This is a genomic window from Flavobacterium limi (assembly GCF_010645075.1).
Lineage (GTDB): Bacteria > Bacteroidota > Bacteroidia > Flavobacteriales > Flavobacteriaceae > Flavobacterium > Flavobacterium limi.
The window spans coordinates 230686-398265 of sequence record NZ_JAADZV010000005.1; the positions used below are offsets into that span (position 1 = coordinate 230686).

Consider the following 167580-nt stretch of genomic DNA (forward strand, 5'->3'; position numbering starts at 1 on the left):
TGAAGAGGGCGTAAATATTGTAGTCGCAGATAATGGCGCTGGAAAATCAAAATTTTTTAATGCTTTTCTCTGGCTATTTTATGACCAAGTTTTGGATTCAGATGATAAAATCAAAAAAGGGATCAAAGATATCGCTGTAAAAATCATTTCTGATAAAGCAAAAAGTGAAACTGCAATTGGAGATAATGTTGAAACCGGTATTCAAATTGAATATTCGACAGGCCGTTTTAAATACCAAATTACAAAATCATTTACTGCAACAAGATTGAGTAAAAAGATTACCAATTTCGATAGTTGGCAAATTACTGTTAATGATGTAGAGGTTAATCGAACTGATCATGTTCTTCCAAAATACACGCCTGTTTATGATGCTGATGAAAAAGCTAATATAATTAAGCAACTTATTCTTCCAACCTTACGTCAATATTCCTTTTTTCAAGGAGAAGAAGTTGACAGTATAATCGATTTTGGAAAGAAGTCGAGTATTGAAGAAGCAGTTCGTACATTGACAGATATTAGTAAGTATGAAGAGTTGGTTTTCTTAACTAAAGAGTTCAAAGACAAGGCTGAAAAAGATCTTAATAAACAAACTAAGGCAAATTCTGATCATAACGAAAGATTAGATAAAGCTATTCAAGTTAAACAGGATTTAGAAAATGCTTTATCCAATCAAGAAATTAAGCTTGCCGAATATGAAAAATTATATGATGATGCTGAGCAGGAAAAAAATGAGTTGGAGCAAAATTTTTCCAACGCAGAAAAACGAAATGATCTTGATAATAAAATAAAAGAAAAAAATAAAAGAACCAACGAAGTTGCAGAAGAGTATACAAACTTCCTGGAAACTATTAATAATCGGTTTTTTGATGGTAATTTTTCATGGATATCATTAGGTTTTGACAATGTGGTAGAGGATTTTCAATCGAAAATTCAACAATTTCGAGAATTTCATTTTGAAAAAAAGACATTAAAAAACATCAATGATCCAAATAAGCATTTCCATTTTTTGCCAATTGATTCGCCTGATACGGTTTCTTTAAAAAATATGATTGATCATGAACACTGTTATATATGCAATCGCCCTGCATTGATAGGATCCGAAGAGCATAACCATATCATAAAATTAAAGAATCGTCCGATTGAGGCAAAGAACGATATTGATTTTGTAAAAAATAATTTCAATAATTTCTTTGGTGATTTACAAATTAACGCCCAGCCATTTTACAATAAAATCTCTTCTATTGAGGATAGTATCTTAAAAACGCGTGAAAAGGAAATTGCACTCAATGAAAGGCTTACCAAATTAAAAAAGGAATTAAAATCATTAAAAGACCAGAGAAAAGACATTCTAATTGCGGGGAATGATAGTGAAGATTCTATGACGATTATTAATCGTTATAAAGGAGCAATAAGACGTATAGCAGATTCTTCATTTCAAATTGAAAAACTACAGGATAGTATAAAAAAATTAAAATCAAGCATTTTAAATACTGAAAGAGAGATTCAAGCCTTACGTCCAAGCAATATCCCTGAAGGATATTTACTTAATTATGAAATAAGCACCGACTTAGCATTAGCAACTGAAAATGCTAAAAATAGAGTCTTTGATAACATGGTGAATTTGTTGGAGAAATATGCCAATGAGCATTTTCAAAGTCTTATTAAGTATAATGATTTAGCCGGAGGTATATTGAAATTTGAAAAGTCACCATCAGGCTCTATCCTCTTTAACTATATAGATAGCACCGGTAACATTGTTCATGGAAGTTCTGAAGGATTTCAGCGTATGAAGAAGTTTTCTGTGGTTATGGCAGTAATCTCTGCAAATACAACTAAATATAATTATCCGCTATTGGCAGACGCACCACTTTCTGCGTTTGGCTCTGCTTTTACAGAGGGCTTTTTTGAGGCGGTTGGCGAAGTTTTTCCACAAAGTATTATTCTGGTCAATGACCTTTATGAAAATGATGACGAAATGAAGTTGAATGAGCTTGGCAAAAAAATTATTAGGAAGGATTTTATAAAAAGGGTTTACATCAACCAAATTGATAAAAACAAGGAGCAAATTGATCGGACAACTGATAAAATTAAATTGAAATAATGACAAGTCAAGAATTTAAATCACATATTCTAATTAAGCGTCCGCGTTATGCCAATTCTAGAATACCAGTTATTGAGGTTTTGGCAAATAAAGGAAGTAGAAGATCTGAATACAGCCAGTTTGGACCTATCTATGAATTGTATATGTACGCTTTCCTGCTTGGATTAAAGAAGGAAAGAAGACTGCCATTGCCACCACGAGATTTAACTTCCGATTTTGGTTTAGAAATCGGGAGATGGAAAAGAGAATCTAATCTTACGGATTTCCTACTTATGATTATTTTCACAAGAAATGAGGAAATAGGTTTTGATTGGAATGATTTGGAAGATATGGACGAAGCTGAAATAACTGCTGTCGTGTCAAAGATTATTACTTTTATGGAAGAGTATGCAAATGGCGGATTAGAGTATTTGCATGAGTTGTTAGATAAAGGACAGTTAACAAATTCTCATTATATGTTTATTGATATGTATAAGTAAAATATTATATAAATATGGACACAAAAAGTTTTCTGACTGCGTAATATTATAAATGACTAACTATGGCGAAAATAAATATTAAAACTTCAAAACCTGATAATCATTCTAGAGAATATCATTGTATTCATTCAATTCAAAAACTAAATTCTGAGTTCGATACAAATGTGTTAACGACAAATATTCCTGTATCACAATTACTAAAAAATAGAGATATACTTTTGGTTGATGATTTAAAAGGTGATGCAAGATGGGGAATGAATAAAATTATTCAACGTAATATTTCCTCTAAAAGAGTTGAGGAAATAAAAAGTGAATATTTGGAAGCGAGTAATAGAGCTATTAAATTTTTTCCGGCTATTACAGTAGTGTTATTGCCAAAATCTAACGGTGAACCAATTCAATACTTTACACATTCCGATTCCGATTTCGACAATATAGAAGGAATTAATGTCAATAAATCATATGAATCTGAAGAATATCTTCCTGATTTCCCTGTAATGCTAAAATGGGATAAAGACAATATTTCAGCATTGGTTATTGACGGACAGCATAGAGTTAGTGCAATCCGTAATTTTTACGAAGGTAAAAATGAAAGTTCCTATAATGGAATAAGTATTCCGGTCACCTTTGTGATTTTCAAAAATGAATCTAAAATTGATTTAATTCAAGCTACTAGGGCTTTATTTATTGATGTAAATAATACACCTAGATTGGTTTCAGAGGAGAAATTAATTTTTATTGATGATAGAAATATTCACAGAAGAATTACTGCAAAATCTTTTGGAGCAAATGATCCAGGAGATGATAATGAGGATTTCTATCAAAGAATGTTGCATGAAGAGGATTATTTACTTAGTGAAAACTGCTTCATTAATAGATACTTGATAGAGGAATCAGGTAAAGATGATGAAGAAAGTCGTGGTTTTCTATCAAATCATAAAACGCTTTTTCCATGGGAAATTTCTAATATAATGACAATACATAGAAATATTATTGGAAATATTTTACTAAAGCATAAAGATGTTGATAAAACAAGAGATATAAGAAGTATTTGTAATCAACTTAACTCAGTGATATTAGCAGAAATTGATAGTGCCGAATCACTTGAAGAAATTTCAAACACAAAGCTTAGGAACCTTATTGAAAGACTATCTAATGGTGGCTTAATTGATTCAGAGATAGAAATTTTTAACAATCTAATAAGAATAAAGACAAAAAATCTAGAAGAAATACAGCAAGCCCAAGGTGAATTTTTTATTGGTTCAATAGCCACAGATGAAGAAGAAAAAGACAGAGCTGATTTTGTTAACTTACTTCAAAATATTTACAATCAAGATTGTTCTAAAGATTCAGCTTTTGAGTTAAGCGCAAACAAGATAACTGAAATACTTCAAGAAAAATGCACTATTTATACGGAACTAATTACTACAACCTTAAATGAATTATGGTTTACCAAACAAATTAAAGATTCAATTTTAGAGTATAAGGATGAGAACAGGAAACTGATTTTTAATTTTATATTAAATGCCCATGAGTCCCTGAAAGTAGAGAATAATATTAGAAGAAGAAGTGATAAAGTCCAAAAGCAAATTAATCTTTTCTTAGAAGATATTACTGAAGATGTTGCTCAAAGAAAAAGAACGTTACAGGAATGGGTTTCAAAACTAGAAGGGATTCAAAATGGAAATCTACTTAGAACTGTTGTTGGTCAGGAGATGTTATTCCTCTACCTAACAGATCAAAACTCAAAGTTCAACTTAATAAAAATTAGTGAAGAAATTGAATTTATCAATTCTTTAGGTGCTATTTCTTTCTTTGATAGCACTTACAAATTGGAGATGAATTTCCTTGCCAAAGAAGAATTCAAAGTCACCGAATTTAATCAATGGTCGGAAATAATAATGAACGGTGATAATATGAAACCAGGAATAACAAATGCTACCAAAGGATCAAATTTAATTTCTGCAATAAAAAATGGAATAACAAATAGGACTACTGCAGGTAATAATTTACGTTTGTTGGATAGATTGCAAAAAGCATATGGTCAAGATATTATAAGTAGAATAACTAATGGAGAAAATAACAAATTGTTCTCAGTTTATTCATTTGCAAAGGGAAGTACTAATCTCACTAATTACTTAACACAAAATGATATTGAAACTATTAAGGAAGACTTCCCAACTGCAGAAAGTGTAACATTAAAAGCTAGAAACGTATTAATCAAACTCTTTGGAGGCATTGCACTAGAGCAAGTTGTTAATCATTTTAAATCAAAACTATGATACTCTATAAGTTCAGAAATTATACCGAAGCAACTAAAAAGAGAACCTTGGAAATTATAAATAAACAAGAACTTTTCTTTGCTGGAATAGAATCCTTTAATGATCCATTTGACGGAAGAGTACACTTACAATTTTATGGAAAAATTAACGAAATAAAAGCTGCTCAAATTCGCGCTCAGTATACCATGAATTTGAAAAAGGAAGACAAATTTGAGGGAATAACATTTGAGGCTGCTCAAAAGTTAGTTACTGAAAAAATAACTGATGAGTACATAATAAATCAAGAAGAAATTGGTGCTCGAATAAGTCGAATTCAAAAAGCACATAATTCGAAAGGTGTTTTAGCTCTTAGTTCTAAAAATGACAATATCTTGATGTGGTCACATTATACTTTTAATCACAAAGGAGTATGTTTTGGTTTTGAATTTAATTGTGATACTTTACCCAAAGCTAAAAAGGTAAAATATCAAACACACTACGATGATATTTGGGGATGGCTTTATACTGACGAAGAAATCGTAGATCGAATTTTATATTCTAAATCAATTGATTGGGTATACGAAGACGAGCATCGAATGGTAAGAGATACCATAGGAGTTGAAACTTTTTCCTTAGATTCATTAAAAGAAATTGTATTTGGTTCTATGATGAGTAGAGAAGATAAATTGGAAATAATCGATGAGTGTAAAAAAAATGGTCTAAATCCAATATTTAAACAAGCTATTCTGGATGTCAAACTTTTTAAAATAAATATTGAAGATTTCAAATAAATAAAATAAAATTTCTTTCTAGATCAATTTATATTTCAAAATCAAACTTAAGTTGATCTGGATCTTCAAAGTAAATCTCTTCATTTAATTCTTCGTCTATTTCCGCTTTAATCCTAAGATTATTTAGTAAGTTTAAAAGATCCTGACCAATTTTTGAATCTGCATAAGTAGATATTATAGGAAATACCAATGGTTTAAGTTTTACATATTCATGTTTTGCTTCTTCATCTCCGTTTTCCAAATAATAATACAAACCTTTACACATCGAATATCCATAATATGTATCGCCTAAGCTATACATGACACGCTCGCAAGCTGACTCTAATATGCTTTTATAGTCACTATCATTGTTAAAAATATTTTTTTTATAATCCTCATATTTTTCCATAAAACTGTAAGCAGAAGCATATGCAAGATATAGAGCTGCCTTACTAGCAACTTCATCATCTTTATGCAATAATAACCTTTCAAACAAGCCAATGTCTAAGAAGGAATTATCATAACTTTCGTATCCTTCTATTTCTCCATCAAAGATTTGAGCCATATAGGATTCTTCTGCTCCTAAATCTTCTAAACTATTATCGTATTTTAAAAGTACACCGATCCAAAATTCAAAATCAAGACTATTTTGAGTAATATCAATACTTTCAACATAAGCATAGATTAATTCACTAATCTCTGATTTTTCCATTGGCTTATTTTGATCAATCCCTATAAATTCAGTAAGATATATCTCTAGCCATTCAAAATCTAGCTTATTATTTAATTTAACCTGGTTCAAAATGGGCTGTTTTGTAAAACTCAGTAAACCTTTGTTTGAATCTTTAGATAGAATAGAAAATACAATTTTTAGATGCTCAAAATAATCAGGACAGCTAAGAAACCATTCAAGAGCACTTCTTCCAACTCTGGTTTGAATAGCTTCTTCTATCTCTTCAATTATTTTATAAAAATTTGTAGGCACTTTAAATATATTGTGCCATTCTTTGTGTAAAACAGCAATGGAATAATCTAGATCGTGGGTATAGTAAAAGGCAATTTCAGTAAAAGTTTCGCTTTTCAATTCTTGAAGAATTGCTGCCTCACACCATTTCCCCAAATTGATTGAATTAAATGATTCAGGAAGTGAAATAATCTTAGTCGGAGAGTCATGCTTATACAAAACTTCAGCCAAAGAGACCAATCCTCTTTGTAATTCCAACTCTTCAATTCGTGATCGATTACTTTTAGAAAGCAAACTCTTATGGATAAGCGATGTTCTATTGGCAAAGGCTGGTACAATTCCATTTGCATATTGTTCTGAAGCTAATCTTAAATAGTAAGGATCTTTTGGTAAATTTCCTCCTTCTTCAAACCGAACGTTAAACGCTTTTTCATATTTCAACTTCGCTTCGGCTATTTCTTCAGGATTAAACTTATCGATTTGTATTACTCCCAAATCCTTCGTACTTTTCAAGGGCTTTGAACATAACTTTCTAATTTGTTCTCTAGTGAGTTCTACTGAACTACAAACAAATTCGGGATTACCAGCGCCATCATAAAGTATTCTTTCCAAGGATGCACTTGTTGAACTGATGACAACTTTAATTCTTCCAGAATTTAACCGTCTACATTCTTCGTTTAAACGCAAAGGAGTATCAAACATTTCATTCCATCCGTCAATAACAATGACGAGATATTGATTAGATTTTTCTAAAATCGAATTCAGTCGTTGAGCTATTTGTACTATTGAAAAATTGCTGTTAAACGTCCACTGAAAATCGTCAATCAAAGCATTTAGTAAACCTTCTTTTAGAGAAATTGCAGGATAGAATACACAGGGTATATTTATACTCAGATAAGTATCAATTACGTTACAAACAAATGATGTTTTCCCATGTTGTGGAGGTCCTGTAATCAAAAGAACATCTCGCGTTTTTTTTCCGGTAAAGAGTTTCTCATCCAATTCATTTTTTGGACCAAGTCTGTCAACATATGTTTGCGGGATATATTTCTTTCCAGAAAACAAATCATCACTCTTCAGTAAAGACATCCTAAATTCAGCTTGACCTTTGCAAAATTCCAACAAGTTGTCTTCAGACAACGAGATAAGATAATTCAATGCCTCAGAATAAGCACCTATAACATCTCCAGTAACTTTGAATTGGTTTTCAACATATCTGTGAGTCGATGGAACCACTTTACCTGAAATTTCTTCTCCAGAAATTGTATCAAATATTAAAGTATGATTTCCATTAGTAAGAATGGTGAAAGGAGCTATTCCTCCTTCAGCTAAAGCCCTTGCATAAGATAATGCTTGAAATTTGTCATCTTGACGTAGATTGTGAGATGGTTTCTTGACTTCTATAATCAATAAATTGTCACCTCGATAATTTCTGACTAAAACATCAGATCTTGAATTAATGAAACGTGTTCCTCTTCCTAACCTAATTTTGATAGTAAATTCTATAAAGATTTCATCTGAAGTAATTGGGCAATCTTTTAGCCATTCATATACAACCTTGGTTCTTATATCGTCTTCAGACATATGCATTTCTTATAAATATAAATTCAAAATTTGAAGATTATTATTTATTTTCTCACTTAAAAAATCAAATCCATCAATATTAGAACGCTCATTTACTTCTTGATTTAAAAGTTTTAAACCATCATCTACGTGCATTTTTATATATCGGCCAATATCTTTATCAGTTTTGTATAAACCATAATGTACACAAAGTAAGCCAAGATACATGTCATAATAGTCACCGAAAAGAACTGATTTAGAGTATTCTTTACCACTAGAATCTTTGATGTAGTTTAAGTCTAATTTTTTATTTTGAGACAAAGAATAAGTATAAGCAATTCTGGCAATTACATTTTCAGCACCTAATCCTAGCTTGCGAGTTAACAAGGCTACAACCTCTTTATTTTCCTTACTTGTTTTAATTTGCGTAAACATCTTGCTCTTGTTTTAAGTGTATAAATAATTGGTCAACAGCATAGGGTTTAAAACTAGAACCATTGTTGTGGTTTTCGATAACAAAAACCTTATTTACATTTGGTTTTAAATAGTCATATTCCAATTCGGATAATTCTTTCTCTAATAAAGGGAATAATACAACTTGCTCTGAAATAGCCGGATAGAATTCTTTTATAATATTTTTGGAGTGGTATTTATCAAACTTCTGTAATGGACTATCTATAAATACGGGGAATTTAATTCCGGATTCATCCACTAAGGCTTTTAGTAAAGCTGTAGCGTATAATTGTTGTTCTCCCTTAGACAAAGAATCTTTGTCAATTATTTCATCATTTTTGTCTAATAAATCAATATCCATAACATCATCAACAACATTTACCCGAACATTGTAAATAAAGTCGTTTTTGTGCATGATTTTTTTAAGACCAAGCATGATGGATTTTTGCAACGAATATTTTTTGTCTTCTTTAATTTTTTGGATAATGGTATTAATCTTTATTAGTAGTTTTTCTGTTACCTCAAATTTCTTTTTATCAGTTTCGACTAATTTAAAATTTTTCTCGTATTCTGATAATACTTTTTTTGTTGAAGATAATCTGGTATTTAAACTATCATATTCTTCCATCAATTTTCCCTTGTCAAGAGTTAAGATAGTTATTCTATCTTCAGTTTCCGTTTTTTGTTCACGTAACTTTTTCGCCAAAGGATTGTCTTTTCTAGCCTCTGCTTGCTTGATTTGCTGAAGAATTTTAGAAAGGTAAATTCTATTATTTTTCTCTTCCTGTACAACCGAACTAAACTGGCTTGAAAAAGTACCTTTTATATTATTGAAAACAGCCTCAAAGTTTCTAAATTGTTCTGTTGTGTAATCTAAAAGTACTTTACCAGTATTAGGCTGTTTAATTCTTTCTTTTTCTGAAATAGTTTGTTTAAGTGCTTCCTCGACTTTAGATTTAGCTTTGCTATCTAAGTTTAAATCTTCTAATTTTTTTAATAAAATAGTCGAAAATGAGTTCAATTCTTCAACTAAAACCGCTTTATCTAAAGAATTATTGTTGGCATTTTGTTCAAAATCTAATTGCTCTTTAAGCTGTACTAATTTCTTACCTGCTATCACTAGAGGAGCAATATCCATTAGTTTTTTCAGTTTGTTTTTAATCTCGGTTGATTCTTCTTTAAAAATATCTCTTTCAGACTTCATTTTTTGAAGTTCTTCCAGAGTAATTCCATTTCCTTCACGAATTAACTTTTCCTGAATATTATCACTATTTAATCTGTGATTTGCAATTTCAAGGTCAATACTACTTCTCTTTTCCTGATTGAAATCAATTAATTTAGTTAATTCAGCTTCTGTATCAGTAAGCTCAAATAGTTTCGTTTGTTCTACCTGTGAAGCACCATTTCTACGAAGTTTAGTTAGCAAAGTCTCCAGATTCTTTTTTAAATCTTCATATTTTTTAATCCCTAATACTTCAGAATATGCCTTACTTAAATTTTTTAATTCGGCTTTGGATTTTGCTTCGGCTAATGATACTATTTTCTCAGCATCAAAAAAGAAGAATTTGGCAATTTCACGAGGTAATATAAAATCATTAATAAAAACTTCAAAACCAACTTCTTTAGTTAATTCATTTTCTAAACCATCAATTTTAATAGTTAAGTCTTCAATGTCAGTTTTAAGATTATATGATCTTTTAATTACGACTGATTTACAAGGGATAGAAGGTATTAAAATATCCTTCAATTCAATCTCAACAGAAAATACAGGATTAACTTTTCCGTTGTTCTCATAATCTGTTTTAATTTCTCTATTTAAAAGTAATTTGATAAACTTCTCATAACCACCTGCATTTTTTATATCTTTCTTGTATTTATCTTCAACCTCGCTCATCATTTTTCCATAAAAAACCCAGATAAGAGAAGTCAAAAAAGTGGTTTTACCAAAACCATTTTTACCAGCAATAATACTAATATTTTTCGAAGCATTTGGAGCAAAAAGTATTTCATTCTCCCCTTTGTAAATTCTGAAGTTTTGGAATTTTATTTTATTTATTTTCATAATCCATTCTCCTTTACAAAGCTTTCAATTCTTTTTTCGACATCATTATGAAGGCCATATTTACTAATCATTAATGTTTTGGTTTCTTGCAGAGCAATTAAGTTATCAATTAAATGATAATATCCAGGCTCTTCTTCACATACTTCGCGCAAGATTCTGCGTTCGGTATCATCAAGTGATTTGATATTATTTGTGCTTATTTCTTTATTGTAAATTTCTTTATATAAATCACCTACAGTATGATCAAAATATCCATCTCTATTCCAGGTTACTTGTATAGCAATAAGCTCCTGGTTGTTTATTAATGTTACATGCGGTCTTTCTATTTGAATTCCTTTTTGAACTAACAATAAGTCTTTTAAAATTTGGTATCTATACTCCCAAGTATATGTCCCATTATTTGTTCCATCATCACGAACAGCAACTTGATTGTTTCTTCTTACATCCATTCTGTTTTCAGAAATGTTCCTGCCTTCAACTAATCTATTTCTAAAAGCGAGTAAAGGCTTCATCCAGTTTTGACCGTTATCAACCAATGCAGTCATTGATTTATCATTTTTAACTACTGTACAGGTCCAACATCCAAATCTACTTTGACCACATGAACTATGTTCTCTATTAACAACTACAGTTGGGCATTCATAATCATCGGCACTAGCATCAGCATAAATCTTAAATAAAATGGAGTTATCAAATCCCCATGGAGATTTGACTGCATTTATTATATACCATATTTCTTCCAGCATCAAATCTCTAATCGGAGGATAAACGTAGGTATTGGCGGTGCTATTATGTTTAGATAATCTATTTCCTGTTACTTCATGTTTTTTCATTGAGCGTTCCCGGGCAGCACTTTCTTCATACCGTGTTCCAAGCAGAACTATTGCTTCTCCTTTTTCATCTATTTGTTCTAATAAAAAACTTGATGTAGGTCTTATCTTAAGTTTATCTGTACACCACCTAAAGGCATTATTTGGAACAGGATATCCTTTGCCTATAACATTTATCCAGAAAGTTTCTTCTAACTTTGGTACTGTTTTCTTTACAAATATTGGCAGGTTTTGATTTCTGGCTTCTTCGCTAATTTTTGAAAGAACATCGTCAACATAATTAGAGATGATTGGATTTTCCACCATCGTGTCGTTGCAAACAACATAAACAGGTCTTTTTAACTGAAATGGAAAAGGAAGATTTTCTCGGATTCTTAGTAATGCAATCCACACAAGCGTAAGTAGTACTGTTGAATCTTTTCCTCCGCTAAACCCAATAATCCAAGGTCTATCCGATTGATCAGCATATGCATATTGATCAATTATTTCATCTATTACAGCCTCAATTCTTTTACTTTTTATAGGAGTCATCGTTATTATCTAATTGTCTTTAAATTTAAAAAAAAAATAAAGTATTACTGCGCAAATTTAGACTTAATATAAACAAATTTACACTATTGTTTTATTTTTATTTAGATCCACCAATCACTACAATTCCTAGTATTTTCTAACTTTCTATATTTCTGAATGTTAAAAACTCACTTAATGAAAATAAAGTTTCACAGTTTAAGCTCTTGTTATAAGTAGTATTCTAGGCTTTGAATTTTAAACCTGAAAACAAGTAATTTTACTTATAGCAATTAATTTTAAAAGGACTAATTTGCCCTTTTTAATTTACAATTATGGAAAACCGTAAAATAATATAAAACCGTTTTTATATGTTTGGCTACAGAGCTATCTAGGAGAGATCAAAACTATGAAGCAATTAAATATTTTGCAAATTATTAATATCTAACAATCAAATTATTTTTTTTAAGATTTATGAATAAAAACAATGACACCTTCAAACCATCCAATGACCGAATAGTCTGGATATTTCTAATTATTGCTCTCTTATTAGTTTTATTTTCATTTTTTGCCCCTTGGTTGTTTGTAGCAGAAGCAAAGAATAAGGATTTAAATTTTACCGCTACAGGAAATATAGGAGATACTATTGGAGGTTTAATGAATCCATTTGTAGCTATAGCCGGGATTTTAGTGACTTTCCTTGCTTTCTATATTCAGTTTTCTTTCAACAAATTTCAAATTAATTTATTTAAGCATCAATGGGATGATACTCAAGAGAAATATGAAAAAGATAAATTTGAAAATCAGTTCTATGAAATGCTCAGATTACATAAAGAAAATGTCAACGACCTTACATTAACTACAAAAAAAATTATAGTTCACTCACAGGATAATACAGAAATTGTAGAAAATACTTTTTCCGGTCGGAGAGTCTTTGAATATATAATAAATGAAATGGAGCTTATTCTTATTGTAGCAATAGCTAGTTTCAAAGATGAAGGATTAAGTGATAAAAAATTAATTAATGAGGCATATGGAGTATTGTTTCATGGTCTGCATAGTTTTGATTTAGGAAAGCATAAGTTTTTTGAAAATTTAAAGATCTTACAGATAAATATTGATACACTGAATTATGAGAACTTTAATAAATCATTAAGTGAGATATCTGGAGAAAAAGTATCTATTGCACATAAAATAGATTATCCAATTTTTAAGGGATATTCATCTCAATTAGGACATTACTACAGACATCTATACCAAACAGTAAAATTTGTAGTTTCACAATCTGAGGACAGAGTGACGTATGAAGAAAAAAGGAATTTATTAAGAATTTTACGTGCTCAGATGTCTGATATTGAGCAAGCTTTATTGTTTTACAACTGGTATTCCGGATTTGGAAAACAATGGGAGGATGAAACTAATAAGTACTTTACTGATTATAGAATGATACATAACTTGTATGATGATTTACTCCACTTAGGAATTAAGTTAGAGGATATTTTCAATTTCACTTCAGGCTATAGAAAAGAAAAGGACAGGGAAAATGACTCTTTATTTCAATCTCAGGATTGGTAAGGGTACTATGATTGATATCGGATATTTCTAAATTTTTCTGGTTATTGAATACGAACTTTTTTTAGGATAAAATATTGGCTATAATAATTTGCAAAACATAAAAGGTTTAGAGTTGTAATTACATGGCTTTAAAAATAGAACATAAATGGATACCAGCAATGTACGTAAATTACTCTCCCTAAATAATTCCTACCAAAACTGGATTATTGAGGATGCGAAAATAAAGTTTTCAAAATCAAAAGTATTATTAGAGAACTTTTATAATATTTACAAAAAAGAAATCGATAAACTGCCCTATAGGTTAAATTTACTTGATGATTTATCTACTAATGAAAATGCACATAGCAAGTTTTTAATTCGGCTTTTGCAATACCAGCCTGCACTTATAGATTTTTTACAATTTATCAATAGCAATAATAAGCATCTCTTTTCTTTTAATATTGATGATATTAAAAAACCGATATTAACTTATGAAAAAATGAGAATTGATGGACTAATTAGAGAAAATAGTAAGTATGCAATTATTATAGAAAATAAAATACATAATGCAGTTGAGCAAAAACATCAGATTGGCAGGTATATTGAAAAATGTAAGACTTTAGGATTTAAAATTGAACAAATATTTGTCCTCTATTTAACAAGAACTGAAGGAGATCATCATTCTGAACAAACTTGGGGGGACAAGTATGAATTAGTAGATTTTCAGACAAGATATTCTAAAATATCATATAAATCAAATATACTTCCCTGGCTAGAAAGTTATTCAGAAGTTTTGTCACCAAAGGAAGAATTAATAAAAAGTGCTGTTGTACAGTATATAGACCATCTAAAACATTTTTTCAATAAAAAAGAAATATATAAAAATATGAACTTAGAACTTCAAAATTTTTTAGCTACAGAATTAGGTTTTAGTATCGATAATGCGGAAAACATTGAAATAGTTGACCAGAAAATTAATGAAATTAATAAATTAAAAGAACAACTGGAAGAGTTGGAAAAGGATTCAAAGATTAAGTTGTTTAAAGAATGGGAAAGCAATTTAGCTGTACGTTTTGATTTTGAAGAAAAACAAATATTTAATCAGTCTAAAGATTCATTCATAAAAACAGGCGTGAATTTGTTTTATAATGGGCGGCCTTTTTCCGTTTTAATAGAACATAATTTTAATTCTACATATTTTGGATTTGGAAGACATTTTGCAAGTCAGGCTCTAGACCCTGAAATACATGATTTTTTAGAATCTATAATAAAAAAAGAATCATTGCAAGCAGAAGTGCCATGGTGGTATGGTTGGAAGCATACAACATTTAATGATGGATATTTGGAGTTAGAAAATTTATTAAAATTAGTATTGGAAAAAATTAATTTAATAAAATGAATCTAACGGATTTTATCTTGCCATAATAAAATTTGGCATGTTGATTTATAGTATAGTAACAAAATCAATATGAATTTCTATATTAATAAATATTTTGAAAATGTTTTATAGAAAGTATAAACTAATTAAATTAGAATGACACCATCAGAAAAATATGTAGCTGAATTATGCGAAAAATCTTTTTTGCCATTTTGGAGCTTCGCTAATCCAATTGGAAAAAAAGGCAAGGAACTCTGTGATGTTTTAGTTGTTTGTGGAAATATTATAGTTATAATTTCCGTTAAGGATATTAGGGTCTCTGAAAATAACGATGCATTAGTTCAATATGAAAGATGGGTGAAAAAGGCAATACATGATTCTATTGACCAAATACATGGAGCAGAACGGTATCTAAATGGAGTAGACGAAGTATTACTCAAAAATAAAAGAACTAATGTGAAACTTCCGGATAAAAAAAATAGAGAAATACATAGAATCGCTATTGCATTTGGAAGTCCAGCAAACTTTCCCTTACCAACTGGCGAATTTGACAAAGGCTATGTTCATGTATTTGATGAGACATCAACTTCAACAATCATAACTGAATTAGATACCATTGTAGATTTTACCAATTATTTGACTGCAAAGAGAAAATTTGTTGCGAATAAAACTTTGTTAATGGCAAATGAAGTCGATTTTTTAGCATATTATATTCAGACAGGCTTAGAGGATGATATCCCTTCAAATGCAGTAATTTCAGGAGAAAATCTTTGGGACGATTACATTAATAGTAATGAATATGCTAAGTGGCAGGATGATGTTAGAGTGAGCTATATCTGGGATGATATGATACATCATGTTCATAATTATCATATAGCAGATTCTACCTCTAACGAAAAGAGAGATGAAATAGAAGAAGCTATTAGGGCAATTAATTTTGAGCCACGAATAAATAGAATTGAACTCGGAAGTGTTTTAAATAATGCAATTGAAAGAAAGCTAAAAGCTAGAATACTTAAACCTATTAATAATGCGGAACATGCTTATGTCTTTATGCCATTAACGGATAAGAATTGGAAAGAAAAGCAAGCAGAATTAGAATTAAGATGTACAGTTGCTAGATATGAAAACCCAACAGCGAAGAAAATTATTGGAATTTCCATTGGAAGCAATTCTGATGGCGATAGCTGTTTTGATATTTGTTCTCTTTATATCCCCGAGATAGATGAAGATTTTATACGCGAAGTGATGGAAATAAAAAAAGAACTAGGTTATTTTACTAATACAATTGTTTCCAATAGCGTGGATTTTCGTAAATAAAATATATTGCATCATTATGTTTCGCTCTGATAGAGCATAATGAATATAACAGTAAGATTTTAGAAGATAAAGAATAGGGGTACAGTTTCCTTTTTAATGATCAGGGAGAATTTCTTTCTAATTAAAAAAAACTTAGTTTATTCAGAAACTAAGCCTGTCTAATAAAGTTTAAATGATTGACTTTTAGAAAGTAAATATGTTGTTTTGTGAAATAAAATAGATGCTTTGTTCCATATTTGTACCATTGCGATGTAATTTATTGATAATCAGGTATTGTTATTTTTGAAGAAGTAAAATAAGTATTAAAGTTTTTAGTACTAACTATTAAGAGAACCGGATCAGAAATGATCCGGTTTTTTTGTTGCAATAATTAAAGAAAGGTTTCTTGTGTCAATTCTTTTAATTTTTATATTTATAAGAAATTACTTTTTTTTTGATAATTCTAAAGTTTAATAAAGATTTAAAATACATATGATATGAAAATCACTGAGATTAATGCCACAGCTAAAGCTAAAAACAAAATAAAAAATATAGCTAAAAATCATAATCTTAATTATGATTTAGTTTATTTTATTTTTTGCTTTCAATGGAATTATGATGGAGTTGAAGGAAGATGGGTTGATGAGGTTGATGAGGATGAAGAATATAAAAACCGATACAAATTTATTTATGAGAGTTTAAAATTAACTGAGGAAAACCTTGATAAAAAACAAGTTGTAGATCAAATTTACAATCAGCTAAAAAAAATAGATCATGCAGTACTAAATAAAAACTTTAGATTCGGGGCAACGCATAGTAATTATTGCTTGGTTTCTGAATATGCTTCATTCTACTATTTGTCGAATGCAACAAAAGCAAATTTAGATACTTTGGAATGGAGATCAGAAGAGCTAAAAAAAGAAGATATAGTTATGCAGTTGTTTCTAAAGATATTTAGAGGAGGTTCGGTCGATAGGTACAGTCTGGAATATTTATATGCAGATTTGGTGATAAATTTGCCTTACGAGAATCAAATAATAAAAGGTGATGACTGGATAGATCATTTTGTGAAATCAGTAAGTGAAAACAGAGAAAAAACAACGCTTACCGGATTAATCAATATAATAAAAGGTTTCTGTAAAGGAAATAAATATTTTTTAAAGACTGTTCTTGAAGCGTTATCTTATTCTAATAAACTAAAGGTTGAAAATCATGCTGTAAATGATATTTTTTTACCGGATTTTAGAAATAAATTATCTCCTCATTTTAATTCTAATGAATGGACGTATCCTTTGCGATTTTGGAATCTATCAAATAAATAAAAATATCATTCAATGTTCTATAAAAACCGGGTCATAAATGATCCGGTTTTTTTTGAATTACTAACAATATCTTCATATCAAAACTGATAATTGTCATTTCCTATCCCGATTCTTTTTCGTAATATTACTATTGTAAATTTTTTTGAATGAGAAAGATCAAATACAAAGAAGGACGTAAACTGCAGCCTACTAGTTTAGAATATACAGGATCCCACAAAGACCATGAAACAGAAATGCAGCTTTTTGTATATGATGATGGTGATGTTGTTGAATATGAGAAATTTACGGTTTTAGCTTTGAATTCCTGTTTTGATTATACCAGAAACAACTGGCTCAATATTCACGGATTAAATGATATTGGCTTAATTAAAACCATCGGGCAATATTTTAAGGTTGACGATTTTTTGCTTGCCGATATTTTAAACACCACTAAAAGAACGAAACTTGAAGAGCAAAAAGATGTTTTATTTTTTAACATAAAATCGCTATTGCCTTCAGAATATTCAGATGGACTTAAAGTAGAACAGCTTAGTTTTATTCTCAAAGACGGAATCCTGATTTCGTTTCAGGAAAAACGAAGCGATTTCTTTACTCATATTCGCGAGCGTCTGCGTACACATGCCGGAATCGTGCGAACTAAAAAGGTAGATTATCTCCTTTATTTATTATTAGACGCTGTAATGGAAAATTTTTATATTACAATAGAAGATGAAGAAAATAATATTGAAGAATTAATCGATTTAACCAAAAAAGGCGCTGATCCGGTTATTTTAGAGAAAATTGAAAATCATCGCGATAATTTTAATTTCTTAAAGCGTTCTATCGTTCCGCTTCGGGATTCTTTGTATTATCTTAAAACAATTAAAGATGATGATGAGGCAAACGGTCTTATTCAAAAAGAAACATTTAATTTCTTTGTCAGACTGCACCAAAAAAGCTTAGAGCTTTTAGAGCAGATTGAGTCGGATATGAGTTCATTGGAAAGCGCTTCAAATTTCTATTTTTCTGAACAGAGCAGGAAAATGAACGAAATTATGAAAACACTGACCATCATTTCGGCCATCTTTATTCCGCTTACTTTTATTGTTGGAGTCTACGGGATGAATTTTGAAAACATGCCCGAACTTAAAACAGAAAATGGCTATTTTATAGTCATGGGAACCATGTTTTTGTTAGTCATTGCTTTGATTATCTATTTCAAAAAAAGACGTTGGTTTTAGCCTTTACATTAAAAATTACAATCCAATATATTTAGATTCAAAATATTAAATTATGAGTAAAGCGATTTACATAGCCACCAGCGATCAGAACAGCGGAAAATCAATTATTACCCTTGGCTTAATGAGTATCCTGATTGGTAAGACAGCTAAAGTTGGTTATTTCAGGCCTATTATTGAAGATTTTGTCGATGGAGAACAGGACAATCACATCGAAACTGTTCTTTCACATTTTAATCTTGATATACAATTTGAAGATGCTTATGCAATTACGAAGAGCAAACTAATTAAGAAAAAAAACAAAGGAAAAATTGGTGAAGTCCTGGATCTGATTATTGAAAAATATAAAAAACTCGAAGAACGTTTTGACTTTGTTTTGGTTGAAGGAACAAGTTTTACAGGAGAAGGAACATCAATTGAACTGGACTTGAATGTATTGATCGCTAAAAACCTCGGAATTCCTACCATTATAATTGGTTCAGGAGTGGGTAAAACTTTAGAAGAACTTCTGGATAGTTTATATCTGGTTTACGATTCTTTTAAAGTAAAAGAAGTAGAAGTTTTATCGGTTTTTGCCAATAAAGTCCAGCCTGAAAATATTGAACTCGTTACTAAAAGTCTCCAGAAAACGTTACCATCTAATGTTCTTGTTAATACGATTCCGTTGATTTCTACTTTGAACAATCCAACGATGCAGGAAATCGTTAACGAACTGGATGCTAAAGTTTTATTTGGGGAGAATTACCTCAATAATGAAATTGGGCATTTTAGTGTTGGGGCTATGCAATTGCATAATTATTTGGTACATCTGCACGATAATGCTCTTGTAATTACGCCGGGCGATCGTTCAGATATTATTCTGGGAGCTTTACAGGCTAATGAATCGGCAAATTACCCAACGATTTCAGGAATTATCCTTACCGGAAATATTCTTCCTGAAAACAGTATTTTAAAACTGATTGAAGGTCTTTCGGCTATAGTTCCGATTATTGCTGTAGATGGAGGAACGTATCATATTACCAATAAAATTGGTGCTATCAATTCTGAAATTTATGCTAATAACACCCATAAAATTGAAACTTCAATCAGTACTTTTGAAAAATATGTGCAGATTGATGATTTGTCAGAACGCCTGATTACTTTTGAAGCTGAAGGCATGACGCCAAAAATGTTTCAGTACAATATGGTCAAACGCGCCAAACAGCACCGCAAACACATTGTTCTGCCGGAAGGTAACGATGATCGCATCATTACGGCTGCTTCCAGATTATTAGCAATGGATGTAGTTGATATTTCGATCATCGGAGATAAAAAGCAAATTGAAAATAAAGTAACTGAACTAGGTTTAACGTTTGATTTTTCAAAAGTAAAGATCATTAATCCAATCGAATCTGAGTTTTATGAAGAATATGCAAATACCTATTATGAACTTCGAAAAACAAAAAATGTAAGTATAACCATGGCCAGGGATTTAATGGAAGATGTTTCGTATTTTGGAACTATGATGGTCTACAAAGGCCATGCAGACGGGATGGTTTCCGGAGCAGCACACACGACTCAGCATACGATTTTACCCGCATTGCAGTTCATTAAAACAAAACCAAACTCGTCTGTAGTTTCCTCAGTGTTTTTTATGTGTCTTGAAGACAGGGTTTCTGTTTTTGGCGATTGTGCTATTAATCCAAATCCAACTGCGGAACAACTGGCAGAAATAGCAATTTCATCAGCCGAATCCAGTTCTGCTTTCGGAATCGAGCCCAAAATAGCAATGCTTTCTTATTCTTCCGGTTCATCAGGAAAAGGGGATGAGGTAGAAAAGGTACGTACTGCAACAGAAATCGTAAAACAAAAACGGCCTGACTTAAAAATAGAAGGACCAATTCAATACGACGCGGCAGTAGATCGCGCGGTAGGAAAAAGCAAAATGCCGGATTCTGAAGTTGCAGGGCAGGCGAGTGTACTTATTTTTCCCGATTTAAATACCGGAAATAACACTTATAAAGCCGTTCAGAGAGAAACCGGAGCTTTGGCCATTGGACCGATGCTGCAGGGATTAAACAAACCGGTAAACGATTTAAGTCGTGGCTGTACTGTTGATGATATTATAAATACAGTGGTAATTACAGCCATTCAGGCGCAGGGGTTGTAATTTTAAGTAAAAAGTCAGAAGTAAAATGTTATACGTTTTTGACGTTTAGCAATAAATAGATATAGAATCAAAAACAATGAAAATATTAATAATTAACTCAGGAAGTTCATCAATAAAATATCAATTAATGGTTATGCCGGAAAACGAAGTGATTTGTACCGGAATGATTGACAGAATTGGTTTGGAAAGCTCTAATGTTACTTTTAAGGCTTCATCAAATTCGTATGAAGAAACTATACCAATTGCAACTCATAAAATAGGTTTGCAAAAAGTTGCCAATATGCTGCTGGACGACCAAAAAGGAGTTATTAAATCAACTTCTGAGATTGATGCCGTAGGTCATCGCGTAGTTCACGGAGGAAGCACTTTTACCGAAACCGTAAAAATAGACGAAAAAGTAAAATCAAAAATCAAACAGCTTTTTGACCTGGCTCCGCTGCATAATCCGGCTAATTTGGAGGGTATTAATGTCGCTGAAGAAATTTTTAATTCGGCAGAACAGATTGCTGTTTTTGATACGGCTTTTCACCAAACAATGCCCGAAGTGGCCTATAAATTTGCAATTCCGAATAAATTATTGACTGAAAACAGAATTCGTGTTTATGGTTTTCATGGAACAAGTCATAAATATGTATCTGAACAGGCAATTGAATTTTTAAAAGAAAATAAACAGCCATTTCAAAATATTATTACAATTCATTTAGGGAACGGCTGCAGCATGACTGCTGTTAAAGATGGTAAAAGTATAGACCACTCTTTTGGTTTTGGTCCTACAAATGGTTTGATAATGGGAACAAGGGCTGGTGATGTCGATCAGTCGGTTATTTTTTATATGCAGAATTCATTAGGATATTCTTTAGAGGAAATAAACAATATTCTGCAAAAGCAAAGCGGAATGTTGGGACTTACCGGCTATAGCGATTTGCGTGATATAGAAGCAAAAGCCGACAAAGGAAACAAAGAATGTGAACTGGCTTTGTTTATGAATGCGTATCGTATTAAAAAGTTTATTGGTTCCTATACGGCGGCTCTAAATGGCCTGGATGCAATTGTTTTTACAGCCGGAATAGGTGAAAACTCATCTTATATGCGAAAACTGGTTTGTACTGATATGAATTATTTTGGGATTCAGCTGGATGAAGATAAAAACCAAATGCGTTCTAAAGAAAACAGGGCTATAAACAATCCGGATTCTAAAGTCAAAATTTTGGTAGTTCCAACTGATGAGGAATTTGAAATCGCCAATCAGGTGTATCATTTATTGCAGAATTAATTATGACCTCAAAATGACAAATTTTATAGTAATAGTACTGTTCACAATATTTTTGTTTCTTTCATCGATTCATTTTTATTGGGCTTTTGGAGGCAAATGGGGATCTAAAGGTGTTTTTCCTTCTAATCCGGATGGAAGCCCGATGAGACCTCCTAGTGTTTTGGCAACTCTCATAGTTGCAGCCGGATTATTAGCTTTCAGTCTTTTTTATTTGATAAAAGGAGGATATTTTTCAGTGGGACTTCCTTTATGGATCAATAAAAATGGGCTTTGGGTATTAACAGGTATATTTATCTTAAGAGCAGTGGGAGATTTTAAATATCTTGGATTTTTCAAAAAAATAAAAAACTCCAAATTTGCTGTTAACGATACAAAATTATATTCGCCTTTATGTTTAGCAATCGGAATATTGACTTTAGTTTTGGCACTAAATATATAAAAGTCAGTAAAAATTAATATCATTAAAGCTCCCCGACAGGGAGCTTTTTTATGCTCAAAATTTAAATATTTGTCATTATATTTGAGTTTAAATCTGAATATTTTGAAATCGATACTTCTAAAATTATTTTTCTTCTTTTTCATTACCTCTCAAATTCAATCACAGGAATTACTTCCCTTTGTCGAAAATTACAGCAAATCAAATTATCAGGGTGACAATCAGATCTGGAATGTCGTTCAGGGAAAAGACAATGCCATGTATTTTGCCAATAACCATTATTTACTGAGGTACGATGGTGTGATATGGGAGAAATATACTTTACCCAACAAAACAATCATTCGTTCAATTATGATTGAAGGGGATAAAATCTATTCAGGTTCTTACAAGGAATTTGGCTATTGGTACAGAAAAGAAGGTAAAATGCATTATGTTTCGATTACCAAAAATCTACGCTTATTTGACGAAAAAGATAATGAAGAAATCTGGAAAATTTTCAAATTTAACGGTTCAATATATTTTCAGTCGTTCAACGATGTTTTTATTTATAATGGGAAACAGATCAGAAAAATTCGATTTCCTTTCCTGATTTCTTACTGTTTTGTAGTAGATAAGAATCTCTATGTGGCTTCGGTAGAAAAAGGTGTTTTTAAAATGAACGACAGCAGAATTGCCAATCCGAAAGGGTGGGATGCTCTTAAAAATTGTGTTGTTCATGCTATGGAAAAATATCAGAACAAGACGTATATTTTTTCCCAGAAAAAAGGCATTTTCATTGTTGAAAACGGAATTTTAAAGCCTTGGAATAATCCATTAAATGAAACTTTAAAATCGGCTACAATTAATGTGGCAAAGTTTATTAAAAACAATAAACTTGTAATAGGTACAGGAAACAGAGGTGTTTTTATTTATGATTTCAAAACCGATACACATAAGAATATTGATAGGAACAATGTGTTGATGAATAATTCAATTTTAAGCATTGGACTGGATAAAGAAAATGATTTATGGCTTGGTTTAGATAATGGAATAGCTCATGTTGAAGTAAATTCTCCGATATCTATATTTTATGATAATTCCGGAATTTTAGGTTCTGTATATTCCGTGGCAACAACCAGTAAAGGATATTTAATAGCCTCCAATCATGGTGTTTTTGAATTTGATTCTGGTAAATTTAAAATGATGCCAAACACTCAGGGACAGGCGTGGAATATCACCAAAACGGATAATAAATATATTATTGGTCATAACGATGGGACCTTTTGCTACGAAAATGGTTCATTAGTTAAAACAAACAATGTAAGCGGTGGTTGGAATTTTTCAAAAAGCAGTATCAATAATACCTGTTTTCAGTCGACTTACAGTGGAATTTTGTTATATGAGGATATTTCAAAATTAACCGAATATAAAAAAGTTGAGGACATTTCGAAACCGATTAAATATGTAGCCCAAAATAAAAAAAATGAAATTTTTGCTGCAGATAATTATCGCGGTTTGTACCGAGTTTTGTATGATGACGATTTTAAGACTAAAAAGGTTGAAAATATTACACAACAGAGTAACATTGAAAACGATTTTGGGGTTAAAATTTTTGAGTTTAGAAACGAAATACTGTTTTTAATAAATAATGCATGGTATACCTATAATTCAATTACCAATAAATTGGAAGAAGATGAATTGTTCAATACCAATTTTAAAAACATTGCAGATGTTGTAGCAATTGATGAAAATCATTTTATGGTGCTCCAGAACGGGATTTTATATCATATTTATGCTTCCGGAAATAAATTTGTGTGGAATATCATTCAGGAAAAATATTATAAGGGAAGGCTGATCAATGACAATTTGAGAATTTTTAAGACTCAAAACCACTACTTGTTAAACCTTGATGACGGATTTATTTCCCTTCAGTTGAAATATCTGAACAATCAAAATACGAATGTCAAAATTGAAGCTTTTAATGAAGGAGTCCTGCTTCCAAAGGATTCTAAAATTAAATACAATACCGAATTGAAAATTAATGTTATATCAGGGATTTATGGGGCCAGCAAACCCAATTTGTTTTATAAAATAAATAGCAGCAAAGATTTTATGCCTATTTCTGACGGGCTTATTTTACTGAATAACCTGAGCAGCGGGTATCATTCTGTTGCCATTTATAAACATGATGGTGCTAACTATGACAAGGTTTGCAATTTTGATTTTAAAGTAGCTCAGCCATGGTATTTTTCTGTCTGGATGATTCTGTTGTATTTATTATTAGTCAGTGCAATATTGTTTTTGTATTATAAATGGAATAAGCTCCGTTACATTCAAAAATTAAAATTACAGGCAGAAGAACTAAAACACCAGCGTGAAATTCTTGAAATGGAATTAAAAGCTGAAAACGAATTGAATATTCAGGAATACGAAAAGCATATTCTGGAACTTGAACTTCAGACCAAATCGTCTGAAGTTGCGGGAAAATCATTATCCATAGCCAAACAAAGCGAAATGATTGAAAATATTCAGAATATTCTTGAATCTGAAAAAGATTTTAACAAACTCAAGAGCGAAATTAAAAAAGCGATTAAGATAAATGAAGTCAATAAACACGAATGGGAAACCTTTGAAACCAATCTGAATCAGATTCATAATGAATTTATTATAAGTCTATCAAAGAAATTTCCAAATCTGACTCCAAAAGACATTAAGCTTTGTATATATCTTAAAATGAATCTTTCGTCAAAAGAAATTGCCCCGTTAATGAATATTTCATTCAGAGGTGTTGAACTGCACAGATATCGCTTAAGAAAAAAATTAAATCTCACTCAGGAGGAGAATCTTTCTAAGTTTTTACTAAATATATAATTTGTCTTACTAAATTTTATTGTTTTTTTATTTTTTCATCATCTTTTTTATCTAATTCCAATACATCTTTACTACATCATAAGGTTATGTTAATAAAAGTTAATTTAATATTAAGTATTTGATTTTTAGAGAATTGAAGTTGTTTTTTGATGTAATGATGTAGCTGTGTAGTAGTGTCGGTTGATGTACTACAACGTTGTAATTGTTTAATTTGGCTCTACTAACTTAAACGATTAAAACTGTATGAAAAATTTTATTTTTAGCTTTCTGGCCTTATTGCTTTTACCGGCCTATATGTCCGGTCAGGCAATAAAAGGAAAAGTAGTAGATAGTAGTGGAATGGGGATTCCCGGGGCAATTATTAGTGCTTCTGAGTCCAAAACTTCTGCCGATGCTGATTTCGATGGAAATTTTAGCATAAATGCTAAGGCGGGTGAAATTTTAAAGGTTTCCATGCTGGGTTTTGATGCAGTGTCTGTTGCAGCAACCACAGATTCTATGACAATTACCTTAAATGAGTCAAGCGATACTGCTTTAAAAGAAGTGGTGGTTATTGGATATGGAACTGCTAAAAAGCGTGATTTGACAGGGTCAATTGTTAAGGTTGACGGTAAACAGGTTGCAGATAAACCAAATTCAAATCCGGTTTCCTCCATACAGGGTAAAGTTGCGGGTTTGTCTGTTGTAAACACTGGTAAACCGGGTGAAGAACCGGATGTTAGAATCAGGGGAACAGTCAGCAGATATCAAACCAAGCCACTATATGTTGTTGACGGAATTTTAAATGATAACATCAATTTTATAAATCCGAATGACATTGAGTCTATGGAAGTCTTGAAAGATCCTTCGTCACTTGCCATTTTTGGTGTTCGTGGAGCAAATGGTGTAATCATTATTTCTACAAAAAGAGCAAAGAATGGTGCCACAACCATCAATTACAATACTTCGGTTGGTATAAAAACAATTGTAAACAAACCTTCACTTACAAACGCTTCACAATTTAAAATGCTCTACGATGAGCAAAGGGTAAATGAAGGAGCAGCACCTTATTCTTACTATGATAAATTTACAGGCGATACGAATTGGATTAATACCATTGAAAACAGTAGTGCCACTCAGGTGATACATAATATTAGCCTGTCTAATGGTACTGAAAAAAACAAATTTTATTTTGGTGCAGGCTATTTTGCTGACGAAGGTTTAATCGAAAATGAAAAATACAGAAAATTCACTTTCAACATTAATAATGAGCTGCAAGTATCAGATGCTATTAAAGTAGGGGTTGGATTTAACGGATATGATGCCAGATTACCTCAATTGCACGACTTCATTTCTTCTTTAAATGCTACGCCAATTGTAAATGCATACAATACAGAACAGGGAATGTATAACCAGCTTCCAATTGAAATTGGCGGTGCCCAGATTGGAAATCCGCTTGCAAATGTTGAAGGAAAAAAATACACACAATTAAATAGCGAAACTCGATTTGTTGGAAATGTTTTTGCTGAACTTAAAATTTTGGAAGGCTTAAAATTCAGGGCTGCATATTTAGCAGATTTAGGATATAGCAAAGGAAGGGGGTATACGCCGGTTTTTGATATTTACGTAACCGAAACGGATGAAACTACTGTATATGGTGGAAATACTTTAACAAATGTCAATCAATTTAAGAATGACTCCCAAAAAAAACAACAGGACTATTTGCTGACTTATGAGAAATCCTTTGGAAAACATAATTTAACTGCCTTGGCAGGATATACAAGATATTATGAGGGCTTTGAAGGTGTTAGCGGTACAGTAAAGCAAAATATAAACGGAGATCCTATTCCTTATGATAAAAGATGGTGGTATTTAAATGTTTATCCATACGGAGATCCTACCACAAGATTATCAAATTCTGATCAATGGGACAGAAGTACCGTTTCTTATCTGGGAAGAGTTCTGTATAATTTCGATGGAAAATATATTTTCAATGCTTCTTTTAGACGTGACGGTTCATCAGAAATTAGTGAAGCAAACAGATTTCAGAATTTCTGGTCTGCAGGAGCAGCATGGGATGTAGTCAAAGAAAGTTTTATGGAGGGACAAAAGATTTTCGATCAGTTAAAAATCAAAGGATCATATGGTGTTTTAGGGAACCAATATTCTGGTATTCATTATCCCTCATATCCAAATTATACTACAGGTTCTTCTGCGGTTTTTGGAGAATCACTGGTTCCTGCCTACGTATTGGCTTACAGAAACAATCCAGGTTTAGAGTGGGAAACGGTTACTTCTTATGAAGGAGGGATTGAATTAGCTACCTTAAATAACAGATTAAAATTTGAGGCTGCCTACTACAATAAAATAACAGATAACTTATTGACTTTTGTCGAATTAGGCAGCGAAAAATTTTATACAAATGCAGGAGAAATTGAAAATAAAGGATTTGAATTTACTGCCTCATGGAACGATAAGATCAACGATGACTTTACCTATTCGATAAGTGGAAATTTGACTACACTTAAAAATGAAGTAAAATCAGTATATGTTGATGGATTTCAGGTTTTCGACGGACCTTCAATCTTGACCGCAGGAGCTCCGATCGGTTCATTTTATGGATATGAAGTAGAAGGGGTTTATCAGTCGTATGCCGATATTCTAAATTCTGCGCCAAGCGCAATTGGGGATTATGCCCCGGGGGATTTAAAGTATAAAGATGTAAATGGCGACGGTAAAATTACTACAGATGACAGGACTATTATCGGTAATCCAAGTCCAGATATTATGTATGGTTTTTCAGGAAATGTTACTTATAAAAATTTTACTTTTTCTGTTGATTTTCAAGGAGTTTATGGGAATGAAATTTACAGGGACTGGGGTAATGGCTCAACATTCGCACAGTTTAATTACAGAACAGACAGACTTAACAGATGGACCGGTGCAGGAACATCAAACTGGGAACCAAGACTTAATGACGGTTCAGGTTATAACAAACAGGCTTCGAGTTATATGATCGAAGACGGAAGTTATTTAAGATTAAGAAACATACAGCTGGGTTATAATTTTGATAATGAATTCTTAAAAAGACTGAGCATTCAGGGATTAAGAGTATATGTAAATGCACAGAATCTGATAACATGGTCTAATAATTCGGGTTTTACTCCCGAAGCCGGAGGAACTCCTATTTCTTTTGGTAAGGATACTGGAGGATATCCATTGCCTGCGATTACTTCTTTAGGTCTGAATGTTACTTTCTAATATTAAAAATGAGAATCATGAAAAATTATAAATATATCATCAAATTATTACTTATTGCATTATTAGCAATGCCAGTTCTCAATTCATGCAGTGATGATGATTTCTTAGACAGAAAACCTTTAGGCAACGCTACTGAAGGAGACTTAACTGCTGGAGGTTTTGAAGAAAAAGCTTTTGGATTATACGGAAAAATCAGAACACAAGACGGAGTCACAAACTGGATCAGATATTGGTTTCAAAATATCAGGTCAGATGATGCCCAAAAGGGAAGTACTCCTACAGATGCTTCAACGTTAGGAAATATCATGGATAACTTTCAATATTCTGCAACACAAGCAGAATTTGCATTAAACTGGAATGGGCACTACAGTCTGATATTTGCCTGCAATGATTTGATTACAGAAATAGAAACTTCGGGATTAACAGATCAGGGAACTATTATTAACGAAGCCGAAGCCAAAGCAATTCGGGGTTTTGCTTATTTTGATTTATACCGTGATTATGGAGAAGTGCCAATTATACTAAATAAAGTGGTAATTCCAAGTGATGGTGTGAAGGCAAAATCTACTGTAGCAGAACTGGAAACTCAAATCATAGCTGATTTAGAGTATGCTGCTTCTAATTTACCAGACGCCTGGCCAGCTTATCCGGGAAGAGCAACAAAAGGGTTTGCCAATGCATTATTAGCAAAATTATACTTATACCAGCGTAATTGGGCTAAATCTTTGGAAAAAAGTGAATTGGTTATAACTTCAGGGCAATATGTTTTGGATAATTCTTATGTAACCTTGTTTTCAGAAGCAGGAGATAACACCAAGGAATCTATTTTCGAAGTACAGTTTTTAAGAGAAGCAGGGGTAAATTATTCAAGTAATTATTGGGAATCTCAAGGAGTTCGCGGTTCCAGTACCTGGGATTTAGGATGGGGTTTTAACGTACCAACCTCAAACCTTGTTAATGCTTATGAAACAGGAGACCCACGCAAAGACGCAACCATTCTTTTTTCAGGTCAGAATGATGGTTTTGGATTGACAGTTCCTGCAAGTCCTCCTTTAGCTCAGCCATACTGGAACAAAAAAGCATACACAACGCCAAGCATAAGACAAAGCTATGGTGAAAATAAAAATCACTGGAAAAACATTAAAATTTTAAGATATGCTGATGTTATATTAATGGCCGCAGAAGCAGCTAATGAGTCGGGCGATTTTTCTAAAGCTGCAGAATATCTTGAAATGATTCGTAGCAGAGCAAGAGGTGTAAGTGCTGTATTGCCTGAAATAGCAGATTTAAACCAGGCAGTGTTAAAAGCAGCAATTAAACACGAACGCAGAATTGAACTTGCCATGGAAGGTGAAAGGTTTTATGATCTGGTAAGATGGGGAGATGCCCCTGCTGTATTGGGTGGATTAGGATATCAGGATAAACATAAATATTATCCAATTCCTCAAACTGCTATAGACCAGTCAGGGGGTGTATTAGTTCAAAATCCAAACTATTAATAACAATCCGGAAATATCATGAAAATCAATATATCAATTATTAAAAAGGCTTTTGGAATCGCATGTATTTCATTAGCAATCGGATGCCAGAATATGGACAGCCCTGAATTAGGGGATTATCCAAAAGACGCAAATGCTCCTGGTGGCCCTTTAAAATTTTATGTAGCTTTTGACGGAACTACTTCTGATCCTCTTATGAATGCTGTTGACAGTATTCGGGCTAAATTCCCTACAGATAATCCCTTGACTTCGATTGATGGAATCAACGGTAAAGGAATCAAGGGAGATGTTCCTAAAAAGTTTATAAGTTATGCTAAACCAAATGACTGGGTGGTAAAATCAGAAAGCTTTACAATTGCATTCTGGGAAAGACACGGGGCACCAACACAGACTGAGTTTCCATTTAGTCTTGTAAGTGATAACTGGGCAAAAGCAAATATGTTTTGTCTGATGGAAGGAACTGTTGATAAACCTGTTATTAAACTTTTTGTAGACGAACAGCCTGGAGATAAGTGGTTTGAGTGGGTAAATACCGAAAGCGTTCCCGGAATATTTGACGGACAATGGCATCATTTAGCATTTGTTTATGATTCCACAACTTCCGGAATGACACTTTATAAAGATGGAGTTGCCTATGCTACTAAAGTTTGGGACAACCATGGACCTATAAAACTAAAAGATGCCAAAGTTTCAGGATTCAGGATAGGAGGTTCGGGTAATCCTGACGAAGGCTGGATGAATTCATGGACAGGTGATCTGGATCAGTTCAGAATGTACGCTACAGCTTTGACTTCAGCTGAAATCAATGACTTATACTCAAATAAAAAATAATTTATATACATCTGGGAATTCATATTTCCAGATGTATTATTTGTCCATTAATACCACATTTTTTAAATGAAAACCAATTTATTCATATTGATTTTTCTAAGTGTTTTTCACTCATGTTCAGCTTCTAATCCGGAAGAACCAACAAATCCGGTAATCCCTACGAAGCCATTAACAGATGCTGAGGCGATGGATCAGGTTCAGAAAGACGCCATCAAATATTTTTGGGAATATGCCGATCCTAATTCAAAATTGGCCCGTGAAAGATATATTACAGAAGATCCAAATTTTGAATCGAATATTATTACCACAGGCGGTTCAGGTTTTGGATTAATGACCATTGTTGTAGGTGTGGAAAGAGGTTTTTTGCCAAGAGCCGAAGCTGTTTCCAGACTTTCAACTGCGTTGGCTTTCTTAGAAAAAGCAGATCGTTTTCACGGCGCATGGCCACACTGGATGGATAATACATCAGGAAAAGTAATTACGTTCGGTACAAAAGATAATGGCGGAGATTTAGTTGAAACATCATTCGTATGCCAGGCATTAATCACTATCAGGGAGTATTTTAAAAACGGAAGTACTGCTGAAAAAGAATTAGCTGCCAAAGCCGATGAACTCTGGAAAGGGGTTGAATGGGACTGGTATACCAAAGACGAAGACGCTCTATACTGGCATTGGTCACCCAATTACGGCTGGGAAATGAATTTTAAATTAGAAGGGTATAATGAATGTCTGATTACCTATATCATGGCAGCAGCGTCTCCAACACATCCTATTTCTGCGGAAGCTTATCACAAAGCCTGGGCAAGAAACGGTGGTATTGTGCACGGAGGTTCGCAATACGGAATCCCGGTTGTTTTGAATTATAACGGGGCAACAGGAAATGTAGGTCCAATGTTTTGGTCACATTATTCGTATTTAGGTTTAGATCCCAATAATTTAAAAGATAAATATGCTGATTATGGTGTTTTGACGCAGAATCATGCTAAAATTATGATACAGCACAGTGTTGTGAACCCAAAAGGCTGGAAAGGCTACTCTGATAAATGCTGGGGACTTACTGCAAGTTATACCAGAAATCCGGACGGAACAACAGGTTATACAGCGCATCAGCCTAATAATGATACCGGAGTGATTTCACCAACGGCAGCTTTGTCTTCTTTTCCTTTTGCACCTGTCGAAGCGATGAAGTTTTTGCATTATTTATATGATGAAAATAAAACTCAATATGTTGGGATAGCAGGCCCTTACGATGCTTTTTCTCCTCAGTATAATTGGGTAACCAAAAGATATTTAGCCATCGATCAGGGAACGATTGCACCTATGATTGAGAATTATCGTTCAGGGTTGTTGTGGAAATTATTCATGAACGCATCTGATACAAAACAGGGATTAACAAAACTTGGATTCAAATCAACGAAATACGGATTTTAGGCATTGAGCCAGAAACAATAGGAACGTTTAAATACCACTGAATGAAAAATTGCCATTGTTCGAATCAAAAACCGGAAGAAAACAATGGCGATTTACATAAAAACAAAATTATTTAAAATGAAAAAGAAATTAATCATGCTTTTTTTAGGATGCGCTGTTTTGGGTCATGCCCAAAAGAAGGATGCTAAAAATGCTGTAAAAATCAAACCAAAAGCTGAATTTGTTGCCGAATTACTTTCCAAAATGACTTTGGAAGAAAAAATCGGTCAGTTAAACTTACCGACATCAGGAGATATTACAACCGGGCAGGCAAATAGTTCAAACATCGCCAAAAATATCGCTGAAGGTAAAGTAGGCGGTTTGTTCAATATAAAATCGGTTCAAAAAATCAAAGAAGTGCAGAAAATTGCGGTTGAAAAAAGCCGTTTAAAAATCCCGCTGCTTTTTGGTATGGATGTGATTCATGGCTACGAAACAACATTTCCGATTCCGCTTGGATTATCTTGTACCTGGGATATGAAGCTAATCGAGAGAAGTGCGCAGATTGCTGCGCAGGAAGCAAGTGCTGATGGTATCAATTGGACATTTTCTCCTATGGTAGACATTTCGAGGGATCCTCGTTGGGGAAGGATTTCCGAAGGTTCAGGAGAAGATCCGTATTTAGGAAGCCAGATTGCAAAAGCAATGGTGAACGGATACCAGCAGCACGATCTTTCTAAAAATAATTCCATTTTAGCCTGTGTCAAACATTTTGCTTTATATGGCGCTCCGGAAGCAGGACGTGATTACAACACAGTAGATATGAGCCATATCCGAATGTTCAATGATTATTTTCCACCTTACAAAGCGGCCGTTGATGCCGGAGTAGGTTCGGTGATGGCGTCTTTCAATGAAGTAGATGGAATTCCTGCAACGGGAAGCAAATGGCTAATGACAGATGTTTTAAGAAAGCAATGGGGCTTTAAGGGGTTTGTGGTAACCGATTATACCGGTATACCGGAAATGATTGATCACGGAATGGGTGATTTGCAGCAGGTTTCAGCGTTAGCATTGAATGCAGGTGTTGAAATGGATATGGTGGGTGAAGGATTCTTGAAGACATTGAAGAAATCTTTAGACCAAGGAAAAGTAAAAATTGAAACGATTGATAATGCTGTTAAACTGATTTTAGAAGCAAAATACGATTTAGGATTATTCCACGATCCGTATAAATATTGTGATCCAAAAAGAGCAAAAACAGAGATTTTTACCACAGCAAGCCGAAAAGAAGCACGTGAAATTTCAGCACAATCTTTGGTTTTGCTAAAAAATCAAAATCAGGTATTACCCCTTAAAAAATCAGGAACTATCGCACTTATTGGTCCATTGGCAGATGCAAAAAATAATATGTCAGGAACGTGGAGTGTAGCAACAGTTGGTGAGAAATGTATTTCGTTATTACAGGGAATCCAGGATGTAGCCGGAAAATCTGTAAAAGTGCTTTACGCAAAAGGAAGCAATTTAGATTATGATGAAACTTTTGAAACCAATGCCACGATGTTTGGCAAAACCTTAAACCGTGATTCCCGCCCAAAAGAAGAATTAATTGCAGAGGCTTTAAAAGTAGCTGAACAATCAGATGTAATTGTTGCTGCTCTTGGTGAATCTGCAGAAATGAGCGGTGAATCCAGCAGCCGTACCAATTTAGAAATTCCGCAGGCTCAAAAAGATTTATTGAATGCATTGCTAAAAACAGGGAAACCGGTCGTATTGGTTTTATTTGACGGCCGTCCTTTAGTTTTAAATGATGAAAACGCGACTGTTCCAGCCATTTTAAACGTTTGGTTTGCCGGAAGTGAAGCAGGTCACGCTATTGCGGATGTTTTATTTGGAGATGTAAACCCTTCCGGAAAACTGACTACGACTTTTCCAAGAAGTGTTGGTCAGGTACCAATTTATTACGCACACAAAAACACAGGAAGACCGCTTTCTAATACAGAAGGAAAGTTCGAAAAATTCAGATCAAATTATATCGATGAAAGAAATGAACCCTTATTCCCATTCGGATTCGGTCTAAGTTACACCACTTTCGAGTACTCAAACCTGAAAATTTCTACTGATAAAATGAATTTCGGCGGAAAATTAAAAGTTACAGTTGATGTAACCAACACAGGAAATTTTGACGGAAAAGAAACAGTTCAGTTATACATCAGGGATTTAGTGGGTTCTGTAACAAGACCGGTTAAAGAACTGAAAGGTTTTCAAAAAATAACACTTAAAAAAGGTGAAAAACAAACCGTAAATTTTGATATTACGGCTGAGGATTTAAAATTTTATAACTCTGATTTACAATTTGTAGCAGAGCCCGGACAGTTTGATGTTTTCGTAGGAGGAAATTCAGCTGCCGATAAGAAAGTTAGTTTTGAGTTAACTAAGTAATTGGTTTGTTATTAGTAATTGCCCTTCGTACTGGTTATACGGAGGGCTTTTTTTATAATCAATTATAAATTCTAACCTTAAAAACGTCAGTTCGAGTGTTTTTTGAGCAGTGAAAACGGAACAAAAAATGTATCGAGAACCTTTTTTAATTCTTTAAATGAGTAATTCTAATTTTATAAAGATGGAAGCCATTAAAATATTTAGAGTATTTCTTTTCATGCTGATAATCGTGCTTTTTTCTTCCTGTAATGTGAAGAAAAATGAAATTGTAGCACATCGCGGCGCCTGGAAGAAAAACAATTTTCCTGAAAATTCCATAGCAGCATTAAGACACGCAATCGACCTGAAATTACCGGGATCAGAATTCGACGTTTGGAGAACCGCTGATGATTCGCTTGTCATCAATCACGATGCGCATTATAATAAATTACTTATCGAAGAAACCGATTATGCAGATTTGACAAAGTTCAAACTTTCAAACGGAGAAAAGCTGCCAACCTTGTATCAATATATTTCAGAAGGAAAGCGAAACAATAAAAAAACGCTTTTTGTCTGCGAAATAAAACCTTCGGAAATCAGCAAGGAAAGAGGAAAAAAGACTGCTGTGCTAGCGGTAGAAATCATCAAAAAGTTAAAAGCAAATAAAAACACCTGCTACATCAGTTTTGATTATGACATCCTAAAACAAATCAGATCAATTGATTCAAAGGCTTCCCTGCAATATCTGGAAGGAAATAAATCTCCGAAAGAGGTAAAAGCAGATCATATCAATGGTATCGATTATCATTATTCGGTTTTTAAAAAACATCCGGAATGGATTCAGGAAGCCAAAGACAATCAGGTTATACTGAATGTCTGGACCGTAAATGAAGCTGCAGATATGGATTGGATTATCGCTAATAAATTCAATTACATTACGACAAATGAACCGGAACTACTAATCGAGAGGTTAAAGAAGTAAGAAGTAAGAAGTAAGAAGTAAGAAGTAAGAAGTAAGAAGTAAGAAGTAAGAAGTAAGAAGTAAGAAGTAAGAAGTAAAGAGTTATAGAACAAGGAATAACTTATACCCAATAAAAAGATTTAAAATATAAAAATAAAGAAAATGTGTAAATTGTCTTCAATATCGCTTTTGCTGTTTTTGATAGGCTTTAATAGTAATATCAGCGCACAAAAAACAGAATGGTTTGATCCTGCCAGAACTGCGACAACGTATTGCAATCCAATTAATATCGGTTATAATTATACGACACATAATCATAACGGAATTCCGGAATCCCGTCGATCAAGTGCAGATCCCGTAATTATTACGTATAAAGGCGATTATTATCTGTTTGCAACCAATCAGGCAGGTTTCTTTTGGAGTAAAGATATGTCCGACTGGAATTTTGTTTACGGAAGTTTCCAAAGACAGCCGGGCGATGATGATCAATGCGCACCGGCTGCGTGGGTGGTCAATGATACTTTGTTTTATGTAGGTTCGACCTGGAAAAGAGATCATCCCATCTGGAAAACAGCAGATCCAAAATCAGGAAGATGGTCACGCCATGTAAACACCGCAATGCTTCCTACATGGGATCCGGCCATTTTTCAGGACGATGATAAAAAAGTCTATATGTATTACGGTTCAAGCGGAAAACTGCCTCTCGTAGGCGTTGAGGTTGATTATAAAACCTGGCTACCAAATGGAAATCAGGCTGATTATGCTACATTGTACAAAGCGACAGAGGTTGAAGATATTCAAAAGCCTTACGGACAAATCAAAGAAGTAGCTATTCTCGATCCTGCAAAACATGGCTGGGAACGTTTTGGTCCAAACAATGATATGGAACCTGCTCCCTGGGGAAATTTTATTGAAGGGGCTTGGATGACCAAACACAACGGAAAATATTACATGCAGTACGGCGCACCGGCAACCGAATTTAAAGGCTATGCAAACGGCGTTCATGTAGGAGATAATCCGTTAGGACCTTTTACGTATCAAAAGCATAATCCAATGTCATATAAACCTGGCGGATTTGTAATTGGTGCGGGACACGGAAATACTTTTGCAGATAACTACGGAAATTACTGGAACACCGGAACCTGTAAAATATCCATTAAAGATCGCTTTGAACGTAGAATCGATATGTTTCCAGCTGGATTTGATAAAGATGATGTAATGTATTCGATAACTGCTTACGGTGATTTTCCAATTGTACTTCCAACAAGTCAGCGGGATCAGACAAAAGACGCTTCATCAGGATGGATGCTGCTTTCGTACAAAAAGCCTGTAACGGTTTCTTCATCTGAAGAATGTATGGAAGTCGAAACACACCGAATGGACAATGGCGGAAAAAAAGTCTATGAAAAATTTTGCTACGGTCCTGAAAACTTGACTGATGAAAATATTCAGTCGTATTGGTCTGCCAAAACCGGAAATCCCGGCGAATGGCTTCAAATGGATTTAGGTCGACAGATGGAAATCAACGCCCTGCAAATCAACTACGCAGATCACAAAGCGACTCAGTACAACAAAGCGATGGATATTTATTACCAATATAAAATCTTAATGTCTGATGATACTGTAAACTGGAAATTGGTTGTAGATAAATCTAAAAATGATAAAGATGCTCCACATGATTATGTAGAACTCTCAAAATCGATTAAAGCACGGTATATCAAAATGGAGAATATTCATAATGCCTCGGGTTTATTTGCTATTTCAGATTTCAGGGTTTTCGGAAACGGATTGTCAGCCAAACCAAAAGCCGTTACTTCTTTCAAAGTCGACAGAAATAAAACAGATTCAAGAAATGCTCTAATTTCATGGAAAAAACAAATTGACGCAACGGGTTATCACATTTATTACGGAATTGCCCCTGATAAATTGTACAACAGCATTATGGTTTACGGAGACAATTCGTATGATTTTAGAGGTCTGGATAAAGGCACAAAATATTACTTTACTATTGAAGCCTTTAACGAAAACGGAATAGGTACAAAAAATAAAATTCTCGAAGTAAGATAATTTTTAGCTGAGAAATTTTATAAGCCCTGATTGCAAAGCAAATAATTTGTAATCAGGGCTTTTTTTGTAAAATGACTGAGGAAAAAATCTGACAGTTTTGAAGAATTTTTGTTTCTTTGTTGAAGAAGTCAGAGACTATTAAGTCAATGATTGTATTCGTCACTTCGAGTGATTTTTAATAAGAATGCGATAGCTTTATGATTAAAAATTGTATCGAGAAACTTTTTTAGTACTAAGGTTCTCGATACATTTTGTTTAAAAAAACTATCGCATTTTTAAACAAAACACTCGAACTGACGGTGTAATGTCCGATAACCCCAAAACCTACAAAAAACCATGAAAAAAACAATTCTTTTGACCGTTTCAATTTTAAGCGGATTGTTATCTTTTGCCCAATCAAACGAAGAAAAAAACATCAAACTGTTCTATAAAAAAGCTTTAACCGATTCGAAATGTTATACGTGGTTAGAGTATTTGTCTAATGATATTGGAGCGCGTTTATCGGGATCTCAAAATGCCCAATTGGCAATTAATTATACAAAAACACAATTAGAAGGTTTAGGATTGGATAAAGTATATCTTCAGGAAGTAATGGTGCCGCATTGGGTACGTGGAGAAAAAGAAACTGCTTTTATTCTGGATGGAAAAGTAAAAACAACGGTGCCAATTTGTGCCTTAGGAGGCTCAATTGCAACACCAAAAGCCGGACTTACGGCTGAGGTCATCGAAGTACTGGGTATAGAAGAATTAAAAACGTTAGGAGATAAAGTAAAAGGAAAAATCGTGTTTTTTAACAGACCAATGAATCCTGAAAACATAGAGACTTTTAAATCCTACGGAGCTTGTGTAGACCAAAGATTTGCAGGAGCAAAAGAAGCGGCCAAACTCGGAGCAGTTGGAACAATTGTCCGTTCGATGAATTTGCGTTTAGATGATTTTCCGCACACCGGAGCCCAGAGTTATGGCGATTTGCCAAAAGAGCAATATATTCCAACTGCTGCCATCAGTACTAATGGAGCCGAATTATTAAGCGCCACTTTAAAGATTAATCCTGCATTACGATTTTATTTCAAACAGTCCTGCGAGACATTGCCGGATGTTCTTTCATACAACGTAATCGGAGAAATAAAAGGAACCGTAACTCCTGAAAATATTATGGTTGTGGGTGGTCATTTGGATTCCTGGGATCTGGCAGACGGTTCTCATGATGACGGGGCAGGAGTGGTGCAGAGTATGGAAGTGGTTCGTATTCTTAAAAATTTAAATTATAAGCCAAAAAATACAATTCGTGTCGTTTTATTTATGAACGAAGAAAACGGCGGGAAAGGCGGTGCAAAATACGAAGAGGTTTCAAAACAAAAGAACGAGAACCACATTTTTGCTTTAGAAAGCGATTCGGGCGGATTTACACCAAGAGGATTTTCAATAGAAGCAGATGATGCCAATTTAAAGAAAATACAAGGCTTTAAGGATTATTTCGAACCTTATTTAGTGCATAGTTTCACCATTGGTCATGCAGGTTCAGATATTGGTCACTTGACCTCAAAAGCGATTGTTAAGGCAGGTTTAAAACCGGATTCACAACGTTATTTTGATTACCATCATGCTGCAAATGATAAATTTGATGCCATTAACAAAAGAGAATTGGAACTTGGTGCGGCTACTATGACTACGCTGCTTTATTTGATTGATCAGGGCGGGATTGTGCTTCCTGCGGCTAATTGATTTTTATAAAATTAGCATAAGCGATTAGTTAACAAAATATTCAAAACCACGATGAACGGATCTGCAAAATTGAAAATTTCATTAGCATTAGTGATAATACTTTTTATTTCATGTGAAAAACGAAATAATAATCTTTCAAGAACTTTACTTTTAGAACAATCAGAAAAACTTATCACTGCCAATCAAAGAGACCTAAATGGGTTGTTATCACAAATAGCAAAAGAGAATCTTGACCAGAAAAAAGGAACTTCTGTAGAGTATCAGAAAATTTCAAAACTATATAATGAATTAGAAAAGATAGAATTTGATATTAAAAAATCTAATCGCAAACAGTTCGAAGAGATTGTTAGTCAACAAAATATTAAATTTAAAGATGATTACGCTTTTAAATCTAAATTTCTTACTCCAATTAAGGTAGAAGATTTGCAGCAATTAGACGATGAAGTTTTCAAATTTTATGTAGTGTCAAAAATATCAGAATTTTACTTGTATTCAGCAGGAGATATTTTTGTACAACGTGATCATGTAAATCAGGCAGAGCTTTGAATGTTATTTAATAGACGTTAAGTATAATTACTTATTTTTGAAATTTACGGACTTTTGCATAAGCCTTTTGTTTCTCCGAAAGAGCTCAGTTTCAATTTTTCGTAAGTATAATTAACGGCGAACGTCGCTTTTACAGCTTTTTCGCATTTCAATAATCACCCTTTCATAGCAATCACATAATACAAAACCGCAATAGGAATATTACTCAACAACAGTAAAATCTTAACCGCAATATCTTTTCGTTCCTCATAAAATTTTACAAAACGACCTGTCAGATGCAACAACATAATTCCATTTAAAAGCAAAGCTGAAACAACAAACGGAAAAGCAAATACCAAAACATTAGAATTTTTATTGCTGAACATATAAACGGTAAATAAAACAGTACTAATTATAAAAGTCCCAATTACAATTCAGTAGACTGTGTTTCCTCTGAAAGTTTTTTATTGATAGTTGTCATAATTTTAAATATTAAAAATGTGTTGAATAGTTTTAACGGGTACCAAAAGCATGTTAGAAAAATTCAGATAATAAAATGAATGCGCTTTTTTGCCACGTTTGTATTGTTTAATAAAATATCCAATTTGTTTTGGATAAAAAGGTGTGCCAGAAAGAATAACCAAAAATAAGTACAGACTTCTTTTTCCGTTTCCTAAAAGATAATACTGCATCCCGATTTCATCAGTTACAGAAATCCCGGTATTGGTTAATACATGAATGACATCATGATCTTCTAATTTAGGTTGTATATCAAAATGATTAGTATGAAGAAAGTTGCCTAAACTGTTTCCTAAAGTTCCTTCCGGATAGTTCAGGAGCGTTGCTTTGTCAACTTCCCAGGGTGTATTTCGTTTAAAATACTTTTGATAAGGTTTTTTGGTGCATTCGTATAATTTCTCAATAATGTAATCTTTCATTGTTTTTATATGTTTTAAAAGTTCTTTGAATTTCAAAGTATTTAGATGAAAAAATAATTTAAATTAGAATGTATTCATAGTTTTGTTAGTTTTTAAAAGTACTTTGAATAACAAAGTAAATGATAAAAAAAATAGCTGCCAAATAAATCGACAGCTATTTTAGAAATATAATAAAAGTGGTTTTCAAAATTAAAATTCTCCCGACTATGATAATTTGCGAAAGAAGAATGCAATCAGGATTAACTGCCAGTTAATTCTTTGACCAATTGGTCAAGCTTGGCGCCATGAATATTTTTTGCTACAATAATTCCGTTTTTGTCAAGCAATAAATTATGAGGTAAAGCCTGTACCATATAATCTGCAACAGTAGGAGAGCTCCAGTATTTTAAATCGCTCACCTGTGTCCATGGCAGTTTCAGTTTTGCAATTGTTCCTGTCCAGACAGGCTTTTTTGTATCAAGAGATACTCCGTAAATAGAAAGTTTTTCAGAATAAGTATTGTATAGTTTTAATAATTCCGGCTGTTCTTTGATGCATGGACCGCACCAGGAAGCCCAAAAGTCAACCAATACTATTGTACCTCTTAGAGAGGAAAGTGCGACTTTTTCTCCTTTTGTATCGGGTAAATCAATCTCCGGGGCAATATCTCCAATTTCCAGGCCTACAACCTGTGCTTTGGTACTGATGCAAAATGTCAATAAGGCAATAAATAATATTTTTTTCATATTCAGTTATTTGGGGAATGAACTGTGCAAATATAAATAACACGATTTAAATTTTCTCCATAAAAATGAAGTGTTTCCACATAATTTTGTGTCAGCAGCAATTTATTTATTTTGATTTTCACGGATATATTTTGCCACATCCACCATTGTCGCAACCCAAATATCTTTTTTTCTTTTCTTTAAATATTCCAGTAATTTTCGGTGTTCTTCCAGATCTATATTCAAAGGATGTTCACCACCCACACCGTGAAACAGAAAAACGATAAAAGAACTTTTTTTCTCCGCTTCTTCAACCTGAGCAATCATTTGTTCTGCCGTGCTTCCGTTTTGGAAAAAAGAATTTACATTAGAAAAATCTACTCCTTTCATACTTAAATAACCTGGAGAAACTCCCCGGGCAGCAGCAAAATCATTTTTTAAGTAATTATAATACAACGTATCATTAGTGGTAAAATCCCCACACGGATAAGCAAACGTACGCTCGGTTTTACCGTCAATCGCTTTTAGTAGACTGTTTGTAATCCGGGTTTCCTTAACCGCTCTCGCAACAGTATATTTCGACAAATCAGTTTCCGATGTTACAAATTCCCTCCCTGGCAAATTTCCATTACAAGGATGATTTAAGGTATGATTACCCAGTTCATGTCCTGTCTTAGCAGCGGCTCTCCATTCAGGAATTCTCTCAGATACAACAGGCGACGAGCCTATGAGATAAAAAGTTCCTTTAAACTGATACGAATCAAGCATTGGAATGACCTTGTCAAGATGAATGTTTAAAGCATCGTCATACGTTAGTACAACGGCACATTTTTTACCATTCCAGTTTCTGCTTTCAGTCTGTGCATAAGCTGGGGCAGAAAACAGATAAACAATTACCGCAGTTAGTATGTTTTTGAGGTTTCTGTTTGACAGTTTATAAAGTGATTTGGTCATGTTAGTCTGTTTTATTTTAATGCTTTTCAATTATTCAGGCCGGAAATATAGGAAAAAAACTTCAGGCAAAAAGACAATGGTATTGTTTTAGTTCTTCGGTTTCTGGAAGATTACTTCAAATAGAAAATAGCTATCTTTACACTCATTATATTATTTATTTCATGGAAGAAAATAAACACGTAACAATATATGATATTGCTAAAAAGCTGAATTTAGCAACTTCAACGATTTCCAGGGCTTTACAGGATCATCACACGATTAGTGATAAAACCATAAAAAAAGTAAAAAAAACTGCTGAAGAAATGGGTTTTGTACCTAATACTCTGGCCGCAGGTTTACGTGGAAATAAGACCAAAACCATAGGTGTTTTGATTCCGACGGTTACACAGCCTTTCTTGTCTTCGTTGATTAGTGGCATCGAGATTGCAGCTCAAAAATCCGGTTATACGGTAATTATTATGCAGTCACATGACTCGTCAGAAGAAGAGGTGAATATGGCTAAATCCTTGTATAGTAATCGTGTGAGCGGTGTTATTTGCTCATTGGCTATGGAAACCAGGGATACATCACATTTTTTACAATTTTCAAACAATAATATTCCGCTTGTTTTTGTCGACAGGGTACCAAAAGATTTTAATACTTTCAGGGTTGTCATTGATAACTATTCAGCAGGCTATAAAGCAACCAAACACCTTATAGAACAGGGTTGTCTCCGAATAGCACATTTAACAGCAGGATCTGAGTTTGGTAATTTATATAATGAAAGAAGAAGAGGTTACATCGAAGCCTTAAAAGATCATAATTTGCCTGTAGATGAAGAACTTATTGTGAATTTAAAATCAGTTACGTATGAAGATGGAGTAAAGGCTAGCAATAAATTGTTTGATTTAAAGCCAGTTCCGGATGGTATATTTGCAGCTGGTGATATTATTGCCGTAAGTGCTGTTCAGACCGCAAAGAAAAGAGGAATAAAAGTTCCCGATGATGTTGCTGTTATTGGCTTTAATAATGACCCAATTTCTCAAATTATTGATCCGACTTTATCAACTATAACACATCCTGCAGAAAAAATGGGTAAGGCGGCTGCAGAAATCATTATTAAAAATCTAAAATCTTCTAAAAATGATGAGGTTAAAGAAATTACTTTTTTAAATACGGAGGTTTTGACAAGGGAGTCTTCGAATAGGAGGTAGTTATACAAGATTCCAAAAAAATCACGACAATTTGAAAAGTTACCATTTTTTGGTAACTTAGCTAAAAAAAATTATGGGACGAAATACTTCTATATCGCTTGGTGATCATTTCGAGAGTTTTATTGAAAATAGTGTTAATGATGGAAGATTCAATAACGCAAGTGAAGTTGTCAGAGCGGGCCTTCGTCTTTTAGAAGATGAAGAAAATAAGATAATTGCTTTAAGAAAAGCAATAAATGAAGGAATTGATAGTGGACGTGCAGTAGATTTTGATGCTAAAAAGTATCTTGAAGTTCTAAAAGCAAGAAAAAAATCAAATGGCTAAATATTATTTAACCAACAAAGCTGTTGATGATTTATCTGAAATTTGGGATTATACAATTGAAACCTGGTCTGAAATGCAAGCTGAAAAGTATTATGGTTTGATTTTATCAACATGTGACGATTTGGCAAATAATCCAGAACTTGGAAGAAACTATGATATAATTACTAAAGGAATATTGGGTTTTAAATCAGGCGAGCATATTATCTTTTACACAATTATATCAAAGACGAAATAGAAGTCGAAAGAATTCTTCACGGAATGATGGATTTGAAAGGCAAACTATAAATAACCTATAAAAGCGGTTAAATAGAATCAAAATTTAGCTTTAAACTTAGAAATCTTAAAATTCTTAGACTTAATTACCTTTCCATTATCAGTAATCATGACAGAACTGTATTCCGGAAATTTTTGCAGTAAAAGCAAACCTTCTTCTTTACCTAAAACCATAATAGAAGTGCTTAATCCATTTGCAGTTTCGGCATTTGGACCAAAAACAGTCACGCTGCACAAACCTGTAGCAGGATAACCGGTTGCCGGATTTATAATGTGAGAATATCGTTTACCGCTAAAAACAACATATTTTTCATAATTGCCTGATGTGGTAACAGCACCCTGATTCAACGGAACAACTGCCAGCAATTTTTCAGGCTTAAACGGATTCGTCATTCCGATTTTCCAGTCTTCTCCATTAGGTTGTTTTCCCCAGGTACTCATATCGCCGGATCCGTTTATGATTCCGGCTTTTATGCCTTTTGCGAGCATCATGGTTCTGCATTTATCGGTTGCGTATCCTTCGCCTAATGCACCAAAACCAATCTTCATTCCTTTTAACTTTAAGAAAATTGTCGATTGAACGCTGTCTAAAACAATATTTTTATAACCTACTTTCTCAACCGATTTTTTTATGGCTTCCGCCGAAGGCATTTCGGTCATCGAACCGTCAAATTTCCAAACCCGGTCTAAAGCAGCAAAACTAATGTCAAAACCACCGTTTGTAATTTCAGAGAACCGAATGGCTCTTTGTGTCAATTCAAAAACCTCACGATCTACTTTTATAGGCTTGATTCCTGCATTCTGATTCACTTCAGAAACCTGTGAATCCGGTTTCCAGTCTGAAATAAGACTTTCGATACGGCTGATTTCTGCAATTACCTCGTTTATATTTTGTTCAGCCGTTAGCGAATCCTGAGCTACAATGCTAATATCAAAACGACCTCCCATAAGCAAAGTAGTTCTTTTTCGCAATACCTGCGAATGCCCGGAAAAGCTCCAGAAAAGTATAAAAAGAAATAAAATTTTACAATAAGAGAATTTCATTCGACATAAAATTATTAATAGCAATCAGTTAATAATTGTCCATTTTTCTTATAATCATAAAGATTTTTAATACTGTTTACCAGACATAATTCGTTCAGAATTGTTTCAACATCTTTTTGCATGGCAAGCGAACCGCAAATCATAATAATACCGCCTTGTTGTAATAAATCAATAAAAAAAGCTGTATCACGTTTTATTAAATCCATCACGTAAATATGTTCGGCTTCACGCGAAAGAGCCAGATGAAAACTTGTAAGCTTTTGTTTCTGAATCATTTCGTGTGAAAACTTTTTATAACCGATAACGGTTTCAGTTTCCATTCTAAAACCACAGTACAAATGGGTTTCTGTTTTTTTCTTGTTTTGCTCAATCATGCCAAGAAAAGGAGCAATTCCGGTTCCGTTTGAAATCATAACCACTTTTGAGGCTTTGGAAGGAAAATGAAAATCCTTGTTGTTTATGATTCGGGCTTTAATAGTATTTCCGGCTTCAAGATTATTTAAAAATCCCGAACCCAATCCGTGAGGATGCAGTTTTACAACCAATTGAATGTTACCGGAATGATTTCCGATAGAGTAGAGGCGTTCGCGGGAATCGTTAGCCGGATAAATCGCAAGCAAATCTCCCGAACTGAATTTAGCCCTCATGTTGGCACGTAGGGTCAGGATAAAAGTATGTTCAGCTTCAGAAATCGCTGTTTTGTCTAAAACCATCAGTTTTTGAAGTCCTTTTGGAACGTGATTATATAAAGATGGGGTAGTGGCTAAAGGAATTCCGGTTTTTTTGCTCCACAATTTCACCCAGTTTACAAACTCAACTGCCGATTTATCATTTACGGTCTGCAGTTCCAGAAAACGTTCTGTCCAGTTTTGATGTTCTAACAGTTGATCAATTTCAACTGCAAACCGGCAAAAATCAGGATACGATTCTGAACCAAAACCAACTACCGAAAAGCTGATTTTCTGTTGTTGATTCTGCTTATGTAAAAGCGATTTAAATTGCGTTCCGTTTGAAGGTGCATCTCCCAAACCGTGTGTCGAAGAAAAGACAATAATATGTTCTGCTTTTGGGTAAACAGTAAAGCTGTTTAATTCAGTTATAAAAGTTTTGTGTCCCTGATTAATTAACTGTTTTAAAATTGCATTGGCAAATCTTAAAGAACTTCCGTTTTCAGAACCTACTAACAGAATAATACTGCTTTCATTGGCTTTAAACTTGTTTTTTATTCGGCTGGATCGTCTTTTTAAGGTAATCGCAAAACCCGAATAAATAAAGAAAAGGATATTGATACAGGCTAAAGCCAAAATAATAGCCCAGACTGCATTAATTCTTCCTGTATGAAGATCAAGACTTAACGCAGATAACTGAACAGTGAAAGGAGAGTTTTTTTGTGAAATAACTGTACCATTCACCTGATTGACTTCAATCTCGCGGTCTTTTAATTCAATAATGTAATATTCTTCAGGATCATCTGTAAAAGGGAATTCGATTTTTTTTACGTCAGAAAGGAGTGTACTTTTAAAGATGGAATTTTTTTTAGCTTCTGCCGAAAGTTCTGTTTTTACAGGTTTAGCTTTTTCATCACCCATAAAAAAGTTGAATCTTTCGAGCGATAAATACGTTCCGGTAAGCGCAATAATCAAAATCGGAATTAAAGCCAGACGTCCTAAAACAACATGGTAATATTGGGCAAAATATTCCTTGATGACTTTAGAAAAGAAATTTCGGATTCCGCATTGTCTTTTTAAGACAAGCACGAAACCCGAAATTGCTATTAGTACTAAACAAAAAGAGATTACGCCCACAAAAAATCGTCCTGCATCATGAAGAAACAAAGAGCGGTGAAAACCCGTAATCCATTGAATAAATTCGTTTTTTTTAACTGGTGTTCCTAAAGTTTTACCGGTTTTAGGATCAATATAGGCATTGATGTCATTTCCGTCTTCATCAATTGCCTGTAAGGTTACAAACTGATTATAATCGACACTTAATTCTGTAATTTCTGGATACGCCTTTTTTAATATTGGCAGTGTTTCGCCTAAAGTTATCTGATCAAAATTGGCTGTTTTGTACGGCAAAGTTTTTTCCTGTGCCGCATCGACTGCCAGAATTATTCCGGTTACCGAAGCCAAAATTAAAAATACTGAAGAAAATAAGGCCAAAGCCAGATGCGCGTAACGCCAGAAAGAAAGAGTCATTGAGTGGTATTCTAAAATGTAATCGTATTATATTTTGTTAAGTCTTACGTATCTGATGTATCCTTTGCCATCTGTTTTTGCGGCAAGCCCTTCAGTTGTAAGCGGAATTTCAAGATCGTTTACATAATATTTCTGATCTTCAACAGCCGATTCAAAACGTAATTTGTATCCTTTATTTATTTTAGCATTATCAATTTCAATTGTAGTGATACTGCGGTCTCCACCTGTGACAGATGCTCCGGTTTTGGCGCTGATATCTTCTGTTTTTTTAGCGTAAAATTTGTTCCATTCTTTTAAAGAACTGTACCATTTTTTGTCGTCGCCCATCACATAAAGTGTTTTTTCATATTCTCCTTTAGCATTGATAAGTGATACTACCACATAAGCACCTTCTCCCATGTAGTTTGACATTTGCAGCATACATTTGTATTTGCTTGATTGTGCATTTATATTAAAAGAAACAAGGCATATAAGGGCGGCCGTTAGAGCAGTTTTAAGAATAGATTTCATTTGAAATTGATTTGTTTTATTGGAATTGAAATTTAAAAAATTGAAATTGTATGATGGTTTACTTTAAAAAATCAACAGAAACATTGCTTTTAGTAAGCGATTCGTTTTCTTTGGCTAAAGCATAAGCACTTTCATCGAATTCAGTTGTTACTTCTTTTTTGGCACCAACAGAAATAAGGTATTTTAAGATAGTATCATCTTTGGCAACCATTGCTGCTTTATGCAAAGTTGTTAAACCATCTTTGTTTTTGGCGTTGATGTCAATATTTAAATCTGCAATTTTTTTCAGTAAAGCTAAATCGTTTTTAATAACAGCTATATGATATAATGTATTTCCGTCTTTTTGTGGAGTTGCCAGATTTAATCCTTTATCCTGTACTAATTTTATTTTGGCAGCAAACGGATCTTGTTTTGCATTAGCGTTATCGCCGCCTCGTCCCATCATTTGAGGGCGATAAGATTGTACGAGATAAACACCTAAATTGTTACCGTCTTTGTCTTTTACATTTATATCGGCACCTTTAGCTAAAAGCAAACTTACTGCTTCCGGAGATCCTGATCTCACTGCATTTGTCAATGCAGATTCGCCTTTTAAATTTTGAGCATTTACATTTTTTGAAGTAGGAAGCAAAAATTCTAAAACAGAAGTTTCTCTGGCAGCTGAGGCTACCATTAATGGCGTATTTCCTTCTTTATCAGCTTTATTTGCATCTACGCCTTTGATTATAAAATATTTGATGATTTCTGTTTGGTTTGGTTTACCTGCCAAAATGTGCAGTACATTTTGTCCCGATTTGTTAAGTGCAGTTGGTTTAATTTTAACTTCTTCAATCAGATATTTATAGGTTTCTATTGTATTACTTTCTCTGCGGCTCCCTTGTGCAGCAGTAAAAAGTGCATTGTCGTTTGGTTTAACTCCTTTTTCAATAAGTTTTTTCAAAAGCGGAATATTTCCGGATCTTGCTGCGTATGTAAAAGCGGTATTTCCGTCATTGTCTACATCTTTTAAAGACATTCCTTTTGTAGTAAAATAATCGGCAGCTTTTAATTCTTTATCCGATGAAATGGCTAATAACAATAAGTTGGCACCGTTTTGGTATTTTTTCTTAGGATCTATTCCAGCTTTGAAAAAAGCTTCATAGATTTCGGAGTTGTTCTGACCACTGCTGGCTGCTGCCGTAATAGGAAAACTTCCATGGCTGTCTTCTAAATTTATATCTGAACCTTTTGCAATCAGGTATTTTACAATTTCAGCATTTCCTTTTCCTGCAGCCCAATGAAGGTAAATTCGGTTATCGTGTGTTGGTTTGTTTACCTCATTGCCCGGTTGTTCCAATAAGAATTTTATCGTTTCTGTTGGAGCATCATTATTAATTGCCATTACAACAACATCAAAAGCATTTGCTGTAGCTGCTGAAGGATTATTGCCCTTTGCTATTTCAGCTTTAATAGTTTCGACATTAGGAGCTGTTTTCCAGAAAGACTGGTCTAATAAAGTATTTTTTTGCTGGGCATTAACAAATAATGAGATAGTTAAAGCAAAAGAAACAAGTAAATTATTTTTCATAAAAATGTTAAATAAGTTTTTGGCAAAAGTATCAAATGATTATTTGATACCTTAAAATCCAAAAGGTTTAAAATTGGCTTATTTTTTTAATTATTTAGAATAAATAAAAATAACGCAAATATAAAAATAAATGTTAGAATACCAATGTTTATTTGATTTTAAGAAAGTTTTTAGTGTAAGTCAAGTGATAGGTAGATATTACAATTTTAATTAAATGAACTAACAAAAGATAGTTTTTGTAAAATAGAAAGCCATCTCTTTTAGAAATGGCTTTTTTTTTAATGTCAAGATGTTAAAAATGCCTGAAATAAAGAAGAGAATGTCTGTGGAATTAGGCAAGTGCTTAAATAATTGTACCCTGTTTTTTCTCCATCTGGCAGCTAAGTTGAGATCCGTAGTATGGAATGTATATATGAACATAAATAAATTTTTCCATACATATTTTGGATTTAAATCCAACTCTGATTGTTTACATTTTCTGTAATTTATATGGAAGGCTTATTATCCCCAGCCATCATACCTTTCTGTAGGCAGCATAAGTACTCCCGGAGGATTAAATACCAGTAGTTTTTCTCTAAGCCATTCATCAATAATGATAAGAGTTGGAGCCTCTGCAAGCCTGAAAAGTCGTTGTCCCATAGTTTTTGCCGGGTCTATTTTGAAAGAGTACAGATTAGCACCCCAGCCACCATACCGTGGCTTCATTACACTTTCCTTTTCGTTTACAGCTTTTATCAGTCCTATAATATTAATCAATGAGTAAGCAATCTCAATTTCTCCTTCAGGATTTGTAAGTTCAACCGGGAAACTCTGGAAGTTATCGACTCCGAGCCGGATAAGTTCAGTAATAAAATATTTGTGAAATAAGGTTACTATTCCATCAATAATGCAACCTCGGTAATCACTGCTTCGAGGTGATAGTGAAAGACAAATAGGGGTATTGGGTACAGGTAATTTTTTTCCGCCAACAAGAGCTATAGGATCAATATTTTCAGGACAACTTAAAAGTGAGGGTTGTTCTATTATCCTTGGATCCTGCTGAAGTATGTAATAGTTCATTTTAATTATTCTTTATATTATTATGTGCTTAGCGTTTCAATTAAGCTTGGTATTTGCAACGATTTTAATAGCGTTTCATGAAAAAACAGAAAAGTTTTTTTTTTCAAATATAGAACTGCCGGATTTTTAGAACATCATTATTTGTAATGATTTTTAAAATCAAATGTTACCTTAAATTGCGCCGAATTATATAAGCCAGAAAGCGAATTATATAATTTTTTCTGGATATTATTTTTGATTTTTGAAGAGAAATAACTTAAACAAACTATTTTATTACAATAAATAATATATTTTTAAATTTTTAAATCCCAAATACAATGAAAAGCACAAATTACATTCTAATTCTTTCGACTGCATTATTATTTCTATTTAGTTGTTCGAATGATAAAGATCCTAATAACGATCCGGGAACGCCAACAGATCCTGTAGAAAATAATCCGCCCAATACAAAATATACAGCTGCATTTGAAGGCCAGACCCGTATAGGTGGTCTACAGACTAATACTGAATATGAAGCAAAGATTATTACTTCGGGCCTGACAAGTCCATGGGGTGTAAAAATGCTTCCTGATGGAAAGCTTTTAGTTACACAAAAGGGAGGAAATCTGCGCATTGTTAAAGCAACGGGAGAGGTTAGTGCTGCTATTACTGGTATTCCTGCTGTGAATGCTTCTGGTCAGGGAGGACTTTTAGGTTTGTGTATTGACCCTGATTTTACCACAAATCGAATGATTTATTGGGTATTTTCAGAAGCAGTAGCCGGTGGAAATATTACTGCTGTTGCAAAAGGAAAATTATCAAATGATGAAAAAACAATAGAAAATGCAGTGGTAATTTATCGTACTACTCCGGCTAATCCTAGTGATGATCATTATGGAGGCCGTATCCTTTTCGACAAAACAGGAAATCTTATAATTAGTACAGGTGAACGATCTGTTCTTGCAACCAGACCATTAGCGCAATCTTTGACGGCAAGTCTGGGAAAAGTAGTCAGAATTACAAAAGATGGACAGCCTGCCTCTGGTAACCCTGTTTTGGGTCAGACTGGAGCCCTGGCTGAATTATATACGTATGGACATAGAAATCCACAAGGTCTGGCACTTCATCCGGTTTCGGGTGAGATCTGGCTTAGTGAGCACGGACCACGCGGAGGAGATGAGATTAACAGATTAGAGGCAGGCAGTAATTACGGATGGCCGGTTATCACCTATGGAATTGAATATGGGGGAGCAAAAATAGGTGCCGGAATTCAGCAACAGGAAGGTATGAAGCAACCAGTCTATTATTGGGATCCTGTTGTATCGCCAAGTGGTATGACCTTTTATACCGGAAGTCGCGTTCCTGAATGGGAAAATAACTTATTTATAGGTGCATTGAGTGGGAAACACGTAGTACGTCTTGCGATTGAAAACAACCGTGTTATTGGTGAAGAAAGACTTCTTGCTGGCGAGGGTCAGCGATTTAGAGATATTACTCAGGGACATGACGGAGCTTTGTATGCTGTAACCGATGGGGGAAGACTCTATAAAATTGATAAGAAATAGTAAAATTTCGAATGACGCTTACCAGAAATATTGATAGCCGGAATAAAAATATTCCGGCTATTTTTTTAAATCTTGTTAAGAAAAAAATAACAGAACAGAAGACAATTCTAATGTTATTTTAATGTTGGCCATAAAATTTCGTCCTAACTTGCGCCCGTTTAAGAACAGGAATATGTTGAGCAGTATTAAAAATAGTATCTTATGTAAATGCCTTCAGGCATTGCTAATCGGGTACTTTCTGATTAGCAGTATTAATGTATCAAATAGTTTTGGGCGTATTATAGCTGATAATGCCGAAACAAATACAATGACAGGAATTACCTGTAACTTTCTAAAAAAAATATTCAGTTGTGACGGAATTCCGGAAGAGCTGGACGACTACGAAACAAAAGAAACGAAAACCACTAAGCTTGCAAAAGGAGTTCCTTCTTTAGACTATTTGGTGCCTTTACACACTTCAATGCCTGTTTTGTACTTTCAAATTAGTGCAAAAAGAAAAAGCTATATAGATAATCAAATATTCTCATTTGGTTTTCATGGTAAAATTCATTTACCGCCTCCCGAATTTATAGCATAAATACTTGTTTTTTAAAGAGGTTTAGAATAAATTCTAATACCTTAATGCGGTTTTTGCCGTATATTAGTATCTATCTGTTAATTTTGTATTTATAATATAAATTCATGACACCATTAAAACGTTTTTACAATTTACTTCATCTTGACAAACGCGATGTATATCAAATCATTTTTTATGCTGCTTTTGCCGGATTGGTAAATCTTTCACTGCCTTTAGGTATTCAGGCAATTATTAATTTTATTCAGAGCGGACAGCTAAGTGTTTCCTGGATTGTACTTGTCATTTTGGTTACAATTGGAGTAGGTTTCGGTGGAATCCTGACTATTTTACAGCTTAGAATAGTAGAAAATCTGCAGCAACGAATCTTTGTGCGTTCCTCATTTGAATTTGCTTACAGAATGCCGTTAATCAAATTCAAGGAAATGTACTCTGAATATGCCCCGGAAAAAGCGAACCGTTTTTTTGATACTCTGACAGTACAGAAAGGGACGGCAAAACTTTTACTGGATTTTTGTACCGCTTTTTTACAGGTGGGTCTTGGGATTATATTATTGGTTTTATATCATTCTTTCTTTACCGTAATTGGTCTTTTGTTTATCGTAATTTTATATGTAATTTTTAAGTTTTCATATAAAGATGGACTGGAAACAAGTCTTAACGAATCCAAATTTAAGTATAAAGTAGCGGCCTGGCTTCAGGAAATTGCCCGTAATCGCGACAGTTTTCGTAAAAAAGGAGGTTTCGAATATGCATTGGAAAGAAATGATGGGTATGTAAGTAAATACGTAAATTATCGTGAAAAGCATTTTCAGGTAATGAAAAAGCAATACATTCAGCTTACTATTTTTAAAGTTATTGTTACAGCTGCCTTATTGTCTATTGGTGGTTTCCTGGTAATTCACCATCAAATGAACATTGGGCAGTTTGTAGCAGCTGAAATTGTAATTGTATTGCTAATTAATTCGGTTGAAAAAATCATTTTCGGACTGGAGTCTTTCTATGATGTACTGACTTCTTTGGAGAAAATCGGACAAGTAACGGATATGGAAATTTCATGTATCCCGGAAACATCTGCTATAACTGAAACCGGAATTAATATAGAAACAGAAAGTGTAGGATACAATTATCCGGATCACAATAAAAAATCGCTTAAAAATATCAATCTGAAAATAAATCAGGGTGAAAAGATAATTTTAAGAGGAACAAATGGTGCAGGAAAAAGTACTTTATTGCGTTTATTGTCAGGGTTGCTTGAACCCGAAAGTGGAGCGATGTATGTAACCGATAATTATATGAACCGTCTTAGCGAAGATACCTACAGAGCGCAGGCCGGAACATTTTTGCAGGGAGATACACTTTTTGCCGGGACCATTAGAGAAAATATCCTTTTCGGAAATGATACACTCAATAATGATGATCTCAAATGGGCTCTTGATAATGTTGGTCTGACGCCTGATATTAAAACATTTCCGAATGGTCTGGAACATCAGGTACATCCTGGAGGGAATGAGCTTTCTGCTTCAGATATCCAGAAGATTCTTCTGGCACGAAGTATTGTTCACAAACCTAATATATTATTTCTGGAAGATCCTGTTGATAAAATGGACGAACTGACTTCAGGTAAAATTATTGATTTTTTACTTTCTGAAGAAAATGACTGGACGGTAATTGTAACTTCTAAAAATGATATCTGGAAGAACAAATGTGACCGTATGATAACGATCGATGACGGAAAAATTATTAATGACATAAAGCTTTAATCATGCTCAATATATCTAAAGATAATAATGTACTGATAACTCCGGGCAAATACAAATCTATTACCAGTGTTGCCCGCAGACCACATTATAAAATATTAAACAGGGTAATCATCGGATTTTTGATCTTTTGCGTAGCCTGTCTTTTTCTTCCGTGGACACAAAATATCTCCGGAAGCGGTTCAGTTACGACCTTAAAACCGGATCAGAGACCACAAACAGTACATAATGCCATTGCCGGAAGAATCGAAAAATGGTACGTTCAGGAAGGTGATTATGTAAAAAAAGGAGATACGATTGTTTTTATTTCGGAGGTAAAAGAAGACTATCTGGATCCAAATCTTGTTGGAAACACAAAACAACAGGTGGATGCCAAAAAAATGGCGGTTGAATCATACGGAGATAAAGTAAATTCACTTGAAGTTCAGGCGCAATCGCTTAATACCGAAAGAGAATTAAAATTGCAGCAGGCCCAGAATAAAATCAGGCAGGCCCAATTGAAAATCAAGAGCGACAGTATGGATCTTGAAGCGATAAAAACGCAGTTAAGAATCGCCAAAACCCAATTTGACCGTTCGACAGCACTTAATAAAGAAGGTTTGAAGCCACTTACAGATGTCGAACAAAAAAGACTGAAACTTCAGGAATCTGAAGCTTATATAGTGACACAGCAAAACAAGCTTTTGAGCAGTAAAAATGAGTTGATAAATGCCAAAGTAGAAATTAATCGAATTACAGCTGAATACACCGAAAAAATCTCGAAATCAAAAAGTGATAAATTCACAGCTTTAAGTACACAATATGATACAGAAGCTCAGGTGAATAAATTGCAGAATCAATATGTTAATTACAGTCTTAGAAACGGGTTGTATTACATTACAGCGCCTCAAAGCGGCTATGTAAACCGTGCCTTACTGGCAGGTTTGGGAGAAACAATCAAAGAAGGAACACCAATTGTCAGCATTATGCCGTCAAGTTATGATATTGCGGTAGAAACTTATGTAGATCCTATCGATCTTCCATTGGTCCATCGTGGCGCAAAAGTTCGTGTTTGGTTTGACGGATGGCCGAGAATCGTGTTTTCAGGATGGCCGGGATTGTCGTACGGAACTTATGGCGGAAGAATTGTGGCAATCGAAAATTTTATCAGTTCCAATGGAAAATACAGAGTACTTGTTTCACCTGATGGCCCGGATAATAAATGGCCAAAAGAACTGAGCATTGGAGCGGGAGCACAGAGTATTGCTCTGCTTGAAACAGTGTCAGTATGGTATGAAATATGGCGAAACCTGAATGGTTTCCCCCCAAATTATTATAAAGCAGAGGAAAAAGAAGCGAAGGATGGTAAAGACAAAAAATAAATTGAAATATGCTGTAATGCTCGTTTCTTTCTTATTTTTATTCGGCTTATCTAATTTGTACAGTCAGGATTTTAATAAAGAAGAATTAAGTTACAGTGAGTTTTTAGGATATGTAAAAAAGTATCACCCGCTGGTAAAACAGGCCAATCTTGAGATTAGTACTGCTCAGGCTGCACTCATGGTTGCCCGTGGAGGTTTTGATCCTAAAATTGAAGTTGATTACAATAAAAAAGAATTTAAAGGCACCGAATATTATTCACTTTTAAACAGCAGTTTTAAAATCCCAACCTGGTACGGAATCGAAATCAAAGCAGGTTTTGACCAGACAGACGGCCAATATTATAATCCGCAAAATCGTACTCCTGATGCAGGTCTGACTTCTTTGGGAATCAATGTTGCCTTAGGTCAGGGAATGTTTATCAACCAGCGAATGGCCGATGTAAGGGAAGGGAAACTGCAGGTGAAACTGAGTGATGCACAGCGAAAACTAAGGGCTATTGAGGTTTTGTACAAAGCCAGCGAGGCCTATTTTGAATGGAGAAAGAGTTATAACGAAGCTGAATTGTATAAAAGATATCTTGGCTTTGCAAGTACTCGTTTTCAGGGAGTAAAAAAACTGATTGAATTGGGCGATGCTCCTTCGATTGACAGTGTAGAAGCCGGAATTACTGTTCGAAACCGTGAATTAAATGTAGAAAACGGAAATTTGAAATTAGCAAAAGCGAAATTATATCTGTCGAATTATTTATGGATCGAAAATGTTCCTGTAGAACTCGATGATACCGTTAGACCGGAAGAAAATTTAATTAAAACCCTGGAAGAAACACTCAGGACAGACGCCATGATGGTGGATGTCGAAGGATTGGATTCTCATCCGAAAATTCAGGCTCTGGAAACCAAAATGTCAATACTGGAAGTTGGAAGGCAATTAAAAGCGAATTCGTTGCTTCCAAAGTTGAATGTGGGATACAATTATATTTCTGAACCTTCTTATTTTGATTCTTTTAATACCGATGACTATAAATTTAACGTCGATTTTAGTATTCCAATATTTCTAAGAAAAGAACGCGGAAGCTTAAAACTGGCGAAGCTTAAAATTCAGGATTTAAAGTATGACATTGACCAGCAGCGTCTGGAACTTAAAAATAAAATCAAGGCACAGCAGACTGAAATTGCTTCTTTAAAAAGGCAGAAAGGCGTAATTGATAATCTGGTAAAAGATTACAACACCATGCTGAATTCGGAAGAAAAGCTGTTTTCTTTTGGCGAAAGCTCCATATTCCTGATCAATTCAAGGGAAAATAATCTGGTGAGTGCCAAACTTTCGCAAATTAGCATCGAAAATCAGTTCTATATTGCAAATGCCGAATTGTTTAAAATATTAGCAAATCCTGATTGATATTTTTTTTCTTTTTCAAGCCACTTATTTATTCAGGTAAAATAAGTGGTTTTTTATTTATTGGATATTAGTTCAGTATTTCTGAAGTTCCAATTCTGATGCAATGTTCACTTCCTAGATAAAGGGGATTTCCGTGTTTTTCAGACCAAAAACCTTCCAAAATATCTTTTGTAATGCATCGGTAAACGGCTACTCCTTTGTATGTCTTTTTATCTTCTCCTTTATAATTAAAATTAATTACAAGAATGTTATCCTTAAAAAATCCAGAACCTTTTTGTTCATGATTATTGATAATCCATTTGGCTTTAATCCGGTTGTTATCATCGAGAGAAAGGGTAAGTGTACCTTTATAAGTCATTTCGTCTGAACCGTCCTGATTGCTTCCTGAAACGGAATAGCTGCCAATTAAATCTTGTATTGTCATTGTTTTATTGATGATTAAAAAAGAGGGCAAATATATCAAAAAGAATATAATCAAAAACACCAGACAACTCCAATCAGAGGTGCCTGGTGTTTTCTAAATATAAAATGAATTACTTTTTATCTTCAGATATTATAAGTGTTGACCGTATGTTTGGAAGCCATGGGCTTTTTGTATCGACCAGATATTTCCAGCTGTCAATCGATATCAGCATCAGGTTTTGTTCTTCCAGAAAATCCTTTTCTACAACTCTTTCTGTTTTTAATGAAAGCTGATTTGGTGCTGCCTGTTCCATAAGCCTGATTTTTTCTTTGGTGTCCAAATCGGTCATAATTTTTCCTTCAACATCCAAAATTGTAATTCGGGCATTTATATTCTGAATAAACTTCTGGACATAATTCTGAATCAAATTCCAGTCTTTTGTATCAAAAAGCGGAATGAAAACAGTAGAAATATCAGTCAAATCCTTGTCAATCAATATTCCGACAGGAACCTGGGATCTGGATATAATTTGTTTTGTTCCGTCATCAAAAGGAGCAGATTCTAAGATGTTTTCCTTACCGGTAACCGTATTGATTAATTTTTCCGGATTAATGATACGCGTGGTAAATCCGAGTACTTTTCCGAGTAAACTACCTTCATAAATAGAATGTCCAAGTCCTATTAATAATAAATCGTGCTTGCTTTTATTGGCAACATTTACAATTTCACTATCGATATCTGCGGATGCCTTAAACATAGTAGTGATATTTCTGTTTAAAGCGACAGATTCTTCAATAACATCTTTAAAACGGTCTGCCTCATAAGTGTCTGTATTGTAATGGTGTAATTCTTCAGTTGGAAGAAAATGCATTGCGGTTATTTCAGAACTTTCAGGCCTTTTATTGGTAAGCCCGTCAGCAACTTTTAATAATGCCCTTCCGGATTCAGGTCTGTCAAAGGATAACAGGATTCGGTATTTGTTTTTTAGAATATTATTTTCTTCGGTTTCTTCTTTATTAGATTTAAAAATCCAGTTAATGAAATCCAATGTTGGTCCGGTCATAAATGTTGTGGCAAGTGCCATGATTACAAACATAGAGAACAATTGAGGACTTAAAACGCCTAAATCGTAGCCAATATTAAGCGCCACTAATTCTGTTAACCCTCTGGTGTTCATTAATGCGCCTATCGATAAACTGTCTTTCCAGTTTTGTCCAACGAATTTAGCAGCCAGTGCACTGCTCACAAATTTACCAATTACAGCTACGGCAAAAATTAATCCGGCGATTTTCCATAAATAAGGTTCGTTCAATAATCCAATTTGTGTTCTTAATCCTGTAAATACAAAGAATAATGGCAATAAGAGAACTAAAGCAACGTCTTCGACTTTTTCGATAAAAAGATTTCTGAATCGGATATTTTCAGGCATAATTGCACCGGCGATAAAAGCACCAAACAAAGCGTGGATTCCGATAATCTCTGTTAAGTAGGATGAAACTACAAGCGTTAGGAAAAAGATAGCTACAATAGGCTTGCTTAGTTTTTCGCTCGTTGCATACAAGTCTCCAATTCTTTTAAGAAAAGGACGAACCACTTTTATCATCAGGAATACATAACCTAGCGCTAAAAAAACGGTGTAAATGGCACTTCCAAAAGAACCGGCTTTTACAATAGCGATAACAACAGCCAGAATACACCAGGCCGTAATGTCATCTGCAGCAGCACAGGTTATTACAATAGTACCCAGCCTGGTTTTATGAATACCGCGTTCCTGTACGATTCTGGCCAGCACAGGAAAAGCTGTAATGCTCATTGCGATTCCGGCAAACAAACCAAAAGATGTAAATTGGACATCTGCAGGAGCAAATTCGTCATATATAAAATAAGCTAGCCCCATTCCTAAAACAAACGGAATTATAATACTGGCATGACTAATTACAACTGCATCATGGGCTTTGTTTCTCAGAATTTTCATGTCAATTTCCATTCCTACGATATACATGAACAGAATCAAACCAATCTGGCTTAAAAACTGAAGATTTCCAAGTGACTCTGTTGGGAATAATACAGATGAAAATTCCGGTAGATACATTCCAATCAGGGATGGTCCCATTACAATTCCGGCAATCATTTCTCCAATAACGGCAGGCTGTTTTATCTTGATACAAATCCAGCCAAAAATTCGGGCAACTAAGATTATCGTAACGATTTGCGCCAATAAAAGTGCTAAGGGATGATGTAAGTTTTTGATAAGGGAGTCAAGAAATTCGTTCCACTGGCTTTTGTCTGATGTTGGAATTTTAAGGTTTCTTCCGGTTTCTAGTTTTACTCCCATTAAGATAATCCAGTACATTAAAACGGAGAACCCTCCAATTATACCAACGTAAAAAATACTGTTTCTAAATTTTTTCATATGTTTTTTAAATTTAATATTCTCATTAAAACAGATCTTTTTCAAAATAAAAAATCATAAAAAAAGACTCTGTTTAGAGATATAAGTCAATAAAATCAGCGCAATTTTAAAACAAAATGAATTCATGCCCAATAGGGGTACTTCAAATTTGTAATGACATAGAAAAACTTTGTAATGAAACTTGTAAAAGATGCTGGTTGTAGTCAAATTCACGTCCGTTGGATGGTATCAATCTCAGTTTATATCCATTCTCCCGAAGCATTATAATCATTAGGTAAATAGGTAAGGTATTGAACCATTCTTGGGGTTTTTCCTTTGTTTGGTGTTGCACAATGAGGCAAAGTATTGTTCCAGATTATAAAATCGCCTGCATTGCCGGTTATGGGTTTTGGCTCTAAGGTTTTAATAGCTTTTTCTCTTGGGTTTTCATTAGGACCAAGATCATTTAACCATTGAACAATTTGATTGTGAAAACCCGGAACACAATGAAATGCGCCATCATCCGGACCGCAGTCAGTTAAATAAAGCAGTCCCTGAATTCCAAATGTAAGTGGTTGTTTTAGACTAATATCCCAATGAAGCGGGCTTCCCAAAAAGACAAAATTTTCATTTTTAGGGGGATTAAAACTTACTTTGTCGATGGTTTTATAGATATTGGTGGTTTTGTATAGCTGTTCGTAGGCTTTTTTTATTTTTGGAGAAAACCGGTTTTTATTCAGGGTTTCATGATCGGAAAAATTGAGCATTAAACCTTTTTGATCCTCGTGCCTTATATACCAGGTTTCTTTTTTTCTGGGATCCATCTGTAAATATTCCCAAATCGCCTGTTGTGTAGCTTCACAGTCTTCTTTTGAAATGGTATTTTTTATAACCACATAACCATTCTTGTCCCAAAATTCAAGATCTTTTTCAGAAAGGACGTTTTCTGTCAAATTTTCGGTTTCTGTATGGATATCTTTTTTTCGGTCATTAATCCATATCTTAAAAGTTTCAAAATCTGGTTTTTTAAAATATAAAAATTGCAAAGTATCTTCCATACTGATGCCTAACTGAAATAAGGTTTTTATTTCGTTATCCCAGGTTTCTGTATTTTCTGTAGAATTATCGACAGGGTTTGCAGATCTTTTCCATAAATTTTCAAGAATATTCCATGGCATAGCTTAGATATTTTTTTAGTTTGCTTTTTAATTATAATCTAAAAAAAGACTTTACTAAAATTATCAAATTAATTCTTTCTTTTAGCGAAATTAAACTTATTAAATAATAGATAGTAAATTACGATTTTGTTTGTTTTTTGTTGTGATTTTTTAAATTATTGATAATTTTAGTGCTCAGTTTTGCTTTTCAATTTAAAACTAACAAACTTTGAAGAATTTTTTTATAACTCTGATTTTATTCATGGGATTTTACGTACCGGTTTCTGCACAGGAAACCCAGGTGAAATTTCTTGATATATCAAATGGGTTATCCAATAATTCGGTTGTAACCATATTTCAGGATAATGATGGTTATATGTGGTTTGGAACCTATGATGGATTAAACCGCTACGACGGATATAATTTTAAAGTATTCAGAAACCGTATTAATGATAAAAAGTCATTGCCTTTTAATACAATTTATAATATTGAAGGCGATTCAAGAAATAATATCTGGATTGGCGGAGCTAATGGTGTCTGCATTTACAACAAAACCAGTGCTGCCTTTCATCCTGTGAGATATATTTCCCTGAATAAAAAGTCTGAAATTGTTAAAGATATTATCCATCAGGTAAAGGCTGTTTCTGAAAACAGGGTTTTAGTTGCCTCACAAAACCTGGGCTTGCTTATTTTTGAAAATGGTTCTTTTACAGGAAGGAGAGTTCCGCTTCTGATGTCCGGAAACAGAAATGTTATTCATGACTATGATGCAGTTGCTATTCAAAAGGATATAAAAAATAATCGCTGCTGGGTATATGTTCGAAATGTAGGGCTTTGTACTTTTAATGATGGTTCAAAAAGGCTGAAAGTTGTTTTTCCGTTTGCTGCAGAAGTAAAAATGATGGAACTGGCTTTAGATGGAAATCTTTGGTTTGGTACAGATGAAGGTCTTTTTCTTTTCAACATAAAATCAGGTTCTTTCTCTGAGAATTATTTCTCCAGCAGATGTACAGTTGCCGACATTCTTATCGATAAGAAGAAAGAGATGTGGGTGACCACAGATGGTAATGGGATTTACAAAGTTATCGGAAAAGAAAAAAAAGCGGTTCCGTACAGCTCTGTAAAAGAAAACAAACTGCTAAAAAGCAATTCGGTTTGGAGTTTATACGAAGATAAAGCAGGTAATAAATGGATTGGAACTTTGCGTGGTGGAATCAGTATGCTGAGCAATACAGCCAGATATTTTAAAACAGTCCGATACAATGCCAATGATCCTGCTGAAAATTTTATCCTGTCTTTCTGTGAAGACGAAAAAAACAATTTATGGGTAGGTACAGATGGAGCAGGGCTGAAATACTGGAATCGTAAGAGCAACACTTATATTAATTACGGCAATACACTTTCGAGTAAATTTATAACCGGTATTGTAAGGGATGATAATAACGAAATCTGGCTTTCTACCTGGGCCGGAGGGGTCAACAAAATTAATCCGAAAAACAATTCGGTTACCCAGTTTTCATGTTATAATCCTGTTACAAAGCAAGTCGAGAAAAATGTTTGGTTTGTTTATAAAGATTCAAAATCAAACATTTGGGCAAGCACAACAAATGAGGGTTCATTATATCTTTTTGACCGCACTAAAAATAGTTTTATACTTTTTGACAAATCGATTAATAATCTGCAATGCATGACTGAAACCTCAGACGGAAAACTGTGGGGCGGAAATTATTCTGTACTGTATGCTATAGAAAAAGAAAGCCAAAAGATAAGTAAAGTAACCATTGGCAACCCTGTTCGCTGCATTCATGAAGACAAAGACAAAAAACTTTGGCTCGGAACGCAGGAGGGTGGATTGCTGTTGTTTGACCGAAGAACGAATACTTTCAAAAGACTCACAACGGATGATGGACTTCCTTCGAACACTATTCTGAGATTGCTTGAAGACAAAGAAGGAAATCTGTGGATGAGTACTTACAACGGTATTTGCAGGTTTGACAAGAAAAGAAAAACCTTTAGAAATTTCTCAGTAAATGACGGACTTCAGAGCAATCAGTTTAGTTTTAATGCCGGAATTCAATTATCTACAGGAGAGTTCTTGTTTGGCGGTATAAATGGCTTTAACAGCTTTTTTCCGGGAGCTATTAAAAGTTTTAATCAGGAAAACAATTTATTGCTCACAGATTTTTACGTAAACAATCAGCCGATTGAAGAAAGCAAGGCGGAGATTGATACTGGTTCAGATAAAATAAAAGAAGTCAGTTTAGATTATGATCAGACGACACTATCGCTCGAATTCGTTGCTTTGGATTATAATAATGCCGACAAGATCAATTATGCATATTTGTTAGATGGCTGGGACGATCAATGGAATTATGTAGGGCAAGCTAGAAAAGCGAATTATTCGAGATTACCTGAAGGAAAATATACTTTTAAAGTCAAAACCACCAATTTTAAAGGAGGCTGGAACAAAGAAGTCAGTCTAATTTCTATACAGGTTTTACCACCATGGTACAGAACCTGGTGGGCTTACAGCTTGTATGTTTTGGCTGTAGCAGGAATTCTTTTTGTATATCTTGATTATCAGAAGAACAAGGAAAAGCTAAAATATAAGGTGAAAATCGCCGAACTGGAAAGCAAAAAAGAAAAAGAAATTGCTGAGAAACAGTCGTCTATGTTTACTTATATTTCACATGAATTCAGGACACCGCTTTCGCTGATTATAAATCCGTTAAAAAAAGCAGTTCAGAAAGAAAGTGTTCAAAACGGATCTTCGGGAAGTGATTTGGCAATTGCACATCGAAACGCACGCAGGCTTTTGAGTCTGGTCGATCAGCTTTTGCTTTTTAGAAAAGCCGAAAATGATGCTGATTCCCTTCGACTATCTCCAATAAATGTAAATAATCTTTGTAATGAAGTATATCAGTGTTTTGTAAATCAGGCAAAAGATAAAAATATTCAATACAATTTTAATATTCCGGATCATGAAATTGTGATTATCGGTGACTATGAAAAAATTGAAATTTCACTGTTTAACCTGATGTCGAATGCATTTAAATACACATCAATTGGCGGGCAGATTGATCTTAAACTGACCGAGACAGATGATGAGGTTCAGCTTGAAATTACAGATAACGGCGACGGAATTGAGAAAAAAGATATTGAGTTAATTTTTGAAAAATTCAAACAAATCAATTCTAAAGTTTCCATTGGAACTGGTTTTGGAATCGGGCTTTATATTGTAAAATATTTTACAGACAAGCACAAAGGGACTGTAAGCTGTAGCAGTGAACCAGGTAAAGGAAGTACATTTAAATTGACTTTTCTGAAAGGCGATGGTCATTTTGAAAATGCTGAAATTACGAATGATGTCCAGAAAAGAAGCCAGCTGTTCGATGAATTGATTATTGATGATACTGAAGAAAATGCAGATGTAAATACTATTTCTGAAACTGATTTGCAAAAAATAATGCTTACGGAGAAAAGAACAGTTTTGATTGTAGATGACAATGCTGAAATCCGAAGCTATTTAATCAAATTATTTTCTGAAAATCACATAGTCTATAGTGCTGAAAATGGTGAAGAAGGTTTAAAACTGACCAAAAAACATATGCCGGATCTGGTTATCAGTGATATTACGATGGAAGAAATGGACGGTCTTGAGCTTTGCCGAAAAATTAAAGAAAGCAACGATTTATCTCATATTCCGGTCATTTTACTAACAGCGACTAAAAATCCTGAAACGCATCTTCAGGGAATCAATGAGGGAGCAGATGATTATATAACAAAACCATTTGATGATGATATTTTGGTGGCGCGTGTTGAGTCTTTATTGAAAAACCGAAGCAATCTGCGAACCTATTTCTTAAACAGTATTACTTTAAAAGAAAATACACAGAAAGTCCCGGTTGAATATCAGGAAATTTTGAAAAAGTGTATTGACATTGTCGAGGCTAATATTCATAAAAGGGATTTTACGATTAAAACTTTTGCGCTGGAAATGGGGATGAGCCACAGAACGCTTTATACTAAAATCAAAATTATTTCGGGACAGACTTTAAATGCTTTTATTCGTTCACTTCGAATCCGAAGAGCTGCAATGCTGATGCTTACTGAAGACATTAATATTGCACAGGCTAGTGCCGAGGTTGGTTTTGAAGATCCTAAATATTTCAGACAGCAATTTGTGAAGTTATTCGGAATGACACCTTCTGAATACATTAAAAAGTATAAAAGTTCTTTTAATTCAGATTTGAATGTTATAAAGTAGTTCAGTGGTCAGGCTTAGCGGAGTTAAAATCATTTTGATAACTCAAATAACGATTAAACAGGAGCTTTGTATCTAAGCCGATATTCCCTTGGGGATATTTCCATAACCAGTCTGAATGACTTTGAAAAGTGAAACGGGTCATAATAACCCAGCTCATATGCGATTTCTTTTATTTTTAGGTTGCTAAACTGTAAAAGGGAACACGATTTCTGAATTTTTAACTGATTGTAATATTCCATTGGGGTAAAGGACGTTTTCTCTAAAAATAAAGCGCCAAAATAAGAACTGGAATAGCCAATATACTGAGCAATATCATGAAGTGTAATTTTGGTTGTCAGGTTATTTTTCATGAAAATAATGCTCATCGGAATCACATCTAAAACTTCGGTATCGGCTGTTTTTATTTTTAGAAACTGATCGGTGTATTTGATGCTGGCCAAAAAATGCTGCAGACAAATACTCGAATATTCAAGATTATCAGGATTAAAACCCATTTCCAGGTTCTGGTAAATTTCTTCAAACAAATTCAGCCTGTCAGACGACCTGCTGTCGTTCAGGTTTAAAATTTTTCCGGAAACCGAAGTGTGTAAGGAGTTTGCTGTTCCTTTAAAATGGAGCCAGTAAATACTCCAGGGTTTAGAGATTTCGGCCTCATAACTATGTGCTTTGTGCGCCGGAATGATAAAAGCCTGATCTTTCGTAAGCGAAAACTGTTCATTTTCCAGAGTTATAAAACCTTTTCCGTTCTCACAATAAATAAGTATATGCTCCAGTGCGCCTTTTGATCTTTTCCTGAAATGATATTTTGCATTGGGATAGTAGCCGATGTGCGTTATGAACAGGCTTTTTGTCAGTTCATTTTCAGACTGAAAATTGCGAACGCTGTAAGGAACTACGATTGCTCTTTCTCCTTTAAAACCATCTGCTATCTGATCCATAATTAAGGTTGTGGGTGTTTTTTAAATGAAAATATCGAAAGACAAATATAAATATATAAAATCAGGGTAATTTACATATTCTGAAATAATAGTGCTATAAAACGAAGAAATAGTTACTGGAAAATATTTTTAGTAAGATATTATATCGGTTATTAGGTATGAAATCATCAAAATTTCATTCGGATAAATACATTTACTATAAAAATAGGATGAATTATTTTTATAATAGTAAATTAGTTGTGAAAATCGATGTTTTATACATGTTTTATATAAATATTACATTTCTGGAGGAATGGCATGTAACGATATTTGTAAACGATAAATAAATTTAAAAATTAAAATATATGAATAAGTATAATTCTTCCTACCTGCTTTTCATAGCGCTGGTTTCAGCCATGGGCGGTTTATTATTTGGTTATGACTGGGTTGTAATTGGAGGTGCAAAACCTTTTTATGAAGTTTTTTTTAATATTACCAATTCGCCTTCTATGCAGGGCTGGGTTATGGGAAGCGCTATTTTAGGATGTTTACTGGGTGTAATGATTTCCGGAAGTTTATCCGATAAATACGGAAGAAAACCGCTGATGATAGTAGCTTCGATATTTTTTACGCTGGCGGCTGTTGGTACCGGAATAGTAGATACAATTGAATGGTTCATTATCTGGAGAGTTGTTGGAGGTATAGGTATCGGAATCGCTTCGAATCTTTCGCCAATGTACATAGCCGAAATTGCCCCAAGTGAATCCCGCGGAAAATTTGTTTCGATAAACCAATTGACAGTTGTAATAGGTATTCTGGCGGCTCAAATTGTAAATTGGTTAATTGCAGACCCAATTATAGAAGGAGAGAATATTCTGAACTCATGGAACGGACAATGGGGGTGGAGATACATGTTTTGGGCAGGAGCCATTCCGTCTGTAGCTTTTTTTATTTTGATACTGATTATACCAGAAAGTCCAAGATGGCTGGCAAGTCAGCGTAAATATAATAAAGCCGAATCTGTTTTTTCTAAAATTGGCGGATTAGCCTTTGCAAAAGAACAAATTGAACAGCTCAAATCAGGTTTTGGTGATGTCAAAGAAGAAGCCAGTTATAAAATGCTTTTTGAAGGTAAAATGCCAAAGATTCTGGTACTAGGAATTGTAATTGCCGCTTTCCAGCAATGGTGCGGTATCAACGTGATCTTCAATTACGCTCAGGAAATCTTTTCAGCTGCGGGTTATGGCGTTTCTGATATCTTATTCAATATCGTCATTACAGGCTTAACCAATGTAATTTTCACATTTGTCGGAATGTATTTTGTAGACCGATGGGGAAGAAGAACTTTAATGCTGATTGGTTCAATTGGGCTGTTCTTCATCTATGCTATATTAGGTGCCTGCTATTATTTTGAAATCACCGGTCTTGCCGTTTTAGCCCTTGTTATAGCAGCAATTTCCTGCTACGCGATGACACTGGCACCGATTACCTGGGTCGTTTTATCTGAAATATTCCCGACAAAAATACGTGCCATGGCAATGGCAGTTTCAACTTTTGCCCTTTGGACAGCCTGTTTCGTACTTACGTATACTTTCCCGATACTAAATAACAGCCTTGGTTCTTACGGAACATTCTGGCTTTATGGAATTATCTGCTTAGCCGGATATTTCTTCCTTCGCATTTCATTGCCGGAAACCAAAGGAAAGTCTTTAGAGGAAATTGAAAATGAATTGACAAAATAACAGCATATCATAAATGGAAAATACAATTGCAGATAATTTGCATACAAAAGAATCAGGTCAGGACGAAAAAATCACGGCTTATTTAATTCAGTCAACAGTTAACGAAAATGGTGTAGTTCGTGTTTGGGAAGAGGATATTTTATTGCCAACCTATCAAATAGGGGAAGAAGAAAAGAATCCAATTTTTCTTGAAAAACGAGTATATCAGGGAAGTTCAGGAGCTGTTTATCCGTATCCTGTGGTCGAGAAATTATCAGATGAAAAGGTTGATAAATCGTATCACGCTATTTTTTTAGAAAACAAATACATCAAAATCATGATTCTTCCGGAATTGGGAGGGCGCGTTCATATGGCGTATGATAAAGTGAAACAGCGTCATTTTGTATATTACAATCAGGTAATCAAACCCGCTCTTGTGGGACTTACAGGACCGTGGATTTCCGGCGGAATTGAGTTCAACTGGCCTCAGCACCATCGTCCAAGTACGTTTTTGCCTACTGATTTCAGTATCGAAGAAAATGAAGATGGTAGTAAAACCATTTGGTGTAATGAGGTAGAGAGAATGTTTAGGACCAAAGGGATGCAGGGATTCACATTGCATCCTGACAAAGCCTATATCGAGATTAAAGTAAAAATCTACAATCGGACTGCTTTTCCGCAAACGTTCCTTTGGTGGGCAAATCCTGCTGTAGTAGTAAATGATGGCTATAAATCAGTTTTTCCTCCCGATGTGAATGCCGTATTTGATCACGGAAAAAGAGATGTTTCTAAATTCCCGATTGCAACAGGAGAATATTACAAACAGGATTATTCGGCAGGTGTCGATATTTCAAAATATAAAAACATTCCGGTACCAACTTCGTATATGGCAGTGCAGTCCAAATATAATTTTGTGGGGGGGTACGAAGACGATGTGCAGGCAGGATTACTCCATGTTGCCAATCACCATGTATCTCCGGGAAAAAAGCAATGGACATGGGGGAACGGAGATTTTGGTTTGGCATGGGACAGAAATTTAACCGATAAGGACGGTCCGTATATCGAATTAATGACGGGCGTTTTTACAGACAATCAGCCTGATTTCTCATGGCTTCAGGCTTATGAAGAAAAATCATGGACACAGTATTTTATGCCGTATGCCGAAGTGGGGTATGTAAAAAATGCCACAAAAGATGCGATCATTAATATTGAAGTTGAAGGAAACGAAGCTGATCTGATTTTGTACACCACAGGTCTTTATGAGAACTTAAAAATTGAATTAAAGGACAATAAAAACGAGATATTGTTTCAGGATGTAATTACGATTTCACCTGTAAATCCGTATAAAAAACGAGTTTCAACTGGTGAAACACCCTCTGAAGATTTGATTTTTACGGTTTATACTTCGAATGGTAAAATTCTGGTGCAGTATCAGGAAGAAAAAGCAGAAATAAAACCAGTTCCGGATCCTGCAAAGGCAGCTTTAGATCCAAAAGATATTGCTTCGATGGAGCAATTGTATTTAACGGGACTTCATCTGGAACAATACAGACACGCGACTTATAATCCGTTGGATTATTATTTTGAAGCGTTAAGCAGAGATTCAAGAGATGTGAGATGCAACAATGCTGTTGGACTTTTAATGCTAAGAAGAGGGCAATTTGAAAAAGCTGAAACGTATTTCAGAACGGCAGTTGAAGTGCTGACAGAACGCAATCCAAATCCGATTGATGGTGAACCTTTATACAATCTGGGTTATTGCCTGAAATTACAGGGAAAATTTGATGATGCTTATAATTCTCTTTTCAAAGCGACGTGGAACGCAGCGTGGCAGGATGCCGGATTTTATGCTTTGGCACAAATTGACAGTATAAAGAAAGAATGGTCGGAAGCGTTGGAACGAGTAGAATCATCCTTGATTCGCAACTGGCACAATCACAAAGCACGCCAGCTGAAAGCGTCTATTTTGAGGAAGTTAAACAGAAATCAGGAAGCTTTGACATGGATTGAAGAATCCATCAAAATCGACCAATTCAATATGGGCTGCCGTTTTGAGAAATATCTGCTGACAAATGAACAAGCGGTATTGGACGAAATGAATGCTATTATGCGTCAATGGTCACACGGTTATATCGAATATGCATTGGATTTTGCAGGAGCGGGATTGTATGAGGAAGCTTCTCAATTATTGCAGGAATCGATTAGTGATACTGAAGATGTTTATCCAATGGTGTATTATGCTTTGGGGCATTTTGCTTCTATGAACGGAAATAAAGGCGAAGCAATAGAATGGTACAAAAAGGCGGCTTTACAGTCACCTGAAAAGTGTTTTCCAAATCGAATAGAAGAAGTAAATATACTGCAGGATGCCATTCTTTTAAATCCGCAAGATGCAAAAGCGCCTTATTATTTAGGGAACTTTTGGTATGCTTTCCGTCAGTATGATGAGGCTGTAAAATGCTGGGAGCTCTCTTATAGCATCGATGACAAATTTCCAACTTTATTACGAAATCTTGCCCTGGCTTATTTTAATAAAACGAATCATAAAGTAAAAGCTCAGGAAATGCTGGAAAAAGCATTTGCATTGGATACAACAGATTCAAGAATTTTTATGGAATTGGATCAGTTATATAAGAAAATTGGAAAATCTCCGGAATACAGATTAGAAATTTTAAATCGATATAAAAACTTGGTTGAAGAGCGCGATGATTTGTGTATTGAACGCATTACACTTTACAATCAGACAGGGAAATATACTGTTGCAAAAGAATTGATTGCACAGCGAAAATTCCACCCTTGGGAAGGCGGTGAAGGAAAAGTGACAGGTCAGTACACTTTATGCAGAGTAGAATTAGCCAAAATCGCAATTGCAGAAAACCGATTTGCTGATGCGTTACAATTACTGCAAGAAACCGAAGTCTATCCGCATGATTTAGGTGAAGGGAAACTGAAAAATGCTGAAGAAAATGAGGTGTTTTATTATAAAGGCTTAGCTTACAAAGGTCTTGGAGATTTAGAAAATGCCACTGCAAATTTTATTGAAGCAACTTTAGGATCATCAGAACCTGTTCAGGCATTTTTCTATAACGATCAGCAGCCGGATAAGATTTTCTATCAGGGACTGGCATGGCGAGAATTAGGTGATGAAGACAAAGCCCGAAGCCGTTTCAATAAACTGCTCGCCCATGGAGAAAAATATTTATTCGAAAAATCACGAATCGATTATTTCGCCGTTTCGCTTCCGGATCTTGCCATTTGGGATGATGATCTGAATGTTAGAAATCAGGTACACTGCTATTATGTAATGGCTTTAGGTCACAGTGGATTAGGAAATGAAATTGAGTCTGAGAAATATTATCAGAAAGTGAAAGAATTAGATATCAATAAACAGACTTTTCGTAAATAGAAAATTGTTGTTTACGATTTATAAAATTAATAAAATGAAAATTAAACATATTATAACATCGGTTCTGCTTTTAGTTTTTCTTTCTTCATGGGATTCGAAAGAGAAGCTGATACTGAATATAGCCGGTGACTGGACTGTTCAGTTAGACAGCACGGATATTGGATTGAAAAACGGCTGGCAGAACATGAGTTTTAAGCAGCTGATGAAATTACCTGGAACCACCGATTATGCCGGTCTTGGAGTTCCGAATAAGCTAAAACCAGCTTTAGAGAAACTCCAAATGAGCCATTTAACCCGTAAAAACAGTTATTTAGGAGCTGCCTGGTATACGCGTGAGATTACGATCCCAAAAAATTGGAAAAAGAAAGAATTTATACTGAAACTGGAGCGCGTAATATGGAAAACCAATGTCTGGATTGACGGAAAAGAAGTTTCAGGAGAACAAAACAGTCTGATCGCACCGCATTATTTTGACCTTACCAAATATCTTGTTGCCGGTAAAACACATCGGATAACGATTCGTGTGGATAACCGAAAACTGTTTGATATTAGTGTCGATAATATGGCGCACGCTTATACCAATCAAACGCAGATTATCTGGAACGGTATTATTGGTAAAATGGAAATTGAAGCTTTTGATGCTGTTCGAATTGCAAATCTTCAGGTAAAACCGGAAATCAGTACCGGAATTGCAAAAGTGAAAGTGGTTTTAAACAATAACATCAAAAACACAAAAGGAATTTTAAGCATAACTGCAGTCAATAAAAAGACTACCATTTCGGCAGCAACGCTTCAAAAGGAAATCCAGATAAGAACCGGCGAATCATTCATTGAGGCAGATTATAATCTGGGTAAAGATATAAAACTCTGGAGTGAATTTTCGCCTGAGTTATACGAATTGAAAGCCGAATTGAAAGCCGGGAAAAACAATTCGAATGCTTCAGTTGATTTTGGAATGAGAAGTTTTTCCAGAAAAGGTTCTGTATTAACGATTAATGACCAGCCTGTATTTTTAAGAGGAACTTTAGAATGCAATATTTTTCCGCTTACAGGGCATCCGCCAATGGATAAGGAAGCATGGAGAAAAGTTTTCGGAACAGCAAAAGAGTGGGGACTGAATCACCTGCGTTTTCACTCCTGGTGTCCTCCTCAGGCAGCGTTTGAAGTGGCTGACGAAATGGGGTTTTACCTGCAGGTTGAATTGCCGGTATGGGTTTTAAAAATTGGACAGGATCAAAAAACAACTGATTTTTTATACGCCGAAGCACAACGTATGATTGATGAATATGGAAACCATCCATCATTCTGTATGTGGTCGATGGGGAATGAACTTCAGGGCGATATGACTGTTTTGACGAAATTAATGAACAGCTTAAAAGCTAAAGACAGCAGGCATTTGTACACCACAACCTCGTTTACTTTCGAAAAAGGAAATGGCGACTGGCCGGAACCGGAAGATGATTTCTTTATTACCCAATGGACAAAGAAAGGCTGGGTTCGGGGACAAGGGCTTTTTAATAGTGAATCGCCAACGTTTAATAAAGATTATGTTGCTTCTGTTGAAGGAATGACGGTGCCTTTGGTGACCCACGAAATTGGTCAGTATGCGGTTTATCCTAAAATAGATGAAATTTCGAAATACACAGGAGTTTTGGAACCTATTAATTTTAAATCGGTTAAAGAAGATCTGGAACGCAAGGGATTAATAAACAAAGCTGCTGATTACACTAAAGCTTCGGGTAAATTGGCAGTGATTCTGTACAAAGAAGAAATCGAAAGAGCATTAAAAACAGCAGGCATCAGCGGTTTTCAGTTGTTGGATTTACATGATTTTCCAGGGCAGGGCACGGCTTTAGTTGGACTTTTGGATGCTTTTTGGGATAGTAAAGGTTTGATTTCAGCAGAAGAATTCAGGCAGTTTTCAGCTCCGGTTGTACCGCTTCTGCGTTTTCCAAAAGCAACTTACACAAATAATGAATCTTTTACAGCTTGTTTGGATATCAGTAATTTTTCGGATGCAGCTTTAAAAGATCAGGAAATTGAATGGAGTATTAACGAGGCACAAACGGTAATAGCTTCGGGTAGAACGAAGACAGCAGTATCAATTGGATACAATCATAAAATTTTGGATATAAATGAAAGCCTTCAGGAAATTGCAAAGGCAACTCAATTGACAGTAAAAGTAAATCTGAAAGGAACGAATTATAAAAACCAATGGCATATCTGGGTGTATCCGCAAAAGCAAACCATTGATTACGGGCAGGTAGTGTATACCCGAAATCTGGATGAAGCCTACAAATTGCTAAATGCAGGCAAAAAAGTATTATTAAATCCGGAATGGAAAAAGATTAAAGGCATTGAAGGAAAATTTGTGCCTGTATTCTGGAGTCCGGTGCATTTTCCTAAACAGGCAGGTACGATGGGCGTATTATGTAACCCTTCGCACAAAGCTTTGGCTGATTTTCCAACAGATATAAATACCGACTGGCAGTGGTGGGATTTAAATGTAAATTCTACTACTCTTATCATGGACGGAATGGAAGGAGGAAATCCGATTGTAGAAATGGTTGACAACTTTGCGAACAACCGCAGACTGGCTTCTCTTTTTGAAGGAAGCGTAAAATCCGGAAAACTGGTAATTGCTTCTTTTGATTTAGCAGCCGATTTAGACAAACGTCCCGTAGCAAAACAAATGCTTGTTTCGATATTGAAGTATATGAACAGCGACTCCTTTAGTCCTGAAATAATCAAAAATCCTGAAATTTTGAAATCCATTCTTGCAAGCCAAAAAGAAAAGAGTAAAGAAGGAGCGACAAGTATCTATTAATAAAAAAGCAAAAACAAATCAGACTATTGGAAGCACCTCTTTTTAGGTCTGATTTGTTTTAGATTAATCAATAATGCTAAAAAGCATTTAATTCATCATTACTAAATTGAATTGCGTGAGTACTCAGGAAAAGTACTTGTAATTGTGTTATGTGTAAAAAAAAGATTCTATTTTTTTGTACTTTATAATTTTTACGTCCAAATAAGCTGTTATTGCGAATTTGACCTCCTTTTTTTTCCATTTTACCCCTTATCAAAAGTCTGAATTACCTATTCCTTTGCAGGTATAGTAACATTTTAAGTTGTGTTATTGTGTATGTTATAAGTGTTAGTTTTTAAGATAAGTTTTTGTCTGTTTAAAGAACTGAGCCTTCTTTAAATAACATGGGGAAATGTGGTTTTTTATCCTATGTACTTATCCACCCGCAGAAAAAGACTGCGGGTTTAAAACAAAAGTTGATACCTGTTTCAGGGTTTATAAATAAAAAAGTATTGATAACTATTAACCAAACCAAATAATATGAGAATAATCCATTAGTAAGTTACATTTCTGCTGCCCCAAAACAGAGACGAAAAATTACCTGCATCAATAAACAAAACCTTTAAGAATAAAAAAAAACAACTAACCTAACCTTAAAATTAAAGAAATGAAAAAAAATGTATTTTTATTTTTTCTTGCTTCTTTTGCACTTCTGTTTACAGGATGTCAAAATAATGAAGCCGATTTTCCCAGCTCAGACGACCCTACTATTGTGGTTGCGACAAAGGAAATTTATGGTGCACCAACACGGAAATTTGAAATCAAAGCCGCTTTGGCAGATGATTTAGGATTAAAAAGTGTAGAAATTCAGATTCCGGAATTATCTCTTGATAAAGTAATTACGTTTGCAACAGATCCTCTGCTCGAAACATACGATTTAAGTTATTTCTTCGAAGTTCCTGCAGACAGAGGCACTTCTGAAGCTTTTAAAATCAAATTAAAAATCACAGACGTTTCCGGTAATTCAATTGATGAGGAAATCAATCTGCGTCTGGACGGCGAATTTGCTGCACCTGCAATAAGTATGATTACTCCAAAAGAAGGAGCTGTTATTTTGTTGTCTACCAGTAATTTGATGCCGGTTAACTTTGTGGTTAATGACGATTCAGGAATTGATTATGTTCAGGTTCAGTGTACTGCTCTTGGGATCGATGATAAAGTTCAGTTATCCGGATCGCCGCAAACCTATACTTTTAATAAAACTTATACATTGCCTGTAACTGCAGCTAATTATGTATTAACAATTACAGCTAAAGATAAATTTGCAATTCCAAATACAGGAACTTTGAACATCAATGTTGTAGCTACGAATGAATATCCTGCCCTTTATTTATGTGATCAGCCAAAAGGAACCAACCTGACTACTGATGCTGTTGGTGTACCAATGTATTTCCACGAAAAAAGCGGACAGGATTTTGAATTTAAATACTATGCCGACAAAGACAATAAAGAAATTTATTTCTTAGGACAGGAATCTGACTTTGCCCCACACTGTTTTGGATTAGATGCTTCAGGAAATGTTATTGATGATGTTGCTTCTGCACCAATTGTTTTACCTACAAAAGGATATTACGTTATTAAAGTAAATCCAAACACATTAAAATACACTGCTACTAAATATACACCATCAAGCAAAGTATGGGCAGATATAGCCAACGGATTATGGCATGATGTAGAAGCACAAAGAAAACCTTTCGTGAGTGTTTGTGGTGGTGGAATTCAGGGCGCTACCTGGGATACCTGGGATGCCTGGATGCAAAAAGGACTGCATTTGGCAAACAACCCAAACAATCCTTATCAGTTAGTTGGAGAGTATACTTTGACTGGAACAATGGAAGCTACTTTTACCGGTCAATGGTGGAGCCCTTCATGGAGACTTATTAAAAACGGTATTGCAACAATGTCACCGGGAGAAAATGGAAATGCTAAATATCCTGCAGCTCCGGGAGTATATAAAGTAGTTGTGGATACTGAATTAGAAAGAGCTTTTATAACAAAAAAATAATTTGTTATCTCATTAATAAACAAAATAGCGAAATATGAAATTTAAATATATATGGTTTTTTATTGCCGTATTGTGCAGTGCTGCATCATTTGGGCAAACAACAATCAAAGGAACTGTAAAGGATAAAGCCAATGTGCCGATTCCGGGGGTGAATGTAATTGTAAAAGGAACTTCTAACTCAACAGCAACAGATTTTGATGGTAAATATTCGATTTCTGTTCCTAATGCAAACACTCAGATTGAATTTTCTTTCATCGGTTTTACAACGAAAGTCGTAGCTGCCGGAGATAAAACTACTCTTGATATTACCTTAGATGAGTCTAGTCAGGTTTTGGATGAGATTGTAGTAGTGGGTTATGCTTCTGTAAAAAAGAGCGATGTAACGAGTTCTATTTCTTCAGTAAAAGGAAAAGAACTTCAAACCATGACGGTTGGTAATGTTACCGAATCTTTGCAGGGAAAAGTTGCCGGTGTTCAGATTACCGGGCAAGGTGGTCCGGGAGCACAGCCAAGGGTATTGATTCGAGGTATTTCAACTATCAATCTTGGTACAGATCCGCTTTATGTGGTTGATGGTATTCCGATGGGAACCAGTATCAACTTTTTGAGTAATAACGAAATTGAGTCGATGGAAGTCTTAAAAGATGCTTCTGCAAGTGCTATTTACGGTTCTAGAGCTTCTAACGGGGTTATCCTTATTACTACGAAAAAAGGTAAAACGGGAAAAACAAGATTTACTTTTGACCTGAGTTCAGGTATGCAGATGATGGAGAATCCGTACGACATGGCAAATGCTGAAGGATACGCTAACATAATGAATACTGCTTATAATAATTCAGGCTATTCAGATTATTTGCCTAACGCTTCTCAATACAGAGGAAAAACGACAGACTGGTGGGGTGCCGGAATCAGAAAAAGTACTCCGGTAACAAATGCTTCGTTAGGGGCTTCAGGAGGTTCAGACAAACATACTTACGCGGTTAGTTTAAACTATTACAATTCCGAATCAATGTATGAAATAGGAGGATGGGAAAGAATCACAATGAGAATCAATAATGATTTTAAATTCTCGGATAAATTCTCTGCAGGAATCACTTTAAACCCTCGATATGAAAGCTGGGGAGGTCCTGGAAACTGGGCTGATTTTGTTAAAATTGATCCAATTACGCCAATTTACAAGCCGGCAGACCAGTTAACCGGATTAGAAAATGAATACAGTATTTATGCACGTTCTCCTTCGTATGTCTGGAATCCGGTTGCAGCTGTAAAAAGATATGATGATTATTCAGACCAGTATAATTTAAATACCAACGGATATTTGCAATATGCGCCAATCAAAGGTTTGGTAATCCGCACACAGGCATCTGTAGAAGTTGGTGATAGAGTGAGAAGCAGATTTAGACCGGATTTCATAATCGATGCAGCGCACGAAAAAGAGGAGATTAATAAGGTCGAAAGATGGAATACAACTAATGTAGATTGGACATGGCAGACTACTGCAACGTATTCAAGAACATTGGCAGAGAAACACAATGCTTCGCTAATGATAGGTAGTACCATGGAAGAGTATAATCGTAATGAAGTCTGGGGGTATGGAGAAGGAGTGCCTAACAATTCAGATTCGATGAGAGAAGTTAGTGCAGCTACTAAAAATCGTGACAGCGAAGGGAATAGCTTTTCCAGTTCTATAATGTCATACATCTCTCGTCTTTCTTACAACTATGACAGTAAATATTATTTTACAGGAACTTTTAGACGTGATGGTTCTTCAAAGTTTATGGCAAATAATAAATGGGCCAATTTCCCTTCTGCTTCTGCTTCATGGAGAATTTCGAATGAAGGTTTTATGGAAAACACTAAAGAAGTCATAAGTGATCTTAGATTAAGGGCAGGTTGGGGTAAAGTTGGTAATCAGGGGTTACCGGACTCAGTTTATCAATCGAATATTGGACAAGGTTACTATGTGATTGGAGGTGAGATGGTGGATACTTCTTATCCGTCAACAATGGCAAACAAAGATATTAAATGGGAAACTGTTGAGGATATCAATTTTGGAATTGATTTCGCATTATGGAAAAATAAATTTTCCGGGTCATTAGAATACTACCAAAAGAAAACAAACGATATGTTGTTCAAGAAGCAATTTCCAACATATAGTGGTTTTCCGGGCTATTCAACAATCTGGACAAATGTAGGTGCTATGCAATCCAGCGGTATCGATTTATTGCTTTCGTATAAAGATAAAAAAGGGGATTTCTCGTATGGTGTAGACCTGACTTTCACAACCGTAAATGTAGAGATGGTTTCATTATCAGCTGAAGGAGAAAGACTTTACGGAGCAGGAAACAGAACTTTGACTGCTAAAGGTGAAGAACCTGGATATTTCTATGGATATGTAGCAGATGGATTATTCCAGAATCAAACTGAACTAAATTCGCATACTGACGAACACGGAACTAAATTACAGCCTTATGCAAAAGCGGGTGATATTCGTTTCAAAGATTTGAATGGTGACGGAAAATTAGATGATAAGGACAGAACAAAAATTGGTTCACCATGGGCAGATTACAATGTGGGTTTAAATTTAAATTTTGCCTACAAACAGTTTGATCTGGTAGCTAATTTCTATTCCAGTATCGGAAATGACATTGTGAACCAGAATATTTCAGATTTATATAACGGTGCAAGCTTAACAAACAAAGTAAGCGGACTGGATCAGATGGCATGGCATGGAGAAGGAACTTCAAATTATGTTCCTCGTTTGTCTAAAGATGACAACAATGAAAACTTCACTAAATTTTCTTCTTTTTATGTAGAAGACGGATCATTTGTACGTATGAAGAATATTCAGTTAGGATATACTTTTCAGAATAAATTTGGCTTAGACAAATTGAGACTATCAATATCAGGACAGAATTTATGGACATGGACAAACTATTCAGGTGTTGATCCTGAAGTTGCAGGGGGAGATCCTGATAAAGATGACAGAGTTAAAGGATCAGGTTTTGGAGGATGGAATTATCCGGTTCAGCCAACCATTTTAATGGGTCTTAATGTAGCATTTTAATAATAGAAAGACATGAAAAAAATAATTTTATCTATACTAGCTTTTTCAATGCTTGCAGTTTCCTGTGAAGATTTCATTGAAAAAGAACAAAGAGGAACGCAGACGCTGGACAATTACTTTCAGACAGCGCAGGAATGCGAAAACTATACCAATGAATTAACGCAGAGATTGTTGCTTTCTAAAGACTGGTATACATTGCTCGCTCCAAGATTGGTGAACGAAACAGCTACTGATGATGCCTGGATGGGAAACACAGGGCAGGACAATGGGGCATTCAGACCAGGAGCGCAGTATGTTATTACTCCGGACAATATGGGCGCATTAAACAGTCTTTATACAGCTCATTATTATACTATTCAATCCGCAAATATTGGTTTGGAAAAAATGGCTGTTTCACCAATTACTGATACTCAGAAAAACCAATATATGGGGGAATCTCTGTTTGTTCGCGCCTATTGTTATTATGAGTTGGTAAACTTTTTCGGAGCAGTACCTTTGTACACGAAATCTTTGGGGACCGGCGATTTAAAATTACAGCGTAGCCCTGCAACAGAAGTTTATGCACAAATTGAAGCCGACTTAAAAGAATCTGCTGCAAAACTCGAAGGAATTCCGGTAGCAAGAAACGGCAGAATAAACAAATGGGCTGCTTATGCTTTGTTGGCTCGTGTTTCTTTATTTCAGGAAAAATGGGCTGAAGCAAAACAATATTCCAATAAGGTAATTACAGAAGGGCCATATTCATTGGAAGAAAATTTTCTAAACATTTGGAATGTCAACAATCATAACGGAAAAGAATCGATTTTAGAGGCTCAGTCATCTTCAGTTCAAAACGAAGCTTTAGGCTCTATGTTGCCAACTTTTTCAGGAGCCAGAGGTGAAGACAAGAAAAATTTCCCAAGTAATGATGCCAAAGATGTTATTGACGGATGGGGATGGTGCATGCCAACCAGTGACTTAGAGAATGCCTATCTTTCTGAAAATGATGAAATCCGCCGCAGAAGTACTATTACCAAATGGGGAGAAGCTGCTTACGGAGATGAGGTTTTAAATCCAACTCACAAATTCAGTTTAAATGATAATAAATCAGGACGTATTTGCCGCAAATATTACATTCCAATTGCTACACGTCGTGCTTTGGATAAAAAAGACGGACACCTGCCATTAAATGTTCCGTTGATTCGTCTGGCCGAAATGTACCTGACAAGAGCAGAAGCAAGCTATCATACTAGCGGAGATGCTTTGGCAGATATCAATATCATCAGGGATCGTGTGGATTTAGATCCTAAAACAGGAATTTCCGGTCCAACGCTTTTAAAACAAATTTATAAAGAGCGTCGTCTGGAACTGGCTTTTGAAGGATTGCGTTTGTTCGATATCCGTCGTGAAAAAGATCCGACAACAGGAAAAAGAGTAATTGAAACTTTGATGGGACCAAACGGAACTTTTGTGAAATACAATTTAAGTTCTACTGATCCTTACGAAACAACAAATACGAAAGAATCACAGGATAAAGGAATCAATTTTGATCCTTCAAAACATTTACTTTGGCCAATACCACAAATCGAGAGAGATTTAAGTGATGGTGTAATTACTCAAAACCCTAATTATTAAGATGATATTATATAAAAATAATAGAGTAAGTCTGCTGTGTGCAGGCTTACTTTTCGCAAGCTCTTTTTTAATAAGCTGTGATTCTGATAAAAACGAAAATTCTGATTCTGATAATGCTGTTGCAGAATTAAAAGTGAATCTGGATACCAATCTTCAGACCATGGAAAGCTTTGGTGCTTCTGATGCCTGGCAGTGTAATTTTATTGGAAAAAACTGGCCTTCGGATAAAAAAAATAAAATGGCCGATTTGCTTTTCAGCAAAGAGTTTGATGCTGAAGGAAATCCAAAAGGAATCGGTTTGTCATTATGGCGTTTTAACCTGGGGGCAGGAAGTACAGAGCAGGGAGATGCCAGCGATATTACTGACGAATGGAGACGTTCTGAATGTTTTACCACAGATGGAGTTAACTATGATATGACCAAACAAGCCGGTCAGGTTTGGTTTATGAAAGCGGCAAGAGAACGTGGGGTAGATAAATTATTGGCTTTTACAAACAGCGCTCCGGTTTACTTAACTCAAAACGGAAAAGCGCATGCGAGTATCAAAGAATATTACAACCTGAAAGAAGGAAAAATGCCTGAACTGGCTGATTTTTGGGTAACATCTTTAGATAAATTAAAATCAGAGCACGGATTGACAATTGATTATGTGAGTCCGTTCAACGAACCGCAATACGAGTGGGATGGTTCAGGTCAGGAAGGTTCTCCGGCTACGAATGGAAATATTTACAGTTTTGTGAATGTTTTATCTCCAAAATTACAATCAAAAGGGCTAAGTTCTCAGATTGTAGTGGGAGAAGGAGGATCTTATGAGCCTTTGTATAAAACGATTGCAGGAAAAGAAAGCAGATCGAACCAGATTGATTATTTCTTTGCTTCAAATTCATCTAAGAATATTGCAGGTTTAAGTAATGTCAAAAAAACGATCTCTGCACACAGTTACTGGCAGGCATGGCCTTTAAGAGAGTTAGTAAATTCAAGGGAATTAGCTGCTGTAAGAGCACAATCTATTGGAGGTTTAAGTCTTTGGTCTACAGAATACTGCGTTTTGGAAAGCCCGGGAACAGCTGAGCTTCCGGGTGGTGCAGGTCCTGGAAGAGATTTAGGAATTTCTCTGGCACTTTGGACAGCCCGTATCATCAGTACCGATATTGCGGTTGGAGGGGTAACTTCATGGCAGTGGTGGACAGCTATCAGCCGTGGCGACTACAAAGACGGATTAATTCACGTAGATAATGGTTCAAGCAATGGTGCAGGTGATGCTAACTATTGTAAAAACGACGGATTTATCAGGGATTCCAAAACACTTTGGGCTTTAGGAAACTTCTCTTTCTTTGTAAAACCGGGAATGGTAAGGGTTCAAATTCCAAGTATTGACAGTGCAAAAGCGGTAAATGATGTTATGGTGACGGCTTATAAAGATGTTGCATCCAAAAAATTGGTAATCGTTGCAGTAAACATCAGCAAAGCAGCAAAAACATACAAGTTTAACCTTAGTGGAGGAGCTTTAACAGACAATAAACTAACACCTTATACAACTTCTGAAACGTTAAGTCTGAAAAAAGGTGCAGCTGTCGATGCTACGAATTTAGAAATACCGGCAAGATCAGTTGTAACGTATGTAGGAACATATAAGTAAGGTTTCAAAGGTTTAACGACAATATTGTCATTTCGACGTAAGGAGAAATCACACTCGTTAATCGACAAAGATTGGCGACATACTTTGCGGAATTTCTAGTGAGATTCCTCGTTCCTCGGAATGACAAACAAGACGATAATAAAATTTACGTCAATATGAAAAATAAAAATTAATGAGAAAAGTATATATCTCGCTTTTATTGGTAATGGGTTCGCTGTCGTATGGGCAGCGAACCATAACCATTAGCACAGATAATGTAGTTCAGACCATGGATGGTTTTGGAGGCTCGGATGCATGGAGAACACAATTTGTGGGTAAAAATTGGCCGGAACACAAAAAAAATGCCATCGCGGATTTATTATTTAGTAAAGAAATTGATGCAGATGGAAATCCAAAAGGAATCGGACTTTCGATCTGGCGTTTTAATCTTGGGGCAGGAAGCACAGAACAAGGAGAAAACAGTAAGGTATCTGATGAGTGGAGAAGAAGCGAATGCATTTTGAATGCTGACGGAACTTATGATTTTTCGAAGCAGGAAGGGCAAAGATGGTTTTTGCAGGCAGCCAAAAAGCGAGGAGTTGAAAAATTCCTGATTTTTACAAACAGTCCGCCGGTTCATATGACGCATAACGGATTATCTTTTTCTTCCCGAAAAAATAAACTGAATCTAAAAGATGGTGCAATTCCAAAATTTGCCGATTTTTTAGTTCAAAGTATTCAGGGACTGGAGAAAAAAGAAGGAATAAAATTCGATTATGTAAGTCCGTTAAACGAACCGCAATGGGAATGGATGCCAAAAAGCGGTGACACCAACAGTCAGGAAGGCACCCCGGCTACAAATCAGGAAATATACGAGGTAACCAAAGCACTTTCTGAAAAGCTTAAAGCCAAAAAAATGAGTACAGAAATTGTAGTTGCCGAAGCAGCACAAATCGATTATTTGTATGAAAATGTAAATGCAGAAAATCGAGATAATCAGATTGATTATTTCTTTGGAAAAACAAAAACAAATATTTCTAAATTACCGAATGTTAAAAATGTTATTTTAGGCCACAGTTATTTTACGACCTGGCCGGTTGAAAAACAGGTCTTAAGCCGAAAATTAATTGCTGCAGAAGTAAAACAGAAACCGGGATTGAAATATTGGCAGTCGGAATACTGTATTCTGGAAAATCCGGGAGAAGATGAAATTCCGGGTGGTTCAGGCGGAGGCAGGGATTTAGGAATGCAGACCGCTTTGTTTGTAGCAAGATTAATTCATAATGATATTGCTGTTGCAAATGCAGCTTCATGGCAGTGGTGGACATCTATTACGCGTGCTGATTATAAAGACGGTCTGATCTATCTGGATGATGGTAAAAGTAACGGCTCAACAGCACCGGATTATGTTCGAAACGATGGAGAGTTTCGTGATTCAAAACTGCTTTGGGCTTTAGGAAATTATTCACTTTTTGTACGTCCGGGAATGTATAGAATTGATGTTCCAAACCAGAATGAACTGGATGCCGCAAATGATGTAATGCTGACAGCTTACAAAGATGTTCAAAACAAAAAGCTGATTGTAGTAGCAGTAAATTGCGGAAAATCAGCTCAGCAATACAAATTTGATTTGTCAAAAGGCACTGTAAAAAACAATGAATTTACACCTTATACAACTTCTGAAACTTCTAATTTAAAAAGAGGAACGGTTCAGAAAACAGATAATCTGGAAATTCCGGTAAGATCTGTAGTGACGTTTGTGGGGGAATTACAATATTGAAAATAAAATAAGTTTCAGGTTCCAGATTTGAAACTAACTTGAAACCTGAAACCTGAACAAAAATCAACTAAAAACATGTTTACAAAAAAGATCCTATTACCCGCATTACTCTTTTCGTGTCTGTCAGCGAGCAGTCAGATTTCGTTTGGAGATTCTAAAAAAATTAATGACAACTGGAAATTCAATCTTCAGGAAATTCCGGAAGCAAAAAATACAGCTTTTGACGACAGTAAATGGCAAAAAATAAATGTGCCTCATGACTGGAGTGTAAAAGGCCAGTTGAGTCCAACTCTGGCAAGCTGTACCGGTTATCTGCCGGGAGGAATTGCATGGTACAGAAAATCAATTAATATTCCGCAGAGTAAATCGGGCGAAAAAGTGTATTTGTACTTTGAAGGCGTTTACAACCGAAGCGAAGTATTCCTTAACGGACATTCATTAGGAAAACGTCCAAACGGTTATATTTCTTTTGCATTTGATGCTACACAATTTGTAAAATTTGGTGGAGAAAATATCATTTCAGTTCGCGTAGACCACAGCCAGAGCGCCGATTCGAGATGGTATACCGGTTCCGGAATTTACAGAGATGTGTGGGTTGTATATGCAAACCCGGTTCATATTGCACAATGGGGTGTGTATGCATATCCTGAAGTAAAAAAAGGAGCAGGAACTTTGAATGTTGAGGTTGAAGTTGAAAACGGTTCTAAGGCAAAATCAAGTCTTACAGTTGTGAATGAATTGATTTCAAAAGACGGAAAATCAGTGGCTAAATCTTCTTCTAAAGTAGACGTTGCGGCCAACCAGAACGGAAAGATTTCGACGAAATTAAACATCAAAAATCCACAATTGTGGGATTTAGAGAATCCGAATTTATATCAGCTTAAAACCACTGTTTTAAAAGATGGAAAACAAATTGATGAAACGGTAACCAAAACTGGTTTCAGAAAATTTACTTTCGATCCTAATAATGGTTTTGCACTGAATGATAAATGGATGAAAATGAAAGGGGTTTGTCTGCATCACGATGCCGGAGTTCTGGGTTCAGCAGTGCCTCGTGAAGTCTGGAAAACCAGATTACAGACCCTGAAGGAAATTGGTGTAAACGCCATTCGTACGAGTCATAATCCGCAGGCACCTGATTTTTATGAGCTTTGCGATGAATTAGGATTATTGGTATTGAACGAAGCATATGACGAATGGGAATTCCCAAAACGCAAATGGATGACAGGATGGAATGTTGGTACTCCTGAATTTCAGGGTCATGCTGATGTTTTTGCGGAATGGGCTGAAAAAGATTTAGAAGATTTTGTCCGAAGAGATCGCAATCATCTTTCTGTATTTGCATGGAGTATTGGGAATGAAGTAGATTATCCAAATGATCCGTATTCGCATCCGGTTTTGGATAAAGGGAAAGACGGTTTCGGACAAGCAGCTTACGGAGGTTACAAAAAAGATGCACCGGACGCTATGCGCCTTGGAGCAATTGCAAAACATCTGGTTGCAGCGGTTAAAAAATACGACAAATCACGCCCAACAACGGCAGGTTTGGCGGGTGTTGCGATGTCTAACGAAACAGAATATCCGGGCGCTTTAGATATTACAGGATACAATTACACCGAAAGTAAATACCAGTCGGATCATGAAAAATACCCAAACAGAGTCATTTTCGGAAGTGAGAATGTACACGATATGGAACCTTGGTTAGCGGTAAAAAACAACAAGTATATTTTCGGACAGTTTTTATGGACAGGAATCGATTATCTGGGTGAATCAGGAAGTTGGCCTTCAAGAGGATTCTACTCCGGATTAGTTGATTTTGCAGGAGTTATCAAGCCAAGAGGCTATTTCCGTCAGTCATTATGGTCAGATAAACCGATGACGTATTTAGGAACATATCCATTGAAAAACGAAAAAGACATTTCGAAAGATGCGTGGGCTATCTGGAATTATGAAGCAGCTCAGAAAATCCGTGTAGTTTGCTATACCAATGCTGCAAAAGCACGTTTGGAATTAAATGGAAAAGTAGTAGGAGAAACCAAAACGTATGACGAAAAAAACGGAATTATCTATTGGGATATTCCTTTTGCCTCAGGAAAATTAGAAGCGGTTGGATTGGATAAAAACGATAAAGAAGTAAGCCGTTACGCAATCAATTCTACCCAGCAGCCTGTAGAGTTAACCATTGCTGAAAAAGACATCACAATCAGTAAAGACAGAGGTGTTGCAAAAATAATGGTTCAGGTTAAAGATCAAAATGGTCTTCCGGTGATGCTTTCAGATAATGAAGTGACTTGTACCATTACTGGTCCAGGAGTTTTATTAGGTCTTGAAGCAGGAAACAATAGCGATATGACAGATTATACAGATAATGTTCAGCGAGTTTATCACGGACACATTGCTGCATACATTGAAGCAACAGGAGAAGCACAACCAATCAAAGTTACTTTTACGAGCCAGTGGCTGAAACCAGTCGAAGTTACTGTGAATGTGAAATAGATTCGTAAGTTTTTTCTAAACTTTTTAATTAACCTGCTTGCTTTTTTTGTTAAGTAAGCAGGTTAATTGTTGTAATGAAGAAAAGTTTATTATATTTGAAGTGTACTATCAACACTTATTTTTTTTAATAATATGAAAATAAAAAGCATAATTATATTCGGTATAGGAATTTTTTTAACGCCATTTTTTTCAAATGCTCAAAAAGCAGTTTTTAAGGATGGCGAATTTAAACAATGGGCGCAAACTCCTCCAATGGGATGGAACAGCTGGGATTGTTACGGACCAACCGTCGAAGAGCACGAAGTAAAAGCCAATGCAGATTATATGGCAAAAAACCTGAAGAAATTTGGATGGGAGTTTGTAGTGGTCGATATCAGGTGGTTTGTAGAAAATGATAAAGCAGGCGGATACAACCAAAAAGACCCACGTTACGTAATTGACCAATACGGACGATACCAGCCGGCAGTTAACCGTTTTCCTTCTGCAAAAGACGGACAGGGTTTCAAACCATTAGCAGATTATATCCACAAAAAAGGATTAAAATTCGGTATCCACATCATGCGTGGAATCCCTAAAAAAGCCGTTGAAGAAAAAATGCCAGTCAAAGGTGCAAACGGCGTTACCGCTGACCAGATTTATACCACTGCTTTGCAATGTGAATGGCTAAAAGACAATTATACCATATTGGCGGATAAACCGGGAGCACAGGAATATTATGATTCTATTTTCGAATTATACGCACAATGGGGCGTAGATTTCATTAAAATTGATGATTTGTCGCGACCGTATCATGAAGGTGAAATTAACTTAATCAGAAATGCAATCGACAAATGCGGACGTAAAATCGTATTGAGTACTTCACCTGGAGAAACACCAATTTCGGCAGCTGCACACGTAAAAGAGCATGCTAATATGTGGCGTATGGTCGATGACGTTTGGGATACATGGCCGCACATTACCCATTTAATGGATGTTGCGCAACAATGGTATCCTCATATTGCACCCGGAACATGGCCGGATTGCGATATGATTCCTTTGGGACGTATTTCAGTTAGAGGGGAAAGAGGAGAAGACAGAATGACCCGTTTGACAAAAGACGAACAGTATACTTTGATTACATTCTTTAATATCTTTAAATCTCCTTTGTTCTTTGGTGGGGATTTGCCAAGTAATGACGCATTTACTTTATCATTATTGACAAATAAGGAAGTCGTAAAAATGCACAATGAAAGCACAAATGTAAAACAGCTTTTCCATAAAGACGGAAAAATTGCCGTGACTTCAGAAAATCCTAAAGACGGAAGTGTGTATTTAGCCTTATTTAATATTTCAGATTCTGCTGAAGAAAAGATTTCTGTAAGTCTTTCAGATCTTGGTATTGCTGGTCATGTGGATTGTAAAAACATATGGACAGGTGAAAAATTAAACATTCATTCCAAAGAAGTTTCAGCAACTTTAAAGCCTCACAGTTCTGTTCTTTATAAATTGCAAAGCAAAAAATAATGAAGAAGTTAAAGCATCATTTTTTAGTTCTAACAATACTTTTTACAAGTGCCTTTTTATTTTCAGGTTTTGGTTTTAAATATAAAGTAGAAAAGCCGGAGAAAGTATTTCTTTTTGCTTATTCGACCTTAAAAAACAACGGTAAAAACGGGCTTCATTTTGCGTGGAGCACAGATCAGAAAAACTGGTTTGGGATTGGCCCTGAACACAGTTTTTTAAAATCAGATTACGGAAGCTGGGGACCAACAGGCAAAAGCATGTCTGAAGCTTTTTTGATAAAAGATGACAACGGAATTTTTCATTGTTTATGGAGCGTAAAAGACGATGTTATCGCTCACGCATCCAGTAAAGATCTGGTTAACTGGAAAAGCCAGCGTTATGTTCCGGTCATGAAAGATATAACTAAAAACGGCGATGAAACACCGGTTATTCAAAATATAACAGTAGTTAAAAAAGACGGTAAATATAGTATTCATTGGATTTCAAATAATGTTAAGTATTGCAATACCACTCAGGATTTCAAAAATTATACAGAAACAAAAACGGATACAGATGGAGCGCCTAAATTAACTGAAATCACAGTACAAGGCGATATTCAAAAAGGGACAATCACCGAAGTAAACTGGAGTCTGGTCGAAATGCTCACCAAAACGATGGAAGCTGTAAAATTTAAGGATAAACAGAATAATACTTCCCCAAAATCCGACAGTTTGTTATTTGCTGGTTTAAAACCTGTAAAAGCCCAAATTACGATCAATGGACAGCAGTCAAAAAAAATCAGTAACATGCTTACTGGTGTTTTCTTCGAAGATATCAATTATGCAGCCGATGGCGGTTTGTATGGAGAATTGATCCAAAACCGTGACTTTGAATATGCCGTGAGTGATAAAAAAGGCAGGGACGAAAAATGGAATGCAACCATGGCATGGAGTGGTAATTTCAAAATTTCGAAAGAAAATCCAATTCATCAAAACAATCCAAATTATGCAGTAGTTACAAAAGGCACAATCAGCAACACAGGATTTGACGGAATTGCTTTGAAAGCTAATGAAAAGTATGATTTTAGCGTTTTCGCAAAAGGAACCAAATTTACGGTAAAGCTAAAAAGTTCCGGCGGAGAAACTTTGGCGGAAGCCACCATAAGTCCGAATGCTTCCTGGAAAAAAATGAATGCTGTTCTAAAATCATCAAAAACGGTAACGGATGCACATTTAGAAATCAGTACAACTGGTGAAACGGCGGTTGATATAGTGTCGCTTTTCCCTCAGAAAACATTTAAAAACCGTAAAAATGGCCTTCGTTCAGATTTAGCTGAAGCCATTGCAAATATGCACCCAAAGTTTGTGCGTTTCCCTGGTGGCTGTGTAGCGCACGGTGATGGAATCCATAATATTTACAAATGGAAGAATACGATTGGAACATTGGAAAGCCGTATTCCGTCAAGAAATATCTGGAATTACCACCAGTCAATGGGATTGGGTTATTTCGAATATTTTCAGTTTTGCGAAGATTTAGGAGCAGAGCCGGTTCCGGTTTTGGCAGCGGGAGTTCCGTGCCAGAATTCATCTGATGGAGGTGCAGGGCAGCAATTCGGAATCCCAATTGAAGATATGGACGAATACGTTCAGGATGTTTTGGATCTGATAGAATATGCGAATGGAAGCGTAAAAACAACTTGGGGTAAAAAACGTGCTGAAGCTGGTCATCCAAAACCTTTCAATTTAAAATATGTCGGAATTGGGAACGAAGATTTAATCAGCGATGTTTTTGAAGAACGTTACCGAATGATTGTAAAAGCCGTACAGCAAAAATACCCTGAAATCATTGTAATTGGTACCGTAGGACCATTCAATGAAGGAACAGATTATAACGAAGGCTGGGCCATTGCAGATGACCTGAAACTGCCAATTGTAGACGAACATTATTACCAAAGTCCGGGCTGGTTCATCAATAATCAGGATTTTTACGACAGTTACGACCGCACGAAATCCAAAGTATACCTGGGAGAATATGCTTCCCGTGGCAATAAATTTTATAACGCCATGGCTGAAGCTTTATACCTTACCGGAATAGAGCGAAATGGAGATATTGTTACAATGGCTTCGTATGCGCCTTTGCTGGCAAGAGAAAAACATACGCAGTGGAATCCCGATCTGATTTATTTTAACGGACACGAAATAAAACCAACAGTAAATTATTTTGTACAGCAGTTGTACGGACAAAATCCGGGTGACTTCTACCTTCAAAACACGGTAAAATTATCTGATGCAAATAATGAAGTAAATAAGCGTATTGCAGTATCAGCAGTTCATGATAAAGCAACAGGCGATTTGATTATAAAACTGGTAAATGCGCTTCCGGTTGCCGTAACGCCTTCAATAGCAGTTACCGGTTTAGGTACAGCAGAAAACGCCAGTTATACAATATTGTCCGGAACTCCCGAAAATACGACTGCCAGGCCGGTGGTTCAAAAAATGAATGCTAAAGAAGCATTTTCAAAAGAACTGCCTCCGTATTCATTTGCCGTAATCCGTGTCAAAGCAACTGAAAAAGAACTTTTAAATGAAACGTTTTAAATTTTGATTTAAAACAGTGCAATTAAACTCAACAGAATAATGAAAAAAATAAAGTTTAGCCTTGTATTATTTTTAGCGATTTTAAATCTGCTGCAGGCTCAGAATACTCCGGCAGGAGCGCCACCGGTTATTCCCGGCAAAGATTTGACAGCTTATTTATTTGTGTATTTCACAGGAAATAGGGTAGAAGAAGAAGCCGTTCACTACGCCGTAAGTACCGATGGGTATCACTATCATGCCCTTTACAACGATAAAGCCGTTATCGACAGCAAAGTAATCAGTTCAACGGGAGGAGTTCGTGACCCGCATATTTTGAGAGGCGATGATGGCAAAACATTCTACATGGTTTTGACCGATATGACCTCTTCAAAAGGATGGGACAGCAACCGTGCCATGGTTTTGCTAAAAAGCACCGATCTTGTAAACTGGAAAAGCAGTATTGTAAATATTCAGACCGCATTTCCCGGAAATGAAAACCTGAAACGTGTTTGGGCACCACAGACTATTTACGATGCAAAAGCCGGAAAATATCTGATTTATTTCAGCATGCAGCATGGTAGTGAAGCTGACAAAATTTACTATGCGTATGCCAATAAAGAGTTCACAGCTCTGGAAGGCGCACCAAAATTATTGTTTGTACCAAAATCCGGGAAAGCCTGTATAGACGGAGATATCATTGAAAAAGACGGTGTTTACCATCTTTTTTATAAAACCGAAACCGAAAGTCCGGGAATTAAAGTGGCTACAACAACCGATCTGACTTCTGGAAAATGGACAGAAAACGATAATTACCTGCAGCAAACTAAGGAATCTGTTGAAGGATCGAGTATTTTCAAACTGAACAACTCAGATGATTATATTTTGATGTATGATGTGTACAAAAAAGGGAAATATCAGTTTACAAGAAGTACCGATTTAGAAAATTTCAAAGCCATTGACGATGAAATTGCAATGGATTTCAAACCGCGTCACGGAACTATTTTGCCTATCACACGATCAGAATTAAAAAGACTGGTTGCAAAATGGGGAATGCCTGCCAAATTTCCAAAAATAAACAACAATCCTGTTTTAGAAGGTTATTATGCCGATCCGGATATTTTATATTCAAACAAAACCAAAAAATATTACATCTATCCAACCAGCGATGGTTTTAACGACTGGTCCGGAAATTATTTTAAAACCTTCTCTTCAGAAAACTTAATTGACTGGAAAGACGAAGGCGTAATTTTAGATCTTCCAAAAGACGTGAGCTGGGCTAATAGAAACGCCTGGGCGCCTTGTATTGTGGAAAAAAAGGTAAAAGGGAAATACAAATATTTCTATTATTTCACAGCTGCACAAAAAATTGGTGTTGCCGTTTCAGACAGTCCGACAGGCCCATTCAAAGACAGCGGAAAAGCTTTGGTTGCAACTAAGCCCGAAGGCGCAAAAGGCGGTCAGGAAATCGATCCGGACGTTTTTACTGATCCTAAAACCGGTAAAAGTTATCTGTACTGGGGCAACGGCTATATGGCTGTAGCCGAACTGAATGATGATATGATTTCCTTTAAAAGCGACATCAAATTAATTAAGGTTGACAAGACTTTCCGCGAAGGAACCTACGTGATTTACAGAAAAGGAACCTACTATTTCATGTGGAGCGAAGACGACACCCGAAGCCCAAATTACAAAGTGCGCTACGGAACTTCAAAATCGCCCCTGGGGCCAATTGAAATTCCGGAAAACAACATCGTAATCCAGGGAATACCTGATCAGGGAATCTATGCAACGGGTCATAATTCGGTTTTACAGATTCCAGACAAAGATGAATGGTACATCACCTATCACCGCTTTTCATACCCAACCGGAATCAAGATGGGCAGGGCAGGAGGTTTTCATCGTGAAGTCTGCATCGACAAATTAGAATTCAATCCGGACGGAACCATTAAAGAGGCAATCCCAACACATACAGGAATACAAGCAATTAAGTAATGTAAATTATTTAGTTGTAAAAAGCTGCTCTATTTTGCCCCGGAGCAGCTTTTTTTGTTTCATAGAATTTTGAGTTTAATTAGGAGCTCGTTCCTGCCATTCGCTGTATCTTCTGTGTTCCCGATAGCTATCGGGACGCCACAAAAGGATGCCGCTTCTGTCAGGGCTAGGGCTTTTAGGTTTTATAAAAATGGTATTGGAAAAAAAAATATTTTAGAATTTTATGTGATGAATTTTCGTTATAAATAAATTATATTTGAAAAAATAGTACGAACCAAAACATGCGCATAACATACCAACTAGGAATAAAATTAGCTGAATTTATGCGTATATAAAAGAGTTAGTGGCTATTTTACCCCAACAGAAGTAAAAATGAAAAATAAGATTGAAAAATATATAGGAAACAAAAATGTTTTTGCAATTAGATACCAACCAATTGCAAATGAAAAAAATTACGCATTTTGTCATTTAGTGTTAGGCGGAGAAATAATTGGTAACGTAAATGAACCTTGCTATTTAAGTGTATGGAAAAGTTCTATTAAAAATATAAAAGTAAAATTAGAAAACGATACTGAATCATTATTTGACGATGAGTTTAATAACAGAACTGACAGAGAAATATTTGAGCTTATATGGAAAGCTAATGAAGCAAAAGAAGAGCATAAAACTGAATTTAAATATTTACCCGTTTTAGACAATAAAATTTGGTCCAATTGTGGATTCTCAATAGACGAAACAACTGATGCCTATTTGATAACTATGACTAAAAATAAAGACGAAATAAAGTTTATTTGGGAAGGATGGAGAGAACCTTGTTCAATTGACAAAATAGGTAAATTATACTCTGTAAGTTTAGAAAAAAAGCTCGTTTTAGAAACTTTAGAAAAATGTTTAATTGAAATAGAAAACAATACTTAAAAAAAACAGCCACTAACACTTGCTACAAGAGATTTGGGCATTTGCCTTAATTTAAAAATGGTCTTGTATTTGGGATGTTTAGGCAAATCCGAAAATAAGACTTAATTTAACCCCAAACCTTTTGTAGCAAGGGGACGTTGGTGGCTATTTTGCCGAGAAAGAACCTAAAAATCATAAAAAGTTGAATATGAGAAAAATATTTTTAATTGCTTTCCTAATTTGTGCATTAAATTCATTCTCACAAAATATAATTGAATATAATGGAGAAAAAATAAACGCACTTGATGAAAACAATAATCAAACTGGAATCTGGAAATTGTTTGATGAAGAAAAAAAAATTTTAATAGCTTGTGAATTTAAAAATGGAGAATATATTTCAAACACAAATTTTTATAAAGATTCAAAATTAATTGCTTCATATAATAATCTGGACAAACTAGAAATATACAAAGATTTAAAAACAATAATTTGTAACTTCCATAGAAATGAAGATAACAGTACAACTCTAATTGATAAAAATGGAAATGAAATTGATTCAGAAATAAAAAAATATTATTTTTTAGAAGCTGGTCAAGTTATGCCAATGTTTTATGGTGGAGCAAACAAGCTTTATGAATTTATTGGAAATAATTTTAACAGCAATGGAAATAAAGGAAAAGTAAAAGTTAAATTCAAAATTGATTCAAAAGGGTTTGCAACGGAAATCGAAATAGAAAGTTCTACAAATGAAAAATTAAATGAAGAAGCGATAAGAATAATAAGCATAATGCCAAGATGTCAACCCGCATATCAACGTGGTAGATTCGTAAAATATCCATATGTAGTTCCAATAAATATAAACTAAAAAAAACAGCCACCAACCGTCGTTTGGCAATATGGCGGGATTAGGTTTAATTTGGAGATGGTTTTGTACTTGGAAAATTAGTCATTAACCGAAATAATAAGGCTTCCTTAATTCGCCACATCGCCAAGCGACCAAACGTTGGCGGTAAGTTTAGTGCAGACAGGAGAATAAAAAAGAAATAAATATTAAAAAATGGCAGAATATACATTACCACATTTCGGAAAATTACCAACAGAAAATTTGGAAGACTATTATGATGTTGACATTGAATTCAACGGAAGCGAAATCCAGATAGACCTAAATTTTGAAGACATAACCATTGACACTTCAACAATGGATAAAGTAAAAAACTTTATAGAAAATATTTATAAATTTGACAGACTAAACAAGACATATATTCATAATGACTACAGTGACGAAGATGGTGACACGGTAAAATTTTACTTAGAACATCATCTTGAAGAAATTAGTAAAGACGAAATTTCAGTACTTATAAACTTTGACGACATATCAACAGAACCTGAACTGCAACTTTTGACAAAATTGAAATTAGTAAGAGTTGGGATTTATCCTCACGATGAAGATAATTTTGCAATATTTGATTATACAATTGGACGTGAATTGACTGACTATTTAGTTGTAATAAAGACTGATGATAACGGACAATTAGACTATATGACAATGGAAAGCTGAAAAAACCTACCGCCAACACTTGCTACAAGAGACTTGGGCATTAGGCTTAATTTAAAAATAGTCTTGTATTTGGGATGTTTAGGCAAATCCGAAAATAAGGCTTAATTTAACCCCAAATCTCTTGTAGCAAGGGAACTTTAGCAGTAATATTACCAAACAAGATGAAAAAAATCACTTTATATTTTTTAGTATTAATTTTATTATCATTTACAATTCAACAGTTTTCTGAAACGAATCTATCTGGAAAGTGGAAAATAATTAAAGTTAAAAACAATACTGGTTCTGAAATTAGTGCTTCTGCTTTCAGCGGGGAGACGTTTACTTATAAAAAAAACAATAGTATTGTCCATTTCAATCCTCAACATCCATTATATAAAGAACAAACTGGAAAATGGGAATTAGTAGAAAACATGATATATCATTACGATAATGAGCAAGAAAAGAATTTGTTTGGAAAAATCATTAAACTAAATGATAAAGAATTGATCGTTGAACAAACTAATGACAAAATTGTAACAACAATCTTTTACAAAAAAATAAAATAGAAATACTACTGCTGACAGGCGTTTTTCATATAGTGGGATTTTAGTGGAATTAGCGTATCGCACAGGTTTTCATTAAACAGAAAATACGCGGTTACTATATTCGCACCATCACAAAGTGTCAGAAAGTTACTGGCTAGTTATTGGCTAGTTATGCCAAAATTACGAAGATAAAATCAATCACAAAATAATCATTTCTTTCCACAGGAAGTTTACAAAGCGAAAACGTGAAAGTTGGATTTTGTAAACTGAAGCGTGAAAAGTTTGAAGTTTAATTATAATTTCGACAAAATAAAACCAGCCAGTAACACACGCTACAAGCAAGCTGGACATTTGGCTGAATTTAAAGATGGTTTTGTATTTTTGGGAAGTTTTGGCAAATCCGAAAATAGGGCTTAATTTAGTCCCAGCCTGCCTGTAGCGCAAGAACGTTGTAAACCTACACAGCAAAACAACTGAAATGAATAAGATAGAAGATAGCAGTTTTAAAAGACTTGTTGGTGTTTGGAAAACCACAGGTGATATAAAATCAGGGCAAGAAAACCTGAAATTAATCGGTATTGACACTTATGAGCTGATACTTGACGGAAATTACATTTTACACAAGGCAGATGTAAAAATGGGAGACGAAAGGAGCGGAACTTTTGAAATCATTAAGTTAGACAATTCATTTAACAAAGCAATAATGCAATACTTCAATACCAAAGGCGAAGACGGCATAATGCGAAGTTCTATAATCAACAATGAGTTCAGAATTGAAGGAAATGGTTTGAAATTTAATGGAACAATCAATGAAGAAAACACAAAAATCAATGGCAAATGGTCTATTCAAACAGAAAATGAAGAATGGACAGACTTTATTGATTTAAATCTTGACAAACAATTATAACTGGGACACGGCCGTAATCTAAAAACAATACATATTGAGCAAAGTATAGCTCTTGTTCCTGTATGGCCATTTTGGGCTTCATGCAGATGAGCTTTCATATTTGGCTTATGATCTACAGTTTCTACCAGTTGAGTATAAACAAAATATAAAGAACAGAGACTAGTTTGAAAAGGAATATCCATCAACCAGAGTTTATTATATTTTGAACTGTTTTTCCTCTTTAACAAAATTTTTATTCTGAAACAGACATTAATTACTATTTTCGTTCAACAGAAATACTCGTTTCACAACAGAAAAATTAGTACTTACAATAAACAATATACAATGAATAGTGGTAACTCAAAATTCACAAAAGATGAAGACAACAACAATGTATGGTTGTCTAAGGAAAGCCAACATGAATTTAATTTTACAGATTACGGCATAATACCTACTGTACTTGACAGTGAAGCTGAGGTTGGCAAGGCAATGTTAAATGAGCTTTACAGCACAGCAGCATCAAAAGAGGGAGATATTAATATTGCACTTTTGGGTGGGAGAGGAGCTCAGGAGTTACATCGTTTGCTTGGTGATTTAGCTAAATCTACAGAACAGGATGACCTGCTCGCCAGACTGAATGTGTTTACTCAGGATGCACTTGCTCCTTTAAGTATGAATAATGGTTTTAGTTTTGTCAGGGATTTTGAGCGTATTTTAGGTGATGCTTTTTTTAAAAAAATAAAGAGCTTTACACCAATGCAAACAGATACAAAAGATTTAGAATCAGCACTTATAGGGTATTTGACTAAATTGGAAGAGTTAGGTGGTTTGGATATATTTTTTATAGGTCATGGACCGGAAGAAAATCAGGCATCACACCTTGCTTATATTAAACCTTTCTCAGGAGCGAAGCCTCATCATATTGCAGGGATAATCCCAATATCCAGTAGTATTTTGGAGCATCACATTAGCAAGTTTAAAGCGGGAGGAAGCCTTGTAAATGAAAGTGATGAAAAGGAATGCCGATCTGCAGAGTATATTCTCACTTTAGGACCGGCTGCGATATTACAAGCCAGAAAGATCGTCCAGTCTGTAGTAGATGCTGGTTCTGCTCCTGCTAAAATTCAAACGTATTCTAAGGTGCTTAATACAGCCCTGAGTTCAGATAAAAATGAAGCGTTATTGCAATTAAATACAAATCCGGGGTTATGGATAAGATTACATCCTAATACTAAATCTTTTGTACTGCCTAATTTAGGGTTGTAATATTAGAAGAAATTTCATAGCCATTTAGAGCAGGTTCACTATCATTCCAGTGGTAATCCGAATTATTAGTTTAATTTAATTTATCCCAAACCTGCTGTAATGGCTGTAAATTACTAGAATTTTAAAAAATTACAGATGAGAACATTCTTTTTAATAATTACATTATTTTGTTTGCAAAAAATATTTGCTGACCAACCCAGAATGACATATTCTTTTAAAAGTCCAAATTTAAGATTTGAGTTAAAACCTTGTGATACTATATTTTCAGATAAAAAAGTCTACACTGATTCAATTTATGATTCTAAAACAAAAACTTATTATGTATCGTCGTATTCATATCCTGACAGATATTATTGGGGGTTATATGATTTACAAACTAAACAAAAACTTTATACAATAAAAAATGACAGTTTGTTTATAGAAATGAAAACCGCTGTGATTTCTGATGATGGGCAAAATGTTGTTTTTATTGATGATTATTCGGGCGGTTTTGCCTTTAAAGGAATAGAAATTATGACCTTTTATGAAAAAGACAACCTAATAAAAAGCCTTAAACTGGGTGAGTTAATTCAGAACCTGTGTGCTGTAACTTATTCTGTAAGTCACATGACATGGTGTTCAAGTAATTTTGAATTCAATGACAAAAAGGAAATAACACTAGAGACTTTTGAATTTTATAAATATACATTTAATAAAAATGGAGAATTAATTGAGAAGCAAAGTGATGAATTATTTCAAACTGATAATACATTAGCCGTTGGAGAAATAAAAAGAAAAGGCAGAAATAAATATAGTGTGAAAGTTAACTTTTGTATAAGAGGAAAACTAAAACCGGATGAGATTTTAGAAATAGAATGTAACGACCGTGAAATGAAAAAGCTTTACGGAAAATTATATGGTTTTTTGAAATCGAAAAATAAAGCAATGACGAAAGAATTCACGCGAACATTTTTAATAAAAGACTCAAAAATTCAAAAAGCAAATTTTCCGATTCCCAACTACAACTCCAGAAACTACTGTAATGCTTTAAATTCACAAGAATAAGAAAAAAGCATGCAGCAGATTAAAAATCGGGGGGTACGGACAAGCCACTCTGAAACTAACTATATTTTGCGAGGGATTAAAACATTATATAGTTAATTATGTAATTTTCAAATGCTAAATTGCATTCTAATAGAATTTTTTGGAGCGAAAGATTTCTTAAGAAATAATTTCAAGCTTATATCCTTTGCTTCGAATATTAACAATTTTAACCTTCGGATCAATTTCCAGTTTTTTTCTAAGTTTTGATATGAACATATCCAGACTACGCCCGACAATAATGCCCTCATCTTCCCAGATCTCTTTTTGCAGCCGGCTTCTCTCTATGGTCTCGTTGGGAGATAATGCAAAAATGAGCAATACACGGGTTTCTGTAACGGTTAAGTCTATTATGTTATCATCTATAATGAGCTTCTTGTTTTTGGCATCAAATATTATCGAACCCAAAGTCAGCATATCATTATTTTGATTACCGGGCACTGATTTTCCGGGTTTAAATGTTCTAAAAAAAATAAAGCCCACAAGCGCTAAAAAAGGAAGACTCCCCAAAAGATATTTGTTTTTAATTGTTTTTATACCTGTCGTTTTAAATTTAATGTTGATCATATAACATGCTCTGGGCTGCTTTCTGCCAATACACGTTACGATATCATCTTTTTTATTTTTGGATATAGCGTATCCATACGCTACACTAGAGTTATCACAGTTCAGGACATTAACAACATAATCATCTACAAGCGGGTCTTTCGCCAGTAAACGTCGGGTAGTATTTACAAGGAAGTCCGGTTGAAAAGTTAGCTCATTCTCAAACCTGATCTGATACTCATTTTCAGCAATCTTTTTTAAAGGAAGTACTCTGGATGTACTGTCACCCGACTTTAGAAGTAGTTCATGTCCGATCCTTCGGAGCAAAACCTCCCTTCTGGAGATAACAAAATCCCTCTTGTCCTCCATATTGAAGGCCACACAGATTACACATACAAAAAAGAGTAATAGTAATCCAAACATATATTTGTGTTTTCCAAAGAGAAGGTTTTGACTAATATGCATATTGTCAGGTTTTTATTTACAAAGTTTACATTTTTATTTACAATCCAAATCCCTTCAGTTGAAAAATATCAAATTAATTTTGCTTCACAAACTTTAAAAAGTGAGATAAAACTATGTTATTAATTAAACTTTCAAAATTATGAAAAAAATAATTTATGTACTGATCTTACCTCTGGTTGTGGTAAGCGGATTGGTATTTAGCTTGGATTTGTTCGCCAAAAGCCCTGGTGCCAATCATGAAATTAAAAATCAAACTTCTAAAAATTCAATCCCAAAGCCCCTCTCTACTGCTGAAAAGAAAGCTGGATTGAAAAAATGGGAGGCTACCCCTGATGGTATAATGTTTAAAAAATGGGAAGCGTCTCCTGCAGGTAAAAAAGTGTATGCAGCTGAAGCTAAAATAAGAAAGTCTATTAAGGAGTATTCTGATATTGAGGCGGTTATTACTTCTCTTTCCCTTCCGCCAGATTCACGATTAGGTTTTGGAGTGATGGTCAGAATTAATAATGAAGATTATATTCTTGCTTTTGGACCGAAAAAGTCTGGTGAAAATAATGAATTTGAGAAATTATATAGCCTGAAAGTCAACGACAAAATAATTATAAAAAGCCATAGTGTATCGCACGCGCCCAAGTATTCATATCCAATTGTATCGGGCGACTACGTAGAACGAAATAATAAAACAATTTATAAACGTACACCTCGCAAAGGAGGCTGCTAAGTAAAAAATTGCGAGATGCATTAAAAGGCGAAGCATTTTTAGATTCGCCTTTTTAGTTGACTCTAACTACTTTAAAATAAGGTATAGCCCAAGATTATAGAAGTTGTTTTATAATCTGAATTCCAAAAAGGATACTCTTTTAAAACATTTCTGCTTGAGTTATACCTCGCTTCTATACTATATTTGTCAAATAATTTGTAGCCAATTCCAAAACTGAAATTACCATCAGTATCAAAATCTCTGGTAAACACACCTGGGCGATCCTTCATTGAAAATTCGACTCTTGATTTTAGAGTCAATTCATATATATAAGAGGCATTAATAAAAATTTTTGAATTCTTATTAAGAAAAAAATAATGCCTGATTCCCATAGGGATTTCGATTGATGAATATTTAGCTTCTGCAATTAATTCTCCGCCAATTCTAACATCATATTCATTTGTCATTTTAACATTAAAATTTTGATAAGTAGGTTCGATTATAACAGCCCATTTGTTTTTATTGAAGGGTAAAATAAATTCTGTTTCAATCCCCAAACCAAAACTCATTTTTTTTCCAAAATCAGTGTTTTCATAATTTGCTGTCTGACTTTCTATAGTTAAAGAAGAATTATTTATCCGTGGTCTTAAGTTTAAATTGAATACGTTTCTTTTTGATCGTTGTTTTGTTACATAATCGATAAAATCAGCATTACTACATTTATTGTATTCACCGAATAATTTAATTAAACTGTTTTTTTGATAATTTAATTTTGAAAGAGCATCCATAGTAATGTCTTGACATTTTAAATTTTGCCATAATTGAATTCGAAATTGATTATCAGTATTTTTGTAGCTTTTGAATATGAGCTGTTCAATATTGGTATTATTAACATTGTAAAAAAACTTTTTGAAGTTTCCGCCCTCATACAAATTAGCTTTTCCTTCTACCAAAACTTTTAAAAAAATCTGCACCATATTAAACTCGGGGTTTTTATCTGAACTTAATTCATTAAGATTTTCACTTGAGATATCAATCTGAACTATTGCCCTGATGTATTTTATGGTATTATATATTCCGAATTCTTTTACAGATTGGATGCCAATTGTTTTTATTTCTTTATTATCTGATAATTTATATTTTAAATCAGTTGGATTACTGCTCCAATCATTGTTTTTAATGTAACATTCAGTTTTTTGTCCTGAATTATCAATATAATAGCCTTTTTCAAAGGAGATTTGGGAATAACAATTAATAGTTAAAATTACTGCAAAAAAAAGTAATAGTTTCTTCATTGGGGTTTAAACGTTAGTTAATAGTTTTATATAAGAGTAAATAATATAAGTAATAATGCGAAGCCTTAAATGTTTATCATAGCCAAATATAGAAAAGTTTGCCATGAATTACGCTTGTAAAGCGCAACTTCTACATTAAGTTTAATTACATTTTTTATTTACTTTTTATTTAGAATGCTTAAAAATAATTTGGTAGCATTGGCATTATTACATAATTTCGCGCCTGTAAATTAAAAAAATCAGATATGAATTATGTTTTTGTTTGCAAGTTAATGAAATTCAACTTTTTAAGTTATTTTTTGTTATTTGCTACTTTGTCAACATCTATTAGCTATTCACAAACAGCTAAAGGAACCATCACTGGAATTGTAAAAGATACAACAGGAAAACCAATCGAATATACTTTAGTTGCTCTTAAAAAAGGAAATAAAAGCAACTATACAGATGAGAATGGTAAATTTATTTTAAAAAATGTCCCAGTTGGGAATATTGTGATCGTAATTCAGGGATTAGGATATATTGCTACAGAAATGACTGTTGAAGTAAAATCAGGAGAAACTACAACAATTTCAGATATTGTACTGACAGAAGATGTGAATCAGCTGGAGGAGGTAAATATCATTAACAGTAAAAATAAATTTGCTAAAAAAGAAACACAATCTGTTGCCCGTTTACCGATTAAAAATCTCGAAAATCCTCAGGTTTATAATGTTGTAGGTAAAGATTTGATGATGGAACAGGTAGTTTTAGAACGTACTGATGTATACAGAAATGTTCCGGGAGGAGTGCCAAACTATTCTGCAGGTGGATCTCAGGGTTTAACTATGAGAGGTTTTTCTAATACAAGCGGAATGCTCAATGGTTTGAATACAAGTGCTGTATATCCTATGAATACTGCCATTTTAGAACGTATAGAGTTTATTAAAGGACCGTCTGGGACTTTGTTTGGAGGTAACAGAAATACTTCTTTTGGAGGGGTTTACAATTATGTAACCAAGAAACCGTATCAAAATTTTGGTGGTGAAATAGGGTATGTAGGAGGAAGTTTTAATTTTTCCAGAATTGCTGCAGATGTGAATACACCATTAAATAAAGAAAAAACAGCTTTATTGCGATTAAATGTTGCAGGACAGTCAGAAGGTTCTTTTCAGGACCAGGGTTTTGCTAAAAACTATGTTTTTGCACCTTCCTTTTCATATCAGGTAACAGATCGCTTAAAATTTTCGGTTGACATAGATATTACCAGAAGTAATTATACGATGACAACTATAGCGATTCCTGCTTCTTCCTTTTCAGCAATTACAGCAAGGAATTTCAAAGACCTGAAATTAGATTATGAGCGTTCTTACGCAAATAACGATGTGGATGCTGAAATTGGAGTTAATAACATAGGAGTACAAATCGATTATAAAATATCAGATCAGTGGAAATCTGAAACGAAGTTTTTGAGCTCAGTTGGTTATTACAAACATTTGCTTTGGCTGACTTTAAATCTGTTAACAGATGAAACAGCAAACAGGGTTATTCGAAACCAGACACCTGAAACATTTGGAAATACCGAGATACAGCAGAATTTTACCGGGGATTTTAAAATAGGATCAATTAGAAACAGAATGCTGATTGGAGTGGATTATAATAAAAATTACAACGAACTGAATCGTGTAGTTAATTTGATTTACGATAAAATTGACATAAATCAGCCGTTAAATGATTTTAACAAGGAAAAAATTAAAGATCTTTCATACCAAAAAGGTTTTGCTGCTACTACTACTGAAACAGAAACTTACAGTTTGTATATTTCGGATGTAATTAATTTTACTCCTTCTTTAATGGCGATGCTAAGCTTGCGTGTTGACAGATTCTCTACGAAAGGAACATATTACCCGGCGACAGGAATTTATGGAGAAAATGAAGCATATAATCAGACTTCATTAGCTCCTAAATTTGGATTGGTATACCAGCCAGTTATAGATAAGGTTTCCATATTTGCCAATTATATGAACGGGTTTGTCAATTTAGCCCCACAGGAAGTAAGTGATAAAGTCTTTTCAAAAATGGATCCTCAATACGGTACCCAATGGGAAGGTGGAGTTAAGCTGGATGTCATAAAAAATAAATTAAATGCAACTTTGAGCTATTATGATATTAAGGTAACAAATTCAACATATAAAAATGCCGCAGGTTTTACAGTTCAGGATGGAACCCAAAACAGTAAAGGTGTGGATATTGAACTTATAGCGAATCCTGTTCCCGGATTAAATATTGTTGCCGGATATGCTTATAACGAAAACAGATATACAAACGCTTCAATTGCTTTAGAAGGAAAATCTCTTGCAGCCAGCCCTAAAAACGTAGCCAATATCTGGGCGAGTTACACGCTTACAGGAGGAAAAAGCAAAGGTCTTGGTTTTGGTGTTGGAGGAAATTATGTAGGTGATTCATGGTTTGAACAGACAAATACGTTTGTCCTGCCTTCTTATACGCTGTTAAACGCTGCATTATTCTATGATCAGCCAAAATACAGAATTTCTTTAAAAGGGAATAACCTGTTAGATGAACAATATTGGAATGCAACAGGAATGCCACAAAAGCCTGTAAATGTATTGGCAGGTATTACTTTTAAATTTTAATCTTAAATTCGAGCAGAATTTATAATAAATAATAAAAAAACGGTAGCAGATTCAATTTGCTACCGTTTTTTATTTGTATATGTTTTTTAAACCAATTCCTTTTTCAAAAATTTGGCTGTATAGCTTTTTTTGTTTTGGGCGACTTCTTCAGGAGTTCCTTTGGCAACCAATTGTCCGCCGCCTTTTCCACCTTCCGGTCCAATGTCTATGATGTAATCGGCAAGTTTGATTACATCCATGTTGTGTTCAATAACCAGAATGGTGTTTCCTTTGTCAACCAGTTTATTGATTACTTCCATCAAAACACGAATGTCTTCAAAATGCAGTCCAGTTGTTGGTTCATCCAGAATATAAAAAGTATTTCCGGTATCTTTTTTAGATAATTCTCCTGCCAGTTTAATACGCTGTGCTTCACCGCCGGAAAGTGTTGTGCTTTGTTGGCCAAGGGTAATATAGCCTAAACCAACATCCTGAATTGTTTTTACTTTTCTGTAGATTTTTGGAATATTTTCAAAAAACGGAACCGCTTCGTCAACAGTCATATCCAGAACGTCAGAAATTGACTTTCCTTTGTATCTGATTTCTAAGGTTTCTCTGTTGAAACGTTTTCCCTGGCAAGTTTCACATTCTACATAAACGTCAGGTAAAAAGTTCATTTCAATTGTTCTGACACCAGAGCCTTCACAGGTTTCACAGCGTCCGCCTTTTACATTAAAACTAAAACGTCCGGCTTTGTAACCACGAATCATACTTTCAGAAGTCATTGTAAAAAGGTTTCTGATTTCTGTAAAAACTTCTGTATAAGTTGCAGGATTCGAACGTGGTGTACGGCCAATCGGACTCTGATCAATATCAATCACTTTGTCTATATGTTCTAAGCCTTCAATCTTTTTATAAGGCTGAGGTTTTTTTACTCCATTGAAATAATAAGCATTCAAAACTGGGTAGAGCGTCTCATTGATTAAGGTCGATTTACCGCTTCCTGAAACTCCGGTTACGCAAATTAACTGACCTAAAGGGATCTCAATCGAAACGTTCTTGAGATTATTTCCCGTTGCTCCGGTTAGTTTTAAGAATTTTCCATTTCCTTTTCTTCTTTCTTTTGGGATTTCCAGCTTCATTTTACCATTCAGATATTGAGCAGTAATTGTATTTGAAGCCAATGTTTCTTTTGGCGTCCCGGTACTGATGATTTGTCCTCCGTATTTTCCTGCTTTAGGACCAATATCAATAACATAATCAGCAGTTTCAATCATGTCTTTGTCATGTTCCACCACGATAACCGAATTTCCAATATCACGCAATTGCTCAAGGGATTGAATCAGTTTTTCGTTGTCTCTTTGGTGAAGACCAATACTAGGCTCATCCAAAATATATAAAACACCAACCAATTGCGAACCAATTTGCGTTGCCAGACGAATACGCTGTGCTTCACCACCCGAAAGTGATTTTGAACTTCGGCTTAAAGCCAGATAATTCAAACCTACATTCATTAAAAAGTTCAAACGGTCTTTGATTTCTTTTACAACTTCAGAAGCAATTAAAAGCTGTTTGTCAGTCAAATGATTTTCTAAATCCAGAAACCAGGAAGTTAAATCAGAAATGTCCATATCACATAATTCGGTGATATTTTTCTCATTTACCCTGAAAAATAAAGCTTCTTTTTTAAGACGTGACCCATCGCAGACAGGGCAGTCAATTTCGTCCATAAAATCTTTTGCCCAGCGTTTTATGCTTGTAGTAGCGCTTTCGTCATATTGATTTTTAATGAAATTAGAAATACCTTCAAAATCAATTTTATATTCTCTCGTAACACCAAGATCTTTTGAGTTGATGGTAAATTTGTCTTTTCCTCCATGAAGAATCATATTTAAGGCTTCTTCAGGTATTTTTTCAATCGAATCCGTGATTTTAAATCCGAATTTTTCTCCAATGGTTTCCAATTGCTTGAAAATCCATGAAGATTTGTATTCACCAAGAGGAGCAAAACCGCCACTTTTAATTGATAATTTAGGATTCGGGATAATCTTTTTAACGTTGATTTCGTGTACGGTTCCCAATCCGTTACAATGCGGACACGCACCTTTTGGTGAGTTAAACGAAAATAAATTTGGTTCCGGATTTTGATAGGATATTCCGGTTGTAGGGCACATTAAATTTCGGCTGAAATAACGGACTTCATTTGAATCCTGATCTAAAATCATCAATACATCTTCACCATGGTGCATTGCGGTATTAATGCTTTCTGATAGTCTTTTTTGAGTGTCAGGATTATCTTCAATTACCATTCGATCGACAACAATTTCTATATCATGAGTCTTGTAACGATCCAGTTTCATTCCGGCAACCAAATCCTGAATTTCACTATTTACACGAACTTTTAAAAATCCCTGTTTGGTGATTTGCTGAAAAAGTTCAGCATAATGTCCTTTTCGGGCTTTAATAACCGGAGCCAGAATATTGATTCTTTTTCCGTTATAATCCTGAATAATTAAGTCCTTAATTTGTTCATCAGAATAGGAAACCATCTTCTCACCGGTGTTGTAACTGTATGCATCAGCACCACGTGCGTATAAAAGTCTAAGGAAGTCATATATTTCAGTAATCGTTCCAACTGTTGAACGCGGACTTTTACTGGTTGTTTTTTGTTCAATTGCAATAACTGGTGAAAGGCCGTCAATTTTATCCACATCAGGGCGTTCCAAACCACCAAGAAACTGTCTTGCATAAGCTGAAAAAGTTTCAACATAACGACGCTGGCCTTCAGCATAAATGGTATCAAATGCCAAAGAAGATTTCCCTGAGCCCGAAAGTCCTGTAATCACTACAAGTTTTTCTCTGGGAATTGAAATGTCTATATTCTTAAGATTATGAACTCTTGCACCAAGAACTTCAATAGTATTGTCTTTATCTAGCATAAATTTGAGCAAAACGCAAAGTTACCACTTTGATTTGTTCTTTTTGGGCTATGTGGCAGAAGTTTATGTTAAAAATTGTAACAAAAATGCTAAACTGAATTATGTTTATTTTAAATATTAAAATTATTCAATAGTCATAGAGCGCAGTTTCATTCGGTAGGCTTCAAGTGCTATAGATTTCGAAATAAAACCATAATATTTATCATTTCGGATAACGGGAAGAAAAGCTGATTTCGATCTTTCAAACTTCCTCATTACAGTTTCCATGCTGTCAAACGAATAAATGGTTGCCGGAGGTTCCTTCATGACGTCTTTAATCTGAGTATATTTTACCCGGTAAGCATTAAAAATGATTTCCCGGATATCATTAAAATGTACAATACCCAACAAATCTTTTTCGTTATTTACAACTGCAAATACGACCTGGTTTGAATGTGAAATAAGATCTACTAATTTGCTTAAATTTTCATCCGGGTGAACAGTTAAGTAATCGGATTGAATGATCGTATCAATATCTAAGGTTGACAGGATATTAGAATCTTTATTGCTGGTAAAGGCATGACCTTTTATAGCCAAATTTTTAACATCAAGCGAATATCTTTCAAAACGCTTCGAAATAGCAAAACTTATTGAAGATACAATCATCAGCGGAATCATTAAGCTGTAACCGCCTGTAATCTCTGCAATTAAGAATATAGCGGTTAGCGGTGCATGAAATAGGCCGCTCAAAATACCTGCCATTCCAACCATTGTAAAATTTGTAATTGGTAATTTTGATAAGCCAATCAGAGTTATAAATTTTGAAAAGAAATAACCTAAGTAAGAACCTAAGAACAGGGAAGGTGCGAAATTCCCTCCGTTTCCACCGCTCCCAATGGTAAGTCCGGAAGCAAAAACTTTTATCATCATTGTACATCCAATAAAAAGCAGTAAAATCCATTGACTATTTCTAAAGTCCTCAAATAAGGTGTTTTCTAACAGTTTTCCCGGATCAGTTTCAGATAAAGTCCTGATACTTTCATAGCCCTCACCAAAAAGAGTAGGGAAAATTAAAATAAGCAAAGCCAGGAGTGATGATCCCAAAAAGGCTTTTTTGTATGGATCCATTTTCAATTTCGAAAAATAATGCTCTACTCTTTGAAAATTCCTGGCGTAATAAACCGCCATGAATCCTGTTAATATTCCTAGAAGCACATAAAAAGGGATGTTATGATAATTAAAAGCTTCCTGTTTTTTGAAGGATAAAAGGATGGATTCATCTAATACAATTGCAGAGACTAAAGCTCCTGTGGCTGCTGAAATCATAATAGGAGTGAAGGCTGAAATACTTACATCTACTAATAGGACTTCAATAGCAAAAAGAACTCCTGCAATGGGTGCGTTAAAAGCTGCTGCAATTCCCGCTGCTACACCACAGCCAATAAGAAGTGTTCTGTCTTTGTATGCTAATTTATAATTTTGTGCAAAGTTTGATCCAAATGCTGCCCCCGTAATCACAATTGGACTTTCAAGACCTGCGGAACCTCCTAAACCTACAGTTAATGAACTTGTTATAATTTGTGCATACATTTGTTTTTTTGGAATAATTCCCGCTTTTTTGGCAACTGCATATAATATTTGCGAAGTTCCTTTTTCAATACTTCCGTTCAGTATTCTATTTACAACAAAAACGGTTAATACTATCCCAATAATTGGCAGAATACTGGAAATAAAGCTCCATTTTAGAATTCCTGTGATATAATTTGCGAATGAAAAAACGCTATGTGCAAAAGTTTTTAATACAATTACTGCCAAGGAGCATGAGATGCCAATCAGAACACTTGATAAAAAAATAAACTGCTTTGGTGTCATCAAAGACTGGGCTAAAGCAATAATACTTTCTAATTTTCTAAAATATTTTTTAAGCATTCTGTCTGTGAAAAATTAACGATGTTACAAATTTAACTCTTAACATTTAAATCTGTATAAAATTTAAGTGCAAATCTTTATAAAAATTAAAAAGAAAACTGTCGTTGGGATTTTGGTGTGCAGTTATACGTAAAAATTAGATACCAGATATTGTAATTGTGTCTATAACAGACAAATATTGGCTTATAAAATTTTTATTTCATTTATAATGAAAGTAATTTTTGTTTGGAGTGGTATTGAATTTCTTCAAAGAAAGTAGTAAACTCTTCTTCAAAATCTTTATAATATTGTTTTAATTCTTCAGTAGCAAATTGCATTCTGGACATGTTTTTCGACCTTTTGTCCATTTGAGTTAGAATCTGATGAATTCCCTCTACTGTCTGGTAACTCAAAAGCCAGTTTCTTTCGATCATATAAGGCATTAAGTCCTGAGTTTTTTCAGTTAGTATAGAATAATTATCATGTAATGAATTGTAAAAACGATTGATGAAATCTTCTAATTTTTCATCTGAATATTTTGTCCAGTTTTTGGCTAAAAAATGATCGTATACTATATCTACAATCACTCCGGCATAATGATGGTATTTTTCGTGTAATCGTTTGGTACTTTGCCTGAAACTATCATGCGAATCAGTATAGGTATCTATAAAACGATGTAAAATAATTCCTTTTTGAACATCATCAGGAAAATGCTCAAATTGTTTTCCACGAATACCATCCGCCATGAAATTACCTATTTTGATTAAATCGTTTTCGCCTGAAAGATATATATGTGCAAGGAAATTCATTGTTTTGTGGTATTATTAATTTTAGTGAATTCACACAACTATGATTACATGTGTAAATGTATAAAAAACTTTTTAAATGATTTTTGTTAAAAAATGACAGAGGTGCATCATAAATATTCAACGATTATTTTAAAATCTTATTACTTCATTATCTCAGTAACTCAGCAACTTTTTTATATTTGTAATAAATAACCATAACTCACAAAAATGACTTTAATAAAATCGATTTCAGGAATAAGAGGGACAATCGGTGGGAAAGTAGGAGATAACCTGACTCCGGTTGATGCTGTAAAATTTGCATCGGCTTACGGAACTTTCCTTAAAAATAATACTCAAAAAGAAAAATTAACGATTGTAATTGGCCGTGATGCCAGAATTTCAGGGCCAATGATCCATAATCTGGTTGTAAATACGTTGATAGGTTTAGGAATTAATGTAATTGACCTTGGACTTTCTACAACACCAACTGTAGAGATTGCTGTACCATTGGAAAAAGCAGACGGAGGAATTATTCTTACAGCTTCTCATAATCCGAAGCAGTGGAATGCATTGAAGTTGTTGAATCAAAAAGGTGAGTTTTTAAGCGGAGCTGAGGGTGCAAAAATTCTTGAAATTGCAGAAGCTGAAGCTTTCGATTTCTCAGATGTAGATAATTTAGGAGAAATTACAGTAAATGATGCTTATATGGATATTCATATTGATGAAGTTTTAAACTTGCCATTGGTGGATGTTCAGGCAGTAAAAGATGCGAAATTTAAAGTAGTTGTCGATGGTGTAAATTCTTCTGGCGGAGTTGTTATTCCAAAACTTTTAGAACAAATGGGTGTTGAAGTTGTAAAGTTATACTGTGAACCAAACGGACACTTTCCTCATAATCCTGAACCATTAAAAGAGCATTTAACAGATATTTCGGAATTAGTTGTAAAAGAAAATGCTCATTTAGGGATTGTTGTAGATCCGGATGTTGACCGCTTAGCATTTATTAGTGAAGATGGAGAAATGTTTGGAGAAGAATATACATTAGTGGCTTGTGCAGATTATGTTTTAAGTAAAACGCCGGGAAATACAGTTTCTAATATGTCATCGTCGAGAGCATTGCGCGATGTAACAAAAGCACATAATGGAAATTATGAAGCAAGTGCAGTAGGTGAGGTGAATGTAGTGGAATTAATGAAGAAAAATAATGCCATAATAGGAGGAGAAGGTAATGGTGGAATTATATATCCGGAATCACACTACGGACGAGATAGTTTGGTTGGTGTGGCGTTATTTTTAACGCATCTGGCAAATAAAAAGATGTCGGTTTCTGCATTACGTGCTTCATATCCTGAATATTATATGAGCAAAAATAAAATTGAACTCACCCCGCAAATAGATGTTGATGCGATTTTAGTTGCTATGACTGATAAATATAAAAACGAAGATATTGCAACAATTGATGGTGTTAAAATTGATTTTGCAGAGGAATGGGTTCATTTAAGGAAATCAAATACAGAGCCTATTATACGTATTTATACGGAAGCTTCTTCACAACAAAAAGCAGATGTTTTGGCACTTCGTATAATTGATGAAATAAAAATTATTGCAGGTATTTAAGTTTTGCAATATGAATTCAATAAAAAAAGGTTTAATGAAATTATTGTTTTCATCAAACCTTTTTTTATTTTATAATTGAATTTTTTAATACTTTTTAACCTTGGTTAAGGCCGTTTTGTAATTTTCATTGACCTTTTCCCAATTGATTAATTTGTAAAAAGCATCTATATAGCTTCCTTTTCTGTTTTGATAATCCAGATAATAAGCGTGTTCCCATAAATCTATTGCTAAAATTGGGGTTCCAGGAATCAATGCATTTTTCATTAAAGGGTTATCCTGATTTTCGGTAGTTGTAATTTGTAATTTCCCTGCTCTGTCTACTACGAGCCAGACCCATCCTGAACCAAATTGCTTAGTTGCCTCATTTTTAAATTGAGTTGTAAGATTATTAAAAGAGCCAAACTCTTTATTTACAGAACCAGCTAAAGTGTCTTTAGGGATTTGCTCTTTTGGTGTCAAAATATCAAAATAAAGAGTATGATTGTAATAACCGCCTGCATTTTGACGAAGTTTAGCGTTGTTCATATCCATTTTTTTCAGGATATCTTCTATAGAGGCATTTTCAAATTCTGTTGAAGCAATTTCTTTATTTAAATTATTAGTATAGGATAAATAATGTTTAGAATAATGGGTTTCTAAAGTCAGAGATCTTATTGCTGGAGCTAGAGCATCATAACCAAAAGGTAATTTTGTTAAAGCAAATGAACCATCGTCAGCTTTTACATCAGCTGGATTGCCAATCGTGATTTTTTCTTCTTTTGTTGGTAAAGGTACTTCAACAACTTCAGTTAACTTATTATTATCATTACAGGAAAATAACATCAGTAATGAAGCTGTGAAAGTAAAACTGACAATGTTTTTTTTCATAATTTAATTATTTTGATGTTAGGGAGTTGATTATTTCAATGTAATTCTCTTTTGCTTCCTCAATAGATATATGGCTGATTTGCATCCATGCATTTGTTTTGAATGCATCACGCAAACCAAAATTTTCAGATTGATTATATACTGCCGTACCAAACGTAGCCTGTTTATAATAGGCATAAAGTCTTAACTGCACATCTTGCGGCAGTGAAGCCTGTGTCATTTTCATAGCGGTTTCTACAGCCTCCGAAAAACGAATATCTAAATCTTTTTTACTCATTAAGCTTTTGTAGCGATGATAGTTTTGCCTCCAATTGCTTTTTGCCCTAAAACTACATCTATTGGTGTACCTAAAGGTAAAAATAAATCTACTCTTGAACCAAATTTAATGAAACCAGCATCTGTTCCCTGAATAACCTGAGTTCCTTCCTTAGCATAATTTACAATCCTGCGTGCCAACGCACCGGCAATTTGTCTGTAAAGTATTTGTCCAAACGTTTCGTTTTCAATTACAACAGTAGTCTTTTCGTTTTCTTCACTTGCTTTTGGATGCCATGCTACTAAAAATTTACCAGGGTGATATTTACTAAATTTTATAATACCATCCATTGCATAACGAGTTACGTGTACGTTAATAGGCGACATAAAAATAGAAACCTGCAAACGTTTATCTTTAAAAAACTCACCTTCATAAACTTCTTCAATAACCACAACTTTTCCATCGACCGGAGCGAGAATGTGATCACTGTTTCTGATCGCAATTCTTTTCGGGTTTCTGAAAAACTGTAAGATAATAATCAAAATTATTACGCCAAAAATCTGCACAAGCATTCTTAGCCATGTAATATCAATGAATTTGTCAGCAATTAAAAGTACGGCAACTGCAAACACAGTACCTAATAAAATCGATGGGCCTCCTTCTTTATGAAACATAATATAAAATTTGATAAAATAAAAATATAACTGGTGCTACAAATATAACACTATCTAATCGATCTAAAATACCTCCATGTCCCGGCATTATGGCTCCACTGTCTTTTACGCCTGCAATTCTCTTAAATTTAGATTCGATTAAATCACCAATTGTTCCAAAAATGCTGGCAATTAAAGCAATAATCGTCCAGATTAGAATGGATTTGTTGCTGAAGTCAGGATTGGGCTGAATGTATAATTTTGAAATCAAAAAACCTGCAAAAGCAGCAAAAATAACGCCGCCAAGAAAACCTTCAACAGTTTTTTTTGGGGAAATTCGTTCAAATAATTTATGTTTTCCAATTGATTTTCCAACTAAATAAGCAAATGTATCATTAGTCCAGATCAAAATAAATAGTCCGATGATAATTTTTGGATTATAGTCATTGGTGCCAAAAGAAATTTTAATGATAAAAATAAAAGGTAAAGTAATATATCCTAGTAAATAAAGATACTTTGATGAAATACTTACTTTCTGAGCACTGTCGTAAAATAAAAATAAAATACATTTTATTGAGATGACGATAGTGACGGCTAGTAGTATTAGATCTAACTGTTGGATATTAGTACTCAAATTCAATTTTGAATTAAATAAACCTTCCAAAAATAAAGTAGTCTGTTTGTTATAGTGACTTAGCAGTGTAATTCCGGAGTATAATAAAATGCCAAAAAGAATTGAAAATACTTTATTAAGATTAACTAAATTGGAAAATTCATAAATGGTAATAATTAGAAAAATGCCAAAAAGAATAATAAAGCTTTCGGTAGAAAACAAAATAGAAGTTAATAGTAAAGCAATATAAACAGCACCAGAAATGGTTCTCTTGAGTGTTTCATTCATCTTAAAGGTCCTCTAAGAGCAATAAGTATAAATTTTTTGCAACACTTCCGTATTGAGTAAAATCTTCTTCTTTTGCTTTTTCGAAATATTTTATTGTGGTAATATTCGTAGGGTAATCTCTTTCATATTTTCTTTTAATAGCACTTAGACCATCACTTTTCATAGGCAGTATCTGGCTGGTAGTTGCTATTATGACAATATTAGTTGGTAACTCATTTGGTTTGTCTTGTCTGATTTGTTTTGACGAAAATAAAATAGATCCTTCATCAGCAATAAGATTTTCACAGGATGCCAATAAAAATTTTGGGGTTCTAGGAGAAATGTATAGTAATTTGTTTTCTTCTAATAAATGAAAAAGAGCAGGTTCATAGCATAAAACCTCATTTTCAAACCAGTCATTTTCTTCTAAAATATTTTCAAATTGTTCTTCAACTTCCTGTTTGTTTTCGCAATACAAAAATTTACCTCCATTCTTTTTAAAATTAAAAATGAATTGTTCATCTATGGATAAATGACTGTTTGGAGCAGGATTGTTTCCGTATTCACTTTCATTTTCTTCGTCAGATGAAGTATTGGCAGAACCAAATATTTTTTTGAAAAAACTCATTTTATATGAAATACTTTACATGTTAATTGAAAACGTTCAAAGATAAAAAAATCTTAATTCAAAAGAGGCTTTTGAATTAAGATTTTAAAAAATATTAAATATTTCGTTGAAAATTTATGAAACTACTTCCCCCAAATTTTTGTCAAAAGTGCGTTTTCCAAATATTGTTTCTAAATCATCTTTAAAAATAACTTCTTTTTCAATCAATATATCAGCAAGCTGATTTAATTTGTCTTTGTTCTCTTCTAAAATTTGAATAGCTCTTTGATATTGTCCTTCAATTAATTCTGAGATTTCGGCATCAATAATTTTTGCCGTTTCATCAGAATATGGTTTAGAGAAATTATATTCACTTTGTCCTGTTGAATCGTAATAAGTCACGTTTCCAATTTTATCATTCAAGCCATAAATTGTTACCATGGCACGAGCCTGACGTGTAACTTTTTCCAAATCGCTTAGTGCACCGGTTGAAATCCTGTTAAAAGTTACTTTTTCAGCAGCTCTTCCCCCCATTGTAGCACACATTTCATCTAACATTTGATCTGTTCTTACGATTTGTCTTTCTTCGGGTAAATACCATGCAGCTCCTAAACTTTGGCCACGAGGGACAATGGTTACTTTAATTAATGGAGCAGCATGCTCTAGCATCCAGCTGACAGTAGCATGCCCGGCTTCATGTATAGCAATTGCTCTTTTCTCATCTGGAGTAATAATTTTGTTTTTCTTTTCAAGACCACCGATGATTCTGTCAACTGCATCTAAGAAATCTTGTCTGTCAACCGCAGCCTTGTTGTTACGTGCGGCAATTAAAGCAGCTTCATTACAAACATTTGCAATATCAGCACCTGAGAATCCCGGAGTTTGTTTTGCAAGGAAATCTAAATCAAGACCCTCGACTTTTTTAATAGGTTTTAAGTGTACCTGAAAAATTTCAGCTCTTTCACGAATGTCCGGTAAGTCAACAAAAATTTGTCTGTCAAAACGCCCTGCACGCATTAAAGCTTTATCAAGAACATCAGCTCTGTTGGTTGCGGCTAGAACAATTACGTTAGAGTTTGTACCAAAACCATCCATTTCTGTCAGTAATTGGTTCAAGGTATTTTCTCTTTCGTCATTTCCGCCAGACATATTGCTTTTTCCTCTTGCTCTACCAACAGCATCAATTTCATCTATGAAAATGATGGCTGGAGATTTTTCTTTTGCCTGTTTGAATAAGTCACGTACACGTGATGCACCAACTCCTACGAACATCTCAACAAAATCAGAGCCTGATAATGAAAAGAAAGGTACTTGTGCTTCACCGGCAACAGCTTTTGCAAGCAATGTTTTACCTGTTCCCGGAGGTCCTACAAGTAAAGCTCCTTTCGGAATTTTTCCTCCCAGATTTGTATATTTTTCAGGGTTTTTCAGGAATTCTACAATTTCCTGAATTTCTTCTTTAGCACCTTCTAAACCTGCAACATCTTTGAAGGTTGTTTTAATATCTGTTTTTTCATCAAAAAGTTTAGCTTTAGATTTTCCGATGTTGAAAATTTGTCCGCCTCCACCAGCGCCTCCGCCAGACATTTTACGCATTATGAAAATCCATACACCAATGATGATGATGATTGGCAATAGACTAACTAAAATATCACTCCAGTTGCTTGCTTCTTTGAAATCATAATCAACTAATTTTTTTTCAGCTTTAGCCTTGTCAAGTTTTTCCTGAAAAGATTTTAAATCACCAAATTTAGTTGTGTAATGAGGACCTTTATTTGGTCTGTCAAACATGTCTTTAGCTACTTTTTTATTCGCAGGATCTTTTAATGCTGTATCAGAAAGATAAATTTCAGCATCTTTATTGTTGAAAATTATGACATTTTTAATTTGCCCTTTTGCTAACATATTGTCAATGTCAGACGATTTTAACTGAGCCGGTTCACTCAAATTAGAGCCTCCTGTTGCAAAACTTATAAACAAAAAAACAAGAAGTATAGCGGTGTATATTAACCAGGGACTTATCTTAAATTTACCTGGATTTGGATTATTATCTTTAGCCATTAGTTGAGAAAGTTTCTTTTAGTATTTGTTTTCGATTGTAGTTATTTTGGCGTCACCCCAAAGGCTTTCAATATTGTAGTATTCACGAATGTGCTTTTGAAAAACATGTACCACGATGTGCACGTAATCCATAAGGACCCATTCTGCATTATCGGTTCCTTCTACGTGCCAGGGTTTATCTTTTAAGTCTTTAGATACTGTTTTTTGAATTGAGTTTACAATGGCGTTAACCTGGGTATTTGAGCTTCCGTTGCAAATTACAAAATAGTCACAAACTGCCGTGTCTATTTCTCTTAAGTCAAGAATATCGATATCATTTCCTTTTACTTCTTCAATTCCTTTGATTATGTTCGCCAATAGAACGTCATTATTAATAGTCTTTTTCGCCATGAATTATTTTATATGAATTTGTAAAGTTACCAAAATTTGTGATTATTTTTGAACCTTAACAAAATATTAAATGAAGTTATTTAAATTACTTAAATGAAACTAATCAAACTCGATGCCATAGATTCAACAAACGATTTTCTTAAGGCATTATCAAGTCAGGATGAACTGAATAATTTTACAATGGTAACGGCTGAAAATCAGACTAAAGGGAAAGGACAGATGGGGGCTAAATGGGAGTCGGAGTCAGGTAAAAACTTAATTATGAGTGTTTTGGTTAAGGATTTTTTGTGTGATATTGAGAAAGTTTTTAATATGAGTGTTGTGGTTTCTTTGGCTGTACTTGAAGCACTAAAATCATTATCCGTTCCCAATTTAAGTATAAAATGGCCAAACGACATTATGTCATATAATAAAAAAATTGGTGGCATACTTATCGAAAATACGATTAAAAGTGATGGCAGAATAATGTCAGTAGTTGGATTAGGTCTGAATGTTAATCAGGAAAATTTCGAACATTTGCCTCATGCTTCTTCATTAAAAGTAATTTGTAACAGGGAATTTGATAAAGATTCACTGCCTTTTTTAATTATTGAAAAAATGAAGGAAAGAATTGAAGTCTGGGAAACTAATTCTGCTTTCTTTTGGGAAGAATATTTCAATTCCTTATTTCGAAAGGGAGTTCCAATGCCATTTAATAATCTTCACGATAAAAATTTCATGGGAATTATTAAGGGGGTTTCTCCGGTTGGAAAACTTCAGGTTTTGCTTGAAGATGATTCTGTTGCTGAATTTGAAATAAAGGAAATTCAAATGCTTTATTAGTTATAAATCTTAAGTTTTAATCTACTGTTTGTAAACAGAATCGAAATGACAGATTGATGCATGAAATATTATTATAAACAAAAAGTCCAATCTGAATGATTGGACTTTTTGTTTATAATGGACAATTAAAACTTATTATTATTAAAGTTTGTTCATGTTGTTGGCTAAAGTTTCAATAAATTTACTAATTGGTCCTTTGACCATCATTGCCATCATTGCATTAAATTCGCCTTCAAAAAATAACTGAACATTGCTTTCTGAATTCGAAAGGCTGTCAATATTTGAAATTAATGTAAAAGGAAGTTTATCACTTGCAGCACCCAAAACAATTTTGCTGGGAGTGATTTTGTCTTTTATTTTAAGTTTTATTTCAGGCATCCCTTTTAGTCCAAAAATAAAAGCATCTTCGCCAGTTACTTCAAATTTAGCAATATTATCCGGCATTAATTTTTCAAAATTCTTTACATCAGACAGTAAATCAAATAATTCCTGTGCTGACTTCTGAACGGTAACTTTTGGACTTTCTAAATTCATGTTTTTATTTTGTTTTTATAGTAAAATTATTCTTGTCCCCATGTAGACGGACTTTTACTCCAGTCCTGTAAAGCTGTTTGCTGATCTTCACTAATGTATTGTTTCTGTACAGCTAAACCCAATAGGTTTTCATAATTGCTTAGCGTGAACAAATCAATATTTGCATTTTTGAAATTTTCTTCAGCAATGCTAAAACCGTAAGTAAAAATCGCTGCCATACCTTTAATATTGGCACCTTCATTACGTAAGGCTTCAACGGCCATAAGGCTGCTGTTTCCAGTGCTGATTAAATCTTCAACAACAACAACATTTTGACCTTTTTGTAAAAAACCTTCCACCTGGTTTTGTCTTCCGTGCTTTTTTGGCTCAGGGCGTACATATACAAAAGGTAATCCAAGACTTTCAGCAACAAGAATACCTATTCCAATGGCTCCTGTGGCAACTCCGGCAATTACATCTGGTTTACCAAATTGTTTTTCTATATTTTTCGCAAATTCATCTCGAACATAATTTCGGATGGCGGGAAATGAAAGAATTAACCTATTATCACAATAAATAGGTGATTTCCATCCTGAAGCCCATGTAAAAGGATTTTCTGGATTCAATTTAATTGCATTTATTTGCAAAAGCAATTCTGCTGTTTTTTCGGCGGTATCTTTATTAAAAATCATAGTACAAATGTATAAAGTTTTTGTGAACGACAAACCACTTTTTTTGACAAATGAAATCTCAAAAGAGACTAATTTTCAATTATTCTTATTGGAAAGTATTGATATAGAGCAGCTTATTGTTAAAATATTTCAAAATAAAATTCAAAAGGCATATCTATATCATCCTGATGAAAAGGAAATAATGAAAACTTTAAAAGCTAAAATTCCGGTTAATAAAGCTGGAGGAGGATTAGTTTATAATAAAAAAGGAGAAGTTTTATTTATTTTCAGAAATGGGAAGTGGGATTTGCCTAAAGGAGGAACTGAAAAAGGGGAAGAAATTGAACAAACTGCCATGCGTGAGGTAGAAGAAGAGACTGGAGTTGGAAAACTTAGTATTACCAATAAACTTCAAAAAACATACCATGTTTTTAAACGTAACGGAAAGTATAAACTTAAGATTACGCATTGGTTTGAAATGCATTCAGATTTTGAAGGAACTCCACATGGACAAATAGAAGAAGGTATTGAAAAAGTATCATGGTTAAACCCTGAACAAATCAAGGAAGCTCTTACGAATTCTTATGAAAACATAAAATTATTGTTTGAAGAAGATAAAATAGATATCAAAAGTCAGTAATTATATCATTTTGATGAAGCTGAGCTCCCTATAAAACAAATAAGCTCTCTAATTACAATTTCAGGCTGATCTTCCTGAACGTATGTTTTTGAATTTGGAATTACAATTAATTTGGAATTCCTGAAAATACCTTTTAATTGTTGTCCTAATTTTATCGGAAATAGTTTTTTATCATCTTCTCCCCATAGAATAAGAACAGAGTTTTCGAAAGCTTTTAATTTGTCTGCAGCTTCAATGGTGTATTTTGGCGACCAGTTTTTTACGTTTGAAACAAAATTTTCACGAACAATTTTGTCACTAATAAAAGATTTTAAATAAAGTTCATAAAATTCCTCATTGGTTGTACTATGCGATAATAATCCCATCATCATATCAGAAGTAAGCAGACTTTTTTATTTTAAAAGCATTTCCTAAAAGAAAAGTAAAGCCGGGAATTTTTACAGCTTTAATTAAATATTTAAATTTTGATGGAGGAAAAACTTCTTGGACTTCACAATTTGAAAAAATTAATTTGTCAATACTTTCAGGATAGAGTGAAGCAAAAATCTGTGTATAAGCTCCTCCGGTATCATTAGATACAATTATGATTTTATCTATGGTTAAATAGTCTAAAAAATCTTTGATAATATTTGCTATCCCGTTAGGCGATAAATCTACTTTATTTTCTAAAGGTATGGAATGTCCTCCAAGTGGCAAATCAATAGCAATACATCTGTATCTGGAACTTAATTCAGGGATGATTTTTCTCCATGTATTGGAGTTAGACAGTGTTCCGTGAATAAACAAAATTGGAATTCCTTTTCCCTCATCTACATATTCAATTTCTCCGCTTTTTGTTTTTGCCAGACAGCGATTTAGAATTATCGGAATGTTGTTTTTAACTTTAGTCGGATTTGTATTTACAATTCTTTGCATGAATATATGTTTACATTTATACAAAGAAATTAATTATCGATTTCAAAAAAATAGACAATTGTCCTAAAATCAATTCGTTTTTCGTAATCGGCTTAAATGCCTTGATGTTATTCCTAAATAAGAGGAAAGATATTTTAAAGGGATATACTTCAGGTATTTTGAATGATTGTTTATAAGTGTGTTGTATCTTTCCTGAGCACTTTGTTTTTGAAATGAAACGGTCCTGTTTTCTAGTTGTATATATTCTAATTCAGTTAATAAGCGTCCAAGTTTTTGCCATTCCTGACTGTTTTCATATAAGTTGTGTAAATCCTTTCTGTTCAATACAATTACTTCGGTAGTGCAGATTGCCTGAATGTTTTCAAAAGTAGGCTGTTGCGTTATAAAACTGGAGTATGCAGAAGCAAGTTCATTTTCAAAAGCAATACATTTAGTTATTTCGTTGCCTTCGCTATTTCTGTGAAATGAGCGAAGTATACCTGTTTTTATTAATACAATTTCATTACAAATATTTCCTTCCTGAATTAAATAGTCGTTTTTTTTGAGGATTTTATTTTTTGTTATGCCACTTAATTTCTCAAGTTCTGAGTCAGAAATGATTTGTAATGATCTTAAAAACTGTATCATTTATGAATAAGCTTTGTATATTTTAGGTTAACTTAAATTATAAATTTACTCGCGTAAAATCTTTTCCATCGACTTTCCTTTAGCCAGTTCATCAACCAGTTTGTCTAAATAGCGAATTTTCTGCATGAGTTTGTCTTCTATTTCTTCTATCCGATATCCACAAATTACGCCGGTTATTTTTGAAACATTTGGATTTAGTTGCGGTGCTTCAGCGAAAAAAGCCTCAAAATCTTTTTTGTTTTCTATAATTTTTTTCAATTCCTGGTGTGTATAACCAGTTAACCAAAGAATTATTTCGTCTACCTCTGTTTTTGTACGGCCTTTTCTTTCTGCCTTATTGATATAATGTGGATATACACTTGCAAATGATGTGGTGAATATTCTGTGTTTTTCCATAGTCCTTGATTTTGATTAAGAGCAGTATTTATTGCCGTGACTCAAAAATAATTAAAACAGACTAAGTATGAAACACGATTTGTAAAAGAGATTATAAAAATACTTGTAATTAATTGTTCAAATTAAAAAAGACAGCATCCCAAATTAATTTCGCTATTTTTGCAAAATGAACAAGAATCACCATTCCAACAATATACTTTCGAATTTAGGGATTAAAAACCTGAACGAAATGCAAGAGGCAGCTCAGGATGCTATTTTAAATGATAATAATGTTTTATTGCTTTCGCCAACAGGCTCCGGAAAGACATTAGCTTTTTTATTACCGGTTTTAGAACTATTACAACCCGAAATTCTTTCGGTTCAATGTTTGATTCTGGTTCCTTCACGTGAATTAGGCTTGCAAATTGAACAGGTTTGGAAAAAGATGGGAACTTCATACAAAGTAAATATTTGCTATGGAGGTCACTCAATTGATACTGAAATTAAAAATTTAAGTAATCCACCGGCAGTTTTAATTGGAACTCCGGGCCGAATTGCAGATCATATTGACAGAGGAACTTTTAGAACAGATAAGATTCAGACTTTGATTCTGGATGAATTTGATAAGTCTCTTCAATTGGGTTTTCATGAGCAAATGTCATATATCATTGGAAAACTTACAAAATTGAACAAACGTATTCTGGTTTCTGCAACTTCAGATATTGAAATTCCGAAATATACCAGAGTAGTAAATCCAACAGTTTTAGATTTTATTCCGGAAGAAGAAGAAAAAACAAATCTTTCGGTAAAAATGGTGGTTTCGCCTGTTAAAGATAAATTAGGAACTTTATTCAATTTGATTTGTTCCTTAAAATCGCAGTCGGCTATTATATTCTGTAATCATCGTGATGCAGCCGAACGTATCAGTGATACTTTAAATGAAAAAGGAATTTATTCAGTTTATTATCACGGTGGTATGGATCAGGATGAACGTGAGCGTGCTTTAATTCAGTTTAGAAACGGAAGTACGAGTTATTTAATTACAACCGATTTAGCAGCTCGTGGACTGGATATTCCGGAAATGAAACACGTCATTCATTATCATTTACCCTTAAAGGAAGATGAATTTACACATCGTAATGGTCGTACAGCGCGTATGCAGGCTTCGGGAACAGCTTATATCATTATTCATGAAAGTGAAAAACAATTAGATTATATTGATTATGGTATAGAAATCTTACATGTCGAAAATGCTACTGTTTTACCAAAACCACCAGAATTTCAAACTGTTTATATCAGTGGAGGAAAAAAAACAAAACTCAATAAGTTTGATATTGTTGGGTTCTTTTCGCAAAAAGGAAAACTGGGAAAAGATGATTTAGGTTTGATTGAGGTCAAAGATTTTGTTTCGTTTGCAGCTGTAAAATATAATAAAGTCAAAGATTTGCTTAAAAATGTAAAAGATGAGAAGATGAAAGGAAAGAGATTTAAAATTGAAGTTGCGAGAAAAGTAGTAAAAAAAGAAGAAGGCAGATAAAAAATTTTTGTGCTTTTTGAACCAAAATAAAAAAAATGTTTTAAATATTGATTTCAATTAAGGCTTTAATTTGCTGATTATTAATATTTTGTATATTTTTTGTTTTTGCAGTGGAAAAATTTATATAAAATTCACAATTTAATGTTAACCAAAGCGTAATTTTAGAAGTAATTTTTCATAATTTCGGCGATTATTAATAGTATAAAAATTAACCCCAAATTCATTATGAAAAAGATTATTACCCTTGCCGTTTTACTTTTTAGTTTTGTTTCATTTGCACAGATTAAAGTACTTGAAACTGTACCTGTTGAAAAATTAGGAAAAGTAAACAACAATTATATTCAAAAAATTGGAGATGAATATACTGTTTATTATACTAGTATTGTGAGTGATGATGACGATTCTTCAAGCTTAAGAAAGTTTTCTTTTAAAAACGTTAACAACGATTATGCAAGTCTTTACAGCATCATTATGAATGGTTTTAATGCGACTCCTTTATATGATATTAAATTAGAATTGCCTAACAATTATATTTGGTTACATTACACAGGAAATACTCTTCCTGAGAAATCTACGGTTCAGTTTATGGTTTCAAGTAAAGACGCTTCTTCAGGTTCAAGCAATGTTTCTGAGCCTTTCGTAAAAGATCAGATCAATAAATTATTTCAAAAATAATTTGCTTTAAAATAAAGTTTTTAGAATAGGCTATTCAGTTTTGAATAGCCTATTTTAGTTATAAAGATTTGTGAAAACATTATTTTCTAAAATTCTTATGATTGTGTTTTCGTTTATAATGAGTTTGTTTTAAATGCTTTGTGTCTTCAGAAATGACACTAATTGTACCGTCAATTTCAAGCATACAAAGTTTGACGTCTGTAAAATGCTCTAATCCATGTTCTCGCATTGCTTCTTTTAGTTCATTGTTAGAGATATCTAATTTACTTAAGGTTTTGAAATCAAGTTTTCCATCATGAATCAGGACTTCAGGTTTATCCAGAAGTAAATCGTTAAGAAGTTTATATTTGTATGTTAATTTTTTAATTGTAAAATTAATGACAAACAAAACCAAAGCAGCTACCAAACCTCCCCAAAGACTTGTATCAGGACCCACCATTGCATTTTGAACCGAATTACTAATTAATAAAATCAGAATAATGTCGGCAGTGTTTAATTGGGATAACTCTTTTTTGCCGAATATTCGTAAGGCAATTGTCATAAAAAAATAGACCGCAGCACTTCTTGCAATGATTTCTAAATAGGAGAATAGCATATTTTTTTATTTAAAGTTAATAAAAAAAGCTTTGTCAAAGTTTAACCTTGACAAAGCTGAAATATAGGAGTGTTTTAAGTTAAATCCTTAAATCAATTTAAAATTCTTTTCGATTGCTTTAATCATTTCCCCTGCAACGTCTTTATTGGTCGCACCTTCAATTCCTTCAAGACCTGGAGAAGAATTTACTTCAAGTAACAAAGGTCCTTTAGATGAGCGAATTATGTCAACACCGGCTACTTTCAAATCCATTGCTTTTGCGGCTTTAATGGCGATCTTTTTTTCTTCAGAAGTTACTTTTATTACTGATGCAGTTCCGCCAAGGTGAATATTAGCCCTGAATTCACCCGGCATGGCTTCACGCTGGATTGCGGCAACAACCTTTCCATCAATAACAAAACAACGAATATCTTTTCCGTTTGCTTCTTTAATAAATTCCTGAACTAAGATATTTGCATTCAGGCTTTTAAAAGCATTGATGACACTTTCTGCTGCTTTTTTTGTTTCAGCCAATACAACGCCTTTTCCTTGTGTTCCTTCTAATAATTTTACAATTAAAGGTGAACCTCCAACCATTTTAATTAAATTGTCAGTGTCTAACGGAGAATTTGCAAAACCGGTTGTTGGAATATCAATACCGCTGTTTAAAAGTAATTGTAGTGAGTATAATTTATCGCGCGATTGTGTTATGGCTGTTGCAGAATTTAAGACAAAAACTTTTAAAGCTTCAAATTGACGTGTTAGAGCACAGCCATAAAAAGTAATACTTGGTCTGATTCGTGGAATTATAGCATCAAATTGATTTAATATTTTTCCACCACGATAATGAATTTCCGGTGTTTTGGCATCGAGTTTCATATAGCATTCTTTAATGTTTAAAAAATGCATTTCATGGCCGCGCATTTCTCCTGCTTCCATGATTCTTTTATTGCTGTATAATTCAGGGTTACTGGCTAAAAGCCCAATTCGTAATCCGGAAGTTGCCTTTTCTGAGTTTTGGTATAATTCTTTTAATGTTTCAGTAGAAGGTTGTCCTAACATGTATTTTTCTTCAGGATCTACCAATACACGTCCGCTCATAGCTTCGCGACCTAATAACATACGAAAACCCATTGAATCACGATTTGTTAGTGTCATTTCAATCGGCCATTTAACTTCGCCTAATTTAATACTTGTCTGGATTACATAACGATGTTCCCTGAAACCGCTTGAACTTTTTACAATTCTTTTATCAACCAAAGGAGCTTCACAATGAATCACGGTTTTAATATTATTCTGAATTGGATTAATGTCGAATTTTACCCAATTAGCATCATTTTTTATAAAAGGCGCTATGTTTATAGCGTGCATTGCCGAAGTTTTTGCACCTGAATCCACACGAGCTTTTATTGTTGGGATTCCGAGATCAGGAAATGCGCACCATTCTTCACTGCCTAAAATGACTTTGTTTTGAAGCATATATTGTTTTTTATTGTAGAAATTTAATAATCAAAAATAGCTATTTGCTTTTATTAAAGATAGTGATTTATCCAAAAAAAACACCCGTTATGTTATGAAAACGTAACGGGCGTGTTATTTCTGTTATAAATTTAAACTAATTTATTGATTAGTCGGCTCTTCTGCTTTGTGTATTTCTACTGAAAGTTCTTCAGAATTATCTTTTAAATCCATTAAGATTTCATCACCAGAATGTATTTTTGACGTGATGATTTCTTCGGCTAACAAATCTTCAACATATTTTTGAATGGCTCTTTTTAGAGGTCTTGCTCCAAATTGCCTGTCAAAGCCTTTTTCTGCAATAAATGCTTTTGCTTTATCTGTAAGTTTTAAATTATAACCTAATTCAGCAATACGGATGTAAAGCTTTTTAAGCTCAATTTCTATAATCAAATCAATGTCTGCTTTTTCTAATGCATTAAATACTATTACATCGTCAATTCTGTTTAAGAATTCAGGAGCAAAAGTTTTTTTCAATGCATTTTCAATAATGCTTTTTGAATTTTCATCAGCCTGAGCCACTTTCGCAGCAGTTCCAAATCCAACACCTTGTCCAAAATCTTTCAATTGACGTGCGCCAACGTTGGATGTCATGATAATAATAGTGTTTTTGAAATCGATTTTTCGGCCTAAACTATCAGTCAGATATCCATCATCTAAAACCTGAAGCATCATGTTGAATACATCCGGGTGTGCTTTTTCGATCTCATCAAGAAGTACTACACAATAAGGTTTTCTGCGAACTTTTTCAGTTAACTGACCACCTTCCTCGTAACCCACGTATCCCGGAGGCGCTCCAACTAAACGGGAGATTGCAAATTTCTCCATGTATTCGCTCATGTCAATACGAACTAACGCGTCTTCAGAATCGAATAGTTCTTTAGCTAAAACTTTTGCTAATTGTGTTTTACCCACTCCGGTCTGACCTAAGAAAATAAATGAACCAATTGGTTTATTTGGATCTTTTAGTCCTGCTCTGTTACGCTGAATAGAACGTGCAATTTTTAAAACGGCATCATTTTGTCCAATTACCTTATTCTGAATTAATTCCGGTAATTTGGCCAGTTTGTTGCTTTCTGTCTGTGCAATTCTGTTTACAGGAATTCCGGTCATCATAGAAACAACATCAGCTACATTATCTTCAGTAACTTCAATACGGTTGCTTTTAGAATCTTCTTCCCATTGTTCCTGAGCTAGAGCTAAATCTTTTTCAATACGTTTTTCATCATCACGAAGTTTAGCAGCTTCTTCATATTTTTGTTTTTTGACTACCATGTTTTTGTTTTCACGCACTTCTTCTAATTGACGTTCTAAATCCAGAATTTGTTTTGGAACGTCAATATTAGTAATGTGTACACGAGATCCTGCCTCATCCATGGCATCAATAGCTTTGTCCGGTAAAAAACGCTCAGACATATATCTGTTGGTTAATTTAACGCAAGCTTCAATTGCTTCCGGCGTATAGGTTACATTGTGGTGATCCTCGTATTTATCTTTCACGTTGTTCAAAATAGCGATTGTTTCTTCAACAGAAGTTGGTTCTACAATAACTTTTTGGAAACGTCTTTCAAGTGCGCCGTCTTTCTCAATATATTGTCTGTACTCATCAAGAGTAGTTGCACCAATACATTGGATTTCGCCTCTTGCTAATGCAGGTTTGAACATATTTGAAGCATCAAGTGAACCTGTTGCTCCTCCGGCACCTACAATAGTATGGATCTCATCAATAAAAAGAATAATATCATCATTTTTCTCAAGCTCGTTCATCACGGCTTTCATCCTTTCTTCAAATTGTCCTCTGTATTTTGTTCCGGCAACTAAGCTGGCTAAGTCAAGAGTAACAACACGTTTGTGAAAAAGGATACGTGATACTTTCTTCTGGATAATTCGTAAAGCAAGTCCTTCTGCAATAGCAGATTTACCAACTCCCGGCTCTCCAATAAGAAGCGGATTGTTCTTTTTTCTACGGCTTAGAATTTGAGAAACACGCTCAATTTCTTTTTCGCGTCCTACAACAGGATCCAGTTTTCCTTCTTCTGCCATTTCTGTTAAATCTCTCCCAAAATTATCCAATACCGGAGTCTTGGATTTTTTGTTTGACTTATTGGCTGGATTGTTAAAACTGCTTTCTTTAAGACTGTCATCTTGTCCTGAATCATCGTTATACGATTCGTTTTTTGGCAAGTTTTCTAAGAATTCTTCTTCGTTTGGAGTCATATTTAAATACTGTTCTTTAGCTATATCATAATCTATTTTTAGCTTATTCAATAGCTTGGTTGTTGGATCATTTTCGTTTCGTAAGATGCATAAAAGCAGGTGTGCCGTACTAATCGACGAGCTTTGAAATACTTTAGCCTCAAGAAAAGTGGTCTTCAGGGCTCTTTCGGCCTGTCGGGTAAGGTGAAGATTTTTCTTTTCGGTATTTACTTCAACGCTGTGATTTGCCGGACTCAGTATTTCTACTTTCCTGCGTAAATGGTCTAAATCGACTGCCAGGTTATTAAGTATATGAATAGCTTTTCCGTTACCATCTCTTAAAATGCCCAGCATTAGATGTTCAGTACCAATAAAGTCGTGCCCTAAACGAAGAGCTTCTTCTTTACTGTATGTAATAACATCTTTTACTCTTGGTGAAAAATTATCATCCATAATATATAATTGGTATTGTAAATTTAATGAATTAGTGATTGAAAAACAAAAACCATACCTTTCAGAAACACCTGTCAGCTAATAGACAAAAAAAATAGTAATAAAACAGTTAAAAAAGGCTTAATTTATTAACTAAAAGGTAAAAAAAAGTTGTTAATAAATCATTGAAATATCTGTAAGTAAATAGCTGAAAAAATTTCAAAAAAACGTATCTTGGCACGCTTTGAAAATTAATATAATTATTTAATATAACAATTTATGTCTGAAGGAGAAAAGTTAATTCCTATTAACATCGAAGAAGAAATGAAATCAGCTTACATCGATTATTCGATGTCAGTAATCGTATCAAGGGCACTTCCGGATGTTAGAGATGGCTTGAAACCGGTACATCGAAGAGTTCTTTACGGAATGTATGACTTAGGAGTAACATCAAGATCAGCCCACAAAAAATCTGCGAGAATTGTAGGAGAGGTTTTGGGTAAGTATCATCCGCACGGTGATACATCTGTTTATGATGCCATGGTTCGTATGGCTCAGGAATGGAGTATGCGTTATCTTTTAGTTGATGGTCAGGGTAACTTTGGTTCTGTAGATGGGGATAGCCCTGCTGCAATGCGTTATACGGAGGCCAGAATGAAAAGGATTTCGGAAGAAATTATGGCAGATATCGAAAAAGAAACGGTTGATTTTCAATTGAACTTTGACGATACATTATATGAACCAAAAGTAATGCCTACAAGAGTTCCTACTTTATTAGTGAACGGAGCAACGGGTATTGCGGTTGGTATGGCTACAAATATGCCTCCACACAATTTAACTGAAGTTATCAATGGTACTTTAGCATACCTTGATAATAACGATATTGAAGTTGACGAATTAATGACACATATTAAAGCTCCGGATTTTCCAACCGGTGGTATAATATATGGTTATGAAGGCGTTCGCGAAGCATTTAAAACCGGTAGAGGACGTATTGTAATGCGTGCTAAGGTTGGTTTTGAAGAAGTTGACGGAAGAGAATCAATTATTGTTACTGAAATTCCGTATCAGGTTAATAAAGCTGATATGATTAAGCGTACAGCAGATCTTGTTAACGAAAAGAAAATTGAAGGTATTGCGAATATCCGTGATGAGTCTGACAGAAATGGTATGCGTATCGTTTATATTTTAAAACGAGATGCAACTCCAAATGTAGTCTTAAATACCTTATATAAATTTACACAACTGCAGTCTTCTTTTAGTGTAAATAATATTGCATTAGTAAAAGGTCGTCCTCAAATGCTGAATCTGAAAGACATGATTCATTATTTTATTGAACACCGTCATGATGTAGTAGTAAGAAGAACTCAATTTGAATTACGCAAAGCTGAAGAAAGAGCTCATATTTTAGAAGGTTTAATTATTGCTTCTGATAATATTGATGAAGTAATTGCAATTATCAGAGGTTCTAAAAATACGGAAGAAGCACGTGAGAAATTAATTGAAAGATTCAGTTTATCTGATATTCAGGCCCGTGCAATTGTTGAAATGCGTTTACGTCAGTTAACTGGTCTTGAGCAGGATAAATTGAGAGCTGAGTTTGAAGAATTAATGAAATTAATTGAGCATTTAAAAGCATTACTAGCAGATGTCAATTTAAGAACCGACTTAATTAAGGAAGAACTTGTTGAAATTCGTGATAAATATGGTGACGAGCGTCGTTCTCAAATTGAATATTCGGGAGGGGATGTAAGTATTGAAGATTTAATTGCCGATGAAAATGTTGTAATTACAATTTCTCACGCGGGTTATATCAAACGTACCAACTTAACAGAATACAAAACTCAAAACAGAGGCGGAGTTGGTCAAAAAAGTGCGGGAACAAGAGATCAGGATTTCCTTGAACATATGTTTGTTGCGACGAATCACCAATATATGATGTTCTTTACGCAGAAAGGAAAATGTTTCTGGATGCGTGTTTATGAAATTCCTGAAGGAAGTAAAACGGCAAAAGGAAGAGCAATTCAAAACCTTGTAAATATTGAAAGCGATGATAAAGTAAAAGCTTTCATTTGTACACAAGATTTAAAAGATAAAGATTATATCAACAGCCATAATTTGGTTATGGTTACGAAACAAGGTCAGGTTAAAAAAACATCTTTAGAGAAATATTCTAAGCCTAGAGTAAATGGTGTAGCAGCTATTACTATTAAAGAAGGTGATGAATTGATGGGGGCACAGTTAACAAATGGTGAAAGCCAGATTATCTTAGCTGTAAAATCCGGAAAACTGGTTCGTTTTGAAGAAACTAAAACGCGCCCAATGGGAAGAACAGCTTCTGGAGTTCGTGGTATTACTTTAAAAGATGATGCTGACGAAGTAATTGGTATGGTTACTGTTGATAAAAATGACATCAATGATTCGCAAATTCTGGTTGTTACTGAAAATGGTTATGGTAAACGTACTAAATTGGTTGATGACGATGGTGAAGATGTTTACCGAATCACAAACCGTGGAGGTAAAGGGGTTAAGACACTAAATATTACTGAAAAAACAGGAAAATTAATCTCTATTAATGCTGTAACGGATTCTGATGATTTGATGATTATCAATAAATCAGGATTAACAATCAGAATGGCAATTGAAGATCTTCGTGTAATGGGACGTGCTACTCAGGGAGTTAGATTAATTAATCTAAAGGGTAAAGATTCTATTGCGGCAGTTACCAAAGTAATGAAAGACGAAGCTGAGGAGGTTGTTGTAGATGAAGATGGAAATGTTATCGAATCAGGAATTGAAAGAGTTAAGCCAGACTTAGAAGTTCTTGAAGATGATGGTGCTGTAGAAGAGGAGGATGAAGATGATGATTCAGAAGAAGAAGTTGAAGACGATGACGATTCTGAAGATGAAGAATCTGAAGAGTAAAATTGAACCACACAAATTAAAATTAAATATACAAATTGAATATTATGAAAAGTAAATATGTAATACTTGCATCAGCATTATTGATTTCATTAGCTACTTTTGCTCAAAAAGATCAAATAAAAAGTGCTGAAAAAGCATTAAAAGGAGGTGATGCACAAGGTGCAATCGCGCAATTAAAAGATGCGGAGAATCTTATTGTAAATGCAAAAGATACCGAGCAGGCACAATACTATTTCATTCAGGGAAATGCCTATTTGGATTTAGCAAACAAAAAGGTAGAAGAAAGTAAAAATCTACTATTAGCTGCTGAGAGTTACAAAAAATTGATAGAGATTGAAAAAACTTCTGGAAAGCAAAAATATTCCACTCAGGCTGTAACTTCAATTACTCAAATTAAAGGATTGTTGATTAATTCGGCTATAGCTGATACTCAGTCAAACAAAAGTGCTGAAGGAGCAAAAAAATTGTATGAAGCATATGCATTAGATAAAAAAGATACTATCAATTTATATTATGCCGCTTCTACATATGTAAACGCTCAGGATTATGATGCTGCACTTCCAATGTATGAAGAATTAAAAAAATTAAACTATTCAGGAAAAGGGACAAGTTTTACAGCAGTAAATAAGGCTTCTGGTAGTGAAGATGGTTTTAATAATGCAAAAGACAGGGATTTGGCTGTGAAATTAGGAACACATGATAATCCGAAAACTGAAAATATCCCTTCTAAAAGAGGTGAGATTTACAAGAATTATGCTTTAATTTTAGTTCAGAAAGGAAGAACTGAAGATGCTAAAAAAGCTTTAGCTGATGCAAGAAAAGCAAACCCGGAAGATTCTTCTTTAATCCTTTCTGAAGCTAACTTATATTTAGAAACTAAAGATTACGATACTTATAAAAAATTAGTTGGAGAAGCTTTGCAAAAAGATCCAAATAACAAAGAATTAATTTTTAACCTTGGAGTATTAAGTGCAAATGCTAAAAATGCTGCTGATGCTGAGAAATATTATTTAAAAGTTATTGAAATAGATCCTAATTATGCAAATGCTTATCTTAATCTTGCAGCATTAAAATTAGAGGCAGAAAAACCTATTATTGATGAAATGAATAAATTAGGGACGTCTGATAAAGATATGAAGCGTTATGATGTCTTAAAAAAACAAAGAGAAAGCGTTTTCAAAAGTGTGATTCCATATCTTAAAAAAGCAAATGAATTAGATCCAAAGAACCAGGATGTATCTAAAACATTGTTAGGTGTTTACAAAGCACTTGAAATGACTGCTGAAGCTAAAGCATTAAAAGCTACAATGTAGTCTTAAACAATAAATATATAAATAGAACCGTCAATTATTTGACGGTTTTTTTATGCCTAAAATGAGATAATTATTTGAATCAAAATCTTTTTCATATGATGGAGTTGTATTCTGAAATTTAATTGTTTACTATTTATTGTTTGTTATTTTGAATCTAATCTAAGAAAACGGATGGTTTAATGGTTGTCATAAAAAAAGAGAGATCATCAAATACTATTGATGGTCTCTCTTTTAAAGATGATATTTTTCTCTTTACTCCAGAAGAAACAATAATTTATTTCAATTTGTTTTCAGTATCGATATAATTACCTGTAATGGCTACTCCGCTATTTTTGGTTACTTTTCCATAAATTGTTATAGAAGAATTTCCAATAAAATTAATTTTAGCACCACTGTTAAGTCTAAGGTCTCCCCAAATTACTACAGATCCTTCAATTTGTAATATAGCATTACTGTTAATCACAAGTTCTGTTGGATTAGTTTGTTGGTATTTCCCTTGAGCTAAACTTCCTCTCATGTTAAAAGTACCACCACTATTAAGCGTTAAACCATTTTGAATTGATATGGATCCACAGTGCGTTAATACAGCACCTGAGTTTATTATAGCAGAATTAATAGCAGTAGATCCGGCATATGATTTATTGTCATTCGAATTTAAAATTAAATCCTTATTTTGATTGTAAGCTCCGTATTGTGAACAGCTGGCAAATGTTGTATTTGGTTTCTCCATCTTAATGATTTTTAAACCACCTTTACCACTGGCAACGTAAATGTAATTGCCACTTGATTTTACATAGTTTGACGATCCTGAAATTCCTAAGGTGCCTAATAAACTTAGTTGAGATCCTGTCTGATATACATTAAGTCCAGCTCTGCCATTTGCAACAAAAGCATAACCTTCATTTAGAGATACGGCGTTTGTAACATTGTCTCCTCCTGCATTAGTTATGCTTACCGTTTGTAATTTTGCCCCACTGTTTATATCATAAATACTCAGACCATTATACCCTTCAGAAACGAAAAGTTTTGTTCCATCAACTTCCATTGTCCTTTTAGCACCGCTTACATCAGAGGTTGTGGTAAAGTTTTTTTGAAGTGCCAAAGTAGATTGATTGTAAATATTTATTCCTTTTGTACCGCTTAAGGTTATAACTTTATCGCTGCTTAGTGCTACAGAACGTAAATCCTCTATGGTTACTTTTCCTGCGATTGCTTTAGTTAAACTATTTAATTTAAAAAGACTTCCATTATCACCTGTTACAGCGAAATAGGATGAAGTGTTTGCAGCGACATCTGTTGTAACTCTGCTGTCTAAGTAGTTGATTTTATATTTATCTGTAAGTAATCCTGAACTCAATTCCATATTAATTACTATGGAAGGATTTACTAATAAAGGATCAGAATCTACATTTTTTGCTGCTCCAATAATTAAATTTCCATTTGCATAAGTAAGGGATGTAATATCAGTATTGGGTATTAAAGCCGAAGTAACTAATTTTGGTTTATAAGGATCAGAAACATTGATAACATCAATTGCGCCTGAGTAATCATTACCAATCATTGTGTAACCAACATAAGCGTAATTTCCATTTACGGCAACATGACTTGCCTGTAATGTTCTTCCGTTACTATCAACAGGTGGATTTATTTCTGCAATCTGCACTAAAGGAAGAGTTGTAATACCTGTAGTGCTGGAAATTTTTCCTGTTGCATTCTTATTTTCAATTGAAATTACTCCAGAGTTGGTGTAATCTAATCTTTTATTTAATGAACTATCATCTGTGATAATTGTAATTTTATCTTTTGACTGATTATTATTTGTGTTATCATCATTATTATCACAGCCTATTAACAGTGACACAGCTAAAAATGAAAATAAATAGACATTTTTTTTCATAAAATTTGTTCTTGGATTTTAAAATTCGGTGCAAATGTAGGTTGTTTTTTATAACATAAAGCACCTGATAACGTTAAATTTTTCAATCAAAGTTATTGTTTTACAATAATTTAGCGCTAAGTGTATTTGGTCGGATTTTTCCAGCATTTAGTCGTTAAAAAAACGAGAGTTTCAATTTTTTGAAACTCTCGTTTGATGAAATTAACATAATGGTTATCTTCTTCCATGACCACGATCATCGTGTCTGTCATGTCTATCGTCTCTATCATAATGTTTACCATGATGTTTGTCATGATGCTTATAGCTTTTATGGTGGTGATCATGGCGGCGGTCATTATAGCTGTATGTAGGACGGGGTTTGTAACATCTTTGAGGTGCACCGTGGTATCCTTTATAATATTTGGCTTTATGTCTGTTAAAGTATTTATAAGGAGTTCTTCCATGATAGTCATTTAAAACTACTTTATAGCCTCCATACAAGTCGTAATTTCTGTAAGCTCTCGGAAGATAAGTAGCTCTAACCCATCTTCCTCCGCCAAAATAAATAAATTGCGAGGCTCGTACATCATAATAAGCTTCAATATCCGGAAGATAATAATATTCCATTTCTGTATATCCAACCGGTCCCCAGGCAGGAGGAGTTCCTATATTAACATTAATAGATACCTGTGCTTGTGTCGTATTTGCAACTATTAGAAATAACCCAACGATTGCTAATTTTATAGTTTTCATCTTTAATAAAATTTTAATTGTTAATCTATGTATACAAATATTCATATACTGTGCCAAAATAATATTTTAAAATGAATTTAGTCTGCGAAAAGAATATTTTTAAAAATAAATATTATATTGAAAATGGTTAATATTGCTGATATTTAATGTGTTGTGCTTTTTTTGATATAAATAAAATTTTTATAAAAAATGCAATTATTTATATTCAACAATAGTTGGTTTTCCTAATTCAAAAGACTGAAGACCGATATCCTGAGTTTCAACCGTGTTTGTTTTAAAAATACTTTCTCCCTGGAATGGAATAGCGGGATAATATGATATAGATAGCTGGAATGCACTAAAAACAAGGTAATCATTGCTTATTAAAAGTCCCAGACTGAATTTTGAGTAATATTTATTCTGAAGTAAACCTGAATTACTATTTCCTAATACAGCAATAGAATAATTAAAATATGGATTTAACCTAAAACCTAAAACTTCATCAGGTGCATAGGTCTGGGTCTGTAATGTGAGTACCATTTTGCTTTTACCATAGTGTGCTGCATTAAATCCCTGAAGTCCGTAATTTTCGTTTATTGTGAGCTGATCCCCTATAGAATTTTCCCTGTTAATACCTATAATAATTTCTGGTTTAACAAATTGTCTTAGTTTCCAGTTTCCAATTGTCAGAAGATTTGTAAAATAATTGGCTCCTAATGCAATTGAAGTCTGATACGTTTTTGCCTGACGGAAAAATGTTCCAATTTCTAAATTAGTACTTAGAAATCCCCATTTATAATAATCCCCAAAGGAAGCCTGCGCCCCGAGATAAGGTCGCCATATGTTATTTTTATATTGGTACCCGGCTGTAATTCCATATATTCTTCCAATAGGAACGTCCTCTGTATATCCATTTCTAAAAATATAGTTGTCTTTAACGAATTCCCGTGTATTAATTCCGAAACCCATTAAAAACTGTTTTTCGTCTGAAAAAAAATTAATTGTATCAAATGCAACATTAGGTTTTTCTGTATAATCAATATTTAAGAAACGTCCGGAAACAATAAGATTAGTAGTCCTTTCCTTTTTTTTAGGATTTACACCAGTAATATTAAATGCTTTAGCACCCCAAAAGTCATGAGAATTATATTTGAAAGGCTGGTGTTCATATTTTAGGTTTGCATCTTGTAAAGTATCACGTCTAAATTGCTGACCTAAAGTAATACCACCCGCCCATTTGGCTAATGGAGAATAAAAAGGCCTTTCCATAGAAATACTTTTAATATAGTTGTCGTTTAAATCATTATAGTATTTAAATTTAGTTGATATAAAAGTATTTTTAATATTAGGAATAGTATATAAGGCATCATGTCCGTTATGTCCGTCAGAAAACCGATTCGTAAATCTATATTCCAGTTGTTGGCCTGTGCCAAATATGTTGCGATCGTTAAATCCTACACCAACTCTTGAACTCGATATTGAGAATTTGGGAAGCAGACTCCACGCATCTAAAACACGAATTGTAACATCAATAGAATCTTTACCTGTGCCGGCTAATTCTTCGGATATATTTACTTTACTCACAAATCTTTGAGATCGGATAATACGTTCTGTCTCTTTTATTTTGTAGCTGTCGTAGGCTGAATTCTTTCTAAAAAGCAGTAAGTTTTGAATAGCAAATTTTTTAGTCTTGAGGTGTAGTTTATTACCTGTTCTTTCACCCCAATTATTTGGGACCATAGTAGAATCAGTATCAGAATTACCAAAAGGATCCAAAGTAATGATTCTAATTTTTCTAATAATTTTGCCATCTACATTAGGCAGGTGTTTTTTTTCAACTAATGTTTTGTTCTTCTTTTTGATCTTCGAAGGTTTGAAAATTATCTTCCTTAAAAAATTAGTAAACTTTCTTTTTTCTGAAAGTTTTTTAATTTTCTCATATGTTTCAACGCTATCTTTTTTAGTTTGTCTTTCCTGTGAAAAAGCACTTTGGGAAAAATTCCAAAGAAAAAGAAAAACGAAAACTATTTTTATAAAGTTTTGAAACATGCTAATTAAGTTAGCTTAAAATATATGATGATTTTGTAATTATGAAATGAATCCTTGCTAATCTACTTTTGGATTTACGGTTTTTAATTTCCTAATTCTCCAGGTAAATTTCTTGGGCATATGATTGCCCATAACGTAGCCCCAAGGTTCTAAATAGTCAATTCTGTCAAAAATAATTTTTAAAATTGCTAATAACGGAATTGCTAAAAACATTCCTGAGATTCCTGCAACTGCTCCTCCAATAATAATTCCAATTATTGAAAAAAGAGCGTTAATTTCAACTTTTGAATTAATGATTAAAGGGACAAGAATATTATTGTCTATTAATTGTACAATGACATTTACTATAAAGATACTTAATATTATGGATACATCAGGAGTACCGGTAAGTGATGATAAAACGGTTAAAATACCTGCTATCATAATACCTATATATGGGATTAAATTTAAAATTCCGGTTAGAAGCCCTAATAAAATAAAATATTTTGCTCCAATAATCCATAATCCCAAAGCCGTTAGAATAGAAACAACAAACATCTCAAAAATAAGGCCCAGAATATAATTATTTATTGAAATTTTAATTTGGGTTATAATTTCCTTTAATTTCGGATGATCACCCTTATTGAATAATTTTGCTAAGAACAGGATAAAATGCGTTTTGTATAAAAGAAATAAAAATGTAAAAACGACAACAAACATACAGTTAGCTAATACATCGGTTAATGATCCAATAGCAGTTCCTAATGTTCCGGTACCATTTTGCACTGAATCTGTTGTTACCTTGTTGATGTATTTTTTTTGTTCCCAAATACTTATTTGAAATTTTTCATGAATATATGACTGGACATTATTGAAAAAAGAGATGGCATTTTTTTTAATGATATCAAAATCATTTGCAATATCTGTTACCTGATAAGAGATGAATGCTAAAATAGCAGCAATACACAATACAAAGATCAATACAGTTATAAAAGAAGAAAGATATACAGGCAGCCGTAATTTGTTATTTAAGAATGTGTGAAGAGGTAATAACAAAACTGTGAACAAAAATGCAAGCAGTACAGGTGTGATTATATTACTCCCAATATATGTAATAAAACCAATGCAGACTAAACTTAAGAGTATTAATGAAAATTTAGCATAAAAGGGAAGTGTTATAGGTTCGTTCATTTTTTGGATTTTTAAACTAATAATTAGGCTAAACAAATATTAAACTTAATTTATTTAATATTGTTTTAGCTTTCAAAACAGAGTTTATAAAATTCCCATTAGATTTTAGTCAAAAAACTCCTTCTCATCATATACAGGCGGCATAATCGAAATTCCTTTTTGTAATAAAAGGTTGTTGGGGTAGATGATTTTTTCTCCTTCTTTAGTCTTTAAATTTACATGAAAAGCATTAATGTCTTCAATTTCTGCTTCAATTGGGAAATCCTTATCATGAATTTTAATGGTATCACCAATTCTGAAAGGAAATGAAAAAAACAAAATCATTCCGGAAGTAATATTGCTCAAAATCGACCATTGTGCAAACATGGCAACTCCAATTACAGTGGCAATTGAAGAAACAGTTATAAAAATATCTTTAGTATCAACCCCCCAAATAATAATCAAACCTATCGTTACTAAAATATTCATTAAAATGTGAATATATTTAATAACCAGATTAGTACGGTGTTCTAATAAGTGGCTTGTACTCGCATATCTTCGTACTAATTGCGCAATAATAACACGCAGGGCAGCTAATGCTATAAGGAGAATTATAGTAGTTAAAATTTCCTGGCTATATTCTTTAAATGAAAACATAAATAAAATTTTACTCTAATATACTCAAATATTCGTAAACCTTCGCAGTTGGAAGTCCCATAACATTTGTATATGAACCTTCGACTTTTGCAACAGCCATAAAGCCAAACCATTCCTGAATGCCATAAGCACCGGCTTTATCATAAGGTTTATAATTTTCTATATAGTACAAAATGGCTTCATCAGATAAAGGGTTGAAAGTCACTTTTGTAATATCGTTTAAAAGAGTAGAAGCAGAGTTAGTTTTAAAACAGACCGATGTAATCACTTCATGTGTTTTTCCAGACATTGATTTTATCATACTAAAAGCTTCTTCAGCACTTTTAGGTTTGCCTAATGCTTTATTTTCGTGCCAGACTATAGTATCACTAGTGACTAAGATTTCATTTTTTTGTAATTCTCCTTCAAAAGCATTTGCTTTTAATAGTGCTAAAAAGTCTGTAATTTCTACTGCTTTTAATTCCGGAGGGTATATTTCTTCAACCTCTTTTAATCTAATTTCAAAGTCTAAATCCAGGTCTTTAAAAAACTGCTGCCTTCTCGGAGAACCTGAAGCTAATATTAATGTGTATTTTTTTAATTTCTCTTTAAGCATTATAATTAATATTTAAAGTAATAACGACAATAGATAAAATCCCGAAAAGTAAAATTAGTTTTAGAACAGTACTTAAATGGTGGAACTCTTTTTGTGATTTAGCAGTGAATACTTTAACTATAAAGTAAAGAAGCGGAGCCAAAACTAACGCAAATGCATATAAAGTTGCTATAAAAAGACCATTTTCAACAAAGTAATTTTTAATGTAAAGCAATAATAAAATAAAAGGGATAATAGAAAGGGCAGAAGCAATCTTAGCAGTCCGGCTAATACCAAGTGCAATGGGCAAGGTATTCATTCCCTGATTGTAATCTCCGTTAACATCTTCAATATCTTTGACTATTTCCCGAATAAAATTGATCATAAAAGCAAATAAGGCATAATCAGTTAAAATAGAAAACAAACTGGTCATTTGTGCTTTGTTTTCAGCTATTGTTGCCGGAAAAATATCGAAAACACCAATAATCAGAACGCTTATTGCTAATAATAATGCGACAACAAAGTTTCCTAAAACCATAATTTGCTTTAATGTTGTAGAGTAAAAATAAAGCATTGAAGCAATTAATATAAAAAGAGTTGCAAATCCGGGTCTTTGTATTACATTTGATAAATAAAAACCAATTGCAACACCGGCAATATTTAATGCAATATAGATATTGTAACCAACAGCTTCTGAAATTCCTTTGTCAATAATGACATCTTTAGGTTTATTTATTGAATCTGTTTCTACATCAAAAATATTATTGATTACATATCCTGCTGCGGCTATCAAAACCGTACTCAAAACCAACAATCCATACTGCCAGTCCGATAAAGCCAAAGGAATATTTTGTTGTTTTAAAAAACAGTAACGGAATAAAACCTGCATAATAGCAAGCATTAACAGGTTTTGGTAACGAATAAGTTTGAGATATTTCATTTAAGTTCGAAGATTGGGATTAACAATTAATAATTAGCAATTGGTAATTATTAGTCGTGTTTTCCATTAAAATATTCCATCCATTTTCCCTGTACTTTCATAACCTGTTCGATTACATCACGTACAGCACCTTTACCTCCTTTAACATGTGAAATATAACGACATATATTCTTAATTTCAGGACTTGCATCTTGTGGACAGGTTGGTAAACCTGCCAGTTTCATTACGTGAAAATCTGGTATATCATCACCCATATACAACACATTTTCAGGTTTTATATTGTGATGATCGGTGTATGCTTTAAAAGTTTCTACTTTATCCGGAATTCCTAAATATATATCTGTTAAGCCTAAATTACGTAATCGTACACGAACACCTTCATTGCTCCCGCCTGAAATAATGCATACGTTAAAACCACTTTCTACAGCCGCTTTCATAGCATAACCATCCCGAATGTTCATGGTACGAAGCATTTCACCTTCATTTGTCACCAAAACCGAACTGTCTGTAAGTACACCGTCAACATCAAAAATAAACGTTGTGATGTCATTCATTATTTCTTTAAAATGTTTTGCCATTATTCTGTATAGATTGTGTTAGGAGTTTATAAATGTTTTTTTGATTTTCATCAGTTAAATAATTCAAATGTGCTTCTGTGGTTAAAGAATCATGGCGTTTTGCCGGACCTGTTTGTGCATCAGCAGGAGTAAGTACTTTTATTTTATCCGCAGTTTCCTGAATTAGTGGTTTTAAAATTTCAAAAGGAACCTGATGTTCTTCGCAGATTTCCTGTCCAATCTGATACAAATGATTAGTAAAATTATTCACGAAAACAGCCGAAATGTGGATTGCTTTTCTTTGGTTTGAACTGATTGAAAAAACGGCTTTAGAAATACTTCCTGCAACGGTATCAAGAATATTATAGTCTTCCTGATTTTCTGCTTCCAGACAAATCGGGATAAGGGAGAAATCTACAGCTTTATCCTTAGAAAAAGTTTGTAAAGGGTAAAAAACGCCTTTTCTGTTTTTTGAGTTTAAAACGTCAATTGAAGTGGTGCCGGATGTGTGAACAACCAATTGATTTTTAAAAGACAATTGTTCTGAAACCTCAGAAATAGCATTATCCGAAACAGAAATGATATACAAATCAGCTTCCTTTAAATCTGAAAAATCAGTTGCAATTTTATCTGAATCAATTAGATGTGTCAGGGATCCTTTTTTTCTTGAAAAAACTTGTACAATCTCTGTTCCTTCACTTTTAGTAAAGGCTTTTATCAAATGTTGTGCTACATTGCCGGAACCAATTATTGTTATTTTAATCATGACGCAAAATTAGCATTTTTTTAAAGATATAGAAGTGTCAAAGTTTTGAATTCCGATTTATAAAATTACAAGTCGGAATAATATGTTAAGTCTTTAAAATTGAATTGTAATACAAAACCTGTTTAATTGAGAATGCTTCGATTTTATAGTGTTCTTTTTGGTTTTAATTAACAAAAGACAAATATTACTACTCAACATTTTTAAGTACTTTTGTGCCACTTTTATACACAGTAATTCCTTTAAAAATGGATAAAAAAATATTCTCTTTTTTGTTTTCTACACGATTAATGGCCGTTCTTTTTTTAACATTTGCAATCGCAATGGGTGTTGGAACTTTTATCGAAAGTAAATACAATACTGATACCGCACGAATTTTAATTTATAATACCTGGTGGTTCGAGGCGATAATGGTATTTTTTATGATTAATTTCTTTGGCAACATTAAGCGTTATCAATTATTAAAAAAAGAAAAATGGGCCACCTTATTACTGCACGTCGCATTTATTTTTATTCTTTTAGGAGCGTTTATTACACGATATATCAGTTATGAAGGCATGATGCCAATTCGCGAAGGAGCTGCTGAAAACCAAATTTATTCAGATAAAACATTTTTAACTGTTTTTGCAGATGGAGAATATAAAGGTGAAATGAAACGCAGGACTTTTGAGAAAAGTCTTTTGTTTTCACCAGTTACCAACAATGATTTTACTTTGTCAGGTCAATTTGACGAAACACCTTTTGAAATTAGTTATGTTAATTACATCATGGGAGCGAAGGAAACCATAAAACCGGACCCAAAAGGGACTTTATACATTAAATTAGTTGAAGCAGGAGCTGGTGGACGTGAAGAACATTACTTAAAAGAAGGAGAAGTTCAAAACATCCATAATGTTTTATTTGCTTTGAATAAACCCACTGACGGTGCCATAAATATTAATACAACTGGTAAAGAGTATACTATTCAGACTCCTTTTGAAGGTGATTTTATGCGAATGGCTGATCAGTTTAAAGGAAAAGTGACCAAAGATAATGTACAGCCTTTAATGATGCGTTCTTTGTACAGTATTGGCGATATCCGAATTGTATTTCCTGATCCAGCTATAAGAGGAATTGTGGATTATGAATCAAATAATGATTATAAAGCGAAATCCCATACAGATGCTTTAATCGTAAAAGTTAAAGCAGACGGTCAGGAAAAAGAAGTACGCCTTATGGGGTCTAAAGGAAGTGTAGGGGAGCCTCAAACCGTTAAAATTGGAAAAATTGAATACAGTTTATTCTACGGAAGTAAAGCATACATTCTGCCTTTTAAAGTGAAATTAAATGATTTTATTGCAACAAAATATCCTGGAACAGAGAAAAGTTATTCAGCATTTGAAAGTAAGGTTACCGTTCAGGATTCAGCGGAAACTTTTGACGCTGATATTTATATGAATCACGTTTTAGATCATAAAGGATATCGTTTTTTTCAGTCTTCTTTTGACCCTGACGAAAAAGGAACGGTGTTGTCTGTAAATCATGATTGGTGGGGAACATCAATTACTTATTTAGGATATTTTATGTTGTTTTTTGGCCTGATGGCGATTATGTTTACCAAAGGTTCCCGTTTTACAGATTTAAAACGTAAACTTGAGAAAGTAAAAGAGAAAAAAGTAAAATTAGTTACAATTTTACTTTTGATGCTAAGTTTTAACGGTTTTGCCCAGGAACCACATGTCCATACTCCGGGACATAATCACACACACACTCATAACGATGACCCTAACGATCATGCCAATCATGTAACTCGTCCGCCAAGCCAGAAGCAAATAGATTCATTACTCAATATTTACAAAGCGCCGGAAGCTCACGCGGCTAAATTTGGTCGTTTAATTATTCAGGACGCTGGAGGGAGAATGAAGCCTATCAATACTTTTTCCTCAGAATTATTGAGAAAAGTAAGTCACAGTGATACATACAACGGAATGAATTCTGATCAGGTATTTTTGTCGATGACACAATATGGCCAGGTTTGGATTCAGGTGCCGATTATTCATTTAAGATCAGGAAACGATAGTATCCGAAAAATTATCGGGGTAGATAAAGATGCAAAAAATGCACCTTTTGTGAAATTTTTTGATCAGAATGGTAATTACAAATTATCTCCTTATTTAGATGCAGCTTATAAAGCAGCAAACCCAAATCAGTTTGAGAAAGATTTTATTGAAACCGATAAAAAAGTCAATCTGATGGAGTCTGCTTTGATGGGAAGTATTTTGAAAATTTTTCCGGTTCCAAATCATCCGGGCGATAAATGGGTTTCATATATGGAATTAGGTCACGCAGGCTTAAAAGGAATGGAAGCAACTTATGCCAAGCAGATCTTACCTCTTTATTTCAATGCCCTAAATAATGGTTCTATTTCTAAAGATTTTAAAACTGCCGATGATTTGGTAGAAAGTATTAACGGTTTCCAAAAGAAATTTGGAGCTAAAGTACGCCCAAGCGAAGAAAAAATTGATGCGGAGATTGCATACAATAAATACGATGTTTTCAAAAAACTGCCTTTTTGGTATCTTGGAGTATCGATTTTGATGTTGATTTTTACGATTGTAAATATCTTTTTCGAGAAAAAATGGCTTCGTATTACTATAAATGGTTTTCATATCATTATCGGAATTTTATTTGGATTGCATACTTTAGGGTTGATTGCGCGTTGGTATATTTCAGGACATGCTCCCTGGAGTAATGCTTACGAATCAATTGTCTACGTAGCCTGGGCCACGATGTTCTTCGGATTGGCATTCGACAGGAAATCAAAACTTACTGTATCATCTTCTGCGTTTGTGACAGCTATGATTTTATCGGCAGCTTATATGAACTGGATTGATCCTGAAATTGCAAATCTGCAGCCGGTTCTTAATTCATACTGGTTGATGATTCACGTAGCAGTAATTGTAGCGAGTTACGGGCCGTTTGCATTAGGCTTTATACTTGGTTTTGTATCATTAGTATTGATTTTCTTTACAAACAAAAACAATAAGGCCAAAATGGACCTGAATATTAAGGAAATCACATATATCAACGAAATGGCATTGACAATTGGTTTAATCATGTTAACGATAGGAAACTTCCTTGGAGGTCAATGGGCCAATGAAAGCTGGGGGCGTTACTGGGGCTGGGACCCAAAAGAAACCTGGGCTCTGATTTCGATCATGGTTTATGCTTTTGTAATTCATGCTCGTTTTGTACCTGCATTGAGAGGAAAATGGACATTTAACTTAATGAGTATGTTTGCTTTTATATCCATTTTGTTTACCTATTATGGTGTGAATTTCCACTTGGTTGGTCTGCATTCCTACGCGAGTGGAGAAGCAAAATCTTTGGACTGGATATATTATTCGTTGGCCGCAATTTCAGTAATAGGAGCCATAACTTATCCTAAATACCGAAAATATTATAAGAAGCAAGTTAAAAAATAATTTATAGAAAGGTTCAGCTGAAAAGTTGGACCTTTTTTGATTGAACTAATTTTTGAATAAAATAAAGTAGTTTGAACAGAAGGAGCTTTTTCCTGCTGTCCACTATATCTTTTGTGGCAAACCCTGCCACAAAAGGATTTCGTTTCCATCAGGGCTAGTGCTTATGGCTTTTATAGTTACCATTAGAAAAATTAAAAATAAATATTAGTATGAGTTCATTCAGCTTACTTATGATAATATTCGAAGTTATTTTTGAATGGCAACATAATCGATCTAGACATAAAAAAAGGATAGTATTTCGCTATCCTTATTCTCTGCTTTTTGTAAAATTTATTTTTTTATGATTTCTTCTAAAACTGCTTTGTTCTCGTAGTTGGTCACTTTAAGAATAATCTCTTGGTTTTTAATAGTTTTTCCTTCTATTATGTATAATTTCCCTTTGTTGAACGGAACATTGCTTTGGTCAAAATCTACATCACCAAATTGAAGTGTGTTCTTAATATCAGCAGTATCTACCCATTTTTCGTTTAGTGTTTGAATTGCTTTTTCAGAATACTGAAAAGGTTTGGTTCTTAAGTTATTCAAAACCCTGGCATTTGGAAAGTAATTGCAGCGAGTATCTTTACCACTAAAAACGAGAGCCACGAAAAAGCATCCCATAACTAAACCAACCAAATAATAAGCAAAACGATGTACGAACTTCATGAATTTTTTTTTTGCAAAGGTAAGCTAAACTTGATTTAGAAAACAAGTAAATTGATGTCGTTATCAGGTAAATCAAACCATTCTCCTATAGCTTTGTTTGTCAGGATTCCGTGATACATATAAATTCCGTTTTTTAAACCTTTGTTGCATCTGATAGCACTCTCCAGACCACCATCTTCGGCTATCTGCAATAAATAAGGAGTAATGATATTGCTTATCGAAAGTGAGGCAGTTTTAGAATATCTGGAAGGAATATTAGGAACACAATAATGCAGTACATTGCTTTTTATAAAAGTTGGTTTTTCATGGGTCGTTACTTCAGAGGTTTCGAAACAACCTCCCATATCAATACTAACATCAACAATTACAGCTCCTTTTTTCATGTGTTCTACCATAGTTTCAGTTACTATAATCGGACATCGTTCTTTTCCACGCATAGCGCCAATGGCAACATCACAGCGTCTTAAAGCTTTTAAAAGTGCCTTTTGCTGAACTGTAGAAGTAAAAATGCGTTGGTTTAAATTGTTTTGCAAACGACGTAATTTGGTAATAGAATTGTCAAAAACTTTTACGTTAGCCCCTAAGCCAATAGCGGTTTTTGCAGCAAATTCACCAACAGTTCCGGCACCTAAAATAACAACATCAGTAGGAGGTACGCCAGTGATATTTCCAAATAAAAGCCCTTTTCCAAATTCGTCGGTAATCATTAGTTCAGCTGCGATAAGTATGGAAGCTGTTCCGGCAATTTCACTCAATGATTTTACAGCAGGATAGGAGCCGTCTTCGTCTTTAATATATTCAAAAGCAAGTGCAGTAATTTTTTTTTGAGCCAAAGCTTCAAAATAAGCTTTCTTTTTTGTTTTTAACTGAATAGCAGATATGATTGTCGTTTCAGGATTAATCATTTTGATTTCTGCTAAAGTAGGCGGTTCAACTTTCAGTAATAACGGACAGCCAAAAACTTTTTTAGTGTCATTAGTAACTTCTGCTCCTGCATCACTATACTCTTTGTCTGAATAACTCGAACTTTCTCCTGCTCCTGATTCTATCATGACACGATGCCCTTCATAAGTCAAAGAATTCACTGCGTCCGGAGTCAGGCAAATACGACGCTCCTGATAACTCGTTTCTTTTGGAATACCTATAAAAAGTTCTCTTTTATGACGGCCAATTTCAAGCTTTTCTTCTTGTGGCAACAATTGCTGTTTCGTAAATGGGGTTAAGGTTATTGACATGGGTTGTGCAAAAATTAAGAGTACAAATTACGTAAAAAGTTTTAAAATCAATTAAAAATTTTGCTAATACTATTTACCGTTTAAGATATTATTTTCTGCATTTTTATATTGGCTCTTTCATAAAGTCCTTTTTCAAGTGGAATTTCAGTAAATCCGAATTTTTCATACAAATGAATTGCAGGGAGTAGAATTCGGTTGGAATATAAAATAAGTTTCTTGATACCTTTTTCTTCAGCAATAGTAATTGAATGTTTCAAAAGTTTGTTTCCTATTCCTAAACCTTGTGCTTTATCAGAAACAGCCATTTTGCTCAATTCAAAAGTTGTATCATCAACTTTTATTAAAGAAACTGTTCCCAGGATCTCATTATTGTGTTTTGCATAAAAAATCATTCCGCCTTTATCAATAATTTCTTCTTGTGGATTTGAAAGTGTTAATTCATCTTTTTCCTCAATTCTGAAATATTTTGTAAGCCAGGCAATGTTTAAAATTTTGATATGATCTTTTAGATTAGGGGAAAAGGGAATTATTTCTACGGTATCTTTCATTTAAAATATTTTTATACCAATTCTAAACTTCTTTTTCCGTCATTCTGTAACTCAATATTAACAACAGAATGTTCCTCAGGAATTAAATTTGCAATTTTTTCTGACCACTCGATAAAACACCAGTTTCCGGAATATAAATAATCATCCACACCCATATCCAGTGCTTCAGTTTCTTTATTTAAGCGGTAAAAATCAAAATGATAAACGATTTGATTATTCGAAGTATAATACTCATTGACTAAAGAAAAAGTAGGACTGCTTGTAGCGTCTTCAACCCCTAAAGTTTTGCATAATTGTTTAATTAAAGTAGTTTTTCCAACACCCATTTCCCCATTAAAAAGAATAATTTTTTTTGGATTTTGAGCAATAATTTTTTTAGCTACTTCCTGAATCTGATCTAATGAAAAAACGATATTCATTGGTTTTGTATTTCTTTAATTTAAATCAGTCCCGGAATTAAAAAACCGGGACTGAAATTCTTTTTATTTTGGATTAAATACCAAAAACGGAATAATCATTTCTTCAAGCGAAATTCCGCCATGCTGGTAGGTGTTTTTATAATAACTTACATAATGATTGTAGTTGTTCACGTAGGCTAAAAACAGATCATTTTTTGCAAAAATAAATGAGCTGCTCATGTTTATAGCTGGTAAACCGATAGTTTTAGGTTCTTTTACTACATAAACGTCTTTTTGTTCGTACGTCAAACTACGGCCTGTTTTATAACGTAAATTTAGGCTTGTATTCTTGTCACCAACTACTTTCGATGGGTTTTTTACATTTATCGTCCCATGATCTGTAGTCAGTATTAATTTGAAACCCAGGAGTTGTGCCTGCTGAATAATTTCCAGTAAAGGTGAATTTTTAAACCAGCTTAAAGTCAGCGAACGGTAAGCCTTGTCGTCAGAAGCCAGTTCTTTTACAACTTCCATTTCGGTTTTGGCATGAGACAACATATCTACAAAATTATAAACGACAGTTACCAGGTCATTGCCTTTTAAAGCTTTGAAGTTTTCTGCCAGTTTTTTACCGCCGGAATAATTGGTGATTTTAAAATAATCTTCTTTGATGTTTAGTCCTAAGCGTTTAAGTTGCGCGCTAAGGAACTCGGCTTCATAAAGGTTTTTTCCGCCGTCTTCTACATCATTTTTCCAATATTCCGGAAATTGTTTTTCCATTTCAACTGGCAGTAGACCAGAGAAAATAGCGTTTCGTGCATATTGTGTAGCTGTTGGAAGTATGGAGAAATAAGGAACTTCTTTTTCTAGCTTGTAATAATTGGATATTACAGTTTCAAAAGATTTCCACTGGTCATAACGCAGATTGTCAATAACAACAAATAACACAGGTTTGTCTTTCTTTTTAAGTTCCGGAACAACCAGTTCTTTGAATAAATTGTGAGACTGAATTGGTTTGTCAGCTTTTGGAGCAAACCAGTCTTCGTAATTTCGTTCAATATATTTTCCAAACTGCGAATTAGCTTCAACTTTTTGCGATTCCAGGATTTCGATCATTGCCTGATCGTTGATGTTTTCAAGCTCTAATTCCCAGAATAAAAGTTTTTTATATAATTCAACCCAGTCTTCATAAGAGTTTACCATAGCTAATTCCATGGAAATTTTTCTAAACTCCTTCTGATAATCTAAAGTTGTTTTTTCGGAAATCAATCTGGAGTGATCCAGGTTTTTCTTTAAGCTTAGAAGAATCTGATTCGGATTTACCGGTTTTATCAGGTAGTCTGCAATTTTAGACCCAATTGCTTCTTCCATGATGTATTCTTCCTCACTTTTGGTAATCATAATCATAGGAGTAGCGGATTTTTTTTCTTTCATTTCAGAAAGTGTTTCCAGACCGCTCATTCCGGGCATATTTTCATCTAAAAAAACAATGTCGAAATTTTCTTCTTCAAAAAGGCCAATTGCATCCAAACCATTGTTGCATGTGGTAACTGAATAGTTTTTTTTCTCCAGAAATAATATATGAGGTTTTAAAAGATCGATTTCATCATCGACCCAAAGTATTTTTATCTTATCCATAATCATAATTGACTTTAATTTTACTGCAATTTAAAAGTCTATAACTTAAAAAGTATTAAAAATAGTATAAAATTAAATGATCAGTTCTAATTATTTATTTTAGAAAAAACAGAAGAAAAATAAAATTATCCGTGAATCGTTTCGCCTTTACCGTAATTTGTAATAATTGATTCTTCAAAGGCCAGCCATTCTCTCCAGCGTTTTTCAACATCAATTCCAGTTCCGTATTTACGCGCGTATGTGATAAAAGTAGTGTAGTGTCCCGCCTCGCTTTCCATTAATTTCCTGTAAAAAACGGCAAGTTCTTCATCCTGAATATTTTCAGAAAGCACTTTAAAACGTTCACAGCTTCTGGCTTCAATCATTGCTGAAAATAATAATCTTTCAACAAGACCTGAAACACGGCTTCCGTCTCCGCTTTTTTTCATATACAGGTATAATTCATTCACATAATCATCTTTACGTTCGCGTCCTAGTTTTAATCCTCTTTTTATGATGATATTATGGACTTGTTCGAAATGATCGATTTCTTCTTTGGCTAAAGCTAATAGATCTTTTACCAGATCCTGATGTTCAGGATTATTGGTGATAATTGTAATTGCATTTGTAGCTGCTTTTTGCTCACACCATGCGTGATCGGTCAGGATTTCCTCTATGTTTTTCTCAACAATATTTACCCATCTTGGGTCGGTTGGCAATTGTAATCTAAGTACGCCCATTTTTTAAAGTCTTAAAGTTTAAAAGTCATAAGTTACAAAGTCATTAAAACAAAAGTCGAAGGTCAAAACTAAAACAGAAATTTACATTCTGTTAAAGGCTTTTGACTTTCGACTTTAAAACTTTATGACTAATTTTTAGTAAACGAAAATTGGTCTTTCGCTCATCATTTCATTTACTTCGTTGGCTACTTCTTCTATAAGTGCTTCATTTGTATGGTCAACAAGTACTTTATCGATTAAAGCTACGATAGTTTCCATATCTTTTTCTACTAAACCACGAGTAGTGATTGCAGCTGTTCCAACACGTATTCCTGAAGTTACAAATGGTGATTTATCATCAAAAGGAACCATATTTTTGTTTACCGTGATTTCTGCTTTTACCAATGCATTTTCAGCCTCTTTTCCGGAAATGTTTTTATTTCTTAAGTCGATTAGCATCATGTGGTTATCAGTTCCGCCAGAGATAATGTTATATCCTCTTTTTACGAAAGCATCTGCCATAGCATTAGCATTTTTTTGCAATTGCATCGCATAAGTAAAGAACTCATCTTTTAAAGCTTCGCCAAAAGCAACCGCTTTAGCAGCGATAATGTGCATTAATGGTCCACCCTGATTTCCTGGGAAAACAGCAAGATCCAATAAAGCAGACATCATTCTGATTTCACCTTTTGGCGTTTTTAATCCCCAAGGGTTTTCAAAATCTTTACCCATTAAAATTAAACCACCTCTTGGTCCACGCAATGTTTTGTGGGTTGTAGTAGTTACAATATGGCAATGTGGAATTGGGTCATTTAATAATCCCTTTGCGATTAAACCAGCAGGATGAGAAATATCTGCCATTAAAATTGCACCAACGCTGTCAGCAATTGCTCTGAAACGCTCAAAATCCATATCACGCGAATAAGCCGAAGCTCCTGCGATGATTAATTTTGGCTGCTCTTTAGTAGCAATTTCCTGAATTTTATCATAATCCAATCTACCGGTTTCTTTATCAACTCCATAAAAAACAGGGTTGTAAACACGTCCTGAAAAGTTTACTGGAGAACCGTGTGTGAGGTGACCACCGTGTGATAAATCAAATCCTAAAATTGTATCACCCGGCTGTAAGCATGCATGAAAAACAGAAGCATTTGCCTGAGAACCAGAGTGAGGCTGTACGTTTGCATATTCAGCACCAAATAATTCTTTAGCTCTGTCAATTGCAATCTGCTCAATAACGTCAACTACTTCGCAACCGCCATAGTATCTTTTGCCAGGATATCCTTCAGCATATTTATTTGTTAAAACTGAACCAGCAGCTTCAATTACTTCATCACTTACGAAGTTTTCTGAAGCAATAAGTTCTAATCCGTGAATTTGTCTGTCTTGTTCCTCTAATATAAGGTCAAAAATTTGTTCGTCGCGTTGCATTTTTTCGTTTTTCGTTAATTTCCTGCAAAAATACAAAAAAACGTTTGTGAAACTGTTAGATTATGATATATTTGACATAGAATTTTTCAACAAATAATTAACATTCACATGCCAATAACCGCCAACGATACCAAAAGAAAATCATGGCTGGATGTATCAGAGAACAGCGATTTTCCTATCCAGAATATTCCTTTCGGCGTATTTCTTACCAAAGAAAATGTCGTTACAGTAGGAACCAGAATTGGAGATTACGCTATAGATTTAGGAGCTTTACAGCAATTGAACTATTTTGAAGGGATAGATTTAACAGATGATATGTTCATGCAGGATACACTGAATGATTTTATTTCTGACGGAAAAAAAACATGGCGATTGGTTCGAAACCGTATTGCAGATATTTTTGATGCGGAAAATCCACAGCTTAGAGATTCGGAAAAAGATCGTGATATTGTAATTTTTGCAATAGATGATGTCGAGATGCAATTGCCGGTTTTAATTGGTGATTATACTGATTTCTATTCAAGCAGGGAACATGCTACAAATGTAGGTAAAATGTTCCGTGACCCTGAAAATGCATTGTTGCCCAACTGGCTGCATATTCCGGTAGGTTATCACGGAAGAAGTTCTACTATTGTACCATCCGGAATTCCGGTACACAGACCGATGGGACAAATTTTGCCGGCTGGTGAAAAATACCCTGTTTTTGGACCGTCCCGTCTGGTAGATTTTGAATTAGAAACCGCTTTTATTACTACTGATGTGAATGTAATGGGTGAAAATATTTCAACTTACGAAGCAGAAGATTATATTTTCGGAATGGTTTTACTGAACGACTGGAGCGCTCGTGATATCCAAAAATGGGAATATGTTCCATTAGGACCTTTTCTTGCAAAAAGTTTTGCAACATCAATTTCTCCCTGGATTGTAACAATGGATGCTTTAGAACCTTTCAGGACAAAGGGACCAAAACAGGACCCGACACCACTTCCGTATTTACAGACAAAAGGGAAAAAAGCTTTTGATATTCATCTTGAAGTAGCGCTTAAACCTGAAGATCAGGAAGAAACTGTTGTTTCTAAATCCAATTTTAAATATTTATACTGGTCTATGAGTCAACAGCTGGCGCATCATACTTCAAACGGATGCCGTGTCAATTCTGGTGATATGATGGGGTCAGGAACTATTTCAGGCCCAACTCCTGATAGTTTTGGTTCTATGTTAGAATTAACATGGGGTGGAAAAAATCCGCTTACATTAAACGATGGAAGTGAACGTAAATTTATTGAAGATAATGATACTGTAATTATTCGTGGTTTCTGTGAAAATGCTGAAGTTCGAATTGGTTTTGGAGAAGTAGCAAGTCAATTGTTACCGCCTTTTATCAGACAATGAAGAGAAGATAGTATTTTTTAATCAGTATTATGATTTTGTTATAAAAGAAAAGCTTGTTAGTTAATTCTAACAAGCTTTTCTTTTTTTATACCACACAGCTTAAAAGGTTAAAATGATTCTCTAATCGGTCAAAATTATTACTAAGCAGGAATCTGCTGGCTTAAACAATGAAGTGTTCCGAATCCCCAAATGAAATCAATACAGCTAATACCGATCACTTCTCTGTCGGGAAAGCATTCTGATAATATATTTAATGCAACTCTGTCATTACTATCATTAAATGTTGGTACTAAAACACATTTGTTTAATATTAAAAAATTAGCATAACTTGCCGGTAACCTCAAATCTTCGAAATCAACACGTTTTGGCATTGGTAAAGCTACTATTACAGGAGATTTGCCATTTTCTAATTTTGCATTTTGTAAACGTTTCAAGTTATCCTGTAAAGGTTTATAATTAGAATCGTTTTTATCAGTTTCTACAATTGTTACAATTGTATCTTCGTTTACAAATCTGCAAAGGTCGTCAATATGCCCGTGGGTGTCATCCCCCTCAATTCCGTCACCTAACCAAATTACATTAGTTATTCCAAGATACTCTTTAAAAACTGCTTCGTAATCTTCTTTGGTAAAACCGGGATTTCGGACCTGAATTGTAGGGTGCATTAAGCATTCTTCAGAAGTTAATAAAGTTCCTTTTCCGTTTACATCAATTGCGCCACCTTCAACAATTACTGGTTTTCCTTTGTAAATAACCTGAGTTAACGGAATATTAATAAAATCAGCTATTTTAACCGGGACAAATTTATCTAGCTGATAATTTTTGTATTTTGCCCAACCGTTAAAATTGAAATTTAAAGCTTCTCTTTCAGAACCATTTTTCACTATAATTGGCCCCGAATCACGCATCCAGCTTCTGTTTGTTTTATGAATGATAAAAGATACGTTTACAATATTGACACGGGCTCTTTCCAGCATTTCGAACACTTTTTCTTTTAATTTCTCATCGGCTACTACTAAAAAGACAGTTTCAAAAGTGGCTACCTTTTTAATAAATTCAATAAATGCCCATTGAACCGCCTCATATTTTCCTGGCCAATCATTCCCGTTATGAGGAAAACACAATATAATTCCCTGTTGTTTCTCCCATTCTGCAGGAAATCGTCTATTATTTACTGTCATAAAAGTTTTCTAATTATAAGAGTACAAAGATAAGCATTCATTAGGATTATGAAACAATATAAACTTTTGAAGAGAATTATATCTAAGATTCTGAAATTCAGTAAATAATTCAAAAAAAGCACTCTAAAACAAAAATCTTTGCAAATAATAATTGGTTTTTACTTTTTTACTAATATTTCATTAAGATAAAAATGAAATATTTTATAATAAAAAATTTATTTCTAAAAAAAAACATTAATTTTACCCTGAATAATATGATTAATTTAAATTGAAGTTTAATAGTTTTTTATGTTAAAGTTTCATTGAGATAAATATCCATTTATAAAATCATTGGATTTTTCATGATTTCAATAAGTTTATGAAATCTAAATTTAAATTTAAAGTTGTTATTTGAAATATCGCCCCAAGTTGTTTTAAAAAAGCTAAAATTCATTTGTCCCCATTAAAAACCTACTGTATGGGAATTATGTAAAAAATCAAATGATGAATGGAACGCTTTTTTTTAGTCATTAACATAAGTTTGTTGTGAGTTTTAAACGATCTCACAATAAATTATTACAGATGTTAAAACTTAAAATGTAAATTTAAAACACTTAGATATTATGAAAAAAAAATTAGCTTCCTTAACATTTTTAATGCTGTCATTTATAGCGAGTGCTCAAAATGGGACAACAGCAACTTCAACTGAACCCTCTATTGATAAAACCGAATATAATCAATGGTCTATTGAATTAAACGGCGGTGTAAATAAACCAACAAGAGCAATGACACCGGGCTATTATACAGCAGGTATTAATCCGTTTCATGCAGACTTAGGAGTAAGATATATGTTTAATCCAAAGTTTGGTTTGAAGCTGGATTTTGGATACGATCAATTCAAAGAAAAAAATGACTCACCAGAATTCGAAAGCAGATACTTAAGAACCAGTTTGCAAGGTGTTATAAATCTTAGCAGAGCCTTAAATTTTGAAACATGGACAAACACAGTAGGATTATTGCTTCATGGTGGACTTGGTGCTTCTCAAATTAGTGGAAAAGATGGTTTAGATGGTGAAGATTACATGGCAAATGGAATTCTTGGTTTGACAGGACAAATAAAATTAAGCAATCGTGTGGCATTGACAGGTGATCTTACCGGTATTATTAATGCTCAACAGGACTTTAATTTTGATGGAATGGGTACTGTAACAGGCGGAGGAGCTTTTGATGGGGTTTTGATTAATGCTTCTGTAGGATTGACTGTTTATTTGGGTAAAAATCAAAAACATGCTGACTGGGTTGGTGAAGAAGACAGATATGATGATTTAGAAAAAAGAGTTGCATTGGTTGAGACAGGTCTTTTAGATACTGATAAAGACGGTGTAGCTGATTTATATGATTTAGAACCAAATTCTATTACAGGTGTCGCAGTAAATACAAAAGGGCAATCAATTGATAATAACCAAAATGGAGTTCCTGATGAATTAGAAAGTTACTTAGAAAAAACATATGGTCAAAAAAGTGATGGTATTGCAACAAATACAACTGTAGAGCAATTAATTAATGACGGATACGTTAATGTGTACTTTGATTTTAATTCTTCTAAACCAACTACTGCATCTTTATCCGGTATTGACTTCTTAGTTAAATACTTGAAAAACAATCCAAATAAAACTGCAGATGTAGTAGGTTATGCAGATGAAATTGGAAGTACAAGTTACAATGTTGAATTATCAAGAAAAAGAGCAGAGGCTGTGAAACAAGTAGCGGTAAATGCAGGAATTGATGCTTCAAGATTAAACGTAATTGCGAACGGAGAAGATACTTCTGTAAATAAAAAATCAAAAGAAGCGCGTCAAATCGTTAGAAGAGTTTCTTTCCAGGTAAAATAAAACAAATTAAATAATATTTAAAAAAGGCTGTTTCAAATATTTGAAACAGCCTTTTTATTTTATAAATAATCCAATTGAATTAATCAATAGCTCTTTTCGTAATATCCCCAAAAGCATCAATTCGCCTGTCTCTGAAAAATGGCCAGTTCTGACGTACATTTTCCTGTAAGTCCAAATCCACTTCTGCAATTAGGATTTCTTCCTGATCATGAGATGCCTGTGCTAAAATTTCACCCTGAGGACCGGCAATAAATGAAGCTCCCCAAAACTGAATTCCGTCAGTTCCATCAATATATTGTTCTAAACCAATTCGGTTGGCAGCGGCAACGAAGACACCATTCGCGACAGCATGCCCTTTCATAACATTCATCCAGGCACCATATTGGTTTTCTCCGTATTGCTCTTTTTCTTTTGGATGCCATCCAATTGCAGTAGGATAAAACAATACTTCGGCACCTTTTAAGGCTGTAATACGAGCTGCTTCAGGATACCATTGATCCCAGCAAATTAATGTACCAACAGTTCCTTTTTTAGTTTCAATTGCCTGAAAACCTAAATCGCCAGGAGTAAAATAAAATTTTTCATAAAAATGTGGATCATCCGGAATATGCATTTTGCGGTATAAACCTGCTTCAGTTCCGTCAGTATCAATAATGTAAGCACTATTGTGGTAAATGCCCGCCATTCTTTTTTCGAAGAAAGGAACAATAATTACAACTCCCAGTTCTTTTGCTAATTCGCTAAAAGCAATAAATGAAGTGCTGTAAAGTGGTTCTGCTAATGCAAAATTATCTACATCCTCGCTCTGGCAAAAATAATGACTGCTATATAATTCAGGCAGCAGGATAACTTCGGCACCTTTATTGGCAGCATCTTTCACCCAGCGGATGCATTTTTTAAGATTATTTTCGGCAACGTCGTTAAGGTTTAACTGAACGACGGCTATTTTATATTTTCTTTTCGACATGACATAAAATTTAGAGTGCAAAAATAGTAATTTTTGAAGGAACGACAAAAGCTATGCTAGTTCGTGTAAAAACTAAAACTTCTGTATTGATTTATTAATAAAAAAACACCGGTAATGATACAGGTGTTTTAATGATTGAAAAACTGTTCTAAGTATGTTATTGTTTTTTGATTAAGCTAACATTTCCGTAATTCGAACTGACGGTAACTCTATTTTGACCTTTTTTCTTATAATAGCCACTAATTTTTTTTGAAGTTGATTTGTTTTCGGTTAGCGAAATATCTAAAGAATTGTCCTTTTTGATGTTTCCGTATTTGGTGTTTATATCAAAATCAAATGTATAATTGGTATCATAACCCAGATAAACATCAGAATAACCGGAATTGATATTGACATTATTAGCTTTTTCTGTAATAATTCCAATATTTATTTTACTGTAATTAGCGTCAATGTTTATAGTATTTGAAATTTCAGCAACGTTGATTGTAAGGTAATTGCCAGATCCTGAAAGTGAATTTATTTTTTGAAATTTAAAATTTCCGTAATTACAATCGTATTTAACGGTTTGACCATCAGAAATTACTAAATCGGTGTAATTTGTGTCTAAGATTAAATTACCGGAATCATTAATCTTTAAACCCGAATAACGTGCTTCGATTGTTCCGTTTTTGATATAATCAATAGCAGAATTTTGACAATATTCGATTTGAACACGATTGTTTGATCCGTTTAGTTTTCCGAGTGTAATTTTACCATATTTACAATTAATATCAGTTGTCGATTCTAAATCAAGAGTGGTAATATTACCGTATTTATTGTTCAGTTTTACGATTCCGTTTTTTGGTATTTTAATGATATAATTAATTTCAAAGCTGTTGCTGCTTCCTTTGCTTTTTAAGGATGAATTTCCAATTTTGGTAATTGCTGTAACCATCGACTTAAGAGCCGTAATGTCTACATCAATACCATTTAGTTTTTCGTTTACCCAGTTTTCATTCGGACCGTTTACTTTTATCGTAATATCAAGGTCAATTTTATCTTCATTCCAGGTAGATACTGTGATGCTCCCATATTTATTATCAATATCAATTCCTGCGTTTGAATTTACTACGTAGGTTTTTTTGATACTTTTTTGTTTTGAAATAAAAGTATCATCATTTGAAAATCCTAAGAAAGGAATTAAGATAAATAAAATCAGTGATTTATAATGTTTTTTCATAAGTAGTAATTTTTAAATTTTCGTTTTCTTCAATTCGTTGTAAAACCGTTTGTAAAAAAGATATTCGGGTTTGTAGGTTGCTGATCATAGCGTAAATAATTTGTTTATTCTCACCGTTTTTTTGAACTTCTTTTAATATTTTTTGATAATCAGCATCAAAAACGTTCATTTGTTTTAAGGCATCGTTTATTATTTGTTCGTTTTCCGGTGAACTTTTTTCTTTTAGTTTAACCAGTTCATTTTCAATTAAAATACTGAAAATAGAATCTGTTTGTTTGGTTTCTTTTGATGCAAATTTGAATTCTTTAGGCTTTTCAGTACTATTGTAAAAAATTGATATTCCTAATAGTAGTACAATTGAAGCAGCAATGGCCCAAACCGAATAATTATTTCTTTTAGGTTGTTTTTTGTTCAGTTTATTTAAAAAATCCATTTGATGACCAGAATTCATTTCCTGTATATCCCACTGATTTTCAAATTTTTTAAATAATTTGTCTAATTCTTCGTTTTCCTTTTTCATAGCATCCAAATTTTATTTTTTGCAGGTGTCACATGGTGCCGCCTTTTTTGTGTTGTAACTAGTGGCGATTTCATATTTCCTCTAATTTTTTTCGCAAATTTTCTTTAGCTCTGCTTAATGTAGTTCTGCAATTGGCATAGCTAATATTTAAGATCTCGCTAATCTCTTCCTGATCGTAACCTTCAATGTAAAAGAGTGTCAAAACCATACGATAGTTATCTTTTAATCCTGAAATTATATCCAAAACCTGTTTTACTTTAAGTGAATTAAAATCAATGTTTTCAGATAAAATGCCATCATTTTCTTCAATTTTATAAAGCGTCTTATTCAAATCGTCCATTTGAAAAGCATTATTTTTTTTGTAAAAATCAATACTATAATTAATAATGATTTTTTTTAGCCAGGCTCCAAATGCAACTTCCTCTTTATAATCATTAATCTTGGTAAAAGCTCTCAAAAAACCTTCCTGCATGACGTCCTGTGCAAAATGCTCATCTTTTACAATCCTAAAAGCTATATTGTACATTGCCTTACAGTAACGATTGTAAATTTCGAATTGTGCTTTCTGATTTTTCTCTTTACAAAGCCTGATTAATTCTTCGATATTTTGATTGGTTATATTCAAGTAATGATTGCTGATTTTTTATAATGACCGTAATTTTTTTGGTTTGTTACACTTTTGATAAAATTAATTGTAAATTTTTATAATTGCCCGTCAATATTGCATGAAATAGTTTTTGAAATAATATTTCAAATCAAATGTCTTTGTTTTTGGCATAATGATTGTCTATTTTTATGACCTGATTTTCAAAGGCAATTTTTAGCATGTTTTTACTTAAAATACTGCTTTCTTAGCTTATGTTTGGGATCAGGATAAATCTTTTAATGACAAAACGACTTATATATTATTATGTCAAATCATAAAATACTTACTATTGACAATCTGTCACTTCAGGAATTTGACTCAGAGGCAGAATTAATTCCATTATTAACTCCTGAAGACGAAGAGGAAATGAACAATGAAGAACTTCCTGTTTCGCTTCCAATTTTACCTTTAAGAAATACCGTTTTATTTCCTGGTGTTGTTATTCCAATTTCTGCAGGAAGGGATAAATCAATAAAATTGATTAATGATGCTAATGCCGATGGGAAAATTATTGGGGTAGTATCTCAGATTAATGAAGAAGACGAAGATCCGTCAAAGGATGATATTCATAAAATAGGTACTGTAGCCAGAATTCTTCGTGTTTTAAAAATGCCTGATGGAAATGTTACTGTTATTTTACAGGGAAAAAAACGTTTCGAGATTGATGAGGTTGTTTCAGAAGAGCCTTATTTAACTGCAACCATCAAAGAAGTTTCAGAAGAACGTCCTGATGATAATGATACCGAATTTACAGCTATTTTAGATTCTGTAAAAGAATTAGCGATTCAGATTATAAAAGAAAGTCCAAATATCCCATCTGAAGCTACATTTGCAATTAAAAATATTGAAAGCCAGTCGTTTTTAATTAATTTTGTTTCTTCAAACATGAATTTAACGGTAAAAGAAAAACAAGGTCTTTTATCAATAAACGGATTGAAAGAACGTGCTTTAGAAACATTACGCTATATGAATATTGAACTTCAGAAATTAGAATTGAAGAATGATATTCAGTCAAAAGTTCGTTTTGATTTAGACCAGCAACAGCGTGAATATTTCCTTCATCAGCAAATGAAAACCATTCAGGAAGAACTGGGTGGCGTTTCACAGGAAGAAGAAATGGACGAAATGGGGCAGAAAGCGAAAACCAAAAAGTGGGACGAAAAAACGCAGAAACATTTCGAGAAAGAATTATCTAAAATGCGCAGAATGAACCCACAATCGCCTGACTTTGGAATTCAGCGTAACTACTTGGAATTGTTTTTAGAATTGCCATGGGGTGAATATTCTAAAGATAAATTCGATTTAAAATTTGCTCAGAAGATATTAGACAAAGATCATTTCGGACTTGATGAAGTTAAGAAAAGAATGATTGAACATTTAGCAGTTTTAAAATTGCGAAATGATATGAAGTCGCCAATTATATGTTTAACAGGACCTCCAGGAGTTGGTAAAACGTCAATTGGGCGTTCTGTTGCGGAGGCTCTTGGGCGTGAATATGTACGTATATCTTTAGGAGGTTTGCGTGACGAAGCAGAAATCCGCGGACACAGAAAAACCTATATCGGAGCAATGCCAGGCCGAATTATTCAAAGTTTGAAAAAAGCCGGAACTTCAAATCCTGTTTTTATTTTAGATGAAATCGATAAACTTTCAAGCGGAAATAGTGGTGATCCATCTTCAGCTTTATTAGAAGTTTTAGATCCGGAACAAAATAATGCTTTTTATGACAACTTCCTTGAAATGGGGTACGATTTATCTAAAGTAATGTTTATTGCAACTTCAAATAATATGGCAGCTATTCAGCCGGCATTACGCGACAGAATGGAAGTGATAAAAATGTCAGGTTACACCATCGAAGAAAAAGTAGAAATTGCAAAAAGACATCTGTTCCCAAAACAATTAGAGGCACACGGATTAACAGCCAAAGATTTGACTATTGGTAAAAAACAATTAGAGAAAATCGTTGAAGGTTATACACGTGAATCAGGTGTTCGTAATCTGGAAACTAAAATTGCTCAGGTCATTCGTAATGCGGCAAAAGCAGTTGCAATGGAAGAGGAGTATAACAAAAAAGTTACGGACGAAGATATTATTAAGGTTCTAGGCGTACCAAGACTGGAGCGTGATAAATATGAAAACAATGATGTTGCCGGAGTGGTAACAGGCCTTGCGTGGACAAGTGTAGGTGGAGATATTTTGTTTATAGAATCTTTGATTTCTGAAGGAAAAGGTTCTTTAAGCATTACAGGAAATTTAGGAACTGTAATGAAAGAATCGGCTACAATTGCTTTAGAATACATTAAAGCGAATGCTAAAAAGTTAGGACTTGATATTTCATTGTTTCAAAAATATAATATTCATTTACACGTACCTGAAGGCGCTACGCCAAAAGACGGACCAAGTGCAGGTATAGCAATGTTGACTTCGCTAGTTTCTTTATTAACTCAAAAGAAAGTAAAGAAAAGTTTAGCCATGACAGGAGAAATTACCCTTCGAGGAAAAGTTTTACCAGTTGGCGGAATTAAAGAAAAAATCTTAGCTGCAAAAAGAGCTGGTATTAAAGAAATTATCTTGTGTCACGAAAATAAATCTGATATTGACGAAATCAAAGCAGAATATCTGGAAGGTCTGAGCTTTCATTATGTGAAAGAAATGAGCGAGGTTTTGACTTTGGCTTTGACAGATCAGAATGTGAAAAATGCCAAAACATTGAAATAAACTTTAAGTTAAATTCTAATAATTATAAATTCCAAATTCCAAACTGAACATCAGGCTGGAGTTTGGAATTTTAACTTTTAAGAACATGAAAGTAGTTCCTCAGCTTTTATATCAGCATAAAAATGTTAGAAAAATAATGGTAGATGGTCTGTCTTGTATTGTTCATAAAACAATGGACACGATAGATCTTAATACAGATCATTATGTATCATCTCATGTTTTGTCTGTTGTTTTAAAAGGAAAACTAAATATTGAAACTTATTACGAAGAAGAAAGATTTTCTGTCGGTCAGAATCAATTGGTTTTTATACCAAAAGGCAGATATATGATTTCGGATGTTCTGCCTGAAAATGACGAATTTGAAGCTGTTTTTTACTTTTTTGAAGAAAAAATCATTCATGAATTTTTAGCTGGTATTAAATCAATCGATACTCCGGTTTCAAATCCTTCTTTGTTACTGGATTATTCAGAAAACATTCGGATTTTTACCGAATCAATACTGAAAGTATATACTGAAAATGCAAATAAAGAAGTTACAAAACTGAAACTTTTAGAGTTATTGTATTTAATTTATAATTCATTACAGCAGGATCATTTAATTCAGATTTTACTTTCCATAAATGAAAAAAAGAAAAGAAATCTGGAAGAATTAATGTTGGAAAACTTTGATAAACCTTTGTCTGTTGAAGATTATGCCTTTTTAGCAGGAAGAAGTATTTCTTCTTTCAACAGAGACTTTCAACGAAAATTTGAAATGCCTCCTAAAAAATGGATTATTAAAAAACGTCTTGAAAAAGCTGTTGAACTTTTAACCTCCACAGATTTAAATATTGAACAAATTTCGGTAGAAGCGGGTTATGAAAATGTTTCGTATTTTATTGCTTTGTTCGGAAAGCAATTTGGTATTTCCCCAAAACAATTTCTTATTAAAAAAAGAACAGATAAACTTTTGAACTAATATTGATACTTTCGATAAGAACCTAAATTTTGTTCTTTTTCACAATTATACTTTTACCCAAAATAAAAAATTGTAAAAATGAGTAAAATAAAAGTTAGTCAAATATCAGAAGTGATAGTAAATCTTGATGCTGAAAAAGTCTGGAAGAAATTAGTCGGTTTTGGAGGAACGGAGAAATTTGTACCCGATCTTATTGAAAAAGTAATTGTAGAAGGAAATGGAATAGGTGCTGTCAGAACAATTTATATAAAAGGCGGAGCTGAGATTAAAGAAGAACTGACGTATATTGATGAAAGCATATTAGTTATGAAATTCATTATTTTATCAACACCAATGCCAGTCTATAATTATGAAGGTATTTTTGAAATTAGTCCTAAAGAAGATGATAAATGTAATGTGAAATTTGAATCAATATATGATGTTGAAATTCAGCAAGCAGAAGAAATGAATGTTACAATTAAAAACTTTCAGGAAACTTTTTTATCGAATTTGGATAAATAGGTTTTGATAAAAAATCCAAATTCTGAACTGTAGATTACAGTAGCGGAATTTGGATTTTAGTTTTTATCGCTTCTTTTTTTCCAGCACAGCAAGACCGAACCTGATTTTATCATATCCCATTTTTTCTTCAAAATGGTCGTAATAAGATTTTAAAGCATTTGGATTTTCGAGTTCAGCCTGTGCTTTTTCTAATTGTGTAACTTCTTCATTAGAAATAAATTGACTTACATCAATATCAACTCCGTCTAAATATAATTTTGCTAAATGTGAAATGACGGTTGAAATTCCTAATTTTCTTGTTTCAGCGATTTCTTCAACAGAAACTCCTTTTTCAAACATTTCTAAAGTGGTTTTATAAGTAGCACTTTCTTTTTTTACTTTAGTATTTGAAGTTTTACTTTTTTGAAATTCAACAATAGCATTTATAAATTCAGAACCGTATTTTTCGAGTTTTGTTTTTCCAACACCGTCAATTGCCAGAAATTCTTCATCACTCATCGGTCGTAAAGTTTCCATTTGTCTCAAAGCGGCATCACTGAAAATGACATAAGCAGGAACTTCATCTTCTTTCGCAATTTCATAACGCAATTTTCGAAGTGTTTCAAAAAGAGAGTTTGCCGCAGGTTTTGATTTTACTTTAGATTCTTTGATTTCGTTTTTGTCAATTATTTTCTTAACAACAGTTGTTAATTTTACTTTTTCATCTTCAAACAAAACTTTTTTTGCAAAGGGAGTTAGTAAAATTTTATTGTGTTGATGAAAGGCAATTTCGCAATAGCCTAAATTAATTAGCTGAATTAGATACTGATTCCAGTCGTACCAGGAAATATCAGCGCCAATTCCGTATGTTTTTAATTCCTGATAGTTTTTTTCGTAGATATAAGCATTTTTTGAACCTCTTAAAAAATCTACAATTACTGCTAAAGGCTCAGATTCCTTTAAACGGGTAATAGCTGATAACGCTTTTTGCGCCAAAATTGTACCGTCGAAAAAAGTTGGAGGATTTTTGCAGATATCACAGTTGCCGCAGTTTTCTGTAACTAATTCCCCAAAGTAAGAAAGCAGAATTTTTCTTCTGCAGCTTAAAGCATCTGCATACTGTTTCATTCGGTCTAATTTGGCTAGCTGTACGTCTGAATTTAAACCTTCTGAAGCAAATTTCTGAAGCTGAATTACATCTGCATAACTTTCAAACAAAACTGTTTCTGCTGGTAATCCGTCACGGCCGGCACGACCAATTTCCTGATAATAACCTTCAATGTTTTTTGGTAAATTATAATGAATGACCCATCGGACATTTGATTTGTCAATTCCCATACCGAAGGCAATTGTTGCACAAACTACCTGACAATCATCATTTATAAATTCATCCTGAGTTTTAGCCCGGACAGTATTATCCAGTCCGGCATGGTAGGCTTTTGCAGTAATGCCATTTTTTTTTAGTTTTTCAGCTAATTCTTCAGTAGTTTTTCTGCTCAGACAATAAATAATACCGGACTCATTCGGTTTGTTTTCTATAAAATCTATGATTTGTTTCACACGATCCAGTGCCGGGCGAACTTCAAGGCTTAAATTTTTTCTGTCGAAAGAAGCAATAAAGGTTTTTGAATTTTTTAAGTTCAGTTGCTTTGTAATATCGGTACGTGTTGCTTTATCTGCCGTAGCTGTTAAAGCCAAAATTGGAGTAGAAGGGAAGCGGTTTTTTAAGTATCCCAAATTCGTATAAGCTGGACGAAAATCGTGTCCCCAAGACGAAATACAATGTGCTTCATCAATTGCAATCAGGCTGATTGTTAGTTGGTTAAACACTACATCCAAATAAGATAAGCTTTCCGGAGCAATATAAACAAGCTTAAAGTGATTTGATTTTAAATTGTCAATATAAAATTGCTGTTCTTCACTGGATTGGCTGCTATTAATGTAACAAGCTGAAATTCCGTTAGTTTTTAGACTGTCAACCTGATCTTTCATTAGTGCAATTAAAGGAGAAATAACAATAGTAATTCCGGGAAGAATTAAAGCAGGCAGCTGAAAACATATTGATTTCCCTCCTCCTGTTGGCATAATAGCCAACGTATCCTGACCTGAAAGAATAGTATTGATTATATTCTCCTGATTGGGTCTGAATTTTTCAAAACCAAAATTTTCTTTTAGTTTGGCATGTAGTATTTCTGAATTCATTAGGCTTATATTTTTTCCAAAGATATAATAAAATATAATATTTTTCTTATTTTTTAAATTATTGAAGTTTAGGTTATAAAAAAAAAGGAACCCTGATTTAGAGTTCCTTTAATTTATTTAGTATGTGTCTTGTCCTGAAATAGCGATACACAAAAAGTATCCTTATGGAAAAGATTCAAGAGTTGCGCTATATAAAGCGCAC

125 protein-coding genes (1 of these 125 only partly in view) are annotated in these 167580 nt (G+C 34.0%); 65 read left to right on the forward strand and 60 right to left on the reverse strand.

Features of this window, described 5'->3' with window-relative positions; translation table 11 throughout:
- The 4 genes from GXM16_RS12435 to GXM16_RS12450 form a co-directional block, all read left to right on the forward strand.
- Window positions 1–2101: the 3' portion of an AAA family ATPase gene (locus tag GXM16_RS12435; RefSeq protein WP_163394760.1), read on the forward strand. The gene continues 80 nt to the left of window position 1, outside the view; 2101 of the gene's 2181 nt are visible here — the last part of the coding sequence; the start codon falls outside the window, past its left edge; it ends in the stop codon at window positions 2099–2101.
- On the forward strand, window positions 2101–2580 hold the full coding sequence (locus GXM16_RS22850) for a hypothetical protein (protein WP_229684339.1): 480 nt from the start codon (window positions 2101–2103) through the stop codon (window positions 2578–2580). Before GXM16_RS12435 ends, GXM16_RS22850 begins: the two co-directional genes overlap by 1 nt.
- Window positions 2581–2642: 62 nt before the next feature.
- Window positions 2643–4862, forward strand: a complete 2220-nt coding sequence (locus tag GXM16_RS12445) for a ParB N-terminal domain-containing protein (protein ID WP_163394761.1) — start codon at window positions 2643–2645, stop codon at window positions 4860–4862.
- Window positions 4863–4909: 47 nt separating this feature from the next.
- Window positions 4910–5632, forward strand: a complete 723-nt coding sequence (locus tag GXM16_RS12450; protein WP_163394762.1) for a DUF2971 domain-containing protein — start codon at window positions 4910–4912, stop codon at window positions 5630–5632.
- A gap of 28 nt (window positions 5633–5660) precedes the next feature.
- Here GXM16_RS12450 and GXM16_RS12455 read toward each other — a convergent pair whose 3' ends face one another.
- From GXM16_RS12455 to dndC, 4 genes are read right to left on the reverse strand one after another with little or no spacing between them, the layout of a single operon-like run.
- The gene (locus GXM16_RS12455; protein ID WP_163394763.1) at window positions 5661–8159 is read right to left on the reverse strand and encodes a type I restriction enzyme HsdR N-terminal domain-containing protein; all 2499 of its coding nucleotides are present in this window, start codon (window positions 8157–8159) and stop codon (window positions 5661–5663) included.
- A 9-nt stretch (window positions 8160–8168) separates the two neighbouring features.
- Complete coding sequence (locus GXM16_RS12460) at window positions 8169–8573, reverse strand: DndE family protein (RefSeq protein ID WP_163394764.1); 405 nt, start codon at window positions 8571–8573, stop codon at window positions 8169–8171.
- A complete protein-coding gene (gene dndD, locus GXM16_RS12465) occupies window positions 8557–10653 on the reverse strand; it encodes a DNA sulfur modification protein DndD (protein WP_163394765.1) in 2097 nt (698 codons plus the stop codon). The genes GXM16_RS12460 and dndD overlap by 17 nt, the downstream gene beginning before the upstream one ends.
- Window positions 10650–12014: a DNA phosphorothioation system sulfurtransferase DndC gene (gene dndC, locus GXM16_RS12470; RefSeq protein WP_188726543.1), complete on the reverse strand. Its 1365-nt coding sequence runs from the start codon at window positions 12012–12014 to the stop codon at window positions 10650–10652. The genes dndD and dndC overlap by 4 nt, the downstream gene beginning before the upstream one ends.
- A gap of 450 nt (window positions 12015–12464) precedes the next feature.
- Here dndC and GXM16_RS12475 point away from each other — a divergent pair, with 450 nt between their 5' ends.
- From GXM16_RS12475 to GXM16_RS12565, 18 genes are all read left to right on the forward strand, one after another.
- On the forward strand, window positions 12465–13565 hold the full coding sequence (locus tag GXM16_RS12475) for a putative phage abortive infection protein (protein WP_163394766.1): 1101 nt from the start codon (window positions 12465–12467) through the stop codon (window positions 13563–13565).
- 145 nt (window positions 13566–13710) lie between these two features.
- A complete protein-coding gene (locus GXM16_RS12480) occupies window positions 13711–14943 on the forward strand; it encodes a PDDEXK-like family protein (RefSeq protein WP_163394767.1) in 1233 nt (410 codons plus the stop codon).
- A gap of 135 nt (window positions 14944–15078) precedes the next feature.
- Window positions 15079–16242, forward strand: a complete 1164-nt coding sequence (locus GXM16_RS22855) for a hypothetical protein (RefSeq protein WP_229684338.1) — start codon at window positions 15079–15081, stop codon at window positions 16240–16242.
- Between the two features lie 476 nt (window positions 16243–16718).
- Window positions 16719–17543, forward strand: a complete 825-nt coding sequence (locus GXM16_RS12495) for a hypothetical protein (RefSeq protein ID WP_163394768.1) — start codon at window positions 16719–16721, stop codon at window positions 17541–17543.
- 146 nt (window positions 17544–17689) lie between these two features.
- Complete coding sequence (gene corA / locus GXM16_RS12500) at window positions 17690–18763, forward strand: magnesium/cobalt transporter CorA (protein WP_163394769.1); 1074 nt, start codon at window positions 17690–17692, stop codon at window positions 18761–18763.
- Between the two features lie 52 nt (window positions 18764–18815).
- Window positions 18816–20909: a phosphate acetyltransferase gene (gene pta, locus GXM16_RS12505; protein ID WP_163394770.1), complete on the forward strand. Its 2094-nt coding sequence runs from the start codon at window positions 18816–18818 to the stop codon at window positions 20907–20909.
- A gap of 76 nt (window positions 20910–20985) precedes the next feature.
- A complete protein-coding gene (locus GXM16_RS12510; RefSeq protein ID WP_163394771.1) occupies window positions 20986–22182 on the forward strand; it encodes an acetate/propionate family kinase in 1197 nt (398 codons plus the stop codon).
- A gap of 13 nt (window positions 22183–22195) precedes the next feature.
- Window positions 22196–22621, forward strand: a complete 426-nt coding sequence (locus GXM16_RS12515; RefSeq protein WP_163394772.1) for a DUF3995 domain-containing protein — start codon at window positions 22196–22198, stop codon at window positions 22619–22621.
- 102 nt (window positions 22622–22723) lie between these two features.
- Window positions 22724–25468, forward strand: coding sequence for a helix-turn-helix and ligand-binding sensor domain-containing protein (locus GXM16_RS12520; protein WP_163394773.1), 2745 nt, complete (start codon window positions 22724–22726; stop codon window positions 25466–25468).
- Between the two features lie 243 nt (window positions 25469–25711).
- Window positions 25712–28708, forward strand: coding sequence for a SusC/RagA family TonB-linked outer membrane protein (locus GXM16_RS12525; protein WP_163394774.1), 2997 nt, complete (start codon window positions 25712–25714; stop codon window positions 28706–28708).
- Window positions 28709–28725: 17 nt separating this feature from the next.
- On the forward strand, window positions 28726–30207 hold the full coding sequence (locus GXM16_RS12530; protein ID WP_163394775.1) for a RagB/SusD family nutrient uptake outer membrane protein: 1482 nt from the start codon (window positions 28726–28728) through the stop codon (window positions 30205–30207).
- An 18-nt stretch (window positions 30208–30225) separates the two neighbouring features.
- Window positions 30226–31038: a LamG domain-containing protein gene (locus GXM16_RS12535; RefSeq protein WP_163394776.1), complete on the forward strand. Its 813-nt coding sequence runs from the start codon at window positions 30226–30228 to the stop codon at window positions 31036–31038.
- 66 nt (window positions 31039–31104) lie between these two features.
- Entirely contained in the window at window positions 31105–32469 is a 1365-nt protein-coding gene (locus GXM16_RS12540; protein WP_163394777.1) for a glucoamylase family protein, read from the forward strand.
- A 117-nt stretch (window positions 32470–32586) separates the two neighbouring features.
- A complete protein-coding gene (gene bglX, locus GXM16_RS12545; RefSeq protein WP_163394778.1) occupies window positions 32587–34887 on the forward strand; it encodes a beta-glucosidase BglX in 2301 nt (766 codons plus the stop codon).
- 157 nt (window positions 34888–35044) lie between these two features.
- Window positions 35045–35848, forward strand: coding sequence for a glycerophosphodiester phosphodiesterase family protein (locus GXM16_RS12550; protein ID WP_229684337.1), 804 nt, complete (start codon window positions 35045–35047; stop codon window positions 35846–35848).
- A 141-nt stretch (window positions 35849–35989) separates the two neighbouring features.
- Window positions 35990–37894 carry a discoidin domain-containing protein gene (locus GXM16_RS12555; protein WP_163394779.1) on the forward strand — a complete coding sequence of 635 codons (1905 nt, stop codon included), beginning with the start codon at window positions 35990–35992 and terminating at the stop codon, window positions 37892–37894.
- Window positions 37895–38230: 336 nt separating this feature from the next.
- Window positions 38231–39619, forward strand: coding sequence for a M20/M25/M40 family metallo-hydrolase (locus GXM16_RS12560; RefSeq protein ID WP_163394780.1), 1389 nt, complete (start codon window positions 38231–38233; stop codon window positions 39617–39619).
- Between the two features lie 69 nt (window positions 39620–39688).
- Complete coding sequence (locus GXM16_RS12565; RefSeq protein WP_163394781.1) at window positions 39689–40165, forward strand: hypothetical protein; 477 nt, start codon at window positions 39689–39691, stop codon at window positions 40163–40165.
- A 155-nt stretch (window positions 40166–40320) separates the two neighbouring features.
- Here the strand turns inward: GXM16_RS12565 and GXM16_RS12570 are convergent, their stop codons facing one another.
- The 4 genes from GXM16_RS12570 to GXM16_RS12585 form a co-directional block, all read right to left on the reverse strand.
- The gene (locus tag GXM16_RS12570; RefSeq protein ID WP_229684336.1) at window positions 40321–40530 is read right to left on the reverse strand and encodes a hypothetical protein; all 210 of its coding nucleotides are present in this window, start codon (window positions 40528–40530) and stop codon (window positions 40321–40323) included.
- Between the two features lie 99 nt (window positions 40531–40629).
- Window positions 40630–41082 (reverse strand): hypothetical protein, encoded by a 453-nt coding sequence (locus tag GXM16_RS12575; RefSeq protein ID WP_163394782.1) that lies wholly within the window; start codon window positions 41080–41082, stop codon window positions 40630–40632.
- A 239-nt stretch (window positions 41083–41321) separates the two neighbouring features.
- Complete coding sequence (locus tag GXM16_RS12580; protein ID WP_163394783.1) at window positions 41322–41807, reverse strand: TlpA family protein disulfide reductase; 486 nt, start codon at window positions 41805–41807, stop codon at window positions 41322–41324.
- 102 nt (window positions 41808–41909) lie between these two features.
- A complete protein-coding gene (locus GXM16_RS12585; protein WP_163394784.1) occupies window positions 41910–42740 on the reverse strand; it encodes a polysaccharide deacetylase family protein in 831 nt (276 codons plus the stop codon).
- A 161-nt stretch (window positions 42741–42901) separates the two neighbouring features.
- On the opposite strand from GXM16_RS12585, the gene GXM16_RS12590 reads away from it, so the two are divergent.
- From GXM16_RS12590 to GXM16_RS12600, 3 genes are all read left to right on the forward strand, one after another.
- Entirely contained in the window at window positions 42902–43933 is a 1032-nt protein-coding gene (locus tag GXM16_RS12590) for a LacI family DNA-binding transcriptional regulator (RefSeq protein ID WP_163394785.1), read from the forward strand.
- A 73-nt stretch (window positions 43934–44006) separates the two neighbouring features.
- On the forward strand, window positions 44007–44258 hold the full coding sequence (locus tag GXM16_RS12595) for a type II toxin-antitoxin system ParD family antitoxin (protein WP_163394786.1): 252 nt from the start codon (window positions 44007–44009) through the stop codon (window positions 44256–44258).
- Window positions 44251–44493 (forward strand): type II toxin-antitoxin system RelE/ParE family toxin, encoded by a 243-nt coding sequence (locus GXM16_RS12600; protein WP_308422535.1) that lies wholly within the window; start codon window positions 44251–44253, stop codon window positions 44491–44493. The genes GXM16_RS12595 and GXM16_RS12600 overlap by 8 nt, the downstream gene beginning before the upstream one ends.
- A 77-nt stretch (window positions 44494–44570) precedes the next feature.
- On the opposite strand, the gene GXM16_RS12605 is transcribed toward GXM16_RS12600, so the two are convergent.
- From GXM16_RS12605 to GXM16_RS12625, 5 genes are all read right to left on the reverse strand, one after another.
- On the reverse strand, window positions 44571–45575 hold the full coding sequence (locus GXM16_RS12605; RefSeq protein ID WP_163394787.1) for an FAD:protein FMN transferase: 1005 nt from the start codon (window positions 45573–45575) through the stop codon (window positions 44571–44573).
- A gap of 14 nt (window positions 45576–45589) precedes the next feature.
- Window positions 45590–47773 (reverse strand): PepSY domain-containing protein, encoded by a 2184-nt coding sequence (locus GXM16_RS12610; RefSeq protein WP_163394788.1) that lies wholly within the window; start codon window positions 47771–47773, stop codon window positions 45590–45592.
- 27 nt (window positions 47774–47800) lie between these two features.
- Window positions 47801–48283, reverse strand: coding sequence for a DUF2271 domain-containing protein (locus tag GXM16_RS12615; protein WP_163394789.1), 483 nt, complete (start codon window positions 48281–48283; stop codon window positions 47801–47803).
- Between the two features lie 58 nt (window positions 48284–48341).
- Window positions 48342–49850, reverse strand: coding sequence for an ankyrin repeat domain-containing protein (locus GXM16_RS12620; protein WP_163394790.1), 1509 nt, complete (start codon window positions 49848–49850; stop codon window positions 48342–48344).
- A gap of 501 nt (window positions 49851–50351) precedes the next feature.
- The gene (locus GXM16_RS12625; protein ID WP_163394791.1) at window positions 50352–50909 is read right to left on the reverse strand and encodes a hypothetical protein; all 558 of its coding nucleotides are present in this window, start codon (window positions 50907–50909) and stop codon (window positions 50352–50354) included.
- A 317-nt stretch (window positions 50910–51226) separates the two neighbouring features.
- On the opposite strand from GXM16_RS12625, the gene GXM16_RS12630 reads away from it, so the two are divergent.
- The 5 genes from GXM16_RS12630 to GXM16_RS12650 all read left to right on the forward strand — a co-directional run bounded on the left by GXM16_RS12630 (window position 51227) and on the right by GXM16_RS12650 (window position 57547).
- Window positions 51227–52453, forward strand: coding sequence for a PQQ-dependent sugar dehydrogenase (locus GXM16_RS12630; protein ID WP_163394792.1), 1227 nt, complete (start codon window positions 51227–51229; stop codon window positions 52451–52453).
- A 172-nt stretch (window positions 52454–52625) separates the two neighbouring features.
- The gene (locus GXM16_RS12635; RefSeq protein ID WP_163394793.1) at window positions 52626–53030 is read left to right on the forward strand and encodes a hypothetical protein; all 405 of its coding nucleotides are present in this window, start codon (window positions 52626–52628) and stop codon (window positions 53028–53030) included.
- 104 nt (window positions 53031–53134) lie between these two features.
- The gene (locus tag GXM16_RS12640) at window positions 53135–54790 is read left to right on the forward strand and encodes a peptidase domain-containing ABC transporter (protein ID WP_163394794.1); all 1656 of its coding nucleotides are present in this window, start codon (window positions 53135–53137) and stop codon (window positions 54788–54790) included.
- 2 nt (window positions 54791–54792) lie between these two features.
- Entirely contained in the window at window positions 54793–56148 is a 1356-nt protein-coding gene (locus tag GXM16_RS12645; protein WP_163394795.1) for an HlyD family secretion protein, read from the forward strand.
- Window positions 56129–57547: a TolC family protein gene (locus GXM16_RS12650; protein WP_163394796.1), complete on the forward strand. Its 1419-nt coding sequence runs from the start codon at window positions 56129–56131 to the stop codon at window positions 57545–57547. The genes GXM16_RS12645 and GXM16_RS12650 overlap by 20 nt, the downstream gene beginning before the upstream one ends.
- Window positions 57548–57614: 67 nt before the next feature.
- On the opposite strand, the gene GXM16_RS12655 is transcribed toward GXM16_RS12650, so the two are convergent.
- The 3 genes from GXM16_RS12655 to GXM16_RS12665 form a co-directional block, all read right to left on the reverse strand.
- Window positions 57615–57971 carry a hypothetical protein gene (locus GXM16_RS12655; protein WP_163394797.1) on the reverse strand — a complete coding sequence of 119 codons (357 nt, stop codon included), beginning with the start codon at window positions 57969–57971 and terminating at the stop codon, window positions 57615–57617.
- 109 nt (window positions 57972–58080) lie between these two features.
- Window positions 58081–60363: a cation:proton antiporter domain-containing protein gene (locus GXM16_RS12660; RefSeq protein ID WP_163394798.1), complete on the reverse strand. Its 2283-nt coding sequence runs from the start codon at window positions 60361–60363 to the stop codon at window positions 58081–58083.
- Window positions 60364–60602: 239 nt separating this feature from the next.
- Window positions 60603–61520, reverse strand: a complete 918-nt coding sequence (locus GXM16_RS12665; protein WP_163394799.1) for a phytanoyl-CoA dioxygenase family protein — start codon at window positions 61518–61520, stop codon at window positions 60603–60605.
- Between the two features lie 241 nt (window positions 61521–61761).
- Between GXM16_RS12665 and GXM16_RS12670 the strand changes: the two genes are divergently transcribed.
- On the forward strand, window positions 61762–65766 hold the full coding sequence (locus tag GXM16_RS12670) for a two-component regulator propeller domain-containing protein (RefSeq protein WP_167519868.1): 4005 nt from the start codon (window positions 61762–61764) through the stop codon (window positions 65764–65766).
- Between the two features lie 53 nt (window positions 65767–65819).
- Here the strand turns inward: GXM16_RS12670 and GXM16_RS12675 are convergent, their stop codons facing one another.
- A complete protein-coding gene (locus tag GXM16_RS12675; RefSeq protein ID WP_163394801.1) occupies window positions 65820–66704 on the reverse strand; it encodes an AraC family transcriptional regulator in 885 nt (294 codons plus the stop codon).
- A gap of 344 nt (window positions 66705–67048) precedes the next feature.
- On the opposite strand from GXM16_RS12675, the gene GXM16_RS12680 reads away from it, so the two are divergent.
- From GXM16_RS12680 to GXM16_RS12770, 19 genes are all read left to right on the forward strand, one after another.
- Window positions 67049–68425, forward strand: coding sequence for a sugar porter family MFS transporter (locus GXM16_RS12680; protein WP_163394802.1), 1377 nt, complete (start codon window positions 67049–67051; stop codon window positions 68423–68425).
- A 13-nt stretch (window positions 68426–68438) separates the two neighbouring features.
- Window positions 68439–71810 carry a DUF5107 domain-containing protein gene (locus GXM16_RS12685; RefSeq protein ID WP_163394803.1) on the forward strand — a complete coding sequence of 1124 codons (3372 nt, stop codon included), beginning with the start codon at window positions 68439–68441 and terminating at the stop codon, window positions 71808–71810.
- Between the two features lie 34 nt (window positions 71811–71844).
- The gene (locus GXM16_RS12690; protein WP_229684335.1) at window positions 71845–74637 is read left to right on the forward strand and encodes a sugar-binding domain-containing protein; all 2793 of its coding nucleotides are present in this window, start codon (window positions 71845–71847) and stop codon (window positions 74635–74637) included.
- Between the two features lie 646 nt (window positions 74638–75283).
- On the forward strand, window positions 75284–76681 hold the full coding sequence (locus GXM16_RS12695; protein WP_163394804.1) for a cadherin repeat domain-containing protein: 1398 nt from the start codon (window positions 75284–75286) through the stop codon (window positions 76679–76681).
- 34 nt (window positions 76682–76715) lie between these two features.
- Window positions 76716–79748 (forward strand): SusC/RagA family TonB-linked outer membrane protein, encoded by a 3033-nt coding sequence (locus tag GXM16_RS12700; RefSeq protein ID WP_163394805.1) that lies wholly within the window; start codon window positions 76716–76718, stop codon window positions 79746–79748.
- 12 nt (window positions 79749–79760) lie between these two features.
- On the forward strand, window positions 79761–81362 hold the full coding sequence (locus GXM16_RS12705) for a RagB/SusD family nutrient uptake outer membrane protein (protein WP_163394806.1): 1602 nt from the start codon (window positions 79761–79763) through the stop codon (window positions 81360–81362).
- Window position 81363: 1 nt separating this feature from the next.
- Window positions 81364–83001: a glycoside hydrolase gene (locus GXM16_RS12710; protein ID WP_163394807.1), complete on the forward strand. Its 1638-nt coding sequence runs from the start codon at window positions 81364–81366 to the stop codon at window positions 82999–83001.
- Between the two features lie 172 nt (window positions 83002–83173).
- A complete protein-coding gene (locus GXM16_RS12715; protein WP_163394808.1) occupies window positions 83174–84760 on the forward strand; it encodes a glycoside hydrolase in 1587 nt (528 codons plus the stop codon).
- A 75-nt stretch (window positions 84761–84835) separates the two neighbouring features.
- Entirely contained in the window at window positions 84836–87256 is a 2421-nt protein-coding gene (locus GXM16_RS12720) for a glycoside hydrolase family 2 TIM barrel-domain containing protein (RefSeq protein WP_163394809.1), read from the forward strand.
- A gap of 132 nt (window positions 87257–87388) precedes the next feature.
- A complete protein-coding gene (locus tag GXM16_RS12725) occupies window positions 87389–88759 on the forward strand; it encodes a glycoside hydrolase family 27 protein (RefSeq protein WP_163394810.1) in 1371 nt (456 codons plus the stop codon).
- Complete coding sequence (locus tag GXM16_RS12730; protein WP_163394811.1) at window positions 88759–91335, forward strand: alpha-L-arabinofuranosidase C-terminal domain-containing protein; 2577 nt, start codon at window positions 88759–88761, stop codon at window positions 91333–91335. Before GXM16_RS12725 ends, GXM16_RS12730 begins: the two co-directional genes overlap by 1 nt.
- Before the next feature lie 39 nt (window positions 91336–91374).
- Window positions 91375–93306 carry a glycoside hydrolase family 43 protein gene (locus GXM16_RS12735; protein ID WP_163394812.1) on the forward strand — a complete coding sequence of 644 codons (1932 nt, stop codon included), beginning with the start codon at window positions 91375–91377 and terminating at the stop codon, window positions 93304–93306.
- A gap of 372 nt (window positions 93307–93678) precedes the next feature.
- Complete coding sequence (locus GXM16_RS12740; protein ID WP_163394813.1) at window positions 93679–94224, forward strand: Imm42 family immunity protein; 546 nt, start codon at window positions 93679–93681, stop codon at window positions 94222–94224.
- A gap of 187 nt (window positions 94225–94411) precedes the next feature.
- Window positions 94412–95068: an energy transducer TonB gene (locus GXM16_RS12745; protein ID WP_163394814.1), complete on the forward strand. Its 657-nt coding sequence runs from the start codon at window positions 94412–94414 to the stop codon at window positions 95066–95068.
- A gap of 192 nt (window positions 95069–95260) precedes the next feature.
- On the forward strand, window positions 95261–95761 hold the full coding sequence (locus GXM16_RS12750; protein WP_163394815.1) for a DUF2004 domain-containing protein: 501 nt from the start codon (window positions 95261–95263) through the stop codon (window positions 95759–95761).
- 161 nt (window positions 95762–95922) lie between these two features.
- Window positions 95923–96306, forward strand: a complete 384-nt coding sequence (locus GXM16_RS12755; protein WP_163394816.1) for a lipocalin family protein — start codon at window positions 95923–95925, stop codon at window positions 96304–96306.
- Window positions 96307–96763: 457 nt separating this feature from the next.
- Window positions 96764–97192 carry a hypothetical protein gene (locus GXM16_RS12760; RefSeq protein ID WP_163394817.1) on the forward strand — a complete coding sequence of 143 codons (429 nt, stop codon included), beginning with the start codon at window positions 96764–96766 and terminating at the stop codon, window positions 97190–97192.
- Between the two features lie 324 nt (window positions 97193–97516).
- Complete coding sequence (locus GXM16_RS12765) at window positions 97517–98437, forward strand: hypothetical protein (protein WP_163394818.1); 921 nt, start codon at window positions 97517–97519, stop codon at window positions 98435–98437.
- 201 nt (window positions 98438–98638) lie between these two features.
- A complete protein-coding gene (locus tag GXM16_RS12770) occupies window positions 98639–99481 on the forward strand; it encodes a hypothetical protein (protein ID WP_163394819.1) in 843 nt (280 codons plus the stop codon).
- Window positions 99482–99637: 156 nt separating this feature from the next.
- Here the strand turns inward: GXM16_RS12770 and GXM16_RS12775 are convergent, their stop codons facing one another.
- Window positions 99638–100528: a winged helix-turn-helix domain-containing protein gene (locus GXM16_RS12775; RefSeq protein ID WP_163394820.1), complete on the reverse strand. Its 891-nt coding sequence runs from the start codon at window positions 100526–100528 to the stop codon at window positions 99638–99640.
- Window positions 100529–100667: 139 nt separating this feature from the next.
- Between GXM16_RS12775 and GXM16_RS12780 the strand changes: the two genes are divergently transcribed.
- Window positions 100668–101249 (forward strand): hypothetical protein, encoded by a 582-nt coding sequence (locus tag GXM16_RS12780; RefSeq protein ID WP_163394821.1) that lies wholly within the window; start codon window positions 100668–100670, stop codon window positions 101247–101249.
- Between the two features lie 71 nt (window positions 101250–101320).
- Here the strand turns inward: GXM16_RS12780 and GXM16_RS12785 are convergent, their stop codons facing one another.
- Window positions 101321–102523, reverse strand: a complete 1203-nt coding sequence (locus tag GXM16_RS12785) for a porin family protein (protein ID WP_163394822.1) — start codon at window positions 102521–102523, stop codon at window positions 101321–101323.
- Window positions 102524–102768: 245 nt separating this feature from the next.
- On the opposite strand from GXM16_RS12785, the gene GXM16_RS12790 reads away from it, so the two are divergent.
- Window positions 102769–105153, forward strand: coding sequence for a TonB-dependent receptor (locus tag GXM16_RS12790; protein WP_163394823.1), 2385 nt, complete (start codon window positions 102769–102771; stop codon window positions 105151–105153).
- An 86-nt stretch (window positions 105154–105239) separates the two neighbouring features.
- Here GXM16_RS12790 and uvrA read toward each other — a convergent pair whose 3' ends face one another.
- The 3 genes from uvrA to GXM16_RS12805 form a co-directional block, all read right to left on the reverse strand.
- Window positions 105240–108071: an excinuclease ABC subunit UvrA gene (gene uvrA / locus GXM16_RS12795; RefSeq protein WP_163394824.1), complete on the reverse strand. Its 2832-nt coding sequence runs from the start codon at window positions 108069–108071 to the stop codon at window positions 105240–105242.
- Window positions 108072–108194: 123 nt separating this feature from the next.
- The gene (locus GXM16_RS12800) at window positions 108195–109979 is read right to left on the reverse strand and encodes a chloride channel protein (RefSeq protein ID WP_163394825.1); all 1785 of its coding nucleotides are present in this window, start codon (window positions 109977–109979) and stop codon (window positions 108195–108197) included.
- Window positions 109980–110182: 203 nt separating this feature from the next.
- Window positions 110183–110767, reverse strand: coding sequence for an acyl carrier protein phosphodiesterase (locus GXM16_RS12805; protein ID WP_163394826.1), 585 nt, complete (start codon window positions 110765–110767; stop codon window positions 110183–110185).
- Window positions 110768–110974: 207 nt separating this feature from the next.
- On the opposite strand from GXM16_RS12805, the gene glmM reads away from it, so the two are divergent.
- The gene (glmM, locus tag GXM16_RS12810; RefSeq protein WP_163394827.1) at window positions 110975–112363 is read left to right on the forward strand and encodes a phosphoglucosamine mutase; all 1389 of its coding nucleotides are present in this window, start codon (window positions 110975–110977) and stop codon (window positions 112361–112363) included.
- An 84-nt stretch (window positions 112364–112447) separates the two neighbouring features.
- On the opposite strand, the gene GXM16_RS12815 is transcribed toward glmM, so the two are convergent.
- From GXM16_RS12815 to rsfS, 7 genes are all read right to left on the reverse strand, one after another.
- Complete coding sequence (locus GXM16_RS12815) at window positions 112448–113230, reverse strand: superoxide dismutase (protein WP_163394828.1); 783 nt, start codon at window positions 113228–113230, stop codon at window positions 112448–112450.
- A gap of 7 nt (window positions 113231–113237) precedes the next feature.
- A complete protein-coding gene (locus GXM16_RS12820; protein WP_163394829.1) occupies window positions 113238–113507 on the reverse strand; it encodes an acyl-CoA-binding protein in 270 nt (89 codons plus the stop codon).
- Complete coding sequence (locus GXM16_RS12825; protein ID WP_163394830.1) at window positions 113507–114160, reverse strand: phosphatidylserine decarboxylase family protein; 654 nt, start codon at window positions 114158–114160, stop codon at window positions 113507–113509. Before GXM16_RS12825 ends, GXM16_RS12820 begins: the two co-directional genes overlap by 1 nt.
- On the reverse strand, window positions 114150–115040 hold the full coding sequence (locus tag GXM16_RS12830; protein ID WP_163394831.1) for a phosphatidate cytidylyltransferase: 891 nt from the start codon (window positions 115038–115040) through the stop codon (window positions 114150–114152). The genes GXM16_RS12825 and GXM16_RS12830 overlap by 11 nt, the downstream gene beginning before the upstream one ends.
- Window position 115041: 1 nt before the next feature.
- Window positions 115042–115647, reverse strand: coding sequence for a lactate utilization protein B/C (locus GXM16_RS12835; RefSeq protein ID WP_163394832.1), 606 nt, complete (start codon window positions 115645–115647; stop codon window positions 115042–115044).
- Between the two features lie 114 nt (window positions 115648–115761).
- Window positions 115762–117687, reverse strand: coding sequence for an ATP-dependent zinc metalloprotease FtsH (gene ftsH, locus GXM16_RS12840; protein ID WP_163394833.1), 1926 nt, complete (start codon window positions 117685–117687; stop codon window positions 115762–115764).
- Window positions 117688–117705: 18 nt separating this feature from the next.
- Window positions 117706–118077 (reverse strand): ribosome silencing factor, encoded by a 372-nt coding sequence (rsfS, locus tag GXM16_RS12845; protein WP_007809313.1) that lies wholly within the window; start codon window positions 118075–118077, stop codon window positions 117706–117708.
- Window positions 118078–118170: 93 nt separating this feature from the next.
- On the opposite strand from rsfS, the gene GXM16_RS12850 reads away from it, so the two are divergent.
- Window positions 118171–118899: a biotin--[acetyl-CoA-carboxylase] ligase gene (locus GXM16_RS12850; protein ID WP_163394834.1), complete on the forward strand. Its 729-nt coding sequence runs from the start codon at window positions 118171–118173 to the stop codon at window positions 118897–118899.
- A gap of 141 nt (window positions 118900–119040) precedes the next feature.
- On the opposite strand, the gene GXM16_RS12855 is transcribed toward GXM16_RS12850, so the two are convergent.
- Window positions 119041–119433 carry an SRPBCC family protein gene (locus GXM16_RS12855; protein WP_163394835.1) on the reverse strand — a complete coding sequence of 131 codons (393 nt, stop codon included), beginning with the start codon at window positions 119431–119433 and terminating at the stop codon, window positions 119041–119043.
- Window positions 119434–119459: 26 nt separating this feature from the next.
- A complete protein-coding gene (gene pyrE / locus GXM16_RS12860) occupies window positions 119460–120104 on the reverse strand; it encodes an orotate phosphoribosyltransferase (protein ID WP_163394836.1) in 645 nt (214 codons plus the stop codon).
- A 7-nt stretch (window positions 120105–120111) separates the two neighbouring features.
- Between pyrE and GXM16_RS12865 the strand changes: the two genes are divergently transcribed.
- Entirely contained in the window at window positions 120112–120723 is a 612-nt protein-coding gene (locus GXM16_RS12865; protein ID WP_163394837.1) for an NUDIX hydrolase, read from the forward strand.
- Between the two features lie 5 nt (window positions 120724–120728).
- Here the strand turns inward: GXM16_RS12865 and GXM16_RS12870 are convergent, their stop codons facing one another.
- The 4 genes from GXM16_RS12870 to GXM16_RS12885 form a co-directional block, all read right to left on the reverse strand.
- Window positions 120729–121091, reverse strand: coding sequence for an alpha/beta fold hydrolase (locus tag GXM16_RS12870; RefSeq protein ID WP_163394838.1), 363 nt, complete (start codon window positions 121089–121091; stop codon window positions 120729–120731).
- A gap of 4 nt (window positions 121092–121095) precedes the next feature.
- The gene (locus GXM16_RS12875) at window positions 121096–121638 is read right to left on the reverse strand and encodes an alpha/beta fold hydrolase (RefSeq protein ID WP_163394839.1); all 543 of its coding nucleotides are present in this window, start codon (window positions 121636–121638) and stop codon (window positions 121096–121098) included.
- 69 nt (window positions 121639–121707) lie between these two features.
- Window positions 121708–122265, reverse strand: coding sequence for a Crp/Fnr family transcriptional regulator (locus tag GXM16_RS12880; RefSeq protein ID WP_163394840.1), 558 nt, complete (start codon window positions 122263–122265; stop codon window positions 121708–121710).
- Between the two features lie 45 nt (window positions 122266–122310).
- Window positions 122311–122661 (reverse strand): DUF2200 domain-containing protein, encoded by a 351-nt coding sequence (locus GXM16_RS12885; RefSeq protein WP_163394841.1) that lies wholly within the window; start codon window positions 122659–122661, stop codon window positions 122311–122313.
- Window positions 122662–122827: 166 nt separating this feature from the next.
- Between GXM16_RS12885 and GXM16_RS12890 the strand changes: the two genes are divergently transcribed.
- The gene (locus GXM16_RS12890; RefSeq protein WP_163394842.1) at window positions 122828–124177 is read left to right on the forward strand and encodes a DEAD/DEAH box helicase; all 1350 of its coding nucleotides are present in this window, start codon (window positions 122828–122830) and stop codon (window positions 124175–124177) included.
- A 225-nt stretch (window positions 124178–124402) separates the two neighbouring features.
- Complete coding sequence (locus GXM16_RS12895) at window positions 124403–124852, forward strand: hypothetical protein (protein ID WP_025572948.1); 450 nt, start codon at window positions 124403–124405, stop codon at window positions 124850–124852.
- A gap of 79 nt (window positions 124853–124931) precedes the next feature.
- Here the strand turns inward: GXM16_RS12895 and GXM16_RS12900 are convergent, their stop codons facing one another.
- From GXM16_RS12900 to GXM16_RS12910, 3 genes are all read right to left on the reverse strand, one after another.
- Window positions 124932–125447, reverse strand: a complete 516-nt coding sequence (locus GXM16_RS12900; RefSeq protein WP_163394843.1) for a DUF421 domain-containing protein — start codon at window positions 125445–125447, stop codon at window positions 124932–124934.
- Between the two features lie 87 nt (window positions 125448–125534).
- Window positions 125535–126905: a 30S ribosomal protein S6--L-glutamate ligase gene (gene rimK / locus GXM16_RS12905; RefSeq protein ID WP_163394844.1), complete on the reverse strand. Its 1371-nt coding sequence runs from the start codon at window positions 126903–126905 to the stop codon at window positions 125535–125537.
- Window positions 126906–127046: 141 nt separating this feature from the next.
- Window positions 127047–129593 (reverse strand): ATP-dependent Clp protease ATP-binding subunit, encoded by a 2547-nt coding sequence (locus tag GXM16_RS12910; RefSeq protein WP_163394845.1) that lies wholly within the window; start codon window positions 129591–129593, stop codon window positions 127047–127049.
- 258 nt (window positions 129594–129851) lie between these two features.
- Here GXM16_RS12910 and gyrA point away from each other — a divergent pair, with 258 nt between their 5' ends.
- Together gyrA and GXM16_RS12920 are read left to right on the forward strand one after the other, a co-directional pair.
- A complete protein-coding gene (gyrA, locus tag GXM16_RS12915; RefSeq protein ID WP_163394846.1) occupies window positions 129852–132497 on the forward strand; it encodes a DNA gyrase subunit A in 2646 nt (881 codons plus the stop codon).
- A 44-nt stretch (window positions 132498–132541) separates the two neighbouring features.
- A complete protein-coding gene (locus GXM16_RS12920) occupies window positions 132542–133810 on the forward strand; it encodes a tetratricopeptide repeat protein (RefSeq protein ID WP_163394847.1) in 1269 nt (422 codons plus the stop codon).
- Between the two features lie 274 nt (window positions 133811–134084).
- Here GXM16_RS12920 and GXM16_RS12925 read toward each other — a convergent pair whose 3' ends face one another.
- From GXM16_RS12925 to GXM16_RS12965, 9 genes are all read right to left on the reverse strand, one after another.
- Entirely contained in the window at window positions 134085–135707 is a 1623-nt protein-coding gene (locus GXM16_RS12925) for an LVIVD repeat-containing protein (protein WP_163394848.1), read from the reverse strand.
- 213 nt (window positions 135708–135920) lie between these two features.
- Window positions 135921–136439, reverse strand: coding sequence for a hypothetical protein (locus tag GXM16_RS12930; protein WP_163394849.1), 519 nt, complete (start codon window positions 136437–136439; stop codon window positions 135921–135923).
- A gap of 195 nt (window positions 136440–136634) precedes the next feature.
- Window positions 136635–138467 carry a BamA/TamA family outer membrane protein gene (locus tag GXM16_RS12935; RefSeq protein WP_163394850.1) on the reverse strand — a complete coding sequence of 611 codons (1833 nt, stop codon included), beginning with the start codon at window positions 138465–138467 and terminating at the stop codon, window positions 136635–136637.
- 57 nt (window positions 138468–138524) lie between these two features.
- The gene (locus GXM16_RS12940; protein ID WP_163394851.1) at window positions 138525–139637 is read right to left on the reverse strand and encodes an AI-2E family transporter; all 1113 of its coding nucleotides are present in this window, start codon (window positions 139635–139637) and stop codon (window positions 138525–138527) included.
- Between the two features lie 105 nt (window positions 139638–139742).
- Complete coding sequence (locus GXM16_RS12945) at window positions 139743–140273, reverse strand: mechanosensitive ion channel domain-containing protein (protein ID WP_163394852.1); 531 nt, start codon at window positions 140271–140273, stop codon at window positions 139743–139745.
- 10 nt (window positions 140274–140283) lie between these two features.
- Window positions 140284–140868 (reverse strand): Maf-like protein, encoded by a 585-nt coding sequence (locus tag GXM16_RS12950; protein WP_163394853.1) that lies wholly within the window; start codon window positions 140866–140868, stop codon window positions 140284–140286.
- The gene (locus tag GXM16_RS12955; RefSeq protein WP_163394854.1) at window positions 140861–141787 is read right to left on the reverse strand and encodes a geranylgeranylglycerol-phosphate geranylgeranyltransferase; all 927 of its coding nucleotides are present in this window, start codon (window positions 141785–141787) and stop codon (window positions 140861–140863) included. Before GXM16_RS12955 ends, GXM16_RS12950 begins: the two co-directional genes overlap by 8 nt.
- A 50-nt stretch (window positions 141788–141837) precedes the next feature.
- The gene (locus GXM16_RS12960; protein WP_163394855.1) at window positions 141838–142365 is read right to left on the reverse strand and encodes a KdsC family phosphatase; all 528 of its coding nucleotides are present in this window, start codon (window positions 142363–142365) and stop codon (window positions 141838–141840) included.
- Window positions 142349–143110, reverse strand: a complete 762-nt coding sequence (locus tag GXM16_RS12965) for a Rossmann-like and DUF2520 domain-containing protein (protein ID WP_163394856.1) — start codon at window positions 143108–143110, stop codon at window positions 142349–142351. The genes GXM16_RS12960 and GXM16_RS12965 overlap by 17 nt, the downstream gene beginning before the upstream one ends.
- Before the next feature lie 245 nt (window positions 143111–143355).
- On the opposite strand from GXM16_RS12965, the gene GXM16_RS12970 reads away from it, so the two are divergent.
- Entirely contained in the window at window positions 143356–146571 is a 3216-nt protein-coding gene (locus GXM16_RS12970) for a cytochrome c biogenesis protein CcsA (protein WP_163394857.1), read from the forward strand.
- Between the two features lie 330 nt (window positions 146572–146901).
- On the opposite strand, the gene GXM16_RS12975 is transcribed toward GXM16_RS12970, so the two are convergent.
- The 7 genes from GXM16_RS12975 to glyA form a co-directional block, all read right to left on the reverse strand.
- Window positions 146902–147276, reverse strand: a complete 375-nt coding sequence (locus GXM16_RS12975; protein ID WP_163394858.1) for a DUF4258 domain-containing protein — start codon at window positions 147274–147276, stop codon at window positions 146902–146904.
- 35 nt (window positions 147277–147311) lie between these two features.
- Window positions 147312–148511 (reverse strand): alanine dehydrogenase, encoded by a 1200-nt coding sequence (locus GXM16_RS12980; RefSeq protein ID WP_163394859.1) that lies wholly within the window; start codon window positions 148509–148511, stop codon window positions 147312–147314.
- A gap of 80 nt (window positions 148512–148591) precedes the next feature.
- Window positions 148592–149059: a GNAT family N-acetyltransferase gene (locus GXM16_RS12985; RefSeq protein ID WP_163394860.1), complete on the reverse strand. Its 468-nt coding sequence runs from the start codon at window positions 149057–149059 to the stop codon at window positions 148592–148594.
- 11 nt (window positions 149060–149070) lie between these two features.
- On the reverse strand, window positions 149071–149478 hold the full coding sequence (gene tsaE / locus GXM16_RS12990) for a tRNA (adenosine(37)-N6)-threonylcarbamoyltransferase complex ATPase subunit type 1 TsaE (protein ID WP_163394861.1): 408 nt from the start codon (window positions 149476–149478) through the stop codon (window positions 149071–149073).
- A 63-nt stretch (window positions 149479–149541) separates the two neighbouring features.
- Window positions 149542–151095: a T9SS response regulator signal transducer PorX gene (porX, locus tag GXM16_RS12995; RefSeq protein WP_163394862.1), complete on the reverse strand. Its 1554-nt coding sequence runs from the start codon at window positions 151093–151095 to the stop codon at window positions 149542–149544.
- A 125-nt stretch (window positions 151096–151220) separates the two neighbouring features.
- Complete coding sequence (locus tag GXM16_RS13000) at window positions 151221–151814, reverse strand: MiaE family protein (protein WP_163394863.1); 594 nt, start codon at window positions 151812–151814, stop codon at window positions 151221–151223.
- Window positions 151815–151949: 135 nt separating this feature from the next.
- A complete protein-coding gene (glyA, locus tag GXM16_RS13005; protein WP_163394864.1) occupies window positions 151950–153224 on the reverse strand; it encodes a serine hydroxymethyltransferase in 1275 nt (424 codons plus the stop codon).
- A gap of 108 nt (window positions 153225–153332) precedes the next feature.
- Between glyA and fahA the strand changes: the two genes are divergently transcribed.
- Window positions 153333–154616, forward strand: a complete 1284-nt coding sequence (gene fahA, locus GXM16_RS13010; protein ID WP_163394865.1) for a fumarylacetoacetase — start codon at window positions 153333–153335, stop codon at window positions 154614–154616.
- Window positions 154617–154756: 140 nt separating this feature from the next.
- On the opposite strand, the gene GXM16_RS13015 is transcribed toward fahA, so the two are convergent.
- A complete protein-coding gene (locus tag GXM16_RS13015) occupies window positions 154757–155797 on the reverse strand; it encodes an agmatine deiminase family protein (protein WP_163394866.1) in 1041 nt (346 codons plus the stop codon).
- 602 nt (window positions 155798–156399) lie between these two features.
- On the opposite strand from GXM16_RS13015, the gene GXM16_RS13020 reads away from it, so the two are divergent.
- Window positions 156400–157668, forward strand: a complete 1269-nt coding sequence (locus tag GXM16_RS13020) for an OmpA family protein (RefSeq protein ID WP_163394867.1) — start codon at window positions 156400–156402, stop codon at window positions 157666–157668.
- Between the two features lie 79 nt (window positions 157669–157747).
- On the opposite strand, the gene GXM16_RS13025 is transcribed toward GXM16_RS13020, so the two are convergent.
- The 4 genes from GXM16_RS13025 to GXM16_RS13040 all read right to left on the reverse strand — a co-directional run bounded on the left by GXM16_RS13025 (window position 157748) and on the right by GXM16_RS13040 (window position 160999).
- On the reverse strand, window positions 157748–158635 hold the full coding sequence (locus GXM16_RS13025) for a carbon-nitrogen hydrolase (RefSeq protein WP_163394868.1): 888 nt from the start codon (window positions 158633–158635) through the stop codon (window positions 157748–157750).
- A gap of 157 nt (window positions 158636–158792) precedes the next feature.
- Window positions 158793–159854 carry a DUF4097 family beta strand repeat-containing protein gene (locus GXM16_RS13030; protein ID WP_163394869.1) on the reverse strand — a complete coding sequence of 354 codons (1062 nt, stop codon included), beginning with the start codon at window positions 159852–159854 and terminating at the stop codon, window positions 158793–158795.
- Window positions 159838–160374 carry an anti-sigma factor gene (locus GXM16_RS13035; protein WP_163394870.1) on the reverse strand — a complete coding sequence of 179 codons (537 nt, stop codon included), beginning with the start codon at window positions 160372–160374 and terminating at the stop codon, window positions 159838–159840. Before GXM16_RS13035 ends, GXM16_RS13030 begins: the two co-directional genes overlap by 17 nt.
- A gap of 70 nt (window positions 160375–160444) precedes the next feature.
- A complete protein-coding gene (locus GXM16_RS13040) occupies window positions 160445–160999 on the reverse strand; it encodes an RNA polymerase sigma factor (protein WP_163394871.1) in 555 nt (184 codons plus the stop codon).
- 285 nt (window positions 161000–161284) lie between these two features.
- On the opposite strand from GXM16_RS13040, the gene lon reads away from it, so the two are divergent.
- The 3 genes from lon (at window position 161285) to GXM16_RS13055 (ending at window position 165197) form a co-directional block, all read left to right on the forward strand.
- Entirely contained in the window at window positions 161285–163738 is a 2454-nt protein-coding gene (lon, locus tag GXM16_RS13045) for an endopeptidase La (protein WP_163394872.1), read from the forward strand.
- Between the two features lie 85 nt (window positions 163739–163823).
- The gene (locus GXM16_RS23010) at window positions 163824–164696 is read left to right on the forward strand and encodes a helix-turn-helix domain-containing protein (protein ID WP_163394873.1); all 873 of its coding nucleotides are present in this window, start codon (window positions 163824–163826) and stop codon (window positions 164694–164696) included.
- A 78-nt stretch (window positions 164697–164774) separates the two neighbouring features.
- On the forward strand, window positions 164775–165197 hold the full coding sequence (locus tag GXM16_RS13055; protein WP_163394874.1) for an SRPBCC family protein: 423 nt from the start codon (window positions 164775–164777) through the stop codon (window positions 165195–165197).
- A 63-nt stretch (window positions 165198–165260) separates the two neighbouring features.
- Here the strand turns inward: GXM16_RS13055 and recQ are convergent, their stop codons facing one another.
- Entirely contained in the window at window positions 165261–167378 is a 2118-nt protein-coding gene (recQ, locus tag GXM16_RS13060) for a DNA helicase RecQ (protein ID WP_163394875.1), read from the reverse strand.
- Window positions 167379–167580: the final 202 nt, after the last annotated feature.

Coding starts and splice junctions, on each gene's coding strand:
- GXM16_RS22850 (WP_229684339.1), top strand. CDS start 2,101: ATGACAAGTCAAGAATTTAAATCACATATTCTAATTAAGCGTCCGCGT.
- GXM16_RS12445 (WP_163394761.1), top strand. CDS start 2,643: ATGGCGAAAATAAATATTAAAACTTCAAAACCTGATAATCATTCTAGA.
- GXM16_RS12455 (WP_163394763.1), bottom strand. CDS start 8,159: ATGTCTGAAGACGATATAAGAACCAAGGTTGTATATGAATGGCTAAAA.
- GXM16_RS12460 (WP_163394764.1), bottom strand. CDS start 8,573: ATGTTTACGCAAATTAAAACAAGTAAGGAAAATAAAGAGGTTGTAGCC.
- dndD (WP_163394765.1), bottom strand. CDS start 10,653: ATGAAAATAAATAAAATAAAATTCCAAAACTTCAGAATTTACAAAGGG.
- dndC (WP_188726543.1), bottom strand. CDS start 12,014: ATGACTCCTATAAAAAGTAAAAGAATTGAGGCTGTAATAGATGAAATA.
- GXM16_RS12475 (WP_163394766.1), top strand. CDS start 12,465: ATGAATAAAAACAATGACACCTTCAAACCATCCAATGACCGAATAGTC.
- GXM16_RS12480 (WP_163394767.1), top strand. CDS start 13,711: ATGGATACCAGCAATGTACGTAAATTACTCTCCCTAAATAATTCCTAC.
- GXM16_RS22855 (WP_229684338.1), top strand. CDS start 15,079: ATGACACCATCAGAAAAATATGTAGCTGAATTATGCGAAAAATCTTTT.
- GXM16_RS12495 (WP_163394768.1), top strand. CDS start 16,719: ATGAAAATCACTGAGATTAATGCCACAGCTAAAGCTAAAAACAAAATA.
- corA (WP_163394769.1), top strand. CDS start 17,690: ATGAGAAAGATCAAATACAAAGAAGGACGTAAACTGCAGCCTACTAGT.
- pta (WP_163394770.1), top strand. CDS start 18,816: ATGAGTAAAGCGATTTACATAGCCACCAGCGATCAGAACAGCGGAAAA.
- GXM16_RS12510 (WP_163394771.1), top strand. CDS start 20,986: ATGAAAATATTAATAATTAACTCAGGAAGTTCATCAATAAAATATCAA.
- GXM16_RS12515 (WP_163394772.1), top strand. CDS start 22,196: ATGACAAATTTTATAGTAATAGTACTGTTCACAATATTTTTGTTTCTT.
- GXM16_RS12525 (WP_163394774.1), top strand. CDS start 25,712: ATGAAAAATTTTATTTTTAGCTTTCTGGCCTTATTGCTTTTACCGGCC.
- GXM16_RS12530 (WP_163394775.1), top strand. CDS start 28,726: ATGAAAAATTATAAATATATCATCAAATTATTACTTATTGCATTATTA.
- GXM16_RS12535 (WP_163394776.1), top strand. CDS start 30,226: ATGAAAATCAATATATCAATTATTAAAAAGGCTTTTGGAATCGCATGT.
- GXM16_RS12540 (WP_163394777.1), top strand. CDS start 31,105: ATGAAAACCAATTTATTCATATTGATTTTTCTAAGTGTTTTTCACTCA.
- bglX (WP_163394778.1), top strand. CDS start 32,587: ATGAAAAAGAAATTAATCATGCTTTTTTTAGGATGCGCTGTTTTGGGT.
- GXM16_RS12550 (WP_229684337.1), top strand. CDS start 35,045: ATGAGTAATTCTAATTTTATAAAGATGGAAGCCATTAAAATATTTAGA.
- GXM16_RS12555 (WP_163394779.1), top strand. CDS start 35,990: ATGTGTAAATTGTCTTCAATATCGCTTTTGCTGTTTTTGATAGGCTTT.
- GXM16_RS12560 (WP_163394780.1), top strand. CDS start 38,231: ATGAAAAAAACAATTCTTTTGACCGTTTCAATTTTAAGCGGATTGTTA.
- GXM16_RS12570 (WP_229684336.1), bottom strand. CDS start 40,530: ATGTTCAGCAATAAAAATTCTAATGTTTTGGTATTTGCTTTTCCGTTT.
- GXM16_RS12575 (WP_163394782.1), bottom strand. CDS start 41,082: ATGAAAGATTACATTATTGAGAAATTATACGAATGCACCAAAAAACCT.
- GXM16_RS12580 (WP_163394783.1), bottom strand. CDS start 41,807: ATGAAAAAAATATTATTTATTGCCTTATTGACATTTTGCATCAGTACC.
- GXM16_RS12585 (WP_163394784.1), bottom strand. CDS start 42,740: ATGACCAAATCACTTTATAAACTGTCAAACAGAAACCTCAAAAACATA.
- GXM16_RS12590 (WP_163394785.1), top strand. CDS start 42,902: ATGGAAGAAAATAAACACGTAACAATATATGATATTGCTAAAAAGCTG.
- GXM16_RS12595 (WP_163394786.1), top strand. CDS start 44,007: ATGGGACGAAATACTTCTATATCGCTTGGTGATCATTTCGAGAGTTTT.
- GXM16_RS12600 (WP_308422535.1), top strand. CDS start 44,251: ATGGCTAAATATTATTTAACCAACAAAGCTGTTGATGATTTATCTGAA.
- GXM16_RS12605 (WP_163394787.1), bottom strand. CDS start 45,575: ATGAAATTCTCTTATTGTAAAATTTTATTTCTTTTTATACTTTTCTGG.
- GXM16_RS12610 (WP_163394788.1), bottom strand. CDS start 47,773: ATGACTCTTTCTTTCTGGCGTTACGCGCATCTGGCTTTGGCCTTATTT.
- GXM16_RS12615 (WP_163394789.1), bottom strand. CDS start 48,283: ATGAAATCTATTCTTAAAACTGCTCTAACGGCCGCCCTTATATGCCTT.
- GXM16_RS12620 (WP_163394790.1), bottom strand. CDS start 49,850: ATGAAAAATAATTTACTTGTTTCTTTTGCTTTAACTATCTCATTATTT.
- GXM16_RS12625 (WP_163394791.1), bottom strand. CDS start 50,909: ATGAACTATTACATACTTCAGCAGGATCCAAGGATAATAGAACAACCC.
- GXM16_RS12630 (WP_163394792.1), top strand. CDS start 51,227: ATGAAAAGCACAAATTACATTCTAATTCTTTCGACTGCATTATTATTT.
- GXM16_RS12635 (WP_163394793.1), top strand. CDS start 52,626: ATGTTGAGCAGTATTAAAAATAGTATCTTATGTAAATGCCTTCAGGCA.
- GXM16_RS12640 (WP_163394794.1), top strand. CDS start 53,135: ATGACACCATTAAAACGTTTTTACAATTTACTTCATCTTGACAAACGC.
- GXM16_RS12645 (WP_163394795.1), top strand. CDS start 54,793: ATGCTCAATATATCTAAAGATAATAATGTACTGATAACTCCGGGCAAA.
- GXM16_RS12650 (WP_163394796.1), top strand. CDS start 56,129: ATGGTAAAGACAAAAAATAAATTGAAATATGCTGTAATGCTCGTTTCT.
- GXM16_RS12655 (WP_163394797.1), bottom strand. CDS start 57,971: ATGACAATACAAGATTTAATTGGCAGCTATTCCGTTTCAGGAAGCAAT.
- GXM16_RS12660 (WP_163394798.1), bottom strand. CDS start 60,363: ATGAAAAAATTTAGAAACAGTATTTTTTACGTTGGTATAATTGGAGGG.
- GXM16_RS12665 (WP_163394799.1), bottom strand. CDS start 61,520: ATGCCATGGAATATTCTTGAAAATTTATGGAAAAGATCTGCAAACCCT.
- GXM16_RS12670 (WP_167519868.1), top strand. CDS start 61,762: ATGGGATTTTACGTACCGGTTTCTGCACAGGAAACCCAGGTGAAATTT.
- GXM16_RS12675 (WP_163394801.1), bottom strand. CDS start 66,704: ATGGATCAGATAGCAGATGGTTTTAAAGGAGAAAGAGCAATCGTAGTT.
- GXM16_RS12680 (WP_163394802.1), top strand. CDS start 67,049: ATGAATAAGTATAATTCTTCCTACCTGCTTTTCATAGCGCTGGTTTCA.
- GXM16_RS12685 (WP_163394803.1), top strand. CDS start 68,439: ATGGAAAATACAATTGCAGATAATTTGCATACAAAAGAATCAGGTCAG.
- GXM16_RS12690 (WP_229684335.1), top strand. CDS start 71,845: ATGAAAATTAAACATATTATAACATCGGTTCTGCTTTTAGTTTTTCTT.
- GXM16_RS12695 (WP_163394804.1), top strand. CDS start 75,284: ATGAAAAAAAATGTATTTTTATTTTTTCTTGCTTCTTTTGCACTTCTG.
- GXM16_RS12700 (WP_163394805.1), top strand. CDS start 76,716: ATGAAATTTAAATATATATGGTTTTTTATTGCCGTATTGTGCAGTGCT.
- GXM16_RS12705 (WP_163394806.1), top strand. CDS start 79,761: ATGAAAAAAATAATTTTATCTATACTAGCTTTTTCAATGCTTGCAGTT.
- GXM16_RS12710 (WP_163394807.1), top strand. CDS start 81,364: ATGATATTATATAAAAATAATAGAGTAAGTCTGCTGTGTGCAGGCTTA.
- GXM16_RS12715 (WP_163394808.1), top strand. CDS start 83,174: ATGAGAAAAGTATATATCTCGCTTTTATTGGTAATGGGTTCGCTGTCG.
- GXM16_RS12720 (WP_163394809.1), top strand. CDS start 84,836: ATGTTTACAAAAAAGATCCTATTACCCGCATTACTCTTTTCGTGTCTG.
- GXM16_RS12725 (WP_163394810.1), top strand. CDS start 87,389: ATGAAAATAAAAAGCATAATTATATTCGGTATAGGAATTTTTTTAACG.
- GXM16_RS12730 (WP_163394811.1), top strand. CDS start 88,759: ATGAAGAAGTTAAAGCATCATTTTTTAGTTCTAACAATACTTTTTACA.
- GXM16_RS12735 (WP_163394812.1), top strand. CDS start 91,375: ATGAAAAAAATAAAGTTTAGCCTTGTATTATTTTTAGCGATTTTAAAT.
- GXM16_RS12740 (WP_163394813.1), top strand. CDS start 93,679: ATGAAAAATAAGATTGAAAAATATATAGGAAACAAAAATGTTTTTGCA.
- GXM16_RS12745 (WP_163394814.1), top strand. CDS start 94,412: ATGAGAAAAATATTTTTAATTGCTTTCCTAATTTGTGCATTAAATTCA.
- GXM16_RS12750 (WP_163394815.1), top strand. CDS start 95,261: ATGGCAGAATATACATTACCACATTTCGGAAAATTACCAACAGAAAAT.
- GXM16_RS12755 (WP_163394816.1), top strand. CDS start 95,923: ATGAAAAAAATCACTTTATATTTTTTAGTATTAATTTTATTATCATTT.
- GXM16_RS12760 (WP_163394817.1), top strand. CDS start 96,764: ATGAATAAGATAGAAGATAGCAGTTTTAAAAGACTTGTTGGTGTTTGG.
- GXM16_RS12765 (WP_163394818.1), top strand. CDS start 97,517: ATGAATAGTGGTAACTCAAAATTCACAAAAGATGAAGACAACAACAAT.
- GXM16_RS12770 (WP_163394819.1), top strand. CDS start 98,639: ATGACATATTCTTTTAAAAGTCCAAATTTAAGATTTGAGTTAAAACCT.
- GXM16_RS12775 (WP_163394820.1), bottom strand. CDS start 100,528: ATGCATATTAGTCAAAACCTTCTCTTTGGAAAACACAAATATATGTTT.
- GXM16_RS12780 (WP_163394821.1), top strand. CDS start 100,668: ATGAAAAAAATAATTTATGTACTGATCTTACCTCTGGTTGTGGTAAGC.
- GXM16_RS12785 (WP_163394822.1), bottom strand. CDS start 102,523: ATGAAGAAACTATTACTTTTTTTTGCAGTAATTTTAACTATTAATTGT.
- GXM16_RS12790 (WP_163394823.1), top strand. CDS start 102,769: ATGAATTATGTTTTTGTTTGCAAGTTAATGAAATTCAACTTTTTAAGT.
- uvrA (WP_163394824.1), bottom strand. CDS start 108,071: ATGCTAGATAAAGACAATACTATTGAAGTTCTTGGTGCAAGAGTTCAT.
- GXM16_RS12800 (WP_163394825.1), bottom strand. CDS start 109,979: ATGCTTAAAAAATATTTTAGAAAATTAGAAAGTATTATTGCTTTAGCC.
- GXM16_RS12805 (WP_163394826.1), bottom strand. CDS start 110,767: ATGAATTTCCTTGCACATATATATCTTTCAGGCGAAAACGATTTAATC.
- glmM (WP_163394827.1), top strand. CDS start 110,975: ATGACTTTAATAAAATCGATTTCAGGAATAAGAGGGACAATCGGTGGG.
- GXM16_RS12815 (WP_163394828.1), bottom strand. CDS start 113,230: ATGAAAAAAAACATTGTCAGTTTTACTTTCACAGCTTCATTACTGATG.
- GXM16_RS12820 (WP_163394829.1), bottom strand. CDS start 113,507: ATGAGTAAAAAAGATTTAGATATTCGTTTTTCGGAGGCTGTAGAAACC.
- GXM16_RS12825 (WP_163394830.1), bottom strand. CDS start 114,160: ATGTTTCATAAAGAAGGAGGCCCATCGATTTTATTAGGTACTGTGTTT.
- GXM16_RS12830 (WP_163394831.1), bottom strand. CDS start 115,040: ATGAATGAAACACTCAAGAGAACCATTTCTGGTGCTGTTTATATTGCT.
- GXM16_RS12835 (WP_163394832.1), bottom strand. CDS start 115,647: ATGAGTTTTTTCAAAAAAATATTTGGTTCTGCCAATACTTCATCTGAC.
- ftsH (WP_163394833.1), bottom strand. CDS start 117,687: ATGGCTAAAGATAATAATCCAAATCCAGGTAAATTTAAGATAAGTCCC.
- rsfS (WP_007809313.1), bottom strand. CDS start 118,077: ATGGCGAAAAAGACTATTAATAATGACGTTCTATTGGCGAACATAATC.
- GXM16_RS12850 (WP_163394834.1), top strand. CDS start 118,171: ATGAAACTAATCAAACTCGATGCCATAGATTCAACAAACGATTTTCTT.
- GXM16_RS12855 (WP_163394835.1), bottom strand. CDS start 119,433: ATGAATTTAGAAAGTCCAAAAGTTACCGTTCAGAAGTCAGCACAGGAA.
- pyrE (WP_163394836.1), bottom strand. CDS start 120,104: ATGATTTTTAATAAAGATACCGCCGAAAAAACAGCAGAATTGCTTTTG.
- GXM16_RS12865 (WP_163394837.1), top strand. CDS start 120,112: ATGTATAAAGTTTTTGTGAACGACAAACCACTTTTTTTGACAAATGAA.
- GXM16_RS12870 (WP_163394838.1), bottom strand. CDS start 121,091: ATGATGGGATTATTATCGCATAGTACAACCAATGAGGAATTTTATGAA.
- GXM16_RS12875 (WP_163394839.1), bottom strand. CDS start 121,638: ATGCAAAGAATTGTAAATACAAATCCGACTAAAGTTAAAAACAACATT.
- GXM16_RS12880 (WP_163394840.1), bottom strand. CDS start 122,265: ATGATACAGTTTTTAAGATCATTACAAATCATTTCTGACTCAGAACTT.
- GXM16_RS12885 (WP_163394841.1), bottom strand. CDS start 122,661: ATGGAAAAACACAGAATATTCACCACATCATTTGCAAGTGTATATCCA.
- GXM16_RS12890 (WP_163394842.1), top strand. CDS start 122,828: ATGAACAAGAATCACCATTCCAACAATATACTTTCGAATTTAGGGATT.
- GXM16_RS12895 (WP_025572948.1), top strand. CDS start 124,403: ATGAAAAAGATTATTACCCTTGCCGTTTTACTTTTTAGTTTTGTTTCA.
- GXM16_RS12900 (WP_163394843.1), bottom strand. CDS start 125,447: ATGCTATTCTCCTATTTAGAAATCATTGCAAGAAGTGCTGCGGTCTAT.
- rimK (WP_163394844.1), bottom strand. CDS start 126,905: ATGCTTCAAAACAAAGTCATTTTAGGCAGTGAAGAATGGTGCGCATTT.
- GXM16_RS12910 (WP_163394845.1), bottom strand. CDS start 129,593: ATGGATGATAATTTTTCACCAAGAGTAAAAGATGTTATTACATACAGT.
- gyrA (WP_163394846.1), top strand. CDS start 129,852: ATGTCTGAAGGAGAAAAGTTAATTCCTATTAACATCGAAGAAGAAATG.
- GXM16_RS12920 (WP_163394847.1), top strand. CDS start 132,542: ATGAAAAGTAAATATGTAATACTTGCATCAGCATTATTGATTTCATTA.
- GXM16_RS12925 (WP_163394848.1), bottom strand. CDS start 135,707: ATGAAAAAAAATGTCTATTTATTTTCATTTTTAGCTGTGTCACTGTTA.
- GXM16_RS12930 (WP_163394849.1), bottom strand. CDS start 136,439: ATGAAAACTATAAAATTAGCAATCGTTGGGTTATTTCTAATAGTTGCA.
- GXM16_RS12935 (WP_163394850.1), bottom strand. CDS start 138,467: ATGTTTCAAAACTTTATAAAAATAGTTTTCGTTTTTCTTTTTCTTTGG.
- GXM16_RS12940 (WP_163394851.1), bottom strand. CDS start 139,637: ATGAACGAACCTATAACACTTCCCTTTTATGCTAAATTTTCATTAATA.
- GXM16_RS12945 (WP_163394852.1), bottom strand. CDS start 140,273: ATGTTTTCATTTAAAGAATATAGCCAGGAAATTTTAACTACTATAATT.
- GXM16_RS12950 (WP_163394853.1), bottom strand. CDS start 140,868: ATGCTTAAAGAGAAATTAAAAAAATACACATTAATATTAGCTTCAGGT.
- GXM16_RS12955 (WP_163394854.1), bottom strand. CDS start 141,787: ATGAAATATCTCAAACTTATTCGTTACCAAAACCTGTTAATGCTTGCT.
- GXM16_RS12960 (WP_163394855.1), bottom strand. CDS start 142,365: ATGGCAAAACATTTTAAAGAAATAATGAATGACATCACAACGTTTATT.
- GXM16_RS12965 (WP_163394856.1), bottom strand. CDS start 143,110: ATGATTAAAATAACAATAATTGGTTCCGGCAATGTAGCACAACATTTG.
- GXM16_RS12970 (WP_163394857.1), top strand. CDS start 143,356: ATGGATAAAAAAATATTCTCTTTTTTGTTTTCTACACGATTAATGGCC.
- GXM16_RS12975 (WP_163394858.1), bottom strand. CDS start 147,276: ATGAAGTTCGTACATCGTTTTGCTTATTATTTGGTTGGTTTAGTTATG.
- GXM16_RS12980 (WP_163394859.1), bottom strand. CDS start 148,511: ATGTCAATAACCTTAACCCCATTTACGAAACAGCAATTGTTGCCACAA.
- GXM16_RS12985 (WP_163394860.1), bottom strand. CDS start 149,059: ATGAAAGATACCGTAGAAATAATTCCCTTTTCCCCTAATCTAAAAGAT.
- tsaE (WP_163394861.1), bottom strand. CDS start 149,478: ATGAATATCGTTTTTTCATTAGATCAGATTCAGGAAGTAGCTAAAAAA.
- porX (WP_163394862.1), bottom strand. CDS start 151,095: ATGGATAAGATAAAAATACTTTGGGTCGATGATGAAATCGATCTTTTA.
- GXM16_RS13000 (WP_163394863.1), bottom strand. CDS start 151,814: ATGGGCGTACTTAGATTACAATTGCCAACCGACCCAAGATGGGTAAAT.
- glyA (WP_163394864.1), bottom strand. CDS start 153,224: ATGCAACGCGACGAACAAATTTTTGACCTTATATTAGAGGAACAAGAC.
- fahA (WP_163394865.1), top strand. CDS start 153,333: ATGCCAATAACCGCCAACGATACCAAAAGAAAATCATGGCTGGATGTA.
- GXM16_RS13015 (WP_163394866.1), bottom strand. CDS start 155,797: ATGACAGTAAATAATAGACGATTTCCTGCAGAATGGGAGAAACAACAG.
- GXM16_RS13020 (WP_163394867.1), top strand. CDS start 156,400: ATGAAAAAAAAATTAGCTTCCTTAACATTTTTAATGCTGTCATTTATA.
- GXM16_RS13025 (WP_163394868.1), bottom strand. CDS start 158,635: ATGTCGAAAAGAAAATATAAAATAGCCGTCGTTCAGTTAAACCTTAAC.
- GXM16_RS13030 (WP_163394869.1), bottom strand. CDS start 159,854: ATGAAAAAACATTATAAATCACTGATTTTATTTATCTTAATTCCTTTC.
- GXM16_RS13035 (WP_163394870.1), bottom strand. CDS start 160,374: ATGAAAAAGGAAAACGAAGAATTAGACAAATTATTTAAAAAATTTGAA.
- lon (WP_163394872.1), top strand. CDS start 161,285: ATGTCAAATCATAAAATACTTACTATTGACAATCTGTCACTTCAGGAA.
- GXM16_RS23010 (WP_163394873.1), top strand. CDS start 163,824: ATGAAAGTAGTTCCTCAGCTTTTATATCAGCATAAAAATGTTAGAAAA.
- GXM16_RS13055 (WP_163394874.1), top strand. CDS start 164,775: ATGAGTAAAATAAAAGTTAGTCAAATATCAGAAGTGATAGTAAATCTT.
- recQ (WP_163394875.1), bottom strand. CDS start 167,378: ATGAATTCAGAAATACTACATGCCAAACTAAAAGAAAATTTTGGTTTT.